The organism is Thainema salinarum CENA647 (assembly GCF_057732415.1).
Map to the genome: position 1 here is coordinate 6,042,732 of NZ_JBYJZJ010000022.1, position 230,686 is coordinate 6,273,417.

The 230,686-nt window shown below is 49.6% G+C and carries 201 protein-coding genes and 2 pseudogenes (2 of these 203 only partly in view); 77 read left to right on the forward strand and 126 right to left on the reverse strand.

Annotated elements, in window-relative coordinates:
• On the forward strand, positions 1–370 hold the 3' portion of the coding sequence (gene tgt, locus AC286M_RS33365) for a tRNA guanosine(34) transglycosylase Tgt (protein WP_488208502.1). The gene continues 776 nt to the left of window position 1, outside the view; the window shows 370 of its 1,146 coding nt (coding positions 777–1,146); the start codon falls outside the window, past its left edge; its stop codon occupies positions 368–370.
• Positions 371–448: 78 nt separating this feature from the next.
• Here the strand turns inward: tgt and AC286M_RS33370 are convergent, their stop codons facing one another.
• From AC286M_RS33370 to AC286M_RS33390, 5 genes are all read right to left on the reverse strand, one after another.
• Entirely contained in the window at positions 449–964 is a 516-nt protein-coding gene (locus tag AC286M_RS33370; protein WP_488208503.1) for a hypothetical protein, read from the reverse strand.
• Positions 965–2,929, reverse strand: coding sequence for a GUN4 domain-containing protein (locus AC286M_RS33375; RefSeq protein ID WP_488208504.1), 1,965 nt, complete (start codon positions 2,927–2,929; stop codon positions 965–967).
• Positions 2,926–3,573, reverse strand: coding sequence for a hypothetical protein (locus tag AC286M_RS33380; RefSeq protein ID WP_488202628.1), 648 nt, complete (start codon positions 3,571–3,573; stop codon positions 2,926–2,928). The genes AC286M_RS33375 and AC286M_RS33380 overlap by 4 nt, the downstream gene beginning before the upstream one ends.
• A 549-nt stretch (positions 3,574–4,122) precedes the next feature.
• Positions 4,123–4,737, reverse strand: a complete 615-nt coding sequence (locus AC286M_RS33385; RefSeq protein ID WP_488208505.1) for a DUF6962 family protein — start codon at positions 4,735–4,737, stop codon at positions 4,123–4,125.
• Between the two features lie 39 nt (positions 4,738–4,776).
• The gene (locus AC286M_RS33390) at positions 4,777–4,974 is read right to left on the reverse strand and encodes a hypothetical protein (RefSeq protein ID WP_488202626.1); all 198 of its coding nucleotides are present in this window, start codon (positions 4,972–4,974) and stop codon (positions 4,777–4,779) included.
• A gap of 252 nt (positions 4,975–5,226) precedes the next feature.
• Here AC286M_RS33390 and AC286M_RS33395 point away from each other — a divergent pair, with 252 nt between their 5' ends.
• Positions 5,227–6,150: an IS982 family transposase gene (locus tag AC286M_RS33395; protein ID WP_488202625.1), complete on the forward strand. Its 924-nt coding sequence runs from the start codon at positions 5,227–5,229 to the stop codon at positions 6,148–6,150.
• A 169-nt stretch (positions 6,151–6,319) separates the two neighbouring features.
• On the opposite strand, the gene def (AC286M_RS33400) is transcribed toward AC286M_RS33395, so the two are convergent.
• Positions 6,320–6,883 carry a peptide deformylase gene (gene def, locus AC286M_RS33400; protein WP_488202624.1) on the reverse strand — a complete coding sequence of 188 codons (564 nt, stop codon included), beginning with the start codon at positions 6,881–6,883 and terminating at the stop codon, positions 6,320–6,322.
• 177 nt (positions 6,884–7,060) lie between these two features.
• Here def (AC286M_RS33400) and AC286M_RS33405 point away from each other — a divergent pair, with 177 nt between their 5' ends.
• Positions 7,061–7,963, forward strand: a complete 903-nt coding sequence (locus AC286M_RS33405; protein WP_488202623.1) for a cell division protein FtsX — start codon at positions 7,061–7,063, stop codon at positions 7,961–7,963.
• A gap of 175 nt (positions 7,964–8,138) precedes the next feature.
• On the opposite strand, the gene aat is transcribed toward AC286M_RS33405, so the two are convergent.
• Positions 8,139–8,717, reverse strand: coding sequence for a leucyl/phenylalanyl-tRNA--protein transferase (aat, locus tag AC286M_RS33410; protein ID WP_488202622.1), 579 nt, complete (start codon positions 8,715–8,717; stop codon positions 8,139–8,141).
• A 653-nt stretch (positions 8,718–9,370) separates the two neighbouring features.
• Between aat and AC286M_RS33415 the strand changes: the two genes are divergently transcribed.
• The 4 genes from AC286M_RS33415 (at position 9,371) to AC286M_RS33430 (ending at position 14,132) form a co-directional block, all read left to right on the forward strand.
• Entirely contained in the window at positions 9,371–9,547 is a 177-nt protein-coding gene (locus AC286M_RS33415; protein WP_488202621.1) for a CsbD family protein, read from the forward strand.
• A gap of 464 nt (positions 9,548–10,011) precedes the next feature.
• Positions 10,012–11,439: a mechanosensitive ion channel family protein gene (locus tag AC286M_RS33420; protein WP_488202620.1), complete on the forward strand. Its 1,428-nt coding sequence runs from the start codon at positions 10,012–10,014 to the stop codon at positions 11,437–11,439.
• A gap of 9 nt (positions 11,440–11,448) precedes the next feature.
• A complete protein-coding gene (locus AC286M_RS33425; protein WP_488208506.1) occupies positions 11,449–13,035 on the forward strand; it encodes an FAD-dependent oxidoreductase in 1,587 nt (528 codons plus the stop codon).
• Positions 13,036–13,379: 344 nt separating this feature from the next.
• Positions 13,380–14,132: a metallophosphoesterase family protein gene (locus tag AC286M_RS33430; RefSeq protein WP_488202618.1), complete on the forward strand. Its 753-nt coding sequence runs from the start codon at positions 13,380–13,382 to the stop codon at positions 14,130–14,132.
• Between the two features lie 180 nt (positions 14,133–14,312).
• On the opposite strand, the gene AC286M_RS33435 is transcribed toward AC286M_RS33430, so the two are convergent.
• The gene (locus tag AC286M_RS33435; RefSeq protein ID WP_488202617.1) at positions 14,313–14,876 is read right to left on the reverse strand and encodes a Uma2 family endonuclease; all 564 of its coding nucleotides are present in this window, start codon (positions 14,874–14,876) and stop codon (positions 14,313–14,315) included.
• Between the two features lie 137 nt (positions 14,877–15,013).
• Here AC286M_RS33435 and AC286M_RS33440 point away from each other — a divergent pair, with 137 nt between their 5' ends.
• The 7 genes from AC286M_RS33440 to def (AC286M_RS33470) all read left to right on the forward strand — a co-directional run bounded on the left by AC286M_RS33440 (position 15,014) and on the right by def (AC286M_RS33470) (position 20,128).
• A complete protein-coding gene (locus AC286M_RS33440) occupies positions 15,014–15,973 on the forward strand; it encodes a putative selenate ABC transporter substrate-binding protein (RefSeq protein ID WP_488208507.1) in 960 nt (319 codons plus the stop codon).
• A gap of 86 nt (positions 15,974–16,059) precedes the next feature.
• Positions 16,060–16,326 (forward strand): hypothetical protein, encoded by a 267-nt coding sequence (locus AC286M_RS33445; protein WP_488202615.1) that lies wholly within the window; start codon positions 16,060–16,062, stop codon positions 16,324–16,326.
• Between the two features lie 78 nt (positions 16,327–16,404).
• The gene (locus tag AC286M_RS33450; protein ID WP_488208508.1) at positions 16,405–17,196 is read left to right on the forward strand and encodes a transglutaminase family protein; all 792 of its coding nucleotides are present in this window, start codon (positions 16,405–16,407) and stop codon (positions 17,194–17,196) included.
• A gap of 217 nt (positions 17,197–17,413) precedes the next feature.
• The gene (gor, locus tag AC286M_RS33455; RefSeq protein ID WP_488208509.1) at positions 17,414–18,802 is read left to right on the forward strand and encodes a glutathione-disulfide reductase; all 1,389 of its coding nucleotides are present in this window, start codon (positions 17,414–17,416) and stop codon (positions 18,800–18,802) included.
• 111 nt (positions 18,803–18,913) lie between these two features.
• Complete coding sequence (locus AC286M_RS33460) at positions 18,914–19,153, forward strand: type II toxin-antitoxin system Phd/YefM family antitoxin (protein WP_488208510.1); 240 nt, start codon at positions 18,914–18,916, stop codon at positions 19,151–19,153.
• A 4-nt stretch (positions 19,154–19,157) separates the two neighbouring features.
• A complete protein-coding gene (locus tag AC286M_RS33465) occupies positions 19,158–19,544 on the forward strand; it encodes a type II toxin-antitoxin system VapC family toxin (RefSeq protein ID WP_488208511.1) in 387 nt (128 codons plus the stop codon).
• Between the two features lie 56 nt (positions 19,545–19,600).
• Positions 19,601–20,128, forward strand: coding sequence for a peptide deformylase (gene def, locus AC286M_RS33470; protein WP_488208512.1), 528 nt, complete (start codon positions 19,601–19,603; stop codon positions 20,126–20,128).
• A gap of 51 nt (positions 20,129–20,179) precedes the next feature.
• Here the strand turns inward: def (AC286M_RS33470) and AC286M_RS33475 are convergent, their stop codons facing one another.
• Together AC286M_RS33475 and AC286M_RS33480 are read right to left on the reverse strand one after the other, a co-directional pair.
• Positions 20,180–21,013 carry an alpha/beta fold hydrolase gene (locus AC286M_RS33475; protein ID WP_488208513.1) on the reverse strand — a complete coding sequence of 278 codons (834 nt, stop codon included), beginning with the start codon at positions 21,011–21,013 and terminating at the stop codon, positions 20,180–20,182.
• Between the two features lie 44 nt (positions 21,014–21,057).
• Positions 21,058–22,392 (reverse strand): serine hydrolase, encoded by a 1,335-nt coding sequence (locus tag AC286M_RS33480; protein ID WP_488208514.1) that lies wholly within the window; start codon positions 22,390–22,392, stop codon positions 21,058–21,060.
• Between the two features lie 435 nt (positions 22,393–22,827).
• Here AC286M_RS33480 and gatA point away from each other — a divergent pair, with 435 nt between their 5' ends.
• Complete coding sequence (gene gatA, locus AC286M_RS33485; RefSeq protein WP_488208515.1) at positions 22,828–24,285, forward strand: Asp-tRNA(Asn)/Glu-tRNA(Gln) amidotransferase subunit GatA; 1,458 nt, start codon at positions 22,828–22,830, stop codon at positions 24,283–24,285.
• Between the two features lie 284 nt (positions 24,286–24,569).
• Positions 24,570–27,857, forward strand: a complete 3,288-nt coding sequence (locus AC286M_RS33490) for a phosphorylase b kinase regulatory subunit alpha/beta (protein ID WP_488208516.1) — start codon at positions 24,570–24,572, stop codon at positions 27,855–27,857.
• 122 nt (positions 27,858–27,979) lie between these two features.
• Here AC286M_RS33490 and AC286M_RS33495 read toward each other — a convergent pair whose 3' ends face one another.
• The 6 genes from AC286M_RS33495 to dnaK all read right to left on the reverse strand — a co-directional run bounded on the left by AC286M_RS33495 (position 27,980) and on the right by dnaK (position 37,875).
• The gene (locus tag AC286M_RS33495; protein ID WP_488208517.1) at positions 27,980–28,651 is read right to left on the reverse strand and encodes an endonuclease III domain-containing protein; all 672 of its coding nucleotides are present in this window, start codon (positions 28,649–28,651) and stop codon (positions 27,980–27,982) included.
• A 76-nt stretch (positions 28,652–28,727) separates the two neighbouring features.
• Entirely contained in the window at positions 28,728–29,330 is a 603-nt protein-coding gene (gene cbiT, locus AC286M_RS33500; protein WP_488208518.1) for a precorrin-6Y C5,15-methyltransferase subunit CbiT, read from the reverse strand.
• Positions 29,331–29,372: 42 nt separating this feature from the next.
• On the reverse strand, positions 29,373–30,881 hold the full coding sequence (locus tag AC286M_RS33505; RefSeq protein ID WP_488208519.1) for an aminotransferase class I/II-fold pyridoxal phosphate-dependent enzyme: 1,509 nt from the start codon (positions 30,879–30,881) through the stop codon (positions 29,373–29,375).
• 83 nt (positions 30,882–30,964) lie between these two features.
• Positions 30,965–33,088, reverse strand: coding sequence for an AMIN domain-containing protein (locus tag AC286M_RS33510; protein ID WP_488208520.1), 2,124 nt, complete (start codon positions 33,086–33,088; stop codon positions 30,965–30,967).
• Positions 33,089–33,348: 260 nt separating this feature from the next.
• Positions 33,349–34,314: a DnaJ C-terminal domain-containing protein gene (locus AC286M_RS33515; protein ID WP_488208521.1), complete on the reverse strand. Its 966-nt coding sequence runs from the start codon at positions 34,312–34,314 to the stop codon at positions 33,349–33,351.
• Positions 34,315–34,407: 93 nt separating this feature from the next.
• The gene (gene dnaK, locus AC286M_RS33520) at positions 34,408–37,875 is read right to left on the reverse strand and encodes a molecular chaperone DnaK (protein ID WP_488208522.1); all 3,468 of its coding nucleotides are present in this window, start codon (positions 37,873–37,875) and stop codon (positions 34,408–34,410) included.
• A gap of 613 nt (positions 37,876–38,488) precedes the next feature.
• Between dnaK and pds the strand changes: the two genes are divergently transcribed.
• The 3 genes from pds to AC286M_RS33535 all read left to right on the forward strand — a co-directional run bounded on the left by pds (position 38,489) and on the right by AC286M_RS33535 (position 41,847).
• Positions 38,489–39,913 (forward strand): 15-cis-phytoene desaturase, encoded by a 1,425-nt coding sequence (gene pds, locus AC286M_RS33525; protein WP_488208523.1) that lies wholly within the window; start codon positions 38,489–38,491, stop codon positions 39,911–39,913.
• 129 nt (positions 39,914–40,042) lie between these two features.
• On the forward strand, positions 40,043–40,975 hold the full coding sequence (gene crtB / locus AC286M_RS33530) for a 15-cis-phytoene synthase CrtB (protein ID WP_488208524.1): 933 nt from the start codon (positions 40,043–40,045) through the stop codon (positions 40,973–40,975).
• Between the two features lie 287 nt (positions 40,976–41,262).
• Positions 41,263–41,847 carry a thioredoxin family protein gene (locus tag AC286M_RS33535; protein ID WP_488208525.1) on the forward strand — a complete coding sequence of 195 codons (585 nt, stop codon included), beginning with the start codon at positions 41,263–41,265 and terminating at the stop codon, positions 41,845–41,847.
• Between the two features lie 95 nt (positions 41,848–41,942).
• Here AC286M_RS33535 and AC286M_RS33540 read toward each other — a convergent pair whose 3' ends face one another.
• The 4 genes from AC286M_RS33540 to AC286M_RS33555 form a co-directional block, all read right to left on the reverse strand.
• Positions 41,943–46,061 carry a SwmB domain-containing protein gene (locus AC286M_RS33540; protein WP_488208526.1) on the reverse strand — a complete coding sequence of 1,373 codons (4,119 nt, stop codon included), beginning with the start codon at positions 46,059–46,061 and terminating at the stop codon, positions 41,943–41,945.
• Positions 46,062–46,716: 655 nt separating this feature from the next.
• On the reverse strand, positions 46,717–47,256 hold the full coding sequence (locus AC286M_RS33545) for a TIGR02588 family protein (protein ID WP_488208527.1): 540 nt from the start codon (positions 47,254–47,256) through the stop codon (positions 46,717–46,719).
• Positions 47,257–47,380: 124 nt separating this feature from the next.
• Complete coding sequence (locus AC286M_RS33550; protein WP_488208528.1) at positions 47,381–48,241, reverse strand: TIGR02587 family membrane protein; 861 nt, start codon at positions 48,239–48,241, stop codon at positions 47,381–47,383.
• A 48-nt stretch (positions 48,242–48,289) separates the two neighbouring features.
• Complete coding sequence (locus AC286M_RS33555) at positions 48,290–49,264, reverse strand: calcium/sodium antiporter (RefSeq protein WP_488208529.1); 975 nt, start codon at positions 49,262–49,264, stop codon at positions 48,290–48,292.
• A 159-nt stretch (positions 49,265–49,423) separates the two neighbouring features.
• Between AC286M_RS33555 and AC286M_RS33560 the strand changes: the two genes are divergently transcribed.
• Positions 49,424–50,539, forward strand: a complete 1,116-nt coding sequence (locus tag AC286M_RS33560) for a tRNA (guanine-N1)-methyltransferase (protein WP_488208530.1) — start codon at positions 49,424–49,426, stop codon at positions 50,537–50,539.
• Positions 50,540–50,708: 169 nt separating this feature from the next.
• Positions 50,709–52,802, forward strand: coding sequence for a thioredoxin domain-containing protein (locus tag AC286M_RS33565; RefSeq protein ID WP_488208531.1), 2,094 nt, complete (start codon positions 50,709–50,711; stop codon positions 52,800–52,802).
• 161 nt (positions 52,803–52,963) lie between these two features.
• On the opposite strand, the gene AC286M_RS33570 is transcribed toward AC286M_RS33565, so the two are convergent.
• Both AC286M_RS33570 and AC286M_RS33575 read right to left on the reverse strand, forming a co-directional pair.
• A complete protein-coding gene (locus tag AC286M_RS33570; RefSeq protein ID WP_488208532.1) occupies positions 52,964–53,089 on the reverse strand; it encodes a hypothetical protein in 126 nt (41 codons plus the stop codon).
• Positions 53,090–53,214: 125 nt separating this feature from the next.
• Positions 53,215–53,622: a response regulator gene (locus AC286M_RS33575; protein ID WP_488208533.1), complete on the reverse strand. Its 408-nt coding sequence runs from the start codon at positions 53,620–53,622 to the stop codon at positions 53,215–53,217.
• Positions 53,623–53,993: 371 nt separating this feature from the next.
• Between AC286M_RS33575 and AC286M_RS33580 the strand changes: the two genes are divergently transcribed.
• Both AC286M_RS33580 and AC286M_RS33585 read left to right on the forward strand, forming a co-directional pair.
• A complete protein-coding gene (locus AC286M_RS33580) occupies positions 53,994–56,078 on the forward strand; it encodes an ATP-binding protein (protein WP_488208534.1) in 2,085 nt (694 codons plus the stop codon).
• A gap of 122 nt (positions 56,079–56,200) precedes the next feature.
• Complete coding sequence (locus AC286M_RS33585; protein ID WP_488208535.1) at positions 56,201–56,710, forward strand: pentapeptide repeat-containing protein; 510 nt, start codon at positions 56,201–56,203, stop codon at positions 56,708–56,710.
• Between the two features lie 122 nt (positions 56,711–56,832).
• Here the strand turns inward: AC286M_RS33585 and AC286M_RS33590 are convergent.
• A pseudogene (locus AC286M_RS33590) lies at positions 56,833–57,910 on the reverse strand (ISAs1 family transposase).
• Positions 57,911–58,147: 237 nt separating this feature from the next.
• Here AC286M_RS33590 and AC286M_RS33595 point away from each other — a divergent pair.
• Together AC286M_RS33595 and AC286M_RS33600 are read left to right on the forward strand one after the other, a co-directional pair.
• On the forward strand, positions 58,148–58,549 hold the full coding sequence (locus tag AC286M_RS33595) for a potassium channel family protein (protein ID WP_488208536.1): 402 nt from the start codon (positions 58,148–58,150) through the stop codon (positions 58,547–58,549).
• A gap of 195 nt (positions 58,550–58,744) precedes the next feature.
• The gene (locus AC286M_RS33600; protein WP_488208537.1) at positions 58,745–60,244 is read left to right on the forward strand and encodes a TrkH family potassium uptake protein; all 1,500 of its coding nucleotides are present in this window, start codon (positions 58,745–58,747) and stop codon (positions 60,242–60,244) included.
• A gap of 43 nt (positions 60,245–60,287) precedes the next feature.
• On the opposite strand, the gene AC286M_RS33605 is transcribed toward AC286M_RS33600, so the two are convergent.
• Together AC286M_RS33605 and AC286M_RS33610 are read right to left on the reverse strand one after the other, a co-directional pair.
• Positions 60,288–61,268, reverse strand: a complete 981-nt coding sequence (locus AC286M_RS33605) for an IS110 family RNA-guided transposase (protein WP_488202946.1) — start codon at positions 61,266–61,268, stop codon at positions 60,288–60,290.
• A 352-nt stretch (positions 61,269–61,620) separates the two neighbouring features.
• Positions 61,621–63,480: a protein kinase domain-containing protein gene (locus AC286M_RS33610; RefSeq protein ID WP_488208538.1), complete on the reverse strand. Its 1,860-nt coding sequence runs from the start codon at positions 63,478–63,480 to the stop codon at positions 61,621–61,623.
• 319 nt (positions 63,481–63,799) lie between these two features.
• Between AC286M_RS33610 and AC286M_RS33615 the strand changes: the two genes are divergently transcribed.
• Together AC286M_RS33615 and gloA are read left to right on the forward strand one after the other, a co-directional pair.
• Positions 63,800–63,934, forward strand: coding sequence for a hypothetical protein (locus tag AC286M_RS33615; RefSeq protein WP_488208539.1), 135 nt, complete (start codon positions 63,800–63,802; stop codon positions 63,932–63,934).
• Positions 63,935–63,976: 42 nt separating this feature from the next.
• Complete coding sequence (gene gloA / locus AC286M_RS33620) at positions 63,977–64,417, forward strand: lactoylglutathione lyase (RefSeq protein WP_488208540.1); 441 nt, start codon at positions 63,977–63,979, stop codon at positions 64,415–64,417.
• A gap of 88 nt (positions 64,418–64,505) precedes the next feature.
• On the opposite strand, the gene AC286M_RS33625 is transcribed toward gloA, so the two are convergent.
• From AC286M_RS33625 to AC286M_RS33710, 18 genes are all read right to left on the reverse strand, one after another.
• Entirely contained in the window at positions 64,506–65,279 is a 774-nt protein-coding gene (locus AC286M_RS33625) for a hypothetical protein (RefSeq protein WP_488208541.1), read from the reverse strand.
• A 414-nt stretch (positions 65,280–65,693) separates the two neighbouring features.
• The gene (gene hpsJ-C / locus AC286M_RS33630; RefSeq protein WP_488208542.1) at positions 65,694–66,293 is read right to left on the reverse strand and encodes an HpsJ-like protein, cyanoexosortase C-associated; all 600 of its coding nucleotides are present in this window, start codon (positions 66,291–66,293) and stop codon (positions 65,694–65,696) included.
• Positions 66,294–66,588: 295 nt separating this feature from the next.
• Entirely contained in the window at positions 66,589–67,188 is a 600-nt protein-coding gene (locus tag AC286M_RS33635) for a PTPA-CTERM sorting domain-containing protein (RefSeq protein ID WP_488208543.1), read from the reverse strand.
• Between the two features lie 463 nt (positions 67,189–67,651).
• On the reverse strand, positions 67,652–68,791 hold the full coding sequence (locus AC286M_RS33640; protein ID WP_488208544.1) for a glycosyltransferase family 4 protein: 1,140 nt from the start codon (positions 68,789–68,791) through the stop codon (positions 67,652–67,654).
• A gap of 19 nt (positions 68,792–68,810) precedes the next feature.
• Positions 68,811–69,947, reverse strand: a complete 1,137-nt coding sequence (locus AC286M_RS33645; RefSeq protein WP_488208545.1) for a glycosyltransferase family 4 protein — start codon at positions 69,945–69,947, stop codon at positions 68,811–68,813.
• A gap of 348 nt (positions 69,948–70,295) precedes the next feature.
• Positions 70,296–71,222: a cyanoexosortase C gene (gene crtC, locus AC286M_RS33650; protein WP_488208546.1), complete on the reverse strand. Its 927-nt coding sequence runs from the start codon at positions 71,220–71,222 to the stop codon at positions 70,296–70,298.
• A gap of 15 nt (positions 71,223–71,237) precedes the next feature.
• Entirely contained in the window at positions 71,238–72,413 is a 1,176-nt protein-coding gene (locus AC286M_RS33655; protein ID WP_488208547.1) for a glycosyltransferase family 4 protein, read from the reverse strand.
• Between the two features lie 83 nt (positions 72,414–72,496).
• On the reverse strand, positions 72,497–73,945 hold the full coding sequence (locus AC286M_RS33660) for an O-antigen ligase family protein (RefSeq protein ID WP_488208548.1): 1,449 nt from the start codon (positions 73,943–73,945) through the stop codon (positions 72,497–72,499).
• The gene (locus AC286M_RS33665) at positions 73,929–74,855 is read right to left on the reverse strand and encodes a glycosyltransferase family 2 protein (RefSeq protein ID WP_488208549.1); all 927 of its coding nucleotides are present in this window, start codon (positions 74,853–74,855) and stop codon (positions 73,929–73,931) included. Before AC286M_RS33665 ends, AC286M_RS33660 begins: the two co-directional genes overlap by 17 nt.
• A complete protein-coding gene (locus AC286M_RS33670; protein ID WP_488208550.1) occupies positions 74,849–75,976 on the reverse strand; it encodes a glycosyltransferase family 4 protein in 1,128 nt (375 codons plus the stop codon). Before AC286M_RS33670 ends, AC286M_RS33665 begins: the two co-directional genes overlap by 7 nt.
• Positions 75,973–77,091, reverse strand: a complete 1,119-nt coding sequence (locus tag AC286M_RS33675; protein WP_488208551.1) for a glycosyltransferase family 4 protein — start codon at positions 77,089–77,091, stop codon at positions 75,973–75,975. Before AC286M_RS33675 ends, AC286M_RS33670 begins: the two co-directional genes overlap by 4 nt.
• 64 nt (positions 77,092–77,155) lie before the next feature.
• Positions 77,156–78,289: a glycosyltransferase family 4 protein gene (locus AC286M_RS33680; protein ID WP_488208552.1), complete on the reverse strand. Its 1,134-nt coding sequence runs from the start codon at positions 78,287–78,289 to the stop codon at positions 77,156–77,158.
• A gap of 4 nt (positions 78,290–78,293) precedes the next feature.
• On the reverse strand, positions 78,294–79,532 hold the full coding sequence (locus AC286M_RS33685; RefSeq protein ID WP_488208553.1) for a glycosyltransferase: 1,239 nt from the start codon (positions 79,530–79,532) through the stop codon (positions 78,294–78,296).
• A 41-nt stretch (positions 79,533–79,573) separates the two neighbouring features.
• Positions 79,574–80,866, reverse strand: coding sequence for a polysaccharide pyruvyl transferase family protein (locus tag AC286M_RS33690; protein ID WP_488208554.1), 1,293 nt, complete (start codon positions 80,864–80,866; stop codon positions 79,574–79,576).
• 32 nt (positions 80,867–80,898) lie between these two features.
• The gene (locus AC286M_RS33695; RefSeq protein WP_488208555.1) at positions 80,899–82,419 is read right to left on the reverse strand and encodes a lipopolysaccharide biosynthesis protein; all 1,521 of its coding nucleotides are present in this window, start codon (positions 82,417–82,419) and stop codon (positions 80,899–80,901) included.
• A 476-nt stretch (positions 82,420–82,895) separates the two neighbouring features.
• On the reverse strand, positions 82,896–83,777 hold the full coding sequence (gene hepC / locus AC286M_RS33700) for a heterocyst development glycosyltransferase HepC (protein WP_488208556.1): 882 nt from the start codon (positions 83,775–83,777) through the stop codon (positions 82,896–82,898).
• A gap of 104 nt (positions 83,778–83,881) precedes the next feature.
• Positions 83,882–86,074: a GumC family protein gene (locus tag AC286M_RS33705; RefSeq protein WP_488208557.1), complete on the reverse strand. Its 2,193-nt coding sequence runs from the start codon at positions 86,072–86,074 to the stop codon at positions 83,882–83,884.
• A gap of 32 nt (positions 86,075–86,106) precedes the next feature.
• Positions 86,107–87,237, reverse strand: coding sequence for a glycosyltransferase (locus AC286M_RS33710; protein WP_488208558.1), 1,131 nt, complete (start codon positions 87,235–87,237; stop codon positions 86,107–86,109).
• Between the two features lie 1,112 nt (positions 87,238–88,349).
• On the opposite strand from AC286M_RS33710, the pseudogene AC286M_RS33715 reads away from it, so the two are divergent.
• Positions 88,350–89,248: pseudogene (locus AC286M_RS33715) on the forward strand (ISAzo13 family transposase).
• Between the two features lie 128 nt (positions 89,249–89,376).
• Positions 89,377–90,534, forward strand: a complete 1,158-nt coding sequence (locus tag AC286M_RS33720; RefSeq protein WP_488205777.1) for a transposase — start codon at positions 89,377–89,379, stop codon at positions 90,532–90,534.
• 59 nt (positions 90,535–90,593) lie between these two features.
• On the opposite strand, the gene AC286M_RS33725 is transcribed toward AC286M_RS33720, so the two are convergent.
• The 5 genes from AC286M_RS33725 to AC286M_RS33745 form a co-directional block, all read right to left on the reverse strand.
• On the reverse strand, positions 90,594–91,136 hold the full coding sequence (locus AC286M_RS33725; RefSeq protein ID WP_488208559.1) for a DM13 domain-containing protein: 543 nt from the start codon (positions 91,134–91,136) through the stop codon (positions 90,594–90,596).
• A gap of 232 nt (positions 91,137–91,368) precedes the next feature.
• Positions 91,369–93,141: a superantigen-like protein SSL4 gene (locus tag AC286M_RS33730; protein ID WP_488208560.1), complete on the reverse strand. Its 1,773-nt coding sequence runs from the start codon at positions 93,139–93,141 to the stop codon at positions 91,369–91,371.
• Positions 93,138–93,605: a hypothetical protein gene (locus tag AC286M_RS33735; RefSeq protein WP_488208561.1), complete on the reverse strand. Its 468-nt coding sequence runs from the start codon at positions 93,603–93,605 to the stop codon at positions 93,138–93,140. The genes AC286M_RS33730 and AC286M_RS33735 overlap by 4 nt, the downstream gene beginning before the upstream one ends.
• A 52-nt stretch (positions 93,606–93,657) precedes the next feature.
• Positions 93,658–94,146, reverse strand: a complete 489-nt coding sequence (locus AC286M_RS33740; protein ID WP_488208562.1) for a hypothetical protein — start codon at positions 94,144–94,146, stop codon at positions 93,658–93,660.
• A 65-nt stretch (positions 94,147–94,211) separates the two neighbouring features.
• Positions 94,212–95,675, reverse strand: coding sequence for a hypothetical protein (locus tag AC286M_RS33745; RefSeq protein ID WP_488208563.1), 1,464 nt, complete (start codon positions 95,673–95,675; stop codon positions 94,212–94,214).
• 184 nt (positions 95,676–95,859) lie between these two features.
• Here AC286M_RS33745 and AC286M_RS33750 point away from each other — a divergent pair, with 184 nt between their 5' ends.
• Positions 95,860–96,684 (forward strand): MlaE family lipid ABC transporter permease subunit, encoded by an 825-nt coding sequence (locus tag AC286M_RS33750; RefSeq protein ID WP_488208564.1) that lies wholly within the window; start codon positions 95,860–95,862, stop codon positions 96,682–96,684.
• Positions 96,685–96,947: 263 nt separating this feature from the next.
• Here the strand turns inward: AC286M_RS33750 and AC286M_RS33755 are convergent, their stop codons facing one another.
• The 5 genes from AC286M_RS33755 to AC286M_RS33775 form a co-directional block, all read right to left on the reverse strand.
• Entirely contained in the window at positions 96,948–97,559 is a 612-nt protein-coding gene (locus AC286M_RS33755) for a GUN4 domain-containing protein (RefSeq protein WP_488208565.1), read from the reverse strand.
• A 193-nt stretch (positions 97,560–97,752) separates the two neighbouring features.
• Complete coding sequence (locus tag AC286M_RS33760; RefSeq protein ID WP_488208566.1) at positions 97,753–98,559, reverse strand: SDR family NAD(P)-dependent oxidoreductase; 807 nt, start codon at positions 98,557–98,559, stop codon at positions 97,753–97,755.
• A 118-nt stretch (positions 98,560–98,677) separates the two neighbouring features.
• Complete coding sequence (locus AC286M_RS33765; RefSeq protein WP_488208567.1) at positions 98,678–99,829, reverse strand: DegT/DnrJ/EryC1/StrS family aminotransferase; 1,152 nt, start codon at positions 99,827–99,829, stop codon at positions 98,678–98,680.
• A gap of 100 nt (positions 99,830–99,929) precedes the next feature.
• The gene (locus AC286M_RS33770; RefSeq protein WP_488208568.1) at positions 99,930–101,273 is read right to left on the reverse strand and encodes a recombinase family protein; all 1,344 of its coding nucleotides are present in this window, start codon (positions 101,271–101,273) and stop codon (positions 99,930–99,932) included.
• Between the two features lie 49 nt (positions 101,274–101,322).
• A complete protein-coding gene (locus AC286M_RS33775; RefSeq protein WP_488208569.1) occupies positions 101,323–101,901 on the reverse strand; it encodes an iron uptake porin in 579 nt (192 codons plus the stop codon).
• A gap of 189 nt (positions 101,902–102,090) precedes the next feature.
• On the opposite strand from AC286M_RS33775, the gene AC286M_RS33780 reads away from it, so the two are divergent.
• Entirely contained in the window at positions 102,091–102,675 is a 585-nt protein-coding gene (locus AC286M_RS33780) for an Npun_F5749 family FMN-dependent PPOX-type flavoprotein (RefSeq protein WP_488208570.1), read from the forward strand.
• Positions 102,676–102,828: 153 nt separating this feature from the next.
• On the opposite strand, the gene AC286M_RS33785 is transcribed toward AC286M_RS33780, so the two are convergent.
• The 8 genes from AC286M_RS33785 to AC286M_RS33820 form a co-directional block, all read right to left on the reverse strand.
• Positions 102,829–103,668, reverse strand: a complete 840-nt coding sequence (locus AC286M_RS33785) for a DUF8692 domain-containing protein (protein WP_488208571.1) — start codon at positions 103,666–103,668, stop codon at positions 102,829–102,831.
• A 453-nt stretch (positions 103,669–104,121) separates the two neighbouring features.
• Entirely contained in the window at positions 104,122–104,421 is a 300-nt protein-coding gene (locus AC286M_RS33790) for an SDR family NAD(P)-dependent oxidoreductase (RefSeq protein WP_488208572.1), read from the reverse strand.
• Between the two features lie 150 nt (positions 104,422–104,571).
• Positions 104,572–106,173 (reverse strand): alpha-amylase family glycosyl hydrolase, encoded by a 1,602-nt coding sequence (locus AC286M_RS33795; RefSeq protein WP_488208573.1) that lies wholly within the window; start codon positions 106,171–106,173, stop codon positions 104,572–104,574.
• 211 nt (positions 106,174–106,384) lie between these two features.
• On the reverse strand, positions 106,385–107,128 hold the full coding sequence (locus AC286M_RS33800) for a hypothetical protein (protein ID WP_488202632.1): 744 nt from the start codon (positions 107,126–107,128) through the stop codon (positions 106,385–106,387).
• Positions 107,129–107,178: 50 nt separating this feature from the next.
• Positions 107,179–107,652 (reverse strand): hypothetical protein, encoded by a 474-nt coding sequence (locus AC286M_RS33805; protein WP_488202633.1) that lies wholly within the window; start codon positions 107,650–107,652, stop codon positions 107,179–107,181.
• Positions 107,565–108,308 (reverse strand): hypothetical protein, encoded by a 744-nt coding sequence (locus AC286M_RS33810; RefSeq protein WP_488208574.1) that lies wholly within the window; start codon positions 108,306–108,308, stop codon positions 107,565–107,567. The genes AC286M_RS33805 and AC286M_RS33810 overlap by 88 nt, the downstream gene beginning before the upstream one ends.
• A 9-nt stretch (positions 108,309–108,317) precedes the next feature.
• Positions 108,318–109,550, reverse strand: a complete 1,233-nt coding sequence (locus AC286M_RS33815; RefSeq protein WP_488208575.1) for a glycoside hydrolase family 10-like protein — start codon at positions 109,548–109,550, stop codon at positions 108,318–108,320.
• A complete protein-coding gene (locus AC286M_RS33820) occupies positions 109,547–109,690 on the reverse strand; it encodes a hypothetical protein (protein ID WP_488208576.1) in 144 nt (47 codons plus the stop codon). Before AC286M_RS33820 ends, AC286M_RS33815 begins: the two co-directional genes overlap by 4 nt.
• Before the next feature lie 454 nt (positions 109,691–110,144).
• Here AC286M_RS33820 and AC286M_RS33825 point away from each other — a divergent pair, with 454 nt between their 5' ends.
• Positions 110,145–112,115: a DUF3747 domain-containing protein gene (locus AC286M_RS33825; protein WP_488208577.1), complete on the forward strand. Its 1,971-nt coding sequence runs from the start codon at positions 110,145–110,147 to the stop codon at positions 112,113–112,115.
• Between the two features lie 60 nt (positions 112,116–112,175).
• On the opposite strand, the gene AC286M_RS33830 is transcribed toward AC286M_RS33825, so the two are convergent.
• The 8 genes from AC286M_RS33830 to AC286M_RS33865 all read right to left on the reverse strand — a co-directional run bounded on the left by AC286M_RS33830 (position 112,176) and on the right by AC286M_RS33865 (position 123,120).
• Positions 112,176–112,877, reverse strand: a complete 702-nt coding sequence (locus tag AC286M_RS33830; protein WP_488208578.1) for an HAD family hydrolase — start codon at positions 112,875–112,877, stop codon at positions 112,176–112,178.
• Between the two features lie 290 nt (positions 112,878–113,167).
• Entirely contained in the window at positions 113,168–114,439 is a 1,272-nt protein-coding gene (locus tag AC286M_RS33835) for a hypothetical protein (protein WP_488208579.1), read from the reverse strand.
• A 279-nt stretch (positions 114,440–114,718) separates the two neighbouring features.
• Entirely contained in the window at positions 114,719–115,459 is a 741-nt protein-coding gene (locus AC286M_RS33840; RefSeq protein WP_488208580.1) for a precorrin-2 C(20)-methyltransferase, read from the reverse strand.
• On the reverse strand, positions 115,456–117,609 hold the full coding sequence (locus tag AC286M_RS33845) for a cation:proton antiporter domain-containing protein (protein ID WP_488208581.1): 2,154 nt from the start codon (positions 117,607–117,609) through the stop codon (positions 115,456–115,458). Before AC286M_RS33845 ends, AC286M_RS33840 begins: the two co-directional genes overlap by 4 nt.
• 408 nt (positions 117,610–118,017) lie before the next feature.
• On the reverse strand, positions 118,018–120,228 hold the full coding sequence (locus AC286M_RS33850) for an ATP-binding protein (RefSeq protein ID WP_488208582.1): 2,211 nt from the start codon (positions 120,226–120,228) through the stop codon (positions 118,018–118,020).
• Between the two features lie 454 nt (positions 120,229–120,682).
• Entirely contained in the window at positions 120,683–121,879 is a 1,197-nt protein-coding gene (mltA, locus tag AC286M_RS33855; RefSeq protein ID WP_488208583.1) for a murein transglycosylase A, read from the reverse strand.
• A 38-nt stretch (positions 121,880–121,917) separates the two neighbouring features.
• Positions 121,918–122,169, reverse strand: a complete 252-nt coding sequence (locus AC286M_RS33860) for a hypothetical protein (RefSeq protein WP_488208584.1) — start codon at positions 122,167–122,169, stop codon at positions 121,918–121,920.
• A 180-nt stretch (positions 122,170–122,349) separates the two neighbouring features.
• On the reverse strand, positions 122,350–123,120 hold the full coding sequence (locus AC286M_RS33865; protein WP_488208585.1) for a hypothetical protein: 771 nt from the start codon (positions 123,118–123,120) through the stop codon (positions 122,350–122,352).
• Positions 123,121–124,675: 1,555 nt separating this feature from the next.
• Between AC286M_RS33865 and AC286M_RS33870 the strand changes: the two genes are divergently transcribed.
• Positions 124,676–128,980: a BRCT domain-containing protein gene (locus tag AC286M_RS33870; RefSeq protein WP_488208586.1), complete on the forward strand. Its 4,305-nt coding sequence runs from the start codon at positions 124,676–124,678 to the stop codon at positions 128,978–128,980.
• 469 nt (positions 128,981–129,449) lie between these two features.
• Here the strand turns inward: AC286M_RS33870 and psbA (AC286M_RS33875) are convergent, their stop codons facing one another.
• Complete coding sequence (gene psbA, locus AC286M_RS33875; RefSeq protein ID WP_488208587.1) at positions 129,450–130,532, reverse strand: photosystem II reaction center subunit D1; 1,083 nt, start codon at positions 130,530–130,532, stop codon at positions 129,450–129,452.
• A 796-nt stretch (positions 130,533–131,328) separates the two neighbouring features.
• Here psbA (AC286M_RS33875) and AC286M_RS33880 point away from each other — a divergent pair.
• From AC286M_RS33880 to AC286M_RS33890, 3 genes are read left to right on the forward strand one after another with little or no spacing between them, the layout of a single operon-like run.
• On the forward strand, positions 131,329–132,207 hold the full coding sequence (locus AC286M_RS33880) for a phosphatidate cytidylyltransferase (protein WP_488208588.1): 879 nt from the start codon (positions 131,329–131,331) through the stop codon (positions 132,205–132,207).
• 53 nt (positions 132,208–132,260) lie between these two features.
• Positions 132,261–132,521 (forward strand): hypothetical protein, encoded by a 261-nt coding sequence (locus AC286M_RS33885; RefSeq protein ID WP_488208589.1) that lies wholly within the window; start codon positions 132,261–132,263, stop codon positions 132,519–132,521.
• A gap of 59 nt (positions 132,522–132,580) precedes the next feature.
• Positions 132,581–133,651 (forward strand): D-alanine--D-alanine ligase family protein, encoded by a 1,071-nt coding sequence (locus tag AC286M_RS33890; RefSeq protein ID WP_488208590.1) that lies wholly within the window; start codon positions 132,581–132,583, stop codon positions 133,649–133,651.
• Positions 133,652–133,653: 2 nt separating this feature from the next.
• Here the strand turns inward: AC286M_RS33890 and AC286M_RS33895 are convergent, their stop codons facing one another.
• A complete protein-coding gene (locus AC286M_RS33895) occupies positions 133,654–133,785 on the reverse strand; it encodes a hypothetical protein (protein WP_488208591.1) in 132 nt (43 codons plus the stop codon).
• Positions 133,786–133,900: 115 nt separating this feature from the next.
• Here AC286M_RS33895 and AC286M_RS33900 point away from each other — a divergent pair, with 115 nt between their 5' ends.
• Entirely contained in the window at positions 133,901–134,278 is a 378-nt protein-coding gene (locus AC286M_RS33900) for a rhodanese-like domain-containing protein (protein ID WP_488208592.1), read from the forward strand.
• A 305-nt stretch (positions 134,279–134,583) separates the two neighbouring features.
• Positions 134,584–135,342, forward strand: a complete 759-nt coding sequence (gene psb29 / locus AC286M_RS33905; RefSeq protein WP_488208593.1) for a photosystem II biogenesis protein Psp29 — start codon at positions 134,584–134,586, stop codon at positions 135,340–135,342.
• A gap of 138 nt (positions 135,343–135,480) precedes the next feature.
• On the opposite strand, the gene AC286M_RS33910 is transcribed toward psb29, so the two are convergent.
• The 3 genes from AC286M_RS33910 to AC286M_RS33920 all read right to left on the reverse strand — a co-directional run bounded on the left by AC286M_RS33910 (position 135,481) and on the right by AC286M_RS33920 (position 138,452).
• Positions 135,481–136,428, reverse strand: coding sequence for a glutaminase (locus AC286M_RS33910; protein WP_488208594.1), 948 nt, complete (start codon positions 136,426–136,428; stop codon positions 135,481–135,483).
• Positions 136,429–136,448: 20 nt separating this feature from the next.
• Positions 136,449–137,852, reverse strand: coding sequence for a TldD/PmbA family protein (locus tag AC286M_RS33915; protein ID WP_488208595.1), 1,404 nt, complete (start codon positions 137,850–137,852; stop codon positions 136,449–136,451).
• 234 nt (positions 137,853–138,086) lie between these two features.
• Positions 138,087–138,452: a DUF6464 family protein gene (locus AC286M_RS33920; protein ID WP_488208596.1), complete on the reverse strand. Its 366-nt coding sequence runs from the start codon at positions 138,450–138,452 to the stop codon at positions 138,087–138,089.
• Between the two features lie 360 nt (positions 138,453–138,812).
• On the opposite strand from AC286M_RS33920, the gene AC286M_RS33925 reads away from it, so the two are divergent.
• The 7 genes from AC286M_RS33925 (at position 138,813) to AC286M_RS33955 (ending at position 149,716) form a co-directional block, all read left to right on the forward strand.
• A complete protein-coding gene (locus tag AC286M_RS33925; RefSeq protein WP_488208597.1) occupies positions 138,813–139,838 on the forward strand; it encodes an SGNH/GDSL hydrolase family protein in 1,026 nt (341 codons plus the stop codon).
• A gap of 108 nt (positions 139,839–139,946) precedes the next feature.
• The gene (locus AC286M_RS33930; protein WP_488208598.1) at positions 139,947–141,017 is read left to right on the forward strand and encodes a M42 family metallopeptidase; all 1,071 of its coding nucleotides are present in this window, start codon (positions 139,947–139,949) and stop codon (positions 141,015–141,017) included.
• An 84-nt stretch (positions 141,018–141,101) separates the two neighbouring features.
• Positions 141,102–141,572 carry a CBS domain-containing protein gene (locus tag AC286M_RS33935; protein ID WP_488208599.1) on the forward strand — a complete coding sequence of 157 codons (471 nt, stop codon included), beginning with the start codon at positions 141,102–141,104 and terminating at the stop codon, positions 141,570–141,572.
• Positions 141,573–141,699: 127 nt separating this feature from the next.
• Complete coding sequence (gene nblB / locus AC286M_RS33940) at positions 141,700–142,365, forward strand: phycobilisome degradation protein NblB (protein ID WP_488208600.1); 666 nt, start codon at positions 141,700–141,702, stop codon at positions 142,363–142,365.
• Between the two features lie 441 nt (positions 142,366–142,806).
• The gene (locus AC286M_RS33945) at positions 142,807–143,553 is read left to right on the forward strand and encodes a hypothetical protein (RefSeq protein WP_488208601.1); all 747 of its coding nucleotides are present in this window, start codon (positions 142,807–142,809) and stop codon (positions 143,551–143,553) included.
• A 503-nt stretch (positions 143,554–144,056) separates the two neighbouring features.
• Entirely contained in the window at positions 144,057–144,920 is an 864-nt protein-coding gene (locus AC286M_RS33950; RefSeq protein ID WP_488208602.1) for a serine/threonine protein kinase, read from the forward strand.
• Complete coding sequence (locus tag AC286M_RS33955; RefSeq protein WP_488208603.1) at positions 144,830–149,716, forward strand: trifunctional serine/threonine-protein kinase/ATP-binding protein/sensor histidine kinase; 4,887 nt, start codon at positions 144,830–144,832, stop codon at positions 149,714–149,716. Before AC286M_RS33950 ends, AC286M_RS33955 begins: the two co-directional genes overlap by 91 nt.
• Positions 149,717–149,794: 78 nt before the next feature.
• Here the strand turns inward: AC286M_RS33955 and AC286M_RS33960 are convergent, their stop codons facing one another.
• Positions 149,795–151,252, reverse strand: coding sequence for an RsmB/NOP family class I SAM-dependent RNA methyltransferase (locus tag AC286M_RS33960; RefSeq protein WP_488208604.1), 1,458 nt, complete (start codon positions 151,250–151,252; stop codon positions 149,795–149,797).
• Between the two features lie 122 nt (positions 151,253–151,374).
• Between AC286M_RS33960 and AC286M_RS33965 the strand changes: the two genes are divergently transcribed.
• A complete protein-coding gene (locus tag AC286M_RS33965; RefSeq protein WP_488208605.1) occupies positions 151,375–151,557 on the forward strand; it encodes a YqaE/Pmp3 family membrane protein in 183 nt (60 codons plus the stop codon).
• Positions 151,558–151,717: 160 nt separating this feature from the next.
• Here AC286M_RS33965 and trxA read toward each other — a convergent pair whose 3' ends face one another.
• Entirely contained in the window at positions 151,718–152,050 is a 333-nt protein-coding gene (gene trxA / locus AC286M_RS33970) for a thioredoxin (protein ID WP_488208606.1), read from the reverse strand.
• Positions 152,051–152,461: 411 nt separating this feature from the next.
• Between trxA and AC286M_RS33975 the strand changes: the two genes are divergently transcribed.
• From AC286M_RS33975 to AC286M_RS33985, 3 genes are all read left to right on the forward strand, one after another.
• The gene (locus tag AC286M_RS33975; RefSeq protein ID WP_488208607.1) at positions 152,462–152,716 is read left to right on the forward strand and encodes a TIGR03643 family protein; all 255 of its coding nucleotides are present in this window, start codon (positions 152,462–152,464) and stop codon (positions 152,714–152,716) included.
• Between the two features lie 287 nt (positions 152,717–153,003).
• Positions 153,004–154,524, forward strand: coding sequence for a FecR domain-containing protein (locus tag AC286M_RS33980; RefSeq protein WP_488208608.1), 1,521 nt, complete (start codon positions 153,004–153,006; stop codon positions 154,522–154,524).
• Between the two features lie 96 nt (positions 154,525–154,620).
• Complete coding sequence (locus AC286M_RS33985; protein WP_488208609.1) at positions 154,621–155,673, forward strand: adenylate/guanylate cyclase domain-containing protein; 1,053 nt, start codon at positions 154,621–154,623, stop codon at positions 155,671–155,673.
• Here the strand turns inward: AC286M_RS33985 and AC286M_RS33990 are convergent.
• Together AC286M_RS33990 and AC286M_RS33995 are read right to left on the reverse strand one after the other, a co-directional pair.
• Positions 155,650–156,972: an IS701 family transposase gene (locus tag AC286M_RS33990; protein ID WP_488208610.1), complete on the reverse strand. Its 1,323-nt coding sequence runs from the start codon at positions 156,970–156,972 to the stop codon at positions 155,650–155,652. The two genes, AC286M_RS33985 and AC286M_RS33990, sit on opposite strands and share 24 nt — an antisense overlap.
• A gap of 85 nt (positions 156,973–157,057) precedes the next feature.
• A protein-coding gene (locus tag AC286M_RS33995) for an IS630 family transposase (RefSeq protein WP_488204631.1) occupies positions 157,058–157,935 on the reverse strand; the annotation gives its coding sequence in 2 pieces (ribosomal slippage) (positions 157,058–157,603 and positions 157,606–157,935; 876 coding nt in all).
• 73 nt (positions 157,936–158,008) lie between these two features.
• On the opposite strand from AC286M_RS33995, the gene AC286M_RS34000 reads away from it, so the two are divergent.
• The gene (locus tag AC286M_RS34000) at positions 158,009–158,230 is read left to right on the forward strand and encodes an adenylate/guanylate cyclase domain-containing protein (protein WP_488208880.1); all 222 of its coding nucleotides are present in this window, start codon (positions 158,009–158,011) and stop codon (positions 158,228–158,230) included.
• A gap of 92 nt (positions 158,231–158,322) precedes the next feature.
• Here AC286M_RS34000 and AC286M_RS34005 read toward each other — a convergent pair whose 3' ends face one another.
• Positions 158,323–158,652 (reverse strand): YkvA family protein, encoded by a 330-nt coding sequence (locus AC286M_RS34005; RefSeq protein ID WP_488208611.1) that lies wholly within the window; start codon positions 158,650–158,652, stop codon positions 158,323–158,325.
• Positions 158,653–159,113: 461 nt separating this feature from the next.
• Between AC286M_RS34005 and AC286M_RS34010 the strand changes: the two genes are divergently transcribed.
• Positions 159,114–159,584: a hypothetical protein gene (locus tag AC286M_RS34010; RefSeq protein ID WP_488208612.1), complete on the forward strand. Its 471-nt coding sequence runs from the start codon at positions 159,114–159,116 to the stop codon at positions 159,582–159,584.
• A gap of 109 nt (positions 159,585–159,693) precedes the next feature.
• Here AC286M_RS34010 and AC286M_RS34015 read toward each other — a convergent pair whose 3' ends face one another.
• The 6 genes from AC286M_RS34015 to AC286M_RS34040 all read right to left on the reverse strand — a co-directional run bounded on the left by AC286M_RS34015 (position 159,694) and on the right by AC286M_RS34040 (position 168,439).
• Positions 159,694–161,352 carry a glycosyltransferase family 39 protein gene (locus AC286M_RS34015; protein WP_488208613.1) on the reverse strand — a complete coding sequence of 553 codons (1,659 nt, stop codon included), beginning with the start codon at positions 161,350–161,352 and terminating at the stop codon, positions 159,694–159,696.
• Between the two features lie 157 nt (positions 161,353–161,509).
• Complete coding sequence (locus AC286M_RS34020; RefSeq protein ID WP_488208614.1) at positions 161,510–162,730, reverse strand: glycosyltransferase family 4 protein; 1,221 nt, start codon at positions 162,728–162,730, stop codon at positions 161,510–161,512.
• A gap of 166 nt (positions 162,731–162,896) precedes the next feature.
• Positions 162,897–164,861, reverse strand: coding sequence for a lipase family protein (locus tag AC286M_RS34025; RefSeq protein WP_488208615.1), 1,965 nt, complete (start codon positions 164,859–164,861; stop codon positions 162,897–162,899).
• Between the two features lie 123 nt (positions 164,862–164,984).
• Complete coding sequence (locus AC286M_RS34030) at positions 164,985–165,296, reverse strand: ssr2422 family thylakoid membrane protein (protein ID WP_488208616.1); 312 nt, start codon at positions 165,294–165,296, stop codon at positions 164,985–164,987.
• A gap of 58 nt (positions 165,297–165,354) precedes the next feature.
• Positions 165,355–166,929, reverse strand: a complete 1,575-nt coding sequence (locus tag AC286M_RS34035; protein ID WP_488208617.1) for a hypothetical protein — start codon at positions 166,927–166,929, stop codon at positions 165,355–165,357.
• 100 nt (positions 166,930–167,029) lie between these two features.
• The gene (locus AC286M_RS34040; protein ID WP_488208618.1) at positions 167,030–168,439 is read right to left on the reverse strand and encodes a protein kinase domain-containing protein; all 1,410 of its coding nucleotides are present in this window, start codon (positions 168,437–168,439) and stop codon (positions 167,030–167,032) included.
• 128 nt (positions 168,440–168,567) lie between these two features.
• On the opposite strand from AC286M_RS34040, the gene AC286M_RS34045 reads away from it, so the two are divergent.
• Both AC286M_RS34045 and AC286M_RS34050 read left to right on the forward strand, forming a co-directional pair.
• Positions 168,568–169,143 carry an AAA family ATPase gene (locus tag AC286M_RS34045; protein WP_488208619.1) on the forward strand — a complete coding sequence of 192 codons (576 nt, stop codon included), beginning with the start codon at positions 168,568–168,570 and terminating at the stop codon, positions 169,141–169,143.
• A gap of 63 nt (positions 169,144–169,206) precedes the next feature.
• Positions 169,207–170,781 (forward strand): glycosyltransferase family 39 protein, encoded by a 1,575-nt coding sequence (locus AC286M_RS34050; RefSeq protein WP_488208620.1) that lies wholly within the window; start codon positions 169,207–169,209, stop codon positions 170,779–170,781.
• An 80-nt stretch (positions 170,782–170,861) separates the two neighbouring features.
• Here AC286M_RS34050 and psbA (AC286M_RS34055) read toward each other — a convergent pair whose 3' ends face one another.
• Both psbA (AC286M_RS34055) and AC286M_RS34060 read right to left on the reverse strand, forming a co-directional pair.
• Positions 170,862–171,944, reverse strand: a complete 1,083-nt coding sequence (psbA, locus tag AC286M_RS34055) for a photosystem II reaction center subunit D1 (protein ID WP_488208621.1) — start codon at positions 171,942–171,944, stop codon at positions 170,862–170,864.
• Between the two features lie 290 nt (positions 171,945–172,234).
• The gene (locus AC286M_RS34060; RefSeq protein WP_488208622.1) at positions 172,235–174,544 is read right to left on the reverse strand and encodes a glycosyltransferase family 2 protein; all 2,310 of its coding nucleotides are present in this window, start codon (positions 174,542–174,544) and stop codon (positions 172,235–172,237) included.
• A 608-nt stretch (positions 174,545–175,152) separates the two neighbouring features.
• Between AC286M_RS34060 and AC286M_RS34065 the strand changes: the two genes are divergently transcribed.
• The 4 genes from AC286M_RS34065 to AC286M_RS34080 all read left to right on the forward strand — a co-directional run bounded on the left by AC286M_RS34065 (position 175,153) and on the right by AC286M_RS34080 (position 178,525).
• Entirely contained in the window at positions 175,153–175,866 is a 714-nt protein-coding gene (locus tag AC286M_RS34065; RefSeq protein WP_488208623.1) for a DUF4079 domain-containing protein, read from the forward strand.
• Positions 175,867–175,949: 83 nt separating this feature from the next.
• Entirely contained in the window at positions 175,950–176,972 is a 1,023-nt protein-coding gene (locus tag AC286M_RS34070; protein WP_488208624.1) for an ABC transporter ATP-binding protein, read from the forward strand.
• An 86-nt stretch (positions 176,973–177,058) separates the two neighbouring features.
• Complete coding sequence (locus AC286M_RS34075; protein WP_488208625.1) at positions 177,059–177,967, forward strand: ABC transporter permease; 909 nt, start codon at positions 177,059–177,061, stop codon at positions 177,965–177,967.
• Between the two features lie 186 nt (positions 177,968–178,153).
• A complete protein-coding gene (locus AC286M_RS34080) occupies positions 178,154–178,525 on the forward strand; it encodes a hypothetical protein (RefSeq protein ID WP_488208626.1) in 372 nt (123 codons plus the stop codon).
• Positions 178,526–178,623: 98 nt separating this feature from the next.
• Here AC286M_RS34080 and prfA read toward each other — a convergent pair whose 3' ends face one another.
• The 31 genes from prfA to rplC all read right to left on the reverse strand — a co-directional run bounded on the left by prfA (position 178,624) and on the right by rplC (position 196,283).
• Positions 178,624–179,733 carry a peptide chain release factor 1 gene (gene prfA, locus AC286M_RS34085; RefSeq protein WP_488208627.1) on the reverse strand — a complete coding sequence of 370 codons (1,110 nt, stop codon included), beginning with the start codon at positions 179,731–179,733 and terminating at the stop codon, positions 178,624–178,626.
• Positions 179,734–179,911: 178 nt separating this feature from the next.
• Positions 179,912–180,148, reverse strand: a complete 237-nt coding sequence (gene rpmE / locus AC286M_RS34090) for a 50S ribosomal protein L31 (RefSeq protein WP_488208628.1) — start codon at positions 180,146–180,148, stop codon at positions 179,912–179,914.
• Positions 180,149–180,245: 97 nt separating this feature from the next.
• A complete protein-coding gene (rpsI, locus tag AC286M_RS34095) occupies positions 180,246–180,659 on the reverse strand; it encodes a 30S ribosomal protein S9 (protein WP_488208629.1) in 414 nt (137 codons plus the stop codon).
• Positions 180,659–181,114, reverse strand: a complete 456-nt coding sequence (rplM, locus tag AC286M_RS34100) for a 50S ribosomal protein L13 (RefSeq protein ID WP_488208630.1) — start codon at positions 181,112–181,114, stop codon at positions 180,659–180,661. Before rplM ends, rpsI begins: the two co-directional genes overlap by 1 nt.
• A 127-nt stretch (positions 181,115–181,241) precedes the next feature.
• A complete protein-coding gene (gene truA, locus AC286M_RS34105) occupies positions 181,242–182,102 on the reverse strand; it encodes a tRNA pseudouridine(38-40) synthase TruA (RefSeq protein ID WP_488208631.1) in 861 nt (286 codons plus the stop codon).
• Positions 182,103–182,142: 40 nt separating this feature from the next.
• On the reverse strand, positions 182,143–182,493 hold the full coding sequence (gene rplQ, locus AC286M_RS34110) for a 50S ribosomal protein L17 (RefSeq protein WP_488208632.1): 351 nt from the start codon (positions 182,491–182,493) through the stop codon (positions 182,143–182,145).
• A gap of 79 nt (positions 182,494–182,572) precedes the next feature.
• Positions 182,573–183,520: a DNA-directed RNA polymerase subunit alpha gene (locus tag AC286M_RS34115; RefSeq protein WP_488208633.1), complete on the reverse strand. Its 948-nt coding sequence runs from the start codon at positions 183,518–183,520 to the stop codon at positions 182,573–182,575.
• A 133-nt stretch (positions 183,521–183,653) separates the two neighbouring features.
• On the reverse strand, positions 183,654–184,049 hold the full coding sequence (rpsK, locus tag AC286M_RS34120) for a 30S ribosomal protein S11 (protein WP_488208634.1): 396 nt from the start codon (positions 184,047–184,049) through the stop codon (positions 183,654–183,656).
• A 73-nt stretch (positions 184,050–184,122) separates the two neighbouring features.
• Positions 184,123–184,503, reverse strand: a complete 381-nt coding sequence (gene rpsM / locus AC286M_RS34125; RefSeq protein ID WP_488208635.1) for a 30S ribosomal protein S13 — start codon at positions 184,501–184,503, stop codon at positions 184,123–184,125.
• A gap of 60 nt (positions 184,504–184,563) precedes the next feature.
• A complete protein-coding gene (gene rpmJ, locus AC286M_RS34130) occupies positions 184,564–184,677 on the reverse strand; it encodes a 50S ribosomal protein L36 (protein WP_488208636.1) in 114 nt (37 codons plus the stop codon).
• Between the two features lie 155 nt (positions 184,678–184,832).
• Positions 184,833–185,057 (reverse strand): translation initiation factor IF-1, encoded by a 225-nt coding sequence (gene infA, locus AC286M_RS34135; protein ID WP_006276978.1) that lies wholly within the window; start codon positions 185,055–185,057, stop codon positions 184,833–184,835.
• Between the two features lie 126 nt (positions 185,058–185,183).
• Positions 185,184–185,744, reverse strand: coding sequence for an adenylate kinase (locus AC286M_RS34140; RefSeq protein ID WP_488208637.1), 561 nt, complete (start codon positions 185,742–185,744; stop codon positions 185,184–185,186).
• Entirely contained in the window at positions 185,744–187,003 is a 1,260-nt protein-coding gene (gene secY, locus AC286M_RS34145; protein WP_488208638.1) for a preprotein translocase subunit SecY, read from the reverse strand. The genes AC286M_RS34140 and secY overlap by 1 nt, the downstream gene beginning before the upstream one ends.
• 177 nt (positions 187,004–187,180) lie before the next feature.
• Positions 187,181–187,627 (reverse strand): 50S ribosomal protein L15, encoded by a 447-nt coding sequence (gene rplO / locus AC286M_RS34150; protein ID WP_488208639.1) that lies wholly within the window; start codon positions 187,625–187,627, stop codon positions 187,181–187,183.
• Positions 187,628–187,701: 74 nt separating this feature from the next.
• Positions 187,702–188,223, reverse strand: coding sequence for a 30S ribosomal protein S5 (gene rpsE, locus AC286M_RS34155; RefSeq protein ID WP_488208640.1), 522 nt, complete (start codon positions 188,221–188,223; stop codon positions 187,702–187,704).
• A 79-nt stretch (positions 188,224–188,302) separates the two neighbouring features.
• Positions 188,303–188,668 (reverse strand): 50S ribosomal protein L18, encoded by a 366-nt coding sequence (gene rplR, locus AC286M_RS34160; protein ID WP_488208641.1) that lies wholly within the window; start codon positions 188,666–188,668, stop codon positions 188,303–188,305.
• A gap of 2 nt (positions 188,669–188,670) precedes the next feature.
• Positions 188,671–189,210 (reverse strand): 50S ribosomal protein L6, encoded by a 540-nt coding sequence (gene rplF, locus AC286M_RS34165; RefSeq protein WP_488208642.1) that lies wholly within the window; start codon positions 189,208–189,210, stop codon positions 188,671–188,673.
• Between the two features lie 96 nt (positions 189,211–189,306).
• Complete coding sequence (gene rpsH / locus AC286M_RS34170) at positions 189,307–189,708, reverse strand: 30S ribosomal protein S8 (protein WP_488208643.1); 402 nt, start codon at positions 189,706–189,708, stop codon at positions 189,307–189,309.
• A gap of 25 nt (positions 189,709–189,733) precedes the next feature.
• Positions 189,734–190,279: a 50S ribosomal protein L5 gene (rplE, locus tag AC286M_RS34175; RefSeq protein WP_488208644.1), complete on the reverse strand. Its 546-nt coding sequence runs from the start codon at positions 190,277–190,279 to the stop codon at positions 189,734–189,736.
• Between the two features lie 76 nt (positions 190,280–190,355).
• Entirely contained in the window at positions 190,356–190,697 is a 342-nt protein-coding gene (gene rplX / locus AC286M_RS34180; protein WP_488208645.1) for a 50S ribosomal protein L24, read from the reverse strand.
• Positions 190,697–191,062 carry a 50S ribosomal protein L14 gene (rplN, locus tag AC286M_RS34185; protein WP_488208646.1) on the reverse strand — a complete coding sequence of 122 codons (366 nt, stop codon included), beginning with the start codon at positions 191,060–191,062 and terminating at the stop codon, positions 190,697–190,699. Before rplN ends, rplX begins: the two co-directional genes overlap by 1 nt.
• A 20-nt stretch (positions 191,063–191,082) precedes the next feature.
• A complete protein-coding gene (gene rpsQ / locus AC286M_RS34190) occupies positions 191,083–191,334 on the reverse strand; it encodes a 30S ribosomal protein S17 (protein ID WP_488208647.1) in 252 nt (83 codons plus the stop codon).
• A 14-nt stretch (positions 191,335–191,348) separates the two neighbouring features.
• Positions 191,349–191,654 carry a 50S ribosomal protein L29 gene (gene rpmC, locus AC286M_RS34195; protein ID WP_488208648.1) on the reverse strand — a complete coding sequence of 102 codons (306 nt, stop codon included), beginning with the start codon at positions 191,652–191,654 and terminating at the stop codon, positions 191,349–191,351.
• 3 nt (positions 191,655–191,657) lie between these two features.
• Positions 191,658–192,077: a 50S ribosomal protein L16 gene (gene rplP / locus AC286M_RS34200; protein WP_488208649.1), complete on the reverse strand. Its 420-nt coding sequence runs from the start codon at positions 192,075–192,077 to the stop codon at positions 191,658–191,660.
• Positions 192,078–192,145: 68 nt separating this feature from the next.
• A complete protein-coding gene (rpsC, locus tag AC286M_RS34205; protein ID WP_488208650.1) occupies positions 192,146–192,877 on the reverse strand; it encodes a 30S ribosomal protein S3 in 732 nt (243 codons plus the stop codon).
• Between the two features lie 53 nt (positions 192,878–192,930).
• On the reverse strand, positions 192,931–193,293 hold the full coding sequence (gene rplV / locus AC286M_RS34210) for a 50S ribosomal protein L22 (protein ID WP_488208651.1): 363 nt from the start codon (positions 193,291–193,293) through the stop codon (positions 192,931–192,933).
• Between the two features lie 53 nt (positions 193,294–193,346).
• On the reverse strand, positions 193,347–193,625 hold the full coding sequence (gene rpsS, locus AC286M_RS34215; RefSeq protein ID WP_488208652.1) for a 30S ribosomal protein S19: 279 nt from the start codon (positions 193,623–193,625) through the stop codon (positions 193,347–193,349).
• A 90-nt stretch (positions 193,626–193,715) separates the two neighbouring features.
• Entirely contained in the window at positions 193,716–194,579 is an 864-nt protein-coding gene (rplB, locus tag AC286M_RS34220; RefSeq protein WP_488208653.1) for a 50S ribosomal protein L2, read from the reverse strand.
• 67 nt (positions 194,580–194,646) lie between these two features.
• Positions 194,647–194,955 carry a 50S ribosomal protein L23 gene (locus AC286M_RS34225; RefSeq protein ID WP_488208654.1) on the reverse strand — a complete coding sequence of 103 codons (309 nt, stop codon included), beginning with the start codon at positions 194,953–194,955 and terminating at the stop codon, positions 194,647–194,649.
• On the reverse strand, positions 194,945–195,580 hold the full coding sequence (gene rplD / locus AC286M_RS34230; RefSeq protein WP_488208655.1) for a 50S ribosomal protein L4: 636 nt from the start codon (positions 195,578–195,580) through the stop codon (positions 194,945–194,947). Before rplD ends, AC286M_RS34225 begins: the two co-directional genes overlap by 11 nt.
• A 67-nt stretch (positions 195,581–195,647) precedes the next feature.
• Positions 195,648–196,283, reverse strand: coding sequence for a 50S ribosomal protein L3 (gene rplC / locus AC286M_RS34235; RefSeq protein WP_488208656.1), 636 nt, complete (start codon positions 196,281–196,283; stop codon positions 195,648–195,650).
• Positions 196,284–196,982: 699 nt separating this feature from the next.
• Here rplC and AC286M_RS34240 point away from each other — a divergent pair.
• The 3 genes from AC286M_RS34240 to AC286M_RS34250 all read left to right on the forward strand — a co-directional run bounded on the left by AC286M_RS34240 (position 196,983) and on the right by AC286M_RS34250 (position 201,541).
• Positions 196,983–197,462: an NAD(P)H-quinone oxidoreductase subunit N gene (locus AC286M_RS34240; RefSeq protein ID WP_488208657.1), complete on the forward strand. Its 480-nt coding sequence runs from the start codon at positions 196,983–196,985 to the stop codon at positions 197,460–197,462.
• A gap of 668 nt (positions 197,463–198,130) precedes the next feature.
• A complete protein-coding gene (ldpA, locus tag AC286M_RS34245) occupies positions 198,131–199,576 on the forward strand; it encodes a circadian clock protein LdpA (protein ID WP_488208658.1) in 1,446 nt (481 codons plus the stop codon).
• Positions 199,577–199,678: 102 nt separating this feature from the next.
• Positions 199,679–201,541, forward strand: a complete 1,863-nt coding sequence (locus tag AC286M_RS34250) for a R3H domain-containing nucleic acid-binding protein (RefSeq protein ID WP_488208659.1) — start codon at positions 199,679–199,681, stop codon at positions 201,539–201,541.
• A gap of 97 nt (positions 201,542–201,638) precedes the next feature.
• Here AC286M_RS34250 and AC286M_RS34255 read toward each other — a convergent pair whose 3' ends face one another.
• Entirely contained in the window at positions 201,639–204,362 is a 2,724-nt protein-coding gene (locus tag AC286M_RS34255) for a DUF4347 domain-containing protein (RefSeq protein ID WP_488208660.1), read from the reverse strand.
• A 419-nt stretch (positions 204,363–204,781) separates the two neighbouring features.
• Here AC286M_RS34255 and AC286M_RS34260 point away from each other — a divergent pair, with 419 nt between their 5' ends.
• A complete protein-coding gene (locus AC286M_RS34260; protein WP_488208661.1) occupies positions 204,782–205,519 on the forward strand; it encodes a cytochrome c biogenesis protein CcdA in 738 nt (245 codons plus the stop codon).
• A 199-nt stretch (positions 205,520–205,718) separates the two neighbouring features.
• On the opposite strand, the gene AC286M_RS34265 is transcribed toward AC286M_RS34260, so the two are convergent.
• Entirely contained in the window at positions 205,719–206,090 is a 372-nt protein-coding gene (locus AC286M_RS34265; RefSeq protein WP_488208662.1) for a DUF565 domain-containing protein, read from the reverse strand.
• Between the two features lie 102 nt (positions 206,091–206,192).
• Here AC286M_RS34265 and AC286M_RS34270 point away from each other — a divergent pair, with 102 nt between their 5' ends.
• The 3 genes from AC286M_RS34270 to AC286M_RS34280 all read left to right on the forward strand — a co-directional run bounded on the left by AC286M_RS34270 (position 206,193) and on the right by AC286M_RS34280 (position 208,886).
• A complete protein-coding gene (locus AC286M_RS34270) occupies positions 206,193–206,840 on the forward strand; it encodes a hypothetical protein (protein ID WP_488208663.1) in 648 nt (215 codons plus the stop codon).
• 131 nt (positions 206,841–206,971) lie between these two features.
• On the forward strand, positions 206,972–207,490 hold the full coding sequence (locus tag AC286M_RS34275; protein WP_488208664.1) for an ArnT family glycosyltransferase: 519 nt from the start codon (positions 206,972–206,974) through the stop codon (positions 207,488–207,490).
• A gap of 67 nt (positions 207,491–207,557) precedes the next feature.
• Positions 207,558–208,886, forward strand: a complete 1,329-nt coding sequence (locus AC286M_RS34280) for a phospholipid carrier-dependent glycosyltransferase (protein ID WP_488208881.1) — start codon at positions 207,558–207,560, stop codon at positions 208,884–208,886.
• A gap of 114 nt (positions 208,887–209,000) precedes the next feature.
• Here AC286M_RS34280 and AC286M_RS34285 read toward each other — a convergent pair whose 3' ends face one another.
• Positions 209,001–209,300 carry a ferredoxin gene (locus AC286M_RS34285; RefSeq protein WP_488208665.1) on the reverse strand — a complete coding sequence of 100 codons (300 nt, stop codon included), beginning with the start codon at positions 209,298–209,300 and terminating at the stop codon, positions 209,001–209,003.
• 600 nt (positions 209,301–209,900) lie between these two features.
• Between AC286M_RS34285 and AC286M_RS34290 the strand changes: the two genes are divergently transcribed.
• Complete coding sequence (locus AC286M_RS34290; RefSeq protein WP_488208666.1) at positions 209,901–210,890, forward strand: Gfo/Idh/MocA family protein; 990 nt, start codon at positions 209,901–209,903, stop codon at positions 210,888–210,890.
• A gap of 307 nt (positions 210,891–211,197) precedes the next feature.
• On the opposite strand, the gene AC286M_RS34295 is transcribed toward AC286M_RS34290, so the two are convergent.
• Positions 211,198–212,631 carry a DUF4912 domain-containing protein gene (locus AC286M_RS34295; RefSeq protein ID WP_488208667.1) on the reverse strand — a complete coding sequence of 478 codons (1,434 nt, stop codon included), beginning with the start codon at positions 212,629–212,631 and terminating at the stop codon, positions 211,198–211,200.
• Between the two features lie 544 nt (positions 212,632–213,175).
• Here AC286M_RS34295 and AC286M_RS34300 point away from each other — a divergent pair.
• Positions 213,176–214,012, forward strand: coding sequence for an LmeA family phospholipid-binding protein (locus AC286M_RS34300; RefSeq protein WP_488208668.1), 837 nt, complete (start codon positions 213,176–213,178; stop codon positions 214,010–214,012).
• Positions 214,013–214,086: 74 nt separating this feature from the next.
• On the opposite strand, the gene ispG is transcribed toward AC286M_RS34300, so the two are convergent.
• Positions 214,087–215,313: a (E)-4-hydroxy-3-methylbut-2-enyl-diphosphate synthase gene (ispG, locus tag AC286M_RS34305; protein WP_488208669.1), complete on the reverse strand. Its 1,227-nt coding sequence runs from the start codon at positions 215,311–215,313 to the stop codon at positions 214,087–214,089.
• Between the two features lie 243 nt (positions 215,314–215,556).
• Positions 215,557–216,417, reverse strand: coding sequence for an HAD family hydrolase (locus AC286M_RS34310; RefSeq protein ID WP_488208670.1), 861 nt, complete (start codon positions 216,415–216,417; stop codon positions 215,557–215,559).
• Between the two features lie 170 nt (positions 216,418–216,587).
• Here AC286M_RS34310 and AC286M_RS34315 point away from each other — a divergent pair, with 170 nt between their 5' ends.
• The 8 genes from AC286M_RS34315 to AC286M_RS34350 all read left to right on the forward strand — a co-directional run bounded on the left by AC286M_RS34315 (position 216,588) and on the right by AC286M_RS34350 (position 226,353).
• Complete coding sequence (locus tag AC286M_RS34315; protein ID WP_488208671.1) at positions 216,588–217,418, forward strand: SWIM zinc finger family protein; 831 nt, start codon at positions 216,588–216,590, stop codon at positions 217,416–217,418.
• Positions 217,419–217,518: 100 nt separating this feature from the next.
• Positions 217,519–218,427 carry an allantoinase PuuE gene (gene puuE / locus AC286M_RS34320; RefSeq protein ID WP_488208672.1) on the forward strand — a complete coding sequence of 303 codons (909 nt, stop codon included), beginning with the start codon at positions 217,519–217,521 and terminating at the stop codon, positions 218,425–218,427.
• A gap of 761 nt (positions 218,428–219,188) precedes the next feature.
• Positions 219,189–219,767 (forward strand): hypothetical protein, encoded by a 579-nt coding sequence (locus AC286M_RS34325; protein ID WP_488208673.1) that lies wholly within the window; start codon positions 219,189–219,191, stop codon positions 219,765–219,767.
• Between the two features lie 344 nt (positions 219,768–220,111).
• Positions 220,112–220,921: an HAD family hydrolase gene (locus tag AC286M_RS34330; protein WP_488208674.1), complete on the forward strand. Its 810-nt coding sequence runs from the start codon at positions 220,112–220,114 to the stop codon at positions 220,919–220,921.
• A gap of 112 nt (positions 220,922–221,033) precedes the next feature.
• The gene (locus tag AC286M_RS34335) at positions 221,034–221,342 is read left to right on the forward strand and encodes a transposase (RefSeq protein ID WP_488204683.1); all 309 of its coding nucleotides are present in this window, start codon (positions 221,034–221,036) and stop codon (positions 221,340–221,342) included.
• A 44-nt stretch (positions 221,343–221,386) separates the two neighbouring features.
• Complete coding sequence (locus tag AC286M_RS34340; protein WP_488204684.1) at positions 221,387–221,887, forward strand: transposase; 501 nt, start codon at positions 221,387–221,389, stop codon at positions 221,885–221,887.
• A gap of 141 nt (positions 221,888–222,028) precedes the next feature.
• Positions 222,029–224,758: a PAS domain S-box protein gene (locus tag AC286M_RS34345; protein ID WP_488208675.1), complete on the forward strand. Its 2,730-nt coding sequence runs from the start codon at positions 222,029–222,031 to the stop codon at positions 224,756–224,758.
• Positions 224,759–224,760: 2 nt separating this feature from the next.
• Positions 224,761–226,353 (forward strand): hybrid sensor histidine kinase/response regulator, encoded by a 1,593-nt coding sequence (locus AC286M_RS34350; protein ID WP_488208676.1) that lies wholly within the window; start codon positions 224,761–224,763, stop codon positions 226,351–226,353.
• A gap of 108 nt (positions 226,354–226,461) precedes the next feature.
• On the opposite strand, the gene AC286M_RS34355 is transcribed toward AC286M_RS34350, so the two are convergent.
• Complete coding sequence (locus AC286M_RS34355) at positions 226,462–227,547, reverse strand: WD40 repeat domain-containing protein (protein ID WP_488208677.1); 1,086 nt, start codon at positions 227,545–227,547, stop codon at positions 226,462–226,464.
• Positions 227,544–228,512, reverse strand: a complete 969-nt coding sequence (locus AC286M_RS34360) for a CobW family GTP-binding protein (RefSeq protein WP_488208678.1) — start codon at positions 228,510–228,512, stop codon at positions 227,544–227,546. Before AC286M_RS34360 ends, AC286M_RS34355 begins: the two co-directional genes overlap by 4 nt.
• Before the next feature lie 386 nt (positions 228,513–228,898).
• On the opposite strand from AC286M_RS34360, the gene AC286M_RS34365 reads away from it, so the two are divergent.
• The 3 genes in view from AC286M_RS34365 to AC286M_RS34375 are tightly spaced (at most 7 nt apart) and all read left to right on the forward strand, a layout consistent with a single transcriptional unit that may run on beyond the window.
• The gene (locus AC286M_RS34365; RefSeq protein ID WP_488208679.1) at positions 228,899–229,048 is read left to right on the forward strand and encodes a hypothetical protein; all 150 of its coding nucleotides are present in this window, start codon (positions 228,899–228,901) and stop codon (positions 229,046–229,048) included.
• A 7-nt stretch (positions 229,049–229,055) separates the two neighbouring features.
• Positions 229,056–230,465, forward strand: coding sequence for a hypothetical protein (locus AC286M_RS34370; protein WP_488208680.1), 1,410 nt, complete (start codon positions 229,056–229,058; stop codon positions 230,463–230,465).
• Positions 230,462–230,686, forward strand: partial view of a DUF1822 family protein gene (locus AC286M_RS34375; RefSeq protein ID WP_488208681.1) — the beginning only. The gene runs 1,167 nt beyond the window's last position; only the first 225 of its 1,392 coding nucleotides appear in the window; its start codon is at positions 230,462–230,464; its stop codon lies off the right edge, out of view. The genes AC286M_RS34370 and AC286M_RS34375 overlap by 4 nt, the downstream gene beginning before the upstream one ends.

Below are 230,686 nucleotides of genomic sequence, written 5' to 3' on the forward strand. Positions count from 1 at the left end.
GATCGCAGCCGGGGTTGATTTGTTTGATTGCGTAATCCCAACCCGTTTGGGACGGCACGGCAGCGCTCTAGTCAAAGGTGAACGCTGGAATTTGAAAAATGCCCAGTTTCGGGAAGACTTTGCGCCGCTGGATGAAACCTGTCCCTGCTACACCTGCCAAAATTTCTCCAGAGCCTATCTCAGTCACCTGATTCGAGCGAAGGAAATTCTGGGCTACACGCTGCTGTCGCTGCATAACATTACAGAGCTGATTCGGTTTACGCAGCGGATTCGGCAGACGATTTTTGAAGACCGCTTTGTCGAAGAATTTGGCGAATGGCTAAAGCCATCCGCTGAGAAGCATGTCGAAAATCACATCGAATCTGCGTGATTGAGTTGGTACGTATAGCCTGGTCAAAACCAAGACAGCGACCCACAGAGTCGCTGTCTTGGTTTTGAATGGATGTGGCTATTCAGCAGCTCGCCAGTGAACATAAGGGCGATTGACGGAAATATCGGCGTAGCGAATTTCGCGGAACCCGTCATCATTGGTCAAGTCCAGATCAAACTGTACTTTGCCATTGGCAAAGCGGAGGTCGTACATGCTCAAGTATTCAGAATCAGCGGTGCCAACACAAGAGGCGAATTCAGGGTTAAGCGCTGCTTCATAGACGACGCGCTTCGCTTCAGATGTTATTAACTGAGCGGGTTGAGATGCGATCGCAGATGTATCGACAACAACGGTATGTTCGGCTCCACCTTCAAAGCTCCAGCCAAACTCCCACAAACCAACCGTATCGGGACAAGTACCGGATTCAGCCGTTACCTCAAATTGGACATTGGGTTCCATATCCATCAGAGCGGTTGAGTCAAAAGTCGGCTGATCTGCTGGAGCGTCAGTAGAGCCTGAATCGGCAGGCATTTCACCCGATAGACTACAGCCCGTAAGTGCGATCGCAACCGCTAAACTGGCCAGAATTTTCATCTATTTGCGCTCCCAGATTTGGATAGTTTGGCCGTTGGCCATCAGGTATTGACCATTGGGACTGAACTGAAACTGGGCAACGTCATGGATATGGGTAATCACTTGTCCGGTGTTGGCATCCCAAAGTGCCAAACCTTGACCGGGAATCGGTTCGCTATGCACCAGCAGCAGCAGCAGTGAACTTGTAGCCAAGATCTGCCCATTAGGGCTAAAGCTGACGTAGCCCAGGTTGTCGGGCATGATCGGGTGGCCTGCTGACTGAATTAAATCCAAGGCATGGATCGGCTGATAGGTTTGCAAGTTCCACAGGCGAGCCGTTTTGCTGTCGCTGCTGGCGAGACGTTGGCTATCGGGACTAAATGCCAAATGCTGGACGGTTTCGGCATGACCTCTCAGCGTGATGATTCGTGCGCCAGTGGTGGCATTCCAAAGTTTGACGCTGTTGTCTATATCCGCTGTTGCGACGATTCGACCATCAGGACTGAAGACAATCGGCAGCGGTGAGTAAAGATTGGTTGCCCGAATAACAAACGTCCTCTCCCAATTGCCATTTTGAGTATTCAAAAGCTGAAGGGTATTGTTTGCAGTAGCAACGGCAACCCGCTGTCCATTGGGACTAATTTGTAACGTATGAACGACGCCATCAGCCGCATGAATCTGATCAATGGTGCGTAACAATTGCCCCGTTTGTAGATTCCAGATGCGAATCGTCTGATCAGAACTAGCGCTAGCTAAGGTTCGCCCGTCAGCACTAATTGCGATCGCACGTACGGCATAACGATGTCCACTTAGAGTACGTACGGCTTCACCCTTATCGGTTGTCCAGATCTGGATGTTGCCATTCGACAATCCGGCGACTACTAAACGGCTATCAGGGGTGAAGGCCACGGCATTGACGACATCACCAACGATGCGAGTTCCTTCCGTTTCAGGCTCCTGATTTAGATTGGGAGCCGAAAACGCTTCTGTTGCCTGTCCCCTTACCAAGGTGATAATCCGGTTGCCCCGTTCCGCATTCCAGAGTGCCAAGGTGCTGTTATTGGAGTCGCCACCACAGGCTCGCTCATAGCTGTAGCTACTGATGGCAATGATTTTGCTGTCGGGACTGATGGCAGAAGCTTGGGTGCGAATGGGGCAGGAATTATCTGGATACAGCGATCGCAGATCGATTGAGCGGGCAAGATCCGGCTGTTGCCATGATCCTCCGGTTGTAACGGAGGGATTGCTCAGGACGGTCGTTGCATAGTCAAGCAGAACAGGAATGTAGCGGTTAAATAGCGCACCCTGGAGATCCATCGCGTCGATCATGCAGCTGCCGCAGCTTTGCACATTCAGCATATTTGAAATCGACTGCCACTCTGGCCCTGGCCAAGGGAGATGACCGACTGGGGCATCGAGCGAATAATTCAGTTCCGGTTCAGTAAACCAGTCAGGTGCGACAAAGTTGTTGCCATCAGGCACAGGCCGCCGCCAGCCCACCCATTTGCCAAAGGTATCGGCAGCCGCACTCGGATCATCAGGATGTTGGGCTTTCGCCTCCTGCCAAATTGACCGCTGAACACTGAAGCCAAATCGTCCACGACTGGCTTGTAACCAGAGCTGATCAATCTCTCGCAGCACGTCCGGCGGAATGTTTCTCGCCACTGGCGTACTCGACAAGCTGGTGCTGGGATCAACCCAGGGTTTGAGAATGCGGCGCGTTTCAGCATCTGCGGCTTGCCAATCTTCAACTGCCAGATGATTTTGTAAAGCGCTCAGATCAACGGTGTTAGCCTGAGCAATGGTGGGAGCTTGGGCTTCTAGGACTGGTAGTTGTGCAGAAAGTTGCGATCTCACCTGCTCCTGTGCTGTCTGTTCCGATTTTGCAGAAACAGACGGCACAGCATCCGCCACAGGCGTAAACAGTCCTGAACCAAACAGCATCAGTCCGATGAGAGGACGACTCACATAAAATGCACGATTCATAGGTTCAGACCTTCAACAATTGCAGCGAAGTGAGGTTCAAATTCGGTCAGAGCAGTGTCGCTCGAAAATCCGCCTGTCGGATCGCCATTGATCACGCTGGTCGAGAATACATAGAAAAACTCACCATCGGTTGCGACATAGCCCAACGTGCGATCGAACAGTGTGCCGTCCGCCTGCGTGGTCGTGAAGCCGTAGCGCAATCCCGGCAGGCTCCCGACTGAGATATCCGTAGGCGGTTGCGTTGTAAAGGTCAGGGTGTTGTCACCCGTTTCGCGGTCTTGCTGAATGGTTTCATAGTGATTCTCTACCCAGCTCCGCAGCAGGACATCGGCTGAGCCATTGAGCGGTACATTTAGTTCTGACACGGGTGTGATAAACCGCTCAACGGTGCCAACCTGTTCACCATTGGCTTTGACGCACAGCAGGGTCGGCACATCACAGGGTTCAACCTGCCAGTTGGCTGGAGTGGAGGTATCTCCTAAAATCGTCTGCCAATCCAAAACGGGAGCAGTAGCGACATTGGTTGAATCCGTTACAGAGGAATCAGATGGGAGGGGCTGCTGGGAGTCTTGACCACAGGCGCTGAGCGTTGTCAGCAGTAGAGCCGCAGCCATTAAAGAGGGGGCCAGTGCATTGATTTTCATGGATAGCCAATTCTGTTCTGTTATTCAAGATGCGGAGATTGGGCAGTAGAGTTTATATTCAAGTCTGGTTGAGAACCCATAATTTATTTTTTGCGAAACCTTTGCTCTGCAAAGGTTTCGCAAAAAATAAATTGGGGTCTTATACACCGACTTGATATTATGGCCAGCCGAAAATCAGCCATCGGATGGCAGGTTGATTGACAATGCCCAAAACTCAGCGGGGGTTAACTGTCCGAAGCCCAAACCTCTTTCCTGAGACGATGAGTCTGAAATGATTGAGGACTGGACTGCGCTTGCGTAACTTCAGCGAATCAGGCAGGCTTTTCGTAAACCTGTTCTAAGTAGGTCGGCACAAATAAACGCATCTAAAAAACCGGGGGAGCGCCCCGGCGGGGCGCTCCCCCGGTTTTTTAGATATGCATTTATTTACATGCAGCTACTTATCTGAAACTATATGTATCTTCTTTGAAAAATAGGTGAAATCGTAGGACGTTGCGGAAACTGATACATCCGAATTTTGAACAATATTTTGGACAATATTTTGGACAATCAGCGATACTGAGCGTTCCGCCAAATCCCTTGATAAAGAAAATAGAGGCCCACCATTTGAATCAGATGATATCCAGCCTCAGCACTGAAGTGAATCCACTGCGGCCAAGGAACGATCAGGGCAGCCCCGGCAATGCCAGACGTTGTGATACCAGACATGATCCAACCCAGTCCGGCCAGATAGCGTTTGCGAGATTGCCAAATATACAGGGCAAGTGCGATCGCTAATCCACTGAGGTAGTCGATCACACTCACAATAAAATCTGATTTTGTTTGATTTAGCGCCAGGGCCAACACCAGCTTCAGCACTGCCAAGCCCATTAGTCCCCATCGCCAAGTAGGGACACTTTTCCAAGCGGCAGCGACAACCGTCCAAAAACTGGCGCTCGCTAAGGCCAGCACAACTCCCCGCCAGAGATAGTCTAAGCTGGCTTGGGGCAGCATCTTGTCAAAGCCGTGATAGGTGCCGCCGCAGAAAGCCGCAAAACTAACGCTGCAAAACGCGGCTGACCAAAACTCCTCAACGCGACCAAAGCGCAGCAAAAGCAGTGCGAACAGCAGACTCTCAACTGCGATCGCATAATCCGTCAAGGTAGTGGCTGGCTCAGCAATCATGCGCTGGAACAGTTTACGGCTCAACAACTGAACGATTGACTATTGCTGATTAGCTTTCGCGTCTTTCACTGCTAGATAAAATGCAAAGACAGCCAACGGTACACTGAGCGCTAGGATGGCGCTGGTGACTGGAGTGCCCAAATCTGGCATACCAGAAAAGAGTTCAAAAATGGAACCAATAGCTGCGATCGCAGATACGCAGGACAGACCTAAAAACGCACCACTTTTTGGAGTCACGGTTTATACTCGCTCTCTAAACGAAAATTTAAACGAAATTTCAACGCAGAACACAATACAGCATAAATCCTAGCCTTACCTTGAGGAAAGGCTAGGATTTGATTAATCATCAAGACGTAGATTTTGACTACACTCAACTCACGTCTTAACCCTGTTGAGGTTTATATCAAACGCATTATGTGAGGTGCGGTAGCGCCAAAAAGAAGGAGATATCAAGATAGAGGTACCTACACCAACTCTTGAAATCTCCCTATGAACATGGTAGAAGCTCCCACGTTACTCACGATCATTTACGTGCTGGTGGATGATTGGTATCAACAACACGGCAGGCATTTGGTTCCCCCCGTCTCGTCAGTGCCTGTGTTGCAACCGAGCTTCAGTGATAGCGAAATACTGACCCTGTTGCTGGCAATGGACTATTTTCCCTACCCTGGCGAACAGCAGTTTTTAGGCTTTATCCGGGCAAACCACCTGAGTTTATTTCCTAAACTGCTCAAGCAAAGCCAGTTTAACCGTCGAGTCCGCAGGCTGGAGGGGTTGCTAGAAGAATTGCGGCGCTCTTGGCTCAAAGAGATGGGAGCGCATTTTGAACGCACCTTACTCCTGGATACTAAACCTGTGCCAGTGGTGGGATACAAACGGAGCAAGCGGCACAGCGATTTTGCAGGGAGTGCCAGTTATGGCTGGTGTGCCAGTCGCAACCTCTACTACTTTGGCTACAAACTGGTGGTGCTCAGTACCTTGGCGGGAGTGCCGTTGGTGTATGCCTTAGTGCCTGCCCATACGGATGAGCGAGCGGCGGCTGAGGCCGTGTTGTGTTTTATCCACGGATGTGACATTTTGGGCGACAAGGGCTTTATTGGCGGAGATTGGCAAGATGAGCTGTACACAACCACGGGCAATCGGGTCTTTACCCCCCTGCGAACCAATCAACACCAGCAGCTTCCACCTGCCTTCAGTCGGCTCTTAGGGCAGTTTCGCGAACGCATCGAAGGCGTGTTCAATGAAGTCCAAAATACCGGACGCAACCTGGAACGCTTGCTCAGGAAGAAGGTTGCGGGGCTATGTGTCCATGTTGCCGCTAAAATGGCAAGCCATACCTTGTGGATTCTGTTGCGTCAGCGTTTTGGAATTGATGTGCTGACTTTTGAACAGTCTGCTACTCAACCTATTTAGACCTCACATAATGCGTATCAAGTCTGCGTATAAGAAGCCGATCTTATTTTTTGTGAAACGTTCGCGGAGCAAACGTTTCGCAAAAAATAAATGATGGGTTTTCAACCAGACTTGAGATTAGTCATACATCTTGTTCGTACATGCCAGAGTGTCGCAACCCGCTGAACACCTACTGAACCTTTTGTACGTCGCTCTTAGAAAAGCCGTACTTGTCTAGCTCTTGAGTGAGAGCGAGTTCATTATCTACCCGATCAACGAACATGACGCCAGTTAGGTGATCCATTTCATGCTGAATCACGCGAGCCAGTAAACCGGAGGCCTTAATTTTCTGGGGACGACCGTTTTCGTCTTTGTAAGACACAACAATGGTCTCAGGCCGAACAACGTCAAGATAGACACCCGGAATGCTGAGGCAGCCTTCTTGGCCCGTACAAAGCTCTTGGCTAGATTTCTTGATGCTGGGATTGATGAGAACTAGGGGCGGATTGAGCGGATCATCAGGCTCGCAATCGATGACAATAAGCTGCTTCTGCACACCAACTTGGGGAGCAGCTAAACCGATGCCATCGGCACTGTACATGGTTTGGAGCATGTCCCGAACCAGGGTGCGCAGTTCATCATCAATTTTTGAAACGCGCTTAGCAGGCTGCCGCAGCACGCGATCACCTAAATGATGAATTTCTAATGGCGGTTGCTTGAGCTTCTTTTTTTCGACTTGGACTACAGATGTCATAGATATAGCGGGTATGACGGCAAATGACAGACTTCATTCTTATGTTAACAATCCTTGGATTCAGTTGGCTTTCGGTTTCATGATCGGTAAGCTACACCTGAAAAATTACGAATCAGAACGTATCAGACCCCTCAAAGAGCGCTATAACCATATGTCAGGTTCACGAAGGATTGAAGTATGTTCAAGTGGCTGACCAAATTTGATTACCTGCTGCGCGAAACGTTTTTAGGACTACAGCGTGGCGGCTGGATGAACTGGGCAGCAATCAGTACCACAACAGTACTGCTGTTTCTGTTTGGCACCAGTTTACAGACCTCCTGGCAACTGGAAGGCTTGCTAAACCAATTTGGTAGCCAGTTAGAGGTTTCGGTTTATCTGGAATCCGGTGTGCAGGCCGATACGCTTGTGCCTATGATTGATACGTTTCCAGAAGCCACTGTGATTGAGCCAGTTTCCAAAGAACTGGCCTGGAACCAGCTTGTTGCCGAGATGGGCATCTCTGATATTGAAGGGGTGACGGAACACCTAAACGGTAATCCGCTGGTGGATGAGCTGAAGGTGAAAGCCCGTTCCTCCGAAGAAGTTCCTTCCCTGGCCGATAAACTGCGCCAGATTCAAGGGGTGGATGAAGTTCTCTACGTCTCAGAAGCCGTTGAGCGGATTAGTCAGTTGAATGAAGGACTAAGTTTGGTTAGCTTACTCGTGACGACGGTGCTGAGCTGTACTGCGATCGCAGTTATTACCACCACGATTCGTCTGATCGTGATGGCGCGGCGGCGCGAAATTGAGGTGATGCAGCTGGTTGGAGCAACCAATAGCTGGATTTATTTACCGTTTATCCTGCAAGGGATTACGTTTGGTATCGTGGGTGCAGCCCTTTCCTGGGGCTTGATCTTGGGTATACAGCGAATCATCAATCAAATTTTGACGGATCAGCCCGATTTCGTCAGATTTTTAGCAAACGGTCTACAAACACAGCCGGAGCATATGATTCTCTTACCAATTTCGCTTTTGGGCTTGGGCAGCTTCGTCGGCTTGATCGGCAGCCTGTTTGCCGTTCGCCGATTTTCACTCCGCTAAATCTTTACAAAAACTGAATGTGCGGCAGGCTCACGGCGTGAGCCTGCCGCACATTCAGTTTTTATTTTTGTTTTAATCTGGTTTTCAATAGACTTTATCGGAAATTGTTTTGTAGCGCGGCTTCGCCGCGCTACAAAACAATTTCCAACCCCAAAAACTTTATTTCCAATAAAGTCTAATCTAAGTGACAGGTGCGGCGAATGGCGCGGCTGAGCAGTGCTTGGTAGTCATTATCATCTACAACATAGGCTCCGAATCGCGCTAGATGAGGATTCATCATTTGAGCATCGAATAGGAGAAAGTTGCGATCGCGCAATCGTTCGACCAACTTAACCATTGCCACCTTAGAACCTTCGGGAATGTTGTAAAACATTGATTCACCGACGAAGGCTCCCCCGATCACAATTCCCAAAATGCCACCTGCCAGGTGATCTCCTTGCCAGGTTTCAAAGCTGCAGCTCCACCCCGTGCGGTACAGCTCACGATAAATTTCTTTAAGTTCATCTGAGATCCAGGTCGTATCACGATTGGCACAGCCAGCCAGTACCCCTTCGTAGTCCCGATTAACGGCGACACTGAATCGATCTTGGTTTAGAACTCGGCGCAGGGACTTGGGATAGCGGAAACGATGATCCAGTGGAATGAGCGTGCGCTGACGGCTGGAGTACCAACTGAGATTTTTGCCCTGCTCATCCGCCATTAGGAAGTAGCCCTGAGCATATCCTTGCACTATGGTGGAAACGTCATACAGCATGACAGCAGTGTCGCATACGCAATCTAATTTTGGCACTTCGTGGATAATACTGCGATCTCAATTCTTTTGATTTGCTCATTCCCACATTTACGCTAAATCATTAGCGTCACCATCATTACGTCGCCAGCCTCTGCCTGTAGAATATCCGAAATCTGCTTATAGCGCTTCTTGCGCTAATCAAGGGGGAGTTATTTTTGGGAAGCCGCGCTCCGTGCGGCTTCCCAAAAATAACTTGTACCTCATGCCAAAGCATAAATTTAATGCCTCACTTAATTAAATTAAGTCAATAAACTAGTCGCTCCACTAACGCAGAAAACTAGCATCTCGAATTAATCTCGAATTATCTAGAGCTGATGCAGGGGCAAAGGGAGCTAGCTGATTCAATGATCTGCTTAACAGAATTGTATTACTGCTGTTATTGCGAATTTAACTTTCCAAAACAAATAAAATATTGTACTTACTTGACCTTTATAAGAGCAGACTGGGCAATTAGTCCAGTCGATACTAATTTAGCTTTTCACTGGAAATCAAATCCTTCATCCATCAACAGAGTTTCTAACTATGTATCCAACCTGATCCATCAGATGGTGGATGTTGCACTCAACACGTAACGACTAATCTAGGAAGTAGAGAAATCAAAGAGGCAATTTATTATGTCTAATGAAGAAAGAATGAAAGCTACCGCTAAAAACGTTGAAGGTAAAGCACAAGAGGCTGTCGGTAAAGTAACTGGCGACCCAGAAGATAAAGCAGCAGGTAAAGCCAAGCAGACTGAAGCCTCTGCACGACACGCTAAAGAAGACGTAAAAGAAAACATGAAAAATAAGTAAAAGCTAATTTAGCTACGCTTGATTGACTTTTTCTTTCAATCTTCAGTCCAGTGCCTGAGAGATCTTCTCTTGGGCACTGGATGTTTTTGAAAACCAAGATCAAGAAGATAAGTTAATTTCGAATACTATTTTGATTGCAACTTAGAAATTGCAGCTTAAGAATAGTTCTGAGATTCATCATTTTTTAATCATCAAGGCACTCTATCATCCAAGCCATCAACAAATTAGCTTTTTTTAATCATGCACTGAGTAGGTGCATGAATTTCTATTTTTATTTTCTGACTTTAGCTTAAGCTAATCGCACTTTTGAGACAAAATGCTGTTGTAGTTAGTGCTCAAATTTGCAGTTGAGCTGGTTTTTTCTGCGCTAGAATTTGATTTTAGTCGCTTATTTTAGTTGTTTATCTTTCCAATAATCTGATTAAATTTAAGAACCGATTTTGTTGTCACTCAAGTCCTAAAAGGTGTTTCTGGCTCACCGACATTTCGTTTCCCATTTTGCTTCGCTGAAATTCTATTGTGCGATCGCAGTTTTATCAGCCCTACTCTGCGTTATATCCCCAAACGTCATCGCTCAAGATGCTGCCCCAGCCACAGGTGGTGATGCATTAGCGCCTGCCTTAACGGCTCCAGCGGGATCAGCCCCAGCAGAGGGTGAATCCAGAGAGGGGGTATACTTTGCCGATGTGGAGGTACGAGGACGCCCCCTATTCCAAGTGGGTGGATTAGCGACGATTGACGCTCAAGCTCGCACGGCAATTATTAACCGACGAATCGCCAGCATTCTGGCGCAATCTGAGAATCCAGGGGCTGTAGAGGTGCAGTTGCAGGCAAATGGGCAGACGGCCACCCTGCGGCTTCGTAATCGAGTGATTATGACGGTAACGCAGCAGGATGCAGAGGATTTTGGCGTTTCGGTTGAGGAACTGGCGCAGCGATGGGCCGAACAGCTAACCGAAGCCTTTGATCGGCCACCCTTAGCAATTGACGTGGCTCAACGGCTGCAGACAACATTGCGATCGCTCTTACAAGATACAATTGACCGCTTGCCCGCCTTAATTGGAGCACTGATTGTTGTGCTCTTGACTTGGATCATCGCCAGTATTGTTCGCTATGGTGCTTTCACTTGGGCGCAAAAGACAGAGGGGGATCACAGTACCGAGGTATTGATTGGCCGACTGGGGTATGGTGCGGTTTGGGTCGTTGGTTCCGTCATTGCCCTCGGTTTACTCGGATTGAATCTTGGAGCACTCCTGGGAGCATTGGGACTGACCAGCGTTGCCATTGGTTTTAGTCTCAAAGATGTATTGAGTAACTATATCTCGGGCGTCATTTTGCTAGCAGCGCGGCCATTTCGATTAGGGGATCAGGTGGTGATTAAAGATTATGAAGGCACGATTACTCAGATTCAACTGCGGGCCACCACCATGCAAACCTACGATGGCCGCTTGGTTTATATCCCAAATCAGGAAGTGTTTCAGGCTAGCATCATTAACAACACGGCTTCAACCCAGCGCCGCAGTGCCATCACGGTTGGTATTGATTACGATGCTGATATTTCAACTGCGAAGCGCGTCATTGAGCAGGCGGTACGGAGCGTTAGTGGTCGCACGCCCAACAGCCCAATTGAAGTGCTGGTGCAAGAACTAGCGGCTAGCACCGTCAATTTAGAGATTCGCTTCTGGGTTGATTCGCGTCGGGGTGAATTTTTAGGAACAACATCGGCAGTTGCCCAAGCCGTAAAAGAAGCGTTGCAGCGAGCAGAGGTAGATATGCCAACCGAAATTTATACGCTGCTTTTCCGCAATGCACCGCCAGGACTCAATGAAACGCTGCATAATAGTCAAGCCAATCTGTCGAACCAAGATAACAATCATTCAGGGGAGTCATAAGCAACCAGCATGGTGGACTACGACTTGGTGATTTTAGGGGGCACCTTGGCCGGACGCCATGCCGCGCAGGTGGCAGCTGCACTAGACGCACGCGTGGCACTGATTGAGCCGCATGTTCAAATGATTGAGGCAGAACTGTATCGACCAGCGTTCGTCTCAGCCAGTCAGCGGTTTCATCAAGCGCCAGAGTATAACTGGATGCAGCAGCAGTTACGCACGACCGTTGACTCGCTGATGGAGTTGCGATCGCACGCTTCCCTTATCGCCACCGGAGTAGACATCATCACGGGTGTACCGGAGTTTGTGCCATCGCCCCGCCTTTCGGTGCTGGTCAACCACAGTCCTGCCGCCATTCAGGCTAGTCAAAGTGACGATCCCGTTCCTCTTCTCCGTTCACCCGATCAGGGGCGTGTCTTGCGATCGCGGGCATACTTAATTGCGGATGGTGGACAGGCATTCATTCCAGATGTGCCCGGTTTAGCCACGGTGCCCCATCTGACGCTGGATACGCTGCCTCAGTTGATGCAGCAGTCTCATCCCCAATCCGTGATTATCCTGGGCGATGATCCGAGCGGATTAGAACTAGCACAGGCTTTCGTGAATTTAGGCAGTCAAGTCACACTATTGACCTCACAGTTGCCCATCCTGCATCGGGAAGATCGGGAAATTGCCCAAGCTTATCAGGCGTGGCTGGAAGCAGATGGCATTCAGATAATGCCAATGACAGCTGTTCAGTCTATTCACCCGGCCCAGCCTATTCAAACAGAGCAGCCACAGGTGCAGGTCAACTTACATCCCGATTGGCTAGCTCAAATGACAACTGGCGGATTGGCTGCTGACAAATCAGCTCATGGCAGGCCAGAATCCACCCATCTCTTGGCTACTCAAGCGGTTCAGACAGTGCCCAACTTAGACACGGCCACCACTCTTCAAGCCGATATCCTAATCGTGGCAGCAGGGCAAAGGCCGGACTTTAGTGGCATTGCGCCGATTATGAAGCTGCGACGCCGCCATCATCGCCTGGTGGTGAGTCCGCAGCTACGCACAACCCATCGCCGTATTTATGCCTGTGGGGCAGCGTTGGGAGGCTATATGCTACCCCATGTCGCTCAGTATGAAGCGGAACTGGCGGTGCGGAATGCGCTGTTCTTCTCCAACCATTCCGTAAACTACTGGGGTATTCCCTATGCGATCGCAACTCGTCCAGCCTTGGTGCGCGTTGGCTTAACAGAACAGCAGGCCCGCCAGCGCTACGGAGAAGACGTTTGGGTCTTTTGCCAATCTTTAGCGGAGCGGGAACAGGTGCGATCGCAGCCCTCGATCGGCATGGTGAAGCTCATTACCCATCGGCGCGGATTCGTGTTGGGACTGCATGTGATTGGCATTGACGCACAGGAGGCTGTAACTGCGATCGCGCTGGCTATGCGGCAGGGAATAACGGTTGCTCAGATGGCACAGATCCCCGACTTGCCCTTTACCTGGGGTTCGCTTTTGTCGCAATTGGCACAGCAGTGGCAAGCGCGACGTGACCACGCCAACTGGCGACGAGAGCTACGAGAAACCTGGTTTAGCTTTCGCCGATCGTGGACTCGATAAACGCAAGTTCAACATCTTTTCATGCAAGCAGATTCATCTTAATAAGTTTTTTATATTTCAGAAAACTTATGTAATATTTAATACATTTGAGTTCAGCTGGCCCAATGATATGCCGATAGCAGGGCATAATCAAGACAGTACTAACGTAAACTTCTTTTTAAAGAAGTAAAATGTGTCCTTTCATAAAAGGCGCACCTGAAAAAGGTGCATTTGTCAGCTTGATGGGCAATATGGAGATAGTGGTGGTTTGTCCATCAAAACGTTCGAATTCATAGTGATGTATTTACCCTTGCAGCACTAACGTTTCATCCCCTAAAGCAGCTTCACATAGCAGGAAATTTTGGATGACTGAGACGCGCCGACGCATTTTTATAGGTGATGTACATGGTCACTACGACGGTCTTATGCGACTGCTGGAGGCAGTTTCACCGGACTCTGACCATGAAATATTTTTTGTTGGCGACCTGATCGATCGCGGCCCTCAGAGTGCCCAGGTCGTTGATTTTGTTCGCCAAAGTCCTCACCAGTGCGTATTGGGCAATCACGAGCAGCTTTTACTAGATGCGTTTCCGAATGGCCAGGTACATATGCCCGCCTTACAGGGCTGGTTGTTTAGCGGTGGTCAGTCAACCCTGACGAGCTATGGCGACATTGAGCGGCTGTTTGACCACTTAGCTTGGATTCGCCAACTGCCCCTATTCATCGATTTGGGGGATGTATGGTTAGTTCATGCTGGGCTACATCCCGATTTGCCGATTGAAAAACAAACCAGCCAAGAACTCTGCTGGATCCGCGATCGCTTTCACAGCAGTCCCCGTCCCTACTTCACCGATAAGCTGATTATTACGGGACATACGATTACGTTCACGCTGCCCCAAGTTAAGCCAGGGCAGATTGTCCAAGGCATTGGCTGGCTCGATATTGATACCGGAGCCTATCATCCCAAGAGCGGTTGGCTCACAGCTCTAGATCTCGACCAAAATCAGGTCTATCAGTTCAATGTCCATCAGCAGCGGCTGCGGGTACGTCCCTTTGAAGAAGCTGTCACCCAAATTGAGCCGCACCAAGTCACCCGCCGCCAACGGGCATCGGTTTAATCAAGATTCATCAGCCAGAATAATGCTGCACTCGGCTCCCATTTGGCTGAACCACGGGTGCCAGAAGATTCGGCTTCTTAGAAAAGCCGGGTCTCTGGCAACGCTAGAATTGTTGCAGAAATGATTAAATCAGCCAGCGATCTACGAAATCTGAGACGTGCGATCGCATTACCCCCCTGTTCAAAGACTCAACTCAAAACCTGGCAGCACCGTTTCACCCGATAGCTTTGCAGGTAACTGAATCACCTCAACCTCTTGCTCAGGACGATAGATTTCCACTTGCCGATCTTGTGGATTGATCAGCCATCCCAATCGCAATCCGCTAGCGAGATACTCCTGAATTTTGGCTTGCAGCGGCAGCAATCGATCACTGCGCGATCGCAGTTCAATCACAAAGTCTGGACAAATCGGCGGAAAAGCGCTTTGTGCTTCTGGTGTCAGCGCTTCCCAGCGCAGCTTGGCAACCCACGCTACATCTGGAGAGCGATCCCCCCCATTCGGCAAACTAAAGATCGTTGATGAGCTAAACACATAGCCCAACTGAGTTTCGACATTCCAAATACCAACCTTCGTAATCAAATCCGCTTCTTGATTACCGCTGATGCCGCCGACTGGGCTCACAATCACTAATTCTCCTTGGGCTGAACGCTCAAGCTGTAGGTCAGGATTACTGTGGCAAAGTTGCACAAACTGTTCCCGTGACAGGCTGCGAGTAAGCGGTTCTAAGTTCAGAACAGTCGTCATAGCTTGAGGTGCTAGCAATGGCTCTATTCTTATAGTGTAGATTCTCACGTCTTGCACCTTGCACTTTGAGAACCCGAAGCGGTTGTTTGGGTGCAGAATGAGAGGATTTCTATTAGTTGTTTCCCAGGTAAAATTCAATGGTGCTTCGACTTAAACGTTCGCTGGTTACAGGTTTGGCTGCTCTCATGTTGCCTCTGGCCGCCTGTTCACCAGATACCCAAAATTCCGCCACCCCAGGCGACAGTACGGCAAGTGATTCGGCTTCTGAAAATACCGAGAATGTGGAACCGTTCGTAACAGGGGCTATTCCTGACCAAGATCCCGAAGAACTCCAGCGGCTTTATGGGGCGCTGACCGACTATCTAGAGCAAGAGTTAGGCGTTCCGGTTGAGTATCAGCCTGTCACTGACTATGCTGCTGCCGTGACTGCGTTTAAAGTGGGCGACCTCGACATGGTGTGGTTCGGCGGTCTAACCGGGGTGCAGGCGCGGTTACAGGTGGATGGAGCAACTGCGATCGCACAGCGGGACATCGACGAGAATTTCCGCAGCGTTTTGATTGCCAACACCAGCGCTAATTTAGCACCGTTTGAAGATGCCAGCGGTCTAGAACAGCTCAAAGGGCGCAGCCTCACCTTTGGCAGCGAATCGTCTACCTCTGGTCGCCTGATGCCGCAGTATTTTATGAAAGAAGCGGGTGTTGAACTGTCGGATTTGAACGGTGAAGTTGGCTTTTCCGGTAATCACGACACGACGATTAAGCTAGTGGAAGCAGGCAGCTACGAGACAGGCTTCCTGAATGAGCAGGTCTGGGAATCCCGCTTAGCAGAAGGTGCCGTCAACCGCGATCGCGTAGAGGTGCTGTGGCGCACGCCCACTTATTACGACTATCACTGGGTGATCAGCCCAGAAGTCGAAGAGCGCTACGGTGAAGGCTTTACGGAAAAAGTACAGCAGGCGCTACTCAATCTTGATCCCAGCAATCCAGAGCATCAGGAAATCTTAGAACTCTTCGGCGCAGAGCAATTCATCGAAACCGAAAACGCCAACTACGACAAAATTGAAGCCGTCGGTCGCGAAATCGGCAAAATTCAATAGATATCTATCCTGTAGGGTGGGCATCGCCCACCTTAATCGATTCCATTAGACTTGGAATATAACCTTCTAGCAGTTCTGCGATCGCAATGGCTATTCTTCAGATTGAAAACTTGCCTGATGAGCTTTACGAACGACTTCAAAGTTTCGCTGCTGATCGACGACTGACTGTGAATGAGGCAGTAATTGATCTGTTGCAGCAAGCAACTCAGCCTAATCCACCTCAAACATTGCAGGCCAACCAGCTTAGTACAATGTCCGATATTCTGAACAGAATGCGTAGCCGTTCTAGAGTTGACCCAACTCATTTTGGACTACCCGACAGTACAACCCTAATTCGCGATGATCGCCACTAATAGTTTCAATGTAAGGTTGTTTACAGACTTTCTAGTGCCGCCGCTGTAGCGTATCGTCCCAGTGAATGAAGGAAAAACATGAGACTCAACGCAGGCTGTGAACTAATTTATGAAGCCGATGCTCCTACGCCAGTCATCCTCATGCTGCGTCCTCGTAGTGGTCAGGGTCAGTGGGTGGTGCGCGAAGAATATGACTTGCAGCCGATGGTGTTTGTGGAAGAATACACCGATAGCTACGGCAACCTATGTCAGCGTTTGGTCGTTCCAGAAGGCGAGTTTCGAATTCATACCGAAGCCTATGTGGAAACCAGCGATCGCATCGACGTAGACCCCACCGCACCCTTCATCGAAGTGCAAGATTTACCGACAGGTTTGCTGCAATATCTGCTGCCCAGCCGCTACTGTTTGCCCGAGCAGGTCGGCGATTTGGCGCTTGAAATCACCGCCGAGGCTCAGCCCGGTTACGCGCAGGTGGAAGCGATTCGTCAATGGATTCAGACCAATATTGAATATCAGTACGGCACGAGTGATACATCCACAACCGTCTTAGATACGGTTGAACAGCGAGTGGGAGTGTGTCGCGACTTTACACATCTGGGCATCTCGCTCTGTCGTAACCTCAGCATTCCGGCTCGCATGGTGGTGGGCTATCTGCATGAACTAGAGCCGATGGATCTGCACGCCTGGTTTGAAGCCTATGTCGGCCACCGCTGGTACACCTTTGATGCGACCCAGAAAGATCCAAAGGGAAATCGAATTGCGATCGCATATGGTCGTGACGCCGCTGATGTTGCGCTTGCGACCCAGTTTGGGCCATTAACGCTGAAAAACATGACCGTTTGGGTAAACGCCGCCGAGAAAGCGAGTTAGCACAACATCACGTCCATGTCACCAAACTCGGGACGCGAAATAATCAGGAAAACGTTAGGCTGATGATAGCGATAGCGTGATCAAAACAGCCGTGTGGGATTGCTGATTTTAAGTCTAAATTGCGAGGTGAGGCACTGCTCCTATCTCGCAATTCAGCCCCGAATTGGCAAGGCCGCCGTGTTGATCAACGCAATGGTTAATGCAAAAGGAGGCATTTGTGAGTTACGACTTTGATTTATTTGTAATTGGTGGTGGTTCTGGCGGAATTGCAACAGCCCGACGCGCTGCCGAATACGGAGCCAAAGTGGGCGTCGCCGAATACGATCGCCTGGGTGGCACCTGCGTTAATCGCGGTTGTGTTCCCAAAAAACTGATGGTCTATGCCTCCCATTTCCCTAGCTTATTTGAAGATGCTCAGGGCTACGGCTGGAGCGAAGTGAAGAGCCAGCTTGATTGGCACAAAATGATTACCGCCGTCAACAACGAAGTGATTCGGCTCAACGGCATCTATCAGAGTATGTTGGATAAATCCAATGTGAAGCTCTTTCCGGCACGGGCGAAATTTATCGACGAACACACCCTAGAAGTGGGCGATGAAAAGGTCACTGCCGACAAGATTCTAATCGCCGTCGGTGGCTATCCGGTGAAGCCGCATATCAAAGGCATTGAACATGCCATGACCTCCGACGATATCTTCCACCTCAAAAAGCAACCCAAGCGGATTGTGATTCTGGGCGGTGGCTACATCGGCTGTGAATTTGCCTCGATCATGAACGGTCTGGGTACTGAAGTGACTCAGGTGATTCGGGGTAACAAGATTTTGCGGGGCTTTGATGAAGATATCCGCACGAGTATTCAAGACGGCATGATTCATCATGGCGTCAACCTGCTGACGGAGACTCAAATCGTTTCGATTGAAAAAGCGGAGACTGGGCTGAAGATTAAACTCAAGCGTGACTGTGGCGACTTAGTGGAGACGCAGCTTGTTCCGACCGAAAATCCGGAAGAGATTATCACCGACGCAGTGAGTTTAGCGGCGACTGGGCGCAAACCCAATACTCAAAACCTGGGCTTAGAAAATACGGGTGTGGAGATGAATGGAGATGCGATCGCAGTTGATCCCTACAGCAAAACGTCGGTGGATCACATCTATGCGGTGGGCGACTGCACCGATAACATTAATCTCACGCCAGTGGCGATTAACGAAGGTCGGGCGTTTGCTGACACCATGTTTGGCGGTAAGTCGCGCCAGATGAGCTACGAGAATATTCCCACTGCTGTATTCACAACGCCGGAAGCGGCAACGGTTGGGCTTACCGAGGACGAAGCTGTTCAACAGTATGGTTGCGATGGCATCAAGATCTATCGCAGCCGGTTCCGGGCCATGTACTATACGCTGCCGGATAAGCAAGAAAAGACGATGATGAAGTTGATTGTCGAGGAGGCTACCAACAAGGTACTCGGTGCCCATATGGTCGGCGATCATGCGGCTGAAATTATTCAAGGCGTTGCGATCGCAGTCAAAATGGGCGCAACCAAAGCCAATTTCGATGCCACCGTCGGCATCCACCCCAGCTCCGCCGAGGAATTCGTCACCATGCGCTAGTTTTTTCTCTGAATGAGAATTGGAGTGCTAAGTACTCCAATTCTCATTCAGAACCACAGGCTTTTAACAGCAAAGCTCACTTAATGTCATCACAAAGATAGGGAAAGTCAGATGACTACTAAAATCGTTGATATTGCTGAAGCTCAAAGTCAATTGGCCGAACTGATTGCCCAAGCAGCAACTGGCATTGAAATTATTTTGACCGATCGACAAATTCCTCAAGCTCGGTTATTGCCAATACAAGCATCTTCAACCAAGCGAGTTCCAGGCCTGCACCGAAATAGCATAATTGTTGATGCAGACTTTGATGATCCACTACCCGATGAATTTTGGCTAAATCAGCAAGATTAACGCTGTGAAACTACTTTTAGATACCCATACGTTTATCTGGTGGGACAGTCAGCCGGAACAGCTATCAGACCAAGCTCTAGATTTATTGACTGACGCTACTAACGAGTTAATTCTCAGCGTCGCAAGCATTTGGGAGATCCAAATCAAACGCCAATTAGGGAAATTACGCTTACATTCACCACTTTCTGAAATTCTGGTTCAGCAACAATTGACGAATAATTTAGTCGTTTTACCCATCGTCTCAGAACATGTACTCGCGCTTGATCAACTACCACCTCATCATAAAGATCCATTTGACCGAATTTTGATTGCCCAAGCCATCTGTGAGCAAGCTTTACTGGTTAGTACTGACGCGGCGTTTGCAGCTTATCCAGTCAAAACCATTTGGTAAATTGTGGCTGATTAACGGCTAAATTACCTGATTTGTTGATTTATAAGTTAGTAACTATGGCTAATATTCGTTCTGTAATTGAGTTGGGTCATCCCGTATTGCGGCAAATTGCCCAACCCGTTGATCAGGTAATGTGCGATCGCACTCAATCCCTCATTGATGACCTAATCGCAACCGCAGTAGAAACGAACGGTGTGGGCATTGCGGCTCCGCAAGTTGCCGAGTCAGAGCGCCTGATTATTGTCGCCTCGCGCCCCAATCTGCGCTATCCTCACGCGCCGACGATGGAGCCGACCGCGATGATCAATCCCGAAATTGTTGATCACTCCACTGAGCAGGTGAAAGGCTGGGAAGGCTGCCTCAGCGTGCCGGGAATTCGAGGTTTGGTGCCGCGTTATAGTGCGATCGCAGTTGAATATACTGACCGTTTCGGCAATCGTCAGCACCAAGAGTTCACCGATTTTGTTGCTCGCATCATTCAGCACGAACTGGATCACCTCAACGGCAAGGTCTTTCTCGACCGTGTAGAAAGCACCCAGAATTTGATGAGCGAGAAAGAGTATTTTAAGCAGATGATCGGATAAAGTCGATTCTGGATTTGACTGTTCAAGTGGTGTAGACGGTGCCACCAAAATCTACTGCTGGATATTCCGGTAAATCGTAAGCCACTGATCGATATCAGCTAAAACCTGCTGCGGAATTTCCCAGGGAAAAAGGTGAGCGGTGTTGGGGTAGCAGTGAATCTTGCAGTCTGGTAGTGCTTCACCTGTTTCGATGCTTGACTGAGCTGTAATATGCCGATCCTGTTCGCCGCAGAGCATCAGGCAGGGGACTTGAATCTGGTGCAAATCCGCGAGGCGATTATAGCGATCGCGCATGGCTTGAGTCAGAGCTTGCTCCGCCCATTTGGACGTGCGTAGGTACGCTGGAACGGCTTCACTGGCCAGATAGCGGTAGGTTGAAGGCGTTTGCTGCTGCACCAAGTAGCGGAAGAGTGACCGCTGACCGAAGGCGTCGATGTTCCACTGCCAGCCAGGAGAGACGAGGTTGATCAATGCAGCCAGTCCGGTGTAGAGATTGTCCTGCCAGAAAATCGGCGGATGACTGCTGCGGGGATGAGCTGCTGTGGCGACGAGGATCAATCCTTGTACTACATCCGGTCGCCGCAGCGCCAATTCTATCGCCAAAATGCCGCCCAGCGACCAACCCAAAACGAGGCACTGGTCAATCGTTTGCCGCTCCAGCAGGGCTTCAAGATCCTGTAAGTGATCGACCATCTGAAACGGACGATCAACCCGACTATCGCCATAGCCCCGCAGATCCGGCGCAATGGTCTTAAACCGCTGCGCGAGGTGACTAGTGAAGACCGACATCGAGGAACCGCGCCCCGGATGTCCGTGCAGACAGAGAATCGGGAAACCTTGTCCTTTAATTTCTGTGGAAAGTGCGATCGCAGTCGAACTCGACATGATAATTATTTAATCTATCTGTAGGAGCAAACGCGATTTGCCCATTACAGACCATTATCGGCAATATGCTGCACAACCTGTCGAATGCCCTTACGCAGCGTGTTTTGGTTGGCCGAGTAGTCAATTGTAAACGTAATAATGTAGCGATCGCCGCCTACACCACCAATATTGACGCCAACGGTTGTGCCAATCACCTTGGAGTTTTGCCCCGTTTTCTCTCCGGCCCAGTTACCGGGCGATTTTTGCAGCGCCTTATAGCCGAAATCCCAGTCGTACTGGCTGACTAAGGCGTCAAGCAGCACATCATCACCAGAATTTTCCTGGTTGTAAATTTCGACCATCATGTGAGTCAGGTCAGAGGCCGTTATCTGGTTTGGGAAACTGCCCAAATTGCTGGGATAGGTGGATTCACCGACTAGCTTATAGCCGACTTTGGTGCCCGTGTAGCCCCGCTCCTGCATCACCTGATTAATATAGTCAAAGCCAACGTAGTCGATAAGCTGATTAGTGGCGATGTTGCTGCTGTGGTCAATCATGCGGTACAGCAGTTCTTTGAGCGAATGCTCCTGCCCCGTCCAAATCTTGGAGCCGTCCGGATCTTCCGTCCAGTTGCCGGGACTGACCATGATTTTGCTTTCCAAATCCGTCTGCTCAGTGGTCACTTTTTGCATCAAGGCCACCGCAACGGGTACTTTAATTAAGCTGGCAGGGCTGGCAGGCGGTTCATTGCCCTTCCAGTAGCGGCATTCCGGATTCTCCGCCACCTCACAAACGGCAATACGGATGCTATCGGGGCGACCCAATTCTTCAGCAATTGCTTTGAGGAAGTCTGACTGCTGCTCGTCAACCCGATAGGCAATTGTGTCTCGGTGGCCTTGATATTCGGTCAGCTTTTTCAGCGCCTGTTGCGAGACAAAGGTTTCTTCGTCGGGAATGGCCTCTAACTTTGCGATCGCATCATTCCAAAGTGCCTCGGCAGCCTGAAAATCCTCTAGAGTTGGTTCTTCAACACCCGCTTTTTCAACCGCCTGAAGCGCAAGTCGGCCCGCCTGATGTAGGCGCGTTTCAGCCCGTTCTTCCACGCGGATTTTAATTTGAGCAGTTTGGATGGCCTGCTCCATCAGCAATTGATGGGACACTTTTCCGGATGAAGAGCTGTCGTCCTCATCCTGCGCATGGGCATCATTGACTTGAGCAATCAGCTCATCCCGCACAGTGTATAGTTCCTCAATGGATGCCGCTTGATCTAAATCAGGCAGAGCCGGTGACTCAATCTCAGTGGCAGGAGCTAAGGCAATCGGCGTTCGCAGGAAAGCAAAACTCAGGGTTAAGCCAGCCGCATTGAACGCGATTAATGACAGTTGCAGAAACCAGTACATGCACGAGCCTCACACCAAAAGGAAACAGTCAACTCGAATTCCTCATATCCTGCATCAAAGTTCCGTTCGTGGCCCTCAAATCGTGATTTTTTGCGGTGTGAGCTTCAGGTTGGATCAACAAGAAGCACGACAACAACAAGAAGCACGACTGCTGGGAACGACCCCAAATTCCAAAACGGGTCTGGAGATTGTATCACTGGATCTCGGATCATGAGGCATTCTTACCCTGATCGTATCGATCAGCTCAGTCAGTTAAATCAGCAACACGGACTAAAGATGCTGCCAATCATTAACATTGAGGACTACTATAAAGCTATTTCTTAAGAAAATTTTGCAAAATTTTTGACCAGATTTGATGATTTTGATCGGGAATTCGCCCCGTATACTGGAGATTTGTAAACGCGATCGCATATCGACATCAGGCAAGAGGTTTTCATGGGATTCATCCGCGAGTTGCACCATCAGCTCATTACGAAAGAACGTTCCGCTGTTGAAATCACTGAGGCGGCCCTTGAGCATGCGCAAGCGCTAGAACCCAACGTCAAGAGCTTTTTGAGCATCACCGCCGATCAAGCCCTGGAACAGGCTCGCCGGGTAGACGAAAAAATTGCCGCAGGTGAAGACATCTCCCCGCTGGCCGGGATTCCCATCGGCATTAAGGACAACATGTGTACCAAAGGGGTACGCACCACCTGCGGCTCCAAGGTACTGCAAAACTTCGTGCCGCCCTACGAGTCCACCGTCACGCAGAAACTGAAGGATGCGGGCGCGGTGATGATTGGCAAAACCAATATGGACGAGTTCGCGATGGGCAGCTCGACGGAAAACTCGGCCTACCAGGTGACGGCAAACCCCTGGGATCTCGAATGCGTCCCCGGTGGTTCCTCTGGTGGTTCCGCTGCCGCTGTCGCCGCTGAAGAGTGCGTCGTTGCGCTGGGTTCAGACACGGGTGGCTCCATTCGTCAGCCTGCTGCTCTCTGCGGCGTGGTGGGCATGAAGCCGACCTATGGCCTTGTCTCTCGTTACGGACTGGTTGCCTACGCCTCGTCGCTGGATCAGATTGGCCCCTTTGCCCGCACGGTGGAAGATGCCGCCATTTTGCTGCGGGAAATTGCAGGGTATGACCCCAAAGATTCCACCAGCCTGAAAGTTGACATTCCTGACTACGCCAAAGCACTGGCCCCCGACCTGCGGCGGCGCGGCCAAATCCGCATCGGCGTGATTAAGGAAACCTTTGGCGAAGGCTTAGATCCCGTCGTGGAAGCGACAGTCGAAAAAGCAGTGGCCCATTTACAAGAACTGGGCGCTGAAATCGAGGTGATTTCCTGTCCTAAATTCCGCTACGGATTACCTACGTACTACATCATTGCGCCCTCAGAAGCGTCGTCAAACCTGGCTCGCTATGACGGTGTCAAGTATGGCTATCGGGCCGAAAATCCGGAAAATCTGCTCGACATGTATCAGCAAACCCGCGCGGCTGGATTTGGTTCTGAAGTCAAACGCCGAATCATGATTGGCACCTATGCCTTGTCGGCGGGCTACTACGATGCTTACTACCTGAAAGCGCAGAAGGTGCGGACATTAATTAAAGAGGATTTTGAGAAAGCTTTCGCTAAAGTCGATGTCCTAGTTTGCCCCACCTCTCCGACCACTGCGTTCAAAGCGGGTGAAAAAACGGATGATCCGCTCAGCATGTATCTGTCAGACTTGATGACGATTCCCGTGAACTTGGCTGGACTGCCGGGGATCAGCATTCCCTGTGGCTTTGACGACCAGGGTAAACCGATTGGCCTACAGCTCATCGGCAACGTGCTGCGGGAAGGCTTGCTGTTTGAGGTGGCCCACGCCTACGAGCAAACTACCGACTGGCATAAGCGGAAACCCAAGCTGTAAGTGACCACGTAGGTTGGGTTGAGCCACGCGAAACCCAACACAGGTATGGGTTCAACAGACGTACACGGTTACTGATAGTAGTTTTGGGTGAAATACAGGCTGTGCCTGTATTTCACCCAAAACTATTTTGATGCCTAAAGCAAAAGTTAAGAAATCATGAACAGTTATGATGGTTTGGGTGCAATTTACCCAGACCTGAATCGTTACACTGGCAAGCAACGGCTAGCCAATTGTTGACGATTGTTACGATGCTTTTGCGTTGAATGTAGAGACACGCGATTCCCATGACGCAACTTTTTTCGCTCTCGTCCGAAATGTCCACCCAAATTGAACTGTCTGAGCTGTCCACGCTGAAGACTCGCCTCGACTTTTACTATCAGCAGATTCACACCGTCATTTTGGCGCGCCAAAATCCAGTCACCGGGCTGCTGCCCGCCAGTACAGCCGTCAATGAGCATGGCGACTACCGAGATGCCTGGGTGAGAGACAACGTCTACAGCATCTTAGCGGTTTGGGGACTAGCGCTGGCCTACCGCAAGGTAGATGAAGACCAGCAGGGATGCGGCTACGAGCTGGAGCAAAGCGTCGTCAAGCTGATGCGGGGACTACTGCTCTGCATGATGCGGCAGTCGGATAAAGTGGAGCGCTTCAAAGAAACCCAGGATTTGATGGATGCGCTACACGCTAAGTATGACACCCATACTGGGCACGCCATTGTGCGTGACGATGAGTGGGGCCATCTGCAAATTGATGCCACTTCCATCTTTTTGCTGATCCTGGCCCAGATGATTGCCTCCGGGTTGCAGATCATCTACACCACCGACGAGGTGAACTTTATTCAAAACTTGGTCTACTACATCGGTCGCGCCTATCGCACTCCCGACTACGGCATCTGGGAGCGGGGCAACAAGATCAACCACGGTAAGCCGGAGCTAAACGTTAGTTCCGTCGGCATGGCCAAAGCGGCGCTGGAAGCAATGAATGGCTTCAATCTGTTTGGCGTGAAGGGGGGGCAATCGTCGGTGATTCACGTTCTGCCGGACGAGATTGCTCGCGCCCGCATTACGCTGGAATCACTGCTGCCGCGTGAATCGGGTTCCAAGGAAGTGGACGCAGCGGTGCTGAGCGTGATTGGCTTCCCGGCCTTTGCGGTGGAAAATCCCGATGTCGTGCAAAAGACCCGCGACAAGATTGTCGATAAGCTGCAAGGTCGCTACGGCTGTAAGCGCTTCCTGCGGGACGGCCATCAAACGGTGATTGAAGATACCAGCCGTCTGCACTACGAGCCGTGGGAACTGAAACAGTTTGAGCATATTGAGTGCGAGTGGCCGCTGTTTTTTACTTACTTAATGCTGGACGGCCTGTTTCGTCAGGATCAGGCAATGACCGATGACTATCATCAAAAACTGCGATCGCTACTCGTCTCCCAAGACAGCATGGAGCTACTGCCAGAGGTCTACTACGTGCCTGCCGATAAGCTTGAAGCGGAACGGCAGGCACCCCAGAGCCAAGCGCGATTGCCGAACGATAATGTACCGCTGGTTTGGGCGCAGAGTTTGTACTACCTGGGTGAAATGCTGCGGGAAGGGCTGCTGACGCTGGGTGAAGTTGACCCGCTGGGGCGGCACCTGCGACTGCGTCCGCTGCGGCGAGCGCTGGTGCAGGTGGCGCTGATTGCTGAAGATGAGGACTTGCAGGCCGAATTAGCCACCTACGGCATCGATACCCAAACCCCGGCCCAGATTGAGCCGATGCAGGTGCGCCAGTCTGGAGAGCTGTCGGCGGTTTATCAGCAGATTGGCCGCAATGAAAAATTGGGACTGACGGGACGGCCTGTGCGGCGGCTGCGCAGCTTGACCACGGCCAAAGTGTTCCGCATCGGCGGCACGATTATGGCATTTCTGCCTTCGTTTTTGGATCAGCAGCAGTTCTATTTGACGCTGGACTATCACTTCCTGGTGTCGCAAGTCCAGAGTGAGATCGCCTACATTCACACTCATTGGAATCAAAAGGGTCGCCCAACGGTGACGCTGCGGCTCACCCACACCATGTTTGAAATCGGCCAAATCCCCGGCGCGTCGATTGAACAGTCGCCGCTCTTGCAGTTGATCAAAGAGATGCAGGATGGTACCTGCGGTGCGGTGCCCGTCCGCTTAGGCACATTGCAGCAGCTTGTGCCGACGGCGGGTGTTGAGCGGATTGATAATGTGCATGATTTACAGTTCCTCACAAAACCAATGCAGGAGATAGTTGATCCTTGCGATCGCAACATCCTCCTGTTCGACTTAAACCACAACTGGCCACTGAGCTACACCCAGGAATTCCGCCTAGAGTGTGAAACCAGTGCCGAGACCGTACTGGAGCAACTGCGGCAGTCGCGCAACCTCTATGAGCAGATTGAGCTGCTGAGTACGCTGCATCACCTGAAAGGGCGGGATTTTAAGACGCCGTTTCATCAAGACGGACAGCCCGTTACGGTGGCGACGTTGCTCAACGAAGTCTATGAACGAGCCGGAGCGCTCGAACTGTGGGCAATTGTCCGTCGCGCCGCTGGCCTGCTCGACAAGGTCGATATTGGCCTATCCGATGCCGTCACGGATATTCTGGTGCGCCAAAAGCAAATTGCTGTCGGCAAAGCCTACAGCGAGGTTTCGCTGATTACGGAACCGATGTCGCACTACGAAATCATGGACAAAATCCGCGAGTTCTGTGGCGAAGACATGCGCGATCGCGTTTTAACCCAGGAGCTGCTGATCTACCTCAGCATCCTGATCAAATCCGAGCCGCAGCTGTTTGAAGGACTGCTCACCCTGCGGATTAATTACCTAATCCTGCTCCTGGTGACGGATTTGGCGCGGGATCTAAACCTGTCCTCCGATGAAGCCTATGAGCAGTTGATGCAGCTCAGCCCCTTCCAGCTCAAGCTGCGGCTGAAGCAGGTTCTCACAGGTTACGCAGGCTTAAACCAGTCCTTCTTCCAGCGCGAATCGCTGCACCTGAAGCAGAAACAGCAGGTGGAATGGGTGGTCTTACCGCAAGACGACCAGCTTTCCCCCGAAGGCGGCTGGCGGCAGCAGCGCCATCTGGACGGTGCTATTACTCGCGTTCCCACCGATTTCTATGCCCGAATTTGGCGAGTGCTGAAGCACTGTCGAGGCGTGGTGATTGGCGATAAGCTGGAGCGCCGTAATCGGCTCGACAGCGATCTGATTCGCTCCGAAATGACTCCTGGCGAAAAGAATCTGGCGCTGCGGATTGAGCATCTGCTCAACAAAATTCCCGCACCAGAATACCGTCAGCTCAATATTGAGACGCTACTAGAACTGGCAGAGATTTGCGATCGCAACCCGGATTTACAAATCGAGGAATATATCACCCTCGACGTACTAATTGGTCATGCCGTCCGCCTGTCGTGGTTAGAGCAGTATCCTGAGCGAGGCGACCGCTACGACGAAGACAAGGCCACTGCCTGGAACAGCTTCTATGAAAGCTCACCCTACCGTGTGGCCAGCAGCGTCGCCAAAGCGCTCCAGTTCCTGACTGAACTGGGACAATCCTCCAATGCGGCTTAATTTAGGTGATTGACCGAACGCAATCGTAGGGGCGAATGCCATTCGCCCTGATCGCAATGCATGGTTAATCAACCAATTCTTTCCGCGTTCAACATGTGTAGAGGGCGAATGGCCATTCGCCCCTACGGGGATGTTTGTTGATCAGTCACGCCGATTTTGGGACACATCGATTCCACAGGACAGATAGGACATTTGGGCCGCTGTTTGCAGATGTACTTACCGAACGGCATTAGCAGTTGATTGGTTTCAATCCAGTAATCTTTGGGTAATCGTGATTCTAGGGCTTGAGTGGTTTTCTCCGGTGTTTTAGTGGTCACATAGCCCCAGCGATTGACGACGCGATGCACATGCACATCGACGCTGATGTAGGGCTGCTGGCAGGCAATCCCCAGGGCTAAGTGGGCACATTTGGGGCCAACGCCTTTAAAGCCAATCATCACGTCCAACTCGCAGGGTAGTTCGCCGCTGTAGTCGTTGACTAGCGTAGTTGCGATCGCATGAATCTGTTCGGCCTTGCGCTCTGAATAAGTACTTTCTTTAATCAACTGCTCAATCTCGGCTACGCTGAGCTGACTGATCGCTTGGGGCGTTTTGGCTTTGGCAAATAAGCGACGCGAGACGGGCAGACTGGTTTCATCATAGGTGCGAATGGAAATAATGCAGGAGATAAGCTGCTCAAAGGGAGAATTGTAACCCTCATCCGCCAGTTGAAACATGGCAGCTTTGGGATAATCCTGCATAAACACACGCAGATGGTTGAAGGCAATGTCGATGTCAAACGGCTCAGTCGTCATAGGCTCAAATCAAAATCCCCTGTAGAATAGCCGTCTCGGCTGTTTGCTTGATAGGCTCCAATGATAGAAATTGAGGCTATTCAACCTTGGTGCCGCTCAAGACAAAAACGGGATCAACGGCTACAAAGACCTGACTGACGCCGCGATTTTCGAGCCGATTGGTGGCAGACTGCACCACGTCAATATTGCGCACTTGCAGATCGGCAAAACGTTCGGAGGCTACGTAGAGATTTTCGAGATTGCCTGCCGTAACGACGATTCGACCGCCCGGTTCTAAATGGTGCCAAGCGGCTTTAAGAATTTCACTCAACGAGCGACCACCTTCCACAAAAATGCAGTCGGGTCGTTCGGGTAGGTCGTTCAGGCAATCTGGGGCGCTGCCCTCCACGACAGTGATGTTATTGACGCCAAAGCGATCGCAGTTGGTGCGAATTAGATTGGCCACATCTTCATCCCGCTCAATCGCAATCACCGTACCCTGCGGACAGAGCAGTGCGGCTTCGACAGCGACAGTGCCTGTACCTGCGCCAATATCCCACAGGATGGAGTGGGCGCGGAGCTGCAGATGGGCCAGCAGCAGCAGGCGAGTTTCGCGCTTGCTCATGGGGATGCCGGGCAACTGCTCAAACAGATGATCCGGGATGCCGGGGGTCACGTATGGCCACAAATCAGAAGGCATGATGTATCCAGATGCGATCGCAGCTATTGTCGCACATGGATTTTAGATTTTGGATTTTAGATTGTGGATTGGATTTTTCACAACTTTAAGGGTTTGCAGGGTAGGGTCAGAGCAGCCTGTAATGATGCCGCCAGCGGCTAGCACTTGCTGGAGCTGTGCGATCGCAGCGGCGCTGATTTGTTCACCGGGTAGTAGGGTGGGGATACCGGGCGGATAGGGACAGATGGTTTCGGCGCTGATCTGGCCGATGGCGTCCGATGGTGATAACTGAACAGTGGGTGAAAAGAAGGCTTGCCGGGGTGACACGGGTACAGTCGAGACAGGTTGAGTCAAGGGATCAGGAGCTGAGATCGCACCTGCGTCTGCTTTAATTTCTCCCCGTTGAACCGCTTGGCTGAGCTGCTCAAAGCCGTTAACGAGTCGGTCAATATCGGCTGCGGTGTTGCCGATACTGACGATGAACGTCATGTGGTGAAAACCAGGTAGTTCGGCCACGACTTGGGCGCGATCGCAGAAAAATTCATCGGCAGCAAAGCCCGTAATGCCGAGCTGGCGTAAATCGACGGTAATTCGGGTCAAATCTAGTGCATAGGGTTCTGTACCCGATTGGATTTGGGCCGGACTAATCACGCTGATGCCTGGAATCTCCTGCAACCGCTGGCGGGCCTGCCGCGAAAAATCCAGTGTACGTTCCAGTAAATCTCGTCCTACAGTTGCCATCTGTTGCCGCGCTGCATCGAGAGACGCAAGTAGTAAGTAACTAGGACTGGTGGACTGCACCAGCGCCCACGCTTGAGATATGCGATCGCGGTCAATCCGGTTGCCCTGCACATGCAGCATGGCGGACTGCGTAAGGGATGACAGCACTTTATGAGTGGACTGGATGACCAGATCGGCTCCGAGTGCGATCGCAGGCGTGGGTAAATCTGGATGAAAGGCGAAGTGCGGCCCGTGGGCTTCATCGACGATCAGTGGCATGTTGTGGTCATGGGTCAGAGTTGCGATCGCAGCTACGTCGCTGCACACGCCGTAATAGGTGGGCGATACGATTAACACCGCTTTGGCATCGGCATGATTCTGCAAGGCTTGAGCCACGCCCGCCACCGTCAACCCATGCGCCAGTTCCAAGTCGGTATCGTAATCGGGTGGAACAAACACCGGGATCGCGCCGGAGAGGATCAGCCCCGAAATCACCGAACGATGAGCATTGCGCGGCACGATAATCTTGTCTCCTGGCTGACAGGTCGCCAGAATCGCTGCTTCCACGCCACAGGTGGAGCCGTTGATCAGAAACCAAGTGCGCTCGGCTCCAAATGCCTCTGCTGCTAGATCCAAAGCCTCTGCAATGACGCTTTTGGGCGCAAAGAAATTATCGAGTCCCGGAATTTCGGGAATGTCGGCCTGTATTGCAGTTGGGCCGAGTAGTTCAACTAACACCTCGGCTGCGCCGCGTCCCTGCTTGTGTCCAGGCGTGTAAAACGACGCATGGGGCCAGTTGGCGCTACTGTGCAGAGCAGTCACCAGCGGCGCACGAGTTTGATCAAGAACCATACGTGATCAAAGTGAGAATACAAATTGTGTTCACGAGGCAAGGGGCTTAAACCCCTTGTTCTGTAGTATTCGACGAATCAACTTTACTGAATTTGAGCAATTTCTGAATGCGTCACGTCTTCCAGGACGCGCACTTCAATCATCTGATACGGCTGAATCACCGCTGGCTGCGGAGCCGTCACGTAGGTTGTTGCAGCTCCAGCAGCGATACCCGCTAGTAGTCCAATCCCGGACAAGCCACCGATCACGGTAGCTGCTGCCGCACCAATACCGGAATTAAGCAGCAGATCTTGATCAGAAATATCGCGATCGCCATCAATCGATGCCGATTCCGCCGCCAATTTCACATTGCGGTTGCCGACCGATACAGCCTGGGCAATAAAGCGGCTCCCCTGCCGACCTGTTTCAAACCGTCCCACCACCTGCGTTCCCGTCGGCAAGATCACCTGCCCCGTCTGCGGATGCACGACATCGTGACTCAACACCAAAACCTCTTGCCAGTTCAACTGCGGATCGAGGGTCAATTCTTGTTCACGGGGATACTGCAGCTTCAAAACGGTATCAGCCGGAAGCCAGATATTCGCGTCAATGGTCGAAACAGTTTGTCCTGAGGATTCGCTAGGTAGCGACTGCCCAAAGGTGACAGAGCCATTATTAACCTGTGCAGTCGTCGAATTTGCAGAACTCGATGCTGCTGGCGGAGGAGTTGCCGTTGGCAACGGAGGGAGAGCCGGAACGCGAACCACTTCTGTACCTGCTACAGGCGATTGCGTGATGGATTGAGGAGAAAATCCACTTGGTCGCTGCGTCGAAATACCTGTCGGTGGCAACACCAGATCGGCAGCGCTACCTGTTGCCTCGGTGGTATCGAGACTAGCGGCTGGAGCAGGTGTCGGTCGAACTCGTGGCGCAGCAGGCGCAGGCACTCGCACCTGGCCATTCCCACTCGGTAAGTTAGGCGTTGGGAAAGTCACAGAAGGCAGATCGCTAGCATCGGGTAGACTAGTCGGTTGCTGTGCGATCGCACTCGATCTCTCGGGTGCCTCGGATCTCTCCGATGTCTGTACGGACGGTTGCGGTACGGGCGCTACAGGTACATTTTCAGATGCAGTTTCCTCTGCCTCTAAAACGGGTAAATCCGGTACCGCCACTCGCGCAGTCGTCGCGGGTGCATCAGTCGTTGAAGCATCAGGTTCGGACGCACTCAACGTCGGCGTTGGAATATCAGCAATGTTCTCTGCTGCCCCATCCTCTGCTGCCACAGCTTCAGTTGCCACAGAAGACGGAGGTGGTTCCGGCACAGCAATTTCCATCGGAGCCGCTGCATCGGCGTTCTCAACGTTCTCAGCTTGGCTGGAGGCGCTTGGCTCAGCAGGCAGATCAACGCCCAACGATGTCTCGACTCGCTCCGAGGTGACTGTTGCCGCTGGTTCTGGCTCTACCGCTGCTGGAGGTGAATCAACAGGTAGGGCCAAGCCCTGAATTTCGGCGGTCAGATCATCTTCAACCGACACATTGGCAGACGGGATCTCAGGTTGAGATTCAGCAACCGTAGGCAGATCTTCACGAGAATCAGCGGAACTAGCAGAATCAGCAACAGGCGCTGGCACGATTGGCTGATCGAGCGGATTAGCAGATGGCAAGGCAGGTACAGGTGGGGGTGCCGTAGCGACAGTTGACGCAGATGCGGGTGCAGTCGCTTCAGCTTCCGGCTCAGCGGTTTGCGCGGCAACAGGTGTGGCAGGTGCAGTGGAACCCGCAATTAGCGGGCGCAAGATCCAGTGATCGCCAGAGCGACGCAATTCGGCCTGCTTGGGTTCTAAGACCGTACCCGGCGCAAATTCAATCACGACGCGAGCCAAACCTGGCTCAAACTGAGCTACCCGAATTTGACTGACAGCTCCCGCGTAAGAGGCCTGAGTTTGTACAGCACCCACTTCAACCCCCGGCAAATCCATCACAATCCGGGCTGGCTCGGCCATCAGGAAATAGCGCGGCGTGATGCCTTCGGGCAGCGTTACCTGAAATTCGTGGCTATCGGGGTTATATGACCAGTTTGATAGAGTGGCTGCCCATGCCGATTGGCAAATCAATGGAGCTGTAAGTGCGATTGCACTTGCCCCAACGACACTGCCAATGAACTGAAGGCTGCCACAACTTCGGATCTGACTGCGGCAGTATAAACTCCACCATTGAAAAATATTCATGTTCACGGCCTTACTGAGTCATCCGATGATTCGCTCTAAGGATAGGACTAAATGGCGAAAATGGCATACGCGAACAGATTTTTTATCAATTGCAAATCCTTTACAGCCCTTCAAATTGGCAGATTAGTACGATGATTGCATTTAGACCGAAAATAGCCAAAAACATAAACGTTACGTAGGGACGAATGGCCATTCGCCCCTACCAGATACCTGAAATGGTGACTCTAAAGTTTATTTGGCAACAATGAAACAACTCTGCTCTAAACTGGCAAATCAGCCCGTGGCGCAAACGTTTCACTCGCCCTCAACTTCTCGTACAGCTCTCGCTCCTGATTGCTCAGGTCAGCGGGAATGGCAATTTGAATTTCGACGATTTGATCGCCGCGCCGCTCTCGTCCGGCGGGATAGCCTTTGCCTGCGAGTCGAAGCCGCTGTCCCGGACGCACCCCTGGCGGCACCATCATTTTGACCAAACCGTCGAGCGTGGGCACTTCAATGGGGCCACCGAGAACCGCCTCGGCTGGCGTGACGGGCACCTGGCAGATGATATCAACGCCATCGAGCTGGAAAAAAGCGTGGGGAACGACCTTAATTTTCAGATATAAATCGCCACCTGCCACACCTTGGCCTTTGAGCCGAATCCGCTGACCCGTAACCATGCCGCGCGGCATGTTGACCTCAATTGAGCGACCATCACCCAGTCGAATCCGTTCGCGTCCGCCTGCATAGGCTTTTTCTAGCGGCAGGGAAAGCTTGGCTTCGGCATCGCGCCGAGTTGGGGTTCTGGCAGCAGTGGCTTTGGTTTCAGGACGATAGGTTTCCGTTGCGGTGCGACGCGGTGCGGTACGAGTCGCAGTGTTGCCGCCCTGTTGACGATTTAAAAGCTGATCGACAAACGTGTTGAAGTCTGGGAACTGGCTGAAATCAAAATCTGATGATGGGCGAGGGCTGCGTCCCCAGGACTTCGTCTTAGTCGTCGTACTTCCCTTAAACCCGTTCTGCTGCCAGTACTGGCTGAACTGGTCATACTGCGATCGCTTTTCTGGCTCGGAGAGGATCTCGTAGGCTTCACCGAGTTCTTTGAACTTTTCTTCGGCCTCTTTGTCTCCCGGATTTAAATCGGGATGATATTGCCGAGCTAGCCTGCGATAGGACTTTTTAATCTCGTCGCTACTGGCATCGCTGGCAACTCCCAGAATCTCATAGTAGTTCCGAAAGTTTTCCATAGAGGGCGATTCGTCGTGATAGTGAGCCAAAAAATTTAGGGAAAGAAACAGGGTGTGGTGGGCGGTGCCCACCCTACGGTCGGTTGAACGATTTTAGAACCAGTTTTCGTCTTCGTCTCCCCAGTCTTCATCATCATACCCATAGCGACCATACCCATAGGGATCGCGGTCTGAAGTGGGTCGTCGAGAGGCAGAGGGCGCAGGATTGCGAGTGGGTTCTGATCGGCCATAACCGGGATCAGCACCCTGGCCTAACCCTGTTCCATAGCTTTCCCGTCCATAGCGGCTGGCATCATAGCGCTCGGTCTGATACGGTTCAGAGCCATAGGCGTCACGGCTATAGGCGTCACGCCCGTTTGCATTGCGATCGTAGGTGTTCCGGTCGTAAGCATCGCGCCCATACTCGTCGCGTCCGTACTGATCACGGCTATAGGCATCGCGTGGCCCTTCCTCTCGCTGAGGCCGCTGGGGTGGATAAGGTTCTGGTGAACCGTAGTCCGCATTGCCGCGATCATAAGAGCTACGGCTGTTGCGATCGCGCTTATCCCAGTCACGCTCGGTTTGTCTAGTTTGCTCGTTATCCCAACCGTAATCCGTGGATTCAGATGGGCTGCGAGTTCCTTCATCTGGAGATTCCGGTGCGACCGATGAGGGTTGGCCTTCGCCGTTGCGATCGCGGTTCAGATTCACGTCCCGACCATTGGCTGCACTGGCTGAAGCCTGGGGTGTTTCCGATTGGGAATCGGCCCAATAGTCTTCGTTTTGCCAGTCATCGTCCCCAGCAGAGGTGTCAGCCTGTGGAGTTTGATTGAAGGAGTTGCGATCGCGGCTCTCGCCAGCGGCATAACCTGCATCTTCTGGGCTGTATGTATCACGGCGCTCAGGAGGCGCATCAGAACGATTTTGAGGGCGATTCTGAGAACGGCCTTGGCTTGGCTCTGAAGCTGGAGGATAAGCATCACGACGAGCATCGTCCCGCGCATCACCACGAGCGGTTGGGCCTTGACCGTATCTATCTTGGCCGTAAGTGTCCTGATCATATCGGCCTTGACCGTAAGCGTCTTGACCGTAGGTATCGCGGCCTGAAGGAGGTTGATTGTAATTTGGCTCAGTGGGGGCAGGCGGTTGGCTCCATCCGCCATTGGGTTGATTGGTTGGCTGAGACTCTACGCCGCGAGAGCGATTCTCGGTGGGTTGACCATACACATCCATCCGATAGGGATCGTTGCGATCTCGATCGGTGCCATAGCGATTAGTTGAGCCATAGTCCTGTGACCAGTCATCCCGCTGCCCACTCGAACGGCTGGCATCAGGCGCATAGGGATCGGGACGGCTGGGTTGGGTGCCATAGTCACGCGGAGCGTAGGGATCTGAGCCATAAGCCGGACGCTGCTGGGGCTGAGTCCAGTCGTCAGCTGGGGAAGAACCGCTCTGCCCGTAGCTGGGCTTACCGTAGTCTGGTTGGCTATAACCGCTTTGACCATAGCTGGGGCGATCTGTACCACTTTGACCGTAATTACTTTGACCATAGCCGCTTTGGCCATAACCCGATTGACCGTAGCCGCTTTGACCATAACCGGGCTGGCTATAACCAGGCTGACCGTAACTCGGTTGACCATAGCTGCCGCTGCGCCCGTAGCCACCGGCTGGGCTGGAATAATCCCATGTATCCTGATAGCCCAAATCCGGTTCCTTCTCGCCCGTTAGGGTACGGCGAATCGCACCAAAGAAATCGTCATCCTCGTCTTCATAAAAATAGGCTTCCCGACGCAGTTCGTACATGGCGTCTTGCAGGTCAGCTTGGGCAATGTCAATACCGCGCTCGTCATCCCGCTCCAGCGATTCCCGCAGTTCGCGCACCAGCGACTCGATCTGGCGACGGCGAGTGCTGGCAAACTGCATACCAAAGTCGAGCGCCACCTCCCGCAGCAGCCGCTCGGCCTGAAACGTCATTGCTTCGGCCCGATTGCGCTTTTCAATTTGCTCTCGCTGGAAGCGATCTTCATCGGCATACTGCTCCGCATCCCGAATCATCCGCTCAATTTCATCATCGGAGAGGGACGACGCGCCTTGGACGGTGATACCCTGCTCGCGTCCCGTGGCTTTATCCAGCGCTGAGACTTGTAGAATTCCATTAGCGTCGATATCAAACGATACCAGCACTTGCGGCACACCGCGCGGCGCAGGCGGAATCCCCATCAGCTTGAATCGACCCAGGGATTTATTATCCCGCGCCATCTCCCGCTCGCCCTGCACGACGTGAACTTCCACCATCGTCTGATTATTCTCCGAGGTAGAGAAGATATCAGAGCGCCGCACCGGAATTGTCGTATTGCGCGGAATCAGCTTTTTGGTGACGCCGCCAATGGTTTCCAGACCAATGGACAGCGGCGTGACATCCAGCAGCAGAATGTCTTGTACTTCCTGATTGAGGATGCCAGCCTGAATTGCCGCCCCGACCGCCACGGCTTCGTCAGGGTTAACCGTCTGCGTGGGATTAATACCAATTAGCGATCGCACTACGGCCTGCACCATCGGCATCCGGCTACCACCACCGACCAGCACCACTTCATTAACGCGGGAGGGGGGAATGCCTGAATCTGCGATCGCTTGTTTGACGGGGAGCTGAATCCGGCTGAGCAAATCGCCGCAAAGTCCTTCGAACTCTTGCCGAGTCAGGCGAGTTTCAATATGCTTTGGCCCTTCTGGGGATGCGGTGATAAACGGCAGGTTGATCTCGGTGGTTTCGGTATTAGACAACTCGATTTTGGCCTTTTCTGCCGCTTCGGTCAGTCGCTGGAGGGCTTGGCGATCGCGGCGTAGATCGATGCCTTCTTTGGCTAAAAACGTTTCGGCTAGCCAGTTAACAATTTTCTTGTCGAAGTCGTTGCCGCCCAGTTGCGTATCACCACTGGTGGCCCGGACTTCAAATACACCCTCATTAATGTCGAGTATCGAAACGTCAAACGTGCCGCCACCCAGGTCAAAGACCAGTACCGTTTCGCTGCGTCGCCGATCTAAGCCATACGCGAGAGCCGCTGCGGTGGGTTCGTTAATGATCCGCTTGATGTCTAATCCGGCAATTCGTCCGGCGTCGCGGGTGGCCTGTCGCTGCGCGTCGTTGAAATAGGCGGGGACGGTGATGACTGCTCCCGTCACGGGCTGCCCCAAATAGCGGCTCGCTTCATCCGCCAGCTTGCGCAGAATCATCGACGAAAGTTCTTCCGGCACAAAGTCTTTTTCCAAGCGAGGACAGCGGATGCGAATACTGCCCGCCTCATCGCGGCGAATCGTGTAGGGTACGCGCTTCGATTCCGGTGCAAGTTCAGCGTAGCGCCGTCCCATGAACCGCTTAATGCCATAAAACGTGTTTTGAGGGTTCAAAACCGCCTGCCGCCGTGCCATTTGGCCCACGAGCCGTTCTCCCTCTTTGCTGAAGGCCACCACCGATGGGGTTGTTCGCATTCCTTCCGCATTGGCGATCACAACGGGCTTTCCGCCTTCCATTACGGCTACAACGGAGTTGGTTGTCCCCAAATCGATTCCGACTACCTTGCCCATGCGATTAGGCTTCTCCTCGTTTGACGTACTCTTCAGCGCTGAACGGCTTGACTCTTAGTCATCCTACTGGGTTAAAGCATAAGAATAAATACTTAATCACTGGGATTCAGTGATAAATAAACAGTATTGCTCTTGATGCTCGTGAACAGGTTATATAGCAATTGCTGTGATTCTGTTGTGACTCAGTTATGACTTAAGGACTGACCATCGTGATTAACTTTGATGGAAAACGATAAAAAAGGCTTCCCTCGCGATCCGATTCCTTCGTCTTGTAGAACGCCTATCCTACTGACAGACCGAAGCGATGAAATCTCACATAAGGAAATCTCATCGGCATCAGGATATTGATGAAACCGCTTGTTAACGACAGATTAATACAGATTCGGTCTAGCGCTGTATACAACCTTTAGCTTTCCCTTGATCCATTCTATCTTGCGGTTTTCCCTGCACTGTATCTAACTCATCAGTGAATTGCGAAATTTGTCAGCCAGGTTCGCCAACTTTTTGTTGGAAAAACCGATTGATGAAAAGTCGTCCTCAAAATGTAACGCTTTGCAAACTATAATGAAAATCGAAAAAGAATGATCATGCAGCGTAGGGGATTGAACGTCACATGCGAGTTGCGATCGCAGGAGCAGGCTTAGCAGGATTATCCTGCGCCAAGTATTTAGTCGATGCCGGATACAAGCCCATTGTGCTAGAACGCCGCGACGTTCTGGGGGGCAAAGTTGCCGCTTGGAAAGACGAGGACGGCGACTGGTATGAGACGGGACTGCACATCTTTTTTGGTGCCTATCCCAACATGCTGCAGTTGTTCAAGGAACTGGACATTGAAGATCGGCTGCAGTGGAAAGAGCACACCATGATCTTCAATCAGCCCGAGAAACCGGGCACTTACTCCCGTTTCGATTTTCCCGATATTCCCGCTCCCATCAATGGCGTGACGGCTATCCTCAGCAACAATGACATGCTGACTTGGCCGGAAAAAATCCGCTTCGGTCTCGGCTTGATCCCAGCCATGATCAAGGGCCAGAAGTATGTTGAGGATATGGATCAATATTCCTGGACGGAGTGGCTCCGCAAGCAAAACATTCCTGAGCGGGTAAACGAAGAAGTCTTCATTGCGATGGCCAAGGCGCTGAACTTCATTGATCCCGATGAGATTTCCTCGACCGTTGTGCTAACGGCGCTCAATCGCTTTTTGCAGGAGCGCTACGGCTCTAAAATGGCCTTTTTAGACGGCGCACCACCGGAACGGCTCTGTCAGCCGATGGTGGATTACATCACCGAACGGGGCGGCGAAGTTCATCTCAATAAGCCGCTGAAAGAGATTCTGCTGAACGAAGACGGTACCGTCAAAGGCTACTTAATTCGCGGCCTCGATGGGTCTGCCGATGAGGTGATCACAGCCGACCTATACGTTTCCGCCATGCCCGTCGATCCGCTGAAGGTGATGCTGCCCCAGCCCTGGAAGCAGATGGACTTTTTCAAAAAGCTAGATGGTTTAGTTGGTGTTCCCGTGATCAACCTGCACCTGTGGTTCGATCGCAAGCTGACCGATGTGGATCACCTGCTGTTTTCGAGATCGCCGCTGCTCAGCGTCTATGCCGACATGAGCAATACCTGTCGGGAGTATGAAAACCCTGACCGTTCCATGCTGGAGCTGGTGCTAGCGCCTGCGAAAGACTGGATTTCAAAGTCCGACGAGGAAATCGTTGCGGCGACGATGAAGGAGCTGGAAAAGCTGTTCCCGCAGCATTTCACAGGTGAAAATCAGGCCAAACTGCTCAAATCCAAAGTCGTCAAAACGCCCCGCTCGGTTTACAAAGCCGTTCCCGGTTGCCAAGCTTGTCGCCCTTCTCAAATCACTCCTATTGAGAATTTCTATCTCACGGGCGATTACACCATGCAGCGCTACCTGGCCAGTATGGAAGGCGCAGTACTGTCTGGCAAGCTGACAGCGCAAGCTATTAGCCAAAATACCCGTCCAATTCCGGATTCTCAGCCTGAAACTGCTCTAAGTGGCGCAAATGCCTAGTATGCTGATTGAAGGAAATTAGGGTAATTTTTGCGCTAAATTCCTGCTTTGCATCCATTGCGTCGTACTCTAAAAGCAGATCGCTGACCGTTTTTTGCATCAACGTTAATCTGCCCGTCTGCTGTCTTCATGCTGCAATTGCCTGACTCTCCATCCAAGCCCACGACTCTAGCCTCTCTAGAGCAATCCTATGAGCTTTGCCGTCAAATTACGGCAAAGTACTCGAAGACCTTTTATTTGGGCACGATGTTGATGTCCGAAGAAAAACGTCGTGCCATCTGGGCCATTTATGTCTGGTGTCGTCGCACAGATGAACTTGTGGATGGGCCACAGGCGAAGTTTACGACTGATGACACACTCGATCAATGGGAGCAGCATTTGGAGTCGGTGTTTGCCGGACATCCCGTTGCGGACGAAGACGTGGCGTTAGTCGATACGCTCAGCCGTTTCCCGATTGATATTCAGCCCTTTCGCGATATGATTGCGGGCCAGCGGATGGATCTATATCGGTCGCGCTATGAGACTTACGAGGAGCTAGAGCTGTACTGCTACCGGGTTGCAGGCACGGTGGGCTTGATGTCCACGGCGGTTATGGGCATGGATCTGCAACAGTACACGGCTCCCTGGAACTGCTACCAAGAAATTGAATCGCCCGTTGAAGAAGCGATCGCACTTGGGATTGCCAATCAGCTCACGAATATTTTGCGCGATGTCGGTGAAGATGCCCGTCGGGGCCGGATTTATCTACCGCTCGAAGATTTGGAGCGGTTCAACTACACCGAACAGGACTTGATGAAAGGGGTAATTGACGACCGCTGGCAGGCGCTGATGCAGTTTGAGATTCAGCGAGCGCGAGACTGCTTCCATGAGGCGGAACGCGGCATCAAATCCTTGAGTCCCGATGCTCGCTGGCCCGTCTGGGCAGCGCTGATGCTCTATCGCGGCATTCTCGACCAGATTGAGCGCAACGGCTACGACGTGTTTACAGAACGCGCTTACGTGTCAGACTGGCGCAAAGCGCTGTATTTACCATCGGCCTTGTTGCGATCGCGGATTTCGTAGGTGGAGAAATTGGTTAGGGACAGCCGAGACGGCTATCCTACGGGTTGCGATCGCGGATTTCATAGCTGCCGAAACTCAAAAGAGAGGGTCACCGCGTCGTGGCGACCCTCTCTTTTGGGGTTTTGTGCAGAACCACCCGTATCAGTACTACGATATCTCCAGGTAATATCAAATCCGCGTATAAGAACCCAATTTATTTTTTGCGAAACGCTCGCTTCGCGAGCGTTTCGCAAAAAATAAATCATGGGTTTTCAACCGGATTTCATACAATCACAGGAGGTTTAACGATGGTCAAAACCGCTTCCACCATGCTGGAACTTGGCACTTCCGCGCCCGACTTTCAGCTGCCGGATGTTGTTTCAGGCGAAACCGTTTCACTGGCCGATTTTAAGGACAAGTCGGCGCTACTGATGATGTTTATCTGTCAACACTGTCCGTTTGTGAAACACGTGCAGGATGAACTAGCCCGCATTGGCCAGGATTATGTACCCCAAAACGTTGGCATCGTCGCGATTAGCGCCAACAGCGTTCAGACCCATCCTCAGGACAGCCCGGAACATCTGAAGCGAATGGCGGAAACTTTGGGCTTTAACTTTCCCTTCTGCTACGACGAAACCCAGGAAGTCGCTAAAGCCTACACCGCTGCCTGCACGCCGGACTTCTTCCTTTTTGATGGTGATATGAAGCTGGTGTATCGAGGCCAACTGGACGACAGTCGTCCCGGCAATGATAAGCCAGTGAATGGTAAAGATTTGAGAGGTGCGATCGCAGCTGTCCTGGCTGGCGACTCCTTACCCGCAGACCAAAAGCCCAGCATTGGCTGCAACATCAAATGGACACCGGGCAACGAACCTGAATATTTTCGGAACTGAAATTTCCAAAATTTCCTAAGAGCGAAGGGGGTTGGCTTTACGCCAACCCCCTTCGCTTACTTTTTGAAGTTTAGTAGAGCATTATGCAGTTGGCGCTAAATTACTGCATCCCACCCTGCTGTAGATGCCTCAACAACAGAACTATTGACTCTTGTTCCATTGTCAATGAACCAACTAACAGCCTTATAGGTGGATTCGTTATACCACAGCAAATCATCGACAGTGCCGTCTCCATCTAGATCACCAACCCCTTCGATTTCCCAGTTCAGCGGGGCGTTATCAAGGGTGAAGCTGCCAGTCTTTTGCTGTCCATCGGTCGTCCAAATCACATTCTGGCCGGTTGCATAGTTGCGCCAAACCAAATCGTCAACAAAGTTGTTGGCCTCAAAGTCACCCACACCTTGTACTCGCCAATCGGTACTGACTGTGCCAAAGTCAACAGTACCTGTTTTTGTCGTACCATCCATGGTCCAGACGATGGTCTTACCAGTGGACTGATTACGCCAAACAATGTCATCTGTATAATCGCGATGGTCAAAGTCACCCACTCCCTGAATTTGCCAATCGGTATTGGTGACAGGATCAAGCGCCATGCTGCCAACTTTGTTAATCCCATCCATAAACCAAACGGTGTTACGGCCATCTGCCGTGTTGCGCCAGATAATGTCATCTCGCTTGCCGTCTTTGTCAAAGTCACCCACGCCAACGGTAGTCCAGTCAGGGTTGGAAACCGTATCACCAGCAGGGCCACCACCCAGTTTCTTTTGACCGTCGGTAAACCAAATGTTGGTTTGTCCAGTGCTAGCTCTCCGCCAAACGATGTCGGGACGATTATCATTATCGAAATCGGTCACTCCGTTGCTCGCATCAACAACCGAAATCGATAGGTCTTGAGTGACAGAGCCACCTTCATTTCCATCACTAACAGTGACGGAAACGTTATAGACGTTGTCACCACCATTATCGCCCGGTGTCTCGAAGTCGGGAGCAGTCACAAAGCTGAGCTCTCCAGTGTTCTCGTCAATGGAGAAGAGAGCCGCATCGACGCCACCAGCAATCGAGTAGCTCAACGTGTCACCATCTGCGTCAGTTGCCACAACAGTTGTAACAGCCGTCGAATTCTCAATGACTGATGGATTGGCTGCTGAGGTAAATACTGGAGAGATATTGGCAGTGAAGTTGTCAACAGATCGACCAGAGAAAGAACCTGCATCATTGCCAGCCGTGTCTTGGATGGGGCTGGTTCCTGGAGGTGCGTAGCTAACCGTAACCGTATCTGAACTGACAACTGCAGACGATAAAGTCAGAGTGACAGTGGAGCCGTTTGCATTCGCTGAACTCACCGTCACAGGAGAACCATTAACATTGACAGTGAAGGCCGTTCCGGCAGGGTCAGAGGTTCCATCTAGAGTTTCGTTGTAGGTTAAGACCAGAGTCGTGCCATCGATTTCTGCACTCTGAAGAACGGGGGCCTGGGTATCCGTTGAATTGTTAGTAACCGAGCGACCAGAGAAGGAACCTGCATCATTGCCAGCCGTATCTTGAACGGGGTTGGTTCCAGGAACTGTGTAGTTAACCGTGACGGTGTCTGAAGGCTGTACAGCAGACGATAGGGTCAGAGTGACAGTGGAGCCATTCGCATTCGCTGAACTTACTGTTATAGGAGAACCATTAACATTGACAGTGAAGGCCGTTCCAGATGGATCAGATAGACCATCTAAAGCTTCGTTGTAGGTTAAGACCAGCGTGCTGCCATTAATTTCTGCAGTCTGAAGAACAGGTGCCTGGGTATCTGTTGAATTATTAGTAACAGAGCGACCGGAGAAAGAACCTGCATCATTGCCAGCCGTATCTTGGATAGGATTGCTTCCAGGAGCCGTGTAGTTAACCGTGACGGTATCTGAAGGCTGTACAGCAGACGATAGGGTCAGAGTAACAGTGGAGCCGTTTGCATTCGCTGAACTTACTGTTACAGGAGAACCATTAACATTGACAGTGAAGGCCGTTCCAGATGGATCAGATAGGCCATCTAGAGCTTCGTTGTAGGTTAAGACCAGCGTGCTGCCATTAATTTCTGCGGTCTGAAGAACAGGTGCCTGGGTATCTGTCGAATTATTAGTAACCGAGCGACCGGAGAAGGAACCTGCATCATTGCCAGCCGTATCTTGGATAGGATCGGTTCCAGGAACTGTGTAGTTAACCGTGACGGTATCTGAAGGCTGTACAGCAGACGATAGGGTCAGAGTAACCGTTGAGCCATTGGCATCAGCAGAACTCACCGTTACAGGAGAACCATTAACATTGACAGTAAAGGCGGTTTCGTCAGGATCAGAGGTTCCATCTAGAGCTTCGTTGTAGGTTAAGACCAAAGTCGTGCCATCAACAGTGGCGTTGATGATATTGGGAGCGATTGTATCACTGCCGATATTTAATGAAGTGGATTCTACTGAAGTATTGCCTGCAGCATCGGTAGCAGTAGCTGTAATAGAGTAACTGTCTTCTTCTAAGTTTATTGGCAGTGTAAAGAACCAATTGCCTGACCCATCTGCAGTGGTAGTACCAGCTGATAGACCATCGATAAAGATTTCAACAGTTGAACCAGCTTCAGCAGTACCCTCAAGAACAGGATCTACCCCCTCCATTTGTATAACATCTGTGAAAATCGGCGCTGCAGGAGCTTGTGTATCAGTTGAATTGTTAGTAACCAAGCGACCAGAGAAGGAAGCGGCATCGTTGCCAGCCGTATCTTGGATGGGGTTGGTTCCAGGAACCGTGTAGTTAACCGTGACGGTATCTGACGGCTGTACAGCAGACGATAGGGTCAGAGTAACCGTTGAGCCATTGGCATCAGCAGAACTCACCGTTACAGGAGAACCGTTGACATTGACGATGAAGGCTGTTCCATCAGGATCAGAGATTCCGTCTAGAGCTTCGTCGTAGGTTAAGACCAGAGTCGTACCGTCTATTTCTGCACTGACCAAGACAGGAGATGTCACGTCACCAGTGGGAGGCGGTGTGGGTGTGGTGCCAAATGACCCTCCTTGCAGAAAGACGGCTGAGTCATAAGCAGAATCACCAACATCAGCAATTACAATGCTGAGAGTATTACTTTGTCCAGCATTAAGTGAACCTGTAAAGGTAAGAGCCTTTGTATAAGCATCCAGTTCAGTTTCTGTACCACCGGTATTATCAACATAATCAGGATGGAAGGGACCAGTCCCGCCATTTGGTGCCAAGTTATTGATCGTGACCGTCTGACCATCACTCAATAAAGCCAAATTAGTGCCATTTAGCGAAAGCTGGAAACTATCGTTGAAATTACTACCGCCATATTCGGGAAATTCTTCTGAGCCAAAGACAAAGTTAAAAAATACCTCAGTGTTTTCTAATCCAGCATCAACATCAAAAGTTATGTCAAAACGGATACCACTTTGATCTCCAGTGACAGTAGAACCAGTGCCAGGTGCATCATTTGGGCCAAGTAGATTATTTACATTTCCTGTACTTAAGACTATTCCAGAATTGAATCCAAAAGGATCATTTGTAAATGTGCCAAAGGCTTCTGCACCACCAGTAGTAGTAGCCTGAATATTACTCAGCCCGCTGGTGTTGCCGAGCAAGGTACTCAGCAGAGTATTGACATCATTAGTCTGGGTTACGCTGATTGCCAAGACTGACGCATAACTTTCCAATTTATCTGACTGAAAAGCTAGATTGCTCTCAATGCTGCCAAGCTCAACATCAAGAATCCACTTTCCACCAAGGGTACTATTACCGACTTTATGGGTTGAAGCTGCAATGTTAGCTCGGGTTAAGGAATGAAGCTTTGTAAGAAACTCTTCACCTGCATCACCTGCTGCAACGTTACAGCCGTAGATGAGTAGTTCTGAGGCTTGAGACGGGAACCAAGATTGAATCTGTGCGGTATAGCTCTCTAATGTGTCGAGGCTGAGTTGGCTGTTGCCAAGGTAGATGCAGCCAGGAGAGCCGTGGGAAACGATGTGGAGGGAGAGAGAGGCGTGAGGAGAGAGGCGTGAAGCGTTCAGAATTTCAGTGATTTGCTCAATGCCGTCCTGGTGAGCATCGAGAACAAATACTTCAAATCCAGGGCAAACGCCTGCAACGAGCTGCTGATGGTCATCAACCTGGGAATCAATAACTACAATCTGACGAGTCATGGTGAGCTGGCTAGAGAAACCAAACATCTTCGGCATGGTGGATCTTTTCCTTAAAAAAGAAATGGTGATTGGACAAGTAGTCGCATCGTGTATATTTCGTGGCGAGGTAATTCTCGCCAGCCTGTCCAGGACAACATGTCAGTTACAAATGACACAATCTTGTACAACACAATGCTATTGCTATAGTTCCCGTGCCTAAATGAAGGATCTCTGAAGCTATCGTTGATTTCGCATAAACTTTTACGACGAAATTAGTGATACAAACCCGTACGAATACAGAGGATTTTTTTGTCTCAAATAGCAGAAAGCTGGTTTTCAGTAATTCTGCGCAAATTCAGGTTAATTTGCTAACTATTCAAGTATTTTTTTGTTTCAAATCAGCAAATTAGCGCAAACTTTATGCGCCCAGAAAACAGGATGAGATCAGTAAATTTCCGGTGTGGATTGAGGTGAAAGGAAGCCGATGTGACGATGCCCCAATGGCTCATGAAGCGCATGCGACGCATTTATTGCACCTCAACTGTCCTTAATGGACTTTATTGGAAATAAAGTTTTTGGGGTTGGAAATTGTTTTGTAGCGCGGTGGCGTCGCGCTACAAAACAATTTCCGATAAAGTCTAATGAGCAGATGTGGAATGACCGAATGTGGAATGACCGGATGTGGAATGACCAATTTGATGGGATAGGCCGATTACGGCAAGCGGTAGCTAGCGACTCGCAGCACTAATTCTCCCGATTGGGGATTGTGGGTGAAGATAAAGCTGCCGCGTTTGCGTTCTTGCCCCGAGAGGAAGTCAATTTGCTGTTCGCCTGTTTCGTCAGGCTCACCCTCGACATGTAGTTCCGCCGTAACCTGGACAGTGCGAGCGATGCGTCCTCCGGTATTGGTAATGACAAACGGCACGTAGTACCGTTCGTCAGTGATGCGAGCGGTTTGAGTGACTTCGATTTGAAACGCGGGTGGTCGATCTTGGTTGACAACCCAGTCAAAGATGACAAGTCCTACAAGGGATAACAAGATCAGGATAGACACAATAAATGTGACCCATTCCGCTTTAGAGCGCTGGCCAAGCCGAAGAACGGGTGGGCTAGTTGGTGCTTCCGCAGCGTCGCGTGTAGCAGAATCCGCAGTACCGTCAGTCGTGCTGTTAGAAGCTGCATCTTCAGGTAATTCTGATCGGGATTGTTGAGTTCTTATCGGCTGTTCTGTTGGATCACGTTGTTCTGCCATAAACCTATATGTGCCTTGATGCTTGCGTCCACGCTGAGGTGCAAAGCTTAATCCCGATTCGTATGAGTCACAATCAATTTCGTACTGGAGGCTCAGCTTTACTTCGTTTACAGATGGGTTTTGCTCAAATTAAAATTCGGCCAGCCGCTCCTCCGACAGAGGCCGGTAAGCCCAGCACAATGGTATCGCCTAGCCACTCTTGCCACGGGTCTTGGACATTCAACTGCTGGAAAAAGATGAGCATGACGACCGAGGCTGCTAGAGCGACGAGATAGGCCACCAGTGTTTCCGTGATGGGACTGAGGAATAGACCCCGCTGCTGGCGTTCCCAGCGGTTGGTAAAGCCTGAGGCAAACACAATGATATAAGACAAGATTAGCGAAGCAGCCATAATCAGCAGTAGCCAAAGGGGTGGAATTGCTGACGCGACCAGAGGAATTTCTTCGGTGGGGGCAATGCTGAAGGCAATGATGATTGCCCCAATCAGTGTGGCATCAATATCAACCAGGGTATCGCGTAAGTTTAGGGCATTGGGAGTTGAAAATCGGGTTAGGGAAGGGGTACGGCGAGTGCGATCGCGAATCCGATCGCGATTTAATGTTGAACGAGCCAGAGCGACACCGAGAGAAAACGGCACGCCTTCAAACACCAGTTTGCCCAGCATTTCCGAGAGCGGAGTTTCTAGGGTGATACGGCGCAGTAGGATCAGTGCGATCGCAGCGCAGACCGTACCGATTGCCATTGCCTCGATACTTTCCATCAGAGCGGCTACTAGATTGAGGCTCATGGTGCGACGGAAGCCTTCGGTTTGCGTCAGCAGTGACACAACGACGAACGTGATCAGCAAAATCGCCAGCAGGCGTGGGGCTTGGGTGGCCGAACCGATTGACCAGACTTCCACGGTGTAGAGCAGAGGAATACCAAAGAGAAACGCACCTGCCGATGCCCGCAGAATATCTTTCAGTTCCTCACGCCAAATATTCATCGCTGTAATGTCTGCAAAAGGGCTGGATTTCGACCACAATGCACCGGATTAGAAAACAAATAACGACCCGACATAGACAACGTAGAGAACAACTAAGATGCCACCTTCCCAGCGTTCCATCGTCAGGCTGCTGAGCAAAAACGGCAGCACTAGCACACTAAATGCGATCGCAATATACAAATCAAACTGCACATCGGCTGACATATTCACCGGGTTGACCATTGAGGTAATGCCCAAAATGCCCAAGGCGTTGAAAATATTGGAGCCGACGATGTTGCCGAGCAAAATATCCGCTTCTTTTTTGAATGAGGCAACGAGGCTGCTGGCCAGTTCCGGCAGACTGGTGCTGAAGGCCACCAGGGTAACGCCGATCACTCGTTCGGTTAAGCCAAACTCGCGCGCCAAATCAATCGCTCCGGTGACCAGGCTTTGAGCGCCCAGCACCAACAGGGCAATGCCAACCACGACGCCGAAGACAGGCTTCCAGCCCGATGCGCGATCGTGGCCATATTCCCGCATGAATTCATCTTCGTTGGCGACATCGCCATCCGTAATCTCGTCCAGCACCTCATCTGCGATCGCATCGCCATCGCTTTTGAGCAAATAGAATAGATAAGCGACCAAACTGGCAAATAGAAATGCGCCCTCCAGCCGACTAATGGTTAAATCCCAGCTAAAGGGAATCAAAATCACCCCAGCGAAAATCATTACTGGGATTTCGCGCCGAATCACCTTTGAGCGAGCCCGAAACGGCTGAATCATGGCCGAAATGCCTAAAATCAGCCCAATATTAGTGATATTTGATCCAACAATATTGCCCATTGCCACATCGGGAGCATCCTTAAACGCCGAAATCAGCGTAGCCAATAGTTCCGGGCTGGAGGTTCCAAAGGCAACAATGGTCAATCCAATGACCAGCGGACTCAGCCCCAGCGCTAGCGCTAGCCGAGATGAATATTTGACCAAAATCTCCCCACCGAAATACAGCAGCGGAATCCCAATTAGCGTTAGCAGAATGCTCATTTAGTTAAAGTCGCGCGTTCAGCACAGGTTTGATCCTTTATTTAGCAATGCTATAGCAATCCTGGATCGTTTCTATGTAGGATTGCTCTCTGGTTATCGGATAAACTTCAGCAAACTATGAATCCAGGCTCAGAATCCCCTCACCCTAGCTTTCCTCTGATGGAACTTCAACAAGAAGGAAAAGCGCAGTTTGTAGTTGGAGATGCTTTTTTTCGGCAGCATAGCCAGGTCGGGCGAGACTTGGCCGTGTTGGTCGCCGCCCTGGAAAAAGCGGATCGGGGACATCTGCGGGTGCTAGATGCGATGACGGGTTGCGGCGTGCGATCGCTGCGCTATGGATTAGAAGCAGATGCAGATTGGATCTGGGCCAATGAAGGCAATCCAGACATGGGCGAGTTACTGCACCACAATCTGAGCAGCCAGCTTCAGCCCCAGCAGTTTCAGATCACCCATCAGGAAGCCAATCGCGTCTTTTTTGACTGTCACAATCGCCGCGACTTCTACGACTTGGTCGATGTAGACAGCTTTGGCAGTGCGGCACCCTACATCACAACCAGCCTCTGGGCGGTGAAGCTGGGTGGGCTGGTCTATCTCACCGATACGGATGGGCGATCGCGCAGTGGTCACAATCCAGTGCGGAGTCTCGCAGCCTATGGCACCTATCCCCGTTTGCATCCTGCGTTTACCGAACAGGGACTGCGGCTGCTGATTGGTGCGGCTTGGCAACATGCCGCATCGAAAGGGTTGGGCATTCAGCCGATCTTTTCTTTATTTCATCAAGATATCTGCCGGGTGATGCTGCGGCTGCTGCCGACGTTTGATCAGCAGATTCAGGTGTACGGTTTCATCGCCTACTGCCACGACTGCGGCCACTACCGCACAATTAAGTGGCGACAGCTCAGTCGCGCCCAGTGTCCCTATCATGCCGAACCGCAACCGATGGTCGTGAGCGGCCCCCTGTGGCTCGGTGCTCTACACCATCGGCCTACGATTCAGCGGATGCAGCAGCTCGCTACGACATGGAACTGGACTGAACGAGCCAAGTTACTCAACGTGATGGCCGCTGAAGCCGACTTGCCGCCTTGGTTTTTCCGCTTAGCCGAAATTGGTCGCCGCACCAAGCGCAACATTCCCAATCGCGATCGCATGATTGCCGCATTGTGCGATCGCGGGTTTTCAGCCAGCCAAAGTCATATTGATCCGCAAGCGATTAAGACGACGGCTACGTTTCAAGAATGTGTTGCGATCGCAAATGAAGTGAGGAGTGATGGGTGAAGAGGGGAGCATTCTGCAACTCCCCTGGCAATCACGATAGACTCAATGCGAGTGTTGGCTCCTTTGGGAGTTGCTTGACTACGGTCAAACTTACTATGGTCAAACCTACTATTATCGAACTTGCCAAATTGGCACTGTCAAACTTGCGTTGAATTCATCGGTTGCTTCTATGGCGAATCGTCTGGCCCAATCTCAAAGTTTATATCTGCAAAAACATGCCGAGAATCCAATCGATTGGTGGCCCTGGTGTGATCAGGCTTTGCAGAAAGCTAAACAGGAAAATAAGCCAATTTTCTTGTCGATTGGTTACTCAAGCTGCCACTGGTGCACGGTGATGGAAGGCGAAGCGTTCTCTGATGCCCAGGTGGCTCAGTATATGAACAGCCAGTTTGTGCCGATTAAGGTGGATCGGGAAGAGCGACCTGATATTGACAGTATCTACATGCAGGCGCTGCAGTTGATGACGGGACAGGGAGGCTGGCCGCTGAATGTGTTCCTCTCGCCGGACGATTTGGTGCCCTTTTATGGCGGAACGTATTTCCCCCTAGACGCTAAATATGGACGGCCTGGATTTATTCAAGTTTTACAGGCGATTCGTCGTCTCTACGATAGCGATCGCACCAAGGTCAACTCAGTTAAAGAAGAAATTTTAGAACGCTTACAGCAGTCAGGACAGTTACCTGCTGGGGATCAGCTAGATGCCGCCCTGTTACACATGGGCTTGAACTACAGTGCCGGAATTTTGTCTTCCGGTGGCTATGGCCCAAGTTTTCCAATGATTCCCTATGCGGATGCTACGCTGCATGGTTGCCGTTTTAGCCAGTCTGAGGCGTCAACTTCTAGCCAATCTGACAGCGATCAGCCGCAGTATGATGCCAAGCAAATTGCCACAGAGAGAGGCATGAATCTAGCTCTAGGCGGCATTTATGATCATGTGGGCGGCGGATTCCATCGCTACACGGTTGACCCAACTTGGACGGTGCCACACTTCGAAAAAATGCTCTATGACAACGGCCAGATCATGGAGTATTTAGCCAACCTGTGGAGCTTGGGTGTGCAAGAACCGGCCTTTGAACGTGCGATCGCAGGTACAGCGACCTGGCTGAAGCGGGAGATGACGGCTCCGGAGGGCTATTTCTATGCAGCGCAGGATGCTGACAGTTTTGTGACGCCGACGGATGTGGAACCAGAAGAGGGGGCGTTTTATGTGTGGCCTTACAGCGAACTGTCTGAGATGCTGACGGATGCTGAGCTGACAGAACTGAGCAATCAGTTCACGATTTCGGTTGAGGGCAACTTTGAAGGGAAAAATGTGCTCCAGCGGCGACATCCGGGCGAGCTGAGCCAACAGGTCGAAACGATTCTCCAGAAGCTCTTTCGCGTCCGCTATGGTGCCCATCCCGATACGATGAGTACGATGCCGCCCGCCCGCAACAATCAGGTCGCCAAGGAAGAAGACTGGGCGGGTCGGATTCCCTGCGTAACCGACACGAAGCTCATTGTGGCCTGGAACAGCCTCATGATTTCCGGCTTGGCGCGGGCTTATCTCGTCTTTGGCGACTCGAAGTATCTGGACATGGCCAGCACAGCGGCTGAATTTATCTGGCAGCACCAGCGCGTTGATGGCCAGTTGCATCGGGTGAATTACGACGGCCAGGTGGCGGTGCTGGCTCAGTCAGAAGACTATGCTCTGTTAATCAAAGCGCTGCTGGATCTGGATCAAGCCAATGCAGATCAAACGCCAACAGGACAAATTTCACAGTGGCTAGAGCGAGCGTTAACTTTGCAGGAAGAATTCGACGAACGGCTCTGGAGCATCGAACTCGGCGGTTACTTCAACACGGTAGACGGCAATGACCTGCTGCTGCGGGAACGGAGCTATCAAGATAATGCCACTCCGTCTGCCAATGGCAGTGCGATCGCAAATCTGATCCGCTTGGCGCTGTTGAGTGAGGATTTGAGCTATCTGGATCGAGCCGAGCAGAGTCTACTAGCGTTTAGCGCCGTTCTGGAAAAAGCGCCGAGTGCTTGTCCGTCTCTGTTTGCTGCGCTGGACTGGTTCCAGCACCATACGCTGATTCGCACGGATTGCGATCGCATGTCTAGCCTATTACAGTCCTATCTGCCCATAGCGGTCTGTAAATCTGAAGCGGTGCCCAATGGCGCGATTGGTCTAGTTTGCCAAGGGTTAAGCTGCCAAGAACCAGCCAAAAGTGACGAGCAGCTCCAGGCTCAAATTGCTGCTAGCCAGCAGCGTCTTTGATTTTCCTGGACGATATAGCGCTTCTTGCGCTAGTAATGGGAGATTATTTTTTGAAAGCCGCGCTTCGCGCGGCTTTCAAAAAATAACTTGTATCTCAGTAACCTAGGAAAGGCTATACAAGTTTCTGAATAATCCGGATGACTAAGCTGGTGTAGGTGTCGTCAGGCTTCTAGTAGCTCTAGTTCATCGGGCAAAAATGGCCGCTCATTTGCGATCGCATGAGCGACCTCTTTCGCCATGCCTTCACGACGCACAAAATACAGTCCATCATAGGTGCAACCCGACAATCGACCCAGCCTCCCCCGATGCGAACCTTTCAGATAATCTATCCTGTTTGACAGTCAGTTTGTTTCCGCAATCGGTACATGTCCGGCATCTGCCTTTAGTGGCAAAACCGCTACTACAGCGCCTATTAACGAGAACAGGGCTGCAGCTTGGAAATGACGGCTTTAAGCTGATCGGCATCGAACGGTTTGGTAAAGTACTCTGTCGCACCAGCCAAACGTCCCTGCACCTTATCAAAAGGCGTATCTTTAGATGTAATCATCACAATCGGCAGCGTTTTGAACTGTGGCAAATTACGTACGGTGCGGCACAGCTCTAATCCGTCAATTTCAGGCATGGTCACATCCAACAGCAGCACAGAAATTGGCTCATGGTAAATCAGCGACAGTGCTTCTACTGGACTACCCGTTGTGATGACCCGATATTCTGCTTCAAGGGCCTGTTTGATCAGCGTTTGAATCACTGCGCTATCATCAACTGCCAAGACAATGGGGTTTTCTACAGCATCTTTAACCATTGCCAACTTTACTCCCATAGTTTGTGGTGGACGGTGTTGGCCATCTAACCTGGCTTTTCCTGCCGACTTAATGTGCCCCGTACCCATTTGCCTCGTGCGGCCTGCAAACAAGACTTTACGCTTTGTATCAATTGCTTACTTAAGCATAAGTTTTTTGTCTTTAGAAAAGATTTAGATTGTTTACAGTTTTTCAGGTATCAAACGGGTCTGTTACCGCCCAGGGGAATGTTAGGTGTACGGATCAAAGACGTGCATTTTAGTATCACTTGAAACACATACGACTCCAATTCACAACCGTCAACAAGTTGTACTCAAAAGAAACGGACTTGCTCAACCCGAAGTGTATTGTGGGCTGATCCAATCGCTGTTTATCAGTTTGTGCCTGGTTTATGGCTGTTACTGTGCCGATCATCACCTGTGAAACCCGTATGCTGCCGTCCCCATCTGCGGCTCCTCTCCCCAACGAGATTATTGCTGATGTGGCTGAACTGCATCGGCTGAATGCGCTCAATGTTGCGATCGGACAAGCGATCGCATCTGAACTGTCATTATCTGACGTGCTGGAAGTTTGTGTAGAAGCGATTTCTAACTGTCTTCATTCCGCTTTGGTTCGGCTGTGGACATTTGATGACCACAGCCAAATGCTGGAACTACAGGCTGTGGCGGGTCAACATATTCATACGAATGAACTGCCAAATCAAATTCCGCTTGGCATATCAATTGTGGGGTTAATTGCTAATAACCGAACTCCATACCTGACGAATCAGGTGCCAGATGAAGTATGGCTACAGTCGAAAGATTGGATTTGCCAAGAGCAACTGGCCGCGTTTGCAGGCTATCCGCTAGTCATTGGCAGCCGCTTGGTGGGTGTTTTGGCCCTATTCAGTCGCCAACCGTTGAGTGCCCTCATTCATCAAGGATTGCAGTATACGGCCCACGTCATTGCCAATGTGATTGAGCGGTTCAATACTCAGCGAGAGCTAATGAATCGGCGCGAGGCCGTTTTGTTTCGGCTGGCGAGCCAGGTGCGGAGTTCACTGGATCTGGACACGATTTTGAATACGGCGGTGCAGGAAATTCGCCGCATTTTGCAGATCGATCGCTGCAACTTCCTTTGGTGTTGGCCCGATCCGAATGGGGAGCCAACGCCGGAGGGACATCCGACGCCGATGCTAGCCATTACTCATGAGGCCAAGCAGGCAGACCTCGCCAGTTTACTGGGTGATTGTGCGCCAGCACATGCGATCGCACTGGCCGATAGTTTACTGGAACTGGACATTCTCAAAGTTGACAATATCCAGCAGGAGTTGGGCATCAGCGAAGCGCTGCGATCGCAACTGCTAGATCGGGGGCTGGCATCTTATTTGCTTCTGCCGCTCGCGACCCGCTCCGGTCAGATTGGTGCCATTATTTGCGGCCATACCGACAATGTTCGTCCCTGGAGTGAAGCGGATATTGAACTGCTACAGGCTGTAGCCGACCAACTTGCGATCGCAATTGATCAAGCGGAACTGTACGCCCAAACCCGAGCGTCTGCGTTTGCGGCGCAGGCGCAGGCCAACCAAATCAGCGAAACCCTCAAAACCCTTCAGCAGGCCCAAGCCAAACTGGTGCAGAGCGAAAAAATGTCCAGCCTGGGACAGCTGGTAGCCGGAATTGCCCATGAAATCAATAATCCGGTTAACTTTATCAGCGGCAACGTGGAATATGCCCAGGATTATTTCCACGATTTGATTGGGCTGATTGAGCTGTATCAGGCCCACTATCCAGACCCCGTGGAGGATATTGCCCAATTTGCTGACGAGATTGACCTAGAGTTTTTGCTGCACGATCTGGATAAAATGCTCAGCTCTATGAAGGTGGGCACCGACCGGATTCAGAAAATTGTGCTGTCGCTGCGCAACTTTTCCCGTTTGGATGAAGCGGAACTTAAACCCGTTGATATTCATGAAGGGCTTGAAAATACCCTAATGATTTTGCACAACCGCCTGAAATCCAAGGGTCAGCAGTCGGGGATTGAAGTCACAACTCATTTTGGTGATCTACCCAAAATCGAATGCTACGCTGGCCCGCGCAATCAGGTCTTCATGAACTTGATTGGCAATGCCATTGACGCGCTAGAAGAACAGCCCGAACCGCGCTGTATCTGGATCACGACTGAAACGGACACCATTGAGCGATCAGCCAGTGCTGCAACATCTGAACCAACATTCATCGTTCGGATTCGAATTCGCGACAACGGCCAAGGCATTCCACCAGAACACAAAGACCACCTGTTTGATCCGTTTTTTACCACCAAACCCGTCGGTAAGGGAACAGGCTTAGGACTTTCGATCAGCTATCAAATTATTGTCGAGCGCCACAATGGCACATTAACCTGTGTCTCCGAACCCGGCCAGGGATCAGAATTTATCATTGAAATTCCGATGCAAAATTTTGAGGCGCTGGAAGCCGAAGAGCAAAAGAACGCTTGATTCAGATGAGAGGTCAGTTCAATATCTCTTTAAATCAGTAGTCCGATGGTGATGTAGTAATTTGCGATCGCACTTCTAATCCTTGATGATGAGTATCATCAGCCAATCATCAGGAGTCTAGAATGATGAACCTCAAACGACTAGTCAGTCTCCTCTTACTCATCATCACGATTGGCCTGGTCTATAGCCTCAATCCGCTACCTGCTTGGGCCGACTGGTCAACACCACTCAAGTTCAACCATGCCCAGGTGAAAAATCGCGACTTTGCCGGACAGCAGCTTCCCGCGACGGAATTTTCCAACGCCAATTTGGAATACACCACGTTTGAATATGCCAACCTGCGCGGTGCCTTGTTCAGCGGTTCCGTCATGACCGAGGTAAATTTTCACGGAGCCGACTTGAGCAATGCGCTGCTAGATTTCGCCACCTTCAACAGCGTGGACTTGAGCAACGCTAACTTAACGCAAGCGCTGCTGCTGCAATCAACATTTGACGACGCTTCCAACATCACAGGTGCCGACTTTACCGATGCCATTCTGGACGGTAAGCAAATTGAATTGCTCTGTCAGCAGGCAGACGGCGTGAACTCAACCACAGGCATTTCCACCCGCGCATCACTGGGTTGTCCGTAGGTGCAAACGGCCATTCGGCAATTGTTTAGCGAAACATTCTGACAGATCGCCCAAAATCCCCCTTGTTAAGGGAGACTTTGAGCTAGCGGTGGTATAGCCCCCTTGCCAAGGGCAGGGCTGATTTATTGAAAAAAGGAAAATAGACGGGGGATATCGTGGGCTAAATGCCGCAGTCCCTTGGTGATGGAGGCAAATCCGGCTTGGCGAAACAGATTGACCGCAATCGTTCGCACAATCGCAAAATTGGTCGGTGCATGACCATCACACAAAGGGGCGTGATCTTCATGAAGCACGACATCCTTTGGCCAATGCAATCGATTCTCAATGTGCCAATGAGAGCGAATGTGCTGAGCAAAGCCTACGGCATCCAACGGGAGTGAACTGATGTAGAACATGGTCTGAGTGTAAGGCTGGTTGTCACGAGTTCCGACTCGTTCGACTCGAACCATGCGCTCGACTCCAACCCAACCGGGGTCTATCCCTGCGACTGATTCCAAAACACTGACGGTACGACTTGTTTGGCGCTCACGCGTTCGTTCAACTTGGCAATCTGAACTGGTGGGTAACGATTGCTCAAACTGGGTTCGCAGATGCTCAAACAGCTTAGGTTGGTTCGGCTTGACGGCCATCAGGTAGTCATTGCCACTGGCAATAATCTGCTCAACCGTTTTTTTGAGTGTGCAACGCATCAAAACTGAAGCAAACTCCTTTGAATTGCAAGACATCTAACAAGGTCTGCACGGTGACAATCTCACTTTGCTGTTGGTTTCGCATCGATTGGAGTCCAACCACGACCCCTTGTTGCACACTGAAGGCAGAGACGACACTGACGAAGTCTTGATAACTTTGGTCATAGTCTGTGACGGTTGCCTTGATACTCTTGCCATCGGTGGCCAGTTGTTCTCCGGTTTGGGGCGCAAATGCCGTTGTTGCCCAGTCATTGAAGGCTTGACTCAGGTGTTCAAAGTTGGTTCGCACGATCACCTTGCGGATCGTTGAGTAGGCGGGCAGTCGGGTGTGAGGCAGCTCTAAACAGTCCAGCAACACCGTTTGATGCCGTTCGACGAAATCTTCAATCGCTCGGTAACCCAAGCACCCACTCATCGTTGCCATGATGATCAAAAGCAGCACGACCCACAGGGGATATCGCGGTTGAGTTCGAAAGTCTGGAATTTGCTTGAGATGGCTGATGAGGCTCATGGTTTAGTTGTTGTGCAAAAATGGTTACCTATCTCATTATCTTTTTTCTCTCATCAATAAATCAGCCCTGCTTGCCAAGGGGGCGGCGACAGCGGGGGATCGTACAACTACGCTAAACACATACACCATTCGCCCCTCCGGCGTAGCGTTGTTTCTGTCTGTAGATACTCGTATTGCTACAGACTACAAACTTATACTGCTAGGTGTTTTGCGACGTTCTTGAGTAGTGAGTTAGTTATGTATGTGATTGTCGTTGGCGCTGGGCCAGAAGGGAAAGAGCTGATCAATCTAGCCATCCAGAAAGGTCATCGAGTGGCGCTGATTGAACAAAACGAAGAGAATGCGCGGGATGTTTTGAAAGAGCATGACATCCAGGTTTTTAATGCCGATATTGCCGTGGGCGGCATTCTGGATGAAGCCGATGCCCACAATGCAGACGCCATCGTTGCCACAACCCGTGATGATGCCACAAACCTGATGACGATGGTGCTCGGTCAGGAATATGGCATTGAAACCCGCGTCAGTTTACTAAACGATGCCCATCATCGCAATCTATTTGAAAAGCTCAATGCCCGCATCCTCAACGATCCCGCAACTATCATTGCTCAACAGCTCTACAATCTTGTGACCGATGATTAGCAAGACCAATGCTATAGCCGTCGCCACTTTGGTCGAGACACTTACGAAATTCAACGTTTAAACGTTAGGACGTCTTCCGAGTTTCCCAACGTCCTAACCAATGTGACTACGGCCATAAACAGCTACAAATAAACCTCTCCCCTAGCCCCCTTTCTCCAACTCATCATCCTGTCCATATCTGCTTCTACGCTAACCGTGAATTCGTTCATCAAAACGCTATGCCACGATCTTGGCCTCCTGCTGCACATTCCCGGCATTATGGCGCTGCTGTCGCTACCCGTCAGCATCATTAGCCAAGAATATTTTGCGATCGCGCCTTTCATCCTGACAACGCTCGTTTCTATTTTCTTGGGACAGCTTCTCTATCGCCTCGGTAAAGGAGCCGAAGTCGCTCAGCTCCAGCAGTCGATGATTACCGTTGCGCTCAGCTGGGGCATTATTCCCTGGATTGGAGCAATCCCATTTGTCGCCATTGCCTATAACCTGGCCTCTCAGCCAGAAGTGCCGCCCACCGTTCTCTACTTTCAGAATTTCTGGAGCGCTTTATTTGAAGGTTTCTCTGGCTTTACCAGCGCTGGATTAACCATGACTATCCGACCCAGCCAGTTACCCCACAGTTTGCAGTGGTGGCGCTCATTTATGCAGTGGGTCGGTGGCGTCGGCGTCATCGTTCTGATGATATCGATCCTCAGTCCCAGCACCGATGCCTACAAGCTATACAGTGCCGAAGGCCGCAGCGATCGGATTGGCTTGACCCTGGGTAGAACGGTTCGGCGCATTTGGACAATCTACGCCGTTTTGACCGTCTTTAGTATTCTCCTATTCCGCCTAGTTGGGATGCCCTGGTGGGAAGCGCTAAACCATGCCATGTGTGCGATCGCAACCGGGGGCTTCAGCATTACTGACAACAGCATGGGCAGCTACGACACACCAATTCAAATCGCTGTCATGGTGGTCATGATCCTGGGCGCAATCAGCTTCTCCACCCACTACGCCTGGCTGATTCAGCGGCGACTGAGTACCCTATGGCGAGATCCGCAGCATCGGTCACTGTGGATCTTGCTGATCATTGGCACTGGCGTGCTGCTTCTGGAAAGCTACGGGTTCAGCGGCACCTGGCGAGTTGTCGATGTCGGCTTTCAGTGGGTATCGGCACTGACCACCTGCGGCTACAGTACCGAAATGATTCAGTTTTGGAGTCCCACCAGCAAGCTGATGCTCAGTACAGCCATGATTATCGGCGGTGCCGCTGGTTCAACAGTCGGCGGCATCAAGCTCAATCGCCTCAATACGTTGATGAAGGCCGTCGTCTGGCGATTCCGCCGCATCTCCTTAAAAGCCCACGAAATGCCGCGCTATCAAATTGGTGAGCAAGTCGTGCCAGAAAAGATTGCTTACCGCTGGATCGAATCCGCAGCGGTACTTCTGCTGCTGTGGCTGGGTGCGATCGCATTTGGTGTGCTGCTGCTGATTCACCGAGTCCCCAGCGAGTACAACCTGAGCGATGTCTTCTTCGAAGCCTCTTCCGCTCTGGGCAGCGCAGGCTTATCAACCGGAATTACTGGCCCACGCGCTAGCTGGGATGTCAAAGCAATCCTAATGGCATTAATGTGGATGGGCCGCCTAGAAATTATTCCCGTGCTGCTGCTCCTGACAAAGCCGTTTCAGGAGATTGTGCAGGCGATCAAGAAGTGAGGCGAGAGCGATTATCTTAAAAGTCAAGTCGAAAGGAGGTCAATTACGTCATAGCAGCCTCCGGTGGTTGCCAGTGCGTGCCGTGCTTGAGCATGGCATTGAGGATCGTCAGCAGCTTGTGCATAGCGGCAATGCGGGCGACTTTGGCTAACTTGCCACGCTGTTGCAGCCGCTCATAAAAGGCTTTGATGACAGGGTTGTAACGAACTGCAACTAGAGTGGCCATGTAGAGCATCTGCCGAACGGGTTTGCGGCCACCAAAGATCGAGCGCTGCCCTCGCTTTTGCCCACTATCGCGATTGAGCGGAGCCACCCCAACGAGAGCGGCAATTTGACGGTGTGAGAGCGTTCCTAGCTCCGGCAGCAGAGCCAACAGGGTGTTGGCAACCACCTGACCGACACCTGGAACAGAGGTCAGTTGAGCCTGGTGCTGCTGCCACTGTTGGTTGTGTTCCACTTGCTCATCAATCGCTTGGTCAAGGTCGCTGATGCGGTCTTTGAGCCAGTCGATATGGGCTTGAACGTCTTCCTGAGCGGGACCTCGCAGTCCAGCTAAACGGTTGCGCTCCATGGTGAGCATCTCCACTAATTGGCGGCGACGGGTCACCGCATCCTGTAACTGTTGGTGAGCCTCACTGGCCAACGGTCGTAGCGGAGGCTGCATCGCTTCGCCAAACCAGGCGAGGATCGCCGCATCGATTCGGTCGGTCTTAGCCAGTTGATTGGCAGCTCTGGCAAAGTTGCGAGCTTGCTTGGCGTTGATCACCGCTAGTGCATAGCCCTGCTGCTGTGCTGCAAGCGCGATGTGTCGCTCATAGCCACCTGTGGCTTCAACGATGATGCGACCCACCTGCGACGGCTTGGCCAACCGACGGGTTAAATCCTCAATTCCCTCACTGCTGTTGCTCACTCGGAAGTTCTCTCCAGACGGTCTAACATAAACATCCAGCCACCGTTTACACACATCAATGCCGACCCACTGCTTGACGGCTGATGACCTTGAGTCGGTTGATTGCGCGCACATAGTACTCTCCTTGTAGCGAATTCTAGATGGACGATACACACAACTCAGCCTTGCGTCATTCGGGATCTCTTTGTCCCTGCCGATGATCCGAGTTTGGGGTATCAAGTTGAGAGGCGACCCTGGCTCTCGCACGATGTCTCGCATCTCAGGAGGGTCGGTCTACCTCTCTTCTCTCAACATACAAGGAGTGAGGAGCAAGAGGGCTGTAGAGGCTGTAAAGGCTGTAGAGGGCTGTAAAGGGAGTCGAGGGAGGCAGAGGTGAATTTTTAGTTTTGAGTGTTTAGTTTTGAGTGCAATGATTGACTGATCAAAATTCAAAACTTAGAACTCAGCACTCAACACTTCCCTACACCTACCGCCAAACCCAAACTCTACCTGCTTGCGTAATTACTACCAAAGCCTCGCCATCGGCACTAAACGCCAATACCTCAACAGCAGCATTACACTCCAAAACCGCCTGCCTCTCACCCGTCACCAAGTCCCACAGCATCACCGTTTGATCAGGACTGCCTGTGGCAAGAACTATCCCGTTTGGATGCAGTGCGATCGCACTGACGGGCAGCGCATGGCCGCGCAGCGTATGCCTGATGCCACCTGTGTTTGGATAGCGTACCTGCACCGTCATATCCCAGCTTGCGGTGATCAGCAGTGATGGTTTTTCAGCGTGGTTATTACCTGGGATGGACGTAAATGCGATCGCACTTACGCTGCCCTGATGTCCCGTCAGCGTCCGCAAACGTTCCTGCGTAGACAGCAACCAGATATTGACTTGCCCGCTGGCATCGGCACTTGCTAAATATTGACCATCGGGACTAACTGCGATCGCAGTCAAGTCCGCTGCATGTCCGGCTAGCGTCTGTACCAATGTGCAATCCGGTAAGCGCCAAATCTGTAAGCTGCGATCGCGACTAGCGCTGATCAGGAATTTGCCATCGGGACTGTAAATTAGCGCTTCAACTAGACTTCCCGTATGGCTTAGCACGGTTGGTGTAGTAAGTAGCTCAGGCCATAATCGAATACTGGCGTCCCAACTGCTGCTGGCGAGGCTGGTTCCATCCGGACTGTAGGCTAGAGCGGTAATCGCTTGCTGATGGGCAATGTGCGATCGCACTATTTCACCTGTTTGCACATCCCAGATTTGAATCTGTCCGTCTTCTAATCCCAGGGCAAATTGGTTGTGAATGGGATGGGAGGCTAGACAGCAAATACGAGAGGGGAGAGGAGAAAAGGTTGATGGGGAGAGGGTTAATGGTTGATGGTTGATGGAGTGCGTTGAGACGGTGGGGGATGAGGGGGGAGGCAGGTGAATCTTGAGCTGGGTCAGTTCAGGGAGCATTGCTTCTATGGATGGGTAGCGATCCTGTATAGCCATTGCTACGCATCGTTCCAGCAGATTTATTAGTGGCTCACTCACGTCTACGACGACACTGCGCCAGTGCCAAGCTTGGGCTTTCACGTCCCACAGATCAAAGGACGAAAGCCCTGTCAGCAGATGCATACAGGTCACACCCAGACTGTAAATATCGCTGGCAAATATGGCCTTACCCCGCAGTTGCTCCGGAGCCGTATACTCCGCATCACCTAATATTGTCCCCGTTCGCTTTAAGCCGGAATCCGTCGTGTACTTAGCTACACCCAAATCGGCCAGTAGCCAATGGTTTGAACCTGGTGGCTGAATCAAATTACTGGGCTTAATATCGCGATGAATAACCCGGTGCTGATGCAGCGTATGCAGAACAGGCAAAACCGACTGCAACAGTTGACAAATCTGAGCTTCACTAAACGTTCCCTCTGCCTGAAGCTGCTGTTCCGCCGTTTGTCCGTCAATAAAGGCTTGGACAATAAACTGAGTGCGATCGCGCTCAAAATAGCCGTATACCTCAGGAATCTTGGCTAAGCGACTCACCGCATCAAGCGCCACAACCGTTCGTCGCACGGTTTCCATTGCCTTCGCCTGAGCCAGTTTCGTCTTCTCTCGGCAGGTAAACGCTTTGATCAAGCACTTGGGCTTAGCAATCCGCGACCTGTCCCATCCCATGTAGGTGCGGCTCGATTGCCCCTGCCCCAATGGCTGCACGGCCTGGTAGCGATCGCCCAACCGCAACCGCCAACCACAGGCTAAACAAAATCGGCCAGAATCCGGATTAATGGGACGCTGACAATCAGGATTCATGCAGTAAGTCATACCATCGGCATAGAGAAACTCTACCAAAGTGCATTGACAGAGCTCTTCAGATCCACTGCCTTTACAAAAATCAACAACCGCGAATACATTAAAGGAATATAAAGTCTAGTGTGTTCCTGTTAATGAGTTTGCCTAACGTCCTGAAATCGTCACAGCTATACGAGTTTAACTTCTATGCTGATGCCCATATCTACCGGGGAGCCATCTATCAGGGTGACCTGTTCAAACTAGTGGGCACCTATTCAGCCTCGCAATCGAAAAAAGCAATCAGCTTAGCTCGCCACTTTGAATGCCAGAAAACACAGACCGTAATTTCTAAAAAGAGACAGGTGAGTGGTACGTTTGGGTGGAAATTCGCTCCCTGATTGAACCCACACCGCTGGCTCGGTTAACCATTCAGGATCATCAGTCTGCCCTTTGTGGCGAGGAGGTTGCTTCCCCAACCTTTTCGATGACGCCTCAAAATCTGATGTCGGCTTAAAGCTAGCTAAAATTGAAAGCGTAGAAATTGGCGGAATTGACTATGCGAATGCTACACACCATGCTGAGGGTGAAAGATCTAGAGCAATCCCTTCAGTTTTACTGTGATGTTCTGGGTATGAAACTGTTGCGCCAAAAGGATTATCCCGGCGGCGAGTTTACGCTGGCCTTTGTTGGCTATGGCAATGAAGTCGATCATACTGTCCTGGAGCTGACCTACAACTGGGGCAAGGACGACTATGAGCTAGGCGACGCCTACGGACATATTGCCATTGAAGCCGATGATATCTACGGCATGTGTGATGAAATTCGGCGCAAAGGCGGTCAAGTGGTGCGCGAACCCGGCCCCATGAAGCATGGCTCGACGGTCATTGCCTTTGTTCAAGATCCCAACGGCTACAAGATTGAGTTAATTCAGAAAGGCTCCCAGGGCTTCAACCAAAGCCAGCAAAGCGAAAATCCGGAACTTGCAACCAGCACATAGTGAACGTGAATTTGGAATTAGCATTTTGGAGGTTCGTGCGCCGCACGAACCTCCAAAATGCTTGTAGACTCAATTGTTTCTTAGGTTTCTAAAGCTCAAGGATTTCCGGTGATCGTGGGGTTTCGAGGTTAAAGGCTTTCTGGACTGCATCCGCTTGGGTAAAGTCGGTATTGCCTTTCCAATGCTCAAATGCAACTAGCTGCCGCATTCTCAGCATCATTTCGGCTCGCGTTAGTCCCTCTTCATAGAAGTAAATTGGGATCTGCTCAATTTCAGAAAAGGGTTTGTTTGACTCTCTTTCTAGGAAAATGTTGACCGCATCAATTTGATCAGCTTCGTTTTCATACTTGGCTCTAATAGCTGCAATCTTCTCTTCCAGTGAATTTTCGCTGATAATATCGACGCGGCTGTCATCATCAAAGAAATGATTCAGTCCTGGATGCACCGTTGTTTCATTGGCATCATCTGCTTCAGCCGCAAAAAGCTTGTTCACAATCCGCAGGTAAATCACCTCTGCTGCACGGCGCGGCACCTTGTCATCAAAGAATTTCAGCGCTGCCAGTGTCCGCTCAATAGAGTGCAGGTCTAAAAACATCAGGTCATCCTGAAAGCCAAATCGCCCCAGCACGACTGGCCGATATTCTTTTGGCATGGCTGTCGCTGAGGTCGGTAAATCAATCGATTCCGCCTCTTTGCTGTAGAGCCACACCCACTGCTGACTGGCTTCGTCATAGCGCACACACTTCAGCCGCTCCAGCTTGGTCATGAGAATCTTCTCGTACTTCACTCGATAGTAAAGCCGAATGGGCATATAAGCTTCCCCAGTCAGCGTGCTGAGCAGCGTTTTCTTGACTTCCTTCATGTTCCCTCTGCTGTTGCATCTGCGATCGCACATCTTGCCCCGAACCCAGGAGATTCATTTTGTCGGTGCAAGAAGTTAAACCTTCACCTGAAAACTGCGCTCCACCTGGGAAAATGATATAGCAGTCGTCACCAAGGTTGGGTCAGTCGCTGATTACCATTTTGTCCCAAAAAGCAGAGAGTGGATTTTGTCATTCTATTACGACGGCAAAATTCACTCTCTGGTTCTAGATTTACAAAACGCCACGTCTCTGCTAGGCGGTGAACATTATGCTGAGAGGGAGTTGATTTAGACTTTTGGGAGTGACTGTCAACAAAGGCCATGATCACGTAGTAGTAAATCGCAAACAGAATTGTGGCAAGAAATTACCGCAACAGATTGCTTCTAGATAACAAGTAGTCAGTAATTCTCCTATTATTCTTTGTTTGGATGTAGGCCGTATTTTCCTAAACCGATAAGAGCCATTCCTACAACTAATAGATTTCCAATACTCGAAATACCTGATTTTGCTAAACTTGTGTTAGCACTTTTCTTTAGATTGTCTATTTGATCTGTTAATAATATTCTCGCCCGCTCTAGATCTTCAGGCGTAATATTAGATCCACTAGATAGATTGACTTCGGCTTCTTGGATTTGAGTTTGAATTGTTGCGGCTTGCGTATCAATATTTTGAAGAGTCTGGTCACGCAATATCAGGCTGTCACGTATAACAAACACACCAGACAATAGGAACGCAACACCAACTGCGAGGCTAACGATGGCTAATTGCCGCCTAATCTGGCGCACTTGAATCAGGCCATACATTAGTAGTGCTAGACCAAACAGCAGAATGATACTCCAATCGCTAACTTGTTGTAACAACCCAACTCGCCATTCAAGGCTCCTAAGGGTTGGGGGAAAAACTAAAGTTATGACATCAACAAGAAATCCTGCCAAGCAGGCAATACCGACGATGCGGCACAGTCCTTTCGCGCTGTAGATACCGGAAAATGAGCGCACTGAAGTAGTAGCCATATTTAAACCGATGTTTCAAAGTGCAAGTTAGGCAGCAGATAGCTCTGTGACTAAAGCGATGGGCAATAGACAGGTGCTCTATCTTTCTATTTATTCAATGGTTTAAGTATTTGACCGGGCGTAGGTTTTAAAGCTTAGATAAAGATGCGAGACACATTATGAAGCCCATGCAACCTCAACTTGAAGAATACTGTGCGTAATGAAATTAGCTCCTTGACTCTCAAAGAATCCAAGGAGCTAAGCATCGTGATGAACTAACAGAAGCTACGCCAATGGCTTATAACCTACTACTAAGTTAAGCTTCCTGAGTGGCTTTCTGCCTATGTTTGCGCCAAGCGGCTGCTCCCAAACCGATTAAACCAGGTAATAGAGCAGGTGTTGGAATTTTGGTGCCATCAGATGTGATCGTGACGGAGTAAGAGCGTACAGTACCACTATCTACACCTTGAGTTGTTAATGCTCCCAAACCAATTGTTCCATCTTTGAAAAAACCTGCAAAGTCATATTTTTCTTCGATGGAGTCATAGAGAAATGAGGTCAACGTAAAATCGAACTTGTCTTCGCTAAAATCAAGCCATTTATTTACATTGCCGGACAGAGGAATCGAATCTAGGTCTTTAACTATGCCACCCATGCCACGTAGGCTGCTAAAACCACCAGTCGCATTGGAGACAAAGATGTCGCCAACCTGCTTATCACCCTCGTCGGCATCGCTGAGGATTGGAAATGCAGAACCCGGATCAGATGTATAAAATTCAATCCTATTTGGATATGCTTCAGCATTCCAAACAAGATCTAACTGTCCCTTTAATCCTGCAGCATTAGCTGGAGCTGAAACTACAAACAGTGCCGTAGAAGCGGCTAGTGGTACTACGCCAATATTTTTCAATTTCATGAAATCTACCTTTTATGCATGAAGTAAACTCAAGCGATCCTAATTACACTTGTAATTGATAGGTAGAGCACGTACGGTAGATTACACCATAGATATTGATCGAAGATTTGATTTTCAATCAAGTTGAAATAACACAAACTTAATCATAGACGATGGTAAAAGCAAGATGCGAGCATGTTCATGATTACTTTAAAATCGAGCAACTAGAGCTCGAAAAGATGGAAAAACAGTAGCAAAGTTCATAGGTAGCATTAAAGCCTAAGAGCTGATTTCTTAAATCGCCAAAACCTTCTGACAGCAAAACTTCCGGGGAAGTCGGTCATAAGTACTGCCACCGCCTGAGATTGCTGCCATGAAAAGGGTTCAGTTTTCTTAAGTTTAGTTTATAAATCAGCTCTAAGTTTACTGAAAAACAAGGTACAGCAACTTGTATCCATGTATGGGTACTAGGTTGTATAACTGCTTAAACTAGAGCTTGGTATAGTAGATCTATAATCTGCTTATTTGTTTTTGCTATATCAAAGTACGCACGAGCATACGTTTTTGCATTATTCGAGATAGTAGTAGATTCTGCTGAAGAACGATAGCAGTGCAAAATAAGATCTGCTAGTTCTTGAAAGTTACCGGATGAGCAAAGCCAGCCTGTTTTACCATGCTCAATTAGCTCGACTGCTCCACCTGCTGCGGCTGCGATCGCAGGTCGGCCACAGAGCATGGCTTCGACAATGACGCGGCCAAAGGGTTCTGGAGCGGTAGAGGTGTGAGCTACGACATCGCAAGCATGCATTAAGGCAGGAATGTCGTGACGGAATCCGAGAAAGTGAATGCGATCGCGCAAGTCGTAAGCTTCAACCAGCCGATGCAGTTCGTCCACATAATCCTGCTCACCAAACAGCGCATCGCCTACTAAAATCGCTACAACATCTTCTGGGCAATGCCTTAACGCTTCAATCAAAACATGTTGACCTTTCCAAGGAGACAGGCGACTAAAACTGCCAACGATAAACTTATCTTTCAGTCTTAATTCTTGTCGAATCTGCTCGGCTTGACTTTCTTGAACTTGATACTGCTCGGGACAGAATCCGTTGTAGACAACATGCACAAGTTTAGCCTGTCCACCTGCTGCAATAAACGCCTCACGGCTGGCCTGTGAATTAGCAATCACTAAACCTGCTCGATTGGCCAGCGCAATCATAATGCGACGATTGATAGCGCTGAAGTGATCGGCAGAAATAATATCGTGCAGGTGATAAACCAGAGGGCGACGACTGAGTAAGCTAGCCAGGGCACCGACAATTAAAGCCTTGGGAGTATTGGCGTATATAATGTCGTAGTCCTTGGCTAGACGAGCAATGCGCTGAACTAACGGCAGAATTTGGCCCATGCTGCCAAGGCTTTGAATAAAACCGCTTTCTTTTCGGACTTTGATTGCAGTCTGAGTTAATACCTGCACCGGAATCTGCTCAGCTTCTAACCGCTGCAGAAAAGGGCCGTCACTGAGCAAACCGACTAAAGCAGCATCAGCAAAGGGTTTAACAATATCAAGTAGGCATAGCTCTGCGCCGCCCAGCTTCCCACTTTGATCTAGAAATAAGATTCGCATTACTAACGTGTAATAAGCTTTATTTAAGTAAGACCTGTTTGACTTGTTCAGCAATATTGGGCCAATAAAAACGAGTAGATGCGTAATTGCGGCAGGCGTTGCGATCTCGTAGCTGCACATTTCCAGAAAGGATATCTGTCAACGTTTGAGCTATGGCCTGATCGCTAGTAGATGCAGTAATCAACTCTGGAGAAAAATCAGAAATAACCTCAGGCATGCCGCCTACGGGAGTACAGAGGGCAGGAGTACCGCTAGCTAAAGACTCTAGAATTACTAGACCAAAGCCTTCTAACGATTGGCTGGGCATAATAGTTAGGTCAGCAGCCTGATAGGCAACGGGAAGCTGCTCGTCGGGTAAAAAACCTAGAAACTTGACTTGCTGGTTGAGCCCTAGTTCAGTAGCTTGACGTTCTAAGGTATCACGCAGAGGCCCTTTACCTGCGAGCGCAAGCCACACTTCCTGCTGATGAGATTTAAGTTGTGAGATCGCGCTGAGTAACTGACTCAACCCCATGCGGTGAACCAGACGACGGGGGGTAAAGAGAATGAATCGGTCTTTGGGCCAGCCAAGCTTTTCGCGGGCCTGTCGGCGAGACAGATCATTGCGAAACCTCTGAACATCTACCCCGCCGGGAATGACGTAGATTTTTTTCCAGGGAACACCATATTCTTGATGCAGAATTTCGCCGAAGGCTTTGCTGAGGACGATAAAGCGATCGCAGCGGCGATAGACTAAGTTTTCCATTTGCTGCTTGAGCCAAACACTGAGCTTGCTGCCGCCTTCCCTGGCGCTTTCGATGGCCCAGGGACCGTGGAAGGTGCAGGTGATGGGAACATGCTTTGGCAGGTGGGGCAGGGCTGCTAGACCATACAACGCAAAGTGGATGTTGATGGCATCCGGTTGGGAAGATGAAATGGCATGCGTATTGCGATAGGCAGAATAAAGCCGTTGCCCAAGAGAGGTGTCAGGGTCGGCAAGATTCGTCAGATGAATCGAAGGAACTGAACTGTTCTGGGGTAGGCCAATGCCAAATAAGTCAATCTCGGTGTCTGAGGCTGCCAGGGTATGAACTAGTTCATAGATGTAGCGATCGAGGCCTCCGGGATGGGTGGGAAACCAGTTGTTCCCAATCACGGCAATTTGTTTAGAGAGCATTATATAAAGTCAAAGTTAGAGAGTTTCAATACATACTTCGGCATTGATCAGCGAAATCCGTAAGGCAGATAAGAATTCTTGGTAATTAATTTGCGGAAGCACGCCACGTTAGGACGGATGCGCTAGACAAATCCGTAACGCACCCCACGAGGGAATGATTTGCCTTAGCTTAGGACGTGGATTGAATAACCTGTGTAGTAGCGCGTCTACAGTAATTTGCTGAGTAAATCCAATACTTGTTGAACGAGATATCAATAACCTGATGAATTTCTTTATCCAATATTTTAGACCTGCCGCGCTACTACAATCTTTTCATCAGCATTATTCCGATCGAGCGTTAGTCAGAGATTAATTAGCCACAGTTTTAGAGGAACTATGATGATGGTAAATCGCCATGATGATGTAGTAGTAAGCTGTAAATAAAATGCCGGAGAATATTTGCCCTCCCCAAGCACCATGCCAAAAATCAAAAGACTCTTGCCCCCAATAGACTGCTGCAAAAGTAAGGAGTACAATGCGAGGAATATTTAGCAGTAAAGCCAGTCCAATACCAATCACCATGGCCAAGGCAATTCGTTGCCAACGCTGTTTCATAAATATGCCCAGCAGTAGACTACAGGCAGCTACTGAAAAGGCCATGTCAAAGCCGGAACAACCTGAACCCACTAGAACAGAACCTAACGGTAAATTGATATATTGTCCTGCTGCTTGAGCTGGCTGACCAATCCAGTTCAGTACGATGCTGCCCATCTGAGCCATAATGTTTTCAAGCAAATTAGGGCCAGTAATAAACATAAAAATATAGTTAGACAAGAAAGCCCAATCAGGATAAATGCTAGCTAGAAGCATGCTGCACGATAATGGATAGTCTTTAAAGATATCGGCCCCAAAAGTACTTATCAATGAACCGCTGACAATAGTGATAACAATTAAAGCTCTTAATGAAGAAGATTCTATTCCGAATAGCAGGCTGATTGTCCCTACAATAATCAAGCAGTAACCGACAAATTGATCATCATACAAAGATTTTTTCTGGGAAAGTTGGCTACGATTCTGCCAAAATTTGTTTGCAGCCAAATAGATGAACCCAGCATTGAGTAAAATTGTTGATTTTCCTTTAATGAACGTTATTTTGTATAAAATCGATATCCATGTCGGCACATAAATTAGCACACCAATGAGCGCCAAAATCATGAACTTGCCATGATGTGTCGATAAAAGCTGGCTGATCAAACGTTTACTATATGCAAGATTTCTTTTGCTCATGAGGACCATAGTGATGAGGGGAAATTATTTTTTCATGACTGCTTTATAGGCATCTATTGTTGAACGAGTCATCTTCTCCGCTGTAAACTTTTGTTGGGCGTACTTGAGTGCATTTTGAGACATTTCATTTTTGAGATGCTCGTTTTGGTATAACGTTTTGATACAGAGGGCCAAAGTTTCGGACTCATCAAAGGGAATCACGAAACCATTAACTTTGTCTTGAATTTGATCCACCGCTCCCGCCGCAGGAGTCCGAATAGGAACAACTCCACACAACATGGCCTCAGGGATTACCCAACCAAATCCTTCTCGCTTGCTGGGCAAAACCAAAATATCAGAAGCCCATAATACTTTGCGCGGATCGGTAAATCCTAAAAATTTAACTAAATGGTCAATGCCAAGCTGCTCTGGTATGGCTTCAATGTGGCTTTGATGGTCGCCACCTGTGCCAGCACAAAGGACTACCACTTCTAAAGACTGTTTGTGGAGCTGGGCAACAGCTTCAAAAAGGGTTTTATGACCTTTGACTGGGTCAAGTCGACCAATAATAGAAACAACTTTGGTCGTATCATTTAGACCAAAAAAAATGCGCGTATCCCTCCGTTCCTCATAAGACGGGGGGCGAAAGTGGGTGTCATCTACTCCATGGTTAACCAAACTAATCTGATCCTGTGAAATATGAAGGCTTGTCTGATATGCTTGTTTGACCTCAGTACTAATTGCAATGAAATGATTTCCTAAAAATGATTTAAAGTACTTATTAATTCTAGATGAAAATTTTACTGAGCTGCTATTAATATTGGGTTCTATTCTTGCTGTGGATACGAAAGGGACCCTCTGAGAAAAGCGAACAAAATTTGCATAGGGACAAAGCGAGAGAGAATGAATATTAATAACGTTTGGTTTGAAGGTCGCTACAACCTGATTTAATTTCATCAAAGCCCGAAAAGCAGAAATTGGGTCTTTGATTGGGGATTCATGTTCCGGAAAAGGAACAAAAAAATGCTTGAGTCCCTGTGCCTCAAACCAACTAGGTCCTCTTAGTGCACCTTTTTCTGATAAATCTTCTGTCATTGCAGATGCGAGGCCAACCTCCCAACCATATTTTTTTAACCCTTGAGTAAGCCTAACTAAACCAACCGATATACCTTCATCTCCCCAGAGATAGCGGACGATAAATAGAACGCGAAGTTTAGACATGCTTACCTTCCTTGATTGTAATGAATAGATTTCTTGGGAAATTGGCTTTTCTGATATTTGACCTAAGTTCTTAAGTGATAAAACTAGCCCCGATCTAGAAAGTTTGAATGATGTTTAGCATATTTTTGGGCAGCGAGTCCCAGCCCTGCAAACCCCCAGAACAACATCCCCGGCATTAAGATGAGAACATTACTAAAAGGCAAAGATACAAATACGCTGATGACAATTGCACGTGCGGCAGTTGCAAAAGGATCATGGATATTAGCTTGATCTCGAAATAAACAGTAGAAAGTCAATACGACCGCAATCACATAAGGGATGAAGCCAACCCAACCGAGAATTGCTAATACACTCATAAAACCAGCATCGACGATACCTTTCCCACCCATGCCGCGACCGATAACATCGGTGATAACACTGTCAAAGACTTGTCCATAAAGTTCCAACCTTTCATTGGCACTATGGTCATTATTAATATCAGCAAATGTTTGCAGTCTTTGTATTACCGCTTGTGCTTCAGGGGTGGAATTTGCCAGAGCAATCAAAAAGATTCCTAAGACAAAGAAAGTTAAAATTAGGCGAAGTTGAAAACTTGATTTAATAGATATAAAAAAGCTGGTAAGGCCGACCGCAAAACCTAACCAAGCACCACGAACTCGTGCTAGCAAGAATGAGACTAGACCTGCTAAAAGTGCTGGAAAACCTGGATCTTTAGGTTTTGAAAACAGTACTAAAAGGCAGGCCATCATTGCATATGAAAATGTGAATGGGTAATTGAGCGTGCTCCATACGCGAATTCTAAACGGTTCTGGCCATCCACAACAAAACTGTAAATCTTCTGCATTACGGAGCCAGAATTTATCCCAATCTGGTGCAACGGCATACTGATATATACCGTATAAGCCCATGATCACGACTCCCCAGTAAAAGACTCTGTAAATATTATTTTTAATTTCAGGATAGCGTCTCCAATTGACTAAGAAATAAACTCCTAAAAAAATACCAACCGACCAACTCAGAAAAGCTTGACCGATGTCAACAATCGCATAGCCTTTGACGAAACCCACAAGGAGTGAGTAAGTGATGCTGGCAAAGGCTAATACGAAAGGAGTTCCCCCCTCCTGTACGAGTACGGGCAGCTTTTGGACAAACTTTAGTGCGGTAATTCCCGTAACTAAGTAAGGGGCAAGAATAATCAACCTTAGACCTGGATCAGTCCAACCGCTTTGGTACTCTACGACTCGGGCAACAAAGGGGGAGAGGAACCAGAGCCACCAACTAAATCCTAAATATAAAATTGAATACTGAGAATATAGGAAAAAGGCGATCAAAGTTGCTAAAGCAGGAAAAATATAGTTAAGAGGGCTGCTGATCCTAATAACTAGCATTCCTGCTGTAATGATTACAATTCCTAGGATTGGCGTCCATGCTTCAATTGGCTTAAAAAGCCGATGTTGCTCTTGGGACTCTTGAGTCGTAATTGAGTGCATGAGTTTTTTGCGGTAAAGCGAATAACTATCGGGCTGCTGCAAAGGATTTTCTGGCTAGCCAGCGACCTTTTATAGTGGCGATATATTTATTCCACGCCAAAGCACGTTCCTTGGGAAAAAATCTAAGGAGTTGTACAAAACCAAAGGATTGCCTGGTGCCAACCGCGATCGCCCATACGAAAAATATCTGCCTGTTTAAGAAGGGCAGGTGTTCCATCAATATGAGGGTTTCATTAAAAGCGGTATTACTCGTCGCCTGAAAGTCAAAGGTCTGTCGCTGGTCTTCGTCAAACCGAATGGCGGGGTAATGGTCGACAGCTACTTTTGGGTCGTAAATGAGTTTCCAGCCTGCTCGCCTGAGTTGTAGACAAAATTCAAGCTCGAAGTGGACTTGAGCACCCGTGCCTCGCATTCGTTGGTCGAACGATAATCCTTGGATCGCCGCTTTACGAAAGCTCATGTTGACCCCTTTCAAGATGTCAACTTCACGGGCTTCACCGATGCCAATGTGATGGTTGCCTATAGCTCGACCAAACCAGCTCAACCGCCCAACTTTTGTGGCAGCCCCATCTTCCAAAGTGTCGCCATGATAGACGTAGTCTCTACCTCCCACACCGCCTATTTGCTCATCGGCTAAATAATGCTGCTCAATGCGTTCTAGCCAATCTGGATGAGGGACGGAATCATCGTCAGTAATAGCCAAAATATCGCCTTGGACGGTCGCAAGTCCGGCATTCATAGCTGCAATTACCCCAGGAATGTTGATTTCGACCGTGTGTATAGGGAGTTGAGGAGCATCTAGGGTTTTGAGCACTTCCCAGGTTTCAGTATCGGTATCACGGATAGTGACTATTACCTGATCAGCTTGGCGAGTTTGCTGGGTCAGTGCTGCTAGACATCGTAGGAGGTCTTGAGGACGCCGATAAGTTGGGATAAGGACTGAAATCAACATGAGGTCGCAAGTTGTTCAAATTGATCTACATAGCGTTGGGCCATTTGATGCCAGCTATGGTCTTCAGCGATCGCCCTTGCCTTTAACCCCATGGCTTGGCGCTGTTGAGCATGACGGGTCAAGTCGTGCATCTCTTTTGTCAGGGTCAAAACATCGTCCGGATTAGCCAAAACAATGCCAGCCTGGGGAGTCAGTAGTTCAGCGACGGGGGTAGCTGAGCTAGTAATGACGGGAATCCCGGAAGCCATTGCTTCCAGAACGACGAGGCCAAAGGTTTCATAGCGGGATGGAAATACCAAGAAATCACTGGCTCTCATTAAGTCGGGGATGTCACGGCGATATCCCAAGAAATGAACCCGTTGGTCAACGGATAGATGACGGGCGAGTTCGGGATAGGGACTACTGGTTACATTACCCACGACGGCTACATGCAAATCCGGAACGTTTACTAAGGCTTTAAGAACCGAATCAAGATTTTTACGAGAGGAGCGAATGTCGCCGACGAAGATTGCTAGGGGTACTGACGCAGGGAGTCCTAACGCTGTGCGATCGCCTTCTCCTGGATAGAACTCTTGGGTATCGACCCCGTTATAAATGACCTGTAGGCGATCGCGGTCAATACCCATAGCCAACAGGTCATCACGGACCTGAGCCGATACTGCAATTACTCGTTTGGCTTGGGCAAATGCCCGACGTTCCCAGCGGGCATTTAAGGCTGTATATAACCACTGATAAAGACTGTAAGGATCTTTTTGCTGTTGCCAGATGTGAGCGGGCGACTGGAGCCAAGCACTATGGACAAAGTGAGCAGCGTTGACATCTCCTGGTGTCCAGGTAATCGCTCCATTAACTTTGACAAGGTCAAACTGGCGACGATGTTGCTTGAGCCAGCGAGCAGAGTGATTGGCAAAGTGTAGATTACGCAACAGTTCAGTCGGAATCTTATCAACTTTAACGGGAACCCAATTAAATCTCTCATGAGTCTGAAGAGCATCGGCCACTTGACTCGCGACAGCCGTGACTTGGTGTCCGCGTTGAAGTGCTTCTTGGGTAACTTCGTAATTAACTCGGCCCTGTCCATCGCCGGGGGCGACTTTGTGAGTAACGATGCAGAGTTTCATGAGTCGAGCGCCTGCTGCAATACAGCCTCAATACCGTCGATCGTCTTGTTAATAGAGAAGTGGTTAACCACATGTTGGCGGCATCGGTGAGCAAGATCAGGGTCTGTGTCTCGCCAATGAATAACGGATTTAAGTTTGTGGCAAAGTTCTACTTCATCCCCTCGAGTAAAGAGCCAATCGCTGAATTCTCCAGTGAGAATTTCGGGAATCCCGCCGACTCGGCTGCCTAGCGAAGGGGTACCACAGGCCATCGACTCGATGATGACGCGACCAAATGCCTCTAACCACACACTGGGTAAAACATTCACATCGCTCAGTTGATATATCTGCTTTGTGTTGGATAGATGGCCTAAAAATCGAACATGCTCAGCCACCCCTTCCTGCTGAGACAACGTTTTGAGGGCTGTCTGATAGGTTTCTCCTGAGAATAGAGGCTTGCCAGCGATCAGGAGTTTGGCATCAATGCCCGTTTTTCGTAACAACGCAAAAGCCCTAATCAACGTTTCAAGACCTTTATCGGTCTCAATACGGCCCACATAGGAGATGACTTTTTCATGGGGGGCAATGTCCCATTGTTTCCGCAACTGCTGAAGAGAGTCTGAAGGGGCAAATTTAGCGGTGTCAATACCGTTGTAGACGATATCAATTTTAGAATTAGGAATCTTGAGTGTTTTATACCAATCGGCTTTTACAACATCGGATATTGCAATGTAGCGATCAATTTGGGTCAGAGTAAGCGATTGCTTAGCCTTTTTGACGACTCCTTTTTCTGTAGAGGCATGAAGTCTTAGGTGACAGACAAAGGGGCGTCTGCGGATGCAAGCCAAGCTTGAGCCGAAGAAAAAATTATCGTACTGGTTACTGTAAATAATGGAATCTTGTTCAACTGGAATGCTTAAAACATCTTTCAAGAAATTTGGGTTGAACTTATAGCCCTTTATCTGAATGATGGAATCACAAAACTCGAGGTAAGGCTGTAACTGATCTCCTGCTTCTTCATATAGCAGTGTGATTTTGTGACCTCTATCAGCTAGGCAGTGAGATACGTCAAACAAGCTTCGTTCAAGTCCGCCACGCTGAGTTGAGAGATAGCTGGCTAACGTAATAATTCTCATAATGATATTTGGCTCATAGCTTCGCAATCAATTGCCGTCTAGTTGAACTAGTAATGTCTGTAATTCAATTCGACTGAAAGCGCAATTTTGTCTGCTTCGGACCTTGAGCGAGCTCGTGTTCAACAAAGTCCACAAACTTATTAACCTGAAGTTGTGGGTCAAATTCTTGACGTTGACTATTCTCAAAAGCTAAGCTCGAAATCTCCTCATAGTACTCTTGATTTAGTCGAAGATTTCTGACTGCTTCAATATATCCTTCAGGTTTATGCTTTGGCTGAACTAGAATTCCACCTTTTCCGAGGGTGTAGGGAATACCACCAACATGCGCAGCAACTACTGGAATACGATTGATTTGGGCTTCAAGAATCACCCTGCCAAAGGTTTCAATAAACTGAGAGGGAACCAGCAAAATATCAGTCACTCTGTAAACATCCCGCATATCAGCCTGATTATCCCAAATTTCTACGTTTGGCAGGTCATGTGCCCTTTTAAGGTACGACTCCATCTGTTCTGGTCGCATATGAGACCATCTTCCCTTCACAAATAGAAACTTTTCTTCTGGCAAGGCTTTTGCAACTTCTGTTGCAATCAAGGAACCTTTTTCAGGGACAGGGTTGATGAATGTGATATATTTTTTATCTCGATTATTCACCTTATAAATATTGACATCTACGAAAGGTAAAATGACTTCTACATGCTGATTCATAATCTGTGAAACTACAGTGGCGACAAATGGAGAATTGGCTAACAGGTGCAATTCGTTTGGTAATATAGACGTAGACTGAGTGATATTAATGTTTCTACCTATATAGAATGTTTCAAAATTTCTCTCCATTGAGTATTTCAGTAGTGGACAGTTTGGGCTCGAGTCCCCCAGTACCAGATCAGGACAAAATTCATTGAGACGATCTGTTAAAAGTCTCAGCCAATGCTGTTCTTTACTTAATTTTGTGATATGTCGCCAACAAGGATAACCTAACTCCATATCCATGGAGAATCGTTTTGGTGGTTTCAACTTTGTGAGGGATTGAAAAACAGAAGCTTTAAATCTAGGGGTTTTAATAGAAGACGCACAAATGAGTTCAATTTGCCATCCCCTATTTAGAAGCGACTCAAAGAGATACAGAGCTGATTTCTGTGCACCACCCGAGGAGTCAGGGAAAAATGGGTTTTGCGTGACGAATAGAAGTTTTCGCATAATGCTAACTTTTTGTGAGGAGAGACAGGAATATAGTTTCTAACTGGGCATTGAGCTTCTTAATATTGAAATCTGATTCTATTCGCTTTCTAGCGGCTAAAGATATACAGGAATAAAGGTGAGAATCTTGAATCAACAACTCAATTTTTTTTGCCAATGTTTCATAGTCTTGCTCAGCTACCAAAAGCCCCGAAATACCATCTTCAATTAATTCTGGAATACCACTGTGGAATGTACTAACTACTGGTATACCAATGGCCATGGCTTCCATAATGGAGACTGGTATGCCCTCTTGGTCACCATCTTGACTAATGACGCTTGGGGATAACATAATGTGTGCATTTTCTAAAGCCTGAATTACGTACGTTTTATCTTGCCAACCGATAAGGTCTACAAAATTCTCCAATTTAAGATTACGAATTAGTTGAATAAGTTGAGGCTTAAGAGGACCATCTCCAATGATTTGATAGCGTATACGAGGGTTGTACTTAATAATTTGAGCAATCGCTCGAATACTGTATTCAACTCCTTTCTTTTCAACAAGTCGACAAATAGTGATTAATCGTATTTCTTCATCAGGTCTGATTTCACGCTTTGAGAAACTAAAATCGTCAATATCGACACCCATATGATGTACAATTACTTTTCCTGGAGGACATCCTAAGTCGATCAATTTTTGTCTAAATACTTCGCTAATGGGTAAAAACAAATCTCCTTTCTCGAATAGGGTCTGATACTGATTACAATTGTTTTGCTTTAGAGCTTTAGTAAGATCAGACCCATGAAATGTTGTTACTACTTTCCCTTGGAGAACGTTGTATCTTCGAAAGTCCAAGCACTTCAGACCATTGTGTCCAAAGTGGCAATGAACTATATCAATTTTAGGTTTCCCGAGAAAGGGGATAACTGCATATAGTGCTCTGAGAGTTTTGATTTCGGATTGACGAGACAAAAAATTAAGAGACTGTATTATTTTGAGGGGATCTTTTCTGAAATTTATCAGAGCCAAATAGATTCCTTTTATAAACCGATTTAAATAGTTTTTGGGAACTGCTTCTAAGCCTGATGCTCGTCCAGACAACTGATATCTATCAACAGCTGGATGCATTTTTCCCGTCGAGTTAATCACATCCGCATATATGCTAATTTGATGACCTTGATCGATTAAACCTGTGATTTGGTTGATTATAAAGGTTTCGGAAATTCTGGGGAAGCTTTTTCCTAGAAAGAATGCAATATGCATGATTTTTATGGTTTAGCGTTGCTTGTTTCACACAATTAATATTAAGAGTTAGTTTTTTGAGTATCTGTAAAGTATTTGTTGATCATATGTTGCCTAGCTAAAACTGAGCTGTGGTATTGATTGGTCACTCCATCAAAAAGCTGCTCAAATAAACTGGTTTCAAATTTCATAAAAACCTCAATCTTATCACAAGTTTTTGATGGAGTGATATCTTCTATGTCTAAAACTAATTGAGGGAGGCCAAAACTTTTGAATAGCTCGTGTGTTTTGAACTCGTAAGCGATTGGCAGCACAGGTATACCGATACCAAGAGATAAAATGCACATGTGTAATCTAGTTGATATAACAAAATCAAACTCCTCAAGTTCTTTTATTAACTCTTCGGGGCGATGAAAATCACTATTGACTTTTACAAACTTAGTAACGTGCTCAGGAAGCAATGGCATAATTTCTTCTGACACAAAAATGGAGTCATCCCTATATTCAGAGATACCTTGACATGTAGACAGAAATGTCACCTCAGCTCCATAGCGCTCAACAAGATGTATTACACTTGCTAAAACAGAGTCTATATATTTCTTCGTGCCGACTGCCGTATCAACGTCATGAAAATAAGACCACTGCCTTACTGATATGGCGACTTTTGGTTTTTGAGATTTTATTTTTTTATGCTTAGCAGCTCTTATTTTCTCTAAATTAGCTAAAGCAAAAGCTGAATCAGCGATAACGTGACTATTGTTTTGATCTAGTCCAATATCGAAAAGGTGCTGCTGAGACTTAGAATCTCTTAGAAGAATTAAACTAGCATGCTGAAAAACTTTTAGCAGCTTTTTCTTATGATCATCAATGTAAAATGGACCTAGTGACTGGGTGAAAAAAAGCAAAGGTTTTTTTAACACTAAAACTAGTCGAAAATCAAAAATCCTTGCCCCTAGTGAATAATTCTCAACTAAGTATGTCCCTCCAGTAGAAATGATCAAATCAGCAGAAAGGTAAGAACTTATTATATCTACTTCCTCGGAAGATAGCAGGAAATTAACTGCCTGGACCCCTAATTTTTTGTATATCCAAGCACCCCCGTAAAACCGTAATTTATTTAATTTTCTAAATATTCCGCCAAGTTTCCCCTTCACTTCTGGTTTTGATAAAGAATAAATAGGCCATGGCTTAAATTGATACTCTGAGTAATATTTTTTTCCTATTTCAGGCTTGTTATCAAATATGATGAATTCTATGTCTATGTCAAATGCTTCTTTGACAAGCTTAATAAGTGAAAGAAGGATCGCTGCATCTCCAGTATTCGAAACAACGGTGTTAGTGATTGCGATTTTCATTTTTTTGATTAATATAAACTTCAAATTTAATCTTAGTTTTTGATTGAATTTGCAATTGAAAGGAATTCTTTAATACTTCTTCTGCCGTGCTCATTCCTGAGCCATAGTAAGACGTACGTGGCAAGAAAAATGGATATCTGAAGGAATAAGCTACTTGCCAAATTGAGATTTCTTGGAAACATTAGCATTGCGCACGAAAGTGAAGCAGCAGCAACAATTGCATTGAAAGCTGCGGGTATTAAGGATTTAGTTAAGTCAGAGATCCTTAGAAAGGTTCCTTTGTAGCAATAATGAAGAGTAACCAGCATGAAAATGGGTCTGGATAAGCCGTATGCTGCGGCTACTGCGACAACTCCCCATTGAACACTGACAATAAAAATAAAAATATTGAAAATTGAAGTGACGATTCCCAATCTAAATTGGGCTGCTGTTCTTCCAAGTGATCTGAAAGCCCATCCTGGTGCTATGTTAAAAGTTCCAATAAATGCAGCAGGCATCAGAAAACGAAATATCGTTACTGCGTCGAGCCATTGCTCGCCCAAGATAAGTAAAATTACATTGCGTGCTGCTACAAATAAAAAACAAACAACGGGCATACCTATCATTACAATTAGTGCAATGGCTTTGTAGTAATACCGTTTGTACTTTTCAGGATTATCTTGTAAGCGGCTCAAAGTTGGCATCGCTACACTTGTGGCAGGCTGATTAATTTGGTTGATGGGTAGCAAGACTAGTTGATATGCCTTTGCATAAAGACCTAGTTCTTGTGGTCCCCACACCCGACCAATCAATATGTTGTCTAAATTGCGTGAGAAATAGTTGACGCAGCTAAAGCCAACTACATTTCCACCAAAGTTCAGCATGGAGCCAACACCTGAGTTGAAATCGAGCCAACCAGGACGCCAAGAGCAAGCTATCCACATGTAGATGCTGTCAGTAATCACAGTGGCCATAAACATTAGCACCAAGGCCCAATACCCTAGCCCTTGCCAAGCGGCGACGATGGCAACTATCACACCAACAGCCATAGACAACATGCCCGATTTAGCAATTACGCCAAACTGCATTTGTCGCTTTAACAGCGCTGTATGCTGCACTGCTGTACTGCTAATGACAAAATTAATTGATAAGGCACACATAATGCCAGCGACACGCGGCTCATTGTAGAAATTAGCAACCAGTGGAGAAATGCCAACAATCAAAACCGCTAAACCCGTACCGACAAGGCAATTCAACCAAAATAAAGTGCTGACTTGTTTATGGTTAATCTCCTTACATTGAATGGTCGCTTCCGAAAGCCCCATATCCTTAAAAAGCTGGATAAAGCTGGTAACGGCGGTTGTCATGCCCACCAAACCATAGTCTTCCGGGGCAAGCAACCTCGCCAAAACGGCGGTCGATCCCATCTGTAGGGCAAACTTAAACCCTTGTGATGCGAGGGTCGCCGCTCCGCCCTTTACCGAGCGTTTTTTAAGATCTGCCTCCAAATGATCCGTTTTGAAAAAACGATCAGGGGCAGACGCATTAGCAGATTTTCGTAGGAATCTGAACAAATTTCTAAGCTCGTCTCTAATGTTCTAGTTCGGTCAAGCATGTGCACTTAAAAACTATCAGCGCACTTAAAACAATTAGATGTTGAAATCTAATCGGGCTCACTAATCGTGCATCGCGCAAGAAATGATAGATAGAGGTAAAGGTAAAAGTTTCAGGAGCAAAATTCAAGGTACAAGGCGCAGTCTTCATACCTTTTGTCTTGGGCCTTTAATTCACCTAAATTCCCTGTAGTTTGCAAAGTAAATTTTGCAACTTGTGCAGCGATGGTGACTGCCCCACTACGAAATGACCGCCCCTTCAAGTCATCATCAAGATGGTCAGTTCTGAAAAAGCGTTCCGGTTCTGAACTACCTGATAATTTATCTAGAAAATTGAGCACTTTCTACATCCCCAAACATTTATTGGATAAATTATGACTACGGCGGAATTTCAACAAAATCCATATTTATGCCAATTTATCGACTAGAATTGTGCTTTAGTATGTATTAAATCCTAGTAATGCTTTTGGGATAGCCAGCAGCAAGAAATACAAATCACGAGTTAGGGTCCAATCGTTCAAGTACTGTAACTCTGGCTGGCTAGATATAGAAGAATTCCGAAAAAGTGAATTGGACGTTAGTTGTTTGGATCCAGTAATACCAGGTAAAGCCTTCAATCGATATAGATATGAAGAATTGGTTTGTACAGCATCAGATAATACGAGAGCATAAGGTCCAATTAAACTCATTTGACCACAGATGACATGCACAAGTTGAGGCAGCTTATCTATCCCACATTTCTGCATCCAACGCTTTAAATCAGGAAGCTTTTGATCCAATTTGGAAATATTGAATTTGCATAACCGAAATAATTTTCCCTGATGTCCTACTGTCCATTCTTTAGTAAAAGCAGAGTCAAAAGTTGACCAGTAAATCAACAATGCTAGCACTAACAAAGCCGGGCTAAAAATAAAAGCCATAAATACTGCAAGTATCCAATCAAATATACGTTTGATAAGCCAGATTCGAGGCTTTCGCTGCTTAGGCAATCCAGGAATTGGCGGTACTCGTAAGAAAACTGATTTTCCTGTTTTTTCACAAACATCAGCCCAAGCTCGAATTGCGATCTCACCCAAAGCCGGGTCTAAGCAAACCGCATCAATCGGTGAATGCTCTAGACAGGTTTGTAGCCACTGTTCGCTCTCTAAAGCTGGTAGAGCAGAACGTTCAGCTTCCTTAACTTGCTTAACCCATAATTTGTTTGCTCGCCACTTAAGCTGACAGAACGGCAGTATATCTGCCAAAGTTGGTTCTTGCGAGTCAGCTAGTTTTAGTAATGAAAGTCTAGACGTTTGAATCATGAAACTAGTCATTGCCATCGTCAAAAGCCCTTTACGTTTCAAGGATCAAGGTGAATGGATGAAGAAAGATTGAAATAAGGGGGAACAGCTTAATCTAAAGCAAAAGGTTTGAGCGACAAAGCTTAATAAGCCGAACCTGCCTCTGCGTAACTGGAATACGTTGCTGAACGTTTGCGTACACCATTTGCGATAATCCCTAAGACATTTAGATGGCTTAGTAAGCTTCTAGCTTTGTTGAGTTCGGCTGGACTAGCCCGTTCAAGCTGCGCCACAATTAAAGTGCCACTACAGTAAGACGCTAACTGCAACGCATCTACAGTTCCGATGACGGGCGGCGTATCGACCAGAACCAAGTCATAGTCACGCTCGTAATCCTGCACTAACTGCTTCATCTGACGCGAACCAATCAGCTGTACTGGGTCAGCGGGTTCTAAACCAGCTGGTAAAACATCAATATTTTGGTTCAGCCAAGTCAGTGAGTAAGACGTTAGAACATCTACCTTACCTGTTAAAAAAGTTGATAGTCCCTGAGCATCCCAGAGTAGCCCTAACTTTTCATGGAGCGTAGGCCGCCGTAAATCCCCATCAATAACTAATACTTTCTGTCCTAGTCGAGCTGCTGTTAAAGCCAGTCCCAGTGTCAGCGTTGACTTGCCCTCTCCCGGTACTGCTGATGTAATTGCCAAAGACTTAATCTGACTTGTTGCGCTAATGAACTGAATGTTTCTGTAAATTAAATCAACTGCTTCTCGAAACGGCAGTGATTGAATGATTTGCAATGTAGGTGTAGATGCGATCGCAGATGAAGATTGGGCAGCCGGCAAATATCCAGAGGGTGCTGCAGCTTGACTAGATGAATACGTTGGTAATATCCCTAGCAGCGGCAGCGCAACCTGTTTCGATAGATCCTCTGATGTATGAACGCCTTGATCAATTGCTTCTCGTGCAAAGGCTGCTACGCCACCTAAAAACAAACCGACAACTCCACCCAGAGCTAGAGTTTTTACCGGATCAGGGCCAATTGCCTTAACCCTTTCTGGCTCTTCAACAATTTGCCAGTTATACCCTCCACGAGCTAATTCTGCTCTGAGCTGCTCTCGATCTTGCAACAACTGCTGAAGAACAGCCCGTTCGATTTCAATTTCAGGTTGGATTCGGTCATACTGGGCAATCAAATTTGGAAAACGTTGAAACTCAGCTTTCAACTCCTGCTCCCGCCGTTCCAATACTTCACGACGCTCTGCCAAGCTGTTTAAGCTAGCTTGCGTTTTCACCATTTCGAGGATCAAATTGGTATCGATACTGCTTAGCTGTCCAGTAGATAATAAGTCTTGTTCACTTGCCGTAGCCACAGCCGCAGGAGTACCAAGGACTCGACCGACTTCTTGTCTTAACAAGTCAACTTGATTACTGCGCTTGTCTAGTAAAACCTGAACACTAGGATCGAGATCAGTGAAAATTGTGCGTTGTTCAGCAATCTCTAACTCGCTTGCCTGTAAAGCATTCAGCAGATTCTGAAATCGAGAAGACTGGCTCAACTTAGATTGAATCAGTGCTAGCTCCGGCGATAATCCAACTTGATTTCTCAACAACTGATACTGAGCCCGAAGTTCTTGATACTGAGCTTCAGCTAGCACCTGTTCCTGACCGAGCTGATTCAGAATTTCAGTTACGATAAGTCCCTGCTGCTCCGGATTAATTAAATTCTCCTGTTGCCGAAACTGTTCTAGAGCCTGCTGAGAACTTCCTAAATTCTGCCTAGCGCTTTCTAGCTGCTGATTGATAAAAGCAAGACCTCTACTCAAACGCTTCTCTTGGCGATCAAGATTGTAGTTGAGGTAAACCGTTTGTAGTTCTTCTAGTACACGCCGAACTAAGATAGGATTTTCACCAACATAACTAGCTTGAAAAATCCGAGTAGCAGTGTCATCTTCTTCAAGTTGAAACATGTTGAGTGACTGCTGCACCTCTTCCAAAGTCAAATCCGGAAATTCTGGACGGAGAGCTTCTACGGTTTGATCGATTAATGTTTCACTTCGCAAGAGATTAAGTTCCGTAGCATAATCAGTCGCATTAGCATTGCTGTAGTTAACCGGGCGGCCATCTAAATCAGCCTGATTCAGTTTTTCGTCAAAATTAGGTTCAATCAGTAGCTGCATTGAGCTTTGATAAAGCGGTTCTTCTCTCAGCGCAAAGAAAACGGAGATTGCGATCGCACTACTAAATACTCCTAGAAACCACCAGCGCCGCCGCCAGATAATGCCAAAGAGTTGCCCATACCCAAATTCAGTTTCCGGTTCTAGTGCGGGATTCATGGCTGGATTCAATGTATTACTTTGCATCCGGTCTAACCCCCTACTGGTCTAGACAACAGTTCCAACTCGGACGAGGTGGAATCTCTTAACACTTCTTCAACAAGCTGATCGACCTTCCGGAAGAATACGGACTCTGTGAAATTATTTCGGGCATGTTCTCGAATTTGGTGATAGTTCCATTCGATTTCACTCTCCTTTAACAGCGCTGCATGGAGCGCATCTGGAGACTGGCGATCAAAAAATAGACCTGTCACACCTGGAACTTGGCTGTCCAACACACCACCCGCCCCATAGGCGATTACCGGAGTACCACTAAAATTCGCTTCAATCGGTACTAACCCGTAGTCCTCCAAAGCCGCTACAATGACAGCCTTTGCTTTGGCAATCAGATGCGTCCGCTCCTCATCCGTGACGTGGCCCAGGAACTGAATATTGGGGAGCGCCTTTTCCTCTAGCCGCTTTCGTTCTGGCCCATCACCTGTAATAATCAACGGCCAGCCGAGCCAGTTAAATGCTTCGACAATGATGTCTACTCGCTTATAGCTGAGTAACCGACAAGATGACAGGTAAAAATCTTCTTTCTGAGCTGTAAACTTAAACCGACTGTCATCAATGGGATAGTTAATTGTAATGGCCTTTTGCTGATAAATTCGCCGAATTCGTTCAGCTACAGTGGTTGAATTTGCCACATAAATATCCGGTTCTTGAGCCATTTCTAAATCAATCTTTTTCATCTGCTGAAAAATTGGCTCAATCAATGGAGAAAGCAACTGAAATTCTTTGTAGCCCTTTAAGTAAGTCTGCGTATCCCACAGAAAGCGGGTGACATTGTGGCAAAAGCATATATGCTTGGCATTAGGCCGCTTACAGACTGCTTTGGCAAAGGCAGACGAACTGCTCAAAATCAAATCGTAAGCCTGTAAATCGAGAGCTTGAAAGGCCGGAAAATACAGTGGCGCAAACAGGCGAAAGTACTGAGCTGCGCCAGGAATATTTTGTAAGCCAGTCGTGTAAATAATGCGATCGCGCAGATCTACCGTCCGCTTGGGATCGTAGATCGACGTAAAAATATCTGCATCCGGAAAATGGTGACAGAACATTTCAAAAACACGCTCTGCACCACCTCGCTGAGTTAGGTAGTCGTGAACTAGGGCAATTTTCACAGAATAGCTTCCTCTATAGGTTTAAGCGTGCATCATGGAGCAGACTCAGCATATAACCGGAAAATCGCTTAGCGAGACAAGTCGATCACAGGAAAACAGGTACAGACACACAAGGTAGAAGTTTTAATCCGTCGCTTGTTGTTCTATTCATCTCGGTAAATTTGCCTGAGCCGCATAAGTAGTGTCAAGGTTTGATGAAGTTCAACCTAATTTGATGAAGTAAGTGCAAATTAAACTTCAATGAAGTAAAATAAGAAGCCTCAAATTCGATATGAAAGCTAAAAGAGGAGATATCTTATACCTCCTCTCTTGAATATTTGTATTGGTGTTAAGTCTATATATAAAGCTTCTTCCACTCAGATAGAGTACAGGGCTGCTTCTTCGCCTTAGGTGAAAAAATAGTCCTGCCAACCTCACTCATCTGAAAGAACCCAATTTATTTCTTGTAGAAAACTTACTGAGCAAGTTTTCACAAAAATAGTGGTGAGCTTTTAACCGTACCTCGTTTAGATTATGGACAAACAGTTGTCAGCATTCCTATTGTCATAAAGCTCATAAACCAAATCCAGGTTGAAAAGTGGAGTTTTCCCTGCGGGAAACTCCACTTTTCAACCCTGTTCGGGTTTAGAAGATGATTCTGGTGCAAGATATGAGTTAGCTCACATTTTGCATCAAAGCCCCGAAGAGCTGATTTTGGATTAGCAAGGTGCAAATGCTTAGGATCGTGGATTAAATAAGATGTAATTTTACCGTCTGTATTTGTAAGCTAGAGCAATAGAAGATGAAGCAGAACCTGAATGCAACCCTACCCTGCGCCAATTGAAGCTCAAATGCAACGCTATTATCAATCGTTGTCTGAGAAGGATCGTCGTCGCTATGCCGCCATTGAAGCGATCAAACTCGGATATGGTGGGCAAGCCTATATCCGAGAGTTGTTCGGATGCCATCATGCAACCCTAGCGTTGGGACTGGCAGAACTGGATGATGAACCTGCTCTCAAACGGGAACGGATTCGTCAAGTGGGAGGTGGACGGAAGTCAGCATTTGAGACCATTGAAGGGCTAGATGCGTCATTTCTGCAGGTGTTGGAGCAACACACGGCGGGTTCACCCATGGATGAGACGGTGAAGTGGACTAATCTCAAGCGCCATGAGATTGTGGCCTTGCTGAAAGAGGACGGAATTGACGTGAGTGTGACGGTGGTCGATCAGTTGTTGGAGCGGCACAACTTTCGTAAACGCAAAGCGGTGAAAAGACTGGCAACTGGGGAGAGTGAACATCGCAATGAACAATTTGAGCGGATTGAGCAGTTGAAAGGCACCTATCAAGCTGCTGGCAATCCCGTCATGAGTATGGACACAAAAAAAGAGAATTAATTGGCAAGTTGTATCGAGCGGGGCAACTGTACACTCAAGAGCAGGGAGTCGAAGTGTTTGACCATGATTGGGCAACGCTCGCAGAAGGCGTCGCTATTCCCCACGGACTGTACGACTTGAGCGATAATATTGGCTACATCCAGATCGGCACGAGTCATGATACCAGTGAGTTTGCCTGCGAATCGATTCGCTACTGGTGGAACACCTATGGCAAAGCACGCTATCCCCTAGCTGGCTCGATTTTGCTGCTTTGCGATGGTGGGGGCAGTAACAGTTCTCGCTACTACATCTTTAAGCAAGACTTGCAAGCATTGGTCAACGAGTTAGGGATTGAAATTCGCATTGCTCACTATCCCCCCTATACCTCCAAGTACAATCCAATTGAACACCGCTTGTTTCCTCACGTCTCAAGCAGGTGTCAAGGGGTAATTTTTGAGAGTGTCCAGATGGTAAAAGAGCTGATGGAAAAGGCAACCACTCGCACAGGTCTCAAGGTCTTTACGACGATTCTCGATAAAACGTATCACAAGGGTCGTAAAGTTGCTGAGGACTTCAAAGCCAACATGAAGATTGTCTTCGACGAGCTTCTGCCGCAATGGAATTACACAGCAAAACCAGAATTACAGGTTATTTAATTCACAATCCTTAGTGGTGCAGAAAAGCCTTGAAAGTGTGCTGTGTCGGGATTCTCATCATAAGACAAGGAGACGGGAAGAGGTGTTCCATGAGACGCTAAAAAGTTCCCCAACTCATAGCGACTCTTATGGAAGCACCTCTTCTCTATCGTCAACTGATGTCCCAACTGCGTCAATGGGTCAAGCCCAAAGACCAACGTCATTTGCAAGGCGTGGCCGAAACGGTCGCCGCGATTCTTTTGTCTAGCAGTGCCTGTCTCGGGAAATGGCTGGCCTACCTGAGTCATCGAGGCTGCCAAGCCCGAGCCCATATGGAACGGCTCAGTTACTTGCTGCACAACGAGCACATCAGTGCAGAACGATTCTATGCTCCACTGCTGCGTCATGCGCTGCAAGCCTTTCAAGACAGTGCGCTCACGCTCACGTTGGATACGAGTCTGCTGTGGAATCGATTCTGTCTGATTGAGGTCTGTCTGGTCTGGGGTGGACGCTCGTTGACACTGGCCCAAACGGTTGTAGAACATGGCAGTGCGACCGTCAGCTTTGAGACCTACTATCCGGTATTAGTGGCCGCCAAAGCCGTTCTGCCGCCGGGGTGTTCGGTCACCTTATTAGCCGACCGGGGCTTTGAACATGGAGAGTTGCTGCGATGCTTGGAGGACTGGCAGTGGGATTGGTTCATCCGAGCCAAGAGCGATTTGACGGTCACGTTAGCGACAGGGCACTCCTGTTGTGTCCAACAGTTACTGCCTCCACCGCAACAGGCTCATCTCTTTCATCAGGTGACAGTCTTGGAGACTGTTCACTGTCATCTGGCCACTGCACAGCAATCGATAGCTGCCGACCCATGGGCCGTTCTCTCGAGTCAACCCCCGTCTCTACAGACCTTTGCTCGCTATGGACAGCGCTTTGGCGGCATTGAGCCACACTTTAAGGATTACAAATCCGGCGGATTTGATGTCCTTGACTCGGGTTTGCGAGAGGCCCAAGCGCTCACCCGTCTCGTCATGCTGCTCGACATCGCCAGTTTGATTGCTCTGATGGTGGGCTGGATGCTGGTAAAAGCTGGGCAGCGCTCGAAACTGGACTGGCATAGTCAACGGGGACTGAGTTTTCTGCAACTGGGTCTTCGAGACCTGGCTCGACGCTGCTATCAACGGGTTGCTATTCCCATTCTCAATGCACTTCCCCGGCACAGTCCACCCACCGCTTGTGCCTCGCGGGGCAAGCAGGCCGCTCTCGACTGCCGCTTCGAGTTCTCTAAAGTGGTTGTATTCTCATCTTGAGACTCAAAACAGTTCATCAAAAGTTTTCTGCACCACTAAGGGTGCAAATGTGGGCTGAGCTATAGGTTGGCTTGATCAAGCATCATGAGATCTGCATAGCCAAAGGTGACGTTGAACTCACGACACCAGATGCCAACTGAACCATACAGGCTAATATCCACATCGGCTGGTAGGGCGTAGCGCTGTGCTCCATCAAAGCTTTGCAACATTGCAACTGTTATATAATCGCCTTCCGCGATCGCAACTGGAACTGAATCACCTTTGTAGAGAATGACTTCAACCGCAGGGCCGCGAGCGGTTGTGAATGCCTCATCAAACACGATGAACCGCTGACCGTTTTCTTCTATGATTTGAGCCGTGCCAGCCGTTGGATGATCCTGTTCAACCGTGACAAAACTGCCGGAGGTGAGCGTAGATACGCTGGCCTGTGCGATATCTGGCGAGACTTCTGCAGAATTAACAGTGTTAGTGCTAACCGGATTAGTTATGGCAACGGTTGCTTGTGGGGATTCTGCGATCGCGGTTTTTAGATAGACAGTAGCTGCGGTTCCGGCAACGGCTGCGACTGCAATGAGGGCTGTCCAACGAGAAATTAGGCGCATGACTTGTGGCTCCAAATGTTGGGGGAATAACTCAGCGTTCGGGCAACGGGCGGTTTTTGTAGTCCGCTGTGTTCTAGTTATCCACCATGTATCTGAAGCTGACCTGATGGCTAGATGAGAAAAATCTCAGTTTTCTTGTAGCTCTACGAAGTCCGGTTAAAACCCGATGATTTATTTTTTGTAAAAGGTTGGCTAAGCCAACCTTTTACAAAAAATAAATCATCATAGTAACTCAGGCAGAGGCATCAAAGGTAAAGATACGGTCAATTACATCAGCACGGGTGCGCAGTTGAGCGGGGGAATGGATATGGATGCGCGATCGCAGTTCTTGATCTGTAATTGTCGATTGTGCAGCTAGGTGGGCGGGTGGAGAAGCGTAATGACGACTAGCGCTCAGGCGTGGCAGATTGCGCTTGGGCGGTAGCTGAGACGGGAAGGCTGCTTGAGGCTGGGCTGTTGATGTAGGTCTAAAAAATTTATCTGGAGAAGGCTCTGGCGCTGGGTTTGATGTGGTACTAGGTGCAACTGGTGTAGCTGAACCGTCAGGAGTCAGTATGACTGGGTGAATGGAAACAGAAGCAGGTGCGGTTTCCAAAATTTGCTGAATGGCAGTCATTCGTCGCTCTTGATCCCGCGAAATTCCGGCCAGTGTGTTACCCAAGCCGGGAGCATTCCACTGTTGGGTATCCGGATCAAGAAAGGCCCGTGTTCTAGCCCACAAAATCGCATCACTGCCGCGCAGCCCCATCGTTTGCGCTTCGGCCAAGCGAGCCAAGTAACCAGCTTCTCCCAAGGCTGCACGCGGAGCTTGATTGGCTAGATCAAGCCCATTCAGATCTTCTGCAAGGCTCAGGTCTAACTTAAGCTGCTGGGCCTGCTGCTGGAGGGTTTGATACTGTTCCTGCAAGCGCTGAAGCTGTAGTTCATCAGCGACTTCTGGAGAACTAGCTCCATGTTGATAGGAAAAGCTACCTAGATTCCATTTACCGTTACCTGGATCGTTGTGACCGTAGTAGGCCGGAGTGTGTTCTCCTGAGATAGTGCGAGTGCCTTCAGCATGGCCAATTGCTCGTGCTACTAGGGAATCTGCTTTACCTGCAAATAGCTGATCGGTGCGAGCAATCGGCTTCGTTTCCGTGCTGCTATTGGCTTTGGCATCGTTCTCAGCTTGTGAGTCTAGATCTTCTCTAGGTAACGGTTCTGGAGTTTGCTCAGATTTCTGATCGGATGCTGCTGAATCTGGTGATTGCTCCGCAGGTGATTCAGTCGTTGATTTAGCTTGAGGCGGCGATATCAAATCCGGTGGAACAGCCGCAACCGTAACCTGCTGATTCTGGCCGATTTCAAACCCAATACTGGGACGACTGCCCAAGGCTGGCAAGGACGATTTTTCTGGAGTAGAGGCTTCAGTATTAGACTCGTCATTGGACTCGTCGGACTCGGGTGCTGTGCCATCAGCGATCGCACTTGAGTCAGCATCCGTTTCGCTTGGCTGTGTTGCAGTAGTGCCATCATCTGGAGACGCATCTTGGCTGGTTGTAGCGGGCTGCTGAGCAAAGAGCCACGAGGGTTCTAGGTAAGGCGGAGTTGGGGGAACAGCGGCAAACGTTTGGGAATCTGCGCTGGCTAAGGGTGGATTACCTGCGTAGTCGGGGACAGGCAGGCGCTCAGGAGAGATTGGGAAATTTGGCTGGTAGGTCGATTCAGAGAATTGGGGAATGTCTTCGTCTGCGGTAGCTGGCGTAGATGAAGCATTATCAGTAGGGGCTTGCACGGTTCGATTGGTTAAGGTAGGTGTAGATTGACCTGGAGCTGAATTGGATGGGGAGGACTCTGCTGTCGGAACTGGAGCAAGATCAAATTCTAAGCCAATACTGGGGTAAGCCACGGCGACTGAACTGAGGGCTGAACTTAAAGCAGCACTAAGCATACTGACAGCTACTAAAGGCGTCTTCAGTAAAGATGTTGCCAGCGTGGCGTGAGTTGTTGATTGAAGCTGTTTCATGGGCTTAACATTTGCTCCAAAATATCCAGCGCGGGTTCCACAATGACCCAAGTGCCGTCGGGCTGACGCCGCAGAGCGGCAAAGTGTAAATATTGTCCTGAGCCGATTTTCTGTCCCGCTTTGAGTGAGCCAAAGCGGTGTCGTCGCAAGCCACATAGCCGAAATAAATAAGCAGGTATTTCTGGACTGGAATAGACGACACAGCCTTCTTCTGCGATCGCATCCACTTCGCCGGGAAAGGGTGCATAGGCTGATCCGCCATCTAGCGATACGGTAATGTCGCCCAGTCCAGCGACAATTTGGTGCCCAGCCACCATTTGACCGGGTTGGAGTTCCCAGTTTTGCTGCACCTGGAGCGGACGAGGTTGGGCCTGGGGATTAGCCGACTGACAGCTAGCTACTAGCAGTACACTAAACAGGCTAGCTAGCTTACTAAACAGCTTGCTATATCTAAGCTTAAGCAACCAAATAGGTAAGAGCCAGCGCAATCGTATATGGGATAGCTGATACGACATCCTACTCAAAGCTAAAGCGATAGCCAGCATACTCGTTGTCCTCGTAGAGAATGACCAGACGTGTTCCCGGCTCGAACTCTAAAGGATAAGCTTCACGTTCAGCGGCTACGCCTGAGCGAATTTCCACTGTTGGCAACGTGCAATAGGGTTCCTGCACAACTTCTCGCACCTTTTCTTTACTATCCCGTTCTGGAATCGCAAGAAGTTGAAGCAGCTGATCACGGGATAGCCTTGATTCTTCAGATACAACCTCTTGGCAAGCGCTGTAGCTAATCTCTTCTTCGCCGCCGATATTGAACTTTTCAGGCAAACTACTAAAGTCAAAGAAGATACCCATGAAGGCAAACATTAAGCCACCCGCGATCGCAGGTTTGACAATACCACCGGATTGCCGATAAGCCCGCTGTGGCGGAGCATATGCACCTGGAGCAGGCGGATAGGACTCTGGATAGGGTTGATTGTAGGGTTGACCGTAAGGTGAATGATTCATGATGTTTCCTCCGATTCCGATAGAGATAGAAGAGATAAGAAACGAAAAACGAGCAAAAAATGGGATTACAATGTTCCTCCCAGCAGTAGGCCAATCATCAGCAGTAGCGCTCGGTAGCCCAACGTCAGCGTTAATTCCGAGTCAGTCGTCGCTCGATAGACGGCCCAGCCTGTCACCGCCAAGATCAGACCAATCACCACGGGAGCCGTAAACGGCAGATTGGCTAACATCCAGTCCAATCCCACTCGTGCGATCGCAGCGCCGGTAATCCAAATTGAAATATCCAGCAGCGAAAAGTCAGGCATTGGAAATGATGATCTAGGTGAGGGCGTAGTCGATCCGGCAATCGGTGCACGGGGCTGAAAATTGCCTGCTGGCTGTGACCATTGCTGATAGGGCTGCCCAGTTGATTCCCTAGCTGACCGAACTGAGGAATTCGGTGCTGCTGGATAGGAACTAGATTTTCTGCTTGATGCACGGGCGGCACGGCGCGGAGAAGCCGCTAAGCCAAGCTGTTTACTAAGCGGCTGCCACCACTGTTGCCACTGCTGCTGTAGCCGTCGCAGCCAACCTAGCCAGGCGGGTTGAGTTCCCCGATAGGGGCGCGATCGCAGATGTCGATGCCGCAGTTGAGTGGCCATCTCCTCGGCTTCTCGTTCTGCTTGCAGCAGATCAATAAAGCGAGTTTGTACTAGCCACTGCCCCCGCTCATTCTGCTGGATGGCTGGTACCCCCAGCGGCTGGTTTGACCAACAGAAGGGGAGTATTACTTGTTGAGAAGGCACTCCCTGGTCTTCCGCTACGACTCGCTGCCAGTGTGCCGCCACTTCAGACATCACCCGCAAATCACGAATGGCCGTCTCTTGTAGCTGCGCCAGTTGATTAATTTGCTCAATCTGTAGCTGAATCTTTTGCCGACTCTGCTGCCAACGCTGAGCGGCAGCCTGTACTGGATTTGGGGGTGTTGCTACAGCTTTAGTGGAGGAATAGATCCGGTTTGCTACAGGCTGAGTCGGTGTAGCCTGACTGGCTGAGTGCTCGGCTTCCGATGCGGCTTCGGCTGGCTCGCTGTCTGCCGTTGCTGCATGGTGAGCAATAGCTTCGGCAATCGTTTGATCTGTTGCTGAATGTTCCACCGGATCAGGGCTGTGAGCTGAATCAGCTTGAGTAAATCGACTGTGATCAGTCAGTTTAGCCTTGACCTGAAAAGACGTTCGGCGATGTTCCTGCCCCTGACCTAGACCATTCGTTGCACCACTCACCGTCCCATTCGCAGAGGACTGGCTATGCTGCGATCGCTTTTGGAGAGCCGCGATCGCACTGGCTTGCTGATGAGAACTGGCTGGCTCTGCGAAGTCGGAATCTGACGGCAGCTCGAACGACAATTCGGTCGCGTCAGTTGCGGCTCGTTCGGCTAGGCGCTGCTGAGGCGTTTGCCAATCGGGTTCGATGACCGGAGGCAAAACATCATCTTCTTGCAGCGATCGCAATTTAGCTCGAATGGCTTGGAGGTCAGGGGGATGTGTCATTGGTGCGAGTTAAGGTGACGCAACATGAACGTGAATTCAATTTAGTACATTTCTACTATAAAATTACTATAACAGCATATCTAGTTGCTGCATAGTACATAAATACTATTTAACACTCTAACCTTAGCGTAATCTATCCAAAAAGAGGAGACTGGAAGGGCAATTCCGCCGCGTCAGAGATTTTATGCCTGATTTTCGGGATATTCCTTCAGCGTCTTCTTCTCGTTCAATTTTTACGGATGTCCAGCTAGCCAGCGTTCATGAGCGCGCAGAGCAGACCCAACAGGTGGCTTGGCTAAAGCGCTGCACAAGGGCGTTTCTGCTGCTGGGTCAGGTGATTCTGCGGATTATGCGTCGGCAGGTTCAGCAGCGACAGCTTACGGAACATCTGATTGCGGCTGGTCCCCAGAGTCTATTGCCGCTGCTGCTGACCAACGGGTTTGCTGGCATGATTTTTACGATTCAGACAGCCCGTGAGCTAGAGCCGTTGGGTGCCATCAATGCTGTTGGCGGGGCGTTTGCGATCGCGTTTTGCCGAGAACTGGCTCCAATTCTCAGTGCTGGCATCCTGGCCGGTCAAGTGGGTTCCGCCTTTGCGGCTGAACTGGGCAGTATGAAAATTACTGAGCAAATCGATGCGCTCTACATGCTGCGGACGGATCCAGTCGATTATTTAGTCGTGCCGCGCGTGATCGCTTGTAGCCTGATGCTGCCGATTATGACCGTGATTGCTCTGTTTATCGGCATTGTGGGTGGATGCGCGATCGCAACTCAGTTCTATAGTTTGCCACTCAGCATTTTTCTAGAATCCGTGCGCTCTTCACTCACCCTATCGGATGTGCTGAGCATTTTGCTGAAGGGCTGGCTGTTTGGCATCATGATTGCCATTATTGGCTGTAGCTGGGGTCTCACCACCCAAGGCGGCGTCAAAGGCGTGGGGCAATCAGCAACATCAGCCGTAGTCACCATCTGGGTATCAATTTTCATCGTTGATTTCTGTCTATCTTAGGCAATTTTCCACGAACTTATGGTCTAAAGTCGTGCTCATCAAAAAGACTACATACAGGTTGCACAATTGCGATCGCATCTCCAACCAGCCAAGCCAACGCTAGTTTTCGCGACAGCCTTTTTCGCAACCATTACTGTGTCGCATACTAACGCTAGTTTTCGCGACAACCTTTTTCGCCGTTATTACTGTGACGCATACTAACGCTAGTTTTCGCGACAACCTTTTTCGCAATCACAACTGTGACGCACAACTGTGATGCACAGCTATTGTGATGCACACTGCTCTAAGCGCAGCGGCATTTCGCGAATCCACCAGCCGCCGTAGGCATTACGAATTCCTGTGTCATAGGCCGGACGGAATGGGAAATAGCCTTGGGGCGTTGTCGTCGGAGTTGGATTTGCGATCGCATCCGGTCGTGACCAGCCAACCAGGGCCTCAAACCAGAGGGAATCAGTGTAGTCCTGACCGCCAATTTGCTGCCACAGTTCGGCTTGAGGACTCAAGCCGTATTGATTATCGCTGTAGTAAACCCAGAGCCGATCAATCGTTTGCAGATCCGCACAGGGCAAAGCTCTCGTATCGGTAGCGACCAAATAACCCTGCTGGCGTTGATTGGCGGCCTGGAGCACGAGCTGTGAAGTGAGTTGGTTGGCCTCATTCCACTGTCCTGCTCGCAACAGATCCTGTAGCGGTGCGTAATTAATGTTGCGATCGGAAGTTAACAGGCCGGGGGGAATAGGTGGTTTACTCGTTGCCGTAGTGGCTGGCGTTTGGGCCAGTGAAGAGTGCCCAATGACTGACGTGAAAAGCTGACAGCTCGCTAGGACAGCAAACGCGATTATCAGGCTACGACTTGAAAACCATGAGTGGGACATATCCGTATTCCCTAGGCCAGATTAGCCAAAATTTCCCTATCCAGAATTTTACTCGGCTATTTTCCCCTGCAAACTAGCTTGTAGAGTAACGTCATATACAATCCGTTACTCTCAGTACAGCTCAAAAATGGAGTTGCCGTCGTGATACGACGGCAACTCCACGCAGTCAATATGAAAAACAAAATATGTGAGATTAAGCCGCCATTGTTGCGACGGAACCACCGTCTACGCGATAGTCTGCACCAACCACAAAGCTGGACTGCTTGGAACACAAGAACGCAATCACAGCCGCAACTTCCTCAACTTCACCGCGACGATGTAGCTCAATATTGGGCCGCTTCTCATCTAAGAAGCTGTCGATGGCTTTGTCCACGCTGGTGCCCATCTTCTTGGCCCGCTTCTCCATCATGGCGTCGGTCATCGGTGTCGCAATAAACGCAGGCGATACTGAGTTCACCAACACGCCATCTTTGGCGTAGATTTTGGAGAGATTCTTGGTTAAGTTCAAAATGCCCGCTTTGGCAGCGCAATAGGGAATCTCGTCCGGGTAGGGCAGCACCGCATCTTCGGAGGTGATCAGTACCACGCGTCCCCAGCCTGCCTCACGCATACAGGGGATAAAGGCACGGCAAACTCGCACTGCCGCCATCAGGTCAACCTCTAGCGTTTGATACCAGTCGTCATCGGTCAGCTCCAGAAACTCTTTGGTTGCACCCGTAATGCCAGCCGCATTGACCAGAATATCCACTCTGCCAAAGTGATCCAGGATTTGCTGCTTGGCCGATTCCACATCGTCCAGTTTTGTCAAATCAGCGGTTACACCAAAGGCTTCACCGATTTTTTGTACTTCTTTCACCGCTTCCTGTAAGGCATCGGTGGTCTTGTCGATGATGGCGATTTTGGCTCCTTCCGCCGCCAGCAGTTTGGCCGTCGCATGGCCAATGCCGCCAACATCTCCACCCGTGATGACGGCAACTTTATCTTTAATTCCTAGTTCCATGTTGTGTTAAGTAATGTGTTGAATCCTTTTTCCCTAGGATAGAAAGGATTCTGCGATCGCAACTCGTCCGATAGAGGAAGCAGGGATCTATCGGGAGGAGGGAATGTCGTCAATTCGCTTATGATACTTTTTCGACTAAACTCTCCTTCAGGGCATATACGACTCGTTCCTGTTCGGCGGCGGTTAGCTCAGGGAACATCGGCAGGGACAGCACCTGATGTGCCATCCGTTCAGTGTTAGGCAAGCTGCCTGAAGCATAACCCAGTGACCGATAGACCGTTTGAAGATGCAGTGGAATCGGGTAGTAAATCATTGAAATAACGCCCTGCTCTTGCAAGGCTTGGCGAATGCGATCGCGCAGGTTGGGCTGATCGTCAGTCGAAGCAGTCGTACTATCTAGAACACGTATGGTGTACTGGTTCCAGACGGTGGTGCCGCCAGTGGGAGCTTGCGGTAGCTGTAGCCCCGGAACAGGACTGAGCAAGTCGGTGTAGCGCTGGGCAATCGCCTGCCGCTGCTGATTCCAACCGTCGAGATAGCGCAGTTTAACGCTCAAAATAGCGGCCTGTACCGCATCCAAACGGCTATTGATACCAATTTCGTCGTGATAGTAGCGGACATAGCTGCCGTGTTCCTTGATCATCCGCATCCGTTTCGCCAGCTCGGAATCGTTAGTTGCGATCGCGCCGCCATCGCCACAGGCTCCCAGATTCTTGGTGGGATAGAAGCTGAAGCAGCCGATCTGACCGATGCTGCCCACCTTTTGGCCGTTCCAGGTTGCACCTGTCGCCTGAGCGCAGTCTTCAATTACGGGTAAATTATGCGCTTGAGCGATCGCCATCAGTCGAGTCATATCGACCGGATACCCAAACAGATGCACGGGCATAATCGCCCGCGTTTTGTCGGTGATCGCGGCTTCAATCTGCTGGACATCCAGGTTAAACGTGTCGTCGATGTCCACAAAAACGGGCGTAGCTCCAACGGCGCTAATCATCTCTGCCGTGGCGATAAAGGTGAAGGGACTGGTGATCACTTCATCGCCAGGGCCAATGTCATGGGCTCGCAGCGCCAAGTACAGCGCATCCGTGCCGGAGTTGCAAGAGATACACTCTTGGGTGCCATGATACTGAGCAAATTCCTGCTCAAAGGTTTGCACCGTCGCACCGTTAATATAGCGGCCTGACGCTAGGACTTCGCTGACGACTTGACTAATTTCAGCCTGAATCGCGGCATACTGCCGAGTTGAATCAAAGGGAGGTATTGTACTCACTCGCTCACACCACACACTAAAGTCAGAAGATAGGCTCAAACGCAAAAAGTTTCTGCCACTCTTATACCATCTTCGCTGGTTCTGCAAGGGGCAGGGTGTGCTAGAAAATGAACACCAGTTTGAGGCTCCAGGTGCGATCGCGCCGCACAATTTGGATTTGCTGAATAAACTCTCGAAAGTAGAATCGCCGCTCAGCCTCGGTCAAATCCAGCCAGAAGCGTGGGATCGAAACCGCCTGCGCCGTTTCCAGCAGATTCACTGGCGGCAATTGTGCCAGTTTGCTCTGCAACTCTGCCAGTTCGGTTTTGACTTGATAAATACGCAAGTCCGCCGTTGCCTGGTCTAGCACTTCGTTTTGTACCAGATCGGGAATTTGCGCCAGAACATTCTGCTTGGCCTCAATTTGGGCCGCAATTCCCTGCTTAATCGGTGACATATTCGGCATCGATAAGCCCGCAACCGCCTGGGGAAGCTGATCGCAAATCGTTTGAATCGTTCGTTCCAGGACATCTTCGTAGCGAATCGCTTTGCACTTGGGCTGCTGGGAACAAGCCGTGGGACGCAAATACAGATACTCCCCTTGTTTGCCGCGCTGGGTCACGTGAGTAATAGTCATGGCGGAACCGCATTCGGCACAGGTGACGAGGCCAGACAGCGATCGCGGGGCGCTAGCGGTACGAGGCGGCATCTGGCTATTGCGACGCAGCAGTCGATCCACCTGAGCGGCTTCGTCCCGCGAAATAATCGCGGCGTGGGTGTCGCGAATCACGTCCCCTTCTCGATAGGCCAAATCACCGCGATAGACCGGATTCGTCAGCCAGCGTTTGCCGGTGGAAACGGCGATTTTCTTGTTGTACTTCTTGGCCAAGTGCCGCACCGCACCGCGCAGCGAGCCATAAATCAAGAAATGCTCAAAAAAATCCTTCACCACCGGAGAAGCCGTGCGATCAATCGTGTAGCGATCGCGGCCTCGCCGATAGCCGTAGGGCGCTTTTCCCGGTGGCGGCAGCGCCTGCACCCGGTTGCGAGCGTGACCCTGGCGGATGCGGTGGCTGCGCTGGTTCTGCTGAACTTCGCTGATCAGTTGAATCAGATTTCGCCGCAGATGGCCTGGGTTTTCAGCGGCTTGCGTCGCATCAGTCTGCAACTGGGCTGACTGGTAATCCTGCTCAATCGCAATGATTTGGATACCCACAGATTCCAGCGTATTCATGCGATCGCACACCGCCTGGATCGTATCGCCAAATTCCTCCAAACGTCGCAACAGTAGGTAATCTGGCGGTTCTGCCTGACAGTCGTCTAGAAGAGATTGAAGTTGCGATCGCGCTCCTTTTTGGCCCGCACTCAGATCCTGATAAACCCGATCCACCTCCCAGCCCCAAATCTCCGGACTCGGCGGCTCTTCCAACAGCACATCACTATACAGATAGGCGAAAATTTTCACCCCTCACTCCTCTCGCCCTACTCCCTACTCCCTAATTCCCTCACTCCCTTTACTCTCCTACGTCATCACCCTCCAACGACTCAATCCGCCGCTCTTCCACGCCGAGCTGCTCCTGCAAATCCTGCATCGACTGGCGAATCGCTTCCAGTTCCTGGCGTTGGGCAGCCTGATCGGTTTCAATCACCTCAATCACATTGTCGAAGCAGGCAGAGAATGCGGCAGCCGCTTCATAGCGGGTAATCGCCTGATCGCCGCGAAAGGTGCCGTCAGGATAGCCCGAAATGCAGCCGTAGCGCTCAACTAAACTGGTCACAGCCTGATAGGCCCAGTGGGTCGGCTCCACCAGTGGTCGAATGGGAATGGACACCTGCGCCAACTGTAGGTCACTGGGCTGATTGGTGAGCCAGCTTGGAGTAGTAGATCTGTCAGATAGCGGTTCAGCTAACGCATTGGCATCGGCACCTAGCGACTGGGTGGCAAAGCCGATTTGTATCGGCTCAGATGGTGCAGCTTGAGTAGTATTGGTGGGGCTGGTTTGTGCGATCGCACCTTCTCCTCCGATGCCGACCAGACCAATACTCGCAGCAACGGCACCCAGCCAAATCCCAGTTTGCAGATTGCAGTTCATCCCCATAACTCCTCTCCAGCGGATTCATAACGAATGCGAAGTCTGGTTAAAACCTAATGATTTATTTTTTGTGAAAGGCTAGCTAAGCCAGCCTTTCACAAAAAATAGATTCGGTTCTCATCACAGACTTGATATACAGTATGGGACAGAAAATCACGTCCTATTGTTGCCACCCTGTCTTCTCTCATTATGACTCTTGCTCCTTGGCGACCGCTGATCGCGCGAGCGCTCCATCGCAACCGCAGCGACGCTCACAGCCGCTATTTTCAAATTGCCACCGTCCGCGCCGATGGTCGTCCGGCCAATCGAACGGTCGTATTTCGCGGCTTTTTGGATGACGAAACTAATCAGCTCCAGTTCGTCACCGATTTACGCAGCGACAAAATCGACCAAATCTATCATCAGCACTGGGCCGAGGTATGCTGGTACTTCACCAAAACCCGCGAACAGTTTCGCATTACGGGTACTTTGGAGTTAATCACCGCCGATCCGAACCAAGTCCAGCAGCAGGTTCGCATTGCTCTCTGGCAGCAGCTATCGGATAGCGCTCGGCTGCAGTTTGTCTGGCCCCACCCTGGCCAACCTCGTGCTGATCAAGCCAAGTTTACCGATATTCCCGCACCGGATGAAACGCATCCGCCAGATAATTTTGGTCTGGTGCTACTCCATCCCACAGCGGTTGATCATCTGCAACTGCGCGGCGAACCGCAGAACCGCGATCGCTATTTGTTGGAGTCAGGAACGGAGTGGAAAATCAAGGAGGTTAATCCGTAGGAAAGTGAGGCGTACGGCAAGTATTAGACTTTATTGGAAATAAAATTTTGGGGTTGGAAATTATTTTGTAGCGCGGCTCCGCCGCGCTACAAAATAATTTCCGATAAGGTCTATTATTCTCAGCACCCAAACCTAGTACCCAACACTCACCAGCTATTCCTGAGCATTTCCAATTTTTACTCGCAAATCCAACCAACGAATACCAACTTTCTGCATGTAGGTTAATAGCGCGTAAATAAACGCGACGATACCCAACATTTCTAGCGTCTCTTCGACCGTGGTAAATAAGACATAGCCTAGATTCTCTCGACCATTTACAAAGGCGTAGTAGCCGCTAAATAGTTCCACTAAAGCGGCACCCGAGAGATACAGACAAAATGCGAATATAAACAGCCGCCGAATTGGTTTCGGTAAATGGAACAGAAAACCAAGAAAGCTTAATCCAAAAATGAGCAGTACTACTCCGGCTGGAATGAGCCATGCATTGTGAAAGAAGCCATTGACCCCCAAATTATGCATCGGTTTGGATGCCGCCTCGTGAATTTCTGTTAGTTCATCAATTGATAAATATAAAAATGTCAGCGACAGAAATCGCCAGTGATTAATATAGCGTCCACGGGTTTGGCGTTTAAATTGTGCGATCGCAAATAGCAGCACCGCACAAGCAGCCAGCGACAATGAAGAATAAAGAGTAGGAAAGTTTTGTTCCTGATTGACCGAGAATTTATAGAAGAGAAACCCTTTTAAGAAAAAATCCGGTAGCAGATACATCATGAGGGTGGTCACGATTGAGCAAATCACGAGTATCGTCACCACAACGCACAGGAAACGAGCTACTTTAGCAGCCGTTAGAGATGCATATGAGTCTTGTGATTCTGGAAATAGATGACTTGCCGCCCGGCTATTAACACTCAACATAATGGTAATTTTTAATGTTATTTCAGCTAATAAGGACTGCCTTAGAATAAGCCCAAAAAATTGAGCAAGATTCAAGGAACTCGCGTTTAGTTTTACTTGAACTTGCCCATTTAGTATTCTTTCAATTTGTCATTCAAAACTCATATATTCAGTTAGTTGGTGATAAACAATCGAAACAACTGAATACGTACAGCCTCACATACCCTTTACAGTCAGTCAGTGCAAAATGGATAAGTTTACATGAACTTTAGATTAGATTTAAGTTAAGATTAAGTTAATCAATGCTCGCTACAGGCATACACCGTAAGATTACTGACACTGAAGAGTTTCAGGCGTTCTGAAATCTGTCAAAAGGTAGAAAGCTTAACCCGAAAAGGTAGATTTCTTAATCTCTGGATGTAAAAGAGCGATCGCAGATTGAACTGCGATCGCATCTAAGAGATATAGATATAAAACAATCATCAAGATAGCGATATTCGCCAAGTTTAAAAAGAAGGCCTACCATTTCATCGTGGTGGCAAAAGACCCTTAAGCTTCAGCCATACTGGTCTCAATTACGTTGGTTGCAAAGCGCTGGTAGGCACCACCAATTTGCTGGGCCATTGTGTCAGGAAAAACGTGGAACTCTCCATTGGCCAAAGCTTTGATAATTCCATCGGCGACGAGGGTTGGCGGTTCGGCAATTTCGGCCAGTTCTGCCGCATCGCCCATATCGGTTGAGATCGGGCCAGGATGAATGCTCAATACCATCGTGCCTTGTTCACTCAGTAATTCTCGAAGCGCTTGGGTAATGGAATAAGCTGCCGCTTTGGAGGCCAAGTAGGCCACGATTTGCGCCCGTCACTAGAACAGTTTTGTTGCGGATGTCGTAAGCCATGTCGATACCTTCTTTGGGGTTAACAGTAAATCAAAAAACTTGAACGATTGGTATAAGTTAAAACAGAAAAAATTAAAAGAAATCCGGTTTCTGAGGCAGCATCACGTCACAAACTCATCCAGGATCAGTCCCTCATTGGGCAACAGATCCGTTGCTGATTCACCGACGGAGCGATCCGGACGGGTCGATAGCACCACCCGTCCCGCGACTTGGAGCGGTTGTGGATCTGCGGTTAGGTTAAGTGCGATCGCAAATCGTTGATCCCGCCGATCAGACTGCGATCGCTCATAGACAAACACCCCCTCATCAACCTGCAGCGTCCGATATGCACCCCGGCAAAGGGCTGGCTCCGACTGCCGCAGCGCAATTAGCCTGCGATAAAGCGACAGCATCGATTTTGGATCATCAGCCTGTTTACTCACCGGAGCAGCCTGCGACAGCGGCAGCCAAGGTTGACCCGTCGTAAAGCCTGCGTTTGCACTGTCATCCCATAGCATCGGTGTCCGCACCGGATCGCGGCCCAGTCCCTGTCCGGGCACGTTGATCTCCCACGGATCGCGCACCGCTTCCGGCGGAATCACCCCGTTTAGCATGCCCAGCTCATCACCCTGGTAAATCGTCGGCGTCCCCCGCAGCGTCAGCAGCAGCATCGCCGCCACCCGCGCCTGCTCTAGCCCCACACGGCTGGCAATTCGCGGTCGGTCGTGGTTGCCCAGCACCCAGTTTGGCCACGCCTCCGGTGGCAGAGCCGCTTCATAGGCTTCCACCAGTGCCGCCAGCTTTCTCGCATCCCACGCTGCGGTAATCAGCTCAAAGTTAAACGGCAGGTGAAACCCATCGTGATTCTGACCGTAGTAAGCCATCACCTCCGGAATCGAACCATAGGCTTCCCCAACCAGCACCCGATCCGCATACTCGTCCGCCACCTGCCGCATCTGCTGCGCAACGGTCAGCACCTCCGGCTGATGAGCCGTGAATGCCCGCAGGTGACTGCGCGCTGGCCCCATGTGGGTCTGCCAGTCTGGATTGGGGGGATTATTTCGCAACAGGTAGTCCGGCACCAGGTTCTCCACCGCATCAATCCGAAAACCATCCACGCCTCGGTCGAACCAAAACCGCATCACGTCCAGCATCTCCGCCTGCACCTCCGGATTGCGCCAGTTAAGCGTCGGCTGCTGCCGCAGGTAAATGTGCAGATAATACTGGTCTGTCGTCTGATCCAGCGTCCAGGCCGAACCGCCAAACTCGCTGATCCAGTTGCTCGGTGGCCCACCATCAGCAGCAGGATCGCGCCAAATATACCAGTCTCGCTTGGGATTATCGCGGGAGGAACGGCTAGCGGCGAACCAGGGATGCAGGTCAGAGGTATGCCCCGGCACAAAGTCCAGCAGAATCTTCAAACCATAGCGGTGAGCAGACTCCATCAGTTGGTCAAACTGCTCCAGACTGCCGAAGATTGGCTCAATGTCGCAATAATTCGAGATGTCGTAGCCAAAGTCTCGCATCGGCGAGGGAAAAATCGGCGAAATCCAAATGGCGCTCACGCCCAGATCCGCCAGATAGCCTAACCGCTGCTCAATTCCCCGCAGATCACCCACTCCGTCACTGTTGCTATCCTGAAACGAACGCGGATAAATCTGGTAAATAATTCCCGTTTGCCACCACAAGTCCTGTGCAGAATCCTGTTGCCCTGTTACGACCATGCGCGTCTCCTAACCGATACCAAGCAATCCAGCCTCATATGGTAATCGGCGGAATCTGGGGTCGCCTAATTCTTGGGGCAGAAAAGTTGGAAAAGTGCGATCGCAACTTTTATCCATAGTCTGAAGCTTCAAGTATGCTGACACAATGGTTTTAAGAAGCTGGTCAAGTCACTTCAGATCACTACTATAGAGGAACAAGCCTAGTTCCAACTTATTTTGTGTCAGCGTTCCTGAGCAATGGTCTTCTGCCATTCAACGATGAGGCAATCAGCCAATTGCGAACCCAGTTGTCGTGATAGCGGAAGCCGTTGAGTTGCTCAAAGGGGCATAAGCACCCGCCCATTGCTTTGCGAGTCTTGCGACAAAAGGGATGGAAGTTCCAGAGTAAGGCCATCGAGCGCACCGACTGTTCCGCCGAGTCCCAGAATCCATGAAAATCTTGCATGGCATACAAGATGCGGTCAAGATAGTTCATCGGACGGTCAACCTGATTGCTGGTGCGATAGGCGTCAGGGAAGTCAAAGGCGCGTTGGAAGACGTGAGATTTGTCGTTGAGGCGTCGCAAGCGAGCGTCAATGGCCTGGGGCAACGCGTGGGTGTTCACCCACTCCAGCAACCGACGCAACCGTTGAGCAAAGTGACGTTTGCTCTGGCCCCGATACAGATGCCAAAGCTTGTCGGCTAGTTGCTGACCCAGGACTGGTTTAGAGCGGCACCCATCGCGAATTTTAATCACCTCATGCAGGAAGCACAGAATCCAGACCAGGCCAGGGAATAGCTCCTCCCAAGCGGCTCGGGTGGCCTCCCAACCATCAGTCGTCACCGTCTCGGGCGCATAGTCGGGAACATGATGGGCAGCTTCCTGCTGGAATACCCCATAGGCTGCGGTTAATCCATCCTGACCCGCATTGGCACTGAGACTGGCTCCCAGGACGCACCCTTGCGCCGCTGTCACTGCCAGATAGACTCGCTGCCCGTGCCAATCACAATGCTTCTCATCGGCAACTAGATGGGGGGGAGCGCCGTTTCCCTTTTGAGGGTACTGCCCACAATCGAGGCTCGACCGAACGACTGACAGAGCCGATACCAGTGCATCTCAGAACGGCCCAGCACATAGGCAATCCCCTCATACGACAGGCCATGCTTTCTTAAATAGAGCGCTTTGTCGGCCATCTCCGCCGTCTCGCTCATGTACGGCATCACCAAATCGGGACGCAGTTGATAAGCCTCTCCGGTACTCGGCAGCAAAATCCGCCGGGTCTTGAGCTGTTGACGAGAGGACTCGACCCATCCGTGAAAGCGATAGCCTGCCTCAATCCCGTCGGGAAACAGTTCCGGGTGGGATGCGATCTGCTCGTTGAGATACTGGCGAAAGGCTTCCCGGTCTTCTACTAAGACCTCGTAGTCAAGGTCGTCTGCAATGGGCAGACAAATCGTTTTATCGCCTGCTGTGCCACGCTTGCGTCGTTGCTGAGCCATCGGCTTTGGCCTGCTGAACTCTCTGCCTCAATTCTACTCAACACAAACTTGGGTGGAACTAGAAATAAATTTCTACTGAGCCCAATTCCGCTAATCAAGCTAATAATTAACCAAGTTATTGCCAGCCCAAACACCTCACTTGCAAATAGATTAGTAACTTGACGTAGCTCTCCTGCGATCGCCCATCCAGCAGCGAGACCAATCATCCAGGCGAAAGCATTCCAGGCAATCCACCAGACAGAAAACCGAGGCACCGATTGCCGAATGGCAAACCATTGGGCAAACCCAGTCAGAACGCCAATTTTCAAGCCGTCGAATGCGCCGTAGATCAACCGAGCTGACAAAAGCGATAATCCGTCTGGGGCGAACCAGCCAACCACACCGATTGAACTGGCACCTGCAACACCCCAAGCTAGGGCATTGGCTAAAATCCACCAGCCGCTTCTCAAGCCGTACCCCATCAGCACCAAGGATTGAAACAGGCCAACAGTGCCGCCACCCAGCAGTCCCTGCCATAGGCCCAGATTAGAACGTTCCCCAACCACCACTACGGTCAGACTGACCACAAAGCCCAGCATAGTTGCCGCGATCCAAGCAATACTGAAAAGATAGCGGGAGCCTTGAAACGTTGGTAGAGAAGGAGTTTCTGGGCGCATTCTGTCATCCTAAGAATCTGCAAAAATCGTTTTCAGAAAGTGCTGACGCTGAGCCGGAGACTCCGGGGCTAAGTAGCCCATTAAGCTTTCCCAGTAGAAGAACGAAACACCATCAAACTGGTTTTGGCGAACCAGATCCACTTGTGCCTGCAATTGCGGGATGCTGACGGGATTACTCCAAATTCCACTGAGCAATGCGATCGCAACTGGAATCTGCTGCTGAGCCGCCTTCACTGAAGCGCGAGACAGTTCGGTCTGTAACTGATTTAACTCGTTGCGATAAACCTGGAGCACGAGTTCATCAATCCAGCCTTGCTCCACCCAGCGCTGCCAGTCTTGCAGATAGCGGCTATAGGCAAAGTCTTGAGGATTGGGAGAAAGGGAAATTATGCAGTCTGGCTTGACCGTCCGAATGGCCTCAACCACTTTCCCCATAAAGGCGCTGATCTGATCGGCCCGCCACCGCACCCATTCCGGATCAGCCGGATTCGTTGACGGAGACTGTCCCTGATGCGATCGCTGATAGAGCTGAATTGTCACCGGGTCATATCCCATTTCAATCGGCAATCCAAAGTGATCATCCAGTTGAATGCCGTCTACGTCATAGTGGGTGACCACTTCAAGAATGAGTTGCAGGATAAAGTCCTGTACCTCTGGATGAAACGGATTCAGCCAGAGATTGGCGCTGCTCGTCCAATCTGCGATCGCGGGTTTATCTCGCTTGAAAAGGGCTGTCCAATCTGTCACACTCTCCGGATTGCTGGCGGCAGTCGTCGTAAGCCAGTCTGGATGGGCTGCGGCCAATTTGGATCGAGGCGGCACCATAAATCCGTACTCAAACCAGGGGATGACGTTCAACTGATGCCGATGCCCGACTCGAATCATGCTCTTGAGCACATCGGTTCCAGAATGCATGATTGAAAACAGCGGTGCCTGACGATGCCCAATGATGTGTTGAGCGGTATCGCTTGGATAAAAGGTATAGCCGCGATTCCAAACGACGGGGTAGACCGTGTTGAAGTTGAGGGTGGCCAGTTGGTGCAGCGCTCGGTGAATCCCCCAAGGCGCAAATAAGACGCTACTGCCCACATTGGTCAGCCAAACGCCTCGAATTTCATTTGTCCTCGACTGAATTGGCTGCGCACTTGCCAATCCAGATACCGACAGCAGATGAGTGGCAATCAACAAACAGGTAATTCCCAGAATCAGGCTGATCTGTTGCTTAATAAAAAATTGCTTCATATGAATGCGGGCGTGCGATCGCACTTGAGAAACCGGATTTCGTGAGTTTGGGTGGTAGGTTGGCAATGCGATCGCAGAAGCCCAGTTTCTGGCATTTCACCTGCTTGCCCATAATTGGCTGATGGTAATGGATAGTTCATGGACAATTGTGGCGCTGCTGTCTCTGAATTGATCCATCGATTCATGTGCCAGTCTGATTCTCAAAAAATCTTCAATCCTGCCAACATGCCCGACAGCTTCATCCAGCGTTGACTGTGCCGCTGCAAAAATTGGGTCAGACCAGGACAAACATCTATCCGTAGATATAAGTAATTTGATGACGCAAAATCGCGGTGGCAGGTGCCCAACGTCAGGACAGCGCAGCAAGTGCAACAGATTGGCCCAGTATTTTTATGGATTCTGTGGATGATGGTTCCAAGCTGAATCAGTTCTGTTTTATGTTGTTGGCCCTAAAGGATTTGATAGAACGGCTCCGCCGTTCTATCAAATCCTGTGAATAGCAATTGCTAGGACTAACACCATAGCGCAGGACTCAAATTTCGGAATCAGAATCAGAAAGTTTACGTTCCTCCACAGAATCACAGAATTGGCACCATGAAATCCGTTATTCACCGTTTAACAACCCTAGCCGTTGCCACCACTACCGCTGCTCTGGGGCATCTCGCCGTTAGCCCTGCGGCGATGGCAAACCAGTTTGGTCAGCAGGAAATTAGCTCCAATCGTGCGATCGCAGTTGCCGCCCCCGTCAACAACGGGTCGGCTCACCAACTGTTGATTCTGGAGCAAGTCAGCAGCAGTCGCTCCTGCTGGCAAGAGCAGGCAGGAAATCCCACAATTGTCGATCCGCTGTTGCTCAACTTTGACTTTTCGGGCATCTGTGGCCGCAGCACCGACAGCAACGGCTACTCCGTGCGGCTCGGTGGCGAGGATATGAACTGGCGCTACAGCCTGCGGGTTGTCCGGCAGAATAACGATATTGTGCTGTATGCCGCTCCGGCTTCCGATCGGACGCTGCCGACGTTGGAAATTGGCCGAGTTGGTGGCGCAACCAGCGATTTTGCCAAGATTCGGCTGAATTCTGGTTGGCGATTGACCAAGCGCACCTACAACGGCTCTACGCTAGGCCATTTTTACCTGACTAACGATCAGACCCTGGCTCAACTGCGAGTATCTTCGACGATTGCGGCTGCGCCACCCAGCTCAACCGGATCGTCTACGAATATGCCATCCTCTACTCCCCCCTCCAGCACAGGCTCAACCACCAGTTCATCCGGCAGTTCAACGGGCAGCTCAACTTCGGGTTCAACCAGTGGTTCGGTTTCCATTCCCACTGCCAGTTCCAATCGTCCTCAGTTGCCTGCGCCACCCTCTACGTCGGTTCCGACTTCAACCCCGTCGTCTACCACCTCTGGCTCCAGCACCAGCACGAGTGGCACGTATTACCGAGTCACAGTTCCAGTGAATCCCGGTGAGGAAGACAAAGTTCGCGCCGTCGTACCCGATGCCTTTCGCACAACGGTTAACGGCCAGTTGGTAATGCAGACGGGTCTATTCCGCGATCGCGTTGCGGCCACCAGCCAAATTCAGCAGCTCAGCCGCGCTGGTTTAAGACCGTCACTGGGAACAGTGACGGGTACGATTGCCTCATCGGGATCTTCCACGTCAACACCTGGCACATCTGGTTCCACAGGTTCGACAGGCTCGACGACTGTGCCAACCACCTCAACTGGATCAACCAGCTCCAATAGCAACGTTTACTATCGAGTTTCAGTCCCCATCCAAACGCCCAGTCAGGAAGCTCAGGTTCGCGCTATTGAGCCAGGTGCCTTCCGCACGGTCGTCAACGGTCAGCCGTCGCTGCAAGTTGGCCTTTATCGCGATCGCGCTACCGCGCAAGAGATGCAGCAGCGGGTGGCTAGTGCGACTCGTCTACAAGCCGTCGTTTCCACCTATAGCGGCCCCATCGCCACACCAGCACCATCCACCACGACTCCGACCACTCGCCCCGTACCTCAAACTGGCCTCGTCGTCATGCTTGATCCCGGTCATGGCGGCAGAGACCCTGGTGCAGTCGGCATTGGCAGTATCAAAGAGAAGGATATTAACCTATCAATTGCTCAGCGGGTGGCCAGTCGGCTAGAGCAAAACGGCATCCGGGTAATTATGACCCGCTCCGACGACCGCGAGATTGACTTAGACCCACGGGTGCGAATGGCTGAGCGCTCCAATGTTGACCTCTTCGTTAGCATCCACGCCAATGCCATCAGCATGAGTCGTCCGGATGTCAACGGCTTAGAAACCTATTACTACTCATCGGGTCTCAATCTAGCTCGTGCTATCCACAGCAGCGTTTTGCGCAACACCGATATGCGCGATCGCGGCGTTCGCCAAGCTAATTTCTACGTGATTAGAAACACGTCGATGCCTGCGGTGTTGGTCGAAACGGGCTTTGTCACAGGCCGCGAGGATGCAGCCCGATTAAGCAATATCAACACTCGCAATCAAATCGCCGATGCGATCGCAGATGGCATTCTGACCTACTCTGGCCAAACCGCTTCCCGCTAATCAAAACCATACAAAGCGAAGAGTCGCCGCGACGCGGCGACTCTTCGCTTTTTTGAAAACCTAACAAGCCGACATGGTGCAGGGCGATTGCAGAACAATATCTGCCGCCTGCCCCAAATTATCCACGATGTAGTCCGGGTTGTACTGGGCTAGATTGTTGCGATCGCGGATGCCGCTCAGCAAGGCAATTATCGGGACACCGTGGAGCTGAGCCGCCACAATATCGGCTTCCGTGTCGCCCGTCATCCACACCTGAGCCGCCGGTTCCAGTTCAAGTTGCGATCGCTCCATCAGCAGCGGCTTTTCCTGCACGTCGGTCGTCTTCACGTAGTCATTTTCCAGGTAATACCGACAGTGCGACGCAAAAAAGCGATGCAGGTCATATTGATCCAGCGCATGTTCCAGTTCGCGCTGTTTCCGCATCGTCATCACCACCAGTTCAACCCCTTTAGCCTGGAGTCGCTCTAGGGCTTCCACCGCTCCTGGTACCAGTCGATCGTGAATCAAATTGGGCAGCGCGTGAACATTCTCTCGCCGTAGTCGGGCAAACTTCTGCGCCTGTTCAGCATCTAAGCCAGACATTTGACCAATTTTGCGCTCAGGCACCCGTGCCCGCTTCAATTTCCAAAATTCGGCTTTCTCTAACGGCGTGACAGACTGGGATGAATATCGGGTTTCCGCTAAACAGAACTGATACACCCGATAGTAACGCTCTGACACATCAATAATCGGGCCATCGAAATCGGTAATGAGTCTTAGCATGAGCGATATAAATCAATCTCCCAGGATGAATATAAAGAGTAGTTAACGGGTAACGGCGGTTTGCAGTATGAGCAGATCTGACTCCAGCTATATATGAACTTCTATTAACACTAGTGTCTAGCCTACCGACTCTATTAGCGGCTTGCAGCAATCTTCATCACGCTCTGCTCAGATTACCGATAAGTTTTACCTGAATCGATTAATAAAAACTAAAGCGTCCAGGTAAAAGAGACATACTCGCACGCTTTTCACCTGAACGCTTTCAATAACTGGAATCCGAGTGAAGTTCACTATCCGGCTTGCGAAGGAGCTGTGCCCGGACTGAGGCAATTTTCGCCGTCGTAGTCTACATTGACTCGAAACGTGTAGGCTTTTGGCCCTTCCGCTGCAGGTATATCGTATGATTGCACAGCTTGTAATGCATCCTCATTCAGTCCTTTGTAGCCCGTACTACGGAGCAACTGTGGCTCTGCCAGCAATTCACCGTTGGCATCAGCGACTACACCGATGGATGCATTCCGTGGCTCTTGCCCTGGCAAGCAGGTGCGTAGCGGATATTCAATCGTCAAATCGATGGGTTCATTGACATTTAGGGTTTCGCCTTCACTGATTTCTGGCGGTAGCGAGGCAATCCAATCTTCCATGTTCTGACTCGCTGCTTCACCACTTGTATTCTCAGGGTTGTAGCTATAGAGTTCGCGCAGTTGAGCATACTCTGCGGCAGCCGTGCCCGCTTCTGGTGAGGGAGAAGGCGATGGAGAAGGCGATACGACCACTTCTTCATCGGGATTTTCAGACTCTTCACCCGGATCACCCGCTTCAGCATCCGGAGAAGAACTTCCTTCAGGGGATGGACTGGTTTCGGGATCAGACGGCAAGGGTGAAGCCCCAGGTGTCACAGGAGGAATCAAATCTTCAGCACTGCCATTTTCCGCTTCCGACGATTGGGGCTGTCGCGATCGCGCAATTAAATCATCCAAAGCTGGAATGCTGCCACTGGTGCCAAATGAGCCAGAGGCCAGCGGATCGCTGGGTGTAGCAGGTGCGCTGGGCTGCGGCTGCGGCTGTGGTTGACGCGGAATAGCTGGCCTAACCGTTCGTGGAGCAGGTACGGCTCCCGGAATCGAGCGGGAAGTTGGATAGCGTGTCGATGGCAAACCCGACGAAACAGAAGGCCGACGGCCAATAATTCCGCCAGGACTAATTGGTGATGAGGGAACCCGACGACTACCAGAGGGAGACGAAAACGAATCCGCTCCTGGGAACAAATCCCCATTGGGTGGCGGTGGTGTTAAACCGAAGGAACCCGAATCAAATGGACTAGATGGCAACAGCGATCGCGGCGATCGCTCCAAGTCCGGTAGCCGCGACTGCTGTTCAGGAGTCAGCTCAACCACTGACACAGGTTCTGGTGGCTGTGCCTCTGCGCTGGAGGTGCCGCTAGAAAATAGAGGCAAAAACGCGAAAACCAACCCGTGAATCCCCAACGAAACCAAAATGGCCAGCGTTGAAGGTTCTGTGAACAAGTTGGATGCGGACTTCGCAGATGAAGAAACAGTCATACCAAAATTAAGAGTGGAGGGCTTTATTCCCAAAATAGTTAATCTTCGGATCGGGATCAGCGCGGTTTCAGTTTTACCAACGAGAAATCAATCCGTTATCGATCTGTTTCATTGTGCCAGAAAGCATTCGTGATCGGCGTAAGACTGGGTCGGCAAAATTAATACCAGCGAGAGTGCTGAGAGCTGAGCACTGAGTTAGATTGCATTACGCCTCACTCTTCACTCCTCTCGCCTCACTTCTTTCCCTCTGGACGCGATTGCCGTGATAAAGTTGCGTCTTCAAACCAACGAGCGAGTCTCCTGCCGCGTTGAATTGTAAATCACCATCAGTGAAAAATACGGTAACGCCAGATCGGGGTAGTTGGCCAAATCACGATAGATTTTTTGGCGCAGATGTGTGGCGCGTTCAACCACATAGCTGTGCTGGAGCAACTGTCGCTGGTGCAGGATGTTCCAGACTTGGGCATAGACCGAACTGACTTTCATCAACACGACAACATCGGCCCAGGACAAAGCCGTTTCCAGTGCCTCAACGCAGTAAAGCGTGGGCAAAATGGCGAGCTGCTGGTGCTGAACCGTCAGCGGAATGCCCAGTGCTGCCGCCGCTGCCATTGGTGAACAAACGCCCGGAATGGTTTGCACCTTGGCGTCGGGATGGGCCTGCTTCAGTGCCTGGGCTAAATAGGTGAACGTGCTGTAGAAGCTGGTGTCGCCTTCCGAGGCAAAGGCAACATCCTGTCCCTGCGCTAGATGGGGCCAAACTGTTGCCGCCGCTTTTTGCCAGGCGGTTTCAAGTGCGATCGCATCTTGCACATAGGGAAAATGCAGCGGTAGGCGAATTTGATGTCCCTTCAGCCACGGCGCGATAATTTGCTCGGCAACTCCTTGACGCTGCTGAAGTCCGGCTGGAAAGGCAACCACAGGTGATGATTGCAGTCGGCGCAGTCCTTTAACGGTGATCAGATCTGGATCACCTGGCCCCACCCCAATTCCATAGAGCGTCCCAATCTCTAAATTCATGGCGGTGATTGGTCAGGAGTTGATACGTTATCGGCTGCGCGCTGTTTATCTGCATCCGAACGAGCGGCTGTATCCAGTTCCAAATTAGCCTGTTCAGCATTTTTAACCTGCCCGTTATCTTGTCCAGGCGCAGTTTGACTATTGGATGGAGCTGAACCTTGAGTCGATTGTTTTTGTTTTGAATTAGCTGAGCCAGTGATAGCGGTAGGTTTGAATTTATTGGACTTGCTGGACTCTTTTGAGTCGGCGTTTTTAGCATCCGTATTCGCCTCACTGGTGCCGTTTTTGGCAGGTGTATTAGACACCGGGGCTTCTTCAACTTCCGGTAGAGTTTCAACTACCAGCCGCGCTGGACTCTTGCCGCCTGAGAGCCGCTTCAGCAGTTTGGGCTTCGGATCATGCAGCAGGTAAATAATGCGATCGCCCGCTTGCCATTCATGATTTGCTGCGGCTACCAGCAGTTGTTCGCCCCGCTCAACGAGTAGCGGAATCAATTCGCCAGAGCGCATCAGTGCTTTCAAATGCGCCTGTTGAAACAGTACTCCTGGCTGACGCAGCGTAGTCTGGCCCAGCTTTACGGCCCCATCAGTCAGATATCCGTTCCAGGTTTTAATCGGAAATTCGGGCATAAACGCCTGCTGCACTTTTGTCTTGGCAGGCAGCTTATTGTCTGGTTTACCGCTGGGATAAATCGCCAGCACCCTCGGCGGCTGAAACTCGTCAGAGGCTTGTTGAGCAACAACAGCGTTTACTTCACCATTATTGGTGACGGCCAAAAACGTGCCCACATTGGCTAAGCCTGCTTCTTCCAGCACCTCATTATCGAGGGCGCTGCTGATAAACACTTTAATATTTTCAGCTTCAGCCTGCTGGCGGGCTTCCTCTTGCGTATCGATCAGGACAACGGATTCTCCTCGCTCTTTGAACAGGCGAGCAATCAGCAAACTAAGCGGATTGCAGCCCACAATCACCACCCCAGTTGCCTGATGCGAGGTCAAATTGAGCAACCGCGCAATCCAGCCAGCGGAGAGACCCTGGAGAAAAACAGTTGAAATAATGGTCAGAAAGACCAAAGCTTTGATCGAGTCGCCACCGTTAATTCCTCGTTCCGTCAGCAGAATCGCAAATAGGGAGGCAACGGAAGCAGAAACAATTCCCCGTGGCGCAATCCATGCCAAAAATAGCTTCTGCCGCCAGTTGAGGTCGCTATTCCAGGTGCAGAACCAGATAGTAATCGGTCGCACCACAAACATTAGAATTGCAACAGTAAACACCGCTCCCCGCCCCAAGGCGAAAATACTGGCAATCGACAAATCTGCCGACAGCAGAATAAACAGGACGGAAACGGCCAGAATGGTGAGCTGTCCCTTGAAGCGGCGTAGCAATCGCTCCTCGGGTACCGATAATGCCCGCACCACGATCCCAGCGATAACCGTCGTCATCAAACCTGACTCGCTGCGAATCGTCTGAGCTAATCCGAACAGGCCCCACAATCCGGCTAAAACCACCAGGTTTTTTAGATCTTCTGACAAGAAGGTCGCTTTCTTGAGGATGAATCCCAGTAAAGCGCCACCGACCAGGCCAATCAGCGCTCCCAGGCTGAGGCGAATCAGCAGGCCGCTAATCACGGCCCAGGGGTCGGTATCGCCGTTGAGAATAATGTCGAGAACAACCACGGCCAGAATCGCGCCGACTGGGTCGATTAGGACTCCTTCCCCTTCCAGCAGGGTAGCAACGGAGCGATCCACTTTGACCTGCCGCAGCAGCGGGTTGATTACGGTCGGTCCTGTCACCACGACCAGCGAGGCATACAAAAAAGCGATCGGCCAGGGAAACTCCGCCAGCCAGTGCGCGGCCATACCGCCACCAATCAAGGTTATAAAAATGCCGACAGTGACTAAGTTACGCAGACTACCCGAAACTCGTCCTAGCTCTTTCAGCTCTAGGTTGAGGCCGCCTTCAAACAGGATCAGCGCTACGGATAGGCCAACCATCACCTCTAGGCCAATGCCTAGAACTTGGGGTGAAAGGATTCCTACTCCGTCCGGGCCTAGGGCAATGCCAAATAGCAGCAGAAAGATGATGCTAGGCACTTTTAGATACTCAGCCACCACCTGAGCACCAATTCCTGCCAGGACGGTGAGAACCATCTGCAGTGTGATTTCAAACGGTGCATCCATAAACGTCTAAAGCGCGCAGCGGGCTATTGGGCACACGCAGAGTGCGCTAAACCGCAAAACATCCCTAACAAGTTTTGACGGTTGGAACAATTGAATGTGATGGTCTGACACAGCAAATAGGGATTACGTAGACTTTCTACTTTATCAAGTTATAGCTCTAATCGAAAATCCTTGCTGATTTGTTTAGTTGGTAGTCCTCAAAAGGTCATGATTTTGGGGTGTAAGGTGATCGCTTGTAGCGATCGCCACTTTGGTTAGATATCTACCAAATTCAGCGTTTAACCATTTGAACGTTTTCAGAGTCTGCCAATGGCCTAACCAATCTGACAACTGCTATTATGACGACTGCCTGAAATTGGGGTTGGCTAAAACCGTTTATTAGTCAGCATTTACAGTGCTTCTCACTAGGCTGAGCTTTTCACTAGACTGAGAACGGGTATCGGTCACTAAAGCTGGCAGTGTGATGGGCAGATGAATCGTAAAAGTGCTGCCTTTACCGATAGCTGAGGTGCAAGTCAGACTGCCGCCGTGGGTGTCAGTAATAATTTGATAGCTGGTCGATAAGCCCATGCCAATCCCTCTACCGACAGGTTTTGTGGTGAAAAATGGGTCGAAGATGCGCTCTTGGAGCGATTCTGAAATGCCGGAGCCATTATCTGCGATCGCAATTTCTACGGTTTTGGAGTCGGCCAAGCGAGTTTGAATGCGGATTTCTGGTTGAGGCTGTTGGCTATCTTCAAATGCATCAATGGCGTTGTTCAACAGGTGCATGATCACCTGATTGAGCTGTCCTGCATAGCATTGAATGTTCGGTAATTGACTGTAGTCTTTGATGACCGCGATCGGGGGATGCGTCTTCTGCTCCCTTAAGCGATGCGCCAGAACCATCAGGGTGCTGTCGATGCTGGCATGGAGATCAATATCTTTGAATTCCGCTTCATCTAGGCGGGAGAAGGTTCGCAGCGATTCCACAATGGCTTTGACCCGATCGGTGCCCGTTCTCATTGAACCAAACAGATGCGGCAAATCCTCGCGCAGAAAGTCCAAGTCAATGGCCTCAATGCGATCTGAGATCGCGGGTTGAGGGGTGGGATTGTAGTGCTGATAGCAGTCAATCAAGCTCAATAGGTCGTTGCAGTAGCCCTGAGCATGGATCAAATTGGTATGGATAAAGCCGATGGGATTATTGATTTCGTGGGCAATTCCGGCCACAAGCTGGCCCAAACTCGACATTTTTTCGGTCTGGATCATGTGAGCCTGAGTCTGTTGTAGCGCTTGCAGGGTTTCTTGTAGTTTCTTAGCTTGTTCTTTCTGTTCGGTGAGGTCTCGAATGATGGTCGAGAAATATGCCACGTCGCCCTGATCATTTTTGTGGGCGATCACCATTTGGGAGGCTGGCATGTGAGCGCCTTGCTCATTCACCAGAGTGATTTCGCCTGACCAGTAGCCATTTTGAATCGCTGTCGGCATACTTTCGGTTAGAAACGTTTCAGCCAGTGCCGCTGGCATCACCTCCGTTACGTTAAAGCTTTGGGTTTGCTCAGGCAAAATGCCCCAAAAGTCTTGTCCAGCTTGATTGAGATAAAGGCTTTGCCCCTTTGCATCGGCCATCCCAACAATATCAGGCGTGGTTTCCAAAATAGCCAATAAGCGATCGCGTTCCTGCTGTAGCTGACGCTGTTCGGTCACATCCATCAAAATGCCATGCCACAGGATGGACTGATCTGCCTGTAGCTCTGGAGTGGACTGAATTTGCAACCATTTTTCTTGACCAGAGGCCAGCGTAATCGGCACTGTCCAGTCAAAATTTTGTAGCGTCTGGGCCGATTGCCTCAATGCCTGCTCAAACTGTTCGGTATATCCGGCAGAAACGACACTGAGAATTGTATTGGCATCGGCCATAATTTCGGCTGGGGTGAGACCATAAATTTCCTGGCTGCGATCGCTGACATAGGGAAATGAAGCTTGCCCGTCCGCAGTCAGCCGAAATTGAAACAGCATTCCTGGGACTTTGCCAATCAGCTGCGCGAACTTCTGTTCTTGCTGTTCAAGTGCGACCTCAGCCTGCTGGCGCTGGTTCGTTTCCTGGGTAATCTGCTTTAAGCTGCGCTGGAGTTCCATCTGGTTGATCACCAAGCGGCTTAACGCTACCAGTGCTTCAAGTTGCTGATCGGATAGCTCGCGGGGTTGAGTATCAATGGCACATAAGCTACCAATCGCGTATCCATCCGACGTGATTAAAGGCGCACCTGCATAAAAGCGAATATGGGGATCGCCTGTAACCAGCGGATTATTCGCAAACCGAGGGTCAATCGTGGCATCGTGAATCACCATCGGTTCGTGCTGCCAAACGGTATGTGTGCAAAACGAAATGTCGCGGTCTGTCTGATTCGCATCAAGCCCTTGAACAGATTTAAACCACTGTCGATCGCGATCAACCAGACTAATCACAGCGATTGGGACATTGCAGATTTGCGCAACTAACCGAGTAATGTCGTCGTAAGCGGTCTCGCTCTCGGTATCCAGAATGTCATAGCTGAGCAGCTTAGCCAGTCGCTGTTCTTCATTCGCAGGCAAGGGTGTGATCATACAATTCCTTTCAATGAAACAAAAGATCAATGCAGGTTCATCAGACTATCGGTGTTTATCAAGATTGACTGTTGTTTCATCTTGAATTTGGCTACAGCGCTGCTGCTGGCGAAACACACCGTAAATCTCACTCGGTTGATATAGCTGTAGTATTGGCGAGGACGATGGGGAACGTTGAAAACGTTCAAACGTTTGATTTCGTAGATGTCTCGACCAAAGTGGCGACGGCTACAAATACAGCTTGCTGCCGCAGTCAAGGTCGGAAAATCATTTATAAAAAGAAAATTCGACGCACGCCTGCCAAGTCTTAATATCTTGATCTGAACAGTTCGTGACAATGACTAATAATGAGAGCGTTTGATAAAGTCTTTAAATATCTTTACATTCATAGATAGTACTAGCCTACCCACCTGGATAGAGTTGAGCAACAATGGCAGTCCCGCAAAAATCTATCTTAAGGATGTTTGAGCAGTAGGTAATACATTTCGCCTTCGGCATTGAGCAAACCAGCCTGCTCGCCTGCTTCAGTGCCTGTGCCCATAAAGACATCGACTCGTCCTGCTCCCCGGATAGCGCTGCCTGTGTCTTGGTCGAGGACGTAGCGGCTGGTGGGGGAGGTTGTCCATGCTCCGGTGCTGTCTCGCATCGGTAGGGGAGCGTGGATTAATGCGATCGCACCAGGCGGCATGATGGATTTATCGGTGGCAATCGAGCGCATAGGCGTCACGGGAACACCTAGACTGCCTGTAGCAGGCCGACCATAGGTTTCTTCAAAGAAAATGAATCGCTGATTGCGCGGTAGGTACAGATCCAGTTCGTCAGGATTGGCCTTGAAGTAGTCCAGCAGCAGCGGCAGAGTAAGTTCTTCCAGGCTAAACTTGCCTGCGTCAACGAGCTGACGACCAATGCTGGTATAGGGATACTCCGTTCGTCCGGCGTAGCCTACGCTCATGGTGCTACCGTCCGTAAGCTGCAATCGAGCTGAGCCTTGCACCTGGACTAGAAAAGCTTCTAAGCGATCGCGCAGCCAAACCAGTTCATAACCCCGCAGCGGCCCCTGACTGCCCTGAAGCCCGTCGGCTCCTTCTAGTTCTAGACGAGTGGGATGAGGCAGCGGCCAGCGGCTTAAACTCGCCGGGGGCGAGTAAAGGGGATAGCGATATTCTGCCGTTGGTGCGCGACTAGCCAAATAGGTCGGCTCAAAATAGCCCGTAAAGCTGACGCTGCCCTGTCCGTCATGTCCCACCGAGCGGTAAAAGGTAAACTCTCTTTGCACGGCTTGCTGAAATTCGCTGGCTGATTGGCTGGACAGCAAAAGCTGACGAAACCGCTGCAAACTGCGATAAACGCGATCGCGAGTTACTCCCGCCACCGGATAGTTGCGATATGCTTCAACCGCCTCAGCAGATTGAAGGTAGCGCAAGCTGTTGTCAATCGAGGCCAACAGCGCAGCCCGATCGCCAGCTTGACTTCCCTCACCCCACAACCGCTCATCCAGCCCTAGATCCGGAAATGCTACAGCCGTCATGTCCGTGATGGACACTGGCTCTAGTGGCGGCCTATCGGTGAGTGGAACCTGACCGGATGCTGGGCTCAGCCAGAGGGCAAGTCCCAATCCGAGCAGGAATCCAATAATTTTGAATCCTCGCATGCGATCGCAATTCACCTGGCAACTTACCTACTCAATGTCTAGTATCGTTCGACGCTAGAACTGAAGATCGGTTCCACCCGAATCGCAATCACCTTAGAGGGACGAATCACCATGTACTCGCCCTGAATGTTCTTGATCGGTACGCTGATAAAGTCATCGGACGTACTCTTGGGGACGAGTTCGCCGCTGTACCACTTTTGGAAATCCTGAATAGTCGAAAACCGCACTTCTTCGCGATGTCCGCCGTCAATCAAAATATGAACCACAAATTCACTGGGTGTTCTGGGCATAATCTACCTTTACTCAAAACGCACCGTCCTCATTATGGGCTGGTGATGCCCGAAAATAACGCACATCCACAAAAATCAGCAAATTTTAGGATTTGCGCTGAACGAAAGCACGTCCAGATTACATATTCCATTAATGTTGCGTAGAGGCGAATGGCCATTCACCCCTATTTACCTATATACCTAGCGTGCAAGGAGATTAAAGCGCTGTAGCCGCTCTTTCACTAAATCGGGTAAGCTCTTCCGCATTTCGGCAGCAGTTTGGAAAATCAGCCGATTTTGACCGGGGACGTCAAACGGGAACTGTCCGGCAAAATCCGTCCGCTCCATTTGCGCCAGGATAATCTGCTCTGGTCGCTTACACTGCAACGCATAGCCAACTTCGACGCTCACTTGAGGACTGGGCAAAACCTGGGCCGGCGTGCCTGGAATCTGAGCGATTGGCGTGCCGTCCGCAATAAACAGCAAACTCTGGCGCAACTTACGCATCAGCGTACTCTGGAGCCGAATCGGGCCTTCCGTCAAACGGTGTGATTCTTCTAGCGCTAGCGGTAGACGCAGTTTGGGATTCAGTTTTTCAATCACCGTCGTCAGCTCTTCCCGCAGAATTGAGCTGGACTCGCTATATTCCGTCTGATAGCTCAGAAAAATCGTTGGCTCCAAGTGCGTCATCACTTCGCGCTTGGTGAAATACAGCTCATGGCTGATCAGGTCGATATTAGAAATCGCGTAGCCACCGCTGCCTTCAATGTAAAACTCCACCATCTCCCCAGCCAGATAGCGCTGAAACCAGTCCGACTGCTTGACATCTTCCGCGTCATCTAAAAAATCAGCCCGCAGGCCAGATTTCAGCAAACTGTTTTTACTCAAGCGCAAATCATGAGGCCGCTTTTCCAGTTCTTGAATCGGCTCATATTCTCCGAGATACCAAGCTTTCAGCGCAATAATGGCCATAATTTGCGTCTACCTGCCTTATGATTGCGATCGCAGTGGGCGATAAGTGGGCATAATTAACGCCATTTTAACCGCGCCGATTAGAAAAATGAGCAAGAATTGAATGAAGCGAAAACCTTCGTAATCCCGAAATGGAGCGTTTTGTACCCAATTGCTCCCATTTACCTGAAAATTTAGCAATTAGGCGATAAAAATCAGCCCTCCCGACATGACAACTCAGAATAGAAAGTAATAGCGCAATAACTCGTCGCCTCGAAAATCAGCCACTATAAAGCCAGCCACTATAAAGCCGGACGACTCATCACACGCAACGTAGCGATAAATCGTCCGGCTTTATAGTTAACGAATAAGTTTGCGTATCAAAAAAGAACTAGGTGCTGTAGAGTTTGCTCCTTTTAATTAGATTAGGAAGTACCGAAGTTTTACCACCTAATTCGTTTATCCAAAGACGCAAGTTCCTTTTAAATCAACAACACCCAAACCGACTCAGGGAATTCTTCACTTTCTTCGATCATGAATAGAGTTATGACTGAATCGCAAACTATTTTACGTTAATCATCTCAGTCAAATTGCTCCCTTCTTTTCAATTTGAAGAAATATAAGCAACTTTGTTTGGGTGTTGTGGTTGACGAGACAGACTTAGATTAATCAGAGGTTCTCTCCTTTTTCCTTAACTAGCTGTATCTGTCAGGGAAGCATCTCTGCTTCAATTACAACTATAGCCCCTTGGCCTATCGAGATCGCGGTCGGTTTAACAAAGTTTACTTTTGCGATAGTTGCGATCGCACTTCCTTCTCTAAGCAGGGATCACTGAGTACAGAAGGGCTATAGCATCGCAACGCTATATCTAGAGTCAGATAATCCACGAGCAGCAACTGCACTTAATCTAGATCCCGCAAAATTGCTGATTTGGTTCGATACGGTCTGAGAAGAGGAATTTGAACACAGTCAATTTAACAAATAAAGCCAGTTTAGGGTCTTACCTAAACGCTCTGATTCCTATTCAATCAGTTTGAAATAATTGGTTGATGCAGCAGTTGGTGAAGCAATATTTTAAGCAGTAAATAATCCAGAGGGCATACAATTTTCAATACCAAGTCAGTTTGTTTACTGATTTTAGATATTCTTATATTTGGTGCTGAGAATCATTGATCAAAACAAAATCAATTAAAAACGTGAGCCAGTTTGGATAATGACTTTCAGTAATTTCAATATCAGTAGTTTAATAAAGCCAAAGTCAAAGTCAAGGTCAAGGTCAAAGTCAAAGTCAAAGCACTGGGCCTGATGCATGATCTAGCCCTCTAAATCTAGTCCTCTAAAATTTGATTGCTCGGATATATTTCATTAAGAACCAGCTTCAGTAAAACGTGAACGGCGTAAACATAAAACACCTGCACAAGCATTTTTACCTAATCAAGATCGCCCGTAATGTCCTGCATTACATCAATTCGTAACTGAACTGCTTGCAACATCTCCAATTCCTGGTATCACGGGAGATGATTATTAAAATTGTCAGTTGTAAGCGTAAGCACTGGGGCTGCGGGAGATTTGGGTTATGGATGGCGATATTTCATATAGCTTGACCGCAATTGTTGGCATTATCACCTTTGTCATTGGACTAATGGTGCAGCCATCCTCAAAGCAAAAGCTCAAGGAGATTGAGGGTACGACCGAACGGTTAGAGCAGGAAAAAGAGCAGCTTACCCATAATTTGCAACAGGCAACTGATACCGTGGCCCAGCTGCAGCGCCAGATCGAAAACGTGTCTCAAGAGCGCCAAACCCTACAAGAGGCGATGGACTTGACTCGCAATGTGGTGACCGCCTTAGAGCAACAAGTTAGCGAGGCCAACCAGGCCAAAGAGCAGCTTGAAGCCACTTTAGGTGAGCAAAACACAGACGCCGATACACTGCAAACCCGATTAAAGGATCTCACCGAGCAAAATGCACAGTTAGAAGAGCAGTTAAATGAAACACTGCGCAATCGCAATTCTCTAGTTGAAACCCTACAGCAGCAGCTTGAGGATCTTAGTCAAGCGAATGAAGCACTCCAGCGTGAAGACGGACAAGATGCCGCAGCGAATGAAGCGCTACAGCAGGCTCTAGATGAGGCACAAGCAACCGCACAAGCATTGGAACAGCAGGTCAATAGCCTCAACCAGGAAAATGCCACCATGCAGGAAACCGTGACGCTGGCTCAGCAAACGGTACAGGCACTAGAACAACAGATCAGTGAACTGTCCCAAGACAAGACGACGCTGGAAGAGGCAATGACGCTGGCCCAGCAAACCGTGCAGTCGCTGCAAGAGCAGGTAGATGACTTGAGTCGTCACCGCAGCGCCCTAGAGAAGTTGTTGGAAGATGCCCAGAAGTCAGTTGAAGCTCTGCACCAACGAGCAGAACGCTTAGAAGAGCAGAAGGCTGCACTGGAGCAGGAGTTTCGACAAGAGAATACGTCCTCCGAACAATTGCAGGCTGAAATTCAAGCACTCACAGCCACCCAGATGCAGCTGACAGAAGAACTCGAAACGGCTCAGGCCCAAATTGCCGCACTTCAACCCCAGATGGCCGCACTGAATCAAGATAAGCGGACGCTGTCTGAGGCACTGCAGATTGCAGAAGCCAGTGTGCGATCGCTGGAGCAGCAGCAGCTTGAGTTGGAACAGGCCACTGCGGCTGAAACCACCTCCAGCCAGGAAATTCAGGCTCAAATCGATGGGCTGAACCAAGAGCGATCTCAACTGCTGGCGGATCTCAATACGGCGCAACAGACGATTCAATCGCTGCAGCCCCAAATTGAATCGCTGACCAGCGACCGGCAAACATTGGAAGAAGCCCTAAATCTGGCCCAGCAAACCGTCACTGCTCTAGAACAGCAAATCACGGAGCTATCATCCGCAGGGCAACGAGATGTAGATGAAGCGCTGGAGCAGGAGCGCCAGTCAGCAGCAGAGTTGCGGCAGCAAATTGCCGCTCTAGAGCAGCAGCGACAGCAACTTGAAACCCAATTTCAGACGCAGCAAACCTCCGCTGCTGATCTGCGTAACCAGGTGCAAACGCTCAATCACGAAAAAGAGCGGCTGGCTGAACAGCTCAGCGACAAGGAAAGCGCGATCGCAACTCTGCAAACCCAGTTGAAAACCGCTGAACAACAGCAAACTCGGCTAAAAGAACTTGAAACAGAGCTAGAACAGGAGCGTACATCAGCGACGACCCTGCAAGAACAGATTGCGCAGCTCACTCAGGATAGTGATGATTTACTAGAAGAGCTAGAGGCCAAAGAAATTGCCATTGCAGGACTACAGGCGCAACTGCGAGATGCATCGAGCCATGCCGATCGCCTGACCGAGCTTGAAGCCGAACTGGCCCAGGAGCGCACCACAAAACAAACGCTCCAGCAAGAATTCAATCAGATTCGAGATCGCAATGCCAGCCTGACCCGCGACCTAGAAGAACAGGAAGGTGCGATCGCAGTCTTACAAACCCAGCTTCAACAGGCAGAACAGCAGGAATCACGCCTATTAGAACTAGAGACCGAGCTAGACGCTGCCCAAGCCCAATCTACAGCGCTTCAGCAGCAAATTGACACCTTGACCCAGGAAAAAGACCAACTTGCGGCAGATCTTGACGAAAAAGAAGCTGCGATCGCAGTTCTGCAAACCCAGGTGGAATCACAATCTGCCAGCGCAGATGCCCAGGCTAAACTCGAAGAACTCACCGCTCAACTGCACAGTGAGCAGGACACGGTACAAGACCTACGGCAGCAAATTCAGAATCTAGCTGCCGAAAAAGATGAGTTAGCCGCTCAACTGGCTGAGCGAGAAACGATTATCACCGAACTGGAACAAGCCTCAATGCCCAGTACGGATGGTGCCGACTGGCAAACTCAAATCGACGAGCTAGAAATTGCACTGCAGCAGGAACAAGATGCGGCCAGTACTCTAAGACAGCAGCTGACGGAGCTGACGCAGATCAATGAGCAACTTCAGGCAGACTTAGCGACCGTTGAAACGCAATCCAGCCGTACCACCGAGGATCTACAGACCCAAGTCGATGAGCTGACCCAGCAAAAGCAGCAGTTGGAAAAGGCGCTGCAAGAATCGCAATCAACTGTTGATTCACTCGACGCTCTTGTCCGCGACCTCAGTCAGGATCGCGAACATCTCGAACAGGAAACCGAAAATGCTCAAACTGCGATCGCGCCGCTGCAAGCCGAAATTGAACGACTTGAGCAGCAGCTTGCTCTGGTCACCTCGACAGAATCTGAGGTAGATACGGCTGAACTGGAAGACCAAATTGCTGCTCTCCAGCAGGAACGGGATGAACTTCAGACGAATCTGAGATCGCTGCAAGATAATTTGGCAGCGGTGCAAAGCCGACTGAGTGAACTCCAGCAGGAGAACTCGCAGCTTAACTCGCAACTGGCAGAGGCACTGAATACCGCAACCGATACCACTGATTTAGAACGTGAACTCCAACAGCTACAGCAGGAACGGGAGCGACTCACCCAGGAACTTCAAGATGCCCAAACCACTGCGCAAACGTCACTCGACGAGCTACAAGCCCAGCTACAAACTCTAAAGCAGCAAAATGCCGAACTAACCACCGCATTGGAGCAAGCGGCTGATACGGACGAACTAGAAATTCAACTCATATCCCTGACGCAAGAACGCGATCAGCTCGAGCAAGAACTCCAGACCAGTCAGGACACCCTCAAGGATTTGCAAAGCCAGATTAGCGATCTGGAGCATCAAAATGAAAACTTATCCCTATCGCTGGAACAAGCCACGGAACAAGCCGCTGATACAAGTGAATTTGAGTCCCAAATCGAAGCACTGCATGAAGAACGGCAGCAGCTTACCCAAGATTTACAAGCTGCTCAGGATACTTCGGCAACATTAGAACAGCAGATTCAGGCTTTGCAGCAACAACTCCAAAGCTTGCAGCAGCAAAACGCTGAACTCGACGATATGCTGCAAGCGATGGAAGATCCAACCGAGCTGGAAGCGCAAATTGAACAATTGACCCAGGAACGCGATCGCACTCGTCAGGAGCTCAACGCCCTGCAGGACAATGTCTCCAGCCTGCAAACTCAAATTGACCAGCTTACCCAAGAGCGGCAGCAGTTTAGCCAGCAGGTTCAAACGGCTGAACAGACAATTAGTGAGTTGCGATCGCAAATTGCATCCCTAGAACAGTCCGCTCAAGCTGTGTCTGGCACTGATGCCGATTTAGAAAAAACTTTAGAGGCACTAACCGCTGAACGGCAGCAGCTTGAACAAGCACTAGAGCAAACTCAGACAACGGTTCAGTCTCTCGAAACTCAGGTGCAAAAACTCACAGGCGAAAAACGCACCCTGGAAGAAGCAATGAAAATGGCCCAGGAAGTTGTTGGCAGCTTGCAGCAGCAAATCGCCGCATTAGCTCAAGAAAATGAGCAATTAAGCGCTCAGTCATCGACTGTCCAAAATCAACCTCAATACCAACCATCTCCACCATCAGCTAGTCCTGCTTCCCCACCAGCAGAGGAAAAATCGGCTACGCCAGAAATCCCTGCGGCACCATCGGCTGAATCACCTGAGCCAGGAGAATTACTCTCTGAAGATGCCGCTGCAAATTCATCCCTAGCAGACAAAACTATCGTGATTACAGGTACATTCAAAGGAATTGACGTCAACAAATTACGCGACATGGTGCAAGCCGCAGGTGCCCGCATCACCAGTATGCCCAGTGCTCAAACAGACTACATTGTGGTTGGCGACAACCCCAGCGGTAACAAGCTCGCCAAAGCCGAAAAGGTAGGAGTGCCGCAAATATCTGAGGATCAGTTATTAGCGATGCTCGGCATCTCAGAACTGTAGTTCTATGTAGAGATAGCCCCCTTGGGCGAGCACCGCTGTTTCACTGGGGTAGGGATACAGCAATGCCGTGTCCCTAAGAATGGAGCGGTTTACAGGCTATATTAATCCACAATTCTGAGTGCTGTAGCTTGCTCATGCGTAGCGATGGCCTGAGTACTGAGAACTTATCCGAATACCCCGATCTGGCTACGACGCATTAGGGGTTTGAGAGGGTTTCTAGATAGGCTCTGAGTGGTAAGAATATGCCTTGCGCTCATCTCTTTAAGCGGCAAAAGTTCTAAGATCTTCTGCCCCCCTGCTCCCGCTCCCCTTAAGCCTTTTTACTCCTGCCCTCCTCTCGCTTCACTTACCTCAGTGCCACCACAGTCCAAAAGAACAGTAATTGACTAACGCTATACACAACAAAAAAGCGCCTTCCCTGAGGAAGGCGCTTTCCGCTAGTTTCTGAGAGCTAGCCGACTAAGCAAGCTTAGCCGTTGATTGCGGGGGCTTGTAGAGCAACTGGAGAAACATCACTAGATGCCAAGTCAAGCGGGAAGTTGTGAGCATTGCGCTCGTGCATCACTTCCATACCCAGGTTCGCCCGGTTCAGTACGTCAGCCCAGGTGCCGACAACGCGGCCTTGGCTATCCAATACAGACTGGTTGAAGTTAAAGCCGTTCAGGTTAAACGCCATTGTGCTGATGCCCAGTGCCGTGAACCAAATGCCAACCACGGGCCATGCACCCAAGAAGAAGTGCAGGCTGCGGCTGTTGTTGAAGCTCGCATATTGGAAGATGAGACGACCGAAGTAGCCGTGCGCTGCCACGATGTTGTAGGTCTCTTCTTCTTGGCCGAACTTGTAGCCGTAGTTCTGAGACTCGGTCTCAGTGGTCTCACGCACCAGAGAAGAGGTCACGAGAGAACCGTGCATAGCGGAAAACAAGCTGCCGCCGAAGACGCCTGCCACACCGAGCATGTGGAAGGGGTGCATCAGAATGTTGTGCTCAGCTTGGAACACGAACATAAAGTTGAAGGTACCGCTGATTCCCAGAGGCATACCATCAGAGAAGGAGCCTTGGCCTAGAGGATAAATTAGGAATACTGCGAAAGCGGCAGACAGCGGAGCGCTGTAAGCTACGCAGATCCAGGGACGCATACCCAGGCGGTAGGACAACTCCCACTGACGACCCATATAGCAAGAAATGCCGAGTAAGAAGTGGAAGATAATCAGCTGGTAAGGGCCACCGTTGTACAACCACTCATCGAGGGAAGCCGCTTCCCAGATGGGGTAAAAGTGCAGACCGATAGCGTTGGAAGAGGGAACAACTGCACCAGAGATGATGTTGTTACCGTATATCAGAGAACCTGCAACAGGCTCACGGATACCGTCGATGTCAACGGGAGGAGCTGCGATGAACGCAATGATGAAGCACGTGGTTGCGGTCAGCAGGGTAGGGATCATAATCACACCAAACCAACCTACATAGAGGCGGTTATCGGTGCTGGTCACCCACTGACAAAAACGCTCCCATGCACCAGCGCGATCGCGCTGCTGTAGAGTCGTAGTCATAGTAAATAATGCCAGTGAAAATACTACAGATGGTTAAAGATTACAGAGCAGTAAAAATAATTACTCTGTTGTTGCTCAATATGAAACTAACCTTGCAAAATGTCTAGATACGCGCATTATTTCTTTGCCTATCTAAATATTTTGTTACAAATGGATTTGTGTCGCGCAAGATTGTTGTTTAGCAGCATTTACAGCATCTATTGTAGCGAAAATAAAGCAAAAAAGTGATCGATTTAACAGTCTTAAAGTCATTGTAATTGAGCGGATCAAATTTGAGGATTTGGATAAAAGTGAATCACAGAAGCATCGCTATGACAGGGTTGAACGGACACTGAAAAGGTGCGATCGCACAATGCTAAAACCACCTTGAGGCAATCAAACTCCAAATTCATTCCGTCAAGTCAATCGACAAACAAATACATTAAAATTTACAGGACACAACATTATTTACATTTGTATACGAAAAATTCAATTCCCACTCTCATGGCTTTGTTTGTCAGTCTTGAGATTCTTTTAGACTGCTGTCAAAATCATTAACCTAGTCTTAAGGCATCGTGTGACTGGGTCATCCGAAAGACATGCTGTAAAAAGCCATCATGGTAAGACAGCTGCAGAAATAGTGAGAATGCCCCGACCCTAAATCTCTTTGTTTACTTTTTGTTTGCCCCAAGCTTAATCCAGATGAATTTGTTAAGCATCTGTTAAGCATTGCTTCAACTGCCCTTGGCTTCCTAGCAGAGGCTCCTCGATTCGCCTAAATTATCAAAAATACTTTTTTATATACGAGAGTTGTTTCATGCCTTGGTCTCGCATCCTTAGCGGAATTGTCGCCATCGTTTTTGCCCTTGGAATTGTGATCACTGGGGGCTGGTACTTTACGGCTGGTTTCGGCATCATCATTTATCTGGGGCAGCAAGAAATTTTTGAGATGGTGCGGGCTAAAGGCATTGCCCCAGCGGCCAAGACCACGCTGGTAGTCAGCCAAATCTTGCTGATCGTTTCAACATTATCGCCGGATTTGGCCGATGCGATTTTTCCGGTGGCTGGAACCGCTATCTGCTTTTATCTGCTCTTTCAACCCAACTTTGCCACGATTGCTGATATAGCAGCGTCCGTATTGGGTTTATTCTACGGTGGCTATCTGCCGAGTTACTGGGTCAGACTGCGCACATTGGGCAGCGTCGAAAGCGCCAATCTGCCGCTGGACGGTTTCTGGCCAGAACAGTGGTCAGACTGGCTTGATATTCAACATCTGCCCCAGGGCTTAATGGTGACGCTGATTGCATTTGGCTGTATTTGGGCGGCGGATATTGGTGCATATATCTTTGGCAAACTGTTTGGCCGCACTCGTCTCTCAGATATTAGCCCTAAGAAAACGGTCGAAGGGGCCGTTTTTGGCGTAGCAGGTAGCGTCACAATTGCCGTTCTGGGAGCCTGGGGACTCGGCTGGCCGATTTGGCCGCTGACGGGCGTGGCACTCGGTTTAATTATTGGATTAGCCAGTTTGCTCGGTGACTTAACTGAATCGATGATGAAGCGAGATGCAGGCGTGAAAGATTCCGGCCAGTTAATTCCAGGACACGGTGGCATTTTAGACCGGGCTGATAGCTATGTCTTCACAGCACCGCTGGTGTTCTATTTCGTGACGCTGTTTTTGCCAATTGTGCCGCACTGATTTGTACCAGTGTGGGCTTCAGCGATATAGATAGAGCAGTAGAACGCTAAACCATGACAGATCCATCACCATCACCAGAGCAGCCGGATTCATCCAGTGAACCGTCAGTTCAAGCAGTCGTGGCTGATCTGGTAGAGCGCTATGGCGTTTCTGGACTACTACAGGGCATTTGGCAATATGCACAAAGCAAAGCAGCTCTATTCCGAGCTGTCGATAGCGATCGCAGTTATGCTTGGGTGGGTTTAGCTCACCTGCTGAAGCAAGCATTAGATATTGCTCAGCGAATTGAAAGTGATGAAGAACGGGGTCGGTAAATCGTGCTACCCTAGCTGAAATTTGGCTGCGAGTTGATGTAGGAAAAGAGGTGGGCACGATGGCAACGCAAACGGTCGGACTCTTATTTGGCGGTCGTTCGGGTGAACATGAGGTATCCATTAGCTCGGCACGGGCCATTTTTGCGGCCTTGACCACTGCTCCAAATACCGAAAAATACACTGTTGTCCCGTTTTATATTCAGAAAAACGGCGTTTGGTGTGATTCGGCCACAGCGCAACAGGTTTTGGAATCAGGCCAGCCAATTGTGACCGACACGGATCAAGCAGATGGACAACAGCTTTGGCAGTTTCCAACAGCCGTGGCTGATGTAGACGTTTGGTTTCCCATCCTGCACGGCCCCAATGGCGAAGACGGCACGATTCAGGGACTGTTTCAGCTCATGCAGGTGCCCTACGTGGGGAACGGGGTTTTGGCATCCTCAGTAGGAATGGACAAGATCGCTATGAAACAAGCCTTTGCTCAGGTTGGGCTGCCCCAAGTTGACTATGAAATCGTCACGCGTGATGAGGTTTGGTCGAATCCCTGCGTTTTTCCTAAAGTTTGCGATCGCATTGAGGCCAAACTGGACTATCCCTGCTTTGTCAAACCCGCTAATCTCGGCTCATCGGTCGGCATTTCCAAAGTGCGATCGCGCTCCGAGTTAGAAGCGGCATTGGACAGCGCTGCCAGCTACGACCGGCGGATTATTGTCGAAGCAGGCGTGACCGCGCGCGAAGTGGAGTGTGCGGTACTCGGCAACAGCGAGCCACAGGCATCAACGCTGGGTGAGATTAGCTTTGACAGCGATTTTTACGATTACGAAACTAAGTACACAGAAGGCAGCGCTGATTTAGCGATTCCGGCCCCAGTGCCCGATGATGTCAAAGCCAAAATTCAAGAGTACGCCGTGCGCGCGTTTCAAGCCATTGATGGAGCGGGAATTGCGCGGGTTGATTTCTTCTATGTCGAAGCGACGGGCAATATCCTGATTAATGAAATCAACACCATGCCCGGATTTACCTCGACGAGCATGTATCCGATGCTGTGGAAAGCCAGCGGTATTGACTTTGTAGAACTCGTGGATCGACTAGTTCAGCTTGGGCTGGAGCGAATGCAGCCAAAACCTTGAAATTAAATCTGGCGGCCAAAATCAAATAGACGGAAAGAGGGCACAGTAGCGCTGCTGCCCTTTTCTTGTTGCAAAGCGATATAGCGATATATAGCAATAGCAGTATCAGCATCAGCGCCACTAAATTCAGCCAAGCAGAAACAGAAATGCATAAACCGCTACATTTGTGAATATTTTATTAGCAATTCTTTGAAATCTATTAGCATTGTTGTTACATTGCAGGGGTACTCCTCACACCTCAGTTACTCCATGAGCAACTTTCTACGGATTTTTCCGATCCCGGCACCCTTCAAACCCAAATCGCGGGTTTACGATCTCAAATCGCGCCTCGACTGGGGTGAACCTGCGCTCACGATTATTGATGTTTCCAACCGCGAATCATTTAACTATTGCCATATTCGAGGCGCGATTCATCTGCCGATGGACTCATTGGCGGCGCAGGCTCGGCTCAGTTTAGAGCTTAATCGAGATATTTATGTATACGGCGAAACCGATGATGAGACGGCGATCGCAGCCCAGGCACTGCGGGCTGCAGGCTTCCAAAATGTGGCGGAGATCATCGGTGGCCTGGGTGCATGGAAGGCAGTAGGCTTTCCAGTGGAATCGACAACTGCGATCGCAGTCTAGAAATACATGTAGTGAACGCAACAGTTACAGCTTGCGATCGCAGCTTAAATTAACTTCAGGTTTGCCTATATAACTTGGCAATCCTTAATCCTGGTGAATCACTGCAAGTCTTGTCCTCGATTGGGCAAGGCTTTTTTGTTGTGCGGATTAACGCTGACAGGCCACATAATATTCCGTAGCTATTCCCCTTTTTGAGGACACCCCACCAGCGTTCCGTGAAGTTCACCTTGGCAAACGTCCAGCAAAACGCGAGAATAAAGATCGTGCCACACATGCTCTTATATAAAAATTGATCAGACTTGCCCGTGAATACTGACGTTCGTACTGTTTCAGATACCAAGCGCTCCTTCTACGCCCACCATAAGCGTCCGATCAATTCCATCTATCGTCGGGTAGTGGAAGAGATGATGGTGGAAATGCACCTGCTTTCTGTAAATGTCGATTTCAAATACGATCCCATTTACGCTCTAGGTGTGGTTACAACCTTTGACCGCTTCATGCAGGGCTACATCCCTGAGCAAGATAAGACCTCTATCTTTAACGCTCTGTGCCAATCTGTGGAAGTGAGTCCAGAGCAATACCGACAGGACGCAGCCCAATTGGCTGCCAGTGTAGAAGGCCTGTCCCTCGATGAATTTAAACGTCAACTACCGGGAGCAGAAGGAGCTGGCTCTGGCGCACTAGGCGGCTATTTTCAAACTATTGCCAACGACCCAAACTACAAATACAGCCGACTGCTGGCAATTGGCCTATACACTCTACTCGAAAAGGTTGCTCCAGAGGCGATTGCAGACGATGGTAAGCGTAAAGAACTCATCACGCAGGTCTGCACGGCCATCGGCTTTAGCGACGAGAAAATGCAGAAGGATCTAGACCTGTATCGCAGCAACCTGGAGAAGATCTCGCAGGCCCAGGAAGTGATGAAAGATATCTTGGAAGCCAGCCGCAAACAGCGCGAAGAGCGGGGTAAGCGCCTTCAGGAAAAGCAAACTAGCGATGGTGAAACGGGTGCTGTTTCTGACAGCACATCCGAAAACACGCCCGAGTCCACTGAGGCAAATTAGACATTGATACGAAATCCGCTCCTAACAGCCAGGTTTAGCTGTCAGTTTTAGCTGTTTGTGATCGTCAGGCATGGCCTAACGATCACAAACAATAATTCGGTTTCCTATAAACGGTCTGCAGTTTCAACAAGATCAGCTTCAACTCAAGCAGCTCAGAGGCAGATGCTTGGCTAACTGTTCAATTAAAGTGATACCTGCCACTGAATTGCCAATTTTATCCAGCGGGGGACTGTACACTGCGATCGCACCTTGACCGGGCACCACGGCCAGGATAGCGCCGCTGATGCCAGATTTCATTGGTAGACCCACGCGCACCGCAAACTGAGCCGACGCTTCGTACAGGCCACAGGTCAACATCAGTGCATTCACCGCCTGCCGATGACGGTCTTTAACTCGACTGGATGAAACGGCCAGTAGATAACCTAATTTCACTAAATCAGTCACCGTGCCCGCCAAACAGCAAATCTGCTGATAGGTATCCAGAGCTTGGCCGTCGTTTTTTAAGCGTCCAGCTTCCTGTAAAACCGCAGCCAGTGCTTCGTTACGGGCTTGTCCTAATGTGCGAACAGAGTTCAGCATGGCCTGGTCAAGTGCAAGATTAACCTGAGCTTTGTCGTTGAGCCAGTCACAGAGAATCTGACAGCAGTGGGCAGCAGTGGAGCCAGGGACTTTATCGGCAAGTGCGATCGCGCCGCTGTTGATCATGGGATTACGAGGATAGCCCTGGTCGGCCTGGAGCTGATCGAGGGAATTAAACGGTTGGTCGGAAGGCTGGACACCAACCCAATCAAACACCTGCTCGGCACCAAACTGCTCTAGCAGGTACAGCAGCAGCAGCGGCTTAATCACGCTCATCAAAACAAAAGAATGCGCTAAATCCCCAGTTTGATAAACGAGGCGTTCCGTTGTCTCGTTCGTACCATCAGCCGCATCGTTGACATAAATCTGGGCCGCAAACCAGTTGGGATTGGCCGTCGCCAGTAACGTAATTCGATTCGGTACATGTCCCTGAATAGCTTGATGCCGCGCCTGTTCAGCCCATGCGTCAAACTGCGCCGCTGATAGTGCCTTAAACGGAGAAACCATACCGAATCCACTGGGCTGCACTATTCCATCTCGTCTACTTCGCCACCAACAACAACATTACGAATCCGCAGGCTAGGCCCACCGCAACCAACTGGCAGACCACTCTGTCCACCCTTGCCACAACCGCCGGACTCGTCCCAGTAAAAATCATCGCCGATCGCCTCAATGTCGGCCAGAGTGCGAAAGACATTGCCCGATAGCGTCACATCCCGCACAGGTTCGGCAATTTCGCCATTGCGAATCATCCAGGCTTCCCCAGCAGTAAAGGTAAACATTTCGCCGTTGGTCATGCCGCCCAGCCAGTTACGGGCATAAACGCCTTGCTCAATGCCGCTAAACAGGTCTTTAACCGGAGTTTTACCCCGCTCAATCCAGGTATTGGTCATCCGGACAATGGGGGGATAGTGGTAGTTCAAGCAGCGGGCATTTCCGGTGGGAGCTTCACCCAGCTTTCCAGCGGTTTCGCGGGAGTGCAGGCGTCCGACGAGTACCCCATCCTGAATCAACTGCGTCGTTGTGGCCGGAGTGCCCTCATCATCGTAGTAATAGCTGCCTCGGTGGCCTGCCGGAGCGGCCCCATCAAAGATTTGCAGATCCGCTGGCCCAAATCGCCGCCCCAGCGTCATCACTTCCAGCAAATCGGGATTTTCATAGGCCATGTCCGCCTCGGACAGATGACCAAACGCTTCGTGCACAAACAGTCCGGTCAAAATTGGGTCGATGACCACGGTATAGACATCGCCGCGCACCGAGGGCAAATTAAGAGCCGCAACCGCTCGCTGAGCTGCACATCTGACTTGCTCATCAAGATTGGTCATATCTTCATAAGCGCTGCGGGAACCCGTGGTTTCTCGCCCCGTTTGCACAGTTTCGCCATTACGGGCCGTGGCCGCGAACCGCATTTCCATATCCGTCCAGGACTGCTCAATTAAGCTGCCGTCAGATGTGGCGAGAATAATTCGCTGAGAGCTGTCGCCATAGCGGACAGATGCAGTGGTGATACAGTCATCTACGCCGCGCAGAATATCGGAGTAGTGCTGGCAGAGTGCTTTTTTATCAGCCAGCGGCACCTGACGCGGATCAGTGCCCGTCAGCGGCAGACGACGCACGGTTTGAATCGCCTCTACCGGAGCCAGATTCGTATCCCCTTCGCCGATGATGCGAGCTGAGGAAATGGCTTCTTCGATGCGATCGCGTAATGTTCCTAATTGATTAAAGCTGGCAAATCCCCAACCGCCTTTGTAGCAAGCCCGAACCTGTCCACCAACGGAAATCCCTTCGCTGAGAGTTTCAATCTTGTCACCCCGCAGCATAATATCGGTGCCTTCCGATTCTTCTAGGCGAATGGCGAGATAGTCAACGCGATCGCGATAGCGGTTAATCAAGTCAGACAGCAGATTACGATGATCATCGAGGATGGGCATGGTCGTAAACCGAACTAAAGAAGCTTGCCATCATTGTGCCGTTAAATGGGGTGAAACGTCAGGGGGGTTGATGGTTTTTGGTTGATGGGTGGTGGTTAGTGGTTGGTTGATAGGGATGTTTAAGGGAGTAGGGGAGTAGGGGAGAAAGGGAGTAGGGGAGAAAGGGAGTAGGGGAGAAAGGGAGTAGGGGAGAAAGGGAGTAGGGGAGAAAGGGAGTAGGGGAGAAAGGGAGCCTTATTCTTGGGGTTCGTAGAATTGGCAGCCGTCGCAGGGGCCATTGGGATTGACGGCACAGCGCATAATCTCTGATTGGGCATTGTAGCGACAGGAGGCGTCGCCCACTACCCAATGCTGCGCGACCCAACTGCGCTCGTCTAGATGGGGAGCTGATTGGACGTAGAGGGCAATTTTATGCAGCTGATACTGACCCGATCTCAACTGATAACGATGGCGGCGTTCCAGAACCGTGTAGGTTTTTCCCTCGACGTCAAGATAGGAACCGGGTTGAGGTACCCAATCTAAATAAAGCTGTCCAAGAGACTGCCGTGAATGGCTGAGAATAAGCTCCGTAGGCAATTCGGTCGGAGATTGATTAGGCATAGGGTGAGACACTGCGATCGCAGATTTTAGCTCTACATGCGATGAGTGGTCGATTCACGTTTTGATAAATTGCTGGCATGCATCGTATTGTACAGCGTCCATCATAGACCTATTGTCTCAGCCGTGCAGTTCCGACTCATGCAGCTGCACGGTTTGCATCCTCATCGCAATTTCACAAACAACTGGCCTATTCGGCACTCGCTTCATCTGAACCTCACATTTCCTCGTCTGCGTAAAAAAACGTATGCAAACAGCAGGCAAGCCTTTGAAATTCGTTATCTTGCTATAAGAGGAAATCAGGATTCTGCATCATGTGTGCGTATAACTACTGAAAACTTTTTATAAACATTAAGCCCCCTTATGAAACACTATTTTGCTTCTGCCGGAATTGCTGTTTTAGCTGCGATCGCGCCTCTCGAAGCCAGTGCCGCTACGTTTAGCCAAATTTATGTATTTGGCGATAGCCTTGCCGATCCGGGCAATCTTTTTCAGGCATCAGGTGGGCTTGTGCCGCAAACGCCTCCCTACGCTCAGCGATTTTCTAACGGCCCCGTTTGGGTTGAATACCTGGCGGCTGATTTAGGTTTAGCTCCAGCCCTTGCCGCTGATGTATCAACAAATGTAGATGATGGGATTAACTTTGCTGTTGGTGGAGCGAGTACAGGCCCAAATCTGACCAATTTCCCACTGCCGCTAGGGGTTTTGTCACAGGTCAACGTGTTTACCCAACTGATTGACACTGCCCCGCTCCAGCCGAATGACGATGCGCTCTATATCTATGTGGCGGGTGGGAATGACATTGTGGCAAACTTGGCTGGTTCGCCAGACTTTGCTGATCTCAGCCTGTCTTTATCAAACACAACAACGGCGCTTCAAAGTTTAATCGACATCGGCGCGGAAAATATTCTGGTGAGCAACGTGCCGGATCTTGGAGCAACGCCACGGTTTAACGTGTTGCCCAGTGCTGGCGTAATTAGTAATATCGTCAACAGCTATAACCAGTCTTTGGCTGCAATTTTGGATTCGTTATCGCTTAGTAATCCAACCGCGAATCTGATTGGGTTTGACCTGAATGGATTATTCGGAGATGCGATCGCAAATCCAGCCAATTATGGTTTTACCAACGTCACCGACGCCTGCCTAGGTGACGGCATGTTTTCAGTTGACAATCCCTTTGGCGTTTGTAGCGATCCTGATTCTTATCTGTTCTGGGACAACTTCCATCCCTCAACTGCCGCCCATGCCATCGTCGCTGATGTTGCCTTTGCCCAACTGCATGAACCCGAAGCGGTGCCGGAACCCGGTTCACGCTGGAGCCTTGTTGCATTGGGAGCCGTGACGGTCGGGGCCACAGCCTATCGTCGTCATACGCACAAAGCCGCATAGTGCTTGAATCGTAAAATAGGGGGTGCCGTGCTGAGTACGGCACTCCTCAAACTCTGAGAGATTTTCTGTAAGATCAAACGACTGAGATCTTTCAACAGGAACCCCTTCATGTCTGCGTTAGATGCTGAATCTGGTCGGCCAACTTTCGATGCGCTGTTCACCACGATTGAATCGCTGGTCATGTGTCATTCGCCCAGCGGTGTGGAAACCGAGATTAACCAAACGCTGCTGAAGCGATTTCAGGCATTAAACGTCCAGGTTTGGCAGGACGACGCAGACAATATCATTGCTCATTTACCCGGAAAAAACCGCGATCGCAGTTTAGCCATCACCGCCCACAAAGATGAAATTGGGGCCATCGTCAAAACTGTAGAAATCGAGGGGCGTGTCCAGGTACGTAAGCTGGGCGGCGCGTTTCCCTGGGTGTATGGCGAAGGAGTCGTAGACCTACTAGGGGATGAGCAAACCCTCAGCGGCATTTTGTCCTTTGGGTCGCGCCATGTCTCCCACGAATCGCTACAGAAAGATCTGCAAGACACGGCACCCTTACGCTGGGAAGATGCCTGGGTAGAAACCAAGCAGTCCAACGAGGCGCTGGTTGCCGCCGGAATTCGCCCCGGCACGAGAGTGGTGGTTGGCAAGCACCGCAAGCGCCCGTTTCGCATGGGAGACCATATCGCCAGCTACACACTCGATAACAAGGCGTCGTTAGCAATCCTCCTCGCTCTTGCAGAGCAGATCGAGCAGCCTGCGGTTGATTTGTATTTAGTCGCCTCGGCCAAAGAAGAAGTTGGCGCAATCGGCGCACTCTACTTCACCCAGCGCCAGAAAATTGACGGCCTGATTGCGCTAGAAATTAGTCCCCTCGCCCCGGAATACCCCATCGAAGGCGGTGAATTTCCGGTGCTGCTCTCGCAGGATAGCTATGGCCTCTACGACGAAGGCTTGAACCGTGAGATTCGGCGAGCGGCGGATCGGGTAAATATTCCACTCCAGCTCGCCGCGATCAGCGGCTTCGGTAGCGACGGCTCCATTGCCATGAAATTTGGACATGTATCTCGTGCCGCTTGTCTGGGCTTTCCGACGCAGAATACCCACGGGTATGAAATTGCCCATTTGGGTGCGATCGCAAATTGCATTACCGTCCTTAAACATTACTGCGAAACCAGCGGGCTATAGCGCTATACAATGATCATCAGAAGTTCGTGACAAAAAAGCGCGATCAATCGGCGTAATCAAGGTTTATCAGCCCCTTCCATTCCTATGGCCAAAACTGTTGCAGACGTAATGAACCGTGATATCGTCACGGTCAAGCCAGAAACTCCCATTAATGACGCGATTCACTTGCTTTCCGAGCGCAAAATCAGCGGCTTGCCCGTTGTCAATGATGAAGGCAAACTGGTCGGTGTCCTGTCTGAGTCCGACTTGATGTGGCGCGAGAGCGGTGTCACTCCGCCCGCTTACATCATGGTGCTGGATAGCGTTATTTATCTCGAAAATCCAGCCCGCTACGAGCGTGAACTGCACAAGGCGCTGGGTCAGACGGTTAAAGAAGTAATGACCGAGAAATCTATCACCACGATCCGCCCGGATCAGCCGTTAGCAAAAGCGGCTCAACTTTTGCTGCATCGCGATATTCGCCGCCTGCCCGTAGTCGATGAGCAAAATCATCTGGTGGGCATTCTCACCCGTGGCGATGTCATGCGCGTAATCGCCGCCGATGCCGAAGAATAGGCTGTAGTTTTGTTAATCCACGGCAAAGTCATCAATCTCACCACTTTTTCCAAGCTCCACTATTAACGATCAACTATTCACATTCCTTTAATTTCCTACTTTTTATACATTAGTTTTTCGGATTGCCATGAGCGTTACCCCCGATTCCGTCCAGCAAATGATCGCCTCTGAAGACTATGGCGATCGACTCAAAGGTATTAACCAACTGCGTGACCTAGAACCTGCCACTGCATTTGAGCTGATCAAGCAGGTTGTAGCCGATACGAATCCGCGTGTTCGCTATGCTGCCGTCAGTCAAGTGTCTAGCTTAGGTCACCAAGATCGACAGCAGGCGCTCGATATCTTGCGCGATCGCTTACTGCACGATTCCGAGGTCGATGTGCAAGCCGCCGCTGCCGATTCGTTGGGCGCATTGAAGCTCACAGAAGCCTACAGCGATCTAGAAGCCAGCTATCAAAACTCATCCGAATGGCTGCTCCAGTTCAGCATTATTGCGGCATTGGGTGAACTGGGTGATCCTCGTTCTTTTGATTTACTCGAACAGGCGCTTTCCTCTGAAAATGAACTGGTACAAACGGCAGCAATCGGCTCACTAGGCGAACTGGGCGACGATCGGGCAGTCGCGCTGCTCGTCCCTTACTGCTCCAGCCCAGACTGGCAAATTCGCCATCGCCTCGTGCAAGCTCTTGGTCGTCTCAATAACCCAGAGGCTCAGTCAGCGCTGAAAAAACTAGCCGATGACGAAATGGAAATTGTTGCACAAGAAGCTCAAGCAACATTACAACGCGGCTAATTAAGCCTTTACTAGCTTTTTTCTGAAAGGAAGTAACTCAAAGTTACTTCCTTTTTTTTAGCTACGGATTCAAGTTTTATTTTGAAGTATGAAATTAGCTCAGTATTTGAAACTCCTTATCTCTTGTTGTACTAAAGCCTAGAAGGATGATTTGTTATCGCATCGTGGCAGCAAAGTCATTACTTTGAACTCGTACTTTAAATGCATAAAAAAGTGAAATTCACGAGTATTTCTAATACTTATTCGGATAAATTTTATTCTTAAACATAATATTAGCTCAATGTTACTGACTGCTTTTGTGAGGGAATGATAAAGCAGTGAGACGCATCGTGATAGCGCATGTCCTGATTTAGAGCCAATTTTTAGAGAAATCAGTATTCCTGATCGCCAAAAATTGGCTACGAGCATTGATCTACTATTTATTAAGGGAAGATCTCCAACATGAAGAAAATTCTGCAGCTCATTGATCAAAAGAATGAAGAGTTTGCGAAACTGCCGTTCTTCCAGTTTATGGAAGATGAGAGCATTGACCCTCGACAAAAGCTGGCCTTCTCACCCGTTATCACCCCTCTAGCACTAGAGTTTAGTAAGCTTTGTACACAGGTTTTTCGTCAAGAAGCAGCAGGCAATCGCGTGCAGGAAATTGTCAATAAGCATACCCAAGAAGAGCATTTTCACTGGCAGTGGCTCCTCGAAGATATGAGCAAGATGGGCACTGACTACACTATGCGTTTCAGTGATGTTGTGAGGTTTTTATGGAGCGATCATACAAAAGTTTCTCGCTCCATGTATTCCCTATTTGAGCGCTATACTCGTGATGCTGATCCTGTAATGCGCCTGATTGCTATCGAAGTCTCTGAAGTAACGGCAAACGTATTTTTCCGCTCAACTAAATCAGCAGCGCTGCAACTGCAAGAGATGACTGGAGAAGAATTCCGCTATTACGGAATGTGCCACAATCACATTGAAAATACGCACACCCTAAGGACTCCAGAAGTTACGGCTTACATCCAAAGCATTGAGCTGACCGACGAGGTTCGCCAGCAGGCTCTTGAATTGATTGATAAGTCATTTGAGTACTTTGCAGATTTAGTGGACGAGTTTTTGGTATTTGCGCAAGCTCACCCATACCAAGAACCACCCTCTGTAAAAATCAAGAAAGATCAATTACTCAGCTCTGTTGCTTAATTCAACCAGTAATCAAAACGATATTTCGAAAGTATCGTCTAAATGCAATGCTTGATAAGTGTACTGTTCGGCTATTATTTTGAGTCGAGCAGTACACTTTTGTCTTGTTTATTTAACTAAGGATTGTGGATTAAATAGCCTGTAAACCGTTTAATCCGTAGGGACACGGCAATGCCGTGTCCCTACCTCAAAGATTTCACCTTATTAAATTCGCCTTCCCAACCAACTGTGATATCGCATATTGCATCAAACCATAGCGGCGCAATTCAAAGAGATATTCAACGTTAAACTCCATAAGATTCAGGTATCCCAAAAATCAATTTACTTGATTTGTTAAGTTATCCAACAATCATGAAAGACTGTAGAAAAAATCTCGGCTCTTATTAGCATTAGTAAGACAAATCGAAGTATAAATTACAGTATTTATAAGGTTGTTTGAGCTACAAAATCCTGGGAATACTAAGAGGTGATTTACTTTCGACTGACTAGTAGTGCCATCAGCCATGCAAGCAACTCTCAGTGTTCCCGAATATCAGCTTGATCATCTTCTACATTCCAGTTCTAGAACTCTTGTTTATCGAGGAGTAAGAAAGCAGGATAAACAACCAGTAGTGGTAAAACTACTGAAAAATCCTTATCCCAGTGCGGTTGAATTGATGCAATTCCGCAATCAATACACAATCGCTAAAGATCTTGATCTACCAGGCGTTGTCCGATTTTATAGTCTCAGCACAGAGCAATCTCAGTTTGCGCTGATTATGGAAGACTTTGGGGGGATTTCTCTCAAAGAATATATCAATTGTCAGGCCGCAAATTTAGAACCAGCCGCTAAGCTGATGGAATTTTTGCAGGTTGCGATCGCAGTTGCTGACATCCTGCACGATATCTATCGGCACCGGATTATTCATAAAGATATTAAACCAAGCAATATTTTAATTAATCCCGAAACGAAGCAGGTTAAGCTGATTGACTTCAGCATTGCTTCCCTGCTGCCGCGCGAAACTCAAGCTCTCACCAGTCCCAACGTATTGGAAGGAACGTTAGCCTATCTGTCGCCGGAGCAAACGGGGCGGATGAATCGCGGCATTGACTACCGCACCGATTTTTATTCCCTGGGCGTTACCTTCTATGAGCTGTTGACCGGACAACTGCCGTTTCAGGTCGAGGATGCGATGGAGCTCATCCATTGTCATATCGCGAAGCAGCCAGTGCCGCCGTGTGAGGTTGAGTGGAGCAGAGGAGCAAGGGGGCAAGGGGGCAAGGGAGCAAGAGGGATGTGCGCGCAAGACGGCTCCCCATCTCCCCATCTCCCCATCTCCCCATCTCCTCATCTCCCATTCCCACAGTTTTGTCAGACATCGTCATGAAGCTGATGGCGAAGAATGCCGAGGATCGCTATCAGAGTGTGCTGGGGCTGAAGTATGACCTGGAGCAGTGCTTATCCCAACTGAAAGAAACAGGTCGGATCGAACCTTTCCAGTTAGCGGAGCGGGATGTGTGCGATCGCTTTTCGATTCCAGAAAAGCTGTACGGGCGCAAGCAGGAAGTTGACACCTTACTGGCAGCGTTTGATCGGGTGAAGGAAGGAGCCACCGAACTGATGCTAGTGGCGGGTTTCTCCGGCATTGGCAAAACCGCTGTCGTGAATGAGGTGCATAAGCCGATTGTCCGGCAGCGGGGCTATTTCATTCAGGGTAAGTTCGACCAGCTGCAGCGCAATATTCCCTTTTCGGCTTTTGTGCAGGCGTTTCGCGATTTGATGCGGCAACTGCTGACCGAAAGCGAGGCGCAGCTAGAGCGCTGGAAGCTGAAAATTCTGCGATCGCTGGGTGAAAACGCTCAGGTCATCATTGATGTCATTCCCGAACTGGAGCAAATCATTGGTGCCCAACCTGCTGCGCCAGAACTGTCCGGTGTGGCGGCTCAAACTCGCTTCAATCTGCTCTTCCAAAAGTTTACGCAGGTGTTCACCACCCAGGAGCATCCGCTGGTCATCTTTCTGGACGATTTACAGTGGGCGGATTTGGCCTCTCTGAAATTGATGCAGACGCTCTGCCGGGATGTAGACACCCAGTATCTGCTGCTGATTGGAGCCTACCGCGATAATGAAGTCTCTTCGGCCCATCCCCTGATGCTGGCAGTGGAGGAACTGCGGCAAGCGGAAGTCGTCGTAAATGCGATCGCACTTGCTTCCCTCAGCCAGTCCCATTTGAATCATCTGGTTGCCGACACCTTACACTACTCGGCGGACGAAGCCCTGCCGTTAACGCAACTGGTTTATCAGAAAACCCAAGGCAATCCCTTCTTCAGCAGTCAGTTTCTCAAATCGCTGCATCAGGACAAACTGCTGATTTTTGATACCAGTCAGGGGAAATGGCAGTATGACCTAGTTGGCATCCAAACGGCAGCTTTGACGGATGACATTGTCCAGTTTGTGGCTTGTCAGCTGCAAAAGTTACCCGCAACCACCCAAGAGGTGCTTAAGCTAGCGGCTTGCATTGGCAACACATTCGACCTGGCAACGCTCTCTATCGTTTACGGCCAGTCGTTCACGGAAACAGCAGCGGAGCTATGGCCAGCGCTGGAAGAAGGGTTAATTGTGCCCACAAATGATGCCTATAAAGCATTTCAAGATGAGGTCGAACATTCGCTTAACGGCAAATCAAGATCAGGTTCAGCGCTATCCCATCTGTCGCCCGATCAACTGCCGACCTACAAATTTCTCCACGACCGCATTCAGCAGGCTGCTTATTCGCTGATCCCGGCGGATCAAAAGCAGGTGACGCACCTCCAAATCGGTCAGCGATTGCTATGCAATACATCAACTGAAAATTGGGACGAGAAGCTGTTTGAAATTGTCAACTCGCTCAATATTGGGGCAGCGCTGATTACTGAACAAAGCCAGCGTGAAGACCTGGCTCGGTTGAATCTGCAAGCCGGACAAAAAGCCAAAGCCGCGACGGCATTTGGTACCGCTCTGGAATACTGCCAAGCTGGAATTGCTCTGCTGCCCACCGATGGCTGGCACAGCCAGTACGATCTGACGCTGGCGCTGCATGAGATCGCTGCCGAGGCGGCCTATCTGTGTGGTGAGTTTGAGGCAATGGAGCAGTTGACCACCGCCGTCATGAACCAGGCTACAGCGCTCCTGGATCAGGTGAATGTGTATGACATTCGAGTGCAAGCTTATACCGCGCAAAATGATGTACTGGCTGCGATCGCAACTGCGCGTCAGGCCATGAGCCTATTTGGGGTCAACTTTCCGGACAATCCCACCCCAGCCGACATTCAGCAGGCGCTCCAGGAAACGACGGAACTGGCAAATAGCAAGTCCCTAGACGAACTGCTCAACTTACCGACCATGACCGACGCTGAGAAACTGGCCGTCATGCGGATTGCCGTTAGCGTGGCCCCGGCAGTTTATATCGCGATGCCCAATCTGTTTGCCCTGCTGACGCTTTCTCAGGTCAAGGCATCGGTTGAATTTGGTAATACTCCCTTCTCAGCCTTTTTCTACGCCTGCTACGGCATTCCGCTCAGCAGTGCGCTGGGCAATATTGCCGCCGCCGACAAGTTTGGCAAAGTCGCCCTCGGTCTGAATGAGATTTTCAACATCAGCGCCCTGCAACCGACGACGCTTTATGTAGTGGGCGCGTTTTTGGTTCACCAAACCTCCCATCTGCAAGACTCTCTGCAACTGATGCTGGATGGCTATCAGCTTGCTCTAGAAACGGGCAACCTCTACTACGTTGGCTTCAATACCAAGGATATCTGTCAGTACTCCTACTTTATGGGGCAGGAACTCTCCAGCCTGGAGCAGGACATGCAGGCATATGGTCAGGTGCTGGCCAATTTTAAGCAAATTACTACGCTCAACTACTGCCGGATTTATCATCAAGCTGTCCTGAACCTGTTGGGACAGAGTGAAAATCCCTCTGCCATGCGGGGTAGCATCCTGGATGAAGACCAGTTTCTGCCGCAGTTGCAAACAGCGAATGAGTTCACTGGGCTGCACTATTTCCATCTGCACAAGCTCATCCTTTGCTACCTATTTGGCGACCTGCCACGGGCGCTTAAAACAGCCGCTCAATCCAGGGATTACTTAGCCGCTGGCACAGGTTACGCCACAGAACCCACGTTTTACTTCTATGACTCGCTGACTGCGTTGGCGGTCTACCCCACTGCTTCTTCCGCTGAGCAAACTGAACTGCTGAACCGCGTCGCTGACAATCAGGCGCACCTAAAGCGATTAGCAGACCATGCGCCGATGAATTATCGCCATAAGTTTGATTTGGTTGCCGCAGAGCGCTATCGCGTCCTCCAGCAAAATACAGAAGCACTGGAAGCCTACGATTGTGCGATCGCAGGTGCTAAAGAACATGGATTTGTGCAGGACGAAGCCTTAGCGAATGAGCTAGCAGCTCGTTTCTACCTAAACTGGGGTAAAGAAAAGATAGCCCAGGTCTATCTAGCTGATGCCTACTATGCCTATGTGCGATGGGGCGCAACGGCCAAAGTGCAGGATCTGGAAGCTCGCTATCCGAATCTGCTCACCCCCATGCTGCATCGGGAGGAGGGATTTACCAGCCGCCGATCGCTGAAGGCAACCACGACGGGCAGCGGCACCAGCGGCAGCACCAGCGTCTCGGACATGCTGGATCTGGCTACGGTGATGAAATCCTCGCAAGCGCTTTCGGGTGAAATTCAGCTCGACACGCTGCTATCAACTCTGATGCAGGTGCTAATTGAAAATGCGGGTGCCGAAACCTGTGCGCTCCTGCTGCGCCAGGACGGTGAGTGGATTGTCTCGGCCCAGGGCATGAGCCATCAGCCCACCGTGTTTCCCAACCACCCCCTCGCCGATAGCCAATCCCTGGCTCAGTCGGTGGTCAATTACGTGATTCGCACGTCCGAGACGCTGGTATTGGACAGCGCCTGCACTGAAACGACTTTCGCCAACGATGCTTACATTTTGGCCCATCGGCCCAAGAGCATCCTCTGCACCCCTGTCTGCAATCGGGGTCAAGTGATTGGCATTCTGTATCTGGAAAACAAGCTGACCAACGGGGCATTTACCCATAATCGGCTAGAGGTGCTGCGTCTGCTGACGGCGCAAGCGGCCATTTCCCTACAAAATGCTCTGCTGTATAACAAGCTGGCGGTGGCGAAGGAGCAACTGGAGGAATATAGCCATACGCTGGAGCAAAAAGTTGAACAGCGTACCCAGGAGTTGAACGATAAGAATCAGTGTCTGTCGGACGCACTGGAGCAGCTCCAGCAAACTCAAACCCAGTTGATTCAGACGGAAAAGATGTCCTCGCTGGGCCAAATGGTGGCCGGGATTGCCCACGAAATCAACAATCCCATCAACTTTATCTACGGCAATCTCACCCATGCCGATGGCTATTGCAGCGACTTGCTGGGACTCGTGGACTGCTATCAGCAGCACTATCCTGATCCGGTAGCTGCGATCGCAGATGAGATGGCGGCGATTGAGTTTGACTTTCTAAAAGACGATTTGCACAAGCTGCTGCAATCGATGAAGGTGGGAGCGAACCGGATTCGTCAAATTGTCCTGTCGCTGCGTAACTTCTCGCGGCTGGACGAGGCCGAGATGAAGCCCGTCAATATCCATGAAGGGATCGACAGTACGCTGCTGATTTTGCACCATCGGCTGAAAGGTAAAGATAACCATGCCGAAGTCCGGATCGTCAAAGATTATGGCGTTCTGCCGGAAATTACCTGCTTTGCCAGCCAGCTCAATCAGGTCTTTATGAACATTTTGAGTAATGCGCTGGATGCCCTCGAACAGCGTAGAAGCCGTAAAGTCGGCACAAAGGTGGCTCAGGCAGATCTCAATACTGTGTCGCCATCGTTTCCCTTTATGCCATCTGATGAGCTAAGCCCCACGATTCGCATTCGGACGACAATGGACGGCGACACCGTTCGCATCTGGATTGCAGATAACGGCTGTGGCATTCCCAAAGCTATTCAGGCACAGCTCTTTGACCCCTTTTTCACCACCAAGGAAATTGGTAAAGGTACGGGGCTAGGACTGTCGATCAGCTACTCTATCATCGTTGATAAGCACGGTGGCCAACTCAGCGTCAGTTCAGAACCTGACCAGGGAACTGAATTTGCGATCGCAATTCCAAAACAGTGACGATTTTGGATTTTGGATTGGCGATTTTGGATTGGCGATTTTGGCAAGTACGGTGGGCAATGCCCACCTCAATGGGTTTTAACCGGACTTTGTATCGTCAGATGGCGTGTCAAACCGGACGCGCATCACTTTGGGAATTTGCGATTGCAATCGTCCTGGTGTGTAGCGACCGCAGCCAAGCTGTATATCGCCGTAGCGCACATGGACATAGCAGGGCGTTCCTTCTACAAGCTGCACGGTGGCCGGATCGACGAGTACGGTTTCGCCCATGATGAACTGCTGGGCAATGGCCGCTGTGGGTAGGTTCACAATCTGGCGCTGTGCCCAGTGGCCGAATCGCTGTAGGCCATAACTGCTGGGCTTCCACGTGCCGGATGACAAGCGGAAAATGGGCAGTCCAATGCCCTGAATTGCTAAAGGTTTACCTGTTCCAGTCGGCGGTAGCTGCACCTGTTGCTCGGCTAACCAGCGGGTGGATTTGCCTTTTTGCCAGAGGGTGAACGGTTCAAAATGTGCAGGGTTTATGCTGAAGCGATCGCAAAATTCCAGCAGTACGGATCGATCCGCCAACGGTTCAACCAAGTCCTGTGCAGATGAACTCGGTTCAGGCGTTATGGAATCAGACAACTGTGCCTCTGTGCGGCGAATGCGGGCAGCAAAAAATCCACCCGTGTTGTTGAAATGGGGAAAGTAGCGCTGGGCATGGGCCACGTCAGCACGATAGGTTTTCCCTTGCCACTCGGTTAATCCTGGCATGACCGTTAGTCCAGGAATCGACACGGGTTCAATCACACCCCGATCGCCCAGTACCTTATCGAGTACCGCTTCGTTTTCTTCCGGCGCAAACGTGCAGGTGCTATAGACCACCACGCCGCCCGGTTTTACCAATTGCAGGGCGTGATCTAAAATCTGCCGCTGCACGGACGAAACCCATTCGCTGTAGCCCGGTCGCCAGTTGATATTTTGGAAACCCTTGCGTACCGTGCCTTCGCCGGAACAGGGGACATCGATTAGGATGCGATCGCAACTATGAGGCGCAAGGGGAATACTGCGACCGTCATAGTTCGTGACGACAACATTAGTTAAGCCCAAGCGGCCAATCGTGCTGGATAAGCTAGACAGTCGGCCAATATTTTTTTCGTTAGCGATGACAGTTCCGGTGCCAGCTAGCCGCATGGCAATTTGGGCCGTTTTCCCACCGGGTGCAGCACAGAGATCCAGCACGCACTCACCGGGCTGCGGGTCGAGTAGTTCAACTGCCGTCAGCGCAATCTCTTCCTGAACGTAGTACCAGCCCGCCACAAACGGAATCGTACTACCTGGTTTCGACCAATTATGGCTACGAAAGGCATCAGGATACCAGGACAGGGGTTCTAGCTCAACGCCAGATGACGCAAGCTGAGCGATTAGGTTGACCGAAGTGGTTTTAAGTGGATTGCTCCACATGCAGACGGGTAACGGCTGGGCAATACACTGAGTAAAGGCTTCCGGATCGGGCAGCAGCGACTGATAACGGTCAAGAATGGATTCAGACATACTTTAATTGGGCAGAAAAATAAGCACCCTTCTATAGACAGATGCCATAAATCCATCTAGGGATTGTTGGTATTTATAAGTGAGCTTGAAAAGATGGAGGTAGTAATTGGGAAATAACAAAAATGGACATTATTCGAATCATTTGTGCCATTATCCTACCGCCACTCGGTGTCTTTCTTCAGGTTGGCTTGGGAGCGCAATTTTGGATTAACATTCTCCTCACTCTTCTGGGCTACATCCCCGGCATTATTCACGCTATTTGGGTCATCGCTAAATATCCCAGACGCTCACCCAGCCAGTTCTAATCAGCACGTGAATCATCTACAGACGCTTAGTGAGATGACCACGGGGTAACGACAGAAAAACTTTTAATACACTGAAACAAGAAGCAGAAAGGCATTTCATCCTTTCTGCTTCTTGTGCTGACAAATTGAGCTTAGGTAGCGGCGGCTCTGTGCTCAGCGACTATGCAACCAGGACAGAATCGAGAGCAGCAACCAACTTATCTTGGGAAACAACACCCGACAGCATGTTGACCATGCGGCCTTCATGAAAGATCACAAAGGTTGGGACAGCGCTAATTCCATAGCGGCTAGCCAATCGAACATTGTCATCAATGTTCAGCTTTGTGACTTTAGCTTTTCCATCTAGTTCGTTGGCCAATGCATCAATCACAGGATTCATGACGCGACAGGGGCCACACCAGGGAGCCCAAAAGTCTACCAGTACCGGAATCGAGCTGTTTAAGACTTCGGCTTCGAAGTTGTCAGTATTGAGCTGGATAGGGTGAATGGACATGTGAGTTTAGCCTCCTATTGAAATCCATCATGAACGATTTTGGAACGATCGCTGCCGTAGAGCCTTGATACTTCTGCCCAATTATCTCTGCTAAATTTATCGCCAATGCCTGGACTGGAAATCCCACTTTGCGATCGCAAAGCACAGTACCTGCGTTCAGCCATCAGCTATCCCGTTGAGCAGAAATTTGAACGCTCGTTCCAAAATATCACCTAACAAAATTATGAACGTTCATGCAGTTCATTAACCAGGATGACGCATTAATCTGAATTAGGTCTGACAAAACGCTGAGAATAGGCTGAGGAAGCGTGAACGCTATCATCCATCTGCTGAAGTCTTTCGAGAGAACGAGCACCAAACTATAAACTTATATTAAGTTGAGGCAGTAGTAAAAACATAAACTGAGGAGATATGTCGCGCCAGCTAGATCTTGATCCCGTAGTGATTGATCGCATTATCGAAATGGCTTGGGAGGATCGGACTCCGTTCAGTGCAATCGAGTATCAATTTGGGCTGAAAGAAAAAGACGTAATCGCCTTGATGCGCCGAGAGATGAAAGCCTCTAGTTTTCGGATGTGGCGCAAGCGGGTAACAGGCCGCAAAACCAAACATCGTCAAAATAGAGACTTTCTAGTCGGTCGATTTAAGTCCGACAACCAGCGATAGCGCTAGTGCCAGTTGAGGGAAAAAACTGCTGAGAAACAGCCGCAGTCTAACCAAATCTGCGGACAAATTCCCACTATTTGAGTCGCTAGATATACCCAAATGCATAGCTGATTCTTCACGTAATTATCCTGATCGCCTAAAGATTGGATGAAAGGGGGAACAGGATGATGCCTAGAAGTGTCGTCTTATATTAGACCGATGGGTATAAGGGATTAAGAGGGGGAATTGTGATGAAGCTAGGGCGCACTGCCACTCGTTTGACTTGCGCTGCCCTGCTAAGTTTTAGCATGGTGTTGCCAACCAATCCAGCTTCAGCCAGTACCCCTCTAACACGGGCTGTTATTGAAGCCTTACGAAATCAGGTGCGGTTGTTACAGGAGAACCAATCAACCCGTCCGGCCAATGTATCTGACACGATTACACCTGGTGATGGGGTGGCCACAGGGCAATTCTCGCTGGCTGAACTCCGCTTCAACGATGGTTCTTTGGCACGCGTGGGCGAACAAGTCGTTTTCTGGTTTACGCCTCAAACCCGCTCCTTTCGTTTATCAAACGGAACACTGCTGATGCTAATTCCGCCGGGACGAGGCGGCACGCGCATTCACACACCTAACGTCACGACCGGCATCCGGGGCTCAGCTCTATTTGTTCGCCATGATGCCGAGACTAATACAACCTTGGTCGGTGCTTTGACCGATAGCGGCATTGAAGTGACCAATGCTGACAATACAGAACGCCTTGAACTCCAGGCCGGTCAGATGGCGGTTGTGGTAGAGAATACGATTCAGCAGCTGTATGAGTTTGACCTAGATACGTTCTATCAAACCAGTCCTTTAGTGGAAGGTTTAAAACTCAACCAGGCCGTCACGGACGATGAAATGGAAGCCTCTTCTGAGGAAGAGCGTGCGATCGCAGCCGTCCGAGCCGAAACCGTCATCGCACTACAGACACAGCAGTTTAATCACGATACAGCAGTTGCCACACAAGTTTTCGAGCTGGATGCTCAGCGGACAACAACGTCAGACACTCCAGATACTGCTGATAGCGTTGGTGTAGATACGATTGAAGACCCTGTTTCAACCGATCTAAATCAGATCACCACAGATGTAACCGTTCCTCTAGAAGGAGTCGTGAATGGAGTGGTGGATTCTGTTGCAGATGATCTAGTTGACGCGGTAGTTGATGATGCCATCAATGATGTCGGTAACGCTGTCGATGGTGTCGGCAATGTTGCAGATGATGTCGGAAATATCCCAGTTGTTGGCAATAGCCCCATCGATGACATTGTGGAGGGCGTTGTCGATGTTACTGAGGGTGCAATAGACAACACTGTCGATACTGTCGATGATTTGGTGGAGGGTCCAGATATAGTGCCGGATGCCGATCTAATGGACTTGATCAATGAGGGCGTTTTCCCAGGCCAAGGGAACGGCGTTGAAGATGGATTTCCAGGCCAAGGGAATGGGGTGCTAGATGGATTTCCGGGTCGAGGCAACGGTGTGCAAAACGGCAACAGTGGCCAAGGCAATAACAGCGTTGGTAACGGAAATGGCATGGGGAACGACAATCCGGGCGGCAATAATGGCGTCGGCAACAGCGTCGGAAATGATAATCAAGGTGGCAATAACGGCGTTGACAACGGCGTCGGAAATGGTGTCGGAAATGGTATTGGAAATGGCAACCAAGGTGGCAACGGTATCGGAAATGGCAACAACAGCCTGGGCAATGGTCTCGTAAACGATTTAGGCAATGGCCTACGTAATGGTTTAGGTAACGGTCTAAGCAATGGTAATGGGCGCAATAACTGAACCTGAACCAATAGGTTAGGATGAGGCATCTGAGATCGCAGCAACTGCAACCAAAGTTGTGTCTAGGAGCCTATCACTGCACTTCATCATCCTTGGATGGCTACTTCTCCTCAGTCAAAGGGTCAAATTCTTGTCATTGACGATGAACCCGCCATTCGTGCGAGCTTGTCCGATTTGCTGCAGCTAACTGGCTACACCGTCAAAACAGCAGAAAGCGGTTATCAAGGTTTAGACTTGATGACACAGAATCCACCAGATGTCGTGCTGCTGGACTTAAAGTTGCCGGATTTGGATGGTTATCAGCTTTGCCAATCTATTAAAGCGAATACGCAAACCAAAGATATTCCCGTTATTTTTATCAGCGCTTGTCAGGATGAAATGGATCGCGCATTTGACGTAGGCGGAGCCGATTACATTAGCAAGCCGTTTCGTAATCAAGAAGTTATTGCCCGTATTGAAAACCAGTTGACTATTCAGCGTTTGCAAAAGCAGCTCGTGCAGCAGCAGACTCAGCGCCTAATGCAGTTTAGCGGCACGTCACCTCTCCTGAGCCATCTGCAACGTCGCCTCCATCAACAGGCCCAATTGCTGCAGGAACGGAATGCACAACTGCGCCAAGAAATTCAAGAACGTCAGCAAGCTGAAGCAGCTCTCCGGGCTGAGCAAGAAGTGTCTGAACGGTTGCTGCTCAATATTTTACCCAGTGCGATCGCAGAACAACTTAAGCGAGGTGATCCGGGTGCTTTAGCAGAACGGTTGGATAACGTCACGATTCTGTTTGCAGATATCGTTGATTTCACGCCGCTCGCTGCCCGATTGCCACCACTAGAAGTCGTCAGCATCTTGAACCACGTTTTTTCAGCCTTCGATCGCCTAACCGAACATTTAGGACTCGAAAAAATCAAAACCGTTGGTGATGCCTACATGGTGGCGGCTGGAGTTCCTGTCCCACGCGACGACCATGCTGAGGTGATTATTGAAATGGCACTTGCCATGCGCCGAAGGCTGAAGCAAGTCAATAAAGAAACGGGTTATCCGCTGCAAATTCGGATTGGCATCAATACTGGCACGGTTGTGGCAGGCGTGATTGGGCTAAAGAAGTTTAGTTATCGCTCTTCAATGACTCTAGGCAGAGGAAATATTTTGTAGGATTGTAGTTGGAACTCCCCGAAATTGATTCATGAGCCGGATGAGCATCTGAAAACCTCGCGCCAGTTCGGGAATCGGAAACACGTCCAGCCAAGGTTGTAAACGATTTGAACTCACCCAAGGCAAGAGAATTAACCGTAGGTTATTGAGCCAGTTCTTCCATCCGTTGCCCATATTCCAATCTGAATGCTGCGTGAACGAAGACACCACAATCGAGTCATCCTGTTCCGGTGGAATCGCCCCCTGAGGACGCATCGGGGGGGTGTTTAAGGTGACCATCAAATAGGCACTCATCACGACTTCCCACCACTTTTCAATCACAGCATAGTCGGTGACGCGAAAGTCCGCCCAGCCCAGTTCATTTTTGCTTTGCTTGAGACCATATTCCACCCAATTTCTTAGACCATAGAGGTCTCCAACCTGGTGGTAAGAAATGTCCTTAACCCACGTCATCACCATCCAGGTTGACGCGCTAGGTAACGTTTGTGGATCCGTTGTCAATTCCCAGTAGCGCTGGGAACGACGTTGGCCATAAATAATCTCTCGAATGAAGCGAGTTTCACAACGACCATCACTCAATGTTCGCTGATACTGACGCCAGCGATTGCTTCTGACCCGTTGCTCTTTGGGCAAGAGCACCGCATGGTTTGAGCGAATAGCCAACACATACGGGAGCTTTAATTGATGTAATGTCCGCACAAAGCTGCTGCCGCTTTCTCCATAGGCACTATCGGCCAAAACAAGTTCAAACTGAAATCCCAATTCACAGAGTTCTTGAACCATTGCTGCCGCAATTTCGGGTTTGGTGTGATGAGAGTCTCCTGCTTTTAATCGCTCTTTCGGCTTGTAAATTCTAAAACTTAACGGGAAGGTCAAATTGTCAATTACCCCATAAGCATCCACCGAAACAATGCCGTTTTCGATCTTACCTAAGTTGCCGATGTACTGTCGTTTCACATAGTCGGTGGTCTGTCCCTTTTTGCGGTCGCCCGTTTCATCAATGACTAGGATCAATTTTTGTCCCCCTAAGAGACCTAAAATCAGCTCAATGCGTCGTTGCCTGAGGTCTTTAGCCTGCCAAGGTGAGCTGACTAAAAACTGTTGTAATGACTGAGCATTGGGTAGTCCTGTAACCTTAGCAATGGTTGGTAGCGACTTACGCTTGACTTCCGATATCATCCCGACATGCAGATGCTTAAAGGCTTCAAAGCTTCTGACTTCTGCAAACAAGTCTTGGTAATAGTCACAATATTCATCGATGAACCGGACGGTTGGCTTGGCTTGTCGGGGAGCTACCATTGATTCTCTCTACCATTCAGCCCTTTTACTCTAATTTATCTCTGCCTAGAGTCATTGAAGAGCGTTATAGCCGTAGCCATTCTCATTAGGACGCCGCTTGCTTGAGAACCGCTTCCATTGCCTGGCGTAAACTGGTTGAGGAGGGGAGACGCTTTCGAATGCGGCTTTTTAACCAAGCCCAACACTTCTCAATGCGATTGAGGTCAGGAGAATAAGGGGGAAGATAAACCAGGTGAGAGTTGGCGGCCTCAATCAGTTCGGCGATCCGTCCGCCTTTGTGAAAGGTGGCATTATCCACAATCACCCAGTCCCCTGGCTGCAAGGTCGGAATTAAGCAAGTTTCAAGCCAGGTCTCAAAGACCACTCGATTACAAGTTCCTTCAATGGTAAACGGAGCAATCAGCTCAGAGCCTCGATAGCCCGCGATCATATTGACTCGCCCGTGGCGTTGGCCAGATTTGAGGTCGTAAACTCGTTCACCGATAGGGGCATATCCATAGCCGTAGTCGTCGCGCTCATCCATGCCCGATTCATCGACATAGACTAAATGAGTCGCCTTTGGATCGCCGAGTTGAGCTTGAAACTCAGCCCGTTTCCCCTCGTCTCGTTGGCCGTAGCCATAGGTCTTTTTTTTCGCGTAAAGCCAATCTTTTGCAATGCCCGAGACATCGTTCGTTGGCTGATGGGGTCGGGCCACAAGGCGGCCATCTCCGCTTGCGTTTTGTCTTGATGCTGCTTGACAAAGCTGCGAAAGGCATCCCAGTCTTTGATTTTGGCTCTTGGATTGGCAGTTGTCCTGACGTTGGCTTTGAGATGCCCTAGTTCAGCCTTTTGCCGATACCAGCGGTTTATTGTATTGCGGCTGATGCCAAATCCTTCACTCACCTCACTTTTCTTGAGGCCGTTTAACTCAATCGCGTCGATCACTTTTTGCCGAAAATCTTCGCTGTAGGGTTGAGCCATCCAATTCCAAGCGCAAAATACTACCTCTTAACCCTAGCTTATGTCCTAACCTAAGTGGCTACAGCTATACGACCTGTGGGGAGATGCTGTTAACATTGCCAGCCGAATGGAGTCGCAGGGCTTCCCAGGCAAAGTTCAGGTCACAGAGGCTACCTATCAGCAGCTCAAGGATAAATATCACTTCGAGCCTTGGGGCAATGTCAAAATCAAAGGCCGAGGCCGCATGTTGACCTACCTGCTTGTAGGGCGGCTTCCAGATGCCAAATCCGCAAATAATCCAGGTTCTACAAAATAGCGCTACAGATTCTTCATCCTCACTGATTGGTTACAGGGAGCGATTGCACGATGTGCGACTGCTCCTTTTTGCTGCATGATGTCAAAGCGCAATTACTCAACCGATTGTGCCTCTACATCAATGGTTTCCGTGTAATCAGCTGTTGTCGATGAGTTTGGACTCGCATCATAATTTCCAGTCGTAGAGGTCGGATTGCCGGCCTGTAGCGACAGCTTCTCCACCAGCCACTGAGAGAATTCCATCAGTAGAATGGAAATCAAGACAACATCATCTACTTGGCCCAAAATCGGGATTAAGTCAGGCGCAATATCAATCGGACTAACTAGGTACACTAAAGACCCCAGCACAATCCACCAGCGATATTTAGGGTTGCGTAACAAACCACGAAACCCCTGATAAATAAACTGACCAGGGAATTTCATATGCTTCAGCTCCTCGAAAATTCTTAAAATATTTCTTTGGGGTGGCGTATCAGTTTATCAAAGTTAATAAACTTGGATATGCATAGATAGTCAATATTTACGGCCTCAGGTTAGGTTGAACCACAAACCTATCGTTATTTTTATCAAGGGTTTGGCACAATCAATTTTGCGATCGCAGGATTTAACTCAACTCACCCTGCGCTTTTACCAGCATAGTAAAAATTTAAGCATCCAGGATACGTCGTTAATTCGCGTGCCGTAGCTAACTAAAGCGTCATAAACGCGTCATAAAAAGGGCCAGTTAATCCCGAAATCACAGGCAAGGTCGGACGCATCAGCCCGGCAAATTACGGTTTACACAAATGTTACAGATCAAAAACTTTGATTTTCCAATATAAATTTTTCCAGTTTTTTTGAGCATTTCGCCCCTTTCAAGCTCTGATGTCCCTTAAATCATAAGTATGGCTTCAACACAAGACGTTAAACAATATCTGGCCTACTGGTTTCAGTTAGGTAAGCGAGTAATCACTCACAGCGGCAATCAGTCGGTACTGCCTCGACCTGTGATTCGGGGCAATTCTTATAGCCAGGAGTTCGAGGACTGCTGGAACTTAATCTTGTCGTCGGAATCAAAGGATTGCTATCTCGAAGGCACAGAGCAAACCATCAGTGATTTGCTGGAGTCAAATTGGCAAGTCAACTCCTGTGCGCGCTGCGGCATGCCAGTACCTATGCCTGTCATCTATCGGCCAACCGACACGATTTGCCCCTGCTTTGATTTGCCGTTTTGGCCCGACTCTGAAATGCCTCAACCTCGTAAACCAATTGACACGCAAGAGCATCTCTCACAACTGCGATCGCGCTTGCAAAGCTGGAAGCCTAGAGCTGTACCAGATCCCGAATCCACAGAGAACGCAGAACAGGCGAGCTAACTAAATATCACCTCGCAACTCTTAGTCACCAGATAAAATAAGATGTCAAACAAAGGGCGGCCCGTTGTAAACGGACCGCCCTTTGTTTATGGACATGGTTGTATATGTTTTATGGCGATGATTTAGGCGTGACGAGCATCACATCTAGCGGCATCTCATAATCCATGCCGTTTGAAACACGTGTCTCCTGGTCAATTTCAAACGGCTGATCCATAATTCTGCTCAAGATGCGATCGCGCTCTTCTGTATCTGCACAGTCTCGGCAGACAAACCAGAGACGCGAGTCAACCTGAGGCCAGTTCTGTACGGACAGTGCTGCTTCAATTTCGCTGTCCTCAAGCTGAGTATTTTCTGGTAAATCCGCCTCTTTGGGTAGCTCTCCGCTGCTCAGAATATCCGCCTTTCGCTCCAGCAGCATGTGATTCCACTGGAGCCGTTCTTGCTCAGTCATCTCTGACAGCGGTTCTTCTGGTTCCACGGGGTTTGCAGAAGAGTGTCTAATAAAGTAGGCTGGACTGTCACCTTCGTAGTAGCGCAACAGCCCCATATCGGCCCTGGGAATATCGGCAAACTGGCCTACGACATCTCCAGGCTGTTCATTTTGTTCAATGATCGCCGCTGCTGCCTGCCAGTTATCTCGATATGTAGCTTGATAGTAAAACCCGAGGCTGCCAATTATCGCGACGCCGTAGGTAAAAGCTAACGCGATACCTAACCACTTTTTGTGATTTAGAATGCCCAGAAAACCGTGGACGAGCAAAATGATGGAGTAAGGGGCCGTGAAAATGAGGTAGCGAGCAACCCACAGCGAACTGGAAACCCAGGATTTAATCAAAATGGGCAGCAGGGGCACAATTGCCCAGACAATAATCCAAACTAGGCGATTAGAATACCGTCGCCGATTCAGCAATCCGTAGCCTAGAACAGCTGTTAGACCAACGGTATAAACTGCATAGGCTAATTTAAGGCTGAGTGGTTCCACCAAAGCGCTAGACGGCCAGAATGTCGTGAAGTTGGTCAGTTTTGCCATAATATCGAACGGATCCGGCGGCGGTAGTCCTGCGGACCAACTGGCGGAAAACTTTTCGAGCGCTTCTAACAAAATTGGAATAAATGGAATCCACAGCAGGCCGAGAATGACCAAACCAATACCGAATCCCATCAGCAACCGTTTGCGATCGCGAAATCGCCACACCAGCAACATGGCATCTGCCAGCAGGATCATTAGGTTCAGGGGGAAGGTCAAAATGGCCAGTAATCGTAAGACAATCCAGCCAACGATATGCTTAGGCTGAGGCTGCTCTAGCCCGTGAGCCAGTACCAGCGTCCCCGCTAAACAGAGGAATGTACTTAAACTGTACATCCGGATCTCTTGAGCATGGTTGATGAAAATGGGCGAAATCGAATAAATCAGAGCAGCCAACGTTCCGGTCGTGCGATTCAGAACGTACTGCCCAAGCTGATAGATCAGGACAACACTACCCAAGTCAAACAAGACGGCTAGACTGCGCAGCCAGACATCACTGCTGCCAAGGGCCATCCACTGCTGGAGTAAGAAATAATACAGTGGCCGAATACCGGGATCTGACCAGGTAAACACCTCTGCATCCTCGATACTCAGCATTTCGTCGATCCACAAGCTTTCAGCACCGAGTTGGTAAAACCGAAGTGCGATCGCAATTAACATAACAACGGCTAACGGAATCCAGCTAGCCTGAAGATTGACCTGATCTGGCAATTTGGATTTACGAGATAAGGATGCACTCATAACGCTCAATAACTGCTTAAAGGAATAGCTTAAAATCTGGGATAAATTAAAATACGTTGATGCAAAACACTGGAAACACGGTGATTTTGGCCTAGATGATTCCGCCTTAATCGTTATCTATGATTCGTCTATGATTCGTCACTGGCTGCTTGGTGGTTCAGCCACTGCGTTCACCAGCCGTCGCTTCAAATAGCGAAACTAGACGCCCTGATTCTACCGTCACGCTATGAGCCTGATTGACTCGGGCAGCACCCACTTTACCCATTTGCTGGAGTTGGGCGGGTGAGAAATCAAGCGCCGATTGCATTGCCTGCGTGAGGTCTTTCACTGATCCAGCAACGACTAGCCAACCGTTTGCGCCGGGTTCAACTAGTTCTGGAATCCCGGCCACATAGGTGCTAATCACTGGACGCCCCAAAGCCAGTGCTTCCATAATCACGACGGGTAGTCCTTCTGCGAAGCTGGGCAACACCATTGCCCGCGCATTGATGAGCTGCTGGCGAACTTCCGCGCCAGAGGCCCAGCCCGTAATCGTGACATATTCGTTCAAACCATACTGCCGAATCAGCGATGCGATTTGGGGGCGCATATCGCCGTCACCGACCAGCGTGAGGTGTAACTGATGCCCATCTTCAACCAACTGCTTAACGGCTTCAATCAACAAAATCTGCCCTTTTTGTTCACAGAGCCGTCCCACACAAACGAAGTTGGGCTGGTCAGGAACGTTCGTTAATCCCGCTTGGGCAAAACTGGCATCTATCCCACAGCGCACCACTTGAATTTTGGGCCAGTCGGCATAGTCACACCACCGATACAGCTGGCTACGTCCAAACGATGAGATCGCAACCACAAACGCTGAACGCTGAATCTTTTCTGTGAGCCCCAACTCATAGGGATGATCAAACTCCTCCGGCCCATGTACCGTGAAGCTATAGGTGGGGCCACCCAGCATTCGACACAGCATCGCGACCGTGGCTGGATTCGTACCAAAGTGGCAGTGAACATGATCCACATTGGCTTGCTTAAATAACTGCACCAGCCGACAGGCTTCAACTAAATAAGCGAGATGGCGTACAATCCCTCGTTCGGAGTGGCGAATACCCAGTTGAATCGTCATTTTTAACGCATTCAGCCACTGAGGAAAACGGGTCAGACCAACCAGGACAAAGCTCAGCAGTAACCGCACAGCGCCTTCTGCCAGCAGCATGTGCGTCCGCTCTAATTCCTGTAAGTCGTCTGGATCAACCAGTTCAGCCGCGCAGGAACGGATGGAGTACCGCTTGACGGTAACGCCGTGAGATTCGACCCCTGCAATCTCTCGTCGGATAAAGCTATGGCTGACCTTGGGATACTGATTGATCAGGTAGGCAACAATCATAAAACGTTAATGGATATTGCTGGCAGAGTGCGCACCTCTACCATACAAACCCGATCCCAAAATGGTAAAACTCAGCCATTCGGGCTTACAGGATAAAAATATTGTGTTGAATAAACGTAAAGGAGGGATGAATTCTCTTTGAAGAACCCTCTGATCATCAGCAGAATTACGCTTGCGCCTTCATTTGCTGGCGAGTGATCTCCATTTCGGTTTCACACCGAATTCGTTCTGCAGCTTCTTCTTCACGCTTCAGGGCATCTTGCAAATGCATCAGATAGAGCTCCATGCTGTGATCAGCCAAAAAGTCCCAGCTTGGCTGGCCAATTCCAGCCATACTGCCCAGAAGGACATCAAACACTCGCGCGACAAAGGTGCTGTTGTGCCACAGCCGACCACGAAAATTGAAGTATTTCAGCGTTCCGCCATGTCCATACAGCGATCGCAGATTCCAGGGGGCAAACCAAAATCGACGTGACAGCGCCCGCAGCGGCACACGAGGCACAATATCCGTATTATTCACGAAGCGAAAAGCTTGCTCTTTAAAGCCTAAGCTGGTGTTGAAATAGTCAAGGAAAATGCCGTTTCCGGTGCGCGGTTGACCAAATGTATACAGTTTGGTGACTGGAATGCCCTGTTCTTTGAGACTGGTGGCGGCTAGTGTCGCTAATGCCCCGCCGAGGCTGTGTCCTGTAACCCAGACTTCCATATTGGTTCCGGGTTCGGCTTCACACCACTTTTGCAGCGTTTTTGAGACTTGCCGATAAATGCTGCGCCAGCCGCTTTGAAAGCCGTTGTGCACTTGTCCGAGCTTAATGGCGTCTAAGTTGCCAAAACTTTGCAGATTGGCCTGCACAACATCGGCATTGGTGAGCCAGTCCCGCAATTGCTGTGTGCCACGAAAGGCCAGGATGATGCGGTGATCCAGCCGAAAGACAAATGCCTGAGTATCGCGATCGCGACTGTCAAAAAACTGAAATTGAATATTGGCCTGGGCTTTTTCGGACTTCATCTGTGCGTTGTAGCGCATCACTGCCAGGACAAACTCCTTATCGTCATCAATTCGACGATAGTCCGGATAGTGAGTGGGTTTGACCCAGTAGCGCACCATGTCTTCGATAAAATGCTCGTGTTCGTAGACTAGGTAGGCCGCTTTGGCCAGTGCGATCGCAACTCGCGTGTCGTATCCCGGCAGCGGTGGTTTACGGTTGCTGAACTGATGAAAGTCGTCGGCTTCGTAGGGTGGGGGAATGATGGTATAACCATAGCGCTTGCAGAGCGCTTGCACCCCTTTGTATTGGGAATGAAAAATATAGAGGAAGAGCTGATCGTAAAAGCTAGAACCATCAAATCGCCGAAAACTGCGATCGGCAATCAGCCGAATCCAGTTGCGGATATACGGTTCGAAATCTTTTGCACTGACAAGCTTCGCCTCAATCATGGAGTTGAGGTGTTCCAGCCCGTCTAGAAACTCATCAAACCAGTCCCGCAACACCATTTCAATCTGGAAGTCTTGCTGAAAGCGCCGAATCGCCTCCGCTAGATCCAGATCCATAAATTTCTCTTGGGTCTGGGCCTGTTCGACATCGAGATAGACATCCAGAATTTGATTAAAGCCCCGCTTCAGCTTCACCATTTCGCCGTGCCGCCGCAGCGCGTGGCGCAAACGAGTATCCGTCGCCTCGAACACCACCGTCTCACCTGTCACGGGCAGCTCTACCCGCAAATCCCGATATTCTTCAAAATCGAGAATGGACAATACGCGCTGGGTTGACTCTTTTTGGCAGAACTCATGAATAGTCTGCCGCGCCAATTCGGCCCGCTGCCAGCGACCCTGCCGCTGATAGCGCAGCACTGCAATGCCAAAGATGCCTGCAAACGAAATTGCGCCTACCGCAATGCCCCAATAGGCTGCAATCTGAATCGTGCGTAAGGGATCTGTAGAATTCCTTGCCTGAGCCAGGTTTAACGTTTCCACCTTGGGCAGTAACGCAATCTGCTCAATATCAGGATGTGTTGGATTTGAGGAGGAAACTGCGATCGCACTTCCAGCCTTCACGCCAATATCCAAACCAACGGGAACGACAAACCCTAGAAATAAAGCAATCCAGGTCGAACGTCGCAAAATATTCATGGTGAAACTCATCTGCAAAAGGGGCTGCAATGAGCAAGTAGATGCTCCAGATGCCTTATGCTACTGAAGAAATCAGCCGATGAGAACGGTTTTGTATTGGTGTGTTACGCTTCGCTGTTGGTGTTAACTGTTACCGGCTGATGCGCCACTGATGAGAGCATTAATTGCAGGCGCGACGGCTTGCAGGACGGGCGACAAAATCACAACTGAGGCGGCAGCAATCACAATCGTGGTGGCTAATCGAACCACTTGATCCGATGCTTTTTGATAGGTGTCGAATTTAAAGTCGATCTTTTCAACGTCACTTTCGATCTTTTCAACGTCTGTTTCTAAGCGATCGAGTCGCTGATTGAATTGATCCATTTGTCGATTGATCTGTTTCAGCTCTGAGAGCACCTGCTGCTGAAAATCATTGGACATTTCATCTGCTTGCATGGCTCAATCAAGACCCAAAACACGACTTGCCTCTATTGTGCCTGATCTTGATTAAGAACTACTGTTTGCGACCAAAGCGGAACAGCCCCCGTTTCAACGATTTGACCGCATCTTCAGCCGCTTGTGTTTTCTCCGTGACAGCATTATTAGAGGTTAGTGCCTGCGTAATCGTTGCAATTACAGCCGATTCCTCTTCGGTGACAATGCCGTCAGCTTCAGCAATTTTTTGGCACTGGGCCAGCAGTGGAATCGCAAAATCTTGATTCACTTGGGCGAGAAGCTGCTCCAGCGGTGTTGGTGTCGTATGTTGCCGCTCAATCACCTGAATTGAAGCTGGACTAAAGTTGAGCCGTTCTAATTCCGGTGCGATGTTCTCCCAAGATTGCTCCGGTTGCCCTGCAATCACGACATGGGCCAGGATTTGATCCATGATGATCTGCTGTGCGATCGCAGTTTTCAAAAATTCCTCAGTTTCTGCCTGAGCTTCAACTATTGCTTCCCTATTTGAAGTTGATGGATCAACTTTGGACTCATAAAAATGGCAAGCTGCATAGCCAACGGTATAAAGTGCTACGGCGTTAGTACTTGCACCAACAACAGCGCCTGCAACAGGGAGGTTTCGTAACAAACTAAATCCTGTTTTGAGCGCATAGCTGCTACCAAACGACAAACCAAAAATGGCTAGAATTTCACCTTTTCGGGCTGGATCATGCAAATCTAATCCATAGGCGGCAGCAATTTGATAGCCCATTTCAGCTTGAATCGCAGTTGTTGCAGCTAAATCAACGGCAAACATCGCTGCGGCAAAACCTGGTACCATACTGCTTGCCATGCCGGAACCACCGACATACAGCACTTTCTCCATCATGATTCGATGGGCGATTTCGCGGGGAGATTCGTTGGGATATTTCTTTTGAAGCTTTCTAACTGCTGTTTCAGCTTTGACGACATCAACTTTATCTAAAATGGGCAGCAACCAGTCAAGATTGACGGCTTTCGTGAGTGACTGAAGTTGAGGACTGTTTTGCACTAGTTCCACAACATAGCCTAGGCTGCCTGCAAGCTGATGAGGCGAATTACTCAATAAATTTGTTGTTCCAGCGATAGCTTGTCCACCTTGAATCGCTGTGTTGCCAACCGTCGTTGCCGTTCCTACTACCGTTTTTGAGATCGCACCACTACTTTGAGTTGCAACGTTTCTTACAGCACCAAGCATTCCCCCTATCCGCGCACCCCTCCGTCTATTTTGTTGAGGCTCAGGTTCATCGGTTTCAGCCTGAGGCTGATCTGATGCAACATCAATGTTTGCGTTCTCGCCTTCATTTTGCTTCTTGACTTGAATCGACTGTTCCGCATGCCAGACTGGAAAATCTTCACCCGTAATCCAGGCATATACTTTGATCTGCTGCACTGAATCAATTTGCAGTTCTGTAAACAGCCTGTTCAGTTGCAGCATAATAGCGGATTGATCTAGTACAGAATCCGCCTCTAGTTTGAGGTGTACGCCTTGTTCTTTAACGCTAACCTTGATTACGGCATCCTCAATCTGAAGTGTTTGGTCAATTAGGATTGAAATTGCTTCAATGTCGCCTTGTTGAGCCTGATTGAGGAGCGTGGATTTTTCAGTAGCCATAATCTTGTTAGGGGAAGAACGACGGTCTATTTTCTTGTTCTAAAGTTCCCCTTCTAATCTGGATAATCCCAACCCTAAAAAGCGACTTTGTCTGAAACCTTTACAAAAGATGGCATTTTTTAAAGCGATCGCACATCCACTGCATATGCTGCCACCAGTGATAGCCACCTGCCCAGTTGCGCGAGGGTAAATGCCCCGCAGGAGCTTTGCGATCAAACTGAAGATAGGGTGTGCGCGTCGAAGCAACGGGCCAGCCCACCTGCTCACAGAAACGATGATAATCCTCGCCCAGCGTAATGTAGATCCGCACTTGTGGGCTAAAGCCGAACTGCTGCCGACTGTAGCGTGTCCATAACCAGTCCAGCTTTTCCAACACACCGCAGGGAATGCGATTCACATCATCTACTGTCAAACCCTGTGCCGGACGGCAATTTGTGGCTTCACATAGCAAATTCAGCGTTTCCAGATCGGCTTGTTCCCAGTTATTGGCAGTGAGAGCCTTTTGCAGCGCCTTGTAATTCAGCTTTGGCGGTGGCACAACGGTGGGTAAAGCCGTGGCAATTCCAGCTTGCGATGTCGGTAACTGAGCCACTGGCGTGACTGCCACCCGCGACACAGCAGACCGTCCGTAGCGTTTGACATCCAGCAGCACCTCCTGCACCGATTGGTAGCGCTGGCTGAGCGAGGGATGCGTCAGCTTTTCTAGAATATGAGTCAAGCCATTGCTAACGCCTTGATGCGACGGTAAATACTTGTGCCACTGCCAGCGATCGCAGTTGACATCATAGAGTTCAAACGGCGACTGCTGGGTGAGCAGGTGTAGGCAGGTCGAACCCAAGCTGTACAAATCACTCGCGGGTAAGCTCTTGCCCCGCTGCTGTTCAGGAGCCATATATTCGGGGCTGCCGACTACGGTTCCGGTCAACGTCGGCTGATCAGCGGTGATCACTTTGGCAATACCAAAGTCGATCAGGATTAAACTGCGATCGCACTGTCGCCGCATAATATTGGCGGGTTTGATATCGCGATGCACCACCTGCTGCTGATGAATAAACTGCAGCACGGGCAGTAATGACTTCAACAGTTCCCAAATTTGAGCCTCGGAAAATGCGCCTTGTGCCTGCAATTCTTCCTTCAAATTTTGGCCGTCAATCCACTCCTGCACCAGATACAGCAGTCGATTTTGTTCACAGTAGGCCAATAGTTTCGGAATCTGGGCGTGAGCACCCAAGCGGTCGAGCTGTTCCGCTTCTCGATAAAACAGCTCCATTGCCTTCTGGTTACTGCTCGCCTGAAAATTTTGGAGACACAACTGTTTAATTACGCAGTGAGGATGAGACGGCAAATCTTCATCCACGGCCAAAAACGTACGGCCAAATCCACCCTGGCCAATTACCCGCACCGGACGATACCGATCCTTCAGCCACAGTTTTGTGCCGCAGGTGCGACAATACTGGGCCTCATCCGGGTTTTCCGGCTGAAAGCATCCGGGTAATAAACAGTAGGTCATGGCAAGCGAGGGACGTAAGGTGAGAGGAGTAACGTTTAGAAACTCCTCAATCATTCAGGCTGTGTCTTTAAAGTATCCTGCTAACCAGCAATCAGCCGCTAGGCTTGCAACAGATAGCAACTTTACAGATGAAACCTGAGCAATCTGAGTCACAGCTCATCCTACTCATCGGCCTACCGGGCAGCGGCAAGTCCACTTGGGCGCAGGCTCTCCAGCAATTTTCGCAGCAGCAGCCCGACGCGCCAGCGATCCTGATTTCAACCGATCGGATTCGGGCCACCTGTTTTGGCAATGAGGCGGTTCAAGGAGCGTGGCCTGTCGTATGGAGAGCAGTCGAGCAGCAGTTTCAGCAGGCCGTGCAGCTCATACAATCAGGCCAGTCTCGCTATGCCATCTACGACGCGACCAATGCCGCTCGGAAGCAGCGCCGCTTAGTCACTCAACTGGCCTATCAGGTTGGCTTTCAAATGGTCACTGGCATGTGGATTGATACACCATTAGCCCTCTGCCTTGCCCGCAATCAACAGCGCGATCGCACTGTGCCCGAAGCCGTCATTCTTAAAATGCAGCGTCAGCTCTGGGGCGCGCCACCAAACCTAGATGAAGGGTTGTCCAGGCTCGTCCAAATTGGAAGTCAGCAGGTTCCCACTGTAGAAGATGTGCGGTTTATCTGCGATCGCATGTTTACTCAACATAATGAGTGACGCAATACGCTACGTTGGCCGAAAACACGTTACCGTTGCCCTGTTGTCATGCGGGACAGATTCATGCGTCTGACGTTTATGCGAGGGTTTAACCCAGTTCAACCACGGTGGAAAGTTGCGATCGCACTTTTGCTGGTGTTCGGCATTGCAGTACGGTGCATCAATCTGGAGCAGAAGGTCTACTGGCACGACGAGGTCTTCACCTCCATTCGAGTGTTGGGCTACAGCCAAGCCGATATTGAAGCCGTGGCATTAACGGGAGAGCCCGTCCGGGTGGATGACCTGCTACAACTCCAGCGACTATCCCCCGACAAAACGCTGGCTGATACGATGACCGCACTCGTCAGCCATCCCGAACATCCGCCACTGTACTATCTCCTGCTGCGGGGTTGGGTGGCCGTGGCAGGTGACTCCATCACCGCAATTCGTAGTTTATCGGTGCTGTTTAGCCTGTTGGCCTTTCCCCTGATGTACTGGCTGTGCTGGACACTGTTCCAATCCGCTCAAGTTGGCTGGATTGCGATCGCACTGCTCGCCGTCTCGCCAGTTCATCTCCTCTATGCTCAAGAAGCACGGGAATATAGCCTGTGGGTCGCCACCATTTTGCTAGCCAGCATCACGCTGATGCAAGCTGTCAAGCAACCCAATTGGCGCAGTTGGAGCATATACGCTCTTGCCCTCGCGACCGGATTGTATACCACATTACTCACGGGAGCCGTTGCGATCGCGCATGGCCTCTTCATCCTAATCACGCAGCGCTGGTCGGGATGGGCTCAATGGCGCAATTTCCTACTGGCTGGAATTAGCTCAATAGGGCTGTTTAGCCCCTGGCTCCTCGTCATGCAAACCCAGTCTAACAACCTGGAACGGGTCACCCAATGGACGCAAGTTCCAGCCCCGCTATCATTCCTCAGCAAAATTTGGGGATTACACTTCAGCTCAGTCTGGTTTGATGTAGGCTTGCCGTTCGATCATCCGCTCAATCACGTCGTTATCGCACTGGCGCTGGCGCTATTGATTGGCAGTTTGTACATCACCTGGCGTCGCGCTGATCGATCGGCGGCTTGGTTCTTAATTACGCTGGCCGTCATTCCCGCTCTGTGCCTCATCCTGCCAGATGTACTGCGCGGGGGACGCGTGTCTAGCATGACGCGCTACTTTTTCCCAAGCCTATTAGCTATGCAGATCGCACTCGCGTTTGGCGCGAGTTGGTTGCTAAGCACCAAAGCTCAAGCACGACAGCGGTTGGGGCAAATCGTTTTAGTCGGATTGATTACGGTAGGTGTAGTTTCAAATATTGCGATCGCACGTTCTCCCACCTGGTGGAGCAAAGTTGTGAGCTACCCGAATGCTGGCATTGCAGGTGTTATTAATCAGTCAAACCAACCGTTGGTACTCATTCCCAGAGGAGATACTGCGGTTGGCAACACCATTTCACTCAGCCACCGATTAGATTCTGATGCTTCAGTTCTTCTATTAGATGCCGCTATTTTGCCCGCCTTACCGACCGATACGGATATTTTCCTAACCCATCAGAACGATGGTCAAATATTTGCAACGCTTGAGCAAAATGGAGTGCCGTTTGAAATCGTAGAAGCACCCAATGTTTATGAACTATGGCGCGTGCTTCCAAAATAACCTGAGCAATAAAAAAGCGTCCCTCGCAATGCGAGGGGCGCTTTTCGCTATTCATTCAAGCACGAATGCACTGGGTGCAATTAGCCGTTGATGGCAGGCGCTTGAAGAGCGACAGGCTGTGCATCAACAGACGCCAGGTCGAGCGGGAAGTTGTGAGCATTGCGCTCGTGCATCACTTCCATACCCAGGTTCGCCCGGTTGATCACATCCGCCCAGGTGCCAATCACACGACCCTGAGAGTCGATGATGGACTGGTTGAAGTTGAAGCCGTTCAGGTTGAAGGCCATCGTGCTGATGCCCAACGCCGTGAACCAGATGCCCACCACGGGCCATGCAGCTAGGAAGAAGTGCAAGGAACGGCTGTTGTTGAAGCTCGCATATTGGAAGATGAGCCGACCGAAGTAGCCGTGGGCTGCCACGATGTTGTAGGTCTCTTCTTCTTGACCGAACTTGTAGCCGTAGTTCTGAGACTCGGTCTCGGTAGTCTCACGTACCAGAGAGCTGGTCACCAAAGAACCGTGCATCGCGGAGAACAAGCTGCCGCCGAAGACGCCTGCCACACCGAGCATGTGGAAGGGGTGCATCAAGATGTTGTGCTCAGCTTGGAACACGAACATGAAGTTGAAGGTACCGCTGATTCCCAGAGGCATACCATCAGAGAAGGAGCCTTGGCCCAGGGGGTAAATCAAGAAGACTGCAGATGCTGCTGCAACCGGTGCAGAGTAGGCGACTGCAATCCAAGGACGCATGCCCAGACGGTAAGAGAGTTCCCACTCACGTCCCATGTAGCAGAAGACGCCAATGAGGAAGTGGAAAATTACCAACTGGTACGGGCCACCGTTGTACAACCACTCATCAAGGGAAGCGGCTTCCCAGATGGGGTAGAAGTGCAGACCGATAGCATTGGAAGAAGGAACAACAGCACCGGAGATGATGTTGTTGCCGTACATCAGGGAGCCAGCTACGGGCTCACGGATGCCGTCGATATCAACGGGGGGTGCTGCAATAAATGCAATCACGAAGCAGGTGGTCGCGGTTAACAGGGTGGGGATCATCAACACGCCGAACCAGCCTACATAGAGGCGGTTATCGGTGCTGGTTACCCACTGACAGAACCGCTCCCACAGGTTGGCGCTACTGCGCTGCTGTAAGGTAGTCGTCATAGTGAAATAAGTCCGTTATCTACGTTGTTTGAGTGAATGCGCTCATCTGTAAAAGACGAACGGCTTTGTTATGTATGTACTTACATTAACGAAATTATTGCGGTTTGTAAAGGAATATTAGATAAGTTCTATCGATAGAGGGAATAAGTTGGGGATGGTTAAAGCGAAAAGCCTGCAAACGCTGAGTTACGAATGCTGTGCAGAATATTACAGGCCTGGGGGCAGGGGAGCCGGGGGAGCAAAATTCTGTGAAGAATGTAAAGAAGGTTTTGCACTCAAACTCGCAACGGCTATGTTTTAGCCACAGTCGTCACCTTAACCTGAGTGTTACGGGTCAGAATACGGGCACGAAACAGAATGCGCAGCATCAGCCAGAGTGACTGAAGTTCACCAGGAGTTTTCCAGCGCTTCCACTGGCCCGGACGACAGTAGAGCGTTTCGACGAGACGTCGCTGATGCTCAAGGCTGTAAGGTGCAAACGAAACTTGAACACAGGGAAATTCGCCATCCATACCATCACCAACCAATGTTCCCTGTAGGTGAAGCTGTTCCTCAACAATTTCCAGCTCAACGGGCAACGTTTCACCTCTCGACAGCCGGGGTAAGCCGCCCTGAGTGACGGCGATTTGCGCGCCTGTTTCAGAAATCATCGTGGTGATGCCCCACCAGGTTTGATCAGACAATTCGCCGACCGCATCGACAATCCAGAGCCGCACCACTCGCCGTAAGTCGAACCAAGTATAGACATCCAAGAGCGGAGTATCCAGCAGAATGATCAGCGTGATGCCTAGCATTAAGAGGTTGTAAGCGCTCCAGATCCAGCCAACTCCCATGCCGCGAATCTGCGCTGCCATTTCGGGCGGCACCGTCGTCAGCCAGTTGCCCTTGACCATACACATGCCCAAGTTGCGCCACAGGCTAAAGGCCGTCAGGACAAACGTAATCACCAACGGCCAAGCGAGTTTCCAGTTGAAGTTAAAGCGATCGCTAGCGCTGCCTTTGGGCGTGACTTTGAACCCACCTCCATAAAACGGCAGAAACATGGCTTGTAATACGGTGATCGCCAGCGGAAACACCAGAACGAGCGAGTAAACATCTGAAAGCAGGGCTGAGCGGGAATGGCGATTCAGCCAAGCGAATACCGTAATCTGCACTAAATAGTAGGGCAAGAAAAAGTACAGTAATTCCGTGATGGACGCCCGAATCGGAATGACGCCAAGAAATGAATAGGCCAGCGGCATGAGTAGGAACACAATTCGCGATAGGCTGGTAAACCAGTGCAGAATGCCCTCAAAATGGCCTAGCCGCTGCATCAGCGTTAAACCTGGAATCGTAAGCGGGTTGGAGTCAATAAAAAAGGACTGTAGCGTACCTCGCGCCCAACGTAAACGCTGCACAGCATAAGCAGCAATACTTTCAGCCGCTAATCCCGCACTCAGCTTTTCGTCCAGGTAAATAATGTCATATCCTTTGGCGGCCAGTTGAACGGCTGTAAAGTAGTCTTCGCTGATCGAATCTGTGACAAATCCGCCTGCGGCCTGTAGCGCACTGCGGCGCACCACAAACGAGGTACCTGAGCAAACCACACTGCCTGCTCCATCTCGCATCGGTTGAATTTGGCGATAAAACACCTCTTCATCCGGGGTCAGAATGTCTTCCAAACCCAGATTGCGGGCAATCGGATCGGGGTTATAGAAGCTCTGTGGGGTTTGCACTAAGGCTGTATTCGTAGTCTGAAAGAAACCAACCGTGCGCTTGAGGAAGTTGCGCGTCGGCACAAAGTCAGCATCAAATGAGGCAATCAGTTCACCCTGCGTTTGTGCGATCGCATGGTTAAGATTGCCCGCTTTGGCATGGTCATTATTCGGACGGGTGACATAATGGCAGCCCAGTTCCTGCGCCAAGGATCGAATTTCAGGCCGACGGGTATCGTCCAGCAGGTAAACCGTTTTGCTGGGGTAGTCCATCGCCTGACAGCCAATGATGGTGCGGCGCAGGATAAACGCAGGCTCATCATAGGTGGGAATCAGTACATCAACCGACGGCAAGTAGGTACTTTCCGCAACGGCAACCGCCATTTCGTCTGCTTGGCGGTGGCGATCGCGGGCACGCAGGATCAGCACAAGCTGGATGATGCTGCCCGTCAGCCCCAGCAGTTCCATTGCAAACAGACCTAAGCTGAAAACACCATTTAATGGCGTATCCAGATTCAATGTTGACAGCGATCGCCACAGCAGATAGCGACCGACCAGCAGCAACAAAATCGACACCACGATAAACCGCGACCAAGGGCGCGGTTCGGGTGAAATTTTAGTAATCGCAAAGGCCACCAAAAACAGCACTACCATAGGAGCTAGCAAATAGCTGGTGGTCATCATCGGCACCTCTAGCCAGATAGGCGGTTGCTGCTGGAGCATATTAATTTGGTTAAAAATGGCGTTGATTCGCCCTTCTCCGGCAAACCAAGCTATGACCACCGCACCTGAAACTAAAACAATGGCGACCATGACAGCCGTAGCAATGGGAATACCCAAGATGCCACTCGGACGCCGCTTGGTTTGAGGAACGCGATCGCGTTCCAGTTTTTCTAGAAAAGTCATGATTTCCTATGACAAACAGCCCAGCCTATAGAGGTTTCATCAGTTACGGAAGAACAATCAATGGCATGGTGAAACCATCAGGAATAATGACATATCACTCAGTCGCGTTGAATAATGCAGTGATAAGTATTTGCTGCCCTATTTCGTTTAAATAAAGACAGTAGAATTCGACCGCGATCGCGTTTTTATTGCTTCAGATGTTTTTTTAACGACTCAAACTAACCTCGTCAATCTATTGATAGTCATAGATACTTAACATACGCGGTTCAACTATCCACTGTTATTTTCTTCAATACGTCTACGCTGTAAAAAGCAAATCGGTTTCCTAGCTCCACCTTTGCCACAAATATCTTTATTCAGAGCAAATTCTTGGATTAGAGCTGAATCCGAACAACGATCAACAAAAAACTGTACAATCCCTTATTCTTTTAGCAGACTAATTCAACGCGGATTATCCACACCTTGCTTTCCTGATTTATAGTCACCACAACAAACTGAGATTTATCTGAGAATTTGCTGAAAAAATTGTTGCCCAGTTCTGAACTAAAAATCATCCAGTCCAGTGACAACCGCGTTTATGGTAAACAACAAGCGTTAAAGGTTGATTTATGACTACAGTTGATTGGCTCCGATTACTTCATCCTGCGATCGCAGTTATTCTGGTCTTTCCCCTAATTGGCATCACCAGCTACTTTGCCTGGCAGACCCGTCAACGCCGTTTACAAGCTGAGGCCAAAGAGAAAAGCAAAATTCCACCCGTTGTTGGACGTGAGCATGTCCAGATCGGTCGTTGGCTGGCTGGAGCCGTTGTCGGTTTAGCGCTAATAGGTTTGGCCTATCCCATCTTCAAAAACATCATCCGCAATAATCTATGGACGGAAGGGCCGTTTCAGGTAGCGTTTATTGCGCTGATGTTTGTGGCAACCATCGCCTGTATGGCACTGCTCTATCGGGCACAGGCCAAGCTCTGGCGAGCCGTTTTTGCCGCATTGACCACCGCTGGACTGATTATTTTGGGCTGCCAGGATGGCGTATTTCGTCGGGGCTATGAGTGGCAGGTTTCCCACTATTACTACGGCATGATTGCCGCCACGTTGATGATTGTCTCAGTCGCCATCCTGCCAGAAATCTATCGCTCCAAATCATGGCGTCGCACCCACATCATCCTCAATAGCATCGCGCTCTTGTTCTTCCTGGGTCAGGGCATCACGGGTACTCGCGACTTGTTGGAGATTCCGCTCAGTTGGCAAGAACAACACATTTATCGATGCGATTTTGCCAATCAAACCTGCCCAGACCCTGCGTCGAATGGAGAGTCTTAAAGGTTTAGTGTTTTCTTCCCGGCAAGATTGCGCATGATTACCTAGAATAAACCTGTAAGTATAAAACGAGTTTGTCGTTTTCTATGGCAGCGGTTGTAATCGAAAATCTCCAGAAGAGCTATGGAACGGTGCAGGCTGTTCGAGACGTATCTCTTCAAATCGAACCGGGTGAAATCTTTGGCCTGCTCGGCCCCAATGGTGCCGGAAAAACCACCACAATTCGGTGTCTTTGCACGTTAGCGACACCGGATGCAGGTCGCATCGAAGTGTCTGGGGTATCTGTCCTAGAGAATCCCACCTTTGCGCGGCAGCGGTTGGGCTATGTGGCCCAAGAAGTTGCGCTCGATAAGGTATTGACTGGGCGCGAGTTATTAGAACTTCAGGCCGCTCTGTATCATCTGCCCAAATCTCTTATGCGCGATCGCATTAATCAGCTGATTGACCTGCTGGAAATTGGCGACTGGGCCGATAAGAAAACAGGCAACTATTCTGGCGGAATTCGCAAGCGCTTAGATCTCGCTGCCGGCATGCTGCATCAGCCGGATGTGCTAGTGCTGGATGAACCCACTGTTGGTCTAGATATCGAAAGCCGTTCAGCCGTCTGGAGTTTCTTGCGGCAGCTACGAGACAACGGCACAACTGTATTAATTACGAGTCATTATTTAGAAGAAGTCGATATCTTGGCTGATCGTGTGGCAATTATTGATAAGGGGATCGTCATTGCATCGGGTACACCGTCTGAATTGAAAGATCAAGTGGGCGGCGATCGGGTAACGCTCCGGATTCGCGAATTTACGCCCGACGAAGAAGTGGCGCAGGCAAAAAGGATTTTGAATGATTTGCCCTTTGTGCAAGAAGTGATCGTCAATGAGGCTCAAGGCAACTCCATTAATTTAGTCGTCACGCCGCAAGACGATGCACTAATCACCATTCAGCAAAAGCTACAGGCTGCTGGCCTGCCTACCTTTGGGATCTCTCAATCCCGCCCCAGCCTAGATGATGTTTACCTAGCCGCAACGGGTCGCACGATTAACGACGCCGAACTCGCTGCATCTGGTCAGCGTGACCTGAAGGCCGAGCGAAAGCAAGCTATGAAAGGAACTTAAAACTCTTGTCGGGTGGGCACTGCCCACCGCTTTTAATCTCTACAGTCAACTCCTGCCAAATCAGCAAGACGTAACGAGGATCTGCCATGAGTAGCACGGTTACTCCATCCAAATCTAAAATCGACAATCCCCAAATCCGCCAGTGGAAGCAGACTGAAGCGACATCCCAAAAATCCACTGGCCTATTTTCCGGCGACTTCTTTCAAGAAACGGCTGCGCTGACTAAGCGCTTATTTATTCAGCTCCAGCGGCGGCCATCAACCTTGATCGCTGGCGTTGTGCAGCCGCTAATGTGGCTGATTCTATTCGGCGCGCTATTTCAAAACGTACCGCAGGGACTCTTTGGTGAGAGTCAAAACTACGGCCAGTTTTTAGGTGCAGGCATTATCGTTTTCACCGCTTTCGGTGGCGCACTTAATGCAGGTCTGCCCGTCATGTTCGATCGCGAATTTGGCTTTCTCAACCGACTGCTCGTAGCACCACTAGCATCCCGCTTTTCAATTGTTTTCGCCTCAGCCATTTTTATCGCGGTCATGAGCTTAATTCAAACCGCCGCCATTATCGCCATGAGCGCTCTCCTAGGTGCAGGACTGCCCGATCCCCTGGGTCTAGCCCTAGTTGTAGGGATCGTCATGCTACTGGTATTGGGTGTCACAGCTTTAAGTTTAGGCTTGTCCTTTGCTTTACCAGGTCACATTGAACTGATCGCCGTCATTTTTGTGACCAACCTACCGCTACTATTTTCCAGTACAGCCCTAGTACCTCTATCCTTTATGCCCCAATGGTTACAGTTCGTCGCCAGCTTGAATCCTCTCACCTATGCCATTGAGCCAATTCGCTATGTATATCTGCACAGCGACTGGTCGTTAGGTAGCGTTGTTCTACAGGCTCCTTTTGGGTCAGTCACGATGGGAGTAGCACTAGCAATCTTGGTAGGATTTAGTGCGATCGCACTTACCCTCATCCAGCCCTTACTCCGTCGACGAATGGCATAAGTCGCCAAAGCTTCAACACAAATTGTCTGCACCAGCGCAGTTAGAATCCAGTGTTACACTGGGAGCAAATTACTCAAAACTTCGTCACTGCTACCATAGATAGTAAAGTGCAGCTGTACTTTACTATTGATGTCATCTCTATCCTTTTCAAATTACTTGCTTCAGCTTGGGTGAGGAGTCTTTAATATGTTGAAAATCCACACATCACGGTTAGCTCGGAATATTGCTGCTCTTGTCAGCGTCGGTTCGCTAGCGATTGGGGTATCGCTTCCGATTGCAGCGCAAACCGCATCTGATATTGATCCCTTGGAAGGACTTGGAACTCAAGACAGCCCTGATGGCGTCTTCTCCGGTGGCGAAGCTGGTATTGGCGACGCTATGGATTTCTTTCATCGCTTCAATTTATCCAATGGCACAACGATGGAGCAGTATCAGCTTCGGCAACAAGAACGCATGGGTGATGCTGCCACCGAGTTTTTTAGACTGCGCGAAGAACGTCTAAATGGTAGTAGCTCTGATGATGATGCTGAAAATGAAGAAGCTTCACCAGCAGAATAAAGTGACTAGGGTTCCAATGCAATAAAAAGATAGAGGCGGGTGCTACCATACCACCCGCCTCTATCTTTTACTTAATTTTCAGTATGCCAACAGCTAACTTAAATCGAAACCGTCTCAGATGAATCTGCCGCTAGTTTTTCAAGCTGTTCTTGCTGATCCTGAGTAATACAAGATTGAATAATTTCCTCCAGATCTCCTTCTAGTACCGGAGTTAGAGAAAAGTTTTGCTGAAGACGATGATCGGTAACGCGATTATCTTTGTAGTTATAGGTGCGAATTTTCTCAGAGCGGGCCCCTGTCCCAACCTGAGAACGCCGCATCGACGTAACCGCTTTCTGCTGTTCACGCAGCTTCATTTCATACAGCTTAGCTCGCAGGATCTGCATAGCTCGTTCTCGGTTTTGCAGCTGCGATCGCTCTTCTGTACAAAAAATACGAATACCTGTCGGCTTATGGAACAAGTCCACTGCTGTTTCAACCTTGTTTACGTTCTGTCCACCCGCTCCGCCAGAACGAGCCGTTGAGACTTCGATATCTTTCGAATCGATCTCTACTTCCACGTCGTCTACTTCAGGCATTACCGCAACGGTCGCAGTAGACGTGTGAACTCGTCCTCCGGCTTCCGTCACCGGTACGCGCTGAACGCGATGAACGCCAGCCTCAAACTTTAGCTCGCTGTAGACTTGATCGCCTTGGATTTCAAGAATTACTTCTTTAAATCCACCCATGTCCGCAACAGATTCGCTAACCAGTTTGACCTTCCAGCCGTGCCCTTCAGCATATCGAGAATACATCCGCAGCAAATCACCCGCCCAAATGGAGGCTTCATCCCCCCCAGTTCCAGCGCGAATTTCTAGCATGATGTTCTTATCATCGTTGGGATCGCGAGGCAGCAACAGAACTTTTAAGCGTTCTTCTAACCGCTCTAACTCAGCCTCTAGCTCTTGTACTTCTAGGCTGGCCATCTCGCGCAGCTCTGGATCGCTGGCAGACTCTTTCAAAACCTGCTTTGCTCCAGATAGTTCTTCTTTCTTTTCCTTCCAGGTACGAAACGTCATCACCGTTTCTTCTAAAGAAGAACGAGCCTTTGCTACACGCTGCAACTCAACTGGATCCGTAGCAACATCCGGATCAGCTAAGCGGCGAGTCAACTCTTGAAAAGTTTGCTCTACCGAGTTGAGTTTATCGAGCAGGTACGTTTCAGCCATAAAAACACGGAAGCGAGAAAGTTCAATTCGTTACAGTTACTGACCTGCTACTTCCGATACACGACCTCTCTCAAAGCTGTATGCAGCGAATCAGTAAAAGTGATGTGACCCAACAAACTAGCCAACATCACTTAAGTCAATACTAAACTGAAAGCTTTAGAAGCATCAGCAACTATTACTATTCTGATTCAGTATTAGACTGTTCGGCATCGATCATGCCGTATTTTCTCAAGAAACGTTCAACCCGTCCCTCAGTGTCAATGATCTTTTGGGTGCCTGTATAAAACGGATGGTTTCCAGACCAAACGTCAACATGAATTTCAGGTTGAGTTGAACCAACGGTCATGACGACTTCGCCATTGCAGTAAACCTTTGCCTCAGGATACCACTGAGGATGAATATCTGGCTTTGGCATGATTATTCCTCCAGCAATCTTTTAACGGATTTTGATAGAAAACTAACAACTTAATTGATTTGAGTAACTTAAGCTGCGTAAACAAGCTGCGATCGCATTAACGCTTTGAGTATTGAGGCGCTTTACGAGCCTTTCTCAAACCATACTTCTTACGTTCTTTGGCTCGGGGATCGCGAGTCAGGTATCCCTCAATTTTTAAGGGCTTACGGTTTGCAGGATCAAGCTGACAAAGCGCACGAGCTACGCCCAAACGAATAGCATCAGCCTGTCCGGTCAGACCGCCACCATTGACGTTGACCAGCACATCATACTCCCCCTCTAAGCCTAGCGTCTCCAGCGGAGCTTTAGCAGAAGCAAGATACGCCGCATTGTACTGGAGATAATTATCGCCAGGGCGGCCATTAATAACTAAATTGCCGCTACCAGGTACTAGACGGACACGCGCCACGGACGATTTGCGCCGTCCAGTTCCCCAGTACATTACGCGATCGCTATTAGCTGTAGCTTGCATTACTTCTGTCCTCCAGGAATAGTTTGAACTGCGAGTACTTCAGGCTTTTGTGCGGCATGCGGGTGAGATGAACCAGCATACACCTTAAGCTTTGTGAACAACTTACGTCCCAGTGAATTCTTGGGCAGCATGCCTTTTACAGCTTGCTCAATAATTCGCTCAGGAATACGAGATTGCAGGTGTTGGAAGGTCTCAGTTTTCATCCCGCCCGGGCGACCTGAATGGCGACGATACAGCTTCTGTGAAGGCTTCCGACCCGTCACAACAACCTTCTCGGCATTGATTACAACAACAAAATCACCAACATCCATATGCGGAGTGTACTCAGGCTTATTCTTGCCTCGCAGAACATTCGCGATCTCAGTGGCCAGCCGTCCCAGTCTTTGGTCGGCTGCATCCACTACATACCATTTCTGCTCGACCGAATTTACAGGAGGTGTATATGTCTTAGTCATAGTAGGTTTACAAAGGAACAACAAACTAGAGGAATGCAAGAGCAGCATCTATACTTCAATCACGTACTAGACCAAACTCAAGCAAATAGATCAAGCAGCATGGCATTACAAGCCAGATTCTAGAGGCTTACTGAAACTGGGGCTGCGCATCAAACCAAACTGACTTAGAAAAAGGAAATTCAGCATAACCGACTCGCAGCAAACACAGGCCGTGTGATGGAGCAGCTGACTTAACTAAATCTCGCCGTTTCATTTGCCAAAGATCGGTGAAGTATTCAGGAGAATAATCTCCGATTCCCACTTCCACTAACAGCCCCATAATCAAGCGAATCATCCCATATAGAAACCCATTGGCTTGGATTTCAACGGTTACAAACGCTCCTTGACGCCAACACTCAGCAGCTTGAATATCAACCCAAGAGTGGACTCGCTTAGAACCAGCACGACGAAACGCCGATAAATCATGTCTGCCAGCCAAAGGCTTCAAAGCCGCTTGCATGTTGTTGGCATCGAGTGGCGCTGAATAATAGTGCCAGGCAAGATGCTGCACAAACACATTGGGCAGTTTATCAGTATAGATCATATAGCGATAACGACGCCATAGGGCCGAAAACTGAGCGTGCCAATAATGAGGAACTTCAGCCGATGCACGCACCACCACATCAGACGGTAATCGTCGATTTAAGATACTTGCCCAGCGGTGGGGAGGGACTAAAGACGAAGTGTCAAAATGCGCCACCTGTGCAGCTGCATGCACCCCTGTATCAGTTCGTCCCGCAGCGTAGACAACTGTACGAGCACCTAGAATTTCCTCAAGGAGAGATTCTATTTCTGCCTGTACAGTTCGATGATTAGGTTGCCGTTGCCAGCCATGAAAATTAGCACCGTTATACTGAACTACTAGTGCAATTCGGCGGGTGCTAATACGAGAATGGTCTAAATTATTGACGTCTGCGACCAGCGTGTTGGAGTTAGTTAGCAGAGTCATAGGAAATCAAAGCCAAGCAGCACTAGTAAAAGCTGAAACGTTAAGTCAGCTCAATAATTGCCATCTCAGCGTTGTCCCCCCGGCGACGAACCGTTCGGAGGATACGGGTATATCCACCGTTGCGATCGCCATAGCGACTACCAACTTGTTCAAATAACGCATGAACTAGTTGTTTGTCATACAAATATCCCAACGCAGCACGTCGAGCGCTTAGAGAACCATCCTTGGCTAAAGTGATAATTCGCTCAGCCTCAGATCTAACAGCTTTAGCTCGTACCTTGGTTGTCGTAATACGACCATTACGAATCAATTCAGTTGTAAGAGACCTCAGGAGTGCCCGACGCTGATCTGCAGGCCGTCCCAACTGAGGAACACGACAGCGGTGACGCATAATTTCTACTTCCTTGCAAGTTCTATAGCTTTACGACAGTGGAAAATGGCAAGTAAAAACCCGGAGAACACGCTAAACTCTAGGAGTTTTTGGCGGGCTTTTCTAACGGAAGAGTAATGCCCAAGCGCACTTGCAGCGCTTCGATGACCTCTTCAGCAGACTTTTGTCCAAAATTCTTGATCTCTAGAAGATCTTCTTGGCTGTAATCAAGCAGATCAGAAACAGAGTTGATTTGAGCTCGCTTCAGACAGTTATAAGCTCGTACCGACAGTTGCAACTCCTCAATGGGAATCTGATTAGCCGGATCTTCTTCCTCATGCTCAACATCTGGTGTCGGCTCAACGGTAATATCCTTGAGCGGATTAAACAAATCAACTAGTATGGCTGCAGCTTGACCTAATGCCTCCTGGGGAGTGAGACTACCGTTAGTCCAAATATCAAGGATTAAGCGGTCTTTTTCTAGCGATCCCCCCACCCTTGCATCTTCAACAGTATAGTTGACTCTGCGGACTGGCATAAAGATAGTATCGATTTGCATAAAATCGAGTGCAGATGATTCATCACGGCCACGCTCAACCGAGCGATAACCTCGACCTCGCTCAATACGGAACTCCATCTCCAAAGTCGCACCATCAGCAACAGTAGCAACGTACTGATCACCATTAATCAAATCGACTTCGGAAGGCAAATCAAAGTTACCTGCCGTCACCGTGGCAGGTCCTTGTACAAGAAGCCGACCAATTTGAGGCTGAGACGAATAGCTACGGAGAACAACCTCTTTGATGTTTAAAAGGATGTCTAGAACATCTTCACGAACACCGGGCACAGTTGCAAACTCATGCGTTACACCTGCAATTCTGACAGCAGTAATCGCCGAACCTTCTAAATTCGAGAGAAGCACGCGTCTAAGAGCATTCCCTACTGTTGTTCCTTGGCCTCGCTCCAACGGTTCTAGAACAAACTGACTATGTTGCTCTTGACCATCCTCAGTTGTAGACTCTAAACATTCAACCTGAAAATGCGCCATGATAATACCTCCAGCTACAGTCATCCATCCGTCACTCTCAAGCAGTGAACAACTGCAAATGATGATATCGAAAGTCTTCGAACTCGCAACAGCAGCTTTTGCTTAATGTTGTTCAGCATGCAAAAAAGAAAAATTAAACGCGCCGACGTTTTGGTGGACGGCATCCATTGTGAGGTATGGGAGTCACATCTCGGATGAGTGTAATCTCAAGCCCAGCCCCTTGAAGAGCTCGAATCGCCGTTTCTCGACCTGAACCAGGCCCACTGACCATAACTTCTATTTGACGCATTCCTTGATCCATGGCCCGACGAGCAGCTGAATCTGCTGCTGTCTGAGCAGCGAAAGGAGTTCCTTTCTTTGCTCCTTTGAATCCACTAGAACCAGAAGAGGCCCAGGAAATAACCTCTCCAGATACATCAGTGATGCTCACAATAGTGTTATTAAAAGTAGACTGGATGTGAGCCACACCACTTGGAACATTCTTCTTTTGTTTACGTGCACCTGAGCGTTTAGGTGACTGGCGTGCCATAGTACTTTAATCCTTGAATTCAAAAACTTGAGCTGGAGAAGCGCTTGAAGGAAATTCCTTCGATGTCATCGACTTACTTCTTCGGAGCTTTTTTCTTACCAGATACAGTTCGACGTGTCCCCCGACGGGTTCTAGCATTTGTTCTGGTGTTCTGCCCCCTGACCGGCAAGCCAGCCCGATGACGGCGTCCTCGATAAGATCCAATATCCATGAGGCGCTTAACATTCATGTTTTCAAGCCGACGGAGATCACCTTCAACCTCATAGTTGGCTTCGATTGATTCCCGTAAGGCTGCAACCTGAGCATCGCTCAAGTCCTTAACGCGGATATCGGGATCAACATTGGTTTTTTCTAAAATTTCTTTTGATCGGGTTAAACCAATACCATAGATGTAGGTTAAACCAATCTCAACCCGTTTATCTCTTGGAAGATCTACTCCAGCTATTCTAGCCATACTCTAAGTTCCTCAAATCCCTCTGTATTCTTTCTGCCAACCAGATTGGATAGCAGTTACCTATCCTTGACGTTGCTTATGTTTTGGGTTGTCGCAAATGACCATTACACGGCCTTTTCGCCGAATGACTCGGCATTTTTCACACATCCTGCGAACTGAAGCTCTAACTTTCATGTCTCTTTCCACTAAACTACGGATCAACTATCATATCAGGCATGGTAGAAACTCTGAGATACGGACTCAGCAAGCTATTCCATCTCAGAGCGTGTGCAATGGACAAAAAGTTCTCAACTAGACAGCCAACTTGTAGAGCGATGATTATAAGAGCACTACTTTTTCCGAAGCCGATAAGTTATTCGACCTTTAGTAAGGTCATAGGGAGTCAATTCCACCTTAACGCGATCGCCAGGCAAAATCTTAATATAGTTACGGCGTATCTTCCCTGAAATATGAGCTAAGACATTGAATCCATTATCAAGATCGACCCGAAACATGGCATTAGGTAAAGATTCGGTTACCGTGCCTTCCATCTCAATTAGGTCTTGTTTTGACAAGACAACCCCTCCTAAACGCTAGTGAAAACTATAACTTGACTAAACAAAACGCTATAAATAGTTAGTAACAAACCTAGAGCTCAAGCAAACAGAAATCTCTCTATTTTGATCTTTTATTTTGACATCTCATTCACTCAATGCAAGTTTACGATAAATATCCTTCGTAACGTCTTCCAGTGCTTGATTTCCATTGATTAAAACAAGCTTCTGAAGATTTTGATAAAAGCCAATAACAGGAGCTGTTTGTTCTCGATATACATCTAGCCGATGCTCAATTACCTCTTTGGTATCGTCATTTCGTCCACGCCCTACTAAGCGCTCAACCAAAATCTGATCAGGCACTTCAAGATTTACGACAGAGTCATAATCCATACCAATCTTGCCAAGCAAATCATTTAAGAATTTTGCTTGTGTAAGATTACGAGGGAAACCATCTAATATCCAACCTTTCTGAGCATCAGGCTGAGCGAGCCGATCGCGGATCAAGTCCAAAATCAAGCTATCTGGGACAAGCTCGCCTTCTTCCATATATGTTTGAGCAGCTTTACCGAGTTCAGTTTGATTAGCAACAGCCTGCCGAAGAATGTCTCCCGTCGAAATATGAGGGATCTCAAATGATGTAGCAATTTCCTTAGACTGAGTTCCTTTTCCTGCTCCAGGAGGACCTAAAAATATGACCTTGACCACTACTGCTTCACCATCCCTTCATATCTCTGAGAAATAACGTAAGTTTGGATCTGCTTAGCAGTATCGATAGCCACCCCAACCAAGATCAACAAAGATGTTGCGCCTAAGCCTCGAAATGTCTGAACTCGTGTTGCACTTTCAACTGCTGTCGGGATAACTGCTACCAAGCCTAAGAAAACGGCCCCAAGAAATGTCAAGCGGTTGAGTACACGGCTGATATACTCACTCGTTGCCTTACCAGGACGAATTCCTGGAATGCTCGCACCCATTTTTTTGAGATTCTTTGACATATCTTCGGGATTGACTACTAGGGATGCGTAGAAGTAGCTAAAAAATAGAATGAGCAGCAAGTACATCAACACATAGAGCCAAGAAGTAGGGCTAAAGTATTTGCTCAAAAACTGGCTCAAGGCTGGGTTTTCAACATACTGAGTCAAAGAGAGGGGCAAAACCAACACAGCAGATGCAAAAATGATTGGCATCACTCCACCTTGATTCAGCCTTAAAGGTAAGTAACTGCTCTTTTCTTGATACAATCTCCGACCAACTTGCCGCCTAGCAGAGATGATTGGGATCCGCCTTGTCCCTTCTTGAACAAATACGATTCCAACAATCATGGCCAAGAAAACGAGGAGTAATATGATCACACCTCCCACAGCACTACTATCTTCACTAGCCAAACTAATTGTTTGGCCTAAAGAGCGTGGCAAGGTAGACACAATACTGACGAAAATCAATAAGGATGCTCCATTGCCAATGCCTCGCTCTGTTATGAGTTCACCAACCCACATAACAAACATGGATCCAGCTGTTAACGCTAGAGCTGTTTCTGCCACGAACATCACTCCAGGCTCATAGGCATACTCACTCAAGAGGAAAGTTGATAGCAGAGTGCTTTGTAGCAGTGCCCAGCCCAAAGCAACATAGCGAGTAATTTGAGAAATCTTGCGTCTCCCGGCTTCCCCTTCATTTTTCTGGAGATCTTCCAGCGCTGGAATGGCTGCTGTAAGTAACTGCATGATGATGGAAGCATTAATGTAGGGGATAATCCCTAAGGCAAAGATGCCGAGTGCCCTGAGTCCACCACCTGCAAACACGTCAAGGAAACCAATTACACCGCCAATATTGCTGTTTTCAATCGCAGCTCGAAAAGCATCCCTATCAATTCCAGGAACCGGAAGAAAGATACCTAAGCGAACGATGATAAGCATGCCAATGGTTAAAAGTAACCGACCGCGGAGGCCAGCAGCTTGAGCCATTTGCGTAAACGTTTCTTGGGCAGTTGGAGTCTTACCTCTTGGACTGACTACCATTATGTTGCCACCTCTATGATGCTGTTTGAAGTCAATAAGTTTAAAAGGGCTGTAAATAGCGCTGAACTATAACCAGCATTATTTAGTATGACATTTTCAACCGATGTTGTTGTCAGCAGCTATTCATGACGAGCTTTCACACTTTCCGCCAGCTGCTTCTATTTTTTCCTTTGCTGAAGCTGTAAAAGCAGAGGCAATAACGGTAAGCTTTATATCAACGCTACCATTCCCTAAAACTTTTAAAGGGCCATCGTTAGAAGTAACAATTCCTGACTCGATCAAGGACTCTAACGTTACAGTTGCGCCATCCTTCAAACCGGACAACTGGCCCACGTTGACAATAGTGTAGTTGCTTTGGTTAACAATTGGAAAATGCTTGAGCTTGGGAATCCGGCGATATAGAGGCAGCTGTCCTCCCTCAAACCCAGGCCTTGTACCACTGCCAGAGCGAGATTTTTGGCCGCGCATTCCAAATCCGCAGCTTGCTCCTTGTCCAGCAGAAATACCACGGCCAACACGACGTCGACGATGGCTAGAACCTGATTTAGGCAATGCATCTTGTAGTCTCATTTTGGCTTGTCTCCCTTCATTAATCGCCTTCGTTAGAGCAGCAGTGCTCTAGTTAAAGTTGTTGTCGCCTACAGCTAAGCATACAATCGCTCAACAGCGATGTCTCTCTCTTCAGCCACTTCTGAAAAGGTTCTGAGAGCAGCGAGCGCATCTGCAGCTGCTCGGGCGTTATTGAGTGGATTGTTGGAACCCAACTGCTTAGCCAAAATATTGCGAACACCCGCTAATTCTAGAACAGTTCTAACTGCACCACCGGCAATTACCCCTGTACCTGGTGCCGCAGGACGCATCATCACTCGTGCTCCACCAGCCCGACCTTTGGAGGGATGAGGTATAGAATTGGACTTTGTCAGTGGAACATCAATCAGGTGCTTTTTGCCGTCTGCAACACCTTTCTTTACGGCTCCAATTACATCACTTGCTTTGCCTACACCGATGCCAACTTGTCCTCTTTCATTACCTACGACTACGATGGCTCTAAAGCTCAGCTTTTTACCACCTTTGACAACTTTGGTTACTCGGCGAATCTGCACGACTCGCTCTTGCCAATCTGTTTCCTTTTCTCTGCTTTTACTTTTCTTGTTACGAGGTGCCATAGCTAAATTCCTTAGTTCGTGCGGTTTAGGCTCCACAAGGAGGCTTAGATGTTTAGATGCAAGATTGATGAAGCCTTATCTAGAAATTAAGGCCGCCTTCACGAGCGGCTTCGGCAAGAGCCTTGACTCGTCCATGATAAAGGTTGCCACCTCTGTCAAAAACAACTTGCTTAATTCCTTTTGCGATCGCACGCTCTGCAATCAATCGACCAACCTGCGCAGAAGACTCGCAAGTCTTGCTTAAAGACGACAAACTAGAACGCAATTCCGGATCAACAGTTGAGGCTGAAGCCAATGTTTGATGATTAGCATCATCAATCAATTGGACATAGATATGCTGATTAGAACGAAAGACAGCCAAGCGAGGGCGCTCAGAAGTACCCGTTAGCTTACGGCGGATACGAGCGTGACGACGTTGTGTTGATAGTTTACGAGACGTTTTCATTCTTATTTCTTCCCTGCTTTACCAGCCTTGCGTCTGACAAACTCTCCGGAGTACCGAATTCCTTTACCTTTATAAGGTTCAGGAGGACGAACAGCTCGCACTTTTGCAGCAATATTGCCTACGATTTCTTTATTAATGCCGCTAACAATCACGTTAGTGTTATTCTCTACAGCAAATTGAATTCCATCTGGCGGTTCAATCGTGACAGGATTGCTATATCCAACATTGAGAATTAGGTTACGACCTTGAACTTGAGCTCGATAGCCAACACCCTGAATCTCTAATCGTCGCTCAAAGCCGTTTGAAACTCCCTCAACCATATTGGCAACAAGAGTACGAGATAAGCCGTGCCTTTGACGAGCTGCCCGCGACTCATCTGCACGCCTGACTAAGATCGAATCATTATCCTGCTCAACCATGACGCCTGAAGGAAGAGTTCGAGACAACTCTCCCTTCGGCCCCTTGACTACAACATTTTGACCATCAATTGAAACAGTGACCTTTTGAGGAATACTAATTGGACGCTTACCAATACGAGACATGACTCCAATCTCCGACAAAACTCGGCATCTAACAAAATTTAGTGGCTAAGAAAATGGCCTTCACCATATTCATCTCCCAAGATGAAGTGAAAAGAATTACCAGACGTAACAAAGGACTTCACCACCAATTCCCTGTTGCCTAGCATCTCGATCCGTCATAATTCCTTTAGAAGTCGAGATGATTGCAATGCCAATTCCACCCAAAACTCTTGGAAGTTCTTTTCGGTTTGAGTAGACACGCAATCCAGGCTTACTCACACGAATTAAATTACTAATCGTGGGGCGACGAGTTTTACCCTTATATTTAAGAGATAAAACTAGCTCTTTCTTTACGCCTTCGCCTGACTCAGCGTAGTCATTGATGAATCCTTCCTCTTTTAAGACTCGTGCAATATTACGAGTCATCCGGGTGGAAGGAACACTAGTCGTTTGATGTCGAGCTAGTGTTGAATTTCTAATGCGAGTTAGCATGTCCGCAATTGTGTCGTTAGCCGCCATAGTTCCCTCTTAAACTGAACCTGCCTCAACTTTCCCGAAATGGCATGCCCATTTCTCTGAGCAATGCCCGACCTTCTTCATCAGTCTGGGCCGTTGTAACGATTGAAATATCCATTCCTCGGATCTGATCAATGTTGTCGTAGTCGATTTCCGGAAACAGCAACTGCTCTCGGATCCCTAACGTATAATTTCCACGACCATCAAAACTCTTAGGACTTACACCTCGAAAGTCTCGGATTCGAGGTAATGCCAAACCAATCAATCGATCCAAGAAGGCATACATCCGCTCAGAACGCAACGTTACCATTACTCCGACTGGCATTCCTTGCCTGATCTTGAAACCTGCGATCGCTTTCTTGGCTCGAGTTACCACGGGCTTTTGCCCAGTGATAACGGCAATTTCTGTAATAGATGATTCAAGAGCCTTTGCGTTTTGCGAGGCTTCTCCTAATCCGCGATTTACCGTTACCTTTTCAATCTTCGGAACTTGATGGATATTGGAGTACTTGAACTCATCCATCAGTTTCGGAACAATTGTCTCTAGATATCGTTGCTTGAGATTTTGTGACATTAATCTTTGCTTCCTTACCCTGGGCTTGGTCAGGGAACTAAATATTCTGTATAGCTGTTTAAATTGATCTCAGCTATTAATCGATGACTTCGCCAGTTTTTTTCAGCTGCCGAACTTTACGTCCGTCTTCAGTGAAGGTGTAATTGAACCGACTAGCCACCTTTTCTTTAGTGGAATAAAGCATCACGTTAGAGCTATGAATTGGAGCCTCAAACGTAATAATTTGCCCAGATTCACCTTCTTGTTGAGGTTTAGTGTGCTTAGTTCGAACGTTAACACCTTCGACTACCACCTGGCTGGATTCCGGAATCGCAACCAAAATCTCACCAACTTTGCCTTTATCACGACCTGCGATTACCTGCACAGTATCGCCTTTCTTGACATGCATTTTATGCTTCGTTTTGGCCTGTTTAGCCATCACAATACCTCCGGTGCTAGAGACACAATCTTAGTAAAGTTCTTGTCTCGAAGCTCACGCGCCACTGGGCCAAATACACGCGTACCCCGAGGATTACCTTCTGGATTAATGATCACCGCAGCATTGTCATCAAATCGGATACTCATACCGCTTTCGCGCCGTAGCCCCTTTTTAGTTCGAACAATCACCGCTCGAACAACATCCGACTTCTTGATTGCCATATTAGGAATGGCATCTTTCACAACTGCAATTACAACATCACCTACGTTTGCGTAGCGCCGATTACCACCCAATACTCGGATACACATCAGCTTACGTGCTCCGCTATTGTCCGCTACATTTAGCATCGACTCTTGTTGAATCATGACTAGCCTCTTTTAACCCCTTAAGCGTTCCCAACGCTTTCAACTACTTCAGTTACGACCCAGCGCTTCGTACGGCTTAAAGGACGAGTTTCCTGAATTCTGACTCGATCGCCAATCTTGCACTCATTATTCTCATCATGAACTTTATAGCGCTGAGTGCGAACCATGATCTTGCGGTACTTGGGATGGGGCGCACGGTTCTCAACTGCTACAACAACCGTCTTATCCATCTTGTCACTTACAACTAGTCCAACCCGTTCTTTAGTTGCCATATCCAGCTATCCCCTTATTCCTCTTCAGAAGCACTTGTCTTCAAATCCGCAGCTTTGGCTGCTGGTGTCGATTCTGAATTTACTTTTGCAGATTTAGAATCCACCGTTTGAGTAGACGCCTGCTCAAGCTGCTGTTCACGTTGAACCGTCAAAAGCTGTGCCAAGCGATGGCGAGTGTGCTTAAACTGATGGCTGCCTTCTAGTTGGCGGGTTGCCTTCTGAAAACGCAAATCAAAAAGCTGCTTTCTCGCGGCTTGAATCTGCTCATTCAAATCTTCAGCGCTTAAATCTCTGATTTCACTAATCTTTGGAAGAGCCATGACCTATGATTCCTCCGTCTCACGAGCAATAAACTTGGTCTTAATTGGCAGCTTAAACGAAGCTAAACGCATAGCTTCACGGGCTGTTTCTTCAGGAACACCAGCAATTTCAAATAAGATGCGACCTGGCTTTACCACAGCTACCCAATATTCTGGGTTGCCTTTACCAGAACCCATCCGGGTTTCGGCTGGACGCATCGTTACTGGCTTATCAGGAAAAACTCGAATCCAGATTTTTCCACCCCGTCGAATATATCGAGTCATTGCTCGACGAGCAGCCTCAATTTGACGAGAGGTGATCCATGAAGGTTCTAAAGCCTGCAGCGCAAAATCGCCAAAATTGACATTATTGCCGCGAGTTGCCATACCGCGCATTCGTCCACGATGCTGCTTACGAAATTTTGTTCTTCTGGGACTTAGCATAATTCTCTACAAAGATGAACGATTACATAATCCGAGACAAGTTAACCGGTGCAACCAGGTTTATTCAATCAACTCTCGCTAGAGCGATCTTCGTACTGTTGCCTACGACCTGACCGCTTTCGACGTGGCTGTGGCGCGCCTGATGCAAATTCATCCTCTTGACCAGGAATAACCTCACCCTTGAAGATCCAGACTTTGATACCCAATATTCCGTAAGTGGTTTGCGCGGTCTTATAGGAGTAGTCAATATTGGCTCGCAACGTATGCAGTGGCACACGACCATCACGCGTCCATTCTGAACGAGCAATTTCAGCACCATTCAAGCGACCAGCCACCTGAATCTTAATTCCCTGAACGCCAGCGCGTTGAGCGCGTTGAATGGCTTGGCGAACTACTCGGCGAAATGAAACACGGCGCTCTAGCTGCTGGACAATATAATCAGCCACAAGAGATGCATCAGCATCGACTCGCGCTACTTCTACAACGTTGATCCGGATTTGCCGATCACTGTCCTCAAGAACTCGCTGCAAACCAGTCCGTAGCTGCTCAATACCACTACCACCACGCCCTACAACGACACCAGGTCGAGCAGTACGAACTTCAAGGTCGATCTGATCAGCCTTACGCTCGATGAGCACTTCAGAAATCCCGGCACTGCTCAAATTCTTATTGATATAGTTCCGAATTAGGTGATCCTCTTGCAGGAGTTGGGGATAAGCTTGCCCTTCTGCAAACCAACGAGAGCGATGTTCTTGCGTAACGCCTAATCTAAATCCAATTGGATGAATTTTTTGTCCCACGGATACGTCCTCTGTCAAATGTAATGCTAAAAACTTAGAGATGACTTGGATTGCTAATCTCTATCAGAGCTTGGTGCCACAGCAACCGTGATGTGACAGGTTGGCTTGCGGATTTGATATGCCCTTCCTTGAGCCCTAGGCCGATAACGCCGTAAAGTCGAACCTTGATCAGCATAAGCGCGGCTCACCACTAAATCAGCAGGATTCAACCCCAAATTATGTTCAGCATTAGCGACAGCGGATCTTAGCACCTTGAGGATTGGTTCACAGGCACGATAAGGCATGAACTCTAGAATGATTAGAGCCTCTCGATAAGAACGGCCTCGAATCTGATCCAAAACACGACGAGCTTTGCGCGGCGACATGCGAATATATCGAGCAACTGCTTTTGTTTCTTCTGTTGTATTGATAGCCATAATTTCCCCTAGCTCTAGCAGAATGATTTTGCTGACGTCTCTAAGCTAGTTGCTTAGCGACGCGCCTTTTTATCACTTTTCGCATGTCCTTTAAAGGTACGGGTAGGAGCAAATTCTCCTAGCTTATGGCCAACCATTTGCTCGGTCACATAAACAGGTACATGCTGCCGACCGTTATGGACTGCGATGGTATGACCAATCATCTGAGGCAGAATTGTCGAAGCTCGTGACCATGTTTTAATCACCTGCTTCTCATTTTTTGAATTCAGAACCTCAATCTTGGATAGTAATTTATCAGAAACGAAAGGACCTTTTTTTAGCGATTGCGACATGGCTTTAAACCTAATGGCATCAGCAAACTAACAACAGTTCAATGAAGAAAACAAAAATGTGGTAACTCAAGCTATTCGTTGATTCATGAATTAGGCGTTACGGCCTCCGCGACCCCTCTTGGATGAGCGACGACGGCGGCGAACAATCAGCGCATCGCTTGCCTTCTTCTTCTTACGAGTCTTAGCACCTAGAGCAGGCTTACCCCACGGTGTAACGGGTCCAGAACGACCAATTGGAGCACGACCCTCACCACCACCATGTGGGTGATCGACCGGGTTCATAACACTACCACGAACCTGAGGACGACGGCCTTTCCAGCGTGTGCGGCCTGCTTTACCTAAACTGACATTGCGGGATTCCGAGTTACCGACTACACCAATGGTTGCGTAGCACTGACCTCGCACCATACGAACTTCGGTTGAAGGTAGCTTCAACGTCACGAACCCGCCTTCTCTAGCCACCACCTGAGCTGAAGTTCCGGCAGCCCGCACAATCTGACCACCTTTGCCAGGTACAAGCTCCACATTATGAACGACAGTTCCTAGAGGAACCTGTGCCAATGGCATTGCATTACCCACTTCAATCGGCACACCTTCTCCAGCGATGACTGTGGCACCAACTTCTAAATTAGCCGGATGAAGAATATAGCGCTTTTCACCATCTTGATAGTGCAGCAGCGCAATTCGGGCATTGCGATTAGGATCGTACTCAACAGCCGCAACTTTGGCGGGCACGTTGTGCTTGTCCCGGCGGAAGTCGATGATTCGGTAACGACGCTTGTGACCACCACCACGATGGCGACAAGTGATTACACCGCGATTGTTGCGGCCCTTGGACCGATGTACTGACTTAGTTAAGGATTTTTCTGGCTTACTGCGGGTGACTTCGCTGAAGTCAGAGCCAGTACGCTCACGCGTGCCTGGAGTGTAGGGTCGGTAGGAACGGATACCCATGTTTTTTCTCTCTTAACTGCTCTGCTAAATAATTCAAAATCAAGCAACTAGTCCTGCATTAATCAGGCTAAACCTCAGGGAAGAGGTTGATGGAGTCACCGTCTCGGAGAGTCACGATTGCTCGCTTATAGTGCGGACGATATCCAGCAAACCGACCGATCCGTCTTTTCTTGCGAGGAGGACGATGAGTACTGACTCCGACAACTTTCACGTCAAATAGAGACTCAATCGCTGCTTTAATTTCAGGCTTGGTAGCTTGTGGAGATACTTCAAATGTGTACTGGTTATTCTCTAGCAATAGCGTCGCCTTTTCGGTCACGATTGGACGACGGACGATGCTTGCGAGTTGTCCCGCATCTGGAAGACTAGTCACCATATACCTCCTGAATTTTCTCTAGAGCAGAAGCAGTCGCTACAACTCGGTCTGCTGACAAGATGTCATAGACATTCAGATTTGTAGCCAGGATAAGCTTGAGGTTTGCGACGTTGCGCGCAGACAGATAGACTTCCTCAGAACGTTCAGCCAAAACCAGCAAAACCTTATCGCCTGAGTTAGCCCCCCAACGAGATAGAGCTGCGACCAGATCCTTGGTCTTAGGCCGAGAAAATTCACTCGCAAACTCTTCAACCACAACCAAATCCTCAGCTCGGCTTTGCAGTGCGGTTCTCAGAGCCAAACGCCGCTCTTTGCGGTTCATTTTGACGCTGTAATCCCGTGGCTTAGGACCAAAGATGACACCACCACCCCGCCATAGAGGAGAACGGATTGAACCAGCTCTGGCTCGGCCTGTTCCTTTTTGCCTCCAGGGTTTACGTCCACCACCACGAACCTCTGCACGAGTCTTACTCGAAGCAGTTCCTTGGCGTGCATTGTTCATCTGCCGAATTAACGCCCGGTGAACAACATGAGCAGCATTCTCTTCTGATGCAACTCGCAAGTCTAAAGCGATGGTTTGGCCGGATTCTTTTCCTTGCCAATCTCGCACAACACATTCAACCATTTCCGCCATCCCCTATCTCTATCTGCCTTGATTAACTCAGCGAACCCTTAATCAAGCTACTTACAAACTACTTGCCTACAATTGTTGCCGGTTCAATCGTTAGAAAAGCTCCAGCCTTGCCTGGAACTGCTCCCTTGATCAGAAGAAGATTCCGTTCGGCGTCAACTCGAACCACGGTCAACTTTCGTACAGTAACCCTGGTGCCACCAAGACGCCCTGCCATCCGTTTGCCTGGATAAACCCGACCCGGTGTTGTTCCAGCGCCTGTGGAGCCGGGTAAACGATGGTTTTTAGAGCCATGCGCCATTGGGCCTCGGCGGAAGTTATGGCGCTTTTGGTAACCAGCAAAACCTTTACCAATACTGGTTCCAACAACGTCCACAAGCTGACCATTTTCAAAGAGATCAACCGTCAAAGATTGTCCCAGTTCATAGGATGAAATATCACTGACGCGGAATTCTTTTAGGTGGCGCAGGGGAGAAGCCTCTGCCTTAGCCAAATGACCTAGTTCTGGCTTAGTTAATGCCTTTTGGGCAACTTCGCCATAGCCAATTTGAATAGCCGAATAACCGTCAGTTTCTTGCGTTTTCACCTGGGTAACCGTGCATGGACCAGCCTGCACAACTGTTACTGGAATTGCACGACCCTCATCATCAAAGACTTGGGTCATTCCCAACTTGGTGCCAAGAATTCCAACAGACACGATAAGTAGTCTCCTTTTGTCTGAACACCGCAAAAAGGATCACAATGCACAGATTGGATCCAACAACTGCACGAACCTAAGAATCGCTGCTAAATCGCGAAGTGCAAGATGGTCATATACTCAGGCAAAAGCGTAAGACCATGCAACTCAGTCACATAGCCTCAGGGGTCACCCAACCCTAGCTGCATTTGCAGCTCAGACTCATCTGTAACTTAAACTCGGAACGTGTTCGCCTGGGAGACTTGGGAAGCCGAGGCAACCCAGTATCTCGACTAGAGCAGCACTCGAATGAACATCTCTAGTCATTTTTGGCGACAATTAAATAATATAGTCTAAGTTTTCGGCTTTGTCCACTAATCTGATGATTTTTTTTGGATGCGATCGCAAATATTCTGGCAATTATCGACAACTGGTTTCACCAAAGCCTAGTCTGAGACTCAATTTCAGGCAATATTGCCCGCTGGATGTAGAGCAATAAAGACAAAGGAATATTATAGTGATCTATGAGAATCAGCAATGTTAGATGCAGGATAGGTGCTGGTTAAGCGTTTATATTATTAATGATGTTTGGCGTTGACGACTTACGAATTGCATCTATGTGCATCCGCTATAACGTGATGCCCAGATGCGATAGTGAGCAGAAGTAAAGCATCAACTACTAAGCGCAATTGCAGTCAAAGGTGTTGAGCAGGCATTTTTATGGCACTACTGACAACCGGGAAAAAGTTTATCCGTGAGTTGGAAACCAGCGGGGCGTTAGCTGTCTATGTCCCTTTGGAAGGTGGTTTTGAAGGACGATATCAGCGTAGGCTGCGGGCCGCAGGTTATGAAACCCTCAATTTGACAGCGCGCGGATTAGGTGATGTTTCAGCCTATTTGACTGATGTCCATGGTGTACGTCCACCCCACTTAGGCAAAAAGAGCACCAGTTCTGGAGCGGCTGTGGGATACGTATACTATATTCCGCCCGTGGCAACATACCAGCTTGAGCATTTGGATGCCAAGAAAAAAGGGCTTGTGCTGTGGATTCTGGAAGGGACAGTCTTAACTCGGCAAGAGAAGCAGTATCTTGTTTCGCTGCCCAAGATGGAGCCTCGCATCAAAGTGATACTGGAATGTGGTGGAGAGCGCTATTTTCGCTGGACGCCACTTGAGAATGCGATCGCAACTGCAGTTTAGGCTTGAGCGAGTCCGTACCATATAAGCTCCAATTTGCAAAGACCCTATCAGGGCGTGGCACACCAAGCTTACGTTGCATAACGTGAAAAGTGAGTTTTGCCTAAGGTAGAGCTAAGCTTGAGGGGTAGGGTCATCTGAATGTCGTAGTTGGCAGTTTGGGATCTTGCCCAGCACACAATGGGCATCGCACCACAAAACATGGAGCCTTCCTGCCCCGATGTGCAAAGTTCTTGCCAACCCATGTCGTATGCTATTGGAGCTATTTATGAGCGGATATAACCCACCAAACCAGGGTAAACCGGGTCGTTTGCAAGGCGCAGGCACACGCGCTAGAGATGACAAGTCAGGCCAATCTGGAAATCCAGCGAATCCTGACTCTAATCAAGATCGGAATCGTCCGTAAGCAAGCTGCTGATACGGGCAAAATTGAATATTTAATATACCGATGAAAGAGGAGACTTGCGAGTGCGAGTCTCCTCTTTCGCTATCGCTACTGAGCTGTCATTTTCACAAAAAGCTTGTCCCAGTTATTGAGCGTCATGGTTTCAATTGATGTGTGCAATATGTGAGCTTGGCTACAAAAGGAAAGTAGCATCGGAGTGAGAGAATAATGTTGGTCGAACCTCGTCATTTTCAGTAGAAACGACTAGCATGAAGGGGTGGATAGATTGCAATGCCCTTTAAAGTCTCTGCAAGCAGGACACTGGTTTAAGCTTATCTGTGGTGCAAGTTTTCAGCATTTGCCAGCCGTGCATCACTTGACGCTGGCCTATGCCTTAGCTGGTGCAGACTGTATTGATGTTGCTGCCGATCCGGCGGTGGTTGCCGCTGCACGCAAAGCGCTTCAATTAAGCCACGAAATGGCCACTGCTTTACCTAACATGTGGCCATTTTTTGCTGGGCAACCTTGGCTAATGGTTAGCCTGAATGATGGAGAAGATCCACACTTCCGCAAGGCTTATTTTGATGCAGAGCATTGTCCGTCGGATTGCCCTCGTCCTTGTGAACAGATTTGCCCAGCTCAAGCCATCACGTTTCCAACCCAGCCTATTTTCTCAAACAGACAAGGACAAGAGGCGCAAACAGCTCAAGCGGGTGTGATTGAAGAGCTGTGCTACGGCTGTGGTCGCTGCTTACCCATTTGTCCCGTACAAAATATTCAGACTCACTCGTATGTATCCAATCCATCCGCGATCGCACCTTTAATTTTTCCCCAAGTCGATGCAATTGAAATTCATACGCAGGTGGGGCACTTTGAGCACTTTAAGCGGTTATGGCAGGCGGTTTTGCCTTGGGTGCCGCAACTGAAACTAGTGGCCGTCAGCTGTCCGGACGCGCCCAATGTGCTGGACTATCTGCGATCGCTATATGAGCTGATGTCGCCATTACCCACTGCCTTGGTTTGGCAAACCGATGGTCGTCCGATGAGTGGGGATATTGGCATGGGGACAACCCATGCTGCGATTCGACTGGGTCAAAAAGTATTGGCATCTGACCTGCCGGGATATGTCCAGCTAGCAGGCGGCACCAATCATTACACAGTTGAGAAGTTGCGATCGCAAAACCTACTTGCTCTACCAGAGCCTCAAGAATCTGTCTGGAGGCATTGGCAGAACTCTCAGCAATCATCACAGCGGTATGTGGCAGGTGTTGCCTATGGTAGTTACGCTAGAACTTTATTGGCTGAGGCAATTGAACGGTTAGACCAAGCTGAACTATCGTTTCACGCTTATGATTCGACATCCTATTTAGAAGCTCATCTAACTCCGATGCTGAATACTGAGCTAACCCGTGATCCATCCAATCTTGCTAATCGGCTTGCAGTTGAGCAGATGCCACATTCTGTTACCACCCATAACATAGCCCAGCAGCCGATACAGCCCAGTTTTCAACCCACCTTAGGAGGTCAGTCACCATCCCAATCTCAGTCCTCAACGCTTGAAAGTCCAAATGCGATCGCGCCATCTAGGAGTGATTGGATGCCCACATCGGTCACACAAAAATTGATCACACCGGAATTGATCTCGGCAGTTCAATTAGCGCGATCTCTCGTTGCTCAAATTAAAGAGTCATTTGCCAGTAATCCGGCTATAAAATCCTCAGATGCTGTTTAGCAAAACGCACGTATCGTGTGTATTCAGCTGATAGCAAATGCGATTTTCATGGACGGATTTGATATTACCTTCTCTAACACAATTGAGTTAGTTTTTGAGTCCATGAGTCAATTTGATAGCCATCGCTCTGATTTAACCGATTCTAATCCAGCTGAAGTTGCTGAGAAAGCTGAGAAAAAAGCTGGGACAAAGATTGCCAAAACCCAAATTACTGATGATTTAGATCAGCTACTGTCGATCTTGCCGCTCGATTTGCAGCGTCGTTTAACCAATCATGCTCAACGGAACCAGCTCATCGAAGTGGTTTTAGATGTTGGCCGTCGCCCAGAAGCACGCTTTTCAGACTCAGTTGAATATCTATCAGATGTTCCTGTCTCGCGTACCGATTTACAGCACTGCGTTGATCGAGTCGGCATGTTCAGCGGTGATAATCGGGCTGGAATCGAGCAAACCCTCCACCGGATCAGCGCCATGCGCAATCGGGCGGGAGACATCATTGGTTTAACCTGCCGAGTGGGGCGTGCCGTATTTGGCACCATTGGCATGATCCGCGATTTGGTAGAGACAGGCCAGTCTATTCTGCTGCTGGGGCGACCGGGTGTTGGCAAGACAACCGCTCTACGAGAAATTGCCCGTGTCTTAGCCGATGATCTGCAAAAGCGAGTAGTCATTATCGATACATCCAACGAGATTGCCGGCGATGGCGATATTCCTCATCCTGCAATCGGTCGGGCGCGCCGCATGCAGGTTGCACAGCCTGAGCTTCAGCATAAGGTCATGATTGAAGCCGTGGAAAACCATATGCCAGAGGTCATTATCATTGATGAAATCGGTACTGAACTAGAGGCATTAGCGGCCAGAACAATTGCTGAACGCGGTGTTCAACTCGTCGGAACGGCTCACGGTAATCAAATCGAAAACCTAATCAAGAACCCGACCCTATCCGATCTGGTCGGTGGGATTCAGTCGGTTACGCTGGGTGATGAAGAGGCACGACGACGCGGTAGTCAAAAGAGCGTGCTAGAGCGAAAAGCACCACCAACCTTCGATATTGCCGTAGAAATGCTAGAGCGGCAGCGCTGGGTTGTTCATGAAGACGTTGCCCAAACAGTCGATAGCTTGCTGCGGGGTCGGCGTCCGAATCCGCAGGTGCGTACTGTAAGCGAGAACGGGAAAGTTGTCATCACCCATGAGCTATCGGATTCCACCCCGGCAATGCTAAAGCGCCCAGCTCGCACCAACGAGTTAAGTAGTGATGTCTCAGGATGGCGTTCTTCTGGCCAGATGGCACCGCTACCGTACCGGAGTTGGACAAAGCGGCGGGATACCGTTCGTCCCCTCTATCCAGACGCTCAGCAAGACTTTACGCAGATGCTGGATCAGTCATTGGCAGGGGACATGCAAACCAGCCCTATGCAAGCCGATTCAGGTCGCTTGTCCGCAGTCGGGCCAAATGGCGAAGATCTGCTGCATCTATATCCATACGGCATCAGCCGACAGCAAGTTGAGCGGGTGATCCGAACGCTCAACCTACCTGTTGTCTTAACTAAGGATTTAGATTCCGCCGACGCGATTTTAGCGTTGCGATCGCACTTGAAAGGCCATTCGAAAATTCGCATGCTGGCCAAAAATCGGCAAATTCCTGTACATACCGTTAAATCCAACACCGTACCGCAAATCGTACGCGGCATGCAGCGGATGCTGGATATGGATGACATGTCTACACCTGAAGCAGTCAACTTGGAGCTGTTTTCCCACAGCGGCGCAGATGATGAAATCGAAGCTTTAGAAGAGGCACGGTTAGCGGTCGAGCAGATCGTCATTCCCAAAGGACAGCCTGTTGAACTGTTACCCCGTTCTGCTAAAGTCCGCAAAATGCAGCACGAGTTAATTGAACACTATCGGCTTCAATCATCTAGTTTTGGCGATGAACCCAATCGCCGCTTACGCATTTATCCGGCTTAATAGATGGTTGACTGCTTGGAATTTACAAGTACAGCCAATTCTATCTATTGGCGAAATGCACGCAATGCGTGCGTTTCGCCAATAGCTGTTTACGGTACTAAATCACTGCATCCCAACCGGCACCAGCCGAAGCCACAATAGAATTACCCGTCTTGACTCCATTGTCGATAAACCAGCTCACAGCATTGTAGTTCGACTCATTGAACCACAGCAGGTCATCAACCACTCCATCTCCATCCAAATCACTCACACCTTCGACTTCCCAACTCGTCGGAGCTGTATTGCTAAAAGTGAAGTTGCCAGTCCTCTGGGTGCCATCGGTCGTCCAAACCAGAGTCTGCCCCGTTTGATAGTTGCGCCAGACGATGTCGTCAATGTTGCCATTGGCTTCAAAATCACCCACACCCTGAGCTTTCCAAGCGGTGCTGACTGTGCCAAAGTCAATGTTGCCGACCCTTGTGGTGCCATTCATAGTCCAGACAATCGTTTTGCCAGTGGTCTGATTGCGCCAGAGGATGTCATCAGCAAAGCCGGAGTGGTCAAAGTCACCGACGCCTTGGATTTGCCAGCTGGTGGTAACGTTCTCGAGTGGAGTACTCCCAACTTTGTTGACACCATCCATGAACCAGACGACATTGCGACCATCTGCCGTGTTGCGCCAGAGGATATCGTTGCGCTGGCCATCGTTGTCAAAATCACCGACTCCGACAGTTGTCCAATCTGGGCTGGAGACCGTATCACCGGCGGGGCCACCTCCTAGTTTTTCGGAGCCATCAGTAAACCAGATGTTGGTCAATCCTCGACTAGCGTTGCGCCAGACAATGTCAGGCTGATTATCACCGTCGAAATCTGTAACACCGTTAGCCTCGTTGACATCATCTGTAACAGTGATTGATAGAGATTGAGTTGAGGTGCCACCTACACCATCATCCGCTACGACTTCGACTAAATAAACATTGTCCGTATTGGCATCAGTAGGAGCTTCAAAATTGGGAGAATTAACAAAACTGAGTTCTCCTGTAGTCGGATCAATAGAAAAGCGTAATGCATCTATATTGTTCGCTTCAGTGCTACTGCTGATGGAATAGGTAATGGGATTACTATCAACATCAGTTGCATTAACATCAATTGCTAGCAGCGTATTTTCCTCTACTGAAACTGATGTAGGCGATGTAAAAACTGGAGCGTTGTTTAAGTCTGAGGGTGGTAGAAAAATATTGTCAACAAAACCCCGATCTGATCCAGAATTAACACCTCCGTTTTTCTCGTATGACCAGGTAAATGTACGTTCGCCTGCTAAAACTGATGTAGAAAAGACCTGATAAGACTGATTCCCAGAGATGGAATCTTGCTCGACTCCATCAATATAAAATTTGAGGAAATCTGCTCCACTTTCAGAAGAGACACTCCAGTCAAACGAAACTGTACCGGCTTCGACGATTTCCAATGTGATAGACATCGAAGAGGATTGAAGAGCGCCAATCGTACCAGATTGGGCGCTAAAGCTGCCAGTGCTAGCATTTGAACCAATCGTCCAATTAGCACTGCCACCAAATTCCCAGGGCAGTCGACTAAAGTCACCCGTCTCAAATGTTTCGTCAGGGCTTTCGACTAGAATTTGGCTCGATGCCCAAGCAACAGCTTGTTCAAGGAGCTGATCGGCTTCACCAGTACGCAATGATGCACTGGAACCTACTGAGTAGGATGGACTAAGATAAACAGATCGACCTGAGCCATACTCACCAATGACTACAGTTGCGTCTGTATCACTTTTCGCTAAGATGGTGCCCTCAGCGTTCACTACAAACGGATATTCAGCAAACTCGTTTGCTCCAATCACAAAGTTAGATACACCCTGGGTAACTGGGTGTGCCGCATCTGTAATAGTGATGGCATCACCTGGAGATAAGAAGCCGTAGTCAGGATTCGCGCCGGTTGTGACAACCGGAATCACCGCATCAAGTGCAACTTCGTTGGCATTACTTGCGATTGATCCATACACAGACCAACCTGCTGCAACTAATCCACCGCCAGCTTGAACCCAGCTAGCGAGTGCAGAACCAAATACGCTAAAGCTATCACCCGACGGAGTACTACCATCGTTGCCAATAACGACAACATCGTAGTTATTAAGCTCAGCCTCAGAATCCAGTCCGTCTGGGGTAACTAAAACGGCTGTAAAGTCAAAATAGGTATCGTTATTGAGCTGATTAACAATGGCTTGCAAACCGCTGCTGTCACCTGTAGTAAGACCTGCAACGGCTACTCGAACAGCTTCTAGGACGTGCTGATACTGCTCAATAGCTTCTGCTCGAAAAGCAAGTTGCGGCTGAACTTCACCAATGTGAGCGTCTAAGATCCAGTTACCACCTAATGCAGGATTACCAATAGGAGTACTGGAAGCCGCTATATTGACAGTGGTGAGTTGATGCAGCTCGTTGATAAACTCTTCGCCTGCATCTCCAGCAGCAACATTACAGCCGTAAATCAATAATTCTGAATTGTGGTGGGCCAAAAACCAGGAACGCAGGTGTTCTGAGTAGTGGTTGAGTGTGTTGAGATTAAGCTGGCTATTGCCTAGATACAACCCGCCAGGTGCACCGTGTGCAATGAGATGGACTGAGAGAGGTCTTTGATCATCGGTTGAGCCGTAAGCATGGAGGATATTGGTAATTTGGAGAATGCCATCCTGATACGGATCAAGAACAGCGATTTCAAAATCAGGATGGGTACCAGCAAGAAGCTGCTGGTAATCAGGCACCTGAGAATCAACAATCAGAATCTGCTTGCTCATCGTGTATTCAACCTTTGATGTAGACATCTGCGTTAACATGGCAATTTTTTAGCTGGCTCTAGAATTCGCAATCTTATGAGGCGACAGTGCTAGCATTCCCATTTCCTGAAATAATCTAACGATTTTTGTAACTCTATCTGCCCTCGCCTACGTGTAAATACTTAACTGTAGAGATAGTTCTAATTAGGTGTGAATTGGTACTTTTACGTGAACAGCTACTGGCATAATCGGCCCAGTGAATTGGAGCATCCAAATAAATGCGTCTAGACAATAATGCTGTAGCTGTTCCATTTAGATATTTGGTTTTGCCAAAGTAATAATTATTACGTTCAACTCCATCTATAAGTTGTTTGACCAAGTCCGCTAGGATGAAGTTGCATTAGTCTTGCAGAGGTTTGACTAATGCAATGTGGATCAGAGTTGTTTGGAGTTCAACGGTTGTCGCTATGTTAGAGGCTTTGCAAACCCAGCTTTATCAAATTGAACAGGTTGCTGATTCTTTGGTGAATGGGCAGCTTAATCACTTAAATATTGTGAGCTTGGCCATGATTTTTTTGGCGGGTTTGCTGACAAGTTTGACGCCCTGTATGCTATCGATGCTGCCAATTACGATTGGCTATATCGGTGGATATGAGGCAGATAGCCGATTACGGGCAGCCATCCAATCAATTTGGTTCTCACTTGGCTTGGCGACAACGCTGGCTGGTCTGGGTATTATCGCCGCAGTGGTAGGACGCGTTTACGGGCAAATCGGCATGGGTTTGCCGATTATTGTGAGCGCGATCGCAATTTTGATGGGCTTGAATTTACTAGAAGCGCTACCGCTAAAACTGCCGTCTTTCGATGGGATGCAGTTCATTCCAGACAACCTGCCGCAAGGAGCCCGATCGTATCTAATTGGATTGACGTTTGGCTTAGTTGCTTCACCCTGTAGCACCCCCGTGCTGGCTACGCTGCTGGCCTGGATTGCCAAAACCCATGATCCCGTTTTAGGCGGTGGGTTGTTGCTGGCCTACACCGTTGGTTATGTATCGCCGCTTGTATTAGCCGGAACGTTTACTGCATCAATCAAGAAGTTTTTAGAGATTCGCCGCTGGTCCAGCTGGATCACTCCAGCAAGCGGGGCTTTGCTGGTTGGGTTTGGCGTTTTTTCGCTGATGTTTCGGTTATTTCCGACCGTTTAGGCATAGCCGGAACGCTGGTCTATAAGCGCTTTAGAGCGTTGTGGTTTTAGGGATGAACTGGATAGAAGGGCGATGCCCCTCTACCCAGTTCATTTTTTAGATGGAGAGGCTCTATGCGCGATCGCAAACTGGCACAACTCATCCTTATTCAATGCCTGAGAGAAATGTCAAAATAGGATCAACAAGCATATTGAAGCCTTTAACTCCCGAGCTTAAAGGCTTCTAAGAATAGGCCATAGGTTAGCCCAATTTTCAGGGCGTTGGCCATATCAAGTAGATGAATGGGGCGAGCGGGACGGCTCAGATCAGGTGTCTCTGTCGGTTGAACCTGTTGCTTCCGTCGCCGATAAAACAAGAAACTGATCACCTCAACGGTAATCAGTAGCAGTGATGACACCAAAATATCTAAATCAGCCGTTTGCCCGGTCGTAGTTGAAATTACGTTCGCCAAAAAGAATCCAAACAAAAGATTCATCAAGATGACTGAAAGTCGTCGCCACGGGTTACTGAGCCATTGGCCTAACTGATCAGCACCAACGGCGAAAAAGCGGTTAAGGCGGGTATTCTGCATGGGTCGTATATCTGGCGTCAGCTAAAAAATCGTCTGCAAAAATCTAACAACTGAGAGCAACAGAAACAGTCATAAAAGAGTAAATAAGGGAGCCGAGAGACGGTGGATAAGTCAAACACACCCTCTGATCAGACAGTTAAACTCACGTCGCTCAAAGTATATCCTGCTATTTTGGCTGCGGTTGGAGTTGCGATCGCGCTGCTAGCTATTGGCCGATACTGGGGCGCATCTGAGCAAGCGGTATCAACCGATATTGATACTAGCCGTCTGTCTCCCGACATTCCAGCGGCTCCGTCTGATCCCACTCGTGACAATTCTACCGCTGGGGATCAAATCCCTGGAGAACAGCCAACGGTACCGATAACGGAAACGGATACGGATACGGATACGTCTCCTGCTGAGACATCTGCGGCAGCTTTAAGCAGCAATCTTCGCGTCAGCAATCGTACGGTTCATCCGATCCGAGTGGCCCTACTGCCTCAAGTTGAGGCCGCTAAGGCTAATCCTGATGGCACAGCAGCAGCTTATGATGTGCCAGTCCATTGGGATTTTGCGCCTGGAGAAGGCAGTCAGCAGGGTTTGCTTCTATCGCTACCCGATCAGAATATCCAACTGCAGGCGGGCGATATCCTAGTGGCCTTCGCGCAGGATGGTTCACGCGTCTACTGGGGGCCTTATGTGGTGGATCAAACTAATCTGCCGCTGTGGAACGAATCCCAACAAGAATGGCAACTCATTTTGGAACCTTGATTTCATCTACTCGTCAGTGGTTGATCGAAGTTCTTTCGAAGCCCTTCTGGGCTTGGTGCAGAGTACGAGACTTGATTCCAATGGGATGCCATTTCCCGTTACAGTAGGGTCTGAATCCATTTGACAAACATATGCGGCAAACGACGGATTGGGTATTAGTGCGGCTGATGAAGTGGTGGGAAACCCAACCACGAGCAGCCCAGATTTTATCAGCTCTCTGGCTGGGGATCATTTGCAGCGTAGCGTTTCTGCTGCATCTCGGTAGTATTGGTTTAGTTGATGAAACCGAGCCGCTCTTTGTAGAAGCCTCACGCCAAATGACGGTTACGGGCGACTGGATTACGCCCTATTTCAACGGTGAAACTCGCTTCGATAAACCGCCGCTGATTTACTGGCTGATGGCCCTGGGATTTCAAACCTTTGACGTGAACGAGTGGACAGCCCGCTTACCATCTGCATTGAGTGCGATCGCACTAGTTGTCTTAGGCTTTTACACTCTGCGACGATTTGGCTATCCTCGTCCCGGCAGCGTATCTGTATCTACTGCCTCCCAACTTCCCCCACTACCAACCATCAGCCAACCCAACTCCACAAATTCCGACCCGACTTCCCCCCCTCCCTCCCGCCGCTTCAGACATTTTCACTGCTGATCCCACGGATTCGCCATCATCTAGTTCAGTCAACTCGACTAATCTTAGTCTTTGGCTATCAGCCTGGATTGGAGCCATGATTATGGCCTTAACGCCAGAGATTATTGGCTGGGCACGTATGGGCGTTTCTGACATGCTGCTCACAGGCTGTATCGGTTCTAGCCTGTTCTGCTTCTTCATAGCCTATGCACAACCGGAATATCCGAAACGCCAAACGGCCTGGTACATGGCCTTCTACGTCCTGCTAGGACTTGCCGTCTTAGCGAAAGGACCCGTCGGCGTTGTTTTGCCGGGACTTGTTGTTCTGGCATTTCTCGCGATAGTGGGTCAGCTGCGACAGGTACTGCTTGGAGAAATGCATTTGCTTTGGGGATCGCTAATCTTTTTTGCGATCGCAGTCCCGTGGTACATCCTCGTGATTCAAGCCAACGGTCAGGCGTATATTGACTCGTTCTTTGGCTATCACAACTTTCAGCGCTTCACCAGCGTGGTCAACGGTCATGACGCACCAATTTACTTTTATGTTCTAGTTGTACTGCTAGGCTTTGCGCCTTGGTCCATATATTTACCTGTTGCGATCGCGCGGTTACGATTTTGGCGCTGGCAACAGTGGCAGCAACAGCCCCGACAGGCTCAGCTCAGCCTCTTCGTCTTAGTCTGGTTTGCCGTTATTTTTGGCTTCTTCACTGTGGCCACCACTAAGCTGCCCAGCTACGTACTGCCATTAATGCCTGCCGCCGCCGTTCTGGTCGGACTGCTGTGGAGTGATGTCCTGACTCGACCGCGTCAGCCCCAGAAAGCGCTGGTGATCAGCGCGGTTTTCAATCTGTTGCTGTTTGTCGCTTTTGCTGTCGTTGGCCTGCTCAGCCCCAACTGGATGACAGGCGATGCTTCAATGCCCAATATTGGTCAGGCTGTGCGGGATTCGCAAATTATGGTGTGGTCAGCCGGACTATGGGGAGGAACTGCGATCGCAGGTTTGATCCTGTTACTACGGCGTCAGGCGCGGTGGCTCTGGCTGGTTAATGGCATTGGCGTTATGGCTTTCATTATCGTTATTGCCATGCCTGCATTCTTTCTGGTCGATGAGCAGCGCCAACTGCCGCTGCGGCAAATTTCAGAAACCATCGTGGATACTCAGCAATCAGATGAACCAATTGTCATGCTCGGCTTCAAAAAACCGAGCGTCGTATTCTACACCCAACAACCTGTGAAGTATTTTTATCCACCGGAACAGGCAGGTCAGTATGCACGACGGTTACTGCGTCGCCCAGAGGTATCGTCAGTGCTGATTGTGGGAGAACAAGCCAAAATGATCAACACGGGCTTTTCCCCTGATCAAATGGAAGTGCTACAAACAGTGACGCCTTATCAGCTCGTACGAGTCGAAGAATAATCCTGAATCTGAAAACCCAGAGGGTGTAGAGGGGCGCTGCGATCGCAGCGCCCCTCTACACCCTCTGGGTTCTATAAACCTAGAAGCATTGCGCTCCTAGCCCAATGCCAAAGCTTAGTACAGCTCTTCCTCTTGGTGCGTCATGATGGTGCAGTCAGAGGTAGGATAAGCAACACAGGTCAAAACAAAACCTGCTTCGATTTGATCATCATCCAAGAAGGATTGATCAGACTGATCGACAGTACCCTCAGAGATTTTACCTGCACAGGTAGAGCAAGCACCCGCGCGGCAGGAGTAGGGCAGATCGATGCCTTGCTCTTCAGCGGCGTCAAGAATGTACTCATCATCGGGTACTTCAATCGTAGTATTGAGACCTTCAGCTTCGTTAATCAAAGTAACCTTGTAACTTGCCATGCGGCTATCCTCTCGATATTTTTGAACGGCAGTATGGGTAAACCCTCGACATCGCGCCCAGTCAAGCTAACACGATTCAAGCAAATTCATCTGAGGGCTTCCCTCACAATATTGATAGTACGAGAAAATCGTGATTCTATATCGCTCTCCTGGGGGATAAGCCCAATGGGATTCGTAATCAAAAGTGTGTTTTCCCTCCTGAATTACTTATAGGTGCCTAGATGTTCCACCACTCAACTCATGCGAATTTACGCCTAGTTTCTCAATAGAATAAACTGCCCTATCAACGGTAAATAGGGCGATACAAAGCATCAATTCGCTAATATCAGCCAGGACATTGACGAATATTGTTATCATTAATTAATTTTTACATAATTTTTTCTTATAATCCGTCTGAGCAGCAGATTATGTCAAGAATATGACACGATTCAAGCGAGGTGAATCAAATAAAATGGATTCGCTAATCGTTCATCTCTATCTCGATCAATGACACAATCAATTCAATGATTCAGATAGCGCAACGTATCATCACTTGGCAGACTGGGGAAAGGCGTAAATTTTGGCAGAGATATTACGCAGGTCGTTAACAAGCAGTACACGATGAATGATTTCAGTTCTCCGATTCGAGTTGGTTTAGTTGGGACAGGTTATGCCGCCAAGCTGAGAGCAGATGCGCTCCAGAGCGAACCCCGAGCTAAGTTAGTGGCGGTTACAAGTCATCGCTACGAACAGGCACTAGAGTTTAGCAACACCTACGGTATCCGCGCCGTGCATCCTTGGCAGGATCTATGCGCCTCTGCCGATGTTGATTTGATTATGATCGCTACAGTGAATCGGGATCATGGCGCGATCGCAAGAGCGGCTTTAGAAGCCGATAAGCATGTGGTAGTGGAATATCCTCTCGCGCTGGATGTTGCGATCGCAGAGGAGATAATTCAGCTGGCCGAACAGCGGCAGCGGTTCCTGCATGTGGAACATATTGAACTGCTGGGCGGACTCCATCAAGCGCTGCTGAAAAACTTATCGGAGATCGGGCAGCCGTTTCATGTTCATTACCGCACAATTAATCCCCAACGCCCCGCTCCCCGTAAATGGACGTATCAACGGGATCTGTTTGGTTTTCCCCTTATGGGAGCACTATCGCGACTGCATCGGATGACAAATGCCTTTGGCCCGGTGGCGACCGTGTCAGCCCAGATTCGCTACCGGGACTTATCCAATGCCGAGGCTGGAGCCTTTGATGCTTGTCTGTGTACTGCACAACTCCAGTTTCAGTCCGGCGTACTGGCGGAGGTGATCTACGGTAAAGGTGAAACGCTCTGGCAAAAGGCACGCTATTTAGAAGTGCAAGGCACCGCAGGTGCACTGGTATTCGATAACGACCAGGGTACGCTAGTGCAAGCGGACTCAACTGTGCCACTTGAAGTCGGCGGACGGCGAGGGCTATTCGCGAAAGACACCGGGTATGTCTTTGATGCCTTGACTCAAAATAAACCGATGTACGTGACGCCCGCCGAGAGCCTATACGCCCTCAGGGTGGCCGAAGCAGCCCAATTAGCAGCAATGGAGCAAACGGTAGTGCAGCTTTAGTGTGGTTCTACAGTGATTCCAGTTAAGAGTGAGAAAACGAGAGAGGAGAGTGCCTCAGGATGAGGCACTCTCCTCTCTCGTTCTTACTTAATGGTTTGTCAACCTTGTTTTGGTAGGTTTTGATGGTTGGTATGCCGCGCTCTGCGCGGCATACCAACCATCAAAACTGATTTGACACAGCACTAGAACCGCTATAAAAATTTGGTGGAACCGAGAATTTGGTTGGGTGGAACACAAAAAAGCTCTCGGCATCGCCGAGAGCTTGAGTCTGTTGATTAGTAGATTGTCATGGAAGCGAACCCTAGATTTAGGCGAACCATTCCTCAACCGCGTCTTCCTTAGTGTTGGTGCGGCGTTCAGGGGTTTCGCGCTCGAACTTCATGTGGATGGCACGATTTTGCTCACCATCTGCTGCTACGGCCATGATCGGGAAATCGATCAGACCATCTTGGAAGGACATCTGGAAGCGGAACGTACCGTCTGGATTGAGTTTGATCGGGCGGCCACCGATGGTTACGGTTGCATCCGGTTCGGTTGCGCCGTAGACAATCAGTTCAGCATCGGCAATCAGCCAGAACTTGCGGGGACGAATCGGCGGTGCCGAGGCGGAGAAGCCAACGCCGGACATGCCCATACCGGACATGGTGTACTCGCCGTAGCCCATCATGCCGACACCAGACATGCCCATGCCCACTCCGGACATCGTCATACCAGCGCCCGACATGCCCATGCCGACACCAGACATCGTCATACCAGCACCGGACATGGTCATACCCATACCCATGCCCATGCCAACGCCCATGCCAACACCGGACATGCTCATACCGGCACCGGACATAGACTTCTCTGCCCACTGACCGACACCAGAGGGGAAGATGAACGAGCTGACGCCAGAGCCAGGCACATGCTGCATGGAGCCATATAGGGAGCCTGCCATCCGCTGGGCTTCGGCATCCTGAGCCATGTCGTAGATCTTGTCATAGAGCGGATAGGCGCTGCCTGCCATCTGCTTGGCGGGAGGAACCAGCTCCAGGAAGGTCTTGCCACGCAGCTCGTCATTCCAATCGACGGAGATGTACTGATCGTCAATCCAATCTGAGGGGTAGACGGGCGGAATGTGTGCGATCGCAGATCGAGCCAGCAGCAACCAGCGACCATCGTTGCAGACATAGCCAATTTCAACGACGTAATCGCGATCGCTGACGGGCACAGGCAGATACCACTCACGCGCCATCTCGTCGCACTCGTACTGCTGCAAGCTGTGGGGAGACTGGTAATCAAGATTGATATCGGTTACGTCACAGAACCGCAGCGCTAAGCGAGAACCGCCCTGACTGCGCAACTGATTCTTGTGCTCGATAGGCACATCCCAGTAAGCATAAGCCCACTGCGGATCGCGAGGCATGAGGACAATGCAGCTTTCACCATAACCATCCGGTAGATCCGGCAAGCCTTCATCGACAGAAGCCAGGGTCTCAGCTGAGAGATCATCCTGACCGACTTCAAATTTTGTTGCTTCCACTTCCTCTTGAGCCTCCACTTCTGCACTAGGTACGACGGGAACTGGTGTCGTTGGCATGCTCGTGGGCATAGAGGGAGCCTGTGCTTGCTGAGCTTCCTGAATCGCAACCACAAGCTGGGATTTCCGCATGCGGCTGTACCGAGAGACACCAAACTCGCTGGCTACCTTACGCAGCTGCCGAAGGGTCATCTCTTCTAGGGGGGGACGTTCTTTAGCCATGATTAGCCTCCAGACTGGGAACGACAGATGAGAATGAAACGTGTCATATGAAGACTGCTGCGAACCGTATATCTTGAGCCAGCAGACAAACTGATGTGAGTCACGAACCATGTGTGTTGATCAATTACGGCGATGCACAGGACACAAAAATGTAAAACGTGCGATCGCACATGACTGATCTTGTTCTTGATCCCCATCAGCACTTTGCCAACTCAAATTATGAATTTTTGAAGCTCGGGGATCGCTGTTACTTTCGATCATGCAAGAAAATCCCTGTGGGATCAAGGGGGGATCCCTATTCAAATAGGTATATATACGAATTATCAAGCTTTTGGGGATCGTAATGTCATAATTTCATGACATTACGATCCCAGCTGAGATCAGTAAGTCATAAAACCATGACATTATCTCTACAGCCTAATGACCTCCCACTCATCCACCCATTCACCCATCTACCCATCCACCTCCTCACTCAATACCGAAACCGAACAGGATATGAGAGGATCACACTTACTGCTTTGTCCTGAGCTATTTGTCCTGAACCATGCCTCCTAACCCCCCATCGCCTTCTCAATCCCCCGATGAACTTGCAAATCAGTCCGCGCCTGAACCGATGAATGAGATCCCGGTAGATCTGTCAGCTAACGGTGCAGCAGACGCTAAGCGGGGACTGATTAGCCGAGTCTTGCCATCTGCGATCGCGCTTTGGCTGAAGTCGCAGGTTGAGCATGTGGAAGACCTACAGATTCGAATTGAGGGACGCGATCGGCAAATTCTGACGGGGCATGTGCCTGGAGTTCAACTCTCGGCCCGCAAGGCGATTTATCAAGGCATTCACGTCAGCCACATTCAATTAGCGGCCACGGGCATTCGGGTGAATCTGCGGCAAATTCTGCGTGGCAAATCGCTGACGCTGCTGGAGGTGATCCCTGTGCAGGGAGAGCTGACGGTGACAGAAGCTGACTTGAATGCATCGCTGCTGTCGCCATTGTTGAAAGATGCGGTGACTGAGTTTTTGGTGGGTTTACTGCAATCGGGTCATGCCGTCGAGGATCTGGACGATTCGGCTGAACAGATTGAATTACAGGATCTGCAAGTCATGATTGGTGACCAGCAGTTGACCCTAGGTGCTCAACTCGTGTCAGCCAGTGGCTCAACCACCCCAATCGCCATTCGGACGGGACTAGCGATTCGCGAAGGTTCAATTTTGCAGCTCATTCAGCCGATTTGGTTGCCCCACCTACGCGCTAAGCGGGGGCTTCCGTTAGATGACCTAGATGGTCATGAGATTCCGTTAGGTACGGATGTGAATCTACACACGCTATCTTTGGCCTCACAACAGCTACTTTGTCAGGGCCAGATTAACGTGATTCCTGCTTAAAGAACCCAAAAAGCGTTGAGCGCAGTCATGCATCGCATGACTGCGCTCAACGCTTTTTGGGTTCTTTAGAGTGCTTACGGATCGACCCAGCGACCGTCTGCTTTGATCAGGTTGATCAACTCGGCCACGCCCTGATCTTCGGGGACGCGCTTGATCTCTTCGCGACCGCGATACAGTGCGATCGTACCGGGTTGTTTGCCAACATAACCATAGTCCGCATCAGCCATCTCACCGGGGCCATTCACAATGCAGCCCATAACGGCGATATCTAGACCCGTGAGATGCTTGGTGGCCTCGCGGACTTCGTGCAGCACGTCTTCCAGATTAAACAGCGTGCGGCCACAGGAGGGACAGGCCACATATTCAACCATTGTTTTCCGCAAGCCCAGCGCCTGCAAAATGCTGTAGCAGACGGGGATTTCCTTCTCTGGTGCTTCGGTGAGCGAGACGCGAATGGTGTCGCCGATGCCCTCGGCCAGCAGCGTACCGATTCCTGCCGTAGACTTGATCCGCCCATACTCACCGTCGCCTGCTTCGGTAACGCCCAAGTGCAGCGGGTAGTCCATTCCCAACTCGTCCATGCGCTGCGCCATCAGCCGATAGGCGGCCAGCATTACCGGGACGCGGGAGGCTTTCAAGGAGATCACCAGATTGCGATAGTCCAGCGACTCACAGATGCGAATAAACTCCAGCGCCGACTCAACCATGCCCTCGGGCGTGTCGCCGTAGGTAAACAGCATCCGCTCCGCCAGGGAACCATGATTGACGCCAATCCGCATCGATTTGCCCTGATCACGCAGCGAGATGACCAGTGGCTCTAGAGTTTCACGGATTTTCTGGCCGATCTCATCAAATTCGGCTTGGGTATATTCTGTGCGATCGCTCTTTGGCTTTTCGAAGACGTATAGGCCAGGATTAATCCGTACCTTATCGACGTGCTTGGCGACCTCTAGGGCGATCTTCATGCCGTTGTGATGCACGTCAGCCACGAGGGGAACGGGCTGATAGGTATCGGCGAGCTTTTGCTTAATTTCGGCCAAGGCTTTGGCGTGAGCCATACTGGGCACCGTCACCCGCACGATTTCGCAGCCCTGTTCATGCAGGCGACGAATCGCAGCCACCGAGCCGTCAATATCCAGCGTATCCTCGTTGATCATGGACTGGACAACGACTGGGTGGCCGCCGCCAATGGTGACGGAACCAACCGGAACGGGACGGGTTTTGCGGCGATGAATGGTGGTATCGGTTAATGCCGGAGCATCTGAAATTGGTGATGCGGTGGGATTCGACAACGTCTGCATAGGAAGGAATCTGACAGGGATTGCCATTAAACTTCAGCCTGTGTCCAAGCTAAATATGAAGTCCGGTTGAAACCCAATTTATTTTTGAGAAACGCTTGCTCCGCAAGCGTTTCTCAAAAATAAATTGGGTTCTCATACGCGGGTTTCATACAAGCAAAACACAGTCTACCTATACAGAGTGCCACAGTTTGGAACCACTGTGGTAAAGCTTTGGTTATTGTGATTCCCTCTATTCGTCAATGCCTATTCGTCAATGCCGAGATGAAGTAGCGCAATCTGCTTGCACATGCTTTCCACTGCCAAGGTGAGCGACTGCATTAGTTCCGAGCTTTCGCTGTAGTCGGCGGGTGCTAGATTGGCGACGCGCTGGCTGGGGCTGATGTGGTATTTCTGGCTCCAGTCCTGGGCTGTGCCGTCTTTATAAACGCCGATTGCGATCCCCTGATGCTCTTGCAGTACGGCAAAACAGGGCAGATCAGAGGTGCCATCGCCTACATAGATCACCTGACTAAGGGGAACATGGAGCTTCTCTGCCGGAACATCTTGATAGACGTAGATTAAGTCGCTGTTGGCCCGCTCATCGATGCCTCTGGACAGGTAGTACAGGTACAGCGGTTTTTCGGGGTGACTAACCGAATTCTTCAAAAACGCGATCGCACCGTCTTCGTCATAGTGAAATTCGCAGCCCCACATGGCCGTGAACTCATGCGCGATCGCACTGTGGCGAGCAATCTCCACAAACCCGCTGGTGATTAAGTAAAACTCAACTTCCACATCGGGTACAATCGCTCGCGCGGCTTGGCGCAAGCGGTCAAACATCTCCGGCACGCCGTCAAACGGCTGAATTTGTTGCCCAAACTGAGCAATGTGATCGCGGGTAATCGGCTGATCGCGCCGCCGAGACTCCTGAATCAAGCTGTAAAACCGAGCTGGAATGCCAGCCCAGCCTGCCTCTTTCAGCGAATCATACTTTTCCCGCCGAAACTGCTGCGCGTCAATCCCCAAAATCTCTAGCAGCGTATCAAAACTGTCTGGAACCAGCGTGTCATCAAAGTCAAATGCGATCGCAATTCGATTGGCCAGAGGTTTAGTCGCGTAGGGCATGACGAATTAGAGATAAGCAGCACTCCATCATCGTCGAAGGTGACTCCGATCTTGTCTTGCCGCTACAGATAGATTTTGTCGATTTCATCAGCACCACGACAAACTATGCGATCGCACTTGCTCCTAACCCTCTCCGCTAAAATGATCAAACAATCGCCCAACACTAACCTATGACTGCCTACGAAATTGAGAATTCTGCCTGGTGGGTGCAGCAGTGGAACGATCTGCTGAATTCCTATCGGTTCAAAAAGCGCCTGGAGCGGGGACGCCGCTATGCTCGCGAGGGCCACATTCTCAGCATCAAGTTCAAGGGTTCCAAAGTCGTTGCCAAAGTGCAGGGTACTGCGCCAGAACCCTATGAGCTATATATTTCCATCGACTCATTTTCGGATGAAGACTGGGACTTTGTGATTGCAACGATGGCGCAGAAGGCAATCTACTCGGCCAAGCTGCTGGCGGGCGAAATGCCGGACGACATTGAAGCGGTGTTTACCTCCAACGGTTTGAGTTTATTTCCATTTACGCTGTCCGATGTGCGATCGCGCTGTAGCTGTCCTGACCCCAAAAACCCCTGTAAGCACATTGCGGCGGTTTATTACCAACTGGGCGACTTCTTCCGGGAAGATCCGTTTGTTTTGTTCCAATTACGAGGACGCAGCAAGCAGCAGATCCTAGACGCAATGCGGCAAAAGCGCAGCCAGGCTAGTCAAGCTAAAGATGAAAATGCGATCGCAACTCCCGATGATTTACCGACAGTTGATCGTGCATCTGAGTTAGCAACGCCGCCACCGGATTTGGAGCATTTTTGGAACTATGATCAGCCGCTTGACTCATCGTTAGTGGTGATTACGCCACCCGCCAGTGGTGAAACTGTTTTAGATATTCTGGGTGCGCCGCCGTTACCCCCGGCTGAAGCCAAAACAGTTGTCCAGTATTTGCAGCAGACTTACCAAACCGCTAGCCAGCAGGCGATGATGACTGCGTTGAATCGCAACGGATAAATTCATCATTTGCTGACATCAAAATAAGCGTTTTTTCGCCGCAGTGCGGCGAAAAAACGCTTATTTTGGGTTTTATTCAGTTCAGCAAGGGAGAACCAGCATGACCGATTATCCCCGCGATTTAATTGGCTATGGCCAGCATCCGCCCGCTCCAAAGTGGCCAGGGGCAGCGCGATTAGCAGTACAGTTTGTGATCAACTATGAAGAAGGCGGCGAGAACTGTATTCTGCACGGCGATCCGGCTTCGGAAACGTTTCTCTCCGAGTCCGTTGGCGCTCAGCCGCTGTACGGGGTGCGTAACCTCAATATGGAATCGATGTATGAATACGGCAGTCGGGCTGGCTTTTGGCGGCTGCATCGGTTATTCACCTCGCGGAATCTGCCCGTGACCGTTTACGCTGTGGCGATGGCGCTGGAGCGGAATCCAGCCGCGGCGGCGATGGTGGCAGCGGGTTGGGAGATTGCCAGCCACGGCTACCGCTGGATTGACTACCAATTTGTGGCACCGGAAATAGAGCGATCGCACATTCAAACCGCGATTGAGATTCATACCCGCGTCACGGGGAGTCGTCCTTTGGGCTTTTACCAAGGACGAGTCAGTCCAAACACCCGCCGCCTAGTCGTGGAAGAAGGTGGATTTCTCTACGATGCCGACAGCTACTGTGACGATTTGCCCTACTGGGTACATGACTACGGCCAGCCTCATCTGGTGATTCCCTACACGCTGGATGTCAACGACATGCGGTTTGCCACCTATCAAGGATTTAACTGCGGCGACCAGTTTTTCACTTATTTGAAAGATGCGTTTGATGTACTTTACGCCGAGGGTGAAACGGCACCCAAAATGATGAGCGTGGGTTTGCACTGTCGGCTGGTGGGACATCCTGGTCGGGCAGCGGCTTTGGCCCGGTTCTTGGATTATGTGCAGCAGCACGAACAGGTTTGGGTTTGCAGACGTGTAGACATTGCGCGTCACTGGCACGAGCATCATGCCCCAGAAAGCCCCTAATTCCTGCTGATTCTTAAAGATAGAAAAGCAAAGACAAAAAAGACTGACTAGAGAGGGCCACCGCTAAACTCTGTCAAAATCAGGATGATACCCCAGAAAAAAATTAAGAGAGTAATGAGTGGAGGTAGCGCATTCATTTTGCTGCTCGCATAAGTGAAGTAAACGTAATAAAGATTTACTCGTTTGCTTCGGTTTATTCGAGTGAGGATTGCCGAATTGAAGATTTCCCTTTGTCGAGAGTAATTGAGCACATTTAACCTAGGCAGGGCAAACTGATGATGACATGCAATCTGGCTACATGACGCCCAGCCAATTTTTGCTGGACTGTTTGTGATTCTTACACTACACCAACAATCAAAGCTGGGTTTCCCTAGCGGATTCGGTGTGACAAGCCATATGTCTGGGTAACGTCTCTGAGATAGATTGGAAAGAGTCCCAATTTGATTCTGAGGCTGCTGCCGTCTGTATGTGTAGCGCTGTCAGATTGCGTCCAGCACTGAGTCCTGTCAAACGGCTTGCTGCATGAGCAATTTTGACTTGCCGTTGCCGCTAGCGTTGCGATAACGGCTTATACCAAGTCTGTGTATAAGAACCCGATTTATTTTTTGTGAAACGTTTGCGGAGCAAACGTTTCACAAAAAATAAATTATGGGTTTTTAACCTGACTTGATATTAACGCTTTGGCTCAGCACGGATGGCGACTAATTGACCAAGAGATTTACGTCAAAAGTGATCTTTATCTAATCTCTATCATTTGCATCATGGATCGAATTAAAGAACAAGCGACAAAATTTTGGCAGACCGTCTCTGCTCCTGAAACCTTAACGATTTACCAGCAGGCCGCTAGCGTGACCTGGGAAATCATCAAAGAGCTGGCTCTTCTGATTTGGCTCGTCATCTGCCTGGTGCTGGTGGCCGGGGATTGGTTCTGGAATTTTTCTATTCAAGCGGGGCGCTCTTTCCGCGCATGGCTGAATAGTTTTGAAGAACCCAGCGCCGATCGGATTGCGTCTCAGGCTGGTCAGGCCATCGTGACAGCTAGCAAAGGTAGCCTGAACTTTACCTTGTCGAAGGCTAGAACCGAACTCGGTTTACCTGAGCCTCCGCCCAAGCCCGCTCCGGCTCCTAAGCCGGCTCCGGCCCCTAAGTCGGCTCCTCCTAAACCCCTGGAAAATGCAGCTCCTCCGGCTCCTGCCGCGACTGCACCCGTTGCACCTGAGGCACCGACCGCACCGGCGGCACCGAGTCCAACGAAGTCTACAACGTCTGCGGCGGCAACAAAGAAGACAGCAGCAGATGTTGACGATATGGATGATGACGTTGATGCAGATGCTGAGTAGGGATTGTTCAAATCAGGCAGCAGTTTAACCCCGATTAGAACCTATCCTGCTCTAAAATTCAAAAACGAAGGAGGCATATATCGTATGCCTCCTTCGTTTTTGTGAGTACAGATTTTTTGTCTATCGGTAGTCAGCTTTGTTCGGGCACGGATGTTTTTGTGGCGCGGCTAAGCCGCGCCACAAAAACGTCTTAACCAATGCAACTTGGCTATAGACTTTTTGTAAGTTGGGTTGAGCAATGCTCAACCCAACTGGCTCTAAACTTCAGCGTGTTTAATTGAAAGTATTGGATTAAGGTGGGCACCGCCCACCCTACGGATAACGTCAGTCAGTAGAAAGCGACTATGTCAGAGTTGAAAGCACTAATTTTTGATGTAGATGGCACGATTGCCGAAACTGAGCGGGATGGGCATCGAGTGGCCTTTAATCAGACTTTTGCAGAAGCGGGGCTTGATTGGGTTTGGGAGGTGGAGCAGTATGGTCAACTGCTAGAGGTGCCTGGTGGGAAAGAGCGAATGCAGCACTATATCAATCAATCTGCTCTGAATATTGCGCTGCCCGCTGAATTCGAGACGGAATGGGACTGGCTGGTTCACTTACACAAGCGCAAGACTCATCACTATCGGCAACAGATTGAGCAGGGTTTGATTCCCCTGCGTCCGGGGGTGCTGCGACTGATGCAGGAAGCAAGAGCCGCAGGGATTCAACTCGCGATCGCAACTACCAGTTCCTATGACAACGCCACATCGCTGCTCAAAATCCTGCTGGGGGCCGAGAGCCTGGACTGGTTTACCGTCATCGCTGCCGGGGATATTGTGCCCCACAAGAAGCCCGCGCCGGATATTTATCTGTACGCGCTAGACAAACTTCAGCTTCAGCCGGAGCAGTGTTTGGTGTTTGAAGATTCTGCTCAGGGTTTACAGGCTGCGATCGCAGCAGGTCTAACCACCGTCGTGACGCTCAACGATTACACCCATCATCACGATTTTGCCCAGGCTGCACTAGTCATCAATCATCTGGGTGAACTGGAACAGCCATTTAAGATTCAGGTGTACGACCAAGAAGTAGCCAACCAGGTGGCCAAAACCTATTTTGATCTGGAGCTAGCTCAGCAAATTCTGCGAAACACGAAAAATTTGAATCGCGTCATTTGACCTGCATAGGATCGCTATCCTGCCGATCCTGCCTCTGGTAGCTAGCTATAGAGCTGATTTGACATCTTTATAATTAGACTTGAAGAAGCTAAACCTCTTAAACCGAACAACGATGAGCTATTCGAGCAGCCTGAGTGATACAGAATGGGAGATTTTTGAACCGCTGTTGCTCCAGATGTTACCCCAGAAAAAGCGAACCCGACCGTGCAATTGGAGCAAACGGGCAATCGTCGATGGCATTCTGTACCAACTCAAAAATGGCTGTAATTGGGAAGACTTGCCCAACGACCTTCCCCCCTCCTCGACGGTCTATTGGCACTACAAACAGTGGCGCAATGCTGGAGTGTTTGAGGAGTTGATGCGAGTGCTCCATGAACAGATCCGTGAACAAGTTAAAAAAAATCGAAGTGGACGACTCTGATCATCATTGATTCACAAGCGGTCAAGAACACCTGCACCGCTAGTGTGGACTCCAAAGGGTTCTGTTTCTACAAAGCCACCAATGGGATTAAACGGCACCTGGCGGTCGATACGCTGGGGTTCCCCTTCTTTACCCACTGCACCAAAGCCAATGTTTCCGATGATGTCGGATTGATTGAGATGCTGACCTTGAACATTGACTATTTCAAGTCAAAACCGGTCAATATTCCCAAGATCACCATCCTGCTTGACCACGGCTATCATATCGATTTTCTCATTACAGAACTGGAGAAAATTTATCCCCAGATCATGACGAAAATCCGGTTTCAGTTGTCAACTAAGCCCTCCAAGCAAGAAAAGGCCGCACAAGGGAAATCTGGTTTTGTTCCGGCGGTTGCTCGTTGGGTGATTGAACGCTCCAATGCCTGGATGGAGCGCTGTAAAATCCTGGTTAAGAACTTTGAGAGAACCTTGGACAACGCCACGACCAAAATTAACCTCTGCTTTGTCAGGCTAATGCTTAAGCGCCTTGCTGCCTCTCCTTGAGATCTCAAATGGGTTCTATAGGACAGGTGACTGCCAAACATTATTTTTGTTTGCTCAAATCAAAGTTGGGCTGGATAGATGGGATACCTGTTGTTAGGAAGGTAGTCTAACCCAGTTCGAGCAAGCGGCAGGAGAGGCGTTATGGCAGAGCACATCCAATCGAACCAAGCCGAAATTCTGGATCTCTTCCTGAGGTATGCACCCTGCGGTGTTGCGATGTTCGATCGCCAGATGTGCTATCTGATGGCTAGCCAACGCTGGGTTGATGATTACCGACTGGAATCGGTTGAGTCTATTATTGGGCGATCGCACTACGATATTTTTCCCGAGATTCCAGAATCGTGGAAGCAGACTCATCAACGTTGTCTAACAGGTACGATTGAAAAATACGAGGTCGAACGATTCGAACGATTAGATGGCAGTGTTCAATGGATTCGCCGGGAAGTGCATCCCTGGTATCAAACCAACCAGGAGATCGGCGGCATTATTATCTTTTCAGAAGACATCACTAAGCGGAAACAAGCGGAAATTGCGTTACAAAAAAGCCAGCGCCAGCTTCAGCAGCAGCTAGCAGAAATTGAGACGATCTATCGATCTGCGCCCATTGGCCTAAACGTTGTGGATACTGAGTTGCGCTTTGTGCGGATCAATCAGCGGTTGGCAGAAATCAATGGGCTGCCAGTAGACGCTCATATTGGCCGAACCATTCGAGAGCTACTGCCCGATCTGGCCGATGCGGCTGAACAACTCTTACGCCCGATTTTGGCAACGGGTGAACCGTTGCTCAATGTTGAAATTAGCGGTGAAACTCCAGCTCAACCGGGTGTGCAGCGGACGTGGTTAGAAAGTTTTTTACCTCTCAAAGAGGGTGATCAGGTGATTGGAATTAGTACCGTTTGTGAAGAGATTACGGAGCGCAAGCGGATCGAAGCCGAACGTCAGCAAGCAGAAGAGGCACTCCGGCAAATTAAGGAAGAACTCGAAAGCCGAGTGGCAAAGCGTACGGCAGAACTGCAACAACTCAACCTTGACCTGCAAGAGAGCGAATCGACTCTGCGCAGTTTCTTCAACAGCGGCGGTATGATGATGGCCATTGTGGAACTGCATGATAACGATATTCGATATATTTCGGCTAACCATACAACCGCTGAGTTTTTAGGTACGACACCCGAAGCACTACAAAATCGATTTGTCAGTGAAATCGAAAAATCTCCAGCAGCGGTTCAACACTGGCTAGACTGCTACCGACAAGCCCAGTTGTGTCAGGCTCCTATCCGATTTGAACAGTATTACGATGACCGGGATAGACCTGGCTGGCTCTCGATCAGTATTTCTCCCATTACCGTCAGCATCAGTGGACGCCCCCGATTTTCGTTCATTGCTAAAGATGTTACCGATCGCAAACTGGCCGAAGCTGCGATCGCAAGTCGTGAAGAACAGCTACGGTTAACGCTGGAGTTTAACCATATTGGGCTTTGGGACTGGAATGTGCGGACGGGAGAAATCATTTGGAATGATAACCATTTTCGGCTGCTGGGATTAGCACCACAGTCCCTTACCGTTTCTGTTGATGAACTCTACCAACTCTGGCTCGATGCCATTCATCCAGAAGATGTCCAGCGGGTGGAGCAAACATTGCTGACGGCGCTGAATCAGCATCAGGATTACGAAACCGAATATCGGGTGGTTTATCCTGACGGCACCATTCATTGGCTGGTGGGCAAGGGCCGAGGCGTCTATGATGCCGATGACCAACCCTTGCGCATGTTGGGTGTGATTATCGACGTTAGCGATCGCAAATTGGCGGAGCAGCAGTTAGAGCTACAGGCCGTAATTACGCGCAATATGGCAGAAGGAATTTGTCTGGTCAGTGCAGATGATGCCCGCATCGTTTACGCCAATCCCAAATTTGAGCAGATGTTTGGCTACGAGGGTGGGGAGCTTAACGGTCAGCACGTTTCAATTGTTAATTATGCAACTGAGATCGTCAGCGCCGAAGATGTCAATCAAGCGATTCGTTCAGCGGTTCTCGCTGAGGGTGAAGCGACTTACGAAGTCCACAACGTCAAGAAAGACGGCACGCCATTCTGGTGCAGTGCGACCACTTCGGTGCTGGATCACCCTGAATATGGTCGCGTCATGGTGGCCGTGCATCAAGACATCACTGAACGCAAGCAAACGCAGGAACAGATCGAAACGTCACTTAAAGAAAAAGAGGTCTTGCTGAAAGAAATTCACCACCGGGTGAAAAATAACTTGGGCATTGTCAGCAGTCTCTTGCAAATGCAGGCTCGCCGCACTCTCGATGCCCAAGCGTATGCCGTGCTGCGCGATAGCCAAAACCGGGTGCATTCCATCGCTTTGGTACATGAGAAGCTATATCGGTCGAAAGATCTGGCCAATATCAACTTTACGCAGTACATTCAAGACCTGACGGTTTATTTGTTTGATGCCTACAACATTAACGCCCAGCACATTGAGCTGAGTCTACAGGTTGAGGAGATTGGTTTAGATATCGATACGGCTATTCCCTGTGGCCTAATCATCAATGAACTGGTTTCTAATGCCCTGAAATACGCTTTTCCAGATGGACGCACAGGTGAAATCCAGATCAAGTTCTATCAAGCCGCTGCGTCCGATCTCTCATCGTCCGAACCCGCTGCCTCGTCTGCAGCTACTCCGTCTCATCGCTTTACGCTGATTGTTCGCGACAATGGCATTGGATTACCCGCCGATCTCGATATTCAGACAGCGAAAACCCTTGGCATGATGTTAGTGCAGGGACTGGTGAAGCAGATGCAGGGATTGCTAGAGATCAACAATCACCAGGGCACTGAGTTCAAAATTTCCTTTAAAGAGACAAAAATATAGTTATGACAAGTCGGATTGTAGAAGAGGATACGACGGTTGTTCGGATTCTGATTGTTGAAGACGAATATATTCTGGCTATTAATTTGCAAGAAACATTGGAATCAATGAGCTATGCGGTTCTAGAGATTGCTGATACAGCGGAAGATGCGATCGCAAAAGCAACTGAACTGCGCCCTGATTTAGTGCTGATGGATATCCGCCTACGTGGCGAAATGGATGGCATCCAAGCCGCTGAAGAGATTTGGAACCGACTGCAAATTCCTGTTATCTACGTTACCGGACATTCCGATAAAAGTACGGTTGAACGGGCTACCCTTACCTTTCCCTTTGGTTACATTCTAAAACCCGTCCGCGAAAAAGAGCTGTATGTCGCGATTCAAACGGCGCTCAATCGCCACGGACGAGAGCAGTTTTTGTCAACAGTCTTGCAGGGCATGGGCGACGGAGTGGTGGTGGCTGATCCCCAGTGTCGGATTCAGTATCTCAACCCAGTGGCTGAATCGCTAACGGGGTGGCCATTGGACAATGCCACGCAACACTTAGTGACGGATGTTGTTCGGTTTATTGACGAATCAACGCAGGCTCCGCTAGACAACCCTCTTGTTGCAGCCTTGCAGCGGAATGCCACCGTTTATCTTGAAGGCCATACGCTCTTGATCAAACGGGATGGAACGACGATTCCGGTTGCCGATAGTGCGGCTCCGCTGAAAAACCTGGAGGGGGCAATCATGGGAGCGGTCATGGTGTTTCGGGATGATACCCGGCGGCGATTGCTAGAAGAGCGAAATTTAGCGACTGAACGCGCGATGCAGCTAGAAGCTCAAATGCAGGAGCTGGAGCGACTAAATCAGCTCAAGGATGATTTTTTGGCCACCACGTCTCACGAACTCCGGACACCACTCTCTAGCATCAAACTGGCGATTTGTATGTTGGAAACGGTTTTAAAGCAGCAGGGAGCTTGCTCCTTGGATCAGCTTCCGGATTCAGAAGCCATTACCCGCTATCTGAACGTTTTGCGAGAACAGTGCGATCAGGAACTGAAGCTGGTCAATGATCTGCTCGATATGCGATCGCTGGACGCCGAAGCCTATCCGCTAGACCCCACTGTGATTCGCCTGCAAGACTGGCTGCCCCACGTGGTGGAGACGTTTCAAGTTCGTGCTCGTGCGCAGCAGCAAACGTTGACGGTTGATGTTGCCGCCGATCTGCCGCCGATCGTCACCGATGTGCCTAGCCTGACGCGCATTGTCTCAGAACTGCTCAACAATGCCTGCAAATACACACCACCGGAACACCAAATTCAGGTCATTGCTCAACTAACAGAAGCTGAATTGCCTGCTGGTGCGGCTGTCCAAATCATCATGCGCAATTCGGGAGCGAGCATTGCGAATGATCAGTTATCCTCGATATTCGACCCGTTTTATCGCATTCCTGAGAATGACCCTTGGAAGCATGGCGGCACCGGGTTGGGGTTGGCGCTCGTAAAAAAGTTTGTTCAATATTTAAGCGGTGCGATCGCAGTTCGCAGCAACGCAGACTGGGTGACATTTACGGTGAATCTGCCGACCAACCTCGACTGTAAACCATGTTCATAGGCCGCCTGTAGGGGCGAAGCATTCTGCTGAAATGTTTGATTCTTTATCAAAGGTGCCTACAGAATGCTTCGCCCCTACGGGATGTTTCCCTGGCAGAATGCTTTGTCCCTATGCGCCGAATCCCTTCGCTCTTTCCTTCACCTTGGGTTGCCAGACGACGATATCACCATTAGTCCCCGCTACAGCTAATTCGTCGCCTGCTGGATGCCACGCCAAAGTTGAACAGCCACCGCTCGGTAACTTCAGCGTTTGAGCTAATGTCTTACCGTTCTGCCAAAGGGTTATGATACCGTCCTGTCCGGCAGCAGCTAGTAACAGTGAGTGGGGCTGAAATGCGATCGCGTTGACTCGCTCTCGGTGATGCTGCAAGACTCGCGACTGCCAGCCACCCGCCTCTTGCTCCCGTTCCCACACCGTTACGCCGTCCATGCAGGCCGCTGCGATCAGCGGCGAACCCGAAATTGTCACAGGTTGCGACCAGGCGATTTGCCGTACTTTACCCGGAAATCCCTGCATTAGCCAGGGCGGCGGACTATTCCACTCCGCAACGGTCAGCGTCCGATCCAAATTGCCAGAACCCAGATAGCGACCATCGGCTGACCAGGCCACGTGGAGACTCGCGCCCGGTACGGCAATCGGCTTCGGTTCCGCTGCCCAGTCATTACCCTGCCAGATTTTAATACCACCGTGACCGCTGACCGCCAGCAGGTCTTCGGCGGGATGCCAAGCCAGATGCAGCACCGAGGAATCGGCAAACTCTAATTCGGCTTTTTGCTGAGCTTGGGCAATATCCCAAATCTGCACTTGCGAACCGACACCATAGGCCAGGTGGCTCTGGCCGGGATGCCACGCGAGCTGGTCAATCCAGGTTCCGGTGTAGGACTGTTGCCACACAACTGGAAATCCAGATTGCCCAACTTGCCAAACGGTGACTTCTCCAGTTTGACCGCTGGCAGCTAAGTATTGACCATCGGCTGAGAAGCCCAAAGCGTTCATGGACTGATCGTCGGCAGAACGAAGTGCGATCGCACCTCCAGGATCTGCTACCGTATCCGCCACCGGAATCAGCACCACTTCCCCAACGGCTGAAGCTGCCGCCAGCCATGATCCATCCGGCGACCAGGCTAGAGCCGTCACATAATCCGTCAGACTGTGCCGCCAAGACTTGCTGAATTTTACTGATCCTGTTTTCACGCTAGGCACGCCCGAAACCCCTGGCGGAGTTCGTCCTCATTCAAATTACGGCCAATAAACACCAGTTCACTGCGGCGCGGTTCATCCGCTTTCCATTTGCGATCGCTGCGACCATCAAAAATCATATGCACACCCTGAAATACGTAGCGGTTGGCTTCTCCGGCCAGGTTGAGAATCCCCTTCATGCGAAAAATATCTGGGCCTTTGGTTTGCAGCAGGTCGCTGACCCAGGCGCTCAGCTTCTCGCTATCCAGCGGTTGCTCTTCCACAATGGCAAAGGAATAGACCGATTCATCATGCTCATGGGCATCTTCATTGAGGAACTCTGGATCAACTTCTAGCGCTCGGTCTAGGTCAAACGCTTTCACACCCAAAATCGACTCAATCGGCAACTCCGAGTTCTGGGTGCGATAGATCTTCACCATTGCATTCATATCCAGAATGCGCCGCTCCAGCTCCGCCAGTTCCTCTTCCGTAACTAAATCAACTTTGTTCAGCAGAATCACATCAGCAAAGGCGATCTGCTCCTGCGCCTCATCGCTTTCCCAGTGCTGGTGAATATGCTTGGCATCGACAACGGTGATCACCGCGTCCAGCGCCAGCTGCGCCTGGATATCCTCATCCACAAAAAAGGTCTGAATCACCGGAGCCGGATCGGCCAGCCCCGTCGTTTCAATCACCAGATGATCAAACTTGTCCCGCCGCTGCATCAGATTGCCGATAATGCGAATCAAATCACCCCGCACTGTACAGCAAATGCAGCCGTTGTTCATTTCAAAAATTTCTTCGTCAGCATCAATTACGAGCTGATTATCAATGCCCACTTCGCCGAACTCGTTGACGATAACGGCAACTTTTTTCCCATGCTCATAGGTCAAAATGCGATTGAGCAGCGTCGTCTTGCCTGCCCCCAAATAGCCCGTCAGAACCGTGACTGGCACTGCCGCTGTTGCTGTCGTTATCATAATGCCTTTACCTATAAACCGTTGGGAAACTCACAGTTTGGAATTATCGCCAACGCTGGATAGGTCAAAAAGTTCGGCATGGACATTTTGTCCTAGCACCTCTAGCTAGAAACACGGCACGATGAGTGTAGAACTGAGCGATTCGAATCCGCCTTGTGTATTAGAACCAGATCATAGAATCTAATGGAATACCGTAGCTTGAACTTGGTAAGTAGGTTGGCATAAACAAACGCATCTAGAAATAAAAAAACCGGGGGAGCGCCCCGGAGGGGCGCTCCCCCGGTTTTTTAGATGTGCATTTATTTATATGCAGTTACTTAAATCACCAACGGATCGCGAATTCGCACAAATCTGCATAGGTTGAAATGAGGGAGAGATACACTCCAATGAACCGACAACCAGACGCAAATCATGGGAGCCACTCTCACGGGGACAACTTACAGCCGCAGACCGCGATGGGTTCACAGGTCAGCACAGGCAGCCGCAATGACTCAGGTCAAAGCCGCTCCACGCCAACAACGATGGGGTTGGCCTAAGGTGACCATGACGAACGCATCTAAGTATTGGCGGTTTGTGCAGCTTGATGCCACGGGGCAGTGCAGCGTGATTGAAATTTCAGCCGCAAAGACCTTCTTTCAGCAGCAGTTTCCCCACTGGAGCGATCGCGATCGCATGTCTGATTCGGACATTCAGCGTACACTCTTGTCCCAAATGCAGCAGGGCAAACCAGAGGAGCAGCACTGGGCAGAAGGTTGTCTCCGCTGTTTTATTTCGAATCAGATCCGCCAGATTTGCCGCCAGCTCGAAGCCCAATTTGGTAGTCATCATGGTGTTAAGGCCAAAGACCTACTGCCGTTTGTGCTGGATGATGCCGCCGATCCTTGGTCGGGGCGAGAGCGTCCGACGTCGAAGTATCAATCCTTTGCTACGCAAATTTTGCAGAGCTTTGACCCGGAGCGCGGCAGCTTGTCTACCTGGACAATTCGCTTAGTGCGCAATCACCGCGAGCTGAATCGCTGCCTGCTGGAACAAGGCGTTTATATGGTCAGCGACTGGGCCATTCTCAACGACACCCGTCCGCGCCAGCTGCCGCGCATTCTGGGTGAATTTCACTCGCTGACACCACTGGAAATTGCCAACTCGGAGCAGTTATTGCAGAGCTATCACGCCGTCTATCGACGCGATCGCATCCAGCAGCGGCAATCGGGTAATGTCGGACGCTGCACTCCACCCACCATCACTCAACTGCGCGAAATCGCCCAGCTTCTGACCTCTCACGCCTCACCCCTGACGCCCGAACTGACGCTGGCTAAACTCCAATCTCTTGCCTCCCTGCTGCGCCAATACCGGATTGCCGTTCGGGGTGGCTCATCGCCCCTGGAATCCTTGGATCAGCCGGAAGTTGCGCGGGAAGCTAAGCGTCTGCAAGCCTCGGAATCGCCAGAAGATGAAGTGGAGTATCAGTTTCTGCAGTTCTACCGCCAGCAGTTTGAACAGTGCTTAGAACAGGTGATTGCCGAAGTGACGTGCGATCGCATTCAGTATCTCCAACGACGCAAGTCTCCGGCTGACCAGCAGTTTCTCACAGCGCTCCAGCTTTTTCACTGTCGGGGACAGGCGATGGGCCAAATTGCCCACCAAGTAGGACTAAAGCAGCAGTACCAGGTGACGCGTCTGCTGAAGCTCAAAGAATTTCGGGCTGACATCCAGCAGCGGTTGTTTCTCTTGCTGCGCGATCGCGTTTTGGAGCAGGCTCGGCGATTCGCGACCGAGCAATCTGCCCAAACGGCCTCAACGCTTCAGCAAAATATTGAAGTCGCCATTGATCATCAACTGACCGAACTGATGCAGGAAGCGGAACTGGAGGCCAGTGCCAACCGCGACCAGCCGTTTCAAAATCTCTTCGCCCGTAAACTCTGCCAACATCTTGATACCCGGAGCCTAGCCTCATGAACGCATCATTCACGGATAGTTTGGATTATCACCTCCTGCCGCTGAGTGCGATCGCACTATCTGCTGAACAGTTCGCAACAGCAGCACAGCAGTGTGAGGCCATTCCCCATCTGGATCAGCGCTGGTCTGTGTATCTGCATCAGTTGGCCCTCGCTGGCTTGACCCAGTGGCTAGAGGAGCGGGCGGCTGAGTTACCGATGCAGCTAGAACCAGCCTCGGCA

What these genes read in the sequence shown, in the direction of transcription:
- AC286M_RS33370 (WP_488208503.1), bottom strand. Translation starts at nt 964, where the DNA reads ATGAAAATTCTGGCCAGTTTAGCGGTTGCGATCGCACTTACGGGCTGT.
- AC286M_RS33375 (WP_488208504.1), bottom strand. Translation starts at nt 2,929, where the DNA reads ATGAATCGTGCATTTTATGTGAGTCGTCCTCTCATCGGACTGATGCTG.
- AC286M_RS33380 (WP_488202628.1), bottom strand. Translation starts at nt 3,573, where the DNA reads ATGAAAATCAATGCACTGGCCCCCTCTTTAATGGCTGCGGCTCTACTG.
- AC286M_RS33385 (WP_488208505.1), bottom strand. Translation starts at nt 4,737, where the DNA reads ATGATTGCTGAGCCAGCCACTACCTTGACGGATTATGCGATCGCAGTT.
- AC286M_RS33395 (WP_488202625.1), top strand. Translation starts at nt 5,227, where the DNA reads ATGAACATGGTAGAAGCTCCCACGTTACTCACGATCATTTACGTGCTG.
- def (WP_488202624.1), bottom strand. Translation starts at nt 6,883, where the DNA reads ATGACATCTGTAGTCCAAGTCGAAAAAAAGAAGCTCAAGCAACCGCCA.
- AC286M_RS33405 (WP_488202623.1), top strand. Translation starts at nt 7,061, where the DNA reads ATGTTCAAGTGGCTGACCAAATTTGATTACCTGCTGCGCGAAACGTTT.
- aat (WP_488202622.1), bottom strand. Translation starts at nt 8,717, where the DNA reads ATGCTGTATGACGTTTCCACCATAGTGCAAGGATATGCTCAGGGCTAC.
- AC286M_RS33415 (WP_488202621.1), top strand. Translation starts at nt 9,371, where the DNA reads ATGTCTAATGAAGAAAGAATGAAAGCTACCGCTAAAAACGTTGAAGGT.
- AC286M_RS33425 (WP_488208506.1), top strand. Translation starts at nt 11,449, where the DNA reads ATGGTGGACTACGACTTGGTGATTTTAGGGGGCACCTTGGCCGGACGC.
- AC286M_RS33430 (WP_488202618.1), top strand. Translation starts at nt 13,380, where the DNA reads ATGACTGAGACGCGCCGACGCATTTTTATAGGTGATGTACATGGTCAC.
- AC286M_RS33435 (WP_488202617.1), bottom strand. Translation starts at nt 14,876, where the DNA reads ATGACGACTGTTCTGAACTTAGAACCGCTTACTCGCAGCCTGTCACGG.
- AC286M_RS33440 (WP_488208507.1), top strand. Translation starts at nt 15,014, where the DNA reads ATGGTGCTTCGACTTAAACGTTCGCTGGTTACAGGTTTGGCTGCTCTC.
- AC286M_RS33445 (WP_488202615.1), top strand. Translation starts at nt 16,060, where the DNA reads ATGGCTATTCTTCAGATTGAAAACTTGCCTGATGAGCTTTACGAACGA.
- AC286M_RS33450 (WP_488208508.1), top strand. Translation starts at nt 16,405, where the DNA reads ATGAGACTCAACGCAGGCTGTGAACTAATTTATGAAGCCGATGCTCCT.
- AC286M_RS33460 (WP_488208510.1), top strand. Translation starts at nt 18,914, where the DNA reads ATGACTACTAAAATCGTTGATATTGCTGAAGCTCAAAGTCAATTGGCC.
- def (WP_488208512.1), top strand. Translation starts at nt 19,601, where the DNA reads ATGGCTAATATTCGTTCTGTAATTGAGTTGGGTCATCCCGTATTGCGG.
- AC286M_RS33475 (WP_488208513.1), bottom strand. Translation starts at nt 21,013, where the DNA reads ATGTCGAGTTCGACTGCGATCGCACTTTCCACAGAAATTAAAGGACAA.
- AC286M_RS33480 (WP_488208514.1), bottom strand. Translation starts at nt 22,392, where the DNA reads ATGTACTGGTTTCTGCAACTGTCATTAATCGCGTTCAATGCGGCTGGC.
- gatA (WP_488208515.1), top strand. Translation starts at nt 22,828, where the DNA reads ATGGGATTCATCCGCGAGTTGCACCATCAGCTCATTACGAAAGAACGT.
- AC286M_RS33490 (WP_488208516.1), top strand. Translation starts at nt 24,570, where the DNA reads ATGACGCAACTTTTTTCGCTCTCGTCCGAAATGTCCACCCAAATTGAA.
- AC286M_RS33495 (WP_488208517.1), bottom strand. Translation starts at nt 28,651, where the DNA reads ATGACGACTGAGCCGTTTGACATCGACATTGCCTTCAACCATCTGCGT.
- cbiT (WP_488208518.1), bottom strand. Translation starts at nt 29,330, where the DNA reads ATGCCTTCTGATTTGTGGCCATACGTGACCCCCGGCATCCCGGATCAT.
- AC286M_RS33505 (WP_488208519.1), bottom strand. Translation starts at nt 30,881, where the DNA reads ATGGTTCTTGATCAAACTCGTGCGCCGCTGGTGACTGCTCTGCACAGT.
- AC286M_RS33510 (WP_488208520.1), bottom strand. Translation starts at nt 33,088, where the DNA reads ATGAATATTTTTCAATGGTGGAGTTTATACTGCCGCAGTCAGATCCGA.
- AC286M_RS33515 (WP_488208521.1), bottom strand. Translation starts at nt 34,314, where the DNA reads ATGGAAAACTTTCGGAACTACTATGAGATTCTGGGAGTTGCCAGCGAT.
- dnaK (WP_488208522.1), bottom strand. Translation starts at nt 37,875, where the DNA reads ATGGGCAAGGTAGTCGGAATCGATTTGGGGACAACCAACTCCGTTGTA.
- pds (WP_488208523.1), top strand. Translation starts at nt 38,489, where the DNA reads ATGCGAGTTGCGATCGCAGGAGCAGGCTTAGCAGGATTATCCTGCGCC.
- crtB (WP_488208524.1), top strand. Translation starts at nt 40,043, where the DNA reads ATGCTGCAATTGCCTGACTCTCCATCCAAGCCCACGACTCTAGCCTCT.
- AC286M_RS33535 (WP_488208525.1), top strand. Translation starts at nt 41,263, where the DNA reads ATGGTCAAAACCGCTTCCACCATGCTGGAACTTGGCACTTCCGCGCCC.
- AC286M_RS33540 (WP_488208526.1), bottom strand. Translation starts at nt 46,061, where the DNA reads ATGCCGAAGATGTTTGGTTTCTCTAGCCAGCTCACCATGACTCGTCAG.
- AC286M_RS33545 (WP_488208527.1), bottom strand. Translation starts at nt 47,256, where the DNA reads ATGGCAGAACAACGTGATCCAACAGAACAGCCGATAAGAACTCAACAA.
- AC286M_RS33550 (WP_488208528.1), bottom strand. Translation starts at nt 48,241, where the DNA reads ATGAATATTTGGCGTGAGGAACTGAAAGATATTCTGCGGGCATCGGCA.
- AC286M_RS33555 (WP_488208529.1), bottom strand. Translation starts at nt 49,264, where the DNA reads ATGAGCATTCTGCTAACGCTAATTGGGATTCCGCTGCTGTATTTCGGT.
- AC286M_RS33560 (WP_488208530.1), top strand. Translation starts at nt 49,424, where the DNA reads ATGGAACTTCAACAAGAAGGAAAAGCGCAGTTTGTAGTTGGAGATGCT.
- AC286M_RS33565 (WP_488208531.1), top strand. Translation starts at nt 50,709, where the DNA reads ATGGCGAATCGTCTGGCCCAATCTCAAAGTTTATATCTGCAAAAACAT.
- AC286M_RS33575 (WP_488208533.1), bottom strand. Translation starts at nt 53,622, where the DNA reads ATGGGAGTAAAGTTGGCAATGGTTAAAGATGCTGTAGAAAACCCCATT.
- AC286M_RS33580 (WP_488208534.1), top strand. Translation starts at nt 53,994, where the DNA reads ATGGCTGTTACTGTGCCGATCATCACCTGTGAAACCCGTATGCTGCCG.
- AC286M_RS33585 (WP_488208535.1), top strand. Translation starts at nt 56,201, where the DNA reads ATGATGAACCTCAAACGACTAGTCAGTCTCCTCTTACTCATCATCACG.
- AC286M_RS33595 (WP_488208536.1), top strand. Translation starts at nt 58,148, where the DNA reads ATGTATGTGATTGTCGTTGGCGCTGGGCCAGAAGGGAAAGAGCTGATC.
- AC286M_RS33605 (WP_488202946.1), bottom strand. Translation starts at nt 61,268, where the DNA reads ATGTGCGCGCAATCAACCGACTCAAGGTCATCAGCCGTCAAGCAGTGG.
- gloA (WP_488208540.1), top strand. Translation starts at nt 63,977, where the DNA reads ATGCGAATGCTACACACCATGCTGAGGGTGAAAGATCTAGAGCAATCC.
- AC286M_RS33625 (WP_488208541.1), bottom strand. Translation starts at nt 65,279, where the DNA reads ATGAAGGAAGTCAAGAAAACGCTGCTCAGCACGCTGACTGGGGAAGCT.
- hpsJ-C (WP_488208542.1), bottom strand. Translation starts at nt 66,293, where the DNA reads ATGGCTACTACTTCAGTGCGCTCATTTTCCGGTATCTACAGCGCGAAA.
- AC286M_RS33635 (WP_488208543.1), bottom strand. Translation starts at nt 67,188, where the DNA reads ATGAAATTGAAAAATATTGGCGTAGTACCACTAGCCGCTTCTACGGCA.
- AC286M_RS33640 (WP_488208544.1), bottom strand. Translation starts at nt 68,791, where the DNA reads ATGCGAATCTTATTTCTAGATCAAAGTGGGAAGCTGGGCGGCGCAGAG.
- AC286M_RS33645 (WP_488208545.1), bottom strand. Translation starts at nt 69,947, where the DNA reads ATGCTCTCTAAACAAATTGCCGTGATTGGGAACAACTGGTTTCCCACC.
- crtC (WP_488208546.1), bottom strand. Translation starts at nt 71,222, where the DNA reads ATGGTCCTCATGAGCAAAAGAAATCTTGCATATAGTAAACGTTTGATC.
- AC286M_RS33655 (WP_488208547.1), bottom strand. Translation starts at nt 72,413, where the DNA reads ATGTCTAAACTTCGCGTTCTATTTATCGTCCGCTATCTCTGGGGAGAT.
- AC286M_RS33665 (WP_488208549.1), bottom strand. Translation starts at nt 74,855, where the DNA reads ATGTTGATTTCAGTCCTTATCCCAACTTATCGGCGTCCTCAAGACCTC.
- AC286M_RS33670 (WP_488208550.1), bottom strand. Translation starts at nt 75,976, where the DNA reads ATGAAACTCTGCATCGTTACTCACAAAGTCGCCCCCGGCGATGGACAG.
- AC286M_RS33675 (WP_488208551.1), bottom strand. Translation starts at nt 77,091, where the DNA reads ATGAGAATTATTACGTTAGCCAGCTATCTCTCAACTCAGCGTGGCGGA.
- AC286M_RS33680 (WP_488208552.1), bottom strand. Translation starts at nt 78,289, where the DNA reads ATGCGAAAACTTCTATTCGTCACGCAAAACCCATTTTTCCCTGACTCC.
- AC286M_RS33685 (WP_488208553.1), bottom strand. Translation starts at nt 79,532, where the DNA reads ATGCATATTGCATTCTTTCTAGGAAAAAGCTTCCCCAGAATTTCCGAA.
- AC286M_RS33690 (WP_488208554.1), bottom strand. Translation starts at nt 80,866, where the DNA reads ATGAAAATCGCAATCACTAACACCGTTGTTTCGAATACTGGAGATGCA.
- hepC (WP_488208556.1), bottom strand. Translation starts at nt 83,777, where the DNA reads ATGGCAATGACTAGTTTCATGATTCAAACGTCTAGACTTTCATTACTA.
- AC286M_RS33705 (WP_488208557.1), bottom strand. Translation starts at nt 86,074, where the DNA reads ATGAATCCCGCACTAGAACCGGAAACTGAATTTGGGTATGGGCAACTC.
- AC286M_RS33720 (WP_488205777.1), top strand. Translation starts at nt 89,377, where the DNA reads ATGGAAGCACCTCTTCTCTATCGTCAACTGATGTCCCAACTGCGTCAA.
- AC286M_RS33725 (WP_488208559.1), bottom strand. Translation starts at nt 91,136, where the DNA reads ATGCGCCTAATTTCTCGTTGGACAGCCCTCATTGCAGTCGCAGCCGTT.
- AC286M_RS33730 (WP_488208560.1), bottom strand. Translation starts at nt 93,141, where the DNA reads ATGAAACAGCTTCAATCAACAACTCACGCCACGCTGGCAACATCTTTA.
- AC286M_RS33740 (WP_488208562.1), bottom strand. Translation starts at nt 94,146, where the DNA reads ATGAATCATTCACCTTACGGTCAACCCTACAATCAACCCTATCCAGAG.
- AC286M_RS33745 (WP_488208563.1), bottom strand. Translation starts at nt 95,675, where the DNA reads ATGACACATCCCCCTGACCTCCAAGCCATTCGAGCTAAATTGCGATCG.
- AC286M_RS33750 (WP_488208564.1), top strand. Translation starts at nt 95,860, where the DNA reads ATGCCTGATTTTCGGGATATTCCTTCAGCGTCTTCTTCTCGTTCAATT.
- AC286M_RS33755 (WP_488208565.1), bottom strand. Translation starts at nt 97,559, where the DNA reads ATGTCCCACTCATGGTTTTCAAGTCGTAGCCTGATAATCGCGTTTGCT.
- AC286M_RS33760 (WP_488208566.1), bottom strand. Translation starts at nt 98,559, where the DNA reads ATGGAACTAGGAATTAAAGATAAAGTTGCCGTCATCACGGGTGGAGAT.
- AC286M_RS33775 (WP_488208569.1), bottom strand. Translation starts at nt 101,901, where the DNA reads ATGAACTGCAATCTGCAAACTGGGATTTGGCTGGGTGCCGTTGCTGCG.
- AC286M_RS33780 (WP_488208570.1), top strand. Translation starts at nt 102,091, where the DNA reads ATGACTCTTGCTCCTTGGCGACCGCTGATCGCGCGAGCGCTCCATCGC.
- AC286M_RS33795 (WP_488208573.1), bottom strand. Translation starts at nt 106,173, where the DNA reads ATGGTCGTAACAGGGCAACAGGATTCTGCACAGGACTTGTGGTGGCAA.
- AC286M_RS33805 (WP_488202633.1), bottom strand. Translation starts at nt 107,652, where the DNA reads ATGGCTCAGCAACGACGCAAGCGTGGCACAGCAGGCGATAAAACGATT.
- AC286M_RS33810 (WP_488208574.1), bottom strand. Translation starts at nt 108,308, where the DNA reads ATGCGCCCAGAAACTCCTTCTCTACCAACGTTTCAAGGCTCCCGCTAT.
- AC286M_RS33815 (WP_488208575.1), bottom strand. Translation starts at nt 109,550, where the DNA reads ATGAAGCAATTTTTTATTAAGCAACAGATCAGCCTGATTCTGGGAATT.
- AC286M_RS33820 (WP_488208576.1), bottom strand. Translation starts at nt 109,690, where the DNA reads ATGAACTATCCATTACCATCAGCCAATTATGGGCAAGCAGGTGAAATG.
- AC286M_RS33825 (WP_488208577.1), top strand. Translation starts at nt 110,145, where the DNA reads ATGAAATCCGTTATTCACCGTTTAACAACCCTAGCCGTTGCCACCACT.
- AC286M_RS33830 (WP_488208578.1), bottom strand. Translation starts at nt 112,877, where the DNA reads ATGCTAAGACTCATTACCGATTTCGATGGCCCGATTATTGATGTGTCA.
- AC286M_RS33835 (WP_488208579.1), bottom strand. Translation starts at nt 114,439, where the DNA reads ATGACTGTTTCTTCATCTGCGAAGTCCGCATCCAACTTGTTCACAGAA.
- AC286M_RS33840 (WP_488208580.1), bottom strand. Translation starts at nt 115,459, where the DNA reads ATGAATTTAGAGATTGGGACGCTCTATGGAATTGGGGTGGGGCCAGGT.
- AC286M_RS33845 (WP_488208581.1), bottom strand. Translation starts at nt 117,609, where the DNA reads ATGGTTCTCACCGTCCTGGCAGGAATTGGTGCTCAGGTGGTGGCTGAG.
- AC286M_RS33850 (WP_488208582.1), bottom strand. Translation starts at nt 120,228, where the DNA reads ATGATCACACCCTTGCCTGCGAATGAAGAACAGCGACTGGCTAAGCTG.
- mltA (WP_488208583.1), bottom strand. Translation starts at nt 121,879, where the DNA reads ATGCGAGGATTCAAAATTATTGGATTCCTGCTCGGATTGGGACTTGCC.
- AC286M_RS33860 (WP_488208584.1), bottom strand. Translation starts at nt 122,169, where the DNA reads ATGCCCAGAACACCCAGTGAATTTGTGGTTCATATTTTGATTGACGGC.
- AC286M_RS33865 (WP_488208585.1), bottom strand. Translation starts at nt 123,120, where the DNA reads ATGGCCATTATTGCGCTGAAAGCTTGGTATCTCGGAGAATATGAGCCG.
- AC286M_RS33870 (WP_488208586.1), top strand. Translation starts at nt 124,676, where the DNA reads ATGGATGGCGATATTTCATATAGCTTGACCGCAATTGTTGGCATTATC.
- psbA (WP_488208587.1), bottom strand. Translation starts at nt 130,532, where the DNA reads ATGACTACGACTCTACAGCAGCGCGATCGCGCTGGTGCATGGGAGCGT.
- AC286M_RS33880 (WP_488208588.1), top strand. Translation starts at nt 131,329, where the DNA reads ATGCCTTGGTCTCGCATCCTTAGCGGAATTGTCGCCATCGTTTTTGCC.
- AC286M_RS33885 (WP_488208589.1), top strand. Translation starts at nt 132,261, where the DNA reads ATGACAGATCCATCACCATCACCAGAGCAGCCGGATTCATCCAGTGAA.
- AC286M_RS33890 (WP_488208590.1), top strand. Translation starts at nt 132,581, where the DNA reads ATGGCAACGCAAACGGTCGGACTCTTATTTGGCGGTCGTTCGGGTGAA.
- AC286M_RS33900 (WP_488208592.1), top strand. Translation starts at nt 133,901, where the DNA reads ATGAGCAACTTTCTACGGATTTTTCCGATCCCGGCACCCTTCAAACCC.
- AC286M_RS33910 (WP_488208594.1), bottom strand. Translation starts at nt 136,428, where the DNA reads ATGGTTTCTCCGTTTAAGGCACTATCAGCGGCGCAGTTTGACGCATGG.
- AC286M_RS33915 (WP_488208595.1), bottom strand. Translation starts at nt 137,852, where the DNA reads ATGCCCATCCTCGATGATCATCGTAATCTGCTGTCTGACTTGATTAAC.
- AC286M_RS33920 (WP_488208596.1), bottom strand. Translation starts at nt 138,452, where the DNA reads ATGCCTAATCAATCTCCGACCGAATTGCCTACGGAGCTTATTCTCAGC.
- AC286M_RS33925 (WP_488208597.1), top strand. Translation starts at nt 138,813, where the DNA reads ATGAAACACTATTTTGCTTCTGCCGGAATTGCTGTTTTAGCTGCGATC.
- AC286M_RS33930 (WP_488208598.1), top strand. Translation starts at nt 139,947, where the DNA reads ATGTCTGCGTTAGATGCTGAATCTGGTCGGCCAACTTTCGATGCGCTG.
- AC286M_RS33935 (WP_488208599.1), top strand. Translation starts at nt 141,102, where the DNA reads ATGGCCAAAACTGTTGCAGACGTAATGAACCGTGATATCGTCACGGTC.
- nblB (WP_488208600.1), top strand. Translation starts at nt 141,700, where the DNA reads ATGAGCGTTACCCCCGATTCCGTCCAGCAAATGATCGCCTCTGAAGAC.
- AC286M_RS33945 (WP_488208601.1), top strand. Translation starts at nt 142,807, where the DNA reads ATGAAGAAAATTCTGCAGCTCATTGATCAAAAGAATGAAGAGTTTGCG.
- AC286M_RS33950 (WP_488208602.1), top strand. Translation starts at nt 144,057, where the DNA reads ATGCAAGCAACTCTCAGTGTTCCCGAATATCAGCTTGATCATCTTCTA.
- AC286M_RS33960 (WP_488208604.1), bottom strand. Translation starts at nt 151,252, where the DNA reads ATGTCTGAATCCATTCTTGACCGTTATCAGTCGCTGCTGCCCGATCCG.
- AC286M_RS33965 (WP_488208605.1), top strand. Translation starts at nt 151,375, where the DNA reads ATGGACATTATTCGAATCATTTGTGCCATTATCCTACCGCCACTCGGT.
- trxA (WP_488208606.1), bottom strand. Translation starts at nt 152,050, where the DNA reads ATGTCCATTCACCCTATCCAGCTCAATACTGACAACTTCGAAGCCGAA.
- AC286M_RS33975 (WP_488208607.1), top strand. Translation starts at nt 152,462, where the DNA reads ATGTCGCGCCAGCTAGATCTTGATCCCGTAGTGATTGATCGCATTATC.
- AC286M_RS33980 (WP_488208608.1), top strand. Translation starts at nt 153,004, where the DNA reads ATGGTGTTGCCAACCAATCCAGCTTCAGCCAGTACCCCTCTAACACGG.
- AC286M_RS33985 (WP_488208609.1), top strand. Translation starts at nt 154,621, where the DNA reads ATGGCTACTTCTCCTCAGTCAAAGGGTCAAATTCTTGTCATTGACGAT.
- AC286M_RS33990 (WP_488208610.1), bottom strand. Translation starts at nt 156,972, where the DNA reads ATGGTAGCTCCCCGACAAGCCAAGCCAACCGTCCGGTTCATCGATGAA.
- AC286M_RS34005 (WP_488208611.1), bottom strand. Translation starts at nt 158,652, where the DNA reads ATGAAATTCCCTGGTCAGTTTATTTATCAGGGGTTTCGTGGTTTGTTA.
- AC286M_RS34010 (WP_488208612.1), top strand. Translation starts at nt 159,114, where the DNA reads ATGGCTTCAACACAAGACGTTAAACAATATCTGGCCTACTGGTTTCAG.
- AC286M_RS34015 (WP_488208613.1), bottom strand. Translation starts at nt 161,352, where the DNA reads ATGAGTGCATCCTTATCTCGTAAATCCAAATTGCCAGATCAGGTCAAT.
- AC286M_RS34020 (WP_488208614.1), bottom strand. Translation starts at nt 162,730, where the DNA reads ATGATTGTTGCCTACCTGATCAATCAGTATCCCAAGGTCAGCCATAGC.
- AC286M_RS34025 (WP_488208615.1), bottom strand. Translation starts at nt 164,861, where the DNA reads ATGAATATTTTGCGACGTTCGACCTGGATTGCTTTATTTCTAGGGTTT.
- AC286M_RS34030 (WP_488208616.1), bottom strand. Translation starts at nt 165,296, where the DNA reads ATGCAAGCAGATGAAATGTCCAATGATTTTCAGCAGCAGGTGCTCTCA.
- AC286M_RS34035 (WP_488208617.1), bottom strand. Translation starts at nt 166,929, where the DNA reads ATGGCTACTGAAAAATCCACGCTCCTCAATCAGGCTCAACAAGGCGAC.
- AC286M_RS34040 (WP_488208618.1), bottom strand. Translation starts at nt 168,439, where the DNA reads ATGACCTACTGTTTATTACCCGGATGCTTTCAGCCGGAAAACCCGGAT.
- AC286M_RS34045 (WP_488208619.1), top strand. Translation starts at nt 168,568, where the DNA reads ATGAAACCTGAGCAATCTGAGTCACAGCTCATCCTACTCATCGGCCTA.
- AC286M_RS34050 (WP_488208620.1), top strand. Translation starts at nt 169,207, where the DNA reads ATGCGTCTGACGTTTATGCGAGGGTTTAACCCAGTTCAACCACGGTGG.
- psbA (WP_488208621.1), bottom strand. Translation starts at nt 171,944, where the DNA reads ATGACGACTACCTTACAGCAGCGCAGTAGCGCCAACCTGTGGGAGCGG.
- AC286M_RS34060 (WP_488208622.1), bottom strand. Translation starts at nt 174,544, where the DNA reads ATGACTTTTCTAGAAAAACTGGAACGCGATCGCGTTCCTCAAACCAAG.
- AC286M_RS34065 (WP_488208623.1), top strand. Translation starts at nt 175,153, where the DNA reads ATGACTACAGTTGATTGGCTCCGATTACTTCATCCTGCGATCGCAGTT.
- AC286M_RS34070 (WP_488208624.1), top strand. Translation starts at nt 175,950, where the DNA reads ATGGCAGCGGTTGTAATCGAAAATCTCCAGAAGAGCTATGGAACGGTG.
- AC286M_RS34075 (WP_488208625.1), top strand. Translation starts at nt 177,059, where the DNA reads ATGAGTAGCACGGTTACTCCATCCAAATCTAAAATCGACAATCCCCAA.
- AC286M_RS34080 (WP_488208626.1), top strand. Translation starts at nt 178,154, where the DNA reads ATGTTGAAAATCCACACATCACGGTTAGCTCGGAATATTGCTGCTCTT.
- prfA (WP_488208627.1), bottom strand. Translation starts at nt 179,733, where the DNA reads ATGGCTGAAACGTACCTGCTCGATAAACTCAACTCGGTAGAGCAAACT.
- rpmE (WP_488208628.1), bottom strand. Translation starts at nt 180,148, where the DNA reads ATGCCAAAGCCAGATATTCATCCTCAGTGGTATCCTGAGGCAAAGGTT.
- rpsI (WP_488208629.1), bottom strand. Translation starts at nt 180,659, where the DNA reads ATGCAAGCTACAGCTAATAGCGATCGCGTAATGTACTGGGGAACTGGA.
- rplM (WP_488208630.1), bottom strand. Translation starts at nt 181,114, where the DNA reads ATGACTAAGACATATACACCTCCTGTAAATTCGGTCGAGCAGAAATGG.
- truA (WP_488208631.1), bottom strand. Translation starts at nt 182,102, where the DNA reads ATGACTCTGCTAACTAACTCCAACACGCTGGTCGCAGACGTCAATAAT.
- rplQ (WP_488208632.1), bottom strand. Translation starts at nt 182,493, where the DNA reads ATGCGTCACCGCTGTCGTGTTCCTCAGTTGGGACGGCCTGCAGATCAG.
- AC286M_RS34115 (WP_488208633.1), bottom strand. Translation starts at nt 183,520, where the DNA reads ATGGCGCATTTTCAGGTTGAATGTTTAGAGTCTACAACTGAGGATGGT.
- rpsK (WP_488208634.1), bottom strand. Translation starts at nt 184,049, where the DNA reads ATGGCACGCCAGTCACCTAAACGCTCAGGTGCACGTAAACAAAAGAAG.
- rpsM (WP_488208635.1), bottom strand. Translation starts at nt 184,503, where the DNA reads ATGGCTAGAATAGCTGGAGTAGATCTTCCAAGAGATAAACGGGTTGAG.
- rpmJ (WP_488208636.1), bottom strand. Translation starts at nt 184,677, where the DNA reads ATGAAAGTTAGAGCTTCAGTTCGCAGGATGTGTGAAAAATGCCGAGTC.
- secY (WP_488208638.1), bottom strand. Translation starts at nt 187,003, where the DNA reads ATGGCTCAAGCTGCTGGCCTCCGCGGTCGGTTACTTTTAACCATTGGC.
- rplO (WP_488208639.1), bottom strand. Translation starts at nt 187,627, where the DNA reads ATGAGACTACAAGATGCATTGCCTAAATCAGGTTCTAGCCATCGTCGA.
- rpsE (WP_488208640.1), bottom strand. Translation starts at nt 188,223, where the DNA reads ATGGCACCTCGTAACAAGAAAAGTAAAAGCAGAGAAAAGGAAACAGAT.
- rplR (WP_488208641.1), bottom strand. Translation starts at nt 188,668, where the DNA reads ATGAAAACGTCTCGTAAACTATCAACACAACGTCGTCACGCTCGTATC.
- rplF (WP_488208642.1), bottom strand. Translation starts at nt 189,210, where the DNA reads ATGTCTCGTATTGGTAAGCGTCCAATTAGTATTCCTCAAAAGGTCACT.
- rpsH (WP_488208643.1), bottom strand. Translation starts at nt 189,708, where the DNA reads ATGGCGGCTAACGACACAATTGCGGACATGCTAACTCGCATTAGAAAT.
- rplE (WP_488208644.1), bottom strand. Translation starts at nt 190,279, where the DNA reads ATGTCACAAAATCTCAAGCAACGATATCTAGAGACAATTGTTCCGAAA.
- rplX (WP_488208645.1), bottom strand. Translation starts at nt 190,697, where the DNA reads ATGGCTAAACAGGCCAAAACGAAGCATAAAATGCATGTCAAGAAAGGC.
- rplN (WP_488208646.1), bottom strand. Translation starts at nt 191,062, where the DNA reads ATGATTCAACAAGAGTCGATGCTAAATGTAGCGGACAATAGCGGAGCA.
- rpsQ (WP_488208647.1), bottom strand. Translation starts at nt 191,334, where the DNA reads ATGGCAACTAAAGAACGGGTTGGACTAGTTGTAAGTGACAAGATGGAT.
- rpmC (WP_488208648.1), bottom strand. Translation starts at nt 191,654, where the DNA reads ATGGCTCTTCCAAAGATTAGTGAAATCAGAGATTTAAGCGCTGAAGAT.
- rplP (WP_488208649.1), bottom strand. Translation starts at nt 192,077, where the DNA reads ATGCTAAGTCCCAGAAGAACAAAATTTCGTAAGCAGCATCGTGGACGA.
- rplV (WP_488208651.1), bottom strand. Translation starts at nt 193,293, where the DNA reads ATGGCTATCAATACAACAGAAGAAACAAAAGCAGTTGCTCGATATATT.
- rpsS (WP_488208652.1), bottom strand. Translation starts at nt 193,625, where the DNA reads ATGTCGCAATCGCTAAAAAAAGGTCCTTTCGTTTCTGATAAATTACTA.
- rplB (WP_488208653.1), bottom strand. Translation starts at nt 194,579, where the DNA reads ATGGGTATCCGTTCCTACCGACCCTACACTCCAGGCACGCGTGAGCGT.
- AC286M_RS34225 (WP_488208654.1), bottom strand. Translation starts at nt 194,955, where the DNA reads ATGGTGACTAGTCTTCCAGATGCGGGACAACTCGCAAGCATCGTCCGT.
- rplD (WP_488208655.1), bottom strand. Translation starts at nt 195,580, where the DNA reads ATGGTTGAATGTGTTGTGCGAGATTGGCAAGGAAAAGAATCCGGCCAA.
- AC286M_RS34240 (WP_488208657.1), top strand. Translation starts at nt 196,983, where the DNA reads ATGGCACTACTGACAACCGGGAAAAAGTTTATCCGTGAGTTGGAAACC.
- AC286M_RS34250 (WP_488208659.1), top strand. Translation starts at nt 199,679, where the DNA reads ATGAGTCAATTTGATAGCCATCGCTCTGATTTAACCGATTCTAATCCA.
- AC286M_RS34255 (WP_488208660.1), bottom strand. Translation starts at nt 204,362, where the DNA reads ATGTCTACATCAAAGGTTGAATACACGATGAGCAAGCAGATTCTGATT.
- AC286M_RS34260 (WP_488208661.1), top strand. Translation starts at nt 204,782, where the DNA reads ATGTTAGAGGCTTTGCAAACCCAGCTTTATCAAATTGAACAGGTTGCT.
- AC286M_RS34265 (WP_488208662.1), bottom strand. Translation starts at nt 206,090, where the DNA reads ATGCAGAATACCCGCCTTAACCGCTTTTTCGCCGTTGGTGCTGATCAG.
- AC286M_RS34275 (WP_488208664.1), top strand. Translation starts at nt 206,972, where the DNA reads ATGCGGCAAACGACGGATTGGGTATTAGTGCGGCTGATGAAGTGGTGG.
- AC286M_RS34285 (WP_488208665.1), bottom strand. Translation starts at nt 209,300, where the DNA reads ATGGCAAGTTACAAGGTTACTTTGATTAACGAAGCTGAAGGTCTCAAT.
- AC286M_RS34290 (WP_488208666.1), top strand. Translation starts at nt 209,901, where the DNA reads ATGAATGATTTCAGTTCTCCGATTCGAGTTGGTTTAGTTGGGACAGGT.
- AC286M_RS34295 (WP_488208667.1), bottom strand. Translation starts at nt 212,631, where the DNA reads ATGGCTAAAGAACGTCCCCCCCTAGAAGAGATGACCCTTCGGCAGCTG.
- AC286M_RS34300 (WP_488208668.1), top strand. Translation starts at nt 213,176, where the DNA reads ATGCCTCCTAACCCCCCATCGCCTTCTCAATCCCCCGATGAACTTGCA.
- ispG (WP_488208669.1), bottom strand. Translation starts at nt 215,313, where the DNA reads ATGCAGACGTTGTCGAATCCCACCGCATCACCAATTTCAGATGCTCCG.
- AC286M_RS34310 (WP_488208670.1), bottom strand. Translation starts at nt 216,417, where the DNA reads ATGCCCTACGCGACTAAACCTCTGGCCAATCGAATTGCGATCGCATTT.
- AC286M_RS34315 (WP_488208671.1), top strand. Translation starts at nt 216,588, where the DNA reads ATGACTGCCTACGAAATTGAGAATTCTGCCTGGTGGGTGCAGCAGTGG.
- puuE (WP_488208672.1), top strand. Translation starts at nt 217,519, where the DNA reads ATGACCGATTATCCCCGCGATTTAATTGGCTATGGCCAGCATCCGCCC.
- AC286M_RS34325 (WP_488208673.1), top strand. Translation starts at nt 219,189, where the DNA reads ATGGATCGAATTAAAGAACAAGCGACAAAATTTTGGCAGACCGTCTCT.
- AC286M_RS34330 (WP_488208674.1), top strand. Translation starts at nt 220,112, where the DNA reads ATGTCAGAGTTGAAAGCACTAATTTTTGATGTAGATGGCACGATTGCC.
- AC286M_RS34335 (WP_488204683.1), top strand. Translation starts at nt 221,034, where the DNA reads ATGAGCTATTCGAGCAGCCTGAGTGATACAGAATGGGAGATTTTTGAA.
- AC286M_RS34345 (WP_488208675.1), top strand. Translation starts at nt 222,029, where the DNA reads ATGGCAGAGCACATCCAATCGAACCAAGCCGAAATTCTGGATCTCTTC.
- AC286M_RS34350 (WP_488208676.1), top strand. Translation starts at nt 224,761, where the DNA reads ATGACAAGTCGGATTGTAGAAGAGGATACGACGGTTGTTCGGATTCTG.
- AC286M_RS34360 (WP_488208678.1), bottom strand. Translation starts at nt 228,512, where the DNA reads ATGATAACGACAGCAACAGCGGCAGTGCCAGTCACGGTTCTGACGGGC.
- AC286M_RS34365 (WP_488208679.1), top strand. Translation starts at nt 228,899, where the DNA reads ATGAACCGACAACCAGACGCAAATCATGGGAGCCACTCTCACGGGGAC.
- AC286M_RS34370 (WP_488208680.1), top strand. Translation starts at nt 229,056, where the DNA reads ATGACGAACGCATCTAAGTATTGGCGGTTTGTGCAGCTTGATGCCACG.